This window comes from Flavitalea flava (genome assembly GCF_054461575.1).
In genome coordinates, this window is the sequence record NZ_JBTLQH010000008.1 from 1 (window position 1) to 230,686 (window position 230,686).

Annotated in this window: 164 protein-coding genes, 5 tRNA genes and 1 pseudogene (1 of these 170 cut by a window edge); 71 read left to right on the forward strand and 99 right to left on the reverse strand. The window is 46.1% G+C overall.

The annotated features are described in order from the left end of the window. Positions 1–96 precede the first annotated feature (96 nt). The gene (locus ACX0G9_RS09820; protein ID WP_459064719.1) at positions 97–327 is read left to right on the forward strand and encodes a hypothetical protein; all 231 of its coding nucleotides are present in this window, start codon (positions 97–99) and stop codon (positions 325–327) included. A 23-nt stretch (positions 328–350) separates the two neighbouring features. Here ACX0G9_RS09820 and ACX0G9_RS09825 read toward each other — a convergent pair whose 3' ends face one another. Then, entirely contained in the window at positions 351–1,898 is a 1,548-nt protein-coding gene (locus ACX0G9_RS09825; protein WP_459064720.1) for a Fic family protein, read from the reverse strand. A gap of 704 nt (positions 1,899–2,602) precedes the next feature. Further along, positions 2,603–3,172, reverse strand: coding sequence for a hypothetical protein (locus ACX0G9_RS09830; RefSeq protein WP_459064721.1), 570 nt, complete (start codon positions 3,170–3,172; stop codon positions 2,603–2,605). Positions 3,173–3,554: 382 nt separating this feature from the next. On the opposite strand from ACX0G9_RS09830, the gene ACX0G9_RS09835 reads away from it, so the two are divergent. Together ACX0G9_RS09835 and ACX0G9_RS09840 are read left to right on the forward strand one after the other, a co-directional pair. Further along, positions 3,555–3,932 (forward strand): helix-turn-helix domain-containing protein, encoded by a 378-nt coding sequence (locus tag ACX0G9_RS09835; protein WP_459064722.1) that lies wholly within the window; start codon positions 3,555–3,557, stop codon positions 3,930–3,932. 18 nt (positions 3,933–3,950) lie between these two features. Beyond that, on the forward strand, positions 3,951–4,484 hold the full coding sequence (locus ACX0G9_RS09840) for an ImmA/IrrE family metallo-endopeptidase (RefSeq protein WP_459064723.1): 534 nt from the start codon (positions 3,951–3,953) through the stop codon (positions 4,482–4,484). A gap of 17 nt (positions 4,485–4,501) precedes the next feature. Here the strand turns inward: ACX0G9_RS09840 and ACX0G9_RS09845 are convergent. Both ACX0G9_RS09845 and ACX0G9_RS09850 read right to left on the reverse strand, forming a co-directional pair. Beyond that, positions 4,502–5,056, reverse strand: a pseudogene (locus ACX0G9_RS09845) (protein kinase domain-containing protein); the annotation flags it as partial. Between the two features lie 280 nt (positions 5,057–5,336). Further along, on the reverse strand, positions 5,337–6,164 hold the full coding sequence (locus tag ACX0G9_RS09850; RefSeq protein ID WP_459064724.1) for a type IV toxin-antitoxin system AbiEi family antitoxin domain-containing protein: 828 nt from the start codon (positions 6,162–6,164) through the stop codon (positions 5,337–5,339). A gap of 410 nt (positions 6,165–6,574) precedes the next feature. Here ACX0G9_RS09850 and ACX0G9_RS09855 point away from each other — a divergent pair, with 410 nt between their 5' ends. Both ACX0G9_RS09855 and ACX0G9_RS09860 read left to right on the forward strand, forming a co-directional pair. Further along, a complete protein-coding gene (locus tag ACX0G9_RS09855; protein WP_459064725.1) occupies positions 6,575–7,120 on the forward strand; it encodes a hypothetical protein in 546 nt (181 codons plus the stop codon). A 653-nt stretch (positions 7,121–7,773) separates the two neighbouring features. Further along, a complete protein-coding gene (locus ACX0G9_RS09860; RefSeq protein ID WP_459064726.1) occupies positions 7,774–9,684 on the forward strand; it encodes a glycoside hydrolase family 97 protein in 1,911 nt (636 codons plus the stop codon). Between the two features lie 165 nt (positions 9,685–9,849). Here ACX0G9_RS09860 and katG read toward each other — a convergent pair whose 3' ends face one another. The 3 genes from katG to ACX0G9_RS09875 form a co-directional block, all read right to left on the reverse strand. Beyond that, positions 9,850–12,123 (reverse strand): catalase/peroxidase HPI, encoded by a 2,274-nt coding sequence (gene katG, locus ACX0G9_RS09865; protein WP_459064727.1) that lies wholly within the window; start codon positions 12,121–12,123, stop codon positions 9,850–9,852. Positions 12,124–12,291: 168 nt separating this feature from the next. Then, a complete protein-coding gene (locus tag ACX0G9_RS09870) occupies positions 12,292–13,983 on the reverse strand; it encodes a GMC oxidoreductase (RefSeq protein ID WP_459064728.1) in 1,692 nt (563 codons plus the stop codon). A 129-nt stretch (positions 13,984–14,112) separates the two neighbouring features. After that, a complete protein-coding gene (locus ACX0G9_RS09875; RefSeq protein WP_459064729.1) occupies positions 14,113–14,514 on the reverse strand; it encodes a winged helix-turn-helix transcriptional regulator in 402 nt (133 codons plus the stop codon). Positions 14,515–14,616: 102 nt separating this feature from the next. Here ACX0G9_RS09875 and ACX0G9_RS09880 point away from each other — a divergent pair, with 102 nt between their 5' ends. Further along, positions 14,617–14,997 carry a nuclear transport factor 2 family protein gene (locus ACX0G9_RS09880; protein WP_459064730.1) on the forward strand — a complete coding sequence of 127 codons (381 nt, stop codon included), beginning with the start codon at positions 14,617–14,619 and terminating at the stop codon, positions 14,995–14,997. A gap of 47 nt (positions 14,998–15,044) precedes the next feature. Here the strand turns inward: ACX0G9_RS09880 and ACX0G9_RS09885 are convergent, their stop codons facing one another. After that, the gene (locus tag ACX0G9_RS09885; RefSeq protein WP_459064731.1) at positions 15,045–15,386 is read right to left on the reverse strand and encodes a helix-turn-helix domain-containing protein; all 342 of its coding nucleotides are present in this window, start codon (positions 15,384–15,386) and stop codon (positions 15,045–15,047) included. 206 nt (positions 15,387–15,592) lie between these two features. Between ACX0G9_RS09885 and ACX0G9_RS09890 the strand changes: the two genes are divergently transcribed. After that, entirely contained in the window at positions 15,593–16,330 is a 738-nt protein-coding gene (locus ACX0G9_RS09890; protein ID WP_459064732.1) for an SDR family oxidoreductase, read from the forward strand. Positions 16,331–16,340: 10 nt separating this feature from the next. After that, positions 16,341–17,258 carry a helix-turn-helix domain-containing protein gene (locus ACX0G9_RS09895; protein WP_459064733.1) on the forward strand — a complete coding sequence of 306 codons (918 nt, stop codon included), beginning with the start codon at positions 16,341–16,343 and terminating at the stop codon, positions 17,256–17,258. A 10-nt stretch (positions 17,259–17,268) separates the two neighbouring features. Here the strand turns inward: ACX0G9_RS09895 and ACX0G9_RS09900 are convergent, their stop codons facing one another. Beyond that, the gene (locus tag ACX0G9_RS09900; RefSeq protein WP_459064734.1) at positions 17,269–18,372 is read right to left on the reverse strand and encodes a DNA polymerase beta superfamily protein; all 1,104 of its coding nucleotides are present in this window, start codon (positions 18,370–18,372) and stop codon (positions 17,269–17,271) included. After that, complete coding sequence (locus ACX0G9_RS09905; protein WP_459064735.1) at positions 18,362–19,126, reverse strand: nucleotidyltransferase domain-containing protein; 765 nt, start codon at positions 19,124–19,126, stop codon at positions 18,362–18,364. Before ACX0G9_RS09905 ends, ACX0G9_RS09900 begins: the two co-directional genes overlap by 11 nt. 122 nt (positions 19,127–19,248) lie before the next feature. Here ACX0G9_RS09905 and ACX0G9_RS09910 point away from each other — a divergent pair, with 122 nt between their 5' ends. The 6 genes from ACX0G9_RS09910 to ACX0G9_RS09935 all read left to right on the forward strand — a co-directional run bounded on the left by ACX0G9_RS09910 (position 19,249) and on the right by ACX0G9_RS09935 (position 22,959). Further along, positions 19,249–19,929 (forward strand): hypothetical protein, encoded by a 681-nt coding sequence (locus ACX0G9_RS09910; RefSeq protein ID WP_459064736.1) that lies wholly within the window; start codon positions 19,249–19,251, stop codon positions 19,927–19,929. Positions 19,930–20,243: 314 nt separating this feature from the next. Continuing rightward, complete coding sequence (locus ACX0G9_RS09915; protein WP_459064737.1) at positions 20,244–21,065, forward strand: type IV toxin-antitoxin system AbiEi family antitoxin domain-containing protein; 822 nt, start codon at positions 20,244–20,246, stop codon at positions 21,063–21,065. Between the two features lies 1 nt (position 21,066). Next, positions 21,067–21,333: a hypothetical protein gene (locus tag ACX0G9_RS09920; protein WP_459064738.1), complete on the forward strand. Its 267-nt coding sequence runs from the start codon at positions 21,067–21,069 to the stop codon at positions 21,331–21,333. Positions 21,334–21,335: 2 nt separating this feature from the next. Next, the gene (locus ACX0G9_RS09925) at positions 21,336–21,701 is read left to right on the forward strand and encodes a helix-turn-helix domain-containing protein (protein ID WP_459064739.1); all 366 of its coding nucleotides are present in this window, start codon (positions 21,336–21,338) and stop codon (positions 21,699–21,701) included. 37 nt (positions 21,702–21,738) lie between these two features. Beyond that, positions 21,739–22,158 (forward strand): DUF6088 family protein, encoded by a 420-nt coding sequence (locus tag ACX0G9_RS09930; RefSeq protein ID WP_459064740.1) that lies wholly within the window; start codon positions 21,739–21,741, stop codon positions 22,156–22,158. Positions 22,159–22,440: 282 nt separating this feature from the next. Further along, positions 22,441–22,959, forward strand: coding sequence for a 3'-5' exonuclease family protein (locus ACX0G9_RS09935; RefSeq protein WP_459064741.1), 519 nt, complete (start codon positions 22,441–22,443; stop codon positions 22,957–22,959). Here the strand turns inward: ACX0G9_RS09935 and ACX0G9_RS09940 are convergent. The 4 genes from ACX0G9_RS09940 to ACX0G9_RS09955 all read right to left on the reverse strand — a co-directional run bounded on the left by ACX0G9_RS09940 (position 22,954) and on the right by ACX0G9_RS09955 (position 28,671). Beyond that, complete coding sequence (locus ACX0G9_RS09940; RefSeq protein ID WP_459064742.1) at positions 22,954–23,976, reverse strand: LLM class flavin-dependent oxidoreductase; 1,023 nt, start codon at positions 23,974–23,976, stop codon at positions 22,954–22,956. The two genes, ACX0G9_RS09935 and ACX0G9_RS09940, sit on opposite strands and share 6 nt — an antisense overlap. Positions 23,977–24,040: 64 nt before the next feature. Further along, entirely contained in the window at positions 24,041–25,633 is a 1,593-nt protein-coding gene (locus ACX0G9_RS09945) for a serine hydrolase domain-containing protein (protein WP_459064743.1), read from the reverse strand. A gap of 94 nt (positions 25,634–25,727) precedes the next feature. Then, complete coding sequence (locus ACX0G9_RS09950) at positions 25,728–27,722, reverse strand: heparinase II/III domain-containing protein (RefSeq protein WP_459064744.1); 1,995 nt, start codon at positions 27,720–27,722, stop codon at positions 25,728–25,730. Between the two features lie 13 nt (positions 27,723–27,735). After that, positions 27,736–28,671 carry an AraC family transcriptional regulator gene (locus ACX0G9_RS09955; protein WP_459064745.1) on the reverse strand — a complete coding sequence of 312 codons (936 nt, stop codon included), beginning with the start codon at positions 28,669–28,671 and terminating at the stop codon, positions 27,736–27,738. A 123-nt stretch (positions 28,672–28,794) separates the two neighbouring features. Between ACX0G9_RS09955 and ACX0G9_RS09960 the strand changes: the two genes are divergently transcribed. From ACX0G9_RS09960 to ACX0G9_RS09995, 8 genes are all read left to right on the forward strand, one after another. Beyond that, the gene (locus ACX0G9_RS09960) at positions 28,795–29,805 is read left to right on the forward strand and encodes a LacI family DNA-binding transcriptional regulator (RefSeq protein ID WP_459064746.1); all 1,011 of its coding nucleotides are present in this window, start codon (positions 28,795–28,797) and stop codon (positions 29,803–29,805) included. 133 nt (positions 29,806–29,938) lie between these two features. After that, complete coding sequence (locus ACX0G9_RS09965) at positions 29,939–32,119, forward strand: right-handed parallel beta-helix repeat-containing protein (RefSeq protein ID WP_459064747.1); 2,181 nt, start codon at positions 29,939–29,941, stop codon at positions 32,117–32,119. Next, positions 32,097–32,672 (forward strand): RNA polymerase sigma factor, encoded by a 576-nt coding sequence (locus ACX0G9_RS09970; RefSeq protein WP_459064748.1) that lies wholly within the window; start codon positions 32,097–32,099, stop codon positions 32,670–32,672. Before ACX0G9_RS09965 ends, ACX0G9_RS09970 begins: the two co-directional genes overlap by 23 nt. A 124-nt stretch (positions 32,673–32,796) precedes the next feature. Further along, on the forward strand, positions 32,797–34,047 hold the full coding sequence (locus ACX0G9_RS09975) for a FecR family protein (RefSeq protein ID WP_459064749.1): 1,251 nt from the start codon (positions 32,797–32,799) through the stop codon (positions 34,045–34,047). A 193-nt stretch (positions 34,048–34,240) separates the two neighbouring features. Further along, on the forward strand, positions 34,241–37,693 hold the full coding sequence (locus ACX0G9_RS09980; RefSeq protein ID WP_459064750.1) for a TonB-dependent receptor: 3,453 nt from the start codon (positions 34,241–34,243) through the stop codon (positions 37,691–37,693). 21 nt (positions 37,694–37,714) lie between these two features. Next, positions 37,715–39,355, forward strand: coding sequence for a RagB/SusD family nutrient uptake outer membrane protein (locus ACX0G9_RS09985; protein ID WP_459064751.1), 1,641 nt, complete (start codon positions 37,715–37,717; stop codon positions 39,353–39,355). Positions 39,356–39,510: 155 nt separating this feature from the next. Further along, complete coding sequence (locus tag ACX0G9_RS09990; RefSeq protein WP_459064752.1) at positions 39,511–41,784, forward strand: glycoside hydrolase family 3 N-terminal domain-containing protein; 2,274 nt, start codon at positions 39,511–39,513, stop codon at positions 41,782–41,784. Positions 41,785–41,845: 61 nt separating this feature from the next. Beyond that, on the forward strand, positions 41,846–42,571 hold the full coding sequence (locus tag ACX0G9_RS09995; protein ID WP_459064753.1) for a carbohydrate-binding family 9-like protein: 726 nt from the start codon (positions 41,846–41,848) through the stop codon (positions 42,569–42,571). A 12-nt stretch (positions 42,572–42,583) separates the two neighbouring features. Here ACX0G9_RS09995 and ACX0G9_RS10000 read toward each other — a convergent pair whose 3' ends face one another. The 5 genes from ACX0G9_RS10000 to ACX0G9_RS10020 all read right to left on the reverse strand — a co-directional run bounded on the left by ACX0G9_RS10000 (position 42,584) and on the right by ACX0G9_RS10020 (position 51,763). Continuing rightward, positions 42,584–45,358, reverse strand: coding sequence for a glycoside hydrolase domain-containing protein (locus ACX0G9_RS10000; protein WP_459064754.1), 2,775 nt, complete (start codon positions 45,356–45,358; stop codon positions 42,584–42,586). Further along, on the reverse strand, positions 45,355–46,626 hold the full coding sequence (locus ACX0G9_RS10005) for a sugar MFS transporter (RefSeq protein ID WP_459064755.1): 1,272 nt from the start codon (positions 46,624–46,626) through the stop codon (positions 45,355–45,357). Before ACX0G9_RS10005 ends, ACX0G9_RS10000 begins: the two co-directional genes overlap by 4 nt. A gap of 22 nt (positions 46,627–46,648) precedes the next feature. Then, entirely contained in the window at positions 46,649–47,464 is an 816-nt protein-coding gene (locus ACX0G9_RS10010; RefSeq protein WP_459064756.1) for a sugar phosphate isomerase/epimerase family protein, read from the reverse strand. A gap of 21 nt (positions 47,465–47,485) precedes the next feature. Then, positions 47,486–48,385 (reverse strand): phytanoyl-CoA dioxygenase family protein, encoded by a 900-nt coding sequence (locus ACX0G9_RS10015; protein WP_459064757.1) that lies wholly within the window; start codon positions 48,383–48,385, stop codon positions 47,486–47,488. 96 nt (positions 48,386–48,481) lie between these two features. Next, positions 48,482–51,763, reverse strand: coding sequence for a DUF5107 domain-containing protein (locus ACX0G9_RS10020; RefSeq protein WP_459064758.1), 3,282 nt, complete (start codon positions 51,761–51,763; stop codon positions 48,482–48,484). Between the two features lie 240 nt (positions 51,764–52,003). On the opposite strand from ACX0G9_RS10020, the gene ACX0G9_RS10025 reads away from it, so the two are divergent. Further along, a complete protein-coding gene (locus ACX0G9_RS10025) occupies positions 52,004–52,432 on the forward strand; it encodes a PepSY-like domain-containing protein (RefSeq protein ID WP_459064759.1) in 429 nt (142 codons plus the stop codon). A 27-nt stretch (positions 52,433–52,459) separates the two neighbouring features. Here the strand turns inward: ACX0G9_RS10025 and ACX0G9_RS10030 are convergent, their stop codons facing one another. The 10 genes from ACX0G9_RS10030 to ACX0G9_RS10075 all read right to left on the reverse strand — a co-directional run bounded on the left by ACX0G9_RS10030 (position 52,460) and on the right by ACX0G9_RS10075 (position 70,804). Further along, entirely contained in the window at positions 52,460–53,041 is a 582-nt protein-coding gene (locus ACX0G9_RS10030) for a hypothetical protein (RefSeq protein ID WP_459064760.1), read from the reverse strand. A 49-nt stretch (positions 53,042–53,090) separates the two neighbouring features. Then, a complete protein-coding gene (locus ACX0G9_RS10035; RefSeq protein ID WP_459064761.1) occupies positions 53,091–55,076 on the reverse strand; it encodes a TlpA family protein disulfide reductase in 1,986 nt (661 codons plus the stop codon). Between the two features lie 11 nt (positions 55,077–55,087). After that, positions 55,088–57,250, reverse strand: a complete 2,163-nt coding sequence (locus ACX0G9_RS10040) for a thioredoxin fold domain-containing protein (RefSeq protein ID WP_459064762.1) — start codon at positions 57,248–57,250, stop codon at positions 55,088–55,090. A gap of 172 nt (positions 57,251–57,422) precedes the next feature. Continuing rightward, entirely contained in the window at positions 57,423–58,847 is a 1,425-nt protein-coding gene (locus tag ACX0G9_RS10045) for a RagB/SusD family nutrient uptake outer membrane protein (RefSeq protein WP_459064763.1), read from the reverse strand. A gap of 7 nt (positions 58,848–58,854) precedes the next feature. Further along, complete coding sequence (locus ACX0G9_RS10050) at positions 58,855–62,010, reverse strand: SusC/RagA family TonB-linked outer membrane protein (protein WP_459064764.1); 3,156 nt, start codon at positions 62,008–62,010, stop codon at positions 58,855–58,857. Between the two features lie 66 nt (positions 62,011–62,076). Next, positions 62,077–63,540 carry a DUF6242 domain-containing protein gene (locus ACX0G9_RS10055; RefSeq protein ID WP_459064765.1) on the reverse strand — a complete coding sequence of 488 codons (1,464 nt, stop codon included), beginning with the start codon at positions 63,538–63,540 and terminating at the stop codon, positions 62,077–62,079. A 221-nt stretch (positions 63,541–63,761) separates the two neighbouring features. After that, the gene (locus ACX0G9_RS10060; protein WP_459064766.1) at positions 63,762–64,940 is read right to left on the reverse strand and encodes a FecR family protein; all 1,179 of its coding nucleotides are present in this window, start codon (positions 64,938–64,940) and stop codon (positions 63,762–63,764) included. Positions 64,941–65,058: 118 nt separating this feature from the next. After that, complete coding sequence (locus ACX0G9_RS10065) at positions 65,059–65,673, reverse strand: RNA polymerase sigma factor (protein ID WP_459064767.1); 615 nt, start codon at positions 65,671–65,673, stop codon at positions 65,059–65,061. Positions 65,674–65,915: 242 nt separating this feature from the next. Next, positions 65,916–67,985 (reverse strand): carboxypeptidase-like regulatory domain-containing protein, encoded by a 2,070-nt coding sequence (locus ACX0G9_RS10070; protein WP_459064768.1) that lies wholly within the window; start codon positions 67,983–67,985, stop codon positions 65,916–65,918. Positions 67,986–68,107: 122 nt separating this feature from the next. Beyond that, a complete protein-coding gene (locus ACX0G9_RS10075) occupies positions 68,108–70,804 on the reverse strand; it encodes an outer membrane beta-barrel protein (RefSeq protein WP_459064769.1) in 2,697 nt (898 codons plus the stop codon). Between the two features lie 139 nt (positions 70,805–70,943). On the opposite strand from ACX0G9_RS10075, the gene ACX0G9_RS10080 reads away from it, so the two are divergent. After that, complete coding sequence (locus ACX0G9_RS10080) at positions 70,944–71,648, forward strand: DinB family protein (protein ID WP_459064770.1); 705 nt, start codon at positions 70,944–70,946, stop codon at positions 71,646–71,648. Positions 71,649–71,711: 63 nt separating this feature from the next. On the opposite strand, the gene ACX0G9_RS10085 is transcribed toward ACX0G9_RS10080, so the two are convergent. Beyond that, entirely contained in the window at positions 71,712–72,041 is a 330-nt protein-coding gene (locus ACX0G9_RS10085) for a hypothetical protein (RefSeq protein ID WP_459064771.1), read from the reverse strand. Between the two features lie 349 nt (positions 72,042–72,390). On the opposite strand from ACX0G9_RS10085, the gene ACX0G9_RS10090 reads away from it, so the two are divergent. The 6 genes from ACX0G9_RS10090 (at position 72,391) to ACX0G9_RS10115 (ending at position 77,410) form a co-directional block, all read left to right on the forward strand. Further along, positions 72,391–73,008 (forward strand): pyridoxamine 5'-phosphate oxidase family protein, encoded by a 618-nt coding sequence (locus ACX0G9_RS10090; RefSeq protein ID WP_459064772.1) that lies wholly within the window; start codon positions 72,391–72,393, stop codon positions 73,006–73,008. A 162-nt stretch (positions 73,009–73,170) separates the two neighbouring features. After that, positions 73,171–74,217, forward strand: coding sequence for a type IV toxin-antitoxin system AbiEi family antitoxin (locus ACX0G9_RS10095; protein WP_459064773.1), 1,047 nt, complete (start codon positions 73,171–73,173; stop codon positions 74,215–74,217). Positions 74,218–74,278: 61 nt separating this feature from the next. Continuing rightward, positions 74,279–74,575, forward strand: a complete 297-nt coding sequence (locus ACX0G9_RS10100; RefSeq protein WP_459064774.1) for a hypothetical protein — start codon at positions 74,279–74,281, stop codon at positions 74,573–74,575. 41 nt (positions 74,576–74,616) lie between these two features. Next, on the forward strand, positions 74,617–75,984 hold the full coding sequence (locus ACX0G9_RS10105; protein ID WP_459064775.1) for a metallophosphoesterase family protein: 1,368 nt from the start codon (positions 74,617–74,619) through the stop codon (positions 75,982–75,984). A gap of 163 nt (positions 75,985–76,147) precedes the next feature. Next, positions 76,148–76,546 carry a DoxX family protein gene (locus ACX0G9_RS10110; protein ID WP_459064776.1) on the forward strand — a complete coding sequence of 133 codons (399 nt, stop codon included), beginning with the start codon at positions 76,148–76,150 and terminating at the stop codon, positions 76,544–76,546. Between the two features lie 207 nt (positions 76,547–76,753). Beyond that, entirely contained in the window at positions 76,754–77,410 is a 657-nt protein-coding gene (locus tag ACX0G9_RS10115) for a hypothetical protein (protein ID WP_459064777.1), read from the forward strand. A gap of 60 nt (positions 77,411–77,470) precedes the next feature. Here ACX0G9_RS10115 and ACX0G9_RS10120 read toward each other — a convergent pair whose 3' ends face one another. Then, on the reverse strand, positions 77,471–78,808 hold the full coding sequence (locus ACX0G9_RS10120) for a vanadium-dependent haloperoxidase (RefSeq protein ID WP_459064778.1): 1,338 nt from the start codon (positions 78,806–78,808) through the stop codon (positions 77,471–77,473). A 141-nt stretch (positions 78,809–78,949) separates the two neighbouring features. Here ACX0G9_RS10120 and ACX0G9_RS10125 point away from each other — a divergent pair, with 141 nt between their 5' ends. From ACX0G9_RS10125 to ACX0G9_RS10140, 4 genes are all read left to right on the forward strand, one after another. Continuing rightward, on the forward strand, positions 78,950–79,957 hold the full coding sequence (locus ACX0G9_RS10125; RefSeq protein ID WP_459064779.1) for a hypothetical protein: 1,008 nt from the start codon (positions 78,950–78,952) through the stop codon (positions 79,955–79,957). A 238-nt stretch (positions 79,958–80,195) separates the two neighbouring features. Beyond that, on the forward strand, positions 80,196–80,525 hold the full coding sequence (locus ACX0G9_RS10130; protein WP_459064780.1) for an ArsR/SmtB family transcription factor: 330 nt from the start codon (positions 80,196–80,198) through the stop codon (positions 80,523–80,525). Between the two features lie 4 nt (positions 80,526–80,529). Continuing rightward, positions 80,530–80,994, forward strand: coding sequence for an SRPBCC family protein (locus ACX0G9_RS10135; RefSeq protein ID WP_459064781.1), 465 nt, complete (start codon positions 80,530–80,532; stop codon positions 80,992–80,994). Next, complete coding sequence (locus ACX0G9_RS10140) at positions 80,991–81,392, forward strand: LIC_13387 family protein (RefSeq protein WP_459064782.1); 402 nt, start codon at positions 80,991–80,993, stop codon at positions 81,390–81,392. The genes ACX0G9_RS10135 and ACX0G9_RS10140 overlap by 4 nt, the downstream gene beginning before the upstream one ends. A 608-nt stretch (positions 81,393–82,000) precedes the next feature. Here the strand turns inward: ACX0G9_RS10140 and ACX0G9_RS10145 are convergent. The 31 genes from ACX0G9_RS10145 to ACX0G9_RS10295 all read right to left on the reverse strand — a co-directional run bounded on the left by ACX0G9_RS10145 (position 82,001) and on the right by ACX0G9_RS10295 (position 124,906). Further along, complete coding sequence (locus tag ACX0G9_RS10145; RefSeq protein ID WP_459064783.1) at positions 82,001–82,210, reverse strand: transposase domain-containing protein; 210 nt, start codon at positions 82,208–82,210, stop codon at positions 82,001–82,003. Between the two features lie 146 nt (positions 82,211–82,356). Further along, positions 82,357–82,551 (reverse strand): hypothetical protein, encoded by a 195-nt coding sequence (locus ACX0G9_RS10150; protein ID WP_459064784.1) that lies wholly within the window; start codon positions 82,549–82,551, stop codon positions 82,357–82,359. A gap of 89 nt (positions 82,552–82,640) precedes the next feature. Then, positions 82,641–83,687 carry a tyrosine-type recombinase/integrase gene (locus ACX0G9_RS10155; RefSeq protein ID WP_459064785.1) on the reverse strand — a complete coding sequence of 349 codons (1,047 nt, stop codon included), beginning with the start codon at positions 83,685–83,687 and terminating at the stop codon, positions 82,641–82,643. Next, on the reverse strand, positions 83,674–84,627 hold the full coding sequence (locus tag ACX0G9_RS10160) for a tyrosine-type recombinase/integrase (RefSeq protein ID WP_459064786.1): 954 nt from the start codon (positions 84,625–84,627) through the stop codon (positions 83,674–83,676). Before ACX0G9_RS10160 ends, ACX0G9_RS10155 begins: the two co-directional genes overlap by 14 nt. 341 nt (positions 84,628–84,968) lie before the next feature. After that, positions 84,969–85,127 (reverse strand): hypothetical protein, encoded by a 159-nt coding sequence (locus ACX0G9_RS10165; protein WP_459064787.1) that lies wholly within the window; start codon positions 85,125–85,127, stop codon positions 84,969–84,971. 12 nt (positions 85,128–85,139) lie between these two features. Next, a complete protein-coding gene (locus ACX0G9_RS10170) occupies positions 85,140–86,018 on the reverse strand; it encodes an IS3 family transposase (RefSeq protein WP_459064883.1) in 879 nt (292 codons plus the stop codon). Further along, entirely contained in the window at positions 86,000–86,308 is a 309-nt protein-coding gene (locus ACX0G9_RS10175) for a transposase (protein ID WP_459064788.1), read from the reverse strand. Before ACX0G9_RS10175 ends, ACX0G9_RS10170 begins: the two co-directional genes overlap by 19 nt. Positions 86,309–86,356: 48 nt before the next feature. Further along, a complete protein-coding gene (locus ACX0G9_RS10180; RefSeq protein ID WP_459064789.1) occupies positions 86,357–87,472 on the reverse strand; it encodes a tyrosine-type recombinase/integrase in 1,116 nt (371 codons plus the stop codon). 90 nt (positions 87,473–87,562) lie between these two features. Next, positions 87,563–88,438: a tyrosine-type recombinase/integrase gene (locus tag ACX0G9_RS10185; RefSeq protein ID WP_459064790.1), complete on the reverse strand. Its 876-nt coding sequence runs from the start codon at positions 88,436–88,438 to the stop codon at positions 87,563–87,565. Further along, positions 88,425–89,396 (reverse strand): tyrosine-type recombinase/integrase, encoded by a 972-nt coding sequence (locus ACX0G9_RS10190; protein ID WP_459064791.1) that lies wholly within the window; start codon positions 89,394–89,396, stop codon positions 88,425–88,427. The genes ACX0G9_RS10185 and ACX0G9_RS10190 overlap by 14 nt, the downstream gene beginning before the upstream one ends. Next, on the reverse strand, positions 89,389–90,525 hold the full coding sequence (locus ACX0G9_RS10195) for a site-specific integrase (protein ID WP_459064792.1): 1,137 nt from the start codon (positions 90,523–90,525) through the stop codon (positions 89,389–89,391). Before ACX0G9_RS10195 ends, ACX0G9_RS10190 begins: the two co-directional genes overlap by 8 nt. A gap of 380 nt (positions 90,526–90,905) precedes the next feature. Then, positions 90,906–91,361: a hypothetical protein gene (locus ACX0G9_RS10200; protein WP_459064793.1), complete on the reverse strand. Its 456-nt coding sequence runs from the start codon at positions 91,359–91,361 to the stop codon at positions 90,906–90,908. An 18-nt stretch (positions 91,362–91,379) separates the two neighbouring features. Next, a complete protein-coding gene (locus ACX0G9_RS10205; protein ID WP_459064794.1) occupies positions 91,380–95,738 on the reverse strand; it encodes a DUF6443 domain-containing protein in 4,359 nt (1,452 codons plus the stop codon). A 45-nt stretch (positions 95,739–95,783) separates the two neighbouring features. Further along, the gene (locus ACX0G9_RS10210; protein ID WP_459064795.1) at positions 95,784–96,029 is read right to left on the reverse strand and encodes a hypothetical protein; all 246 of its coding nucleotides are present in this window, start codon (positions 96,027–96,029) and stop codon (positions 95,784–95,786) included. Positions 96,030–96,066: 37 nt separating this feature from the next. Next, positions 96,067–100,881: a DUF5977 domain-containing protein gene (locus ACX0G9_RS10215; protein ID WP_459064796.1), complete on the reverse strand. Its 4,815-nt coding sequence runs from the start codon at positions 100,879–100,881 to the stop codon at positions 96,067–96,069. A gap of 67 nt (positions 100,882–100,948) precedes the next feature. Then, positions 100,949–102,466, reverse strand: a complete 1,518-nt coding sequence (locus tag ACX0G9_RS10220) for a hypothetical protein (protein ID WP_459064797.1) — start codon at positions 102,464–102,466, stop codon at positions 100,949–100,951. Between the two features lie 372 nt (positions 102,467–102,838). Then, positions 102,839–105,214, reverse strand: coding sequence for an ABC transporter permease (locus ACX0G9_RS10225; protein ID WP_459064798.1), 2,376 nt, complete (start codon positions 105,212–105,214; stop codon positions 102,839–102,841). A 185-nt stretch (positions 105,215–105,399) separates the two neighbouring features. After that, on the reverse strand, positions 105,400–106,302 hold the full coding sequence (locus tag ACX0G9_RS10230; RefSeq protein WP_459064799.1) for a hypothetical protein: 903 nt from the start codon (positions 106,300–106,302) through the stop codon (positions 105,400–105,402). Between the two features lie 48 nt (positions 106,303–106,350). Continuing rightward, a complete protein-coding gene (locus ACX0G9_RS10235) occupies positions 106,351–107,250 on the reverse strand; it encodes a relaxase/mobilization nuclease domain-containing protein (protein ID WP_459064800.1) in 900 nt (299 codons plus the stop codon). Then, positions 107,240–107,581: a plasmid mobilization protein gene (locus ACX0G9_RS10240; protein WP_459064801.1), complete on the reverse strand. Its 342-nt coding sequence runs from the start codon at positions 107,579–107,581 to the stop codon at positions 107,240–107,242. Before ACX0G9_RS10240 ends, ACX0G9_RS10235 begins: the two co-directional genes overlap by 11 nt. Positions 107,582–107,761: 180 nt before the next feature. Next, positions 107,762–110,299 (reverse strand): DUF5686 family protein, encoded by a 2,538-nt coding sequence (locus ACX0G9_RS10245; RefSeq protein ID WP_459064884.1) that lies wholly within the window; start codon positions 110,297–110,299, stop codon positions 107,762–107,764. A 108-nt stretch (positions 110,300–110,407) separates the two neighbouring features. Further along, positions 110,408–112,675 carry a TonB-dependent siderophore receptor gene (locus tag ACX0G9_RS10250; protein ID WP_459064802.1) on the reverse strand — a complete coding sequence of 756 codons (2,268 nt, stop codon included), beginning with the start codon at positions 112,673–112,675 and terminating at the stop codon, positions 110,408–110,410. 288 nt (positions 112,676–112,963) lie between these two features. Next, positions 112,964–113,791 carry a hypothetical protein gene (locus ACX0G9_RS10255; protein ID WP_459064803.1) on the reverse strand — a complete coding sequence of 276 codons (828 nt, stop codon included), beginning with the start codon at positions 113,789–113,791 and terminating at the stop codon, positions 112,964–112,966. A 54-nt stretch (positions 113,792–113,845) separates the two neighbouring features. Then, on the reverse strand, positions 113,846–114,883 hold the full coding sequence (hypE, locus tag ACX0G9_RS10260) for a hydrogenase expression/formation protein HypE (protein WP_459064804.1): 1,038 nt from the start codon (positions 114,881–114,883) through the stop codon (positions 113,846–113,848). A 25-nt stretch (positions 114,884–114,908) separates the two neighbouring features. Next, complete coding sequence (gene hypD / locus ACX0G9_RS10265) at positions 114,909–116,012, reverse strand: hydrogenase formation protein HypD (protein WP_459064805.1); 1,104 nt, start codon at positions 116,010–116,012, stop codon at positions 114,909–114,911. Then, positions 116,009–116,278 (reverse strand): HypC/HybG/HupF family hydrogenase formation chaperone, encoded by a 270-nt coding sequence (locus tag ACX0G9_RS10270; protein ID WP_459064806.1) that lies wholly within the window; start codon positions 116,276–116,278, stop codon positions 116,009–116,011. Before ACX0G9_RS10270 ends, hypD begins: the two co-directional genes overlap by 4 nt. A 26-nt stretch (positions 116,279–116,304) precedes the next feature. Continuing rightward, positions 116,305–118,716, reverse strand: coding sequence for a carbamoyltransferase HypF (gene hypF / locus ACX0G9_RS10275; protein WP_459064807.1), 2,412 nt, complete (start codon positions 118,714–118,716; stop codon positions 116,305–116,307). A 141-nt stretch (positions 118,717–118,857) separates the two neighbouring features. Then, positions 118,858–120,429: a nickel-dependent hydrogenase large subunit gene (locus tag ACX0G9_RS10280; RefSeq protein WP_459064808.1), complete on the reverse strand. Its 1,572-nt coding sequence runs from the start codon at positions 120,427–120,429 to the stop codon at positions 118,858–118,860. A 247-nt stretch (positions 120,430–120,676) separates the two neighbouring features. Then, complete coding sequence (locus tag ACX0G9_RS10285) at positions 120,677–121,300, reverse strand: TetR/AcrR family transcriptional regulator (RefSeq protein ID WP_459064809.1); 624 nt, start codon at positions 121,298–121,300, stop codon at positions 120,677–120,679. 52 nt (positions 121,301–121,352) lie between these two features. Beyond that, positions 121,353–123,833: a T9SS type B sorting domain-containing protein gene (locus ACX0G9_RS10290; protein WP_459064810.1), complete on the reverse strand. Its 2,481-nt coding sequence runs from the start codon at positions 123,831–123,833 to the stop codon at positions 121,353–121,355. 239 nt (positions 123,834–124,072) lie between these two features. After that, positions 124,073–124,906 (reverse strand): HD domain-containing protein, encoded by an 834-nt coding sequence (locus ACX0G9_RS10295; RefSeq protein ID WP_459064811.1) that lies wholly within the window; start codon positions 124,904–124,906, stop codon positions 124,073–124,075. A 70-nt stretch (positions 124,907–124,976) separates the two neighbouring features. Here ACX0G9_RS10295 and ACX0G9_RS10300 point away from each other — a divergent pair, with 70 nt between their 5' ends. After that, on the forward strand, positions 124,977–125,414 hold the full coding sequence (locus ACX0G9_RS10300) for a universal stress protein (protein ID WP_459064812.1): 438 nt from the start codon (positions 124,977–124,979) through the stop codon (positions 125,412–125,414). A 577-nt stretch (positions 125,415–125,991) separates the two neighbouring features. Here the strand turns inward: ACX0G9_RS10300 and ACX0G9_RS10305 are convergent. Next, positions 125,992–126,558 (reverse strand): RNA polymerase sigma factor, encoded by a 567-nt coding sequence (locus ACX0G9_RS10305; RefSeq protein WP_459064813.1) that lies wholly within the window; start codon positions 126,556–126,558, stop codon positions 125,992–125,994. A gap of 120 nt (positions 126,559–126,678) precedes the next feature. Between ACX0G9_RS10305 and ACX0G9_RS10310 the strand changes: the two genes are divergently transcribed. The 5 genes from ACX0G9_RS10310 to ACX0G9_RS10330 all read left to right on the forward strand — a co-directional run bounded on the left by ACX0G9_RS10310 (position 126,679) and on the right by ACX0G9_RS10330 (position 139,313). Then, entirely contained in the window at positions 126,679–127,464 is a 786-nt protein-coding gene (locus tag ACX0G9_RS10310; protein WP_459064814.1) for a hypothetical protein, read from the forward strand. A 146-nt stretch (positions 127,465–127,610) separates the two neighbouring features. Next, complete coding sequence (locus ACX0G9_RS10315) at positions 127,611–130,595, forward strand: SusC/RagA family TonB-linked outer membrane protein (RefSeq protein ID WP_459064815.1); 2,985 nt, start codon at positions 127,611–127,613, stop codon at positions 130,593–130,595. Between the two features lie 22 nt (positions 130,596–130,617). After that, a complete protein-coding gene (locus ACX0G9_RS10320; protein ID WP_459064816.1) occupies positions 130,618–132,258 on the forward strand; it encodes a RagB/SusD family nutrient uptake outer membrane protein in 1,641 nt (546 codons plus the stop codon). A 145-nt stretch (positions 132,259–132,403) separates the two neighbouring features. Then, positions 132,404–135,850: a VCBS repeat-containing protein gene (locus ACX0G9_RS10325; protein WP_459064817.1), complete on the forward strand. Its 3,447-nt coding sequence runs from the start codon at positions 132,404–132,406 to the stop codon at positions 135,848–135,850. 64 nt (positions 135,851–135,914) lie between these two features. Further along, the gene (locus ACX0G9_RS10330) at positions 135,915–139,313 is read left to right on the forward strand and encodes a VCBS repeat-containing protein (protein ID WP_459064818.1); all 3,399 of its coding nucleotides are present in this window, start codon (positions 135,915–135,917) and stop codon (positions 139,311–139,313) included. Here the strand turns inward: ACX0G9_RS10330 and ACX0G9_RS10335 are convergent. Continuing rightward, the gene (locus ACX0G9_RS10335) at positions 139,310–140,227 is read right to left on the reverse strand and encodes a hypothetical protein (protein ID WP_459064819.1); all 918 of its coding nucleotides are present in this window, start codon (positions 140,225–140,227) and stop codon (positions 139,310–139,312) included. The two genes, ACX0G9_RS10330 and ACX0G9_RS10335, sit on opposite strands and share 4 nt — an antisense overlap. Before the next feature lie 140 nt (positions 140,228–140,367). Between ACX0G9_RS10335 and ACX0G9_RS10340 the strand changes: the two genes are divergently transcribed. From ACX0G9_RS10340 to ACX0G9_RS10370, 7 genes are all read left to right on the forward strand, one after another. Further along, positions 140,368–142,470, forward strand: coding sequence for a glycoside hydrolase family 65 protein (locus tag ACX0G9_RS10340; RefSeq protein WP_459064820.1), 2,103 nt, complete (start codon positions 140,368–140,370; stop codon positions 142,468–142,470). A gap of 540 nt (positions 142,471–143,010) precedes the next feature. After that, a complete protein-coding gene (locus tag ACX0G9_RS10345; protein WP_459064821.1) occupies positions 143,011–143,925 on the forward strand; it encodes a hypothetical protein in 915 nt (304 codons plus the stop codon). Between the two features lie 83 nt (positions 143,926–144,008). Next, complete coding sequence (locus ACX0G9_RS10350; protein WP_459064822.1) at positions 144,009–144,983, forward strand: Gfo/Idh/MocA family protein; 975 nt, start codon at positions 144,009–144,011, stop codon at positions 144,981–144,983. A gap of 7 nt (positions 144,984–144,990) precedes the next feature. Then, positions 144,991–146,421 carry a sugar transferase gene (locus ACX0G9_RS10355; protein ID WP_459064823.1) on the forward strand — a complete coding sequence of 477 codons (1,431 nt, stop codon included), beginning with the start codon at positions 144,991–144,993 and terminating at the stop codon, positions 146,419–146,421. A gap of 79 nt (positions 146,422–146,500) precedes the next feature. After that, positions 146,501–148,102 carry a M1 family metallopeptidase gene (locus ACX0G9_RS10360; protein WP_459064824.1) on the forward strand — a complete coding sequence of 534 codons (1,602 nt, stop codon included), beginning with the start codon at positions 146,501–146,503 and terminating at the stop codon, positions 148,100–148,102. Between the two features lie 114 nt (positions 148,103–148,216). Beyond that, positions 148,217–151,162 carry a M1 family metallopeptidase gene (locus ACX0G9_RS10365; protein ID WP_459064825.1) on the forward strand — a complete coding sequence of 982 codons (2,946 nt, stop codon included), beginning with the start codon at positions 148,217–148,219 and terminating at the stop codon, positions 151,160–151,162. 1 nt (position 151,163) lies between these two features. After that, positions 151,164–152,129 (forward strand): hypothetical protein, encoded by a 966-nt coding sequence (locus ACX0G9_RS10370; protein WP_459064826.1) that lies wholly within the window; start codon positions 151,164–151,166, stop codon positions 152,127–152,129. Between the two features lie 12 nt (positions 152,130–152,141). On the opposite strand, the gene ACX0G9_RS10375 is transcribed toward ACX0G9_RS10370, so the two are convergent. The 7 genes from ACX0G9_RS10375 to ACX0G9_RS10405 form a co-directional block, all read right to left on the reverse strand. Then, positions 152,142–152,834, reverse strand: a complete 693-nt coding sequence (locus tag ACX0G9_RS10375; RefSeq protein WP_459064827.1) for a 2-C-methyl-D-erythritol 4-phosphate cytidylyltransferase — start codon at positions 152,832–152,834, stop codon at positions 152,142–152,144. A 9-nt stretch (positions 152,835–152,843) separates the two neighbouring features. Then, complete coding sequence (locus ACX0G9_RS10380; RefSeq protein ID WP_459064828.1) at positions 152,844–153,776, reverse strand: FkbM family methyltransferase; 933 nt, start codon at positions 153,774–153,776, stop codon at positions 152,844–152,846. Between the two features lie 36 nt (positions 153,777–153,812). Next, positions 153,813–154,805 carry a bifunctional heptose 7-phosphate kinase/heptose 1-phosphate adenyltransferase gene (locus ACX0G9_RS10385; protein WP_459064829.1) on the reverse strand — a complete coding sequence of 331 codons (993 nt, stop codon included), beginning with the start codon at positions 154,803–154,805 and terminating at the stop codon, positions 153,813–153,815. A 44-nt stretch (positions 154,806–154,849) separates the two neighbouring features. Continuing rightward, positions 154,850–156,289, reverse strand: coding sequence for an APC family permease (locus tag ACX0G9_RS10390; RefSeq protein ID WP_459064830.1), 1,440 nt, complete (start codon positions 156,287–156,289; stop codon positions 154,850–154,852). Between the two features lie 96 nt (positions 156,290–156,385). Continuing rightward, a complete protein-coding gene (locus tag ACX0G9_RS10395) occupies positions 156,386–156,976 on the reverse strand; it encodes an OmpH/Skp family outer membrane protein (protein WP_459064831.1) in 591 nt (196 codons plus the stop codon). A gap of 94 nt (positions 156,977–157,070) precedes the next feature. Further along, the gene (gene rpoC, locus ACX0G9_RS10400; protein WP_459064832.1) at positions 157,071–161,366 is read right to left on the reverse strand and encodes a DNA-directed RNA polymerase subunit beta'; all 4,296 of its coding nucleotides are present in this window, start codon (positions 161,364–161,366) and stop codon (positions 157,071–157,073) included. A 350-nt stretch (positions 161,367–161,716) separates the two neighbouring features. Next, positions 161,717–163,186, reverse strand: a complete 1,470-nt coding sequence (locus ACX0G9_RS10405) for a hypothetical protein (protein WP_459064833.1) — start codon at positions 163,184–163,186, stop codon at positions 161,717–161,719. Between the two features lie 280 nt (positions 163,187–163,466). On the opposite strand from ACX0G9_RS10405, the gene ACX0G9_RS10410 reads away from it, so the two are divergent. The 13 genes from ACX0G9_RS10410 to nhaA all read left to right on the forward strand — a co-directional run bounded on the left by ACX0G9_RS10410 (position 163,467) and on the right by nhaA (position 185,928). Continuing rightward, entirely contained in the window at positions 163,467–164,636 is a 1,170-nt protein-coding gene (locus ACX0G9_RS10410) for a 2-isopropylmalate synthase (protein ID WP_459064834.1), read from the forward strand. 179 nt (positions 164,637–164,815) lie between these two features. Beyond that, positions 164,816–165,931, forward strand: a complete 1,116-nt coding sequence (leuB, locus tag ACX0G9_RS10415) for a 3-isopropylmalate dehydrogenase (protein WP_459064835.1) — start codon at positions 164,816–164,818, stop codon at positions 165,929–165,931. A gap of 401 nt (positions 165,932–166,332) precedes the next feature. Further along, positions 166,333–167,226, forward strand: coding sequence for a branched-chain-amino-acid transaminase (gene ilvE, locus ACX0G9_RS10420; protein WP_459064836.1), 894 nt, complete (start codon positions 166,333–166,335; stop codon positions 167,224–167,226). Between the two features lie 56 nt (positions 167,227–167,282). Beyond that, the gene (gene ilvD / locus ACX0G9_RS10425) at positions 167,283–168,962 is read left to right on the forward strand and encodes a dihydroxy-acid dehydratase (protein ID WP_459064837.1); all 1,680 of its coding nucleotides are present in this window, start codon (positions 167,283–167,285) and stop codon (positions 168,960–168,962) included. Positions 168,963–169,119: 157 nt separating this feature from the next. After that, the gene (gene ilvB, locus ACX0G9_RS10430; RefSeq protein ID WP_459064838.1) at positions 169,120–170,865 is read left to right on the forward strand and encodes a biosynthetic-type acetolactate synthase large subunit; all 1,746 of its coding nucleotides are present in this window, start codon (positions 169,120–169,122) and stop codon (positions 170,863–170,865) included. A gap of 65 nt (positions 170,866–170,930) precedes the next feature. Beyond that, the gene (gene ilvN, locus ACX0G9_RS10435; protein ID WP_459064839.1) at positions 170,931–171,578 is read left to right on the forward strand and encodes an acetolactate synthase small subunit; all 648 of its coding nucleotides are present in this window, start codon (positions 170,931–170,933) and stop codon (positions 171,576–171,578) included. A gap of 167 nt (positions 171,579–171,745) precedes the next feature. Next, positions 171,746–172,825, forward strand: coding sequence for a ketol-acid reductoisomerase (ilvC, locus tag ACX0G9_RS10440; protein ID WP_459064840.1), 1,080 nt, complete (start codon positions 171,746–171,748; stop codon positions 172,823–172,825). 104 nt (positions 172,826–172,929) lie between these two features. Next, positions 172,930–174,255 carry a threonine ammonia-lyase gene (gene ilvA, locus ACX0G9_RS10445; RefSeq protein WP_459064841.1) on the forward strand — a complete coding sequence of 442 codons (1,326 nt, stop codon included), beginning with the start codon at positions 172,930–172,932 and terminating at the stop codon, positions 174,253–174,255. A gap of 378 nt (positions 174,256–174,633) precedes the next feature. Then, positions 174,634–179,157 (forward strand): glutamate synthase large subunit, encoded by a 4,524-nt coding sequence (gene gltB / locus ACX0G9_RS10450; RefSeq protein ID WP_459064842.1) that lies wholly within the window; start codon positions 174,634–174,636, stop codon positions 179,155–179,157. 161 nt (positions 179,158–179,318) lie between these two features. Next, the gene (locus ACX0G9_RS10455) at positions 179,319–180,788 is read left to right on the forward strand and encodes a glutamate synthase subunit beta (protein WP_459064843.1); all 1,470 of its coding nucleotides are present in this window, start codon (positions 179,319–179,321) and stop codon (positions 180,786–180,788) included. A gap of 755 nt (positions 180,789–181,543) precedes the next feature. Beyond that, positions 181,544–182,638 carry an outer membrane beta-barrel protein gene (locus tag ACX0G9_RS10460; protein ID WP_459064844.1) on the forward strand — a complete coding sequence of 365 codons (1,095 nt, stop codon included), beginning with the start codon at positions 181,544–181,546 and terminating at the stop codon, positions 182,636–182,638. Between the two features lie 218 nt (positions 182,639–182,856). Beyond that, positions 182,857–184,422, forward strand: coding sequence for an ammonium transporter (locus ACX0G9_RS10465; RefSeq protein WP_459064845.1), 1,566 nt, complete (start codon positions 182,857–182,859; stop codon positions 184,420–184,422). A 258-nt stretch (positions 184,423–184,680) separates the two neighbouring features. After that, on the forward strand, positions 184,681–185,928 hold the full coding sequence (gene nhaA, locus ACX0G9_RS10470; RefSeq protein ID WP_459064846.1) for a Na+/H+ antiporter NhaA: 1,248 nt from the start codon (positions 184,681–184,683) through the stop codon (positions 185,926–185,928). A 48-nt stretch (positions 185,929–185,976) separates the two neighbouring features. Here nhaA and ACX0G9_RS10475 read toward each other — a convergent pair whose 3' ends face one another. Then, a complete protein-coding gene (locus ACX0G9_RS10475) occupies positions 185,977–186,684 on the reverse strand; it encodes a Crp/Fnr family transcriptional regulator (RefSeq protein WP_459064847.1) in 708 nt (235 codons plus the stop codon). 121 nt (positions 186,685–186,805) lie between these two features. Here ACX0G9_RS10475 and ACX0G9_RS10480 point away from each other — a divergent pair, with 121 nt between their 5' ends. From ACX0G9_RS10480 to ACX0G9_RS10495, 4 genes are all read left to right on the forward strand, one after another. Further along, positions 186,806–187,423, forward strand: a complete 618-nt coding sequence (locus tag ACX0G9_RS10480) for a class I SAM-dependent methyltransferase (protein ID WP_459064848.1) — start codon at positions 186,806–186,808, stop codon at positions 187,421–187,423. Further along, the gene (locus ACX0G9_RS10485) at positions 187,405–187,851 is read left to right on the forward strand and encodes a DUF983 domain-containing protein (protein WP_459064849.1); all 447 of its coding nucleotides are present in this window, start codon (positions 187,405–187,407) and stop codon (positions 187,849–187,851) included. Before ACX0G9_RS10480 ends, ACX0G9_RS10485 begins: the two co-directional genes overlap by 19 nt. Before the next feature lie 77 nt (positions 187,852–187,928). After that, positions 187,929–189,629 carry a SulP family inorganic anion transporter gene (locus ACX0G9_RS10490; protein ID WP_459064850.1) on the forward strand — a complete coding sequence of 567 codons (1,701 nt, stop codon included), beginning with the start codon at positions 187,929–187,931 and terminating at the stop codon, positions 189,627–189,629. A 56-nt stretch (positions 189,630–189,685) separates the two neighbouring features. After that, entirely contained in the window at positions 189,686–189,814 is a 129-nt protein-coding gene (locus ACX0G9_RS10495; protein WP_459064851.1) for a hypothetical protein, read from the forward strand. Between the two features lie 175 nt (positions 189,815–189,989). On the opposite strand, the gene ACX0G9_RS10500 is transcribed toward ACX0G9_RS10495, so the two are convergent. Beyond that, on the reverse strand, positions 189,990–192,578 hold the full coding sequence (locus tag ACX0G9_RS10500; RefSeq protein WP_459064852.1) for a phosphoenolpyruvate carboxylase: 2,589 nt from the start codon (positions 192,576–192,578) through the stop codon (positions 189,990–189,992). 510 nt (positions 192,579–193,088) lie between these two features. Between ACX0G9_RS10500 and thrA the strand changes: the two genes are divergently transcribed. The 4 genes from thrA to ACX0G9_RS10520 all read left to right on the forward strand — a co-directional run bounded on the left by thrA (position 193,089) and on the right by ACX0G9_RS10520 (position 199,228). After that, on the forward strand, positions 193,089–195,530 hold the full coding sequence (gene thrA / locus ACX0G9_RS10505; RefSeq protein WP_459064853.1) for a bifunctional aspartate kinase/homoserine dehydrogenase I: 2,442 nt from the start codon (positions 193,089–193,091) through the stop codon (positions 195,528–195,530). Between the two features lie 114 nt (positions 195,531–195,644). Continuing rightward, on the forward strand, positions 195,645–196,619 hold the full coding sequence (locus tag ACX0G9_RS10510; RefSeq protein ID WP_459064854.1) for a homoserine kinase: 975 nt from the start codon (positions 195,645–195,647) through the stop codon (positions 196,617–196,619). A 70-nt stretch (positions 196,620–196,689) separates the two neighbouring features. Further along, on the forward strand, positions 196,690–198,063 hold the full coding sequence (gene thrC, locus ACX0G9_RS10515; protein WP_459064855.1) for a threonine synthase: 1,374 nt from the start codon (positions 196,690–196,692) through the stop codon (positions 198,061–198,063). A gap of 19 nt (positions 198,064–198,082) precedes the next feature. Continuing rightward, the gene (locus ACX0G9_RS10520; RefSeq protein ID WP_459064856.1) at positions 198,083–199,228 is read left to right on the forward strand and encodes an acyltransferase family protein; all 1,146 of its coding nucleotides are present in this window, start codon (positions 198,083–198,085) and stop codon (positions 199,226–199,228) included. A gap of 113 nt (positions 199,229–199,341) precedes the next feature. Here ACX0G9_RS10520 and rpoB read toward each other — a convergent pair whose 3' ends face one another. The 17 genes from rpoB to rpsU form a co-directional block, all read right to left on the reverse strand. Beyond that, a complete protein-coding gene (gene rpoB, locus ACX0G9_RS10525) occupies positions 199,342–203,145 on the reverse strand; it encodes a DNA-directed RNA polymerase subunit beta (protein WP_459064857.1) in 3,804 nt (1,267 codons plus the stop codon). 219 nt (positions 203,146–203,364) lie between these two features. Further along, entirely contained in the window at positions 203,365–203,739 is a 375-nt protein-coding gene (rplL, locus tag ACX0G9_RS10530) for a 50S ribosomal protein L7/L12 (RefSeq protein WP_459064858.1), read from the reverse strand. A 176-nt stretch (positions 203,740–203,915) separates the two neighbouring features. Then, positions 203,916–204,455, reverse strand: coding sequence for a 50S ribosomal protein L10 (gene rplJ / locus ACX0G9_RS10535; protein ID WP_459064859.1), 540 nt, complete (start codon positions 204,453–204,455; stop codon positions 203,916–203,918). Between the two features lie 198 nt (positions 204,456–204,653). Further along, positions 204,654–205,346: a 50S ribosomal protein L1 gene (gene rplA, locus ACX0G9_RS10540; protein ID WP_459064860.1), complete on the reverse strand. Its 693-nt coding sequence runs from the start codon at positions 205,344–205,346 to the stop codon at positions 204,654–204,656. 24 nt (positions 205,347–205,370) lie between these two features. Continuing rightward, a complete protein-coding gene (gene rplK, locus ACX0G9_RS10545; RefSeq protein ID WP_459064861.1) occupies positions 205,371–205,814 on the reverse strand; it encodes a 50S ribosomal protein L11 in 444 nt (147 codons plus the stop codon). Positions 205,815–206,291: 477 nt separating this feature from the next. Next, positions 206,292–206,729 (reverse strand): hypothetical protein, encoded by a 438-nt coding sequence (locus ACX0G9_RS10550; protein ID WP_459064862.1) that lies wholly within the window; start codon positions 206,727–206,729, stop codon positions 206,292–206,294. A 277-nt stretch (positions 206,730–207,006) separates the two neighbouring features. Then, on the reverse strand, positions 207,007–207,636 hold the full coding sequence (gene nusG / locus ACX0G9_RS10555) for a transcription termination/antitermination protein NusG (RefSeq protein ID WP_459064863.1): 630 nt from the start codon (positions 207,634–207,636) through the stop codon (positions 207,007–207,009). Beyond that, entirely contained in the window at positions 207,636–207,830 is a 195-nt protein-coding gene (secE, locus tag ACX0G9_RS10560; protein ID WP_459064864.1) for a preprotein translocase subunit SecE, read from the reverse strand. The genes nusG and secE overlap by 1 nt, the downstream gene beginning before the upstream one ends. A 75-nt stretch (positions 207,831–207,905) precedes the next feature. Beyond that, positions 207,906–207,976, reverse strand: a tRNA-Trp gene (locus tag ACX0G9_RS10565). A 256-nt stretch (positions 207,977–208,232) separates the two neighbouring features. Then, entirely contained in the window at positions 208,233–209,420 is a 1,188-nt protein-coding gene (gene tuf / locus ACX0G9_RS10570; RefSeq protein WP_459064865.1) for an elongation factor Tu, read from the reverse strand. A 118-nt stretch (positions 209,421–209,538) separates the two neighbouring features. After that, a tRNA-Thr gene (locus tag ACX0G9_RS10575) sits at positions 209,539–209,610 on the reverse strand. A gap of 182 nt (positions 209,611–209,792) precedes the next feature. Further along, a tRNA-Gly gene (locus ACX0G9_RS10580) sits at positions 209,793–209,865 on the reverse strand. Between the two features lie 99 nt (positions 209,866–209,964). Continuing rightward, positions 209,965–210,050 (reverse strand) — tRNA-Tyr (locus tag ACX0G9_RS10585). A 9-nt stretch (positions 210,051–210,059) separates the two neighbouring features. After that, positions 210,060–210,132: transfer RNA gene (locus ACX0G9_RS10590), tRNA-Thr, on the reverse strand. Positions 210,133–210,878: 746 nt separating this feature from the next. Beyond that, positions 210,879–211,178 carry an HPF/RaiA family ribosome-associated protein gene (locus ACX0G9_RS10595; RefSeq protein ID WP_459064866.1) on the reverse strand — a complete coding sequence of 100 codons (300 nt, stop codon included), beginning with the start codon at positions 211,176–211,178 and terminating at the stop codon, positions 210,879–210,881. A 472-nt stretch (positions 211,179–211,650) separates the two neighbouring features. Next, the gene (locus tag ACX0G9_RS10600; protein WP_459064867.1) at positions 211,651–212,541 is read right to left on the reverse strand and encodes a tyrosine-type recombinase/integrase; all 891 of its coding nucleotides are present in this window, start codon (positions 212,539–212,541) and stop codon (positions 211,651–211,653) included. Positions 212,542–213,136: 595 nt separating this feature from the next. Next, positions 213,137–213,334: a 30S ribosomal protein S21 gene (gene rpsU, locus ACX0G9_RS10605; RefSeq protein ID WP_459064868.1), complete on the reverse strand. Its 198-nt coding sequence runs from the start codon at positions 213,332–213,334 to the stop codon at positions 213,137–213,139. 108 nt (positions 213,335–213,442) lie between these two features. Here rpsU and ACX0G9_RS10610 point away from each other — a divergent pair, with 108 nt between their 5' ends. Together ACX0G9_RS10610 and ACX0G9_RS10615 are read left to right on the forward strand one after the other, a co-directional pair. Further along, a complete protein-coding gene (locus ACX0G9_RS10610) occupies positions 213,443–214,033 on the forward strand; it encodes a riboflavin synthase (RefSeq protein ID WP_459064869.1) in 591 nt (196 codons plus the stop codon). Positions 214,034–214,049: 16 nt separating this feature from the next. Further along, complete coding sequence (locus ACX0G9_RS10615) at positions 214,050–216,149, forward strand: YfhO family protein (protein ID WP_459064870.1); 2,100 nt, start codon at positions 214,050–214,052, stop codon at positions 216,147–216,149. Here the strand turns inward: ACX0G9_RS10615 and ACX0G9_RS10620 are convergent. From ACX0G9_RS10620 to ACX0G9_RS10655, 8 genes are all read right to left on the reverse strand, one after another. Beyond that, positions 216,134–216,493, reverse strand: a complete 360-nt coding sequence (locus ACX0G9_RS10620; protein ID WP_459064871.1) for a hypothetical protein — start codon at positions 216,491–216,493, stop codon at positions 216,134–216,136. The genes ACX0G9_RS10615 and ACX0G9_RS10620 overlap by 16 nt on opposite strands. Before the next feature lie 55 nt (positions 216,494–216,548). Further along, positions 216,549–216,698, reverse strand: coding sequence for a DUF5989 family protein (locus tag ACX0G9_RS10625; protein ID WP_459064872.1), 150 nt, complete (start codon positions 216,696–216,698; stop codon positions 216,549–216,551). Between the two features lie 2 nt (positions 216,699–216,700). Next, the gene (locus ACX0G9_RS10630; protein WP_459064873.1) at positions 216,701–217,828 is read right to left on the reverse strand and encodes an SGNH/GDSL hydrolase family protein; all 1,128 of its coding nucleotides are present in this window, start codon (positions 217,826–217,828) and stop codon (positions 216,701–216,703) included. Beyond that, positions 217,825–219,675: a carbamoyltransferase family protein gene (locus ACX0G9_RS10635; protein WP_459064874.1), complete on the reverse strand. Its 1,851-nt coding sequence runs from the start codon at positions 219,673–219,675 to the stop codon at positions 217,825–217,827. The genes ACX0G9_RS10630 and ACX0G9_RS10635 overlap by 4 nt, the downstream gene beginning before the upstream one ends. 42 nt (positions 219,676–219,717) lie before the next feature. After that, on the reverse strand, positions 219,718–220,890 hold the full coding sequence (locus ACX0G9_RS10640) for an acyltransferase family protein (protein ID WP_459064875.1): 1,173 nt from the start codon (positions 220,888–220,890) through the stop codon (positions 219,718–219,720). Between the two features lie 30 nt (positions 220,891–220,920). After that, on the reverse strand, positions 220,921–222,057 hold the full coding sequence (locus ACX0G9_RS10645; protein WP_459064876.1) for an SGNH/GDSL hydrolase family protein: 1,137 nt from the start codon (positions 222,055–222,057) through the stop codon (positions 220,921–220,923). A 79-nt stretch (positions 222,058–222,136) separates the two neighbouring features. Continuing rightward, positions 222,137–227,221, reverse strand: coding sequence for a putative type IX secretion system sortase PorU2 (gene porU2 / locus ACX0G9_RS10650; RefSeq protein ID WP_459064877.1), 5,085 nt, complete (start codon positions 227,219–227,221; stop codon positions 222,137–222,139). Between the two features lie 37 nt (positions 227,222–227,258). Next, the gene (locus ACX0G9_RS10655) at positions 227,259–228,437 is read right to left on the reverse strand and encodes a putative type IX sorting system protein PorV2 (RefSeq protein ID WP_459064878.1); all 1,179 of its coding nucleotides are present in this window, start codon (positions 228,435–228,437) and stop codon (positions 227,259–227,261) included. A 415-nt stretch (positions 228,438–228,852) separates the two neighbouring features. Here ACX0G9_RS10655 and tyrS point away from each other — a divergent pair, with 415 nt between their 5' ends. After that, a complete protein-coding gene (gene tyrS, locus ACX0G9_RS10660) occupies positions 228,853–230,130 on the forward strand; it encodes a tyrosine--tRNA ligase (protein ID WP_459064879.1) in 1,278 nt (425 codons plus the stop codon). 64 nt (positions 230,131–230,194) lie between these two features. Here the strand turns inward: tyrS and ACX0G9_RS10665 are convergent, their stop codons facing one another. After that, positions 230,195–230,686: the 3' end of a glycoside hydrolase family 125 protein gene (locus ACX0G9_RS10665; protein WP_459064880.1), read on the reverse strand. The gene runs 936 nt beyond the window's last position; 492 of the gene's 1,428 nt are visible here — the last part of the coding sequence; its start codon lies off the right edge, out of view; its stop codon occupies positions 230,195–230,197.

Here is a 230,686-nt window from a genome sequence, read left to right on the forward strand (position 1 = left end):
GGCAGTTTACCACCAAGGAGGCCCGGATAAAACTAAAAAAACTTTATCCGACAATATTATATTGACTAGACACTAGGTGTTTCCATTGCAAGCATCATGGAGCACCTTTTTGAGAAAGACTTGATCGGAAACATAAAAAAGCTTCCTGCAACGAAAAAGGATATTTATTTTGAAGTATTGACTCTAAAATTGGACGACTCGATTGCTCAACAAATAGTTGCGGAAATCAACAGTGAAGTGGATTTCAGAGCAGCCCGTTTAGATGATCTCAAAGAATTGTTTACTTGCGAAAACAAAGAAGAAAAGCTATTCCGATTCTTAAGCTAATGATAGTGCACATCTTCTTCAACTCATATCATCGCAACCGGCGTTCCCTTCATTCCCTCCCCCACTAGCCAACCTAAAAATTGCGCAAAAGGCTCAATATCCTGGCCCACACTAGCCCTTTCCAATGCTTGCATGTATGCCTTCCGTTGTTCCACTGGAATCACCGTCCAGGGATATCCCCCCGAAGCAAGCATAGCATTCATCAGAAACCGCCCCATCCGGCCATTCCCGTCCATATAAGGATGAATAAACACAAAGACAAAATGCCCCATCACCGCCCGTACGGAAGCCTCCGGTTCCGATTCCAGGAGTTCAAATAGCACGGGCATGACATCCGGCAACGCATCTACATTAATCGGAACATGCTTGGATCCGCCTATATAAACCTGGTGTGTTCGATAGCCAGCTAGGTCTTCCGGCTTCAGGATACCCGCAATCACACTCGGTTCGAAAAGCTGCCGGTACCATTTCCCATGATCCTCACCCGCTACCCGACCCGCATTTTCGTCGGATAAGATTTTTTGCACGCTCTCCTTTACCTGCTGAAAAGCCTGCCAGTACCCCCTGGCTGCCATAGCATTTCGTTCTCTTTTGTCTTCTTCATATTTATGATGATCCCAATCCCCGCTTCGTACCCGCTCGATCAGTTCTCTGCTTACCCGATATCGCTCGATAGACAGGGAATGATAGGCATCGTTTACATAGAGATTGTCCATCGATTGGAGATACGCTTCTCTATCCGCAGGTAGTCCCGGCGCCGGGGGAAAATGAGGAATAACTACGTCCCGCATTTGATGCCACATAAGACGTAGGCGGTTGACATAAGGCGACCGCTCCCGTAGCGGCAAATTGAGATTTAATTTGGTATCGAAAGGATCTTCCTCCCTCACATTATATCCCGCCGCTGCCATAGTATCCATGATCTGTTGAGCGATACGATCCCGGCCAATATTGCGGAATGCGCCGGCCAATCTTCCGGCATAGGTGGTATGCCCCTTGGCTAACAATATATGGAGTACTTCCGAAGCATCCCGGATCATCGCAAGAGCCGTCCGGGCATCTATCGGATTTTGGGAGAACGTATTGGGCGAGCAAAAGATTAGTGAGCCGGCCAAAGTATAGCACCGTATTCCCCGCATTACCTCTACAACCTCTGACGGTGGAAAAGGGGTTTTCATAACAAATAGTGAAGTATCGTGAGGCAGCGGCATATTGTAATTAGATCCCTCCAATGACCGGACCAACAATTGCTTCGGCACAGTCCAATTACCGGCATGCAATTGCAGCGACTGTTCCGGGGCAACAATCCAATCCTTGCCATACTTTTCGTCGAGAAATCGGCCGAAGAATTCCCAATAGCTACTATACCAGGACGTGCTATCACCTGGTCGTTCATCCGGCCGGCTGGGAGTATACCAACCCTTGGATACTTCTTTCAGGTAGCCGGTCTTCACAAGCAATTCCCGGTTTATCCGGTTGATTTCAGTGGATTTTATCGCGACCAGGCCCTTTTCTTGCAAGCCATGTAATTCTTCCAGCGCGTCAGCCAGCTTTTCACCCGGAGTTGCCATAAGTTGAGAATTTGCGCCTGCCGGACTATTTCCAGGATTCCAAGCGGGCTGTTTTTAGGTTTCCGAGCGGACTATTTTTAGGTTTCCGTGCGGACTATTTTTAGGTTTCCGTGCAAAAATACTGAAAATGAAGAAATTAATAAAGGAAAAATCCTATTAAACCAAGCAATTGATTGACAACATAATGTCTCCTAACCCGGACCCTAAATATATCTTATAGTCGAATAAAGACCTCCCAGGTACCTTAAGAGCAATGAAATAACCAACAGACAAGCCGCCAAATCGGTACCTTCATCCCAGCTCTTTCCCTAGGTCGCAATTCGGTCACCACCCAAACGCCATCCTTATAACATATTGTATTTGAAGCATATAAACCGGCCCATTCGAGTCCAGATTGGACCGCAACATTCAGTCATAAGCTTAATCCATTCTTCTGGGACGGGCCAATTTGATTCCAATTGCTGCTATATCCAAGCGACATTTTGACTAATGAGACCTTCATATATTGCGACTAACTGATGGTAGCCAAATTGGAAATTCCTGGTATTTTAGTAAATCTATCTAAAGGCCTCGCAATGCCAAATCGGAGGAAATAGAACCAGTTATGCGTAGATGAGCCAGAACTTGTTGAGTGAAAATAACAGACCGGAAGACAAGGCTTCCTCCGGCCTGCTTTGATCCAGGACTCTTAGACGGCACGTGATTTACTTTATGCTCGCCACTGGATCGGGCAACTGGTTATAGGTTGGCACCACCAGAATCCTCTCGCCTTGAGACAAGAAAGTCATTGTCACTACACTGCCCAAATTGCCGTAGCCTGCGTCATAATATCGGTATACGGCAGGGACACCATTGGCATTGTGAATTACAAGTCGAAGCTCCTGCTCAAGCAACTTATAGGCTTCATTTTCCGGCTTGAGATTGGCTTCGAGATTTTGCACGTCTGCATCCCACTGTTTTAGCATGTCGGCAATATCGCTCTGGTGTTCGCACTGACGGTATTGCCGATAGAGATCATCTCGAACTTGCTTGGCCTTCGTCAGAGATCTTTCTATATTTCCCACGTCTGCTTTTGTCCGTTGGAAACTGTCGTACAGGGTCTTTCGGACGACAACGACGTTCGGGCACTTGTCCTGCGCGTGGATATCCGTAAAAGAAGAGATAAGTAAGAGTCCTGCAATTAACACTTTGATTTTCATAGCCATAAAATTTTTGTTATTAAAAATCAATGCTTTGAATTGCCGTTCGGTGGAAAACAATGAAGGAAGTAGCATAAAAAGAAAATTAGATTTGAAAATGAAAACATTTCGAGGTGCGTAAAATTGTAAGCTGTACCTAATTCCGCAACCGAACAGACTAACCGCTGGGAGTTATAGAAATAATTGTCATGCTCAAAACGAATCTCTACTTTTGACTACCACATCTCAATTAGATTTGGAGAGCCTAAAGGCCATCCGATCCATTTGAACCAAAGCCGGGCGGTTATCTGCTTGGCTTTGTGATTTTTAGGGTGGCTTAAAGACTTTCATGGTATAAAAATAATACGAATATCGTAAATAGTCAAATTTTTTTACAAATTTACTCTGTCTATATTTTCTATTAAATTTACATTTTATTTATCCCTAGAAGTTTGTAATTTGTGCAAAATCAAGTTATTTGCTGACAGAATCGACCCAGGACGAGATTTACGAGGAACTTGGTAAGCGGATAAAGGCGGCAAGGGAAAAGGAAGGGATAAACCAGGACGTAGTGGCCAAATATCTGGACTTGTCGAGGGTCTCCATTTCCAACATCGAAGCTGGGAAGCAGCGAGTTCAGCTACATACGTTGCTCGATATCGTCAGGATCTTGCGTATTGACCTGAACGAGCTACTTGAGTCCCTTTCTCACTTACTCGTGAACGTAGTCTCTGAAGCGAGAACAAAACGTATCCATGATTCACTGAGCACTCCTTCCACCGCCCGGGATGTCACCGAGGAGGATACCAACCGGGTCAATGATTTCATTAGTTTTATTAAATCTAAAGACGCATAAATCGGGTAGCGATGAACCATGCTTAACGAATTGTCATTTCAAAAATGTGAGGACACTGCTCAACAGATGATTTCCGACTTTAAGATCATCGAACCGGCCGTGGATATCTTTGGTATTGTGAAGGGAATGAGTATCGAACTGCTGGAGTACAACCTGGGCGATGATACCTCTGGTGTTTTGGTGATCCAGAATGGAAAAGGCATCATTGGCTTCAATCCCAAGGAAGCCCAAGTACGAAGAAGATTTACTGTGGCGCACGAATTGGGACATTTCCTGCTCCACCGTACAACGAATGACCTATTCGTCGATAATTTCTTTTTGATGAAATTCCGAAAAAACAATGCTTATACCGAAGAAGACTACCGGCACGAGCAGGAAGCCAACGCCTTTGCGGCGGCCCTACTTATGCCGGAAACCTTCCTAGAGGAAGAAATGAAAAAGATGGAGTACCAGAGGCTCTCCGAAGCCGATTTTATTGGTCGGCTAGCCAGAAAATTTGAAGTCAGTATACCTGCGATGACCTATCGGCTGACCAATTTGAATATCTTTTAGCCGAATTCCTCGTCCTTTTATTTTTCATCGACATAACCCACCGCCTCCTTGATCGAGGCTCTTTCTGCGGATTTCCGCCATTTGTGTTGGTCGGACGACGCTTGAATTAATACTTGTTTCTTCCCAGAAACAATTCTATAATATCTGTTGCGGTCTTTGAAATATGCGTATAAGAATCGTCCATCCATCCACCAATCATTACTTTCTTTCTGATAGTCGTATAATGCTTTTTGGAATGCTGGGCAATTTGGGTACCGCGCCTGATAATCAACATTCAAAGCTTTACGCAGAATCGTCTTTAGTTGGCGGTCGACATACACTGGCAAGGAGTCTAGATTCAGAAATTTCCCTTTAACAATTTTGTCTTTAATCTGCTGTTCGAAATAAGGTTTTTGAGATCCAGCAGAAAGTTGATGAAGTTTCTGGCGTTCCTTCGTTTTGAGCCATTGTTCCGGATGATTAACGGAAAATGCGCCGTGGAGTAATTTAAAGAGAATGACGCCGACTTGATAAATGTCGGATTGCCGGTAATGTCTCCCATCGGCGATTAGCTCCGGCGGCATATAATAGAGCGTACATTGGCCATTTTGCGTTTATTCCGTGCCGGTAATAAGCTTCTTAACAGATCCAAAATCAGCGATATAAGGATTGTTATTGGACGCATCGATCAGAATATTTCCTGCCTTCAGGTCCATATGAATAGTAATGTACCTCCTTTAAATACCAATAGCTTTGAAAGGCGTTGATGCCTTGACACGCCCAAAAGTATCCATGTAAGAATATAATCCTTTTCGATTTGTGTATCACGCACAACCACCTTGCGCGCATATTGTTGTATTTCTCCAGGCTTAATCATGTCAGGATTGAAGATTTAATGGTTTCTGAATCTATATTTTGCTGAATACTCCAACGGCTTAACCTCTTCCCTACTTTTTCCATTTCTGTATCTAAGAGGACGTAAGAGTCTGTTTTAAGGCCCTGCAAATCTTCGATGATAGGCGTATCAATTTTTAATAGCTCCAATAAAAAACCAAGCCTTTTAATTACTGCTTGCGAATCAAATTTCTTACAATAGTCCAATAATCTTTCAAAATTGATAGATGTTCTGGCCGTGTAAAGAGCCTTTCCTATTTCTACGATTCCACCTCCATAATCAGGTCTGAACAGGCAATCTATAAATGTCTTTTCCAAATCGGAGCATATTACCTTATTAAAGGAATCTATCCAAACTTTTTCCGTTCCGAAAAAATGCTTTTCATTATGATAGATAAACTGAAATGTTACATTCTTTACCTTGATCAAAGCAGGTTTTATTTGATGATCCGTAACAATTAATTCCGTAAGAGAAGGCTGGGTGATTAACTGGTGCAAGTGAAGCGCTGAATAATAGCCGATATAAAACTTGCTCTCACCCACTAAAAATTCCGCCAATAAATGCCAGTCCGGCATGAATGTTTGAGGATTCTGGTCAAAAGGAATAATATAGTATAAACCTCTTTTGATACGCATTAACAGGCCTCGTTTGGCCATGTCGCTTAGTAATTCCTTAACTGCACTTACGGAAGTATCCGGCAAAGCTTTTAAAGCTTTAGAAATGGTAAAGCAGAGCTTCTGGCTATTGAAAAAATAGCCTAAAACCTTGTTTGACTGATAAGATATATTTTTATGTTGCATATCCATTTAGTCAGGTTAAACCTGACCAATTAGATACAAAATAACATAAAAATATCCATTTTTTCAATAAATTATTCTTTCATATCCATTTAGTCAGGTTTAACCTGACTAAAGTACTATAAAACATCATTTTTTGAGTCGAAGCCTGGTATGATCACATTTACTCAAAAACCACCTAAATCTATTCTCCTATCTTTAATCATCTTACGTTAATTCAAGACCAGTTCGCTATTTTAAAGTCTCTCTTCAAGGGAAGGAAAGACATTTATGCCATCCACTGGGAAAAAATGGAAAAACCAGCTATTTTACCGCCTAGGAATGAAATGAAATGGCAGGAATATTCTTTGCGAAGGCATCTTCAGGATGTTGGGCTAACGACAATGAAAAGGGGACCTAAAAAATGAAGCCTATTTAATATGTTCAAAAAAATCGCTCGCAAAGCATGCCTGGCGCAGTATCCCAAGTTTCCGTGGACCGATCACAGGCACGATAACTATTTTTTTCCCAAAGCCAGGTGCGGATATATTTTGATGCTATCCTCAAACTCTATTAACAGGCATGCGAAAAATCTGGCAACTGAAACGGTGAACTTAGTTCAGCTCCTTGGAGTTGAATCGCTCATATTTCTTGGAGACACCAAAACTCCCTGGCTATATCAGCAAAACGACTATAAGCCAGCGAACCTAGCTCTTGTCTACCTGTTTGAAAAGAAAGTCGGAAGCAAATTCAATGGTGGCTTCGAAATTTCGATAGACGAATTGGCGAAATTCTTAACCCATTTGTTTTGGCTTGTCCGTTGTAACGCAACACTTCCGACGGTCCATTTTATGAACAAGAAACAGGATTTCTTGGGTAGCATCTGCAAAAATGGAAATATTCATTTCTTCGCATTAAATAAGAAGTGTGATAGCCGCCTGAATGATGTCCTTGGCCAAACCTCCTTTAAAAAGGCCGAAAAATAAAAATGCCATGACCAATTTTCGAAACCTGGTCCAATTAAAGGGAGAGAAACGCAAAAGGTTTCAAGGCGGTGATATTGCAGCAAGTGGCTGCAAGATTGACCCATTTTGTCCACGATACAACAAGATTTGTTATCTCCACTTTTTATATACTTTTGCTCTCGCTAATCCTAGTTAGCCAAACAAAATGCGCACCATCTTCACATATCAATCAGGCACACTTGCTACAACAGACATCAGGGCTATTCTGGCAAGTACCCGTATTGTCTTTATTACCAACGGGGAGACAGATCCATTCCCGGTGCTAAAAGGTTAGTATTCCTATAATAGTATAGTATGCAGGCCTCTTCCCGGAAAAGCGGCCTTTTTTATTTGTCTCCCCTACCAGATTCAAAACAATTTTTTCAAGTATCACCACACAGACATGAACCGGACAATTAAAATATGTACCAGCGCTTTTAAAGGCGATTTTCCTTAATGGGTAGGTAGTTAGTTAAGTTTTGTTATTACCTACCCATCCTGGCCTTAATCCCGGTAACTATCTCCATCCAAAAATCTACATCACCATTTGCAAATCTCCAGGTTTCCCTACTTTTGCTCCTGCTAACCCCGATTCCCGTTTCCAAAAAATTGCTTAACTAACTAAAACAATGAACTTGTCCAAATTGATAGCCGGTTTCTGTTACTTATTGTTAAGTGTTCAATTATTGCAGGCACAACAAATGAAAGACTTAACTTCTCCCGATGGGAAACTAGTTTATTCCTTCAGTTTATCGCAAGAAGGCGTTCCGTCGTATTCCATTACTTACCGGCAAAGACCTTTTATACTTTCTTCGGCATTGGGTATTGGTGGTTGGGCAAAAGGACTGGTATTAACAGATGTAACTTTTTCAAACCAGGATACCACCTGGAAGCCCGTATACGGTGAACGAAGCCAGGTGAGGGATCATTACCATCAAATCATCATCACCTTTTTGCTAAACAACAATAAAAGAAATAAATTTCAATTGCAGGTGAGGGCTTATGACGAAGGCATTGCTTTCCGGTATGTATTTCCCGAAAACCCGGTTGCAGGATCGGACGCCAGTATTATGGGTGGAATGGATGTAAGCATAAAAAAAGAGCTAACTGAATTTACGGTGCCTGCGGGAGCTAAAGCATGGTTTACCAGCAGGGCACAAGGCGCCTATAGCCTGCTGCCGTTGACGAATTGGCCCGATGAAGCTGAACGGCCGCTGGTATTGCAAATGGCTGATGGAAAATATGCATGTCTTGCAGAAGCGGCCATGGTTAATTATGCACGCACTAAATTTAGTCTTGATACGGAGAAGGCCAACACCATTCGTTGTTCGATGTACGGTGAGGTGGATTTATTTACACCCATCACTACGCCATGGAGGGTCATCATGGGTGCCGATCAACCGGGAGAACTGTTGGCTAACAATGATCTTTTGCTGAATCTCAATGCTCCCTGCGAAATTAATAATACCACGTGGATACAGCCGGGCAAAATCATGCGTGAAATGACCCTGACCATGAAAGGTTCAAAAGACCTGGTGGACTTTGCCGTTAAACGCCACTTGCAATATATTCATTTTGATGCAGGCTGGTATGGTTATGAATACGTGGTGGGTTCGGATGCCACGAAAGTAAAGGTAGATCCACGCCGCAATCCAAACAGCGATTTGGACATTCAGGAAGTAATCCGTTATGCTAAATCCAAAGGCATTGGCGTTTTCTTATACGTCAACCAGCGAGCACTTTACCAGCAACTGGACCAACTTTTACCGCTGTACGAAAAATGGGGCGTCAGTGGTATAAAGTTCGGTTTTGTGGAAGTGGGCTCGCACCGCTGGACTACCTGGCTGCATGAGGCAGTAAGAAAATGCGCACAATTTCATTTGATGGTTGATGTACATGATGAGTACAGGCCAACTGGTTTCACCCGCACATACCCCAATCTTCTTACACAGGAAGGGGTGCGTGGTAACGAGGAAATGCCGGAAGCGACCAACAGTACCATTCTTCCATTTACGCGTTTTATTGCAGGCCCGGCTGATCATACCATTTGCTACTATCATCGCCCTGAATTAAAACAACGTCTTGCAGAAGCGCAGAATCCAAGGGTTATGAAAACCACTTCCGGTCACCAGTTGGCACTGGCTGCCATTTTTTACAGCCCGTTACAATTTTTATATTGGTATGATTTACCATCCGATTCTCAGAACGAGCCCGAACTGGAATATTTTGATCATATTTCCACCGTTTGGGATGATACAAAAGTGATGGGTGGAGTAATAGGCCAATATATTACCGTTGCCCGCCGTAAAGGAGAAGATTGGTTTGTTGGCACTGTCACAAATACGGATGCCCGTTCTTTGAGCTTACCGTTGATTTTTTTAACGTCAGGCAAAAAATATGAAGCCAGTATTTATTATGATGACCCTGCATCAAAGGTCCGCACAAAGGTTTCCATAAAAAGGCTGAAAGTTGATTCATCTACTGTACTGGATACGCATCTGATAGCATCTGGCGGACAAGCTATCTGGATAAGGCCTGCAAAATAAATTTATTTCTCGCCCACCAACCACATCGCCGCCACATGGGATTTTATGCCATCAAACAAATAGAAGATATCATGAAAACGTCGACACGACATGACCGGCCTGTCGTGTCGACGTTTTTGATGACCGCACTGGATAATTGACCACTCTGGACGAAAGTGAAGTGGATCAGGCTACCTCAAATCTGTCCAAATTCATCACTTTATCCCATGCTGCTACAAAGTCCTTCACAAATTTGTCCTGGGCATCAGCGCTTCCGTACACCTCGCCAATAGCTCTCAGTTCTGAATTAGAGCCGAACACAAGATCTGCACGGGTACCTGTCCATTTTGTTTTACCGGAGGTACGGTCACTGCCTTCATAAATCTCCTTGTCTGCGGATATTGCTTTCCAGGCGGTGCTCATGTCGAGCAAGTTTACAAAGAAATCGTTCGTAAGGCAGCCTGGACGAGAGGTAAAAACACCATGTTTAGAACCATCAAAATTAGTGTTTAAAACACGCAAACCACCCACCAATACGGTTAACTCAGGAGCCGTAAGTGTCAGCAACTGGGCTTTATCGATCAATAATCCCTCGGTAGATACACTGGATTTTGAAGGGCGGTAGTTGCGAAAACCGTCAGCAAGGGGTTCCAGGTATCCGGCTGATTCAACATCCGTTTGTTCCTGCGAAGCATCCATACGGCCAGGTTTAAAAGGAACGGTGATCGTATGTCCTGCATCTTTCGCTGCTTTTTCGATACCGGCCACTCCGGCAAGTACAATTAAATCTGCCAGGGATACTTTTTTACCGTTTGCCTGCGCAGCATTAAATTCTTTTCCAATGCCTTCTAAGGTGTTCAATACTTTTTGCAACTGCGCGGTATTGTTGACCCGCCAGTATTTTTGAGGAGCCAGGCGAATGCGGGCTCCATTGGCACCTCCGCGTTTATCGGAACCACGAAAGGTGGAAGCCGAAGCCCATGCTGTAGAAACCAGTTCAGAAACGTTCAATCCGGATCCCAATACTTTTGCCTTCAGGCCTGCAATATCATTTTCGTCGATCAATATATGATCAATGGCAGGAATAACATCTTGCCACAGCAGTTCTTCTTTCGGCACATCAGGTCCCAGATACCGTACACGAGGTCCCATATCGCGGTGTGTTAGTTTAAACCATGCCCGGGCAAAAGCATCGGCAAATGCTTCGGAGTTTTCCAAAAACCGCCTGGATATTTTTTCGTAAACCGGATCGACCCGTAAAGCAAGATCAGTAGTAAGCATAGTTGGTTTATGCTTTTTTGAAACATCATACGCATCAGGAATGATCCCCGATGCATCTTTAGCTACCCACTGCTGCGCCCCGGCCGGACTTTTAGAAAGTTCCCATTCAAAGCCAAACAGATTTTCGAAAAAATTATTACTCCATTGGGTGGGAGTTTTCGTCCAAATTACTTCAAGCCCACTGGTAATAGTATCTGCACCCTTACCTGAACCATACGCGTTACTCCAGCCAAAGCCTTGCGATTCAATACCTGCAAGTTCGGGCTCTTTGCCCACATGGGTAGCCGGAGCAGCCCCATGGGTTTTGCCAAAGCTGTGGCCGCCTGCTATCAGGGCAACTGTCTCTTCATCGTTCATAGCCATTCGCCCGAATGTATCACGTATGTCCCGGGCTGCGGCAATAGGGTCAGGATTTCCATCAGGACCCTCGGGATTTACATAGATCAAGCCCATTTGTACCGCCGCCAAAGGCTTTTCCAGATTGCGGCTATGGTCCCCTTCAGAATTGTCATCTGAAACCAGTACGCCATGGTTCTCTTCGACACCCGGGGAGCCATGTGCATAACGCAGATCGCCACCCAGCCAGGTGGTTTCGGAGCCCCAATACACGTCTTCCTGGGGTTCCCATACATCGGGGCGTCCGCCGGCAAAGCCGAAGGTCTTAAAACCCATTGATTCCAGGGCTATATTGCCGGTAAGGATCATCAAATCCGCCCATGAAATATTGCGGCCATATTTTTGCTTGATGGGCCAAAGCAGCCTGCGGGCCTTATCCAGACTCACATTATCGGGCCAGCTATTCAGCGGAGCAAACCGTTGCTGTCCTGCACCTGCACCACCACGTCCATCGCTGACACGGTAGGTGCCTGCACTGTGCCATGCCATACGAATGAATAAAGGGCCATAATGCCCGAAGTCGGCCGGCCACCAGTCCTGCGAATCGGTCATGAGTGCATGAAGGTCTTTTTTCACCGCTTCCAGATCGAGTTTTTTAAACGCTTCGGCATAGTTGAAGTCTTCCCCCATCGGGTCTGATAAAGCCGAGTGCTGACGCAGGATGCCTAACCTTAGCTGATTGGGCCACCAGTCACGGTTCCTGGTGCCGCCACCGGCAACATTTTGCTTTATACTGCCGTTATGAAACGGGCATTTACTGATGTCTCCAGATTCTTTTTCCATTTTTACAAATTTATAGTAATGAATGACTTTTACTTGCTCCTGGTGTTTGTACGGGATGATGAATTTATGATATTTGAGAATATAATCAAGATCAATTAATTCTATATTATCATAGTTAAAATCTATCAAGGCATGCTGTTTTACCCGAAGAATAAGCCTCACCGTATATCAAATCCCCCCCCTTTTCATCTCCCCTACAGCAAAATCCACCGCCCGCGCGGTCAATGCCATATACGTGAGCGAAGGATTCTGACAGCCGCCCGAAGTCATACAGGAACCATCCGTGACGAAAACATTTTTTACGGCATGCAGCTGATTGTAACCATTCAGGATAGATGTTTTCGGGTCTCTTCCCATTCTTGCAGTCCCCATTTCATGAATGCCATGACCCAACGGGGAATGATTGTCTGTATGTACGATATTTTTGAAACCTGCCTTTTCCAACATCTCTGCTCCCTGCACGAGAATATCGGCCGTCATTTTATCTTCATTTGTATTCCAGCCGGCATTCATATGCAGAAGAGGCATTCCCCACGCATCTTTTTCAGTCTTGCTTAAACTCATGTGGTTGGCATGATCGGGCAGGCATTCCCCCATGCCAACCATCCAGATATTCCAGGGTCCCGCTTCCGATAGCCGGTCCTTTAAATCAGCACCGATCGAAGATTTATGGTCCTGAATGCTGCCGGTACCTCTCGAAGCGCCGCATGCAAAGGCATAACCACGCAGAAAATCCTTTTGCCGGTCGTCACCGAAGTTGCGAAACCGGGGGATATATACGCCGGTAGGTCTCCGGCCAAAATAGTACTGGTCCTGAAATCCATCATAGCTCGCGCCAAGCCGGCCCCGGTAATTATGATCCATCAGGTAATGACCGAGCACCCCACTGTCATTCCCCAAACCGTTGGGGAAACGGTTGGATGTGGAGTTTAGAAGGATTAAGGTTGTATTGATCGTACTCGCATTGACAAAAATGATCCTGGCAAAATACTCCCTGGCTTCATGGGTATTTGTATCGATCACCCGCACGCCGGTTGCCTTGCCTTTCTGTTCGTCGTAGATGATCGAATGCACGACGGAGAAGGGAAGGATAGTCAGATTACCCGTCTTTGCCGCTGCAGGGAGCGTGGCAGAATTCGAACTGAATGCTGCGCCAAAGGGACAGCCACGGTCGCACAAGTCCCGGTATTGACAAGGCCCTCTGCCATTGATGGCACGGGTAACATTGGCCGTCCGGGATATAATAAGATTACGTCCGGGATAATTCCCCTCGATGCTGGTCTTAAAATATTTCTCCAGACAATTCATTTCCATCGGAGGCATAAATTCTCCATCGGGTACTTGGGAGAGACCATCCAGGTTACCGCTAATGCCGGCAAACTTCTCCACGTAGGAATACCAGGGCGCAATATCCTTATACCGGATGGGCCAATCGACAGCTATTCCTTCCCTGGCATTCGCACCGAAATCCAGGTCACTCCAACGCTGTGTCCAACGGGCCCAAAGCATGGACTTACCCCCTACCTGGTAACCGCGTACCCAGGTAAAGGGTTTGTCTTCCCGATAGGGATGCTCCCGATCCTTTACAAAAAAATGCTCATTGGCCTCCGATACAACCCCTGCCCTGCATAGTTGCGGATTCTCCTGTAAAAACTTCTCCGGTAGCCGGCCTCTATGCGGAAAATCCCAGGGAGGAGTATTTGCCGTAGTATAGTCCTTAATATGCTCGACGTTCCTGCCCCGTTCCAATACAAGGGTCTTCAATCCTTTCTCACAAAGCTCTTTGGCAGCCCATCCACCAGAGATTCCGGATCCGATGACAATGGCATCAAAGGTATTTTTTTGTTTTCCTTCTCCCATGATAAATAGTTAAAGTTTTAGGCCGGGTTCAATCGTCCGTTCACAATAAACGCAGGATTCTTCCGATTCAGTTTCAAGTCTGGATTGCATTAAATTAGGTCAATTTATGATTTTTCATTTAATTAAGGGCTATTGGTTATTTAGCTTTTCAAAATACTCCTTAATAACCCTCGCTTTGTCTTTTTTTATTTTTTTCCCTAGCTCCCTGCGTGGACAGTTGGCATTGTATTTTGCTCCCCAATCCATTATTTCAATGATAATGGGCAGCAAGTCGATTCCCTTCTGAGTAAGACTGTAAATAAATTTTGATTTGTTGTTTGGTGCTATCTGTTTTAGCAGGATCTTTTCACCCTCCAAAATGGTTAACCTGTTCACAAGAATATTGGTAGCGATTTTTTCCTCCGATTTCAGAAATTCGCTGTAAGACATTTTACCCCGAAGCATAATATCCCTGATAATCAGCAACGACCATTTATCTCCAAAAATGTCCAGGGAGCAACTGATGGGGCAATCTGACCTGGTATTGTTCATACTATTTATTTAAAGTACTTGCGAATTGCAATATCTTTTTTATCTTAGCACTTGCAAAATGCAACAACAAAGGTAATGATTGTTAAATCTTAAAAAAGAAAAATGGAACATTCAAAAATGACAAAACAGCTCCTGGATACCTATTACAAAGGTTTTGCCCAAAAGGAGGGATGGGAATCGGTGCTCTCTGATGATTTTACATTTATTGGCGGTGACCTGACAAAAACGACACCCGCTGTAGGAAAAGCGGCCTACATGGAGGTGATTAAGCGGTTTTCCCGTGTGTTTGAAACCATGCGTGTAAAGGAAATGATGATTGAAGGCGATAAAGCCTGCGTTATTGGAAACTATGATTTTAAATTTCCTAACGGAGTAACAATGAATGGAGATGTGGCCGAAATCTGGAAGGTGAAGAATGAGAAATTGAACTCGCTGACGATATTTTTTGACACCCTTACTTTTGATAAGAATACGCCAAAGTAACCTTTATTTCACCGCTTCTCCTCCAATTTTCACCGATAAGGGAGTAATCAAAGCGATCCTTCTTTTGCGGGTTTTTTAAAAGCAGAAGGGCTCATCCCGCTATGTTTTTTAAACATGCGGTTAAAATGGCTTTTGTCGGTGAAACCAAATTCATCGGCAATCTCATTTATGCGCATATTGCTGTGAAGCAGGCGGTTTTCAATGAGCTTAAATTTGTATTGCATGATGTATTGCTGATAGGTCTCATTAAAGTGCTTCTTAAAATAACGGCCCAGGTAGGTTTCAGAAATGGCGAATCGTTGGCTGATAAGGTAGACCAACCTGGTCGGCACCTGTGTAGTCAGCCTAAGTTTGTGCAGTGCGAAGGGCTCCCATGCAGGCAGGATCATGGAATCCCACTAATTTCTGTGCCGGAGAGCCGTAGGACTTAATTATCATTGCGCTAAAATAATGTCGTATTAATACACTACAATGATGCAAAAGGAGGTATTACAGAACGGCCATTAAATTCAGTGAAATTAAATGTTGTGATTCCGGCTACAACATTTACCATTCAGGCTAACTTTCAATGCTAATCTTTATTGAGATTTGTGTTATGGAAAATATCAGAGGAAAAGTAGTAGCCATAACCGGTGCAAGCAGCGGAATTGGCGAGGCCATTGCGTTGCTATTGGCCGCTCAGGGAGCTAAAGTTGTTTTAGGTGCAAGGCGGAATGATCGCCTGGAAGATTTGACAAACCGTATCAATAAAGCAGGTGGCAAAGCAGTATATTTGCTTACCGACGTTAAAAAACGAGAAGACCTGGTTAAGTTGGTAGACCTGGCTGAAAAAACTTACGGTAAGTTAGATGTAGTTATCAATAACGCCGGTATCAGTCACATTTCCCGCATAGACGATTTACAGGTAGAAGATTGGGAAGATATGATAGATGTGAATCTTAAAGGTGTTTTGTATGGGATTGCTGCTGCCTTGCCAGTGTTTAAAAGACAAGGCTCAGGTCATATCATTAATATCATTTCCACGTCAGGGATCAAAATAGTTCCTACACAGGGTGTATACGCCGGCACAAAGAATGCGGTGCGTACCATCGCAGAAGCGTTGCGGCAAGAATCCGGTGGAAAATATAGGGTAACCGGTATTTCTCCGGGATTTGTGCAAACTGAACTGGTAGACCATATTAAAGATGAGGCAACCAAAGCGGTATTAAAAGATAAGGTAGCAAAAATCGCTTTAGCTGCTGATGATATTGCAAATGCCGTGTCTTATGCGATCAGTCAGCCGGGTAACGTTGACGTTGGCGATATTGTGATAAGGCCAACCGTTCAGGACTAAATTCACTTGTATGAAAGCCACCAATTCAAAGCCTTTAGTTTTTAAAAGTATTTCCGGGTTAATGCGGGAGCTGGGCATGCCTACCCCTCTCCATCCTTTGGTGGCTTTGGTAAATTACGATATAGACAAGATCAAATTAGAGCATGCCGGGCAAAGCTTTCTGATCGACTTTTATAAGATCTCATTCAAGCGGAATTTTAAGGGACAGGTAAAATACGGGCAGGGCTATTTTGACTTTGAGGAAGGCGGACTTGCTTTTTTGGCGCCAAACCAACTGGTTACCATGACCGGCGATGAAAGCAGCTATGAGGGTTACACTCTTTATTTTCATGCCGACCTGAACCGAAATTATCAGTTGGGTAAAAATATGCCTCAATATGGTTTTTTTTCCTACGCAATAAATGAAGCCCTGTTCCTTTCGGAAAAAGAAAAAAAAATCATAATCACACTTTTTAACAGTATTTCAGCTGAACTTGAAAACAACATCGATGCTTTTAGCCAGGATGTGATTGTTTCTCAGATAGAACTATTGCTTAATTATAGCAACCGGTTTTACAACCGTCAATTTCTGACCAGGAAAGCTGTTTTTCACGATCTGATATTCGAGATGGACACGTATCTTTCTAAACAGTTTGGAAACGAAACAGCAACCATAACGGGTTTGCCCTCGGTAAAAGATGTTGCCGATCACCTGGGAGTTTCTTCCAGGTATTTAACAGATATGCTCAAATCACTCATCGGCCAAAGTGCGCAGCAGCATATCCATAACCACCTGATTGAAAAAGCCAAGATATTGCTTTCTACGGGCCATCTGAGCATTGCAGAGATTGCTTATCAGTTGGGATTCGAGCATCCGCAATCCTTTAATAAATTGTTCAAACGCATCGCCAACGTTTCGCCAAATGCGTTTAGACAATCATTTAATTAGAAGAAGACAACTATTTTTTTTGAGGTGGAAAATTTTCATAAAACCCTTCTCGTATCCTTACCAGCAAATCCTCCCCCAATTGATAATCCGGAGTTTCCGGCAACCCAGACCTATCATATGCCTCTTCAATCTTCTCCATTTTTTCCTCCACCATTTGGATCAATTCATGATAGTCGAATGTTCCGGACCGTATCTTCAGCAAAAATTCCCTGTCCTCCCGATGAACGATTACCCGGTGATGGGTAGCAATCTCTTCAGCCATGGCCAGGAGGCGGAAAGTATGCATCATATTTTTAGCATCATAATTCTTTCCATGAGATAAGGTGTTCTTGTAACGTTCATCATTCCGTTCTTCTACCCATGTCCAATACTCTCCATATTCCCGGCAAAAAACAGAATAGCCATCTTTATTAAAATGCAGGGTAGCCAGCGGTTCGATAGCTTTGGAAATCGAACTTAGCTGAACATCACTCGCCGCAACAGAAGAAATGATCCCTCTAAGTCTTTCGGATTCCTGTCTTTCAGAGCCAACAAACTGCTCCTGGTGGTATAATAAATAGGCATCCCGGAAATGTGCCAGATTAACCAGGCCGCAATCCTCCTGGCAATAGGCATTTTCCCTCAGCCAATCATTGAGCGGTATTGTCCCATTTCCTTTTACCACATAGCAGAATTCCAGCACCGATTTGCGTTCCTTTTCAAAAGATTGGTTCATCTTTTTATTCAGACCTCTGGCCTTTTTCACCTGTGTTTTGGCGTATCCCGCAAAAGTATCCAGGCATATTTTGGAAAGAAAATCTTCGGGTCTGATCAAATCCATTAGGGGATGCCGGAACAAAACGGAGTCAGCCGGAGTGCTTAACAATTCGAGAATGTTAGGATTATTTTTGGAAAGCAGTTCCATAAAACGGCCTATCTCAAAAAAGACCTCATCATTGGTGCGGTTAGAAACCTGTTCCGTATAGGTCAGCCCGTATAATTCTTTTTGAGGCAGGACGAAAATGCCTTTGATATCCGTGTCTGAAGTAGGCAGGGAAAGATTATAGGCCTTACTGCCACTGATGCTTTTCAGTAAAAGATGCTGCGGTTCCTCAATAAGTTGTTTAAAGGTCATGATTTCCAATATATTTCCTGAATAAGGCGTCCAAGGCTATTATATCACGTTTAACCGGTTCGATGGCATCCGACTGTTCCTTGCAATAGATCAGGGTCTTTTCAATCCATTGTTGTAATAAACCTACGGGGTTGATCAAGGCCTTTTCATCAGCCGATTTCTTTCGATCCAGCAGATCATCCACTGATGTATTCCAATTAGGATCTGTTATTAGTGTACGCAACTGGCCGAATTCCATTGGAGGCAGAGATCTTTTTTCAATAATCCATAGACAAGCCAGGAGCGGCCGCAATGCATAAAAGTATTTCTTCAGCTTTACCTGTTCACCCTGGAGATCGTTTTCAAAAGTATTTCTGGCCATGGAAAAATAGTGGTGGCAGCCTGACCGGTGGGAAAAATAAGCCTCCATTAATTCCTTTAGCTCTTTGGAAAAACTGCCCTTCTCCTTATAAATAATGGGTGATTGCAGCCATTCGTAAAGGGGTGCATTGGATTTCAGGAACAATTGCAAGACTTTTCGGATATCCCAGCCATTTACATCCAATTCCTGGTTAACCGGCAGTTCAATCGTGTCCTTTCTTTCGCGGATACTAAGATAATTATTCACCGGCTGAGCATAAATAAAACGCACATCATAATCACTGTCGGGCGAGGCGAACCCCCAGGCCCTGCTACCCGATTCACAGGCATACAATATCCTAACCTGGTTATTTTGTTCAATGGCCCTGATTTGTTGGTCAATAGCTTCCTTCATATTCTCTAAAAATCGTTTATAATTCCTTAAACTCCTACCCCTTCACGCAAAAACCAGCAAATAATCTTTATAAAATGCAGATCAGGCACCTAGGGAATTAAAATTTTAATTAATATTATACTATGAATACCCCGGAAATAGTCGAACTAAAGAATATCGATCCGGAAGACATTTCGGATGTACTGGTAAAAATCGATAAATCATTTGATCTTAAACTAAAGAACAACGCATTCGATAATGCAAGAACCTTTGGTGATATCTGTGATATCATTTTCAGCAAGATAAGGTTTGATCATGTGGAAGGGTGTACGACCCAACAGGCATTTTATAAAATCCGGCAATCCATTGCCATGACCCAGCAAGTAGAAAAAAACACCATCTCGCCTGATACTGTTTTGGAAGGTCTGATTCCCCGAAAAGGCCGCCGGCAAAAGATGCCACAAATAGAAAAAGAACTTGGTTTTCCTTTAAAAATATTGAGACCGAGGGAATGGCTAATTAGTATTCTCCTAATTAGCCTCCTTCTTTCTATAATTTCATTATTTATTAATTGGGAAACTGGCCTCGTTGGTCTAATCATAGTAATAACCGGCTACATAATTGCAGGATGGTTTGGCAAAGAGTTTTCCGTTCAAACAGTTGGAGAGATTGCCAATAAAATGACCCGTGACAATTATCTGAAATCACGGCGCAATCCAAAAACAGTGACCTTGCAGGAAATTGATAAAAATATAAGAGATCTCTTCAACCACAACCTCAACGTGGATCCTTCTGTATTAACCAAAGAAGCTTCCCTTTTTTAATTTATACTTTATCTTTTTATATATATTTGCAATACTAAAATGTTTTAAGTCTGCATTTTCCCATACCTCAATGGTTATTACGAATACCGGTATTTAGGAAATGAGATTTTTTAGTCCTATTTATTCTACAACCTACCTTGCAAGTTTATAGAGAAATTCAAACACATTTCGTGGGAAGTATTTCTTTCTTTTGAACTATGCCATTCAGAGGAAATTAATAATTCCCTAATCAATTATCTTGATTATCAATATTTTAGTTAATCTTATTTCATATCCATATAGAGACCTAAAAAGTCTCCAAATAGCTATAAGATATGATATATAAAACCCTTTCCAGTAAATCAGCAGAAGTAATTAAATATTTCACTGTTCTAAATAAGCCGGCCTTTACCCTGGATGAAGCCAATTTATTATTAAAGACATCTAATAGAGATGCCGTTAAAAAACTAATGCGTGACATGATTAAACGAGGATTGCTCTTACGCCTTAAAGAGGGAGTCTATTGGATCATACCCTATGAGCAGGATGCCAATACCTATTTTCCGAACTGGCATTTGATTACAAAATACCTGGTTGGAGATGCAGATTATTATATCGGTTACTATAGTGCTCTGGAAATACATAGCTTGATCACGCAGCCATCTCTTATTGAGCGCATCGTTGTAAACAAACAAATCAAGCCTTCCATACTGAAGATTAATGGTATCAAATTTCAGTTTATTTATTATAACACAGACCATTTTTTTGGAAATAAGAAAATATGGGTAGACGGATTTAACAAGGTTAGCTGCTCCGACCTGGAGAAGACATTTGTCGACAGCCTATATAAACCAGATTATTCCGGTGGTATCGTTGAAATTGCAAAGGCTTTGTACAAATCAAAAGACAAAATAGATTTCCAAAAACTTTACCATTATTGTGAACGGTTCAAAACTCAATCGGTAATTAAACGATTAGGATTTTTAATGGAGCTGTTGGATATTAAAAACCCTATTTCCGAATCCTTGGAGCGTTTAAAATCCGACTCCTTTATCCTATTAGAACCTTCCTATGAAAAGAAAGGCAAATGGATAAAGAAATGGAACGTTATGCAGAATATGGAAACAAGGGATATTATTTCACCTTTATTTACATGATATGATCCATCCAAAAGAAGGGAATGCGGTTGCGAAAACCCTCACCTCACTAACATTAATGGGAAGGACCGAACCACGGGACCTTAAGCCCGAATTTGAACGGAAAGCCAAAAACAAAGGACATGACCCTGTTCAGTTTGAGGTCAAAGTGTTGGCAAAAGAGAAAAATCTAGGCCAAAGTTGGCAAAGGAAACTCGAAGACCAGGTATATGATCTTCCGAAATTCGTTGATGTATTCAGAGAAGCAAAAAGGCATTTTAAATTGTAAACATGGCATCCTTAAAATACAAAGTCATAAAAACCATAACCCAATACAAAGAGTATTGTAACCTGTTGGAAGAAATCGTCATGATTAAAAAGAAAACCAGACAGCAGCAGGATACAATAGATTTATTGACCCTTTTGATTGAAAAATGGGATGAAGAACACAATACTTTTTCCGATGCAGATCCGGTGGAAATCCTTGATTTCCTTATGAAAGAAAATAAACTGAAAGCCGTTGACCTTGCCAACGAAATAGCCGTTAGCAAAAGTCTGGTATCAGATATTCTGCATTACAGGCACGGGTTTTCCAGGGATATTATCTGCAAACTAGCTAGTCGGTTCAAAGTTTCGCAGGAGCTTTTCAACAATTAAGAGTCGTATCTTTGTATCGCCAATTTATTAAAAATTAATGCGAAATAATAATACCATCGAAGGCAAGATTCTCACACGGATTTCCCGAATGAAATCCCGTGTGGTCTTGCGTGAAGATTTCACTGATTTAGGGGGATACGATCAGGTTGGTAGAACCTTGCTAAAGTTAGCCAGGAAAGGGAAGATCCTTAAAATCGGTTATGGACTATATGCAAAAACTAAGATATCATCTATGACAGGCGAAGTCCTTCCAATCCAAAGTTTGCCCGCCCTTGCCAAAGAAGCTCTCAATCGCTTGGGAGTAGAAGTCAATCCAACCAAGGCAGAAGTAGAATACCTGGCAGGACGATCTACCCAGATTCCAACTGGTAAACTGATCGGTGTAAAAAATAGAATTAGCCGCAAAATAGGATACAAGGAGATCTCTATCAATTATGAGCGTGTTTCCCGAATATAATTGAAGAAGTCGCTTCATTAAAAGGCATTAGTGAATCCTTTGTTAAAAAGATATTGATTTTAGAGTAATAGCTCCTAACACTCTTTTCCCTCGCGCGGATGTATTGCGGCCACATATCATAGTTAAATTTCCGCCCACCGTCAGTTCCTCCCGTTATAGTAACATCATCCCCTAACTCGCTGCAATTTTTTTCCAAACTATTCCAAATTTCTTATATATATTTGCGGCCTAATTAAACCACAAACAGAAATCAATAAACCAATAAATCACTAAAAAAATCCTATGTCATACATCATGGTAGACGTCGAAAGTGACGGGCCAATCCCTGGCCATTATTCGATGGTTGCTTTCGGGGCCTTCATCGTAGATGAAGCTTTGGATAAATCCTTTTATGGAATGCTCCGCCCGATCTCGGATAAATTCATTCCTGAAGCCTTAGCTGTGTCCGGTCTTACCCGCGAACAAACCCTCGCCTATAGAAATCCTCAAAAAGTAATGGAGGATTTCGCACTATGGCTGCGCCTATTCAGTAAAGGCCAGCCCATCTTTATCAGCGACAACAACGGTTTCGACTGGATGTTTATGTGTTGGTATTTTCACCATTTTACAGGGAGCAACCCGTTTGGCTATAGTTCGCAAAATCTGGGAAGCCTTTACAAGGGAATGGTAAAAGACACGTCTCAGAATTTCAAACACTTAAGAAAGACAAAACACACCCACCATCCGGTGGACGATGCGAAGGGGAATGCGGAAGCTTTTCTGACCTTAATAAAGGAATATGATCTGAAAGTAAGGCTATAGATTAACAGCCGGTGCTATCCGGGTTCCTATCAATTCGATGGCTTGCATGAGTTTTTCATGTGGCAGCGACGCACTATCCATCTGGAAAGTGAGTCTTGAAATGCCGCCCAGGGCTTCGCTATGACGAAGGATTTTTTCTGCTACTTCTTCCGGGCCGCCGACCAATAAAGCTCCTTTCGGACCTCTTTGCGCATCGAATGAAATCCTTGTCATCGGCGGCCATCCCCGCTCTTTTCCAATTTTCGTCATGCCGGCCGCATAACCCGGATAAAAATCATCTATCGCTTCTTTGGTAGTAGGAGCCACATAGCCCAGGGAATGTAATCCTACTTTCAGTATATCCGGGGAATGCCCGGCCTTTTTTCCTGCTTCCCGGTAAAGGTCTACCAGTGGGCGAAAATGATGCGTTTCCCCTCCAATGACCGCCACCATCAGGGGAAGACCGAGACGACCGGCGCGAACAAAGGATTCAGGCGTACCACCGACACCTATCCAGATGGGAAGCGGATCCTGCAAGGGTCTGGGATAGACAGGGAGATTTTTGAGTGCAGGCCGGAATTTGCCGGACCAGGTGACAAATTCGTTTTTCTGAATATTGAGCAATAGCGATAATTTCTCCGAAAAAAGCGCATCATAATCTTCCAGCGCTAAACCAAACAAAGGAAAAGACTCGATAAAAGAGCCACGCCCAACCACCATTTCTGCCCGACCCTCGGAAATCAGATCCAGGGTAGCGAAGCTTTGAAACACGCGTACCGGGTCAGCCGCACTAAGGACCGTGACGGCGCTGGTCAGACGGATACGTTTTGTGCGGGCTGCGGCAGCGGCGAGGATCAGGGCAGGTGCCGAATCCAGGAACCCTTTCCGGTGATGTTCTCCGATTCCGAAGACATCCAGCCCGGACCGGTCGGCATGCTCGATTCTTTCGAGCAATTGAGCCATACTATCCTTATCATTCAGTGAAGTGCCGTTATCATTATTGAACATTGCTGCAAAACTGTCAATCCCTATTTCCATACGTTGTATTTATCAGAAAAAATTCCCTTCCAATAAGAACGTTTAATACCCCGGTTTTGTTTGCCTACCCCGATATCCTCCCCTCCAGCATCTTCCGGGAATCAGCCGTTTTCTTCGCAGCCTGAGCCCCACTATCCAGGAACGAAACGGTCAAACGGTCATCCGAAAAAACGCAGGTGACCCGATCGCCAAAGATCGACTCTACCATACGGGTATTCAGTTGAAGGGTATGGTCATTGATCCAGGTTGCCGTACCGGCGATGCGGCTAGGCATAACAGCGGCCATTCCCGGAGTAAACAGATATGGATCCCGTTGGGGAGTAACGATCCAGTTTTCCCATCCGAAAGTAAGGGTCTTACTTTTTCCGGCAGCGCCACCGACAACGGTACAGCCTTTATCGGAAAAGGAAAATTGCAGGGTATCCAGGCCAAAATCATTGGCAGACAGCGACCATTTTTTTGCATCATATCCTGACGACACCGGAGAAACAACCGAACCTTTAGCAACAGGTAATGTCAGTGCAGCCAGGTCTTTTTTCAAACCGGTCTGGTCATCGTTGTTTTCCGGAAGAACACCCGGTTTCATACCTGTTGGTAGATGATCCCAAATGATGTTTAGGGAATGCTGCATATCGGAACTTTGACTGGTGACGGCAAGAACGGCGTCCAGTTCAGGCATGACGATACAATATTGACCAAAAGCACCGTCTCCCCGGTAAAACCCATGTGTGCAGCGCCAGAACTGGTATCCATATCCCTCCGACCAATCTCCGTTATTAACCTGCGAAGTAGTTTGCGCACGGGTAGCTTCTTTCACCCACTCTTCCGGTAAGATGGCCATATCTTTCCATTTCCCCTTCTGCAGATACAGTTGACCCAGTGCGGCAATATCTTCCGTCTTTACCCTCAACCCATAGCCGGCCGTATTTAATCCCTGCGGGGAGGTTTCCCAATCATAACCTGTAATCCCTAAGGGTTTGAATAATCTTGGGGCCAGGTAAGCCTCCAGGGTCTCTCCGGTTATCTGATGAAGAATGGCGCCAAGCATATAGGTATTTCCGGTATTATAGAGGAAATGCGTTCCCGGAGCAAAAGGCACCGGCTGGGCCAGAAAAGTCCTGATCCAGGTTTCCTGGGAAGCCCGCATCTTCGGCAAAGTATCCTCACCATGGCCCGTATTCATGGTTAACAGGCTGCGAACTGTCATCTCCCGGAGATTATCGTTGATGATAGCTGGAAGATCCTGCGGGAAAAAGGAAATAACCTTGGCATGAATATCGAGTTTCCCTTCTTTTACCAGCAGACCTATTGCCGTACTCGTAAAACTTTTTGACAGGGAATAAAGCGTATGAACAAACTGGGATTCAAAAGGCTGCCACCAGCCTTCAGCAATGACCTGTCCGTGACGTAGTAGCATAAAACTGTGCCAGCTGATATCCGACGCATTGGCAGCGGCGATAAACTCACGGATGGACCTCGAGGAAACACCCTGCGATTCAGGAGTAGCCCGCGGGAAACGGGGCAGATCGCCACCCGGAAAAGACGACAGATCATCCGGGGTCCAAAAGTTGCCCAATCCGGCAAATGCAGGGGATAGACCCAGACCGGCGAATCCTGCGCCGGCTTTCTTTATAAATTGTCTTCGGTTGGAATGCATACAGGCTGTTTGATAGAAGGTGAGGTGTTATACAAGTATACAAAAAAATAACCAACGTTATACTACACCTTCTATCCGCCTGTCATAAATGGTTTCACCTATGTATCCTGTATCTTATCTCCCCCTTTTTCCCGGCATCCGTACTCTCCAGCAATATCCTCCAGACAGGTTTATTATGCCAGCTGGTTTTTATCTTCTCATCTTCCGGTTCGGTTAATGCGACCCGCTCGCGGGTAATCTTCCATTTTGTCGGGTCATATTCAAAAACTACCTTTTTCCCCGGAACAATCTTTGCAGCAGAATCCGAACCAGCTCCCAAATCGCCCGCCGAATCACGGGGCAACAGGAACAGCAATTTCCCCGGAACAGAAATATCCGTTTCGCAAACCGTCATCAGGGACTGGGTAAGGCGATTATGTGCATGCGTAAAATTATAGCTGTCATTAATATTAACGACACCGCTACGCAGATCGATATCCACCCTCCGTATCCATGCACTAATCCCTGCAGCAGAGTCGTACGCTTTTGCCAGATCCATAGTCAATCGGATCCGGGAAGGATCAGCCACAAAATCAACATCGGTCGCTTTATACCTCAAACCCGCAGGCTGCCCAAATCCATTCACCGTAGGCAAATTGTGGTAGGGAGAGATATTAAACCATAACCGGTAACGGTCCTGGGAAAAAGTCCTCGCGGTATAGGTGCCGGCACCGGCATCGATGATCACGGGCTCTCCGTCTGAATAGAGGATAAAATCGCCGACATCATTATGGTTGTGGCTTTCACCGTTATTACCTCCATGACAGGCGATAAAAAGGCCATTGGGCAAAGGACAGGTCATTAACTGAATATCGGGGAACCAGCCGGGTGTTTTAGCCGGCAGTATATCAGGATACAAAGAACATTCCCGGGCAGCAACCAAATTGTACAGGATCCGGGATTTAAAAAAACGTTCCGTGCCGGCGCCGGTAGTCCGGTCGATATGACGCGCCGCCCAGCTTCCAAAATGCATCATCTCTTTGTCACCTGTTGCTTTGCCGTAACGGTACAGCATATATCCATCGGCATCGATTTCGGGAATAGCATCGGCGATATTGAGGAAATAACGGCCTGCAATATGCGTCTTGTATACATAAGCTCCCATCTTTTGAATAAAGGGTTCGGAGAAAATGGATAGTTTACCTCCGGAGGCATCGTATAAAAGGGTCAGCGCATCGAAGGCTGTTCCACCGGCGGCAAACCAGTACAGCGGTCCTTCATCACCTGCTCCGTCATCCCCCAGTCCGTTTAAATATTGATCCGTATAATGCATGGCCAACAGAACGGCATCTGCCCGTTTGTCCGCATCCTTTTCGAGCAAGAGGACAGCTGAAAGATAATTGGACATGATCCATGGCGCCCAGTTATTCACCTTTGCCTGGAAATTGCCATAACCCATATATTCATATTTAGCCGTAACGATGGGCTGGAAGATCCTCCGGCTAATTTCGGAATAGATCCGTTCATGGATCAGCGGGGAGATCCGTTGCAGTGCGTTTCCGGTGAGATAATCCGTCCAGGCCATTACTGATGCGGTTTCTGCGGCAAAAAGATCCACAACGGGATCGGCGGCATCGGGCAATCCCTTACCTGCTTTTTGCATGGCCAGGTGTGCGGGAAGCCCCCAGAAGGTTTCCTCGCATATGGACCAGATGCCATTCAGAATGGCATCACTGAACCGCCCTTTGCCTTCCACCGATTCGGCCAGCACCAGGTCCATCAATTGATTTCTTTTCGCGAACGACTTCGCTTCAAAATCGACCCGGTTTCCGGTACGCACAAATTCCAGCCATAAAGTGGCAGAGAGTGGGCTAAAATTTTTTTGCTGCGCCTCCTCACCTTTCCGTATCAATCCCTGGATCACCGTATCTTCCAGCACCTTTTTCCATCCTTCCGGTGATTGAGGGAAGGGATGCCAGGAACCTGGCGGTATCAACGACTGCAGGATTGTTTCTTTGGAAAAACGGTGAAGAAGATTGCGGGGGGTTTGTGCGACCAGCGTCAGATTCAGGAAAAGAAAAACGCAAATGGCCGGAAAGGATCTTTTCATTAGGTCAACAAATTTATCGTCCCTTATTTATCGAAAACGTCTGCGCATACAAAGGGACAGGTTTGAATTTTTTCTGATACTCCACGGGACTTTTTCCCGTATACTCTTTAAAACATTTATGAAAATTGGAGAAATTATTAAACCCGCTTTCTGTACATATTTTTTTTGCGCAAAGACTGCTTTCGACGAGCAGGTGGCAGGCATGTCTTACCCGAAGCTCGATCAGATAACGTGAATACGTTTTCTGCGCCTTCGATTTAAACCAACGGCAAAACGAATTAGGGCTCACATAAGCCACTGCCGCTATTTCTTCCAGGTCTATCCTGCGGTGGAAATTGGCACGCGAATATTTATACACCCGTTCCAACCTGTCCATCCCGTATTGATCGGAAAGATTCCGCAGGGAGGAAGGTTCTCGCAGAGAAGAAAAATCCTGCGAAACAGAAAGAAAGGTCAATTTTCCCGAAACAGAAACTTTATTTAGGATCTCCAGCAAAAGGATGATCTTACCCGTTCCACTGGCAGTCATCATCTCTCCCAGCAGATCCCTGACTATAGTACAGGTATGCGGATCGGGCATTATACCCAGGTTCGCTTTATCCAGCAACACCTTAATGAAGGTGTTTTCGTTCAGGTTAAGAAAGGTGTCTCCCCAGAAATCCGGTACAAAACGGAGTACCGCTACCTTCACTTTGTCGCGGTCCACACCACCATAGGTATCATTCAGCTTATACTGATGGCAAAGATGCGTGCCGGTCATAATTACATCTCCGTTTTTAAAAGGAGTTCTGTCATTTCCGGTTATAATAAATCCTGAACCCTCTTCGATACATACGATCTCGATCCGCGAGGAAGTGACCGCTCTGGCAGCAAAAAAAGAAAAATCTTCTATCGTGGTGCTAAAAGAATAAGCAGCAGGTAAGGGTTTTGTGGCGGCAGAAGAAAGCATAATTGCTGAAGTTGGTTAACCAAACTTAACTACAAAATCCATCCAAAAAACAGGCAACCGGTTGCTTGAAAAAAATATACGCATCCGGTTGAATGATTTTTTTTACTTTTGAAACAGGTAACCATGCATAATAAGATCCCTACCATACCGGAAATGGCCAGGCTGTTGAAACTATCCAAATCAACGGTTTCCCGTGCGTTGAAGAACCATCCCAGTATCGGTCTGCGCACAACGGCGCAGGTGCAGAAGTTGGCTAAAGAGCTGAATTATGAGCCCAACCAAATGGCCATCAGCTTCAACCAGAAGAAAACATTTTCCCTTGGTGTGGTCCTTCCCTCCCTGGATGAATACTTCTGTAAAGCGATCTATGGCATTGAAGACTATGCCTACGCCAACAATTACAGTGTACTGATCAGCCAGACCCGCGACGATTACGATATCGAAGTGAAAATATTGGAGACCATGCGCAAACAACGTGTGGACGGGATCATTGCGTCCCTTTCCAAAAACGCGCCGGACATTGAACATTTCCGGAAATGTAAACAATACAATATACCGGTGGTCTTTTTTGACCGGGTACCGGATGTTCCGGATATCAATTCCGTCTGGTGCCGTCTGGATATAAGCACCGTGGAATTGGTCAGCTACCTTGTTTCAAAGGGTCATCAACGGATTGGCCTCATCAATGGACCTGCCACCCTGCCTATCAAAAATGAACGTTTGAAAGGGTATTACGATGGGCATGCCCAGAATAATCTACCTATTCACGAACATCTCGTTAAGATTACCGATCTGTCCACCGTCGGTACCTATGAAGCGATGGATCAATTCCTGTCCCATCGCATCAAACCTACAGCCATCATAACCTTTAACGATTATGTATCGCTGGATGCCATTCATTATCTCCGGAAGATCAAACCCGGCAAATACTCCGATATGGCATTCGTAACGTATTCCAATCTTCACGCTTCCGGTTACCTGGACCGCCCTCCATTAGCTTTTATAGATCAATTCCCTTATGAACAGGGGCATCTGGCCACTGAATTACTTTTCCGCCAGATGGACGGCATCGTCCATCCGGAACTCACACCGCTGGAAAATCTGGTCATGGAAAGCAAGCTCGTGATCCACTGATTAAATTTCGTGCAACCGGTTGCGTCTGTTTTATGTTAATTCCTTTAGTTATGTTTGATAATGATTTTGGAATCCGGTATCCATTCCGGTTCAGTATCCGGAGGCATCCCGGAAAGGTCCTAAACCCACTGTTATGGCTATAAAAACGACGATTAGTACGCTGCTGTTCCTGATGATACAATTGCATCATCTCTCCCTCCATGCTCAAATCAACAGTCAAAAAATATATGTTGCTGTAAATGGTTCTGCCAGGGGCAATGGCACCGTAGCCCATCCCTACGGTACGCTTTCGCAGGCCATCTCAGCCGCTGATAAATTAACAGCAACAGGTGAACAGACTCCCGGCAGACCAATAGAGATCATCATAGGCGCCGGAACCTACTTCATCGATCAGACCATCGAACTCACAGAAGGCAAAAACTGGCATTCCCGTAACCCGTTGATCATTCGATCCGCGGATAATGCCCGTGTCATTATTCATGGCGGCAAAATAGTTCCGCTAACTAAAATAAGAACCGTGACGGATGCGGCATTCCTTGCCGGTCTGGTTCCTGCCGCACGCAAACAGGTGCGGGTCATCGATCTGCAAAAAGAAGGCATCCGGAACCTGGGACAGTTAAGACCCGTTGGATTTTCAAGACCTTTTGGTGTCGCCTGGATGGAGCCTTATTTTAATCAGGTTCCCGGCATGCTGGCAAGATGGCCGAACGACAGTATGCTGCTCATCGGCAAACTGATCGATTCCGGATCCGTTCCGCGTTATGGAGATACTACCTATCGGGGCGGTGTATTTACCTATGAAGGCACAGACAGACCATCCCGCTGGCGTAATCCTTCCAACGTATGGATAGCCGGTTATTTTATGTGGGGTTATGCGGACGATGCCGTTCCCTTACAATCGATCGATACGCTTCAGAAAAAGATCACTACCGCCATACCCACTATGTATGGCTTTGGGACCGGTAAACCTTACCGGGCCTATTATGTCTACAATATTCCGGAAGAGATCGATACGCCCGGGGAGTATTATCTGGATCGGGACAAACAGCAGCTTTATTTCATACCGCCGGCCAATCTGAAAAAGATCGAACTGCCCCTACTGGAAGAACCCATGATGGCGCTGGAAGGCGTAAGCAAGGTACGGGTAGAAGGTTTGGAATTTACCTGCAGCCGGGGCATGGGCATTTACATGGAAAGGACCACCGGAGTAAGGATCGATGGTTGTAATTTTTCCAACCTGGGTATGATGGCCGTAAGCATGGGAAAAGGAATCCTGCCATCGCAGGACCAGATCCATGCCGGGACGGGCACGCCGGCCTCCCGGGTGGTAGGCAATATCATTCCTCATGTATATAACAACAGTACATTTGACAGGGAAGGCGGCACCGATAATGGTTTTGAGAATTGCCGCGTTTTTCAGACCGGCGCAGGCGGAATCTTTATTACAGGCGGTAACCGCCTCACCCTGGAGCCGGGCAACAGCTTTGTAAAAAATTGTCATATCAGCAATTACAACCGGATCGAAAAATCCTATCGTCCCGGCATCTGGATCACCGGTGTAGGCAACCGCATCGTCAACTGCGAAGTTTGCGACGGACCGGCCATGGGTATCCTGCTGCATGGCAACGATCATATCGTGGAATACAACAACATTCATCACATGGCCCTGATGGTGGATGATATGGGCGCCTTTTACCATGGGCGGGATCCATCCGAAAGAGGAAATATCGTACGCTATAATTATTTTCATGATATAGGCAGCAAACATAAGACCATGGCGGTCTATCATGACGACGGGGAGTGCGGCACCACCGTATACGGTAATGTTTTTTACAAAGCAGGTACCGTAGCCGGGTTTATCGGCGGCGGCCGTGATAATCATTACGACAATAACATCTTTATCGATACCAAATATGCCTCCCATATCGATGACCGGCTTAAAAACTGGGCCAGAGCCATGCTGGATTCCAACGGACTTTACCGCCAACGGCTCGAAGCGGTAGCTTATAACAAACCTCCCTATTCCACCCGATACCCTTATCTGAAAGATTATTTCGAGGATGATCCTGCCATGCCAAAAAGAGATACATTTACGAATAATATCCTCGTTCGTGTTGGTAAAATCACGGAAGGCAAAAAAGAATGGCTTCCCTTTACGGACAACAACCTGGTTATCGATCACGACCCCGGTTTCGTAGACGCCGGAAAACAAAACTTCCGGCTGAAAGAAGAATCTGAAGTATGGAAAAAACTGCCGGGTTTCCGTCAGATCCCATTTGGAGAAATAGGCTATGATGAAAAGAAAAGACGATAAGGAAAGGTGCTTGCTGCACCTTATTGCCGAAGGCGACAAACCTTCGTTTACCGTCATTTACGACAGGTACTGGAAAAAAATTTATGCCACCGCGCTCCATTACCTCAAATCTTCTGACTGGGCACAGGATCTCGTCCAGGACATCTTTCTAAAAATATGGATCAAAAGGGCTGCCCTGACGGAAATAGACGATTTTGAATCCTTTCTTTTTATCGTGGCCCGGAACGAGTTGGTTTCTGCGTTGCGCAAAAAGGTGCAAGCCGCCCCCCTGCCGGAGCAAAATGAGGTAATGGCCACCACCGAACTCCCGGATAATGCATTAAGTCTCAAACAGACCGAACAATTGATTGCCGATGCGATAGCCCAGCTTCCGCCCCAGCAAAAACTCGTTTTTATCCTTACCCGCCAGCGGGGCCTCAGTCATGAAGCGATCGCCCGCCAACTGGGTCTGAATACCCGCACCGTCAATAATCACGCCTCCCGGGCCCTCTTCAGCATACGACAGTATCTCAAAAAACAAGGCCTCCTGGAATCCCCTGGCGCCGGCTGGTAAATAAAATTTTCACCGCCACTGTGCGTTCCCCTTCTTCCCTGCGTCTTTAGTTAGGACCTAGTGTACTTCTGAGAACCTTTCCTTCCAAACCCTTTCCTATCCATTTAACCGTTCAATTATTTTGATGAATCCGAATTTTAAAAATCTGATCGACCGATATCTGAATAATTCCCTCACCTCCGTGGAGTTACTGCAGCTCAAACGAATGCTGCAACGTAAAGAGCACCTGGATGAACTGGAACAAATGATCCTGGCTGACCTGAAGCAGGACCATAAGGAGGAAGAGGATGACCGGAAAATACGATCCGCCATTTTTGAAAAACTGGAAGTAAACATGGCCCTGAATGAGAACGAAACGGCAGGCGCTCCCGAAGGCCAATTCACCGGCTCTTCCAGCGTCGGCAACCGTCTTCCGGTAAGATCGATCCAAGGCCGTTCCTGGTGGTTCCTCGCTGCCGCTTCGGTTTTTGTGTTACTCACCGGCGGCACCTATTTTTATTTTCAATACAGGGCTCCGCAGAAAAAAGAACTGGCTGCCCATCCCATACCGGTCAAAAAAATAGTCCCTGGTTCCAATAAAGCGACCCTTACCCTGGCAGACGGATCCGAGATCCAGCTGGATGATAGCCAGAAAGGCGATATAGCCGTTCAGGGCGGTATCAAGGTCATCAAACTGGACAATGGGAGTCTGGCCTATAATGGCAAAAATACCACCGGCGAGACCATGTACAATACCGTCAAGACGCCCCGCGGCGGGCAATACGAGATCATATTGCCGGATGGAACCCATGCCTGGCTGAATTCTGCCTCATCCCTTCGTTTTCCGGCTACCTTTTCCGGCAGATCCCGGGAAGTAACCCTTATCGGACAGGGATACTTTGAAGTTGCTAAAAATAAAGACCATCCTTTTATCGTACATGCCGGTGTAACCGACGTAAAAGTGCTGGGTACCAGTTTTGACATCATGGCCTATGGGGATGAGCCAGAATGCAACACCACCCTGGTTGATGGCGCCATAACGGTGGATCACAAGGGAGTTACGCATTTGCTCAAACCCGGGGAGCAGGCCCATCTGGATCTGTCCTCCCAATCGATGGGCATCCGCAGTGCCGACGTGGATGAAGTCATTGCCTGGAAGAACGGCAAATTCCAATTCGGGAAAAGCAGTATAAAGACCATTATGCGTCAGATAGCCCGCTGGTATGATGTGGAAGTGGATTACAAGGGCGATCTGTCCGATCTCCGGTTATCCGGTGTCTTATCGCGCAAGGGCGATGTAGCCGAACTGCTGGATGCCTTGGAAGAAACAGGCGATGTACATTTTGTAACAGAGAACAACCGGATCTTAGTCATGCCGGCATCGGCAAAAAAATAAATCAACAAAATCCATTCATTAAAAAAAAGAGAAAAATGGCAACCTGAAAAAAAGCGTAGTGACCATATAAAAAAACCGGAAGTGATTGCGACTCACTCCCGGCCAATACAGTTCTGGTCATTCCCGTAACGATCCTTAAATCATAGAAACGATGCTTGAATCCTCACATTCTTAACCAAAACTATTCAAAAGTATGAATCTACATGTTACCGGCAAAGCGGGTCACCGGCTTTTGCCCTCAAAACTGCTGTTAATCATGAACCTTTGCGCCATATTGCTATTAACAACGGCACTCCAGGTGAGCGCCACGGCATTCTCGCAGAATGTGACCATTTCTGAACGGAAAATAAAGCTGGAGAAGGTATTCCGCCTGATCAGCAAACAGACCGGGTATGAATTCATTGTCAACGGCAGATTGCTGGACAATACCTCACCCGTTTCCCTGGAGGTAAAGAATGCCACTATCGAGGAAGCGCTTAACAAATGTTTGCAGGGACAGGCGCTTTCCTTCACCATCAGGAACAAGATCATTGTCATAAAAAAAGCAGGCGAAGAGCCCTCCGCTTCCACACCAGCAGAGGAATTGGCTGCCCCCGCCCCTGTTCCCTTCGCTACCATCCATGGTAAGGTTACCGATGCCAAAGGAGTAGCCCTGATCGGCATCAGCATCACCGTTTCCGGTGGAAAAGGCGGTGCCAGTACGGATGAGAAAGGCGAGTTCACCATTACGGCGGAAAGCAGCGACAAACTGACCTTCAGCGGTGTCGGTTTTGCTCCGCAAACCATCACCGTTGGAACGCGTACTACCCTACTCATTGTCATGGCAGAAGCCTCCAATCAATTGAGCGATATGGTTGTCGTAGGTTATGGCACCCAAAGAAGAAAGGATGTCACCGGTGCCGTTACCAGTATCAAACTGGAAAACTCACCAAGATCCAACATTCCCAATCTTAATGCCCTGGAAGCCATACAAGGCGCTCCCGGTATCAATATCGGACCCAGCACCGGTGCAGGCGCAGATCCTAGTATCGTCGTACGCGGTCAGAACTCCATTTCTGCCAAAACCGCTCCGCTCATCGTTTTGGACGGAGTGATCTTTAATGGCAGTATCAATGAGATCAACATGAACGATGTAGCCTCCTTCGATATATTGAAGGATGCCAGCTCGGCCGCTATCTATGGTTCCCGTTCCGCCAATGGAGTGGTCATGATCACGACCAAACGAGGCAGATCCGAAAAACCCCAGATTAATTTTACCACCTTTTACGGCAAACAAAGCTGGACCCGCAAACCGGACATGAGAAAAGGGGATGCTTACATCCAATGGAGAAAAGACAGCAAATCCATTACCGGCCAGCAGGATCTGACGCTTCCGACCATTCTTGCCCCCCTGGAATTAAAGGCTTACAATGAAGGACACCAGATCGATTGGTTCGACGAAGTGACCCAGAGCGCTCCGCTCCAGAGTTATCAATTGAGTATTTCCGGGAGAAGCAAGACCACGAACTATTATGTATCCGGCGGTTATCTGAAACAGAACGGCGTATTAAGTAACGACAACTATAAAAAGCCGAACATTACCGTTAAGATCGAGAACAATGTGACCGACTGGCTTTCCTTTGGAGTGAACGGTTATTTTTCTTCCCGTGATTATTCAGGCACTTCTCCGGATATGTACCTGGCTACTTATTTATCACCCTATTCCTATATGTACCTGGATAGTACCAATACGACCCTTCAGCGTTATCCGACCGGGACTGCAGGGATCAACAATCCATACTGGGGTAATCCGAACCTGGCTCAGCCCGGGTATTATGATGATGACCTGGAGAAATATTCCAGCTTAAGAGGTACGGGTTTTGTCAATGTAAAGTTCCCCTTTATCCGTGGGCTTAGTTACCGGTTGAATGTAACGGCCAGTAAGAACACCGCAGAACGCGCCTACTTCCATCACGAGTTCAGCGAAGTAAATACCCTGGTTCCGGCAGAACTCGCCAATCCGCTTCAGTTCCTGAACAAAACGAATGGATACAAACAAACGTCCATTAACAATTCCTGGGTGTTGGACAATATCCTGAGTTATTCCCGTTCCTTCGGCGATCATAATATCGATCTGCTGGCAGGGTATACCCGCGATCAAAGCATAACGGATCTGGTCAAACTGGCAGGCAGTGATTTTTCGTCCATCGGCACGACAGCCCTGAGTTATAACGGGCTGCCATTGGCGGCTACCCGTACCGGGCTGACTACGAACACTACCTATGCGAACGTAGGTTATATCGGAAGGATCAACTATAATTATAAAAGCCGTTATTACTTCACCGGTAATATCCGCCGGGATGGTTCATCCGTATTCAGCGATGGACATAAATTCGGTACTTTCCCCGGCGCCTCCGTTGCCTGGGCCGTCAGCGAAGAAAAATTCATGAAATCGGTCAAGCCCGTCAATTACCTGAAGATAAGAGCCTCTTACGGTAAAACAGGTAACCAGGCCATCGATCCGTATTCCACCCAGTTCACCGTTAACTCTACCAATCTTTTTACCGTTTTCGGCAGCACCACCACACCGTTCACCGTTCCCGGCCAATTGGGCAACACCAATCTGTCCTGGGAAAAAACAACCTCCTTTAACCTGGGCGTCAATTTCGCCTTGTTGAATAACCGGTTGACCGGTTCTATCGATGTGTACAAAGGTTCTACCAAGGATCAGTTGCTTACGCAGTCCATTCCTATCCTCAATGGTTTTCCCACCGTGAAGAATAACCTGGGTCAGGTGGATAACAAAGGCATCGAGATCTCGCTTAGCTCTATCAATTACCGGTCAGCCTCCGGCTTTACCTGGGAGACCGGTGTAAGTTTCTGGTTGAACAGGAATAAAGTCGTTCATCTTACCGGTGTTGATGGCAACAAAGATGGTAAAGAAGACGATGACGTAGCCAACAGCCTGTTCATCGGAAAATCACTGGGCGCTATTTACGACTATACCTTCGATGGTATCGTTCAGAATACCGATGTCGATTATATGGCCAGCACAGGATTTAAACCCGGCGATGTAAAGTTCAGGGATATCAGCGGCCCCAACGGCAAACCGGATGGCAAGATCAACACCCTTGACCGTTCTGTGATCGGATACGCCAAAGAGAATTATAATTTCAATATCAGCAATACCTTATCGTATAAGAATTTCACCTTGTTTTTTGCTTTCAATGCCATTATTGGCGGAGGAAAAGATCATTATTTTATGTCCACCAACCTGCGTAGCCTCGATCCGGGAGCCGTACTGCCAACCAGCGCCAACTGGATCAATCTCGATTACTGGATGCCGGACAGAGCGAATAACAAGATCCCCCGTCCGAACTATACCAATCCCCTGGGTTATGGTTTCTATCAATCCAGGACTTTCATGAGACTACAGGATCTTGCCTTTAGTTATAACCTTGGCCGGTCATGGCTGGAAAAAATAAAGATCAGCGACCTGAAACTTTTCGTCAGTGGCAAGAACCTACTCACGTTCACCGGCTGGACCGGTCTTGACCCCGCAAATGGTGCGCAGATCGGCGGCAATGGCGGTTCTTCCAATGCCTCCGTCAACCAGTCGCCACCCTTGATGCGTTCTGTAACCGTTGGTCTGAACATGGGTTTTTAACATAAAAAAACTAAAAGAAAAATGAAAGCAACAACAAATATATTGGCAATAGCTGCGCTGGGAATGCTGACACTGGGTTCCTGCCAGTCCGACAATCAATTTCTGAAAGAGACACAAAAAGATGCGCTGAATACCGGCAACGCCTATCTGAGCAAGACCCAGTTCGATGAGCTGATGGGTTCTATGTACCAGGGCGTACAGAAAATGTATAATTCGGCAGATGGTGTCCAGGACGCCTTTATACTGGGCGCGGGAACGGATGTCTGTTTCGATCCCCGCGACAATGCCAACTCCTACAACAACTGGGCCCTGGTCAATGCTATCGAGCCTTACTCGGCCGCCTGGTTTAACCTGCAATACGGCACCTTTCTTAAAGTAGCCAATACCGTTATAAGCGGCGCTGACAATCCGAAAGTACAGTGGGCCAGCGATGCAGACAAAAATGCCATCGTGGGCGAAGCCCGCTTCTTCAGGGCCTTTGCTTACCGCAACCTGGCCAATATTTATGGAGGCGTTCCTATCATCGACAAACCTGCTACCACGCCCCGTTTCGACTATGTACGCAGCAAACGTGAAGATGTCTGGGCCTTTGCCAAAGCCGATCTGGAATTCGCCAGGTTATGGCTTCCTGTGACCACGACCAAACCGGGCCGGGTGGTAAGAGCCGCCGCCGATCATCTGTTGGCGGAGATCGATATTTGTCTGAAGGATTGGGATGGGGCTATAGCAGCCGCCACCAGGGTCATCGACGGAACGGATGGCACCTTCTCCCTGGTAAAAGCCCGTTTCGGAGCCCGTGCCGCCGAAGCGAATAAGGATTATTACTGGGATCTTTTTGTCATGGGTAACCAGAATACGCAGACCGGCAATAACGAAAGCATCTGGGTAGCGCAATTCGAACCGGTGATCGATGGCGGTACCGTTAACTTTAAAAGACCATTGATCGAAAGGATGATGTGGTGCAGTTACTGGTCCCAGGCAAAGTTCGGTTATAAATCACTGCCGGTGGATTCGACCGGCAGAGGCGTAGCCTTCATCAGAGGCAGTAACTATGTGAATTATGATATCTGGAATAATGCAGGAACCGATATACGGAATAATGAGACCAATATCAAACGTCATTTTTATTTCGGTCCCACCAATCCCGCCGCGCCCTTTCAGCCGGGCGATCCGATACCCGCTTCCTTCCTGACCCTGAGAGAGGATACGATGTCGTATATCTATCCGAACTGGCAGAAATTCGGGACGGACAAACATATAAATGCGCAGCCCGACAATGGATATATCCGCGATTTTTATGTCATGCGTTTACCCGAAACTTATCTGTTGAGGGCAGAAGCCAATCTGGGAAAAGGATTGACCGGACCTGCTGCTGATGATATCAATGTAGTAAGGAATCGTGCACAAGCCCAGTTAATAACGGCAGGCGATGTTACCCTGGATTATATTCTGGACGAACGCGCCCGTGAGTTGTATGGAGAAGAATTCCGTATGCTTACACTGGGGCGGCTTGGCCTGATCTACGACCGTATCAAAAGATATGGTCTCCCTGCGGCACAGGCATCCGTCCAGCCATTCAATAATTTATTGCCTATACCACAAACAGTCATTGACCTGAATTCTCAGGCCCCTATGGATCAAAATCCTGGTTACACGAACTAAGGATCCGGTTACATGAATTGAAAATCCGGTTACACTAAAAAACATCTATTCCCGTACCATGACATAGTGAAGACATCCCCTGGTGTTCTTCACTATGTCTTTTTAAGCCCGGTTCTGTTTTTTCTCTATCCATTAATTGAGCAAATTTCCAGCATATGAAAAATAATCTGTTCCTTACCGTCCTGTTCCTTACCGTCACCCTTTTCTGCTCCCTAATCTTGCAGGCCCAACAAAAGCTATCCTTTCAAAAGGTCACCATTTCCGGAAAGGGTCCAAATACCTCAAAAGCCTCTCCCTATTTCCCCCTTAGCGTCTCTGACCGGCAAAAGATCGATGAACTGATCGCCAAAATGACCGTTGAAGAAAAAGCGGGTCAGTTGGCCTCCTTTTATCCCAATGGTAATGTACGGCTTAACATCCCGCATATGCAGGCCGGGGAATGTTTGCATGGCGTGGTGGCCAATGGCGCCACTTCCTTTCCTGCGGCTATTGCCCTGGGCAGCACCTGGGATCCGGCATTGGCAGAAAGCGTCGCTACGGCGATTGCCATGGAAGCCAGGGCACTGGGTATCCAGCATTGTTATACGCCGATGTTAGGCGTGGTAAGGGATGCACGCTGGGGAAGATTCGAAGAGGCCTATGGCGAAGATGCCTACCTGGTGAGCCGTATGGGCGTTGGTTTTATCAATGGCCTGCAGGGGAAGGGCAAAAATCGTTTCGACAAGGACCATGTCCTGGCAACAGCCAAACATTTTGTGGCGGATGGTGAACCTGTATTAGGTGCCAACGGAGCCCCGGTGGAGATTTCCCTCCGGTCTCTGCACGAGATACATCTTCCGCCCTTCCGGGCGGCCGTGGAAGAGGCCCATGTAGGGGCGATCATGCCCGCCCATCATTCCCTGAACGGAATCCCTTGCCATGTTAATACCTACACGCTGGATACCATACTGAGAAAAGGATATGGGTTCGATGGCCTGATCGTTTCCGACAACAACGATATCCGTTGGGTACAGGACAGATTTCATTTGACCGATAGCCGCGACAAATTAATGAACATGTCCTTAGGTGCAGGCGTACATACAGAGCTTGCCTTTAAGGAGGCATGGACCGGCAGGCGCATCTATGGAGCGGCCCTGGTGGCTGCCGTAAAGAAAGGGGCAGTTCCCCTGAAACTCCTGGACAATGCCGTCCGAAAAGTGCTGGAAGTAAAGTTCATGATGCACTTGCAGAACGATGAGACGACTGCTCCCACAGAAGTGGTGTTGGAAAAAAAAGGCGGCAAAACAGCCGATGAGTCGGATGTATTCTTTACCGATATCAGCGGTTCCTTTGCACATCCCCGGAAGGACTACCTCGCCACCCTGAATGATCCCGCCCAGGACCAGCTTGCCCTGGAAGCGGCACGCAAGGCCATCATTCTCCTGAAAAATGAAAAGGGAACGCTCCCGCTGAAAAAAGACAAACTCATCATTGCCGTGATAGGCCCCAATGCCGATACCATACGCCTGGGAACTTATTCGACCCAAAAGCCAAAACATTTTATTACGGTACGTCAGGGCCTCGAAAAGCTCAAAGGAGAGGATTCCCGTATCGTATACGAAAAAGGCTGTGAGATCCAATCCACATCAGATGCCAGGATTCCTGCGGCGGTAGAGTTAGCCAGCCATTCGGATGTATGTGTGGTGGTATTGGGAGACGATGAACGGACAATCATGGAAAATGTAGACCGCGATGATATCAATTTACCCGGCGGACAGGAAGAATTGCTGAAGGCCGTTGTTGCCACCGGCAAACCGGTCATCCTTGTATTACTGCATGGAAGACCCGTGGCCATACAATGGGCAAAAGATCATGTATCCGCCATCCTGGACGGATGGTTCCTCGGTCAGGAAACGGGAACCGCCGTTGCCGAAGCCATTTTCGGCTTGATCAATCCGGGTGGCAAATTAACCGTGACTTATCCCCGTAATGTAGGACAGGTACCCGCCTTTTATAATTCCCTACCCAATGGCCGGCCACGGACCTTGTGGAATGCTTCCTCTGAGCCCACCTATCCTTTCGGATACGGGCTTAGTTACACCACTTTCAGTTATTCGGGAGTCTCGCTCTCCGCGCCTGCAATGAGACCAGGAGACACGGTCTATGCAATGGTCAACCTAACCAATACCGGTCGAACAAAGGGAGACGAGATCGTTCAGTTATACATCCATCAGGAAGTCAGCAGCCTGGTCAGACCGGTGAAGGAATTAAAAGGATTCCGGCGGATAACCCTGGAACCCGGTGAAACAAAAAATGTACGTTTCCCCATCGATGCCCGGAGTTTGGAATTCTGGAAAGAAGGGAATTGGATCACAGAACGCGGTATATTTACCATCATGATCGGTCCTTCGTCCGAATCATTAACCAACACAAAATTGGAACTAAAATAAGATGGGAGTTAAAAAACCGGAAATAAAAAACTGGAAATAAAAAAACCGGACCTAAAATAAAATGAATATAACAGTTGCACAAATTCCCCCTTCTGTAGAGCAATGGTCCTTGTTTATGGACAACCTTACCCGTCATCCTATTGACCATTCCCCCTGGGTCGGATATTCTCAGGAACCAAAGGCTTCCTTTTCCATTGCTTATACCAAGGACGCGATCTTGCTAAAGTACTACGTGTCGGAGCGGGATCCGAGAGTCACCTTCCATACAACCAATGATCCGGTATACCAGGACAGTTGTGTGGAATTCTTTATAACCTTCGAATCTTCGGGCCCCTATTATAACCTCGAGTTTAACCCCATCGGTACCTGCCTGATGGGCTATGGTGCCGGGCGTGCAGAAAGAATCGAATTCCCTGCCGAACTGATCCAAACCATTGATGTCTTCAGCAGTTTGCCATCACCCCGATCACCAGCATCGGGATCACAGGCATCGGAAAACAACAATTCCGGCAGCGATCCGGCATCCGGGCAATCAGCATACGGACAATCAGCATCCGGACAACCAGTGTACGACAAGAGTATCGACTGGTCCCTTACGCTAAAGATTCCTTTGCAGGTATTTAAGTATGATAAGATAAATGCCCTCACCGGAACAAAGGCGAGGGCGAACTTCTATAAATGCGGAGATGAATGTATAGCTCCCCATTATCTCACATGGAACAATATATTAGCACCCGAGCCGAACTTTCACCAGCCCGGGGACTTTGGTGAATTATCGTTTTTGTAGTCTGATCACTTGTTATTGTTTCTTTAGTACGATCATATACCCTTTTGCGGCTTCTATTTCTACAGGTCCATTGATATCGATGGACCTTTCTGTTTGAAAATCCTTCAGGGCCGGAATGTTGGCTGTCACTTTATCCGGCGATAACCCAAGCCTGTTCCAATCGATCCTGAACCTGCAGGTTTGCACCGTATCCGTCCAGTTGGCGACCGCGATGATCACTTCCTTATCATCGGAATAAATGGAGGCTGTAGTATTCGGATTATCCGTTTTCACGGGCATTTCTTCATCCCAGAACCCGGTCATCTTTTTATGTTCAAAATCATGCAGATCCCAAAATTTCCAGATGTATTCGGGAGTGATCGAACGATACCAGCCAAAACGATCGGTTATCCCGAATACCATTCCCCGCCAGGCATTGCCCCCCCTGTTCAGCATCTGGGAAGTCAAACCAAAAGGAATACCGCTTACTTCGATCAGCCAGTAGTCCGCCGGTTTATTATAATCCCTTGCCTCTCCGATCCACAACTGATCGATATAAGGCAGCAGATCCATATACAGATAAAGGGAGTTGGCCCATTTACCATAATCGTTAAAATGATTCCAGGTATGCATATCGATCCGGGATCCGGGACGTTCACGGTCCAGAATCTTTCGCGTCCGTTTGAGGGTTTCCCTGTCCAACGCCAGATCATCGATATAGATACCATCGATCTTTAGATTTTTGCACATCCAGTCCAGACCGCCCAGGAAAAAATTATTCATCCGGGAATCAGGACGGGTGAGGATGGCCAGATCCTGCTTGCCTTTGAAACGTCCATGCTGAAAAGTAGCGACCCAGCCCGGAATAAAATCTTTTTTGAAATTGGCACCTAACCAGGGATGCACCCCTTTTGGATTGACCAGCGACCGTGTAGCCATACCGGGGCCGGGATAAAGGATCTCATTGTTAAGACTCCGCAAGGCCCATATCTCCGGGGTTTTGACCGAAAGCTCCCGGGTCGTATAATACAATTTTGCCTTCAGGTCATTTTCATGCGCCCGTTGGATAAATGCTTTCAGGCTGTCCGCGTTATCGGGAGAGAAGGGATAGTCAATATAGGGATAGATATCTTTTTTGTGATGGATATTGACAATATTGGCGCCATGCTCCCTGGCGATCTTTATAAAGTTCTCGCTGGTATCGATATCGGAGTGATAATACCGGTCTCCATACTGGATCTTTCTGTCGATCAGCTTAAAGGGCGTTACCAGCAATTCAAAAACAAAACGGTACGTGCTGTCCTTATGCAGCAGCCGTTGCCCCGAAAACGCCTTGATCAGGGCGCCCTGTGTTTCGTTGTTTATCGTTACTCCCCCTTTTTGGCCATTGCCCCAGGACTCCGGTTCATTCAGCGGGCCAAAGGGATAATAGATATTCACCAGCTGACTATGAAAATTGGCGCCTTTCAGACGTAACCGCATACCGCCATTAATTCCGCCAACCCATATTCCATCCTGATTTTTGTTGATGACATCCCATTTCCAGGCCCAGTTATCCGTCCGGGTTCCGCCTTCATGATCGAGCCCCATGATATACCCAGCCTTCTTTTTATCCATGGGGATCTCCAGCCGGATATCCTTGACATCGACATCCTTCAGCGGTTTAACCATCACCTCATAACCGATAAAACCATCGTATTCCGCATGACCTTTGAGCGTGAGCGTAATATCGGGATTTTGAAGGATCGTTTCCCAGCTGGAAGAACCGGGCAGATGATCCGTATAACGGGTAGCACCCGGCGTAAAAGACAGAGGCGATCCGTTACGGTCAACAACAAACTTTATTTTATCGAAAAGGACCGGTTCTCCTTTCTCTACCAAGGCCAGGTTATCTTTATCAAAAAAACTGGTAATCTCCTTTGGCAGACCGTCATTGCCCAGGCTTATCTTTCTTCCCAAAATAGAGACCGTATTTCCATCCCTGGACAAGGGAATGAATTTCCCGGTGATGCCATCATCAAGAGCCATTTTATTGTTTAACCAGGACATCCTGGATAATCTATCGGCATCGTCCACTCCATTATTCTCTACAACCGCGCCGGAGACATTCAGGTTTACCGTTACTACAGCAGCAGGCAGACCCGCCGGTCGTATCACCACCTTTCCCGTATACAAACCCTTGGCATTTTTGGGGATCTGTACGCCAAACCACAAAGGCAGCACCTCTGTTTTATGGAGGTTAAGGTCCTTTGTAAAGGGTTTACCCAGGTAAGAAATTCCTTCCGCATTAAAACAGGTGACATCGGTCAGGCTCTGGACCCCGGCTCCGTTCGGAGATCCTTTCAGCGTCCCAATCCCATCCAACGATCCATTCCCTTTCAGCGGAAGTATCTGCACCTTTATATTTTTCAGATCGGCACCGGCAGCATATACCCCGATCTGGAAAACATAATATTCACCAGGTTGCGGTGTCCCATTGAAAGTTTGCAGGGCGGCCGGAGAGCGTTGCAGCCATATTTCCGGAATGGCATCCAGCATGCGGATGGGTTGTTCCCGCTTTTCGGGAAAGGTAAAATACAGTTTGCCACGCGATTTGGCCAGGAACGCCAGTAAATGAGCCGGATCGGCAGCTTGATTCATGGCAGTCGGCGGAATGCCGATATCACCCGTCAATTCTGTCTGGCGGATGGCATCCACATCGATCGCGTGTTTTTTTTCCTTTTCCTGTCCATACGCCATGGTTGATATCAGCGGAAAAAATAGAGTTCCGAAAAGGAATCCTGTCAGGCATATCCTACAACTCTTCATAATTGAGTTTGTTTTTTACCGATGAAATAATAATACAGCGTAAAAAGATAACAGGGGATCAGCAGCCAGTACGCCAGCTGATTATTGCTGCCCTTAGCCACCCATCCGTATACCAGGGGCATGATCGCGCCACCGGCTATCCCCATGATCAGGATCGCAGCCCCCCGGTTAAGCGCCTTGCCGGTAAGCCCTTTCAGCGCCTGGGGCCAGATAGCGGGCCATAACAAAGCGTTGGAAAGACCAAGTAAAGCAACACCCCCGACAGAATAAGTGCCGGGAACCACCAGGATACCCATAGCTATGAAGATACCCAATACCGAGGAGAACAGTAAGGCCCTTTCCTGCGAAATAAACCGGGGAATGGCCAGGGCGCCAAAAAGATAACCGACCACAGTAAAAGCCAGCGTATAGGAGGTAAGATGTTTACTGACACTCAGCGGCATCTTATGATAAAGACCATAATTTCCAATAGTATCCCCGGCAATCACTTCCAGACCCACGCAGCAAAATACCGCAATAAAACCCAGGATAAAACCACGGCTATGATCCGGGGCATGCCCACCCTCCATCTCACCGGTTCTGCCATTCGACGGATCTTCGTTCTTTGCCGACGTTATATTGATTTCCGGAAGATGCGCATATTTAATCACAAAGGCGATCAGCAATAAAATAACGGCTAATACCCCGTATGGCATCACAACGGCGCGCGCCAGTTCATCCAGTCTCGCCGTTTTCGCAGCAGGCGCCATTTCACTAAGTTCCCTGATCAGGCTATCGGAATTGCTCAGAATGATCGCACCGAGGATCAGCGGGGCGAGCACACCGGCGAACTTGTTACAGATGCCCATAATACTCATCCGTTTCGCCGCTTTTTCGGCAGGTCCAAGCAGCGTGATATATGGATTGACCGCCGTCTGCAAAAGAGTGGTTCCCGTACCGATGATAAAAAGGCCGCAAAGGAACAGAGGATAAGAACGTAGCAGCGCAGCCGGTATAAATACGATACATCCGGCGCACATGATCAGCAGGCCCAAACGCATTCCTTTAACCATGCCCGTAGCCGCCAATATCATACTCGATGGAATGGCCATGATTGTATAAGAAATATAAAAAGCAAAGGTGACCAGGTAAGCCTGCCATTCCTTTAGTTCACAGGCAATACGGAGATAAGGGATCAGTGTTCCGTTTACCCAGGTTATAAAACCAAAGATAAAGAAGAACGCCCCTACCAGGGTGATCTGCGCTGTATACGATTTTTTGTTTTCCATTTTTAGGTACAGTTAGGTGCAGCTAGGGTTTATATCTCTCCTTCAAAAAGTTTTTCATGTACGCATTGACCTCCCATTGATCCGTAGCCGGCTTATTGGTAAATGGTATATACGGCATATAAGGTGCAGGACCGAATTCACAGGTAAAACCCAGATCGGAGGAGTTTATCTTACTATGCCTGGCCACCACCTTGTCCCATCTCTGCAGATGTTGCTGCAAGGCCTTTTCCCACAAAGGATCACGTGGATCCGGCACCTGCGAGCCTTGTGTATGTCCTATGCGGGCATGAATATGCGCCGTTCTGCTTATTGCCAGTTCCACCGCTTCTTCCTGGTCCTCCAGGTAACTTTCCGCCACCGTGAACCAATGCGAAATATCGAGATTCAATCGTAGGGAGGGGATGGCTTCCAGGTATTTCCGCGTATGATGCGCCGCAAAACTGAATTTACCCCGGTGTGTCTCATGAATAATAGAAACTTTATGCTCCTGGGCGATCCTTTTACTGATCAGTATCAACTGGGTATTTTGTTCAAAGCTAAAATGATCCTTGCCGGTATGGGAAGTGATCAGCACCGCCCTGGCATCCGCCATCGACCGCAACCGTTGTTCCAGTTCTTTGGCATGTGCCGCAAAGTCTGCCGTCACCGTATCCCAATGCTGACCGATCAATTTCAATCCATACTTCTCCAATCCATTCAGAATAGGTTCCTGTTCCGCCGGACTTAATGGCAGCGCCGTTTCCACGCCGTCATACCCTTCCTCCTTCACCCTTCTTAAAAAAATGGTCCAGGGTATCTCTTCCTGCCCCCACCGGGTACAGTAAAATGACAACTTCATCTGCATATTCCGTTTTGGCTTTTACTTATCCGTCTTTTCCCGTTCGATCAGCAAAGGGAAAAATTGCCCCCCTACTTTTTCACCTTTAGCGATAGCAGGCGTGCCGGGCATCAGCGTACTATCCGAGCCGGAGATCGTTCCATCCGCAAAAACATTCAGCACAAAGGCCCGGCGCTGTTTGTCCGATTTATTTTCATAGGAACCGTGTACCAGCAGCGGGTGATGAAAGGTGGCATATCCTTTTTTTAATTCTATCGGGATGGGATGGAAGCCTGCTTTTTGTTCTTCATTCAGCATGGTCATCAACCCCTCCATTTCACCGGTTAGCTCGGGCTTATCCAACAAACCCCATTTATGACTGTCGGGCACATAATACATACAACCATTTTCCGTGGTGGCATCATCCAGACCTACCCAGCAGGTGAGGTGCTGCATGGGAGTAGTGCGCGTCCAGTAAGAATAATCCTGGTGCCAGGCCACTACTCCGCCGTGTTTGGCCGGTTTGCAAAACAACTGATCATGCCAGAACCGGATGTCCTGGTCATTCAACAGCTGGCTGGCCGCCATCGCAAAGGCCGGGTTCCAAAGAATATCATGGAAACCGGGTTTGATCCGCCATGCTCCAAGCGCATGGAACAAAACAGATCCGGGATCCGTAGACGAATTCGAAAAGAACTGGTAGAACAAGGAATTATCGGGATGTTCCGGATCGATGATCTCCGACAGCTCTGCATTTAACTGGTCAATCTGCCAGGCTTCCAGCAATTTGATATTGCTCAGGTATCCATGTTCTTTAAAAAAATTTATCTGCTCATCACTGAGCCGGTATTGATCCCATTCCTCCGGCGTGGATGGCCAGGTAAATAAGGGGGACACCAGTTGATGGAAGGCAGAAAGATCCTTCGGTATGTGTTTGCTCATATATTTAAATTTTAGTGCGCATTATTATTATTATTCAAAAAAACGCTCATTCAAAAATCCCTCTTCCGGAAAGCCCCACTTCAGGAAAACAATCCTTCAGGAAAGCAATCCTTCTGCCACTAATTTTTTAATCAGGACAAATTCCCGGTCCTCGAAAGGGATTTCATAGGGCAGCACAACAGGCGGCAACATCTTTTCCCGGGAGAGCTCCGCTAACCTGTTTTGATCCCTATCGAGAAAGGCATTACACCAGCGTATCGGAAGACTGTCATTTCCGCGATCGAGATATTTCCCGCGATAGGCTGCAAAGGAAGTTTCATCCATCCGGACCTCTTCAAATAGAAGGGCCAGCAGATCATTGGAACTTACCTGCCATTCCGGATATTTTTCCCGGAACGAAAGAATCCTTTCTTTAAACAGCCGCCCATCTCCACCACCCTGTTTGACCAAACAGGTATAATCAAGAAAATCTTCCAAACGTTCATCCACATCATAAGGCTTTCCGACGCCGATATTTTCCGGCCAGGACCTTGCTGCACGAATATATCCTGCGGCCAACTCATACCGGTTTACCCGGAGGGCTGCAATGGCTGCATGAAGATTCGTCTCGCGCCATACGTTCCGGCCTTCCGATGCGCCTTCGTTCGGCAGGACCCGGAGTGTTTTTAGCAAATCGATCCCTTCTTCAAACTGGCGGTTGTACATATAAGATTTGGCGAGCTGAAGCCCCAGGTAATAATTTTCCGGATGCAGGGAATATCCTTTCAGCGCAGCTTTAACAGCAGATTCCCATTGCTCCTCGTCTGCATAAAATCTGGAAAGTTGTATAGATACCCTCCAGGCCTCCGGCTCAAGCTCGGCAGCCAGGAGCATATCTTCTTCTGCGTCTTTCTTTTTCGGATCATCTGTAATAAATTTCATGCGTAACTGCGCCCGCAACAGGTAAAAAGGATAATACAGCGGTTCATTCCCGCAGGACTCCAATAAGCCCAGAGCCTCTTTTTCCTTCGTTGCCTGCACAAGCGCCAGGGCCATAAAGTACCTGATCTTCCAATTGTCAGACCGGGACATCGCCCATCGCAGAACAACCATATCCTCATGCCGGTGAGGGAAGACCTGATCGGGCGGCATGGCGGCTGCCTGCTCCAGCGATTGAAGCGAAAGCTCGTTTTGAAAAGAGACCTCGTTTCCTCCTTTTTTAAAATACAGCCAGGCCTTCCAGCATTCAACCAGGGGATGTTCCGGTGACAAACACAGTAATTCCACTGCCTCTTCCCAGGCTTCAATAGCCACATAAAAAGAAGCCAGTTCAAGAAAAGTTTCATGTGGCCATTCGCTGGAGATGCCGGAAATAAATCCTGCCGCCAGATAATTTTCAACCGGCAAACTTGTCTTCGCTGGAAAATCTGTCTCCGAAGGCAAACCCGTCTTCGCTGGAAAATCTGTCTCTAATCTGTATAGTTCAAATTGCAGCAAATGATCCAATGGATCCTGCTGCAGACGTCGTTCAGCCAACTTCTTTGAAATTGCCGTCCTTTTCAATTTACGATTAACAAAAACTTGTAGTTGATGGGCCTGGCAATTCCCCGCATTCGCGGCAAGCGCTTCTTCCAGATAACCAAGTGCTTTTGAATATTCCTGCTGGCTTACGAGGATGCGGCCCAGCTCCGTCAGGGCAGCAGAACGATAGGTGATAGTCTGGCTGGCAATCGAAAAGCCGTCTTTGGCATCGTAACGATTACCCAGGCGGAGATTCACCAACCCATATAGATAATTGGCCTCGCAGTCGTAACTGTCTATAGAAAGCGCCGTGGTGAGATAACCAAGACTTTCAGTATAGTCCAGCGTACGCAGCTTCAGGGCAGCCATGCCAAGAAGCGCCCTGGTATAAAAGGGATCCTTCTCCAGGCAAGCCCCATATTTATCACCAGCCCGCACAAAGAACCGCTGACGCTCCCATTCCTTTCCCTGTAAATAAAGGCCTTCCACGGAATCGTACCGGTAACCGGGAGCTATTTGCAAAGGGCGTTTCAGTTGGTATTGCTGTTCGGCCGCATCATAGATCAGCGAGTCATCCAGCCAAAGCCGCAACGAATCCGCAGCAGGCATTACCGGCAAGGCCAGTGACCGATTCTCCATCGTCTTCATATCCACCCGGGAAGAAAAAAGAAGACCATTTTTATCTTCAATCTTAAGCAAATGATCCAATGGTTGATTGGCACAAATATGTATGACTGTGCGAGTGTCAGCACCAGTGCCAGAGTCAGTGAAAGTGCCAGAATCAGTAATAGTGCCCGAGTCAATGGCAGTGTCAGTGGCAGCGTCAAAGTCAATATAAAAAGACAAAGCAGGACAGCAGTAATGCAGCCCCCCTGTTCCTTTAACCGGCATCCAGTATTCTTCCCATCTGTCAAAGGAACAGGGAAGAAAAGAGCGGTGTTTAAAGGGAGTAGCGGAACTGGAAGAAATGCTTTGGTTGAACAATCTTCCCGATTGCACTTCTGCATACTGGCCGTCCTGATCCGTGAGCAGATCCTCCCAGATCATACCATACCGCGAAAGGCCCCATATCCAGATCTTTTTTCCCGGTTTCTGATCATAAAGGGAATAATGTGCCATCCCAAAATCATCTTTTTTCCAATAGCTCCCCCAGAAATCGGAGGAGGAACCAAATACGTGATAGGATTTATAGTGACCAAAATTATTTTGCTCATAAAAGGAAAGATCGTGACCCTGCGCATCCATTGGCCAGGAATGTGGTTTACCATCATGCCCCAGGTAGGCATGCCCCGGAAAAACAAACTCCAAATCGCCGGAAGTTTTTATGCCCGCATTGCTCCAGTTATAATATGCCTGGTCTTCGCCGCTGTTATTGTACCAGGAAGTACGTGTCCTGAACCAGGCGGCATCATCCGTCAGGGAGATCTCGACATACCAACGGGTCCTGGAAGGCAAGTCGGTGGCGCCGATAAAACAACTTACGCTTCCATCGGTATTTGTCCGGATATAATGATCCACAGCTGAGGCACAGGATAAAGAGTGGCCGAGAATGCCCACATTGAACTCTATGCCGCCGGAGGTCCAGGGTCCCCGCATGGCTACATCCCTGAACTTGGCTGTATGATTAAAATAAATGAATTCCTTTCCGGTTGATTTTTCGATGGCGCCCCAGACCTTACCACCGGCAGCAGGATTGATCCAGAGCTTTATGTACTGGTTTTCCATCACCACCATATCCCAGGACTGAACCGTTCCCTGTAATGCATATCCGTCGAACCTGTTATAGGGATATATCCGTCCAAACTCCGGCAAAGGCGCCGGATCCGAGTACGGGTAGGTGGTTAGCAGAACTTTTTCTTTCCTGATCACGGCCTTCATAGGCCAAATATAAAGCCCCCGCCTTCCCTAAAAACAGGTCAGGCAGCGATTGCTAATATATTGGAAAAGAATGCCAATCTACACCATCCCCGCCTATGCCTTCAGCTAAAAAAGGGGTCTTCCGCTGAAACTGGATCTTTTGACCAGATTGGTTCCAGAATTCTATCAGTTTGAGCGTATAGATTTGGGTCAGCTCAAATAATTGACCTAAAAATTAAATTATTCTCAAAATTTTTAAACATGAAAAAAGTATCCTTTATCATTACGCTTTGCGCCGGTCTTTTCATTACGGCTCAAGCCCAGAAACTGCCGGCATCCAAAGTGCCAGCCCCTGTAAAAGCAGGATTCACCAAACAATTTCCCGGTCTTTCTCCATCCTGGGAAAAGGAGAACGGAAAATATGAAGCCAATTTTAAGGACAAAGGCAAATCCATGTCTGCCCTCTTCGATTTGAAGGGAACGATGACCGAAAGCGAAATTTCTATAAAGGTGGAAGAATTGCCGGCGTCGGTTCTGGCCTATGTCCAACAACATTACAAATCTGCTTCGATTAAAGAAGCAGCCAGGATCACCAAGGCAGATGGTTCCATCAATTATGAGGCTGAAGTAAACAAAATGGATGTATTGTTCGATGTGAACGGCAAATTTATCAAAGAGGCGAAGGATTAGGTCAATGTTGGCCAGTCCTCCCGGGACCTACTGCGTATCGTAGGTCCTGGTCAAATTGAAGGCCATCTTGCCTTCCGGATTTTTGCCCAATTGGTAAAGAAGGACACGGGTACCGCCGGTGGGTTTATCCTTATCGTCTCCTGATTTATAGATAGGGAATTTTTGCTGCAGATAACTGGTCATTATGGCGAATTGGTCATGACCTTTATAACCCGCATTTACTTTCCCATTCATCATGATATCGGGCAATACGCAGGGAGTTATGGTTTTATTGCCTTCCGACAAAAAGGCATATACCGTTCCGAACAGGGAGACGGAGTCACTATAGATGGTTATGATGAGATCAGGAAATCCATCGGCGTTAGGATCCTCAATTTCTACTTTTGACACCCGACCTCTGATCATAAAATTCATATCCCTCGCTTCGCGGTCAAAACCAATTGGTTTGATCATCAATTGATTCTGATCAACGTTTTTATTTTTACAATCCACCCGGTAACCCGCCTTACCAATTTTTACAGTAGTATCTATCTTACCAAACGAAAATTGGGCGTTGGCCGTACCAAAAAGGGACATACACAGCAAGGAAAGGGAAAATAATTGTTTCATTGCCCTAAAGATAATGGGAAAAGGGATAATCTACCCTAAATTAATTGCCCTACCCTCCCTTAGCAATCTCGATATACACCGACAGTTCGGTCACCAGTTTCTCATTATTACCATCGAAACCTACCGCCTTAAAGGCAATTTTTCCCTGTGGTCCGATGATGAACTTTGTCGGAATACCGCCAACGCCATAATCACCCACAACACTGTACAGTCTTTTCTCCTGATCGATCATTTTATCCAGCAGGACCGTAAAACTATATTTATTATCCTGGATAAATTTTTTGACCTGGGAGATGCGTTCCTCTGGCGTCAGCGATTCATAGGTATCCACAAAAAGGAACACCACATTCGTATCGTTTTTATATTTGTCAACAGTCGTTTGCATAGCAGGAAAAGAAGCCTTGCAGGGGCCGCACCAGGTAGCCCAGAAATCGAGGATCACGACCTTTCCCTGGAGGGAGGCCAGCGAAACTTCTTTGCCATCGAGAGAAGGAATATCAAAAGCCTTTGCGGGCAGATCCAGCTTTTCCTTTTGGGCTTTCTCCCGGAATTTTATCACCGCTACTGTCTCCAGGCTGCCCAGGTAAACCGCATAACCTTTATCGGAGCCTTTTTCTTTTATATAGGCTTCTTTGAACCAGATTTTCACGGAATCCGAAGCCGCGCCTGTCTTTATAAATTCCTCCGACTGTGTCCTTGCCTTTTTAGCATCTCCGGCCTTGGCCAGGTAGCTCACCAATCGTTCGTTATACCCGTTATTCTCGCCCTTGGCCAGATCGACAGCCTTCTGCTGCACTTCCAGGGCCCTGGCATTCTCTCCTTTCCGGATCAGGATCTTTCCATAGGTATCCGTAAACGCGGCCGTATAATAAAGACTGATCTCTTCTTTCCAGTCTGAGAACGGAGCACTCTGTCTGCGGAACAATTCCGGATGCGCCAGTTCAACCTCCACTCCCGTAAGCGCCGCCCGGATCAGGCTATCGGCCAGGGAAAGTGCGGAATCCTTCTTTAACAATTCCAGGGCAACCCAGCTATACATATAACCGCGGTAATCCGCCATTCCATCGTACATCTGGGAAGCATAACCGATCGCCTTCCGGTATTCCTTTTTGCCGATATACTTTTGCGCTAACGAAGACGCAAAATAAGCTGCTGTCTGGGATGCTGGATCTTTAGGCCCGGCCTGGGGGTGTTTTTCCTGAAAAGCAGCATAGAACAATTCCAGGCTATCCAGATCTTTTATAGCGTAAAATTGATTTTCATCATGTTGAACAGCCAGATCGCTGGCGGGGAATTTTCGCGCGACGATGGCCAGCAGAGAATCAACACCCTTCTTTTTCCGTTGCAGTTGATACAATTTTACCGCCAGCTTATAATCGGCCAGTGTCACATCCGGAGCCGATAATACATCCTGGGCCCTTTTATCGAGCAAAGGATAGGCATCCTGTTTTTTCAGACTTGCCAGGTTATAATAAAAGGAAGATTCATATTTCGGCTTGAGGTCCGGGTGAGCGGAAAATTCTTTTTCCAGCAGTGCGATAGCCGTATCTGCGCGGTTGGGAAGATTCAACAGACTTTCTCCGTTACTGTACAAAATAGCGACCCCGGCATAGGCCCCGGGTCTTACTGTTCCATCCTTATAGACCAGGGAAATATAACCCCGCCCATTATTATCGGCAATAAGTTTACCGGATTTCAAACGAATGGCAAAAGCTACCGCCGAATCGGGAACTAAAAAATTCCCCTTCCAGTTTTCTTTCCCCTCTCCTCTTATGGTAACATCCTGCGCATAAAAACCATTGGCCGTATTGGCGGTATAATAGAACAAAGCCGCGTGGATATCCTTTGCCCCTGCCAGCTTTCCACCGGCAGCGGAATAATCGAAAGAGATCGTTTGTCCTGCCTGTGGTTTATCGGTGTCAAAATGCAGTTTTTCTGCCGGGCCGGCATTTTTATCATCGCCCCCCGTCTTTCGTGCCCCGGCCATCAGCACAACAGCCATCAAAATACCGGTTCCAATAAATCTTTTATACATAGTAGTTGTCATTAATTTTGTTTCGGTGCGATACGGATCAGCGTTTGGAAAGGTGCATTTTGTTTGGCATTGGTCAATTGTTGTTGGTTGATCTCTTTGCGTGTCTGAAGCGCAAGATCTGTCCGGCCGTTCTTTTCGAGTAAGGTGGCATGCAGATCGAGATAGGTCGCTTTATCGTTTGCGCTTATGCCCTCTATGGAATAGCTGATCAGTTTGGTCCATTTAACCGCTTCGGCTAATTGTTTTTTATCGTCTCCGGCAAACCGGTTAATCAGATCGGCAAAGGAAAAAAGCCATTCCGCTCCTTTGGCATCCATAGGAACGATCCTGGAAGAAAGCATTCCATTCACGGTGGCGGAATAATTGTTCCAATCTTTTAATGCAAAATATACCGTGAGCTGGGACCGTGTTTCGATCTCCTCCTTTTTTGAATAAGGGCTTATTTTCACCTGCTTCAGAAATTCAGCAAATGGCTCCTGATCCAGTACAGCCTTTCCTTTTTCCGGGTAGTGCAGATAATGCTGCGCCCAGCCCATATAGGTCAGGTAGATTTTACTTTCCACTTCATCCTGGCCATACAAATTCCCGAATGCAGGTTGTTCCTTTACCAGTGTCAGGAAGGGAGCAGAGGTGGCATCATTGACATATTCCTTTATCAGGAGCCAGTTGGACCGCTGCTGCCATGCCGAAGAATTTTGTGTTCCCAGGTAGGTTACTGCCACCGTATCCGCCTTTCCTGATTCATAGGCATCCCGGAGAGCAGCTAAATAGGTGGTCACGAAATCATCATCCTGCTGATTTTTTTTATACGCAGTGGCCAGGTAAAGCAGGTTACGGGTGGGGCTAAGAGCGTCCAGTGCATGCTGACGAAATTGCGCCGCATCGCAGGAGCCGACGACTTTGTGAACGACCTCACCATCCCCGTTGATAAAAAGAAAAGTAGGATAGGCCTTTACGCCGTATTGTTTCCGGAAATCGATGCCCTCCCCTTTTTCCATGTCCAGATCGATATTGATAAAATTCCGGTTGTACAATTGTGCCACAGCCTTCTGCGGAAAGATTTCCCGGCGCATTTGTTTGCAGGGACCGCACCAGGTCGTATTGGCATCCACGAAGATCAGTTGGTTATTTTTTTTTGCCCTAACGAGCAGATTAGCCCAGGTCACTTCCGTGAAATGGATACCCGAATCGGCAGGGTTGGCTGCGGCTTTAGCAGGAGCCAGATTCCCCACGGCGGCAATTCCCGCTGAGGCAGGAACAAACGTCGCATCTGCGAAAGGTATCACCTTCGCACCCGGAGCTGCTCCGCCCATTCCCAATTCTTTGAGTTTTTGTGAGCCATCCGTTTTACCTGCTGCCTGTTGGGCAATGGCAGTCCTTCCATTCTCCATAAATCTTCCCGCCTCCTGGTATCCGCCGTCGCTGTGAACCAGGATGCCATCTCCGTCAATATACAGGAAGGAGGGATAACCTCTGATGCCGTATTTTTTTACAATGCCGGGGCCATCCGTCTTTTCCATATCCATGCTCACATTGATAAATTGACTATTATAATAATCCGCCACGCTATCCAGGGTAAAAATATCCTTGGCCATCATGATACAGGGACGGCACCAGGTGGTCTGGGCATCGAGGAAAATAAGTTTCTTTTGTGTTTTGGCCTTTTTCAGCAAATCATTCCAGCTAGCCTTATCAAAACTGATAGAACGGGTATTGCTGTTCTTTTGTTGGTTGATCGCCAGCGAGGACCGGGCTTTTGCCAGCAATACCCCGGGATCTTTCGTAATGGAACCCGCATTGGTAAAATCCAACTGATCTCCATTACTACCATGAAAGACATATACAGGATACATGAGCATAGCCAGCCTGGGAGCGAATTTTTTCCCTTCTTCCGAATTCATATTGACCCGTATGCTGATGCAATGGGCATTAAAAAAATTAGCTACGCTATCCAGCGTAAAGATTTCTTTGTCCGCTTTTTCATTATAACTATTCGGATTCATTCCCCGGACGTCGACAAAAACTATTTTCTTTTGGGATTTGGCTTTGTCTACAGCCTCTAAAAAGGAGATATCCTCAAAGTGTATGGATTGCTGAGCCTTCAGGGCACAATAAGATAAGAGCAGGCAAAAAATAAATACGGACCGGCATAAGATCCCTTTTGGTGGTAACATTCTTGTATGGTTTAAATGATTAGACTTAAGTTTAATTCCTTGCGAATATTTTTAAAATAGCCCGGCAAACCTCCCAGCTGTTCCGCGACTCAAATTGTACTGATGGCTGTTCCGCGACGCATAGGCTATTGAGTTCGGCACGCGACACATTCATAGGGTAAGCGTGACGAACTCAAAAACCCGGGTTCTGCTTCAACACCCCTCCCGATATATCGATTTCCGATTGCGGTATCGGCAAAACCTTCCTGTTGGCGGCTAAATCGGGATCATGAACAGGCCGGTCCGTCCGGATAAGATCATAGCGGTGATGACTTTCGAAGGCCAGTTCATTGTCCCGTTGCCGGAGGATCGTATCCACCAGGTCGGCTCCCGTTGCAAAATCACCGGTCGTATAAGCCACTGCGCCAGGCACCGAACGGCTTCTGACAGTGTTCAGCAGCGACAGGGATTCGGTATTGATGCCGCCCGTTCTCGCCAGCGCTTCCGCGCGGGTCAGCAGGATCTCGGCCAAACGGATCAGGGTTACATTATCCCTTCCGTTGGGATTATTAAATTTGAATGTGGTCAGAAAAGCAGGCTGGTAATTATAGATCGTATCTCCCTTATACATCAGCTGGCTGACCCGTTTATCCCCCGTCTCGAAACTGCTGATGAAAGCAGGATTGATCCAGAAATCATTTTTCAGGTAATAGTTGTATCCCGGACCATAACTGATGGCAGACGAAGAACTGACCGCCTGGCTGACTGGCAAGGCAAAAATATGTTCGGTCGTCAGGTTCTGCGATGTACTGGCCGGATCCGGCGGGAATAATTGCAACAGATCGGCCGACAGCGAATAAATATCGTTACGGTCGATTACATTTTTTGCCGCTGCCGCGGCATTATCGTATTGGCGCATATACAAATAAGCCCTCGACAACAGGGCATTTGCTCCTCCCTTTGTGGCCCGGGTCCTGGTAGAAAGATCATTCGTCTGTTTGTCATTCAACCCGGGCAGAGCATCGGTCAGATCCTTAACAAGCTGCGCATACACCTGTGCATTCGTAGAACGTGGAACCACCTGCCCTGTATTATATCCCGCGAATGGAGTCAGCTGCAAGGGCAGACCTAAGCCGTCCGCATTGCCGGAGAGCGCGCCGTCGCCAAAAAATTTGAGCAGGTCCAGGTAAGCATAGGCACGTATGAACTTTGCCTCGGCAATAAACTGCGCCTGTGCGGTTGCCGGGAATTGTGCATACTGCGGAATTTTGGCAATGACATTGTTGGCGATATTGATCGTTTTGAAATAACTGGTCCAGATGCTGGTCACCAATCCATCTGTTGGAGACGCCTGCCCCAGGGCATATGTGTTATAATAAACCGTATGCAGCAGTTCGGGTGTCGTGTAATCCCCATAGACAAAGGACTCATTACCTATAATGGAAGTGAGCAGATTGTAATAGGCTTCCGCCAGGGCCTGCTCCGCTCCTCCCTGCGTATTAAAGACTTCCCTGTCGACCAGGGTATTTTCCGGGGCCAGTTCCAGCTGGCGGTTGCAGGCCGCGATCAACCAGAACGTGACACAAACAAACAGGTATTTGGTAGCTGTATTTTTCATATTCTGTCTATAGACCGATATTAAAACCGAACTGGTACAATTTATTTTGCGGCATGGTGAGCTCGTCATAACCCGACTGCAGGGCCGATGAGCCAAAAGCGTTCACTTCCGGATCCAGACCGGTATAACCTGTCAGCGTCAGCAGATTCGTTCCCCTGACAAATACCTGCAAAGAGCGGATCGTATTATGCGTAGCCTGTTGTAGACGGGCAGGGTTAAGATTATAGGCCAGCGTTAGTGTTCTCAGCCGCAGGTAGGAAGAATTTTCCAGGAAGCGGCTGTTGGTCCGGCTTGTCGTATAATCATAAATACTGGTCGTAGTCGATCCGTTGGGAATGGTAACCGAGCGGTTGGCCAGTTTGGGAATAGCCGTATGGTGACCGGGAACCAGCCAATGGTCGAGGACCCGGGTATCCAGGTTGACGGCATCTTCCGTCGTATAGGTGAGCAATGTTGCCCTGGAGCCATTGATCATCTTTCCTCCCGTGGAGAAAGAAAAGAAGGCATTCAGTTCCCAGTTCTTATAAATTACAGTATGGCCCATCCCTCCGTAGAGGTCCGGAAGACTCGTCCCGTAGGGCCGCCGGAAATCATTGACATCCGCCACGTCCAGGTAACGTGACGCGGGAGGAATGGCGGAGGAACCTCCCTTTCCATCACCCCAGAGCGGATTACCCGTCATAGGATCGACGCCCTTCCAGTCATACAAAAAGAATTGTCCGGCGGATTGTCCCACCTTCAGATATTTGAACGCCTCACTCGCCAGGCCAACCTCTTCTGCATTGGCGGTAAGCCGTAAGATTTTATTTCGGTTGGTCGACACATTAAAGGTCGTTGACCAGGTAACATTCTTTTTCCGGAGCAGCGTGGCATTGACCAGTAATTCCAGTCCTTCATTCAGCATATCCCCGATATTCTGCGGCTGGGATGTCCATCCCTGGTAGATCGGAATAGCCGAAGCCAGAACCATATTGGTGGCGCGGCGGCGGTAATAGTCAATAGTAGCCGAAAACCTGCCGTTAAAAAGACTGATGTCCAGACCTGCATCGATGGATCGCGTGCGTTCCCATTTCAGATTTGGATTATCCGGTTGCTGCATCTGGAGGATTGGCACACCGGAATAGGCCAGGTTATTGCTGTTGAGCAGGTATTGTCCCTGGCTTCCATAATAAGAAGAGGAATTGTTATTACCGGTAAATCCAAGGCTGGCCCTGAGCTTGACATCATCTATCCATTTATACCGCGACAGGAAAGATTCGCGGGAGATCCGCCAGCCTGCCGAAAACGAAGGGAAAGAAACATAACGCCGGTTAGCGCCGAATTTCGAAGATCCGTCAACCCGGTACGTGATCCCTGCCAGATAACGGTTGCGGTATTCATAATTCAACCGTCCGAAATAGGATACCATGGCCCATCTTTGCGTCAGGGCATCCAGGATATATTTATGACCTGCCGCATCGATACTGCGGATATTATCGCTGAAAAAGGTATAGCCCCCTATGGAGTTTTCGGTCTCCGTAGACTTTTCGAAACTTTGTCCTGCCACGGCATTAAAATAATGACCGCCGTTCAGCGACCGGAGAAATGAAATGGTATTGTTGATGACGAATTTCCGGTTCTGTGTGGAAGTTTGTATGGCATCATCGCCGAAACCACTGGGTCTTTTGACACGACGGGTAAAGGCTTCCCCGGAATTAAGCTCGACCCCTAATTCGGACCGGAACGCCAGCCCGGAAAAAGGGCGGTATTGAACAAATGCATTGCCTGTCTCTTCGATGGACTGCAGGGAATTGGTATTCAGCCTGGCATCGGCAACGGGATTGACATCGGTAGCCCCATGCGGATTGGACCCTTTATCATAGGCATAGGTTCCGTCTGCGTTGGTGATGGGAAGATTGGGTGCCTTGAGCATCGCCCCCCTGAAAATTGCCGGCGCATTGAGCGATGAATTATCGGTAAAGGACAGGGACATACCTGCTCCGGCCGATACGGAGGCAGAAGGTTGAAAGGCCAGATTGATCCGGCCTGTATAACGTTTATAGCCGTTATTGATAATATAGGAAGGCTGGTCCGTATAGGAGCCGCTGATAAAATATTGTGTCTTATCACCGCCGGCGGCCATCGAGACATCGGCCTGCTGAGTGAGAGCGGTGCGGGTGACGGCTTTCACCCAGTCCGTATTATTGGAGGAATTAAAGACCGAATTGTCATTCAGTTCCTTATAATAAGCCGTATAGACCGAATTATACTGAGGTCCGTCCAGGAGATGATATTTGCCGATCGGTTGCAGTACTCCGTTATTATAACGCAGATTAAACTGCGCTTTTCCTTTGCCGCCTTTTTTGGTGGTGATCAGGATGACACCCGCAGAACCCCTGGAACCATAGATAGCCGTGGCATAGGCATCCTTCAGGATCTCGATGGATTCGATATCGGCAGGGTTGATCGTGGATAAGGGATTACTTTCGAATTTCTGCGCTGGGGTCAGGTTGTCACTGACATTCGTCCCGCCGAAACCGATGAGCGGGGAAGTACTGTTGTTAAATGTACTGGTATTCAGGTTCTGCCCGGAGCCATAAATGGGAAGACCATCGATGACGATCAGGGGCTGGTTCCCATCCGAACTAAGCGTACTGAGACCCCGGATAGTGATACCCGTTGCCGATCCGGGAACTCCGGAACTGGGAAGTACCTGTACCCCCGCAGCCTTGCCCATAATGGCATTGTCGAAAGATATCGCCGAAGATTTTTCCAGATCCGCTGCGGAAATAGAGGAAATAGCTCCGGTAATATTCCGTTTGCGTTCATTACCATACCCGATGACTATGGCCTCGTTCTGCCGCTGGTAGTCCTCTGCCAGGACCAGGGATAACATGGCGGTTTTATTACACGGACAGAGGATATGGGCAAAACCGACAGCGGTGATATCCAGCGTATCACCCGGCCTGGTCAGCAACTGGAAACTTCCTTTGTCATTGGTCATGGTGGCCTTGTTCGTGCCCTTGATCATGACCGAAGCCCCGGTGACGGGAGATCCGTCACGGGAGGATCGCACTACCCCGCTGATGGGAGTTATACGCAGGAGCGGAAGGGAATCTGCCTGTGCCCGGGTGGCAACAGGCAGACCCAGACCGATCAGGGTACAGAGCCATAACGGGTTCATCAAGGAAAAAAAGGGGTTTTTATGAGTTGGCATTACCCGGATTTCATTTATTATTAAAACGATAGTTTATTTCGCCAGCACACCCTTCCAGACATCGTTCTGATAAGTGTATTTGTTGTTCACATCTTTTGCTCCCAGACCACCGACGATATACAGCGCAGTGCCCTGAACGAAGAAACTGAAATAAGTACGGGCCGGGAAATTCGCCGGAAGTGCACGGACATCTCCTGCCTTTACCTGCGCCCAGTTTACACCCGCATCTTCGGAGACCCAGAGGTCACCTTTGACGCCATCCGCATCTTCGCCGCCGGCCAGGAAGATCTCGTTATTATAGACAGCTACGCTGTGACCGAAACGGCCGGTAAAAACCGTACTGGTCGTAACCTGTGTCCAGTTGGCGCCATCGGTGGAATTCCAGACATCATTCAGATAAGTACTGCCGCTCTTTCCACCGGCAACCCATATTTTATTGTCGTACACAAATACGGCAGGGTTGCTGCGTGCGGGGAAGGCCGCCGCCGCGGTTACCTTGGTCCAGGCTGCACCATCAGGTGAGCTCCATACATCGTTGTATGCCGTACCCTGAGAAGCCGTGTTACCGCCAAAAGGATAGGCATTGCCTCCGACCGCAAAAATATTATTGTTGAATACTACTGCACCGATACGTTCCCTTGCGCTGAAACGGTCTGCTGCATTTACCGGTGCCGAAACAGTCCAGGCAGTACCGTCTGAAGAGCTGTAGGTGTTAGCCGTCACGAAATCAAAGGCAAAGCCTACACCGGGGCGGTGACCGCCTAATAAATAGATTTTGTTGTTGAAACTGGGGACCAGTGCGCTGAACTCGCCGTGGGAGACAGAATCGCCCTTATCGTCGACGGCGGGAAGTTTTCCCCAGGTAACGCCATCCGTGGAAGACCAGGCTCCGAATTTGATAGAATTGGAGAAACCAAGCGTTGCACCGTAAGCATAGAATTTATTATTAAAAGCGCCTGCCACTAAATTATGGTTATTCCCCCAACCGGCGTCCAGCGTCAATTGCTGCCAGCTGACGGTCTTGGGATCTACCTTGGCCACGTTGACGGTCACCTTATAATTACGGGTGGAAGAACCGTTCTGCGCAACCACTACATAATTGACGGGGCTGCTGAAATCGTTGGTGGTGCTGCCTGATACCTGCAGCGTTACTCCGGCCTTAACCGTGGCATTGGGAACGGTGGTAAATACAGCCGTCAGCGAGGACACATTGTATTGGAAGGCAAGACTATCTTTATTGGAGATGGTCCCTGCTGTTTCGTCAATCGTGAACGGAACATTCAACTCTTTTATGCTGAATGTCGTAAACCCCGCAAGGTCGCTCAGGTTTGCGCTTTTTTTACAGGCTCCTGCCGCCAGTATGATCAACAGGGCAGCGGACAAGGACCGGAAAGTACGAAAAGACCGGAAAGTACTGGCAGACCGGAGGACCGGGGAATTGCCGGTGCGGGATCCGGAGAAAAACATGGTTGAATGAAGTCTGGAAAAAAGCAGCATAGTATGATGGGTTTATAGTTGAAAAATGACATAGCCTTCCCTGTCCGGTCTCAGCCGGCTTTTTTTATCAGGCAAAATAGTTCCCGGAGCCGTCTGTGAACGGCTCATGACAGGTGTTCCTGTTTTGCAAAATGGTGGATAGGTTATAGCAGTATTAGTCCTGTATGGCAGGATATGACCAGACAACTATGGCAGATAGACCGTTATTTTATAAAAATCAATTATTTCTGGTGGCGGGCCTGCAAAAACACATGCCTGCCTTCGATTCGATATTCGAGATTCAGGTCTCTGGCGATATGGCTTAGCACCTCGGAAAGGGTGGCATCCCTGAAACCGCAATTCAACGTCTTCAGCGGAGCTCCATCCGTATCCAAACTGACTTCCACATCGAACCATCTTTCCAGCTTGTCTACCAGGGCCGCAGAATCCGCATGATTAAAATAGATAAATCCATCTTTCCATGACCGGAGTTCTTCTTCATTAAGCCGGGCCGGTAGGGTAGTTATTTTATTTGCCTTATCGAAGCTCACGGACTCATTGGCTCTGACCACTACCGGACGGATCGCCAACATCGGCATGAACTTTGGTTTCGATTCAACCGTTGCGGTGTCCTTTTTGGCAGCCGAGTCACGGGCCGGAAACCGCAGCGCGATCAGCGGAAAAGTCTTTTCATTATTCGAGCTTATTTCCGTTCTTCCCTTCTCTACAGATACAGTAACTTTACTGTCCTTTGGAAAGGCGGATATATTGAACTGGGAACCCTTTGTAGAAGCCACCAGGTCCTTTGTTTTCACGATGAGTGGTTTTTCCTTATCGGGCACTTTAAAAAAAGCTTCTCCTTCCAGGTAAACAACCTGTCTCGCATTGCCTTCATTGGGAAAAGAGACCTTGCTGTCGGCGTTCAGAAAAATTTCCGATCCATCGGTCAGCACCAGGCGGGATCTTTGCCCACGAAGGGTTTGCGCCGAGGCATAATAAAGAGGTTCTTTTTGATCCTGTTTGGCCTTCCCATGATAATAATACCCGATCCATGCACCACCCAGCAAGAAAAAAAGACTGGCAGCCACACCGGTAATAATTTTGATCAGCCGCCCCCTTACATTCATGCCAACAACCTTTGTTGCCGTGTTTGCTGTACTATCTGCCTCCTTCGTTACTACGCCTGAGGTTCTTGCTTCCGCAGCTGTTGCCTCCCGGAAAAGCTGGCTAAAGGGAAGATCGGCCTCTTTAAAAGCCTCATCGAGCTCCTGTTCGGAGGGCGACCAGTCGGCCCATTCGGCATCCATAAATAGAAGAACTTCCTCACGGTGAAGAGGATCGGTTAACCATTTTGTCAGCCTCTCCCGTTCTTCCGCAGAACAGGTATTATTTAAAAAACGTTTGAAGAGATCATTATTCACAAGACAATGGTTTTATTCCGTCCCTCGATATAGATATACACATGAGAATGGCAGCGCACCTATGCCCGCCCAAAAAAAAGTAAACTTACCCCGTTTTGGATCGGCATGACGGAAAATTTTACCGTGAAATGAAATGAATCAGTATATGAAACAGCCCGGCATAACCGGTGAGGAGTGCAGGCCCATATCCATTGTTTTCCAGGAACTTACGGATGGTTTTCAGGGCCTTGTTCAGTTGGTTCTCCACCGTGCTTTTTGAGATGGAAAGTTCATCGGCGATCTCCTGGTTGCTGAACCCTTCAAAACGGCTTTTCCAGAAGATCTGCCGGCACTTATCGGGTAATTGAAGAACGGCCTCGCCAATCAGCCGTTGCAGTTCCCGCTCGTCGGCCGGGGCGGGTACCATCCCGGCAGCCGGCCATTGAAGACCCGCCTCGCGAAGATATTTTTCCGCGTAAGCCGCACGGCGAAGAGAATTCAAAATAAGATTTTTGGCTATTGTAAAAAGATAGTTGTTGAAGGAAGCATCGGAACGAATGTCCTGCCGGTTCTCCCAGATTCTTGTAAAGGTTTGTTGAAGTATATCCCGGGATTCATCGACCGAAAGCCCGAACCGTTTGCAGAACCCATACAGACGGGGCCCGTATGCATGATAAAGCTGTCTGAATGCCGACGGATCACCATTACGGAGTTCCGGGACAAGCTCCCGTCCATCGAAATCTCCCTGTGTCATAAAAAAGCTTCCATTTATTATTAACAATTTTAATGCGACCAATCGGCAGCTCCGGCGAATATTATAAATATAATACTTTTCTCCGATCTGCATTCCTCCATCCAAAGATAAGGGAAAGCAATTAGTCTACTAAATTAGTATACTAATTATATACAAAAAAATTACATAGTATACACAGAGCCGTCCGCGAATCTGGCGGGCAGCACAGTACAGGATAGTACCAGACAGTACCGGATAGTGTCCTATTTTATAACTTTCCTGAATTTGCCGGTAATTACCGCCTCATATTCCACTCCGTTTACTTCGGCCACGCATTCGACAGCGCAAGTTCCGTCCAGACAGCTTATCCGGCTTGGGCGTTTGATATTCGACCGGGTTGTATTAACCGTCGCTTTCTGTTCATTGGATCCGGGTGGCAAACAGTCGAAGCTGTTTCCCGGGACAGGGCGATTGGTGGTTACCGTTTTTAAGACTGTAGAAGAAGGCAGCAAAAGAGTATGTTCGGCACCGTTACTACCCGGTACCCGGAGTTCACTTTTGGCTTCGTACAGTGGATTTTCACCATGACTCCCTGAGGAACGCAGATTGCCTTTCGGCTCGTACAAGGGATTGTTGCCACTGGCACCTCTTCCCTCGCTCATTGGATTGCTGCTGCTGGTGCCGCTTCCCTGATACAATGGATTATTGACAATACCCCTTGCCGCCAGATCACGATGGACAATTCCTTCTTTATGCAGATGCACGATACGCAGATTTCCTTCATCATCATTATCCGCTGATGCATAATCCGGTATTCCGTCTCCATCCACATCTCCCGTCAGGACCATGCGACGCCCGCTTGCCATGCCGGTACCGGCTTCCCTTGATCCGGTCACTTCCGCATACAACCTGCCATCACTCGTAATAATATTTTTCCAGTTTATCTCAAAAGCCCTGTTGGTAACAGGCAACGGATCGGAAGATAGAGCGACCATCCTTCTGCCGCTTGCCATGCCGCTGCCAGCCTCTCTCGCTGCTACGATCTCTACAAATAATTTATTTTCCGACAAGACCACATTATTCGCAGAAGTACATTCATTAACCGGTACGTCCAGCAACGAATACCCGGGATTGACGACGGCATTGTTTACACCGACAGGCAGCGTATCGCGGCCAATGACTGCCCGGTAATTACCCGGAGGTATATTGTTAAGGGCAAAACTTCCGTCCGCATTCGTCCTTCCCTGAAACGGAGTATTGGAACCATTTCCATCTTCGCTTAAAAATTTCACATCGATTCCGGGAACGGGATCTCCCGGCATTTCGCTTGGGCCGCATTGGCCGACAAGAGGCCCGTTGTTATCCCGATAAACAAAACCGGTAAGATAATTATTCACAGAAGATAGGCTATGTCCTGACCGCTCTCCGAAAGTTGCGTTCTGTGTCTGGCGGGTCCTTTTAATGACTAGTTTTTCGGGGACAAAGAATAAACTGTCTTTTCGCGGATCTTTATCGGCACCTTCTTCAACATCCTGTCCGGAGATGCCGGTAATAGCCTTATCAGTGTACGCCTCCTGCGTTTTGTTCCTCGTCGCTTTCCTTCCGGTCTGATCCTTCTCCCCCGTTCCCCCGATCGTAAAGACCAAACCTGCGGAAGCCTGTATATAGGCATTATTCGAACGGGTGTATAAGGGGCTTAATCCCTTTTCGCGTTCAAAATTATAATTTACCTGGTCTGTCGCCGTAGTGAAATAATCAGCGGCCAATTGCAGCCCCACATTTCCGCAAAGGCCATAACGGATCCCTCCGCCCAGACTATAGGTTAATCCATTCCGGTTCTCCCCCGCCTTATTGGCATATAAAGTATTGGTAAAATTTCCTTCCTTATAGATCACGGAATAACTGCCAGGCTCATTGATCCCATAGCCGCCTTTTGCCCACAAATCTATAGCCCAGCCCGCAGTCATAACAGAAGCCACAGGGCCGAGTAAAATATGAGTACTCTTGAACGGAGTGGTATTGTATACCAACCCCTGTGCGGATAATCCAAATTTTTCTGCGATAGCCTGTCCGGTCTGTTTGTAGTTAATATCGGTGCCCAAGGCATCCAAAAAGCCGATATAAGTGCCGATGCCCAGGCGCAGCGCTCCGTTTCCCATTAAATAATTAAGACTGCTGCCGAAATGGATACCGCTGCCGTTATAAGTCCCGTTTACCGCATTATTGTGCAAAGGGACACTGACGCCGGCTAATAAAGAAGTCTGGAGTACAGGCTGGGCAAAGGGTAGATGAGCACAGCATATGCTCAGGCAAAGCAAAAGAGGTTTTCTCATGATATTGGCTTTAGGAGTATTGGAGGTTTGTACAAGGCAGGACTACTCGCAAAACGCCTAAAGCCAATTGTTATTGTTCATTTCCATTCAGGGGCCATCCCACTCCTGTTCTGAGAGCATCCTTACATCGGAGGAGGTCCCTGCGAATTCATATCCTTGCGTTTGAACAGATTCAGATCCATTTTTCCAAACCGGTAAGCGAACACCACTTTAAAAAGCTGGGGGTCCCGCAGACGGTCATACTCCTGCAAAAAATAAGCGCTGTGGCTGTTCTGTTTGGACCACCGGGTCCGGAAAATATCGGTCATCGTCGCTGTTACAGAAGCCGCATTGTTCTTCAGGAAACTTTTTTTCACCGCCATATCGATCCCATAAAAAGGACGGATAAAACCCTGCGAAGAACTTTGGGTCGTGCTGCCCGGAGGTCCGAACTGGTTGGCCTGCTGGTTCGCCGGTATATTGGTCTTCGATTGGTAAATAGCCGTCAGCTGAATGGAAAAATTAGAGGGCAGCTTAAAATTACTGTTGAACTTACCGAACCAGCTCCAGATCGCATCCTGGGAAACTTGTTTCAGGTTGTCCGTATTGATATGTGAATTGTAAAGATTCAGGTTCACCGTAATGTCCCACCATTTGGTGATATTGTCGGTCGAGGTTATCTCTCCGCCCACCGTATAGGCATTGTTGGCATTTTCATACGTATTGATCAGCACCGGATGTCCATCCGGGTTCAGGGCGCTGTCCTGGTAACGGGTCATCAGGTTCGAAGTATATTTATAGTAACCGGACACCAGTAACGTATTGCTGTGGGCAAAGGTCTTCATATAAGACAACTCGAAAGAATTCGTGAACTCCGGCACCAGGTTAGGATTGCCACGGGTAATATTCAACGTATCTGAATAATCCGTATAAGGGATCAGCTGGAAGAAACCGGGGCGGTTGACCTTGCGGGTGGCGCTGACCTGCAGTTCCTGGTTGTTTTTCAGCTTCTCACTTAAAAAGATGGAGGGGAACAGCGTGACCGGGTAAGAATTGTGAAAATGCTGCCCTGTATTCAAGAGGTCTCCGGAATAATTGGAACTCTCACCTCTTAACCCTACCGAGTACCCGAAATTTCCGATGGTATTGCTGAAATTCACATAGGCCGCATAGACCCTGCTGATGCTCGTATAATTACTGGTACCGTATGGAGTGATCGTTGGTTTCCCGTTTTCATCGAGGTTATACGTATCGTTATAATTACTTAGCTTTTGGAAAGTGGCCCGCAAACCTGCTTCCAGTTTGGCCTTTCCAAAGGGATTGGTATAATCCGTCTGAACGGTCGTAAAGGCTGGCGAAGCCGTGCCCAGCGTCTGCTGCCGGGTAGTAGAAGTCACGATAGCATTGGGTCCGGGCTGGCCCGCATAATAATCGGTCGTATACAGGGAAGAAGAATGAGAGGTCACTGCGAAATGAGAACCGTCCACAGTAATCTGCTCTCCCTCTTTTGCAAAAAGATGTTTCATACCTACCTGCACGCCATTGACATCGAATTCGCGACTGGAATTCGAATTCCGGAGAGAAAATAAAGTCTGTTTGCCGGAAGAATTCAGACTGTCGGTCTCGATATTGGAGACATCAGTGGGAGTGAATCTGCCATGCACCTTGATATAGGCAGCCGATAAGGTCGTTTTGTTGGTAATAAAATAATCCAGACCGATATTGCCGAACATAAAATGTCCTTTGTTACGCTGGAGATCGTCCTGTATCAGGTGCGTAGTATTGCTCAAATAGGTGAACCGGTCGGTGTTGCCGACCGTTTTTCCATTCATCCCGTTATACATACCGTTGAGGCTCAGGTTCACCTTTCCCTGGCGGGCATTGAACCCGGCAAGGGCATTCGGCGCACCGTGGGAATCCATACCCGTGGAAATACTGCCGTTATAGCCTTGTTTTTTATTTTTCTTTAAAATGATATTAAGGATACCCGAGCCACCGCCCGAAGCATCATATTTGGCAGATGGATTGGTCATCACTTCAACGCTCTCGATCGCATCGGCCGGGATCTGATCGAGGGAAAGGGTCGTCGGCCGACCGTCCACGAAGATGGTAGGTGACGATCCACGGAGTGTGACATTTCCGTCGATGTCCACATTTACCGATGGAACATTACGCATTACATCCTGGGCCGTTCCTCCGGCGCTAACGATATTCCGGTCTACGTTAAAGACTTTTTTATCCATGTCGAGACGCATGGCCGGCGTTTTTGCCGTAACAGTGACTGCCCCCAATTCCTTCATATCATTTACCAGTTTCAGCGATCCCAGATCCTTATTAAAAGATGGCAGATTACCCAACGGAGAGCCCTCTCCGGGTTTGGAAACACCGCTGGCGGACGCGGGCACGATCATAAAAGAGACATCCTGTGGTTTGTAACCGGTAGCGGATAATTTCAGCACCAGCGGGGAGGCAATAGGCAGGTCTTCGAAATCAAATTCTCCGTTTGGCTTGGTATCCATTCCTTTGAGTAAAACCAGTTTCTTTTTTTTGGTGGTGGGATCGACACTTGCCTTTAATACCAGGGCAGAGACCTGTCCCATTGGCTGGCCGGTCGAATCGGTTACTTTTCCATAAGCGCGTCCGATAGAGGGAGGGCCGCCTGCCATGCCGCCGCCGGGACCACCTGGACCCCCAGGTTTAGGGGCACCCTCTGTTTTTGGCGCGCCCTGGACTCCCGGAGCTCCGGGCTTTGCCGCGTTTCCCTGGCCGGCGGGAGTCTGTGCCAGGGCAATTACCGCGTAAAATAAAGATAAGGATAAAGTAAAAAGTAGCTTTCTCACAAAAAGTATGTTTAGAAAGCAAATGTAGGATCAACTGTTTCCCCCAACCAGCAATTTGCTGCGAACGGGGGAAAAAAATCGGTAAACGGCAGAAAAGCTCCGTGAAATATTCCCACTTTACATACAAACCTTTTTCAATATGAACCACCAGACAAAACTGCCCGATCAAACAAATTTATCCGGGCGAAGATTATTCCTGAAAACAGCCGCCGCTGTTTCCGCAGGTCTTACAGGTATGTTGTTGATTCCCAACGCTACATACCCCAATTCTACCGGGGCAAATCACCCTGACACCGACCCTGACCCCAGCCCGACCGTCATCGGACCGAGGCAAGGCTATTCTCCCCAGATCGGTACATTTGTCAGCATGATGGGTTTTTGCCGATATGCCGTTGAAAGGGCCGTAAAGGGAATGACTACCGAACAGCTCGACTATCTCCTGGACGACAAGGCAAATTCCATCGGCGCCCTTCTTTACCATCTTGCAGCAACCGATGCCTATTATCACGAACATACCTTTAAGGGTCTCGAATGGGGGAAATTTGATGAATCGGTGACCAAAAAATTCGATGTGGCCATGAGCCTCGGCGAACCCGCCCGCAAAACGATCAAAGGAAATAATGTGGATTTTTATTTGGGCCTGCTGAAGGAGACCCGGGAAAAAACATTAGCAGAATTCCGCAAACGCGATGACGCCTGGTTTATGACCATTGATAAAACATGGCCTTGGGGACCTACCAATAATTACTGTAAATGGTTCCATGTTTGCGAACATGAATCCCATCACCAGGGTCAGATGGCGTTGATAAAAAGCAGGATACCCGGGATCAAGGCTGCAGAATAATAAGCTGCCCTTTGCCCGACCGGTTTTATGGAAGAGAAAGGATCTCCTGGAAGAGACCGGATCTTATTGAAGAGACTGGATCTTCAATTTAAAATCCTTGGTCATGTTGATCTTGAAATAATTATTCGACATGAACTCTTTTGCCGATGGAGAGTTTTTGAGGACCTCGAACAGATCCCTGGCTACAGCCGTGCCCCTGATATTGTTTTGTACGATACCTTCTTTAACTTCCAGGTTAAAACCGTATCCTGCACTCGTCCTTCCGCCAATCGTCTCAAATTCCTGCTTGGACAGTTTGTATTCCTGTGGCTCGGTTAAAGATGATTTCAAAAGACTTAAGATGGCGGGTCTGTACTTCTGCCAAATCGGGGTGTAAATGCTGAATTCACTCATAATTATACTATTTTGCCTTGAACCAATTAAAAATACATTACCTGAATAAGTCTTCCCAGTACGGTCTTTTTAGCATCTTATTTCTGTTATAGCTGCAACGATAAGATGTTTTCGATGGCTTGTACTGCCGGGCCAGATTTGACAGGAAATTTCCGAAGGGCATTTCCTGGTGCCGCCTGAAGAATGATGCTGATTCGGGGGTTTGACACTCTGCCCATGCAGGATGAACGATAAAAGTAGTCAAAATGATCCATTATCCATAAAATCTGCCGAAATTGAGCTGAATTAGCTACATTTTTAGCATAAACGGGGGATTTCTCCTTCGATACACTAACTAAGGCCTCCTTGTATGAATTATGGCAGTTTAGCTTTTACCGACGAGGTCAGGATGTTGCAGGAAGAGTTTGGCAGCAGAAAGACCTATGAAAGAGTTGAAAAAAAACAGGTGGTTGACGGTTTAAGCGCCAACGAAACAGCCTTTATAGCGGCACAGGATCATTTTTTCATGGCCAGCTATGGCGAAAACAAATATCCCTATATCCAGCATCGCGGAGGCCCGACAGGATTTGTGAAAGTAATCGATAAAAAGACCATTGGTTTTGTTGATTTCTCCGGCAACAAACAATACATTTCGGTTGGCAATATCGCCACCCAATCTCATGTAGCCCTTATAATGATATCCTATCCGCACCAGGCGCGGTTAAAATTATATGCCAATGCAAGGGTCGTAAGTATCAAGGATGACCCTTCTTTATTCAGGCAGTTAGACCCGGCGGATTACAAACACCATTCCGAACGAATGATTGTATTGGACATCCAGGCATATGACTGGAATTGCCCGCAGCATATTACCCCCCGTTATACTATCGACGAAATACAAGCCGCTTTTGCCCCCCAAAGGGAACATATCGCCCGGCTGGAGGAAGAAGTCAAACTTTTGAAGGAAAAGTTGAAGACTGGAAAATAGCGATGAACATTAGTCTGATTTAAATTTCAAATAAAATATTGATTATCAAAATTTTATCATAATTATGTTCACGTTTTATTAATGTTCACATTTTGTGAACGTTCATTTTTCGTGAACAAATAGAAAAAATCTATACCTTTGGCCCAAAACAAACCCTTTACTATGAGAAAAGAAGGTAAAATAAGCCTCACAACAGAACAGAATTTCATAGTAGATACCACGCTGGAGCAACTTGAAAAAGGGACTGGGATATCTGGAAAATGGAAACATGGGAATCAAAATAAGTTGGATGGAATCTTGTTTCTTAACATTAATGGTGGAAAGTTTTCTTTTCCAGCCCAGGTGAGAAAAGAATTGACAGAAAGTCTTCTAGCCAAAACAATAAGCCTTTCAGGAAGTAATAAGGGAAATTTCATCCTCATAGCGAGATACATTCCTCCTGCTTTAAAACAAAAGTTGCAAAGTTTAAATATTGCATATTTAGATACAGCCGGTAACATTTTCCTGAAAAAAAAAGAGGTTCATATCTGGATAGAAGGCCGAAAACAAACAACTCCTCCAATAGAAAAGGGAAATCGGGCATTTACAAAAACCGGCCTGAAAGTAGTTTTTAACTTTTTACTCAAAGAGGAAAGAATAAATGATACATATCGGGAAATTGCAAAAACAAATGAAGTAGGGTTAGGAAATATAAATAATATTATTGCAGGCCTGCAATATGACCATTTCCTTATTAAAATAAATAAAGGCAACTTTGGATTCAATAATAAAAAAGAACTTTTAAATAAATGGATATCGGCATATAAAGAACGCTTAAAACCGTCTCTGTTCCTGGGAAGCTTCCACTTTCTGAACCCTTCCGATTTTCTGAATTGGCAAAGTGTCAAGTTGAACGATACCAAAACCTGGTGGGGGGGTGAGGCCGCAGGGGATCTTTTAACCAACTACCTGAAGCCCGAAGAAATTACCTTGTATACCCTTGAAACCAGAAGCGAATTAATTAAAAATTATAAGTTGATCCCGGATGAAAAGGGAAATCTCAAAGCGTTTACAAAATTCTACCATTCGGATAAAGAAGATATCCACATCAAAACCGTTCCTGCCCTGTTAGCGTATATCGATTTGGTTTTAAAAGCGGACCGAAGATGCTTCGAAGCTGCACAAAAGATATACGATGAGCATTTACAAAATCAATTTGGATCAAATTAGATTAAATTCGGAAGCAGGTGAATTACTGAAAGCTCTTAACAGGGGGTTTTAAAAATTTGAAATGAACGACCAGGAAATTTACGAACACCATAATGATTTATTTTCCGGAGATGACAATTTTGAACTTATAGATATTTCTGCGGAAGTATTAGGTAGACAAATTGGAAAAATAGCAATTAGAAATTCTAAAATCTTTACTCGTATCGATGGAATTCTTGATGTAAATATATTCGCAGGGGATAACAGTAAGGTTGGGAGAATAATGACAAAATACTTTCATAATGATGTTGCGGAAAATGTAAAACGTTTGTTTTTAATAAGGAAAGGTCTTAACACTGTTACGCTTGTTCATGAATAAACAGTAAATTACAGGAACAGGTAAAACCAATATTTACTTCGATGGCAGAAAACACTCCTCCCCTTCCCATTCGAAAAAAGGAAGATTACAAAAATCTTAGCCGGGTAAAAATATTCAACCACTTTAACACCGAGTATAAAAAAGGTAACCCGGGGAACAGGTTAAACAACTTTCTCAGCAAAGGATTCTGGACCTGGGTATATCACACCATAAAAAGTGGATTTGGGAAAAAACATCCCTACCCCACCTATCCTGAAGCAGGCAACAGTATGGCATCAGCCATTAGCAAAGTATCAACCATTAGCAAAGTATCAACCAATACCAACGAATCAACAAGTAGCAACGAGCCTGACAATGGCCGATACCAACTGAAAAAAGCGCCGGGTTCTATTTCGGAAGAAATTATAATAGCCCTGGCGGCAGATTGGGCAACCTTTACCCCCGAGTCCTTTGCGGTATCGGCCGGGATAGCCAATCAAAATCCTGACTACACGATCCACATGGGGGATACCTACTATGTGGGTGCTCCTCCTGAGATAAAAAGTAATTTTTTCCCCTTGCACCGTTCTCCCTGGGTTAGAGGCAATGTGGGCAGTTTCGCCATTTTAGGAAATCATGAAATGTATACGCGGGGTGTCGCCTTTTTCGACACCCTCCTGAAAAGTATGGGCATCAGAGCGCCAGATGGAAAATTCAGCGGACAAAAAGCAGGATTCTTTTGTCTGGAAAATGAACATTGGATCATACTCGGTTTGGATACGGGTTATCATTCTTTAGGTATTCCCCTGATCGAACTCATACCGGGTCTTGGCGCCGATTGCCGGTTTGATGACCTCTTAATGGAATGGCTTGAAAAGACAGTCTTTAGCGACCCTGCGGTAAAAAATAAGGGCATCCTCATCCTGACCCATCATCAATACATAACCGCCTTTAACGAAAAAGAATATTCCAGACCTGCCATTCAATTAGCCAGGCATATTGGAAAGGATAAACCCGTACTTTGGTTATGGGGTCACGAACACCGGTTCTCTATGTTTGAAAGAGCGGGTGTAAAAGAGGGCATTACAGCCTATGGACGTTGCATCGGGCACGGGGGAATGCCGGTTGAATTAAATAAAAAGCACAATTTCACAAGATGCTCCAACAAACACGGAGCGGGTAAACTGGTCATGGTGGATACCCGTCCTTATCCCAATAAGGAGAACCTTAACCTGGCCTTCAATGGGTATGCCGTGCTTAAATTAAAAGAGAACCGTCTGAAAATAGAATATCGTGACATTCATAAATATCTGCTGGCAGAAACCTGGACGGCTGACGGCAATGGGAATATTAAAGGCAGTATTGCAGTCCCCTCTCCTTCTGCATTGAAACTGGAGAACGGCAAAACATGGGAGGATGCCGTAAAATGACCAGGTCAAAAATACCCTTGTCGCAAATTACCCCTTAGATTGTCGTTTTCACACATTTCTGTTTCCGGTAAAAGGTCGTTTATTTGCTGGTATAAATTAGTGGTCAAAAAAATACAAACTAACCGCTACCACCAAATCAGCAAAAAAAACAAAAACCAACAACATGGAAACAACTACCATTCCGAAAGCACAGCTTTGGACAGGTCGCATCATGAGCGGGATCGTAATCCTCTTTATGTTATTCGACGCCATCATAAAATTTCTAAAAACTCCCCAGGTCATTGATGCCACTGTGAAAGAACTGGGATTTAAGGAACATCATATCCTGTTAATGGCTTTTCTTTCCCTTATCCCTGCTTTACTCTATATGATCCCCCGCACAGCCGTTCTGGGAGCGGTCTTACTGACTGGTCTTTATGGCGGCGCCATTACCGCGAACCTCCGGGTAGACAATCCGCTCTTTAGCCATAATTTATTCCCGGTTTATCTCGGTATTCTTATGTGGGGCGGAATCTGGCTGAGAAGTCCAAAATTACAGGCTTTACTTCCGGTGAACAGATGAAAGATTTGCAACAAAAAGTCAAAAAAGACATTGGCAACCAGGTTACCATTTGCATTTTGGAACGTATAAAATGAAATAATGATGCCGGAGTTTCCTTAAAATAACAGACCGGGTTGCTGAGTATCTGAAATATTGTTTATTTTCCCTCCCCGACAAACCTTGTCCTGTTAAAATGGCCATTCTTATCACGCAAACCTGATCAATAATATGCCTGAATCCTTTCTGACCTTTCAAAAATTCAATGATGCAGGACTTGCCTCCGTTATAGCGGAAAGATTTAAAGAACAGCAGATCGAATACCTGATTGAAAATGAGGTGCCCGTTTTTGATGTAAGTTTCGCCAACAACAGTATCGAACCCACGATCCAGCTCAAAGTCAGACCAGCCGATTTCCCGCGGGCCCATGCCACCCTTGAAGCCTGGTATCAGACCCAATTGCAGGACGTTGATCCTGATTATTATTTACTGTCCTTCACCGACAGGGAACTATTAGACATCGTATCCAAGCCGGACGAATGGGGCCATTTTGATTATGCTTTGGCTAAAAAATTATTGACGGACAGGGGAATACCGATCACATCGGATACCGCCAACACCTTAAGGGAAAAACGCCTGGAGGAATTGTCCAAACCGGAAAGGAGCAGCCCGAATTGGATCCTGGCCGGGTATTTTTTTGCTATTTCCGGAGGACTCCTTGGTTTGTTTATAGGCTATTTTCTATGTTATTTTAAAAAAACACTGCCCAATGGCGGGCGGGTCTTTGTATATGCCGAACCGGAAAGAAAACACGGCCAAAGGATCATGATCATATCGGCAATCAGCTCGGCCATTTGGCTATCAGTACTTCTATTTCGGGGATCCTGATCCACCTTGATCTTTTTTAAAATGAACCAGGAGATTGACTTTACCACTTTACGAAAAATCCTATTTCTTCATTCTCAGCCGGTCCGCCACCAGGGCTCCTACTTCTCTGCCCATTTCATTACTGCGTATGCAGCAATAGTAAAAATGAATGCCTCCATAAAAACGGGCCATTACATTTTCTTTGGCGGCTTCCCGGAAAGAGGAATAAGATCTTTGCGGGATGCCAAATTCCAGTTCCGTAGTGTCCGTGTATTTAAAGTTGTCGCCAAAGACACTCGTCAGTGCTTCTGAACAGGCGGCAGAGATCGTACAATGCCCGCAGGTATATTCCGGGAAGGGGGGCGTTTGTAAATGAGGGCGCCAATTGGGATCGAAATATTTATTGATCACGGTTTCCGGACGACTGGTGTTATAGGTATATTTTATATTCCAGCACTGGATAAATCCGTCAAAAAGAGCGATGGCGGTCTTAGCATAGGCATAGACTGTTTCGGGAAAATCGGCTCCGGATTGTTTGGCCGCTATTCCTACGATACCCATCCAATGGCCGCCGGGAGAAAACTTCTTGGTACCGAACATCAGGTGCCCGGATACATTTAGTTTAAAGGGATTGTCATCCCAGAAATCGGCGATAAAAGCCTGTTCGGGTGTAAGACTATCGACCGCTACCTGGATCTTCTTCACCTCTTGGAAATAGAGGCTGGATGGATTAGTTATATCAAAGGGATAAGGAGGTTGGGGAATGAACTGTCTGGGACTATCGATCACCAGGGTCCGGATCTCCTTCCAATGCGGTTCCATGGCCGAGGTATAAGCCGGTGGCGTAGGCACCCATCTTCCGGGCGAATCATTAACCGAATACTCAGGGGCTCCCCTAGTTTGCAAATAATTGTCTTTTTTACTCCAGCGAATAATGGCCATACCCACAGAGTCTGAAAAGGCAAGGGTGTTATCATACAGATCATCCGGCATACCATGATCTTTGGCCAATCGTTTCAGACTGTCCACATACCCCTTCATACTTCCTTCCGGGAAAGTGACGGCTTCGCCCAGCTTGCAATAGGCCAGTAAAGAAGCCAGTTCGACATTCACTTTTTTCTCTGGGAGTGGTTGGGGAACCTCCTTTAAACCATGTAACTGACCGGCCAGGGAGGTATACTTGTCCGGATACCCGGCGGCAACCACCTCATAGGCGGCGATCGCGGCATACATATAATTCCGGGAGGCGACAATGGGACTGAAATTATTACCCATCACTACATAGTTCAATTCATGGACGGTATTGTATAAAAGAGCAGGATCCTTAAATACCTTATCATAATCCTTTTTTGAATTACAGGAAATAAGCCCCAAAAGGATCAGGCTGAAACCCAATATAAAAGCAGTACAATTTTTCATACAACAAACATATAATTAGTGAGAAACGCAGCTTATAAAAGAGGAAGAGTGCATCCTGCAAGGAGCGAAAATAAGGATTTAATAGTGATATTTTTTTACATATATCACTTTTTTCATATATTAGATCCAAATTTCGGCCATATGAAACAGGAGCTAATACCGCTCAACAAGGGTTTGAAAAAGAAAAACAAATTAAAAGCCGTGATACGAGAGTGGGCAAGACGTCAGGCTTGTCGTTTTGGCGATTGGCTGGGTGTTTACAATGTTGATATATCCACAAGATTATTGGGACATTTCAGGTTATACCGGCATTTTAAAATTGATTATGAATATTACCATGGAAAGCTGCCCCCTGCCAATGCCTACATCCTTTATTACAGGAGCATGTGCAATACGAAATTCCGTATTTCCCGTGCAACTGCCTTATTTTTTCTCTCTTCCTGGAGTTTGTACTATTCGATTATGGAAATAGCTCAGATCAATCGACTTTTGGTCAATGGGTCTACCGACATTTTGCATGAATTCTTACTGGAGGCGGAGAGCAATTACGAAGCAGCCTGTGCCAGAGCAATGGAACGGATCAAGGACCCTTCCTTTTTAAACAAGCTGGTCAATAAGTCCTCGATCACACTTCCGCCTAAAATTTTTCAAATCAACCAGGAGAACAACAACCACACTACCAACAATCACCAATACAATACCTTCTCCCATACAGATGTCCACACAGAAGTTCATAACGAAATATATCAGGAAGTCCATCAGGAATTTCATACCCAGTCCATTGTCCGGGAGGGTATAAAAGGGAAGGAAAAAGGAGTATTCTCTAAAAAACAAATCCTCATATTATTTGATCTTCTCGGAGAAGATTCCAAGATAGACAAGATCGATTTCACCAAACCCAATAAATTCGGGGAAATTGCCGGGCTCTTCCATGCCATAACCGGTAAGGGTAGGGATACATTTATCGAAGAATTACAGAATGCCCGTAACAAAGGATTGTATACTTTCCATACCCAGGGAGAATTGAACCAACTTTTAACCATCCTGACCAACTTCGCGGAGATATTCCGAAAGGCGGGTCAAAAGTCAATTGCTAAGCTGGCGGAGAAAAAGATCATGGAATTGGAGGCTAAGAAAAAAAAAAATTAATATTCGAACCCAGGTGCACAGCCTGAGTGGTTTACCTTTTCCCCTCTGCCCGCCATACACCCGAAGATTCCTGCCCCCTCTACAGCAGTACTGGTTAACCGTTGAAACTAAATATGTTGTGAAGGAAGGCAATCCTTTCAATTTTTTTTGTCGAATAAGTTAAAATAGTATTTGCAAATATAAAAACTATCAGTAAGTTTACACTTACCGTAAGCTAACACTTACCATTAAAAAATTTATGCCAGTAGCTACCCGATACGACCTCGCTTTTAACGCGCTTGGTGACCCAACTCGCAGGACCATCTTTGAAAAGCTACAAAACGGACCGCTTTCCGTCGTCCACATCGCCGAAGGGCTGCCCGTCAGTCGCCCCGCAGTCTCCCAGCACCTCAAAGTGCTGAAAGAAGCCAAACTTATAAATATCAACCAACAGGGCACCCGTAGCATTTGTGCCATTAACCAGGAAGGAATAATTGCCTTGAGAAATTACCTTGACCGGTTCTGGAACGATGCTCTTGCCGCGTTCAAAAAAGTAGCAGAACAAGAAGAAAAAAAAAGAAAAAAATAATAATATGACGACCACAACGATCACACCTATCAGAAAGGAACTCCTCGTGGAATCCTCGCAGGAGACTGCATTCAATGTATTCACCAGGAAAATGGGCCTTTGGTGGCCGAAGAGCCACCACACCGGTAGTTGCCCTATGATAGAACTAGTCCTTGAACCCGGCCTGAACGGCCGCTGGTATTCAAGACACGAAGACGGCAGCGAGGTCAATGTCGGTCATGTCCTGATCTGGGCTCCCCACGGAAAACTCGTGCTCAACTGGCAAATCAACGGAGATTTCAAATATGATCCCGAACTAACCACGGAGGTGGAGATACAATTCATCGCCAAAGGTCCCAAAAAGACGCTTGTCACACTGGAACACCGCGACCTTGAACGCCTCAGCGGCGACAAAACCATCGCCATGATGGATGAGGGTTGGGGCATGATAATTAACCTTTACAAAGACCTAACCAATCAGCAGGCATGAAACCAAAATTATTACTTCGTATCGCGGCCGCACTGATGCTATTGCACACCATCGGCCACAGTATAGGCGCGCTCAGCTGGAAAAAGGCACCCAACGCTCAGATCGGGAACGTAATAGGGGCGATGCAGAACCAACATTTCGAGTTTATGGGACGCCAGGTCTCATTCGGCGGTTTTTACGAAGGCTATGTCATCAGTATGATCTTTGTGCTGCTGCTCATCACCGTGCTGTTAACGCTGGTGTCAAATAACCCTCAATACCCTATGGTTGCCGCACTAAGCGTGTTCCTGATACTGCTAGCCATCACCGAATACATCTATTTCTTTCCCTTTGCAGCGGCATTCTCCCTGCTGGCAGGGCTTTGCGCAGGATTCACCTTATTTAAAAAACCAATCTGATGAAAAATAAACCCGTTCAGTTCATTGCATGATCAGTGGTTTGAAACACTTCCCGTCGCCATTTTTAAATCTCGCTCCATAATCGTACTCTTCTTCTATAAGCCATACGATGCAAAGAGTTCATATAATTTACAATTTCTTGCCAGATTTATCAGTAGCATAATCTTCATGTATATCAATATCCAATATTTCGGCATTCGCTTTTAAATCAACTCTGTTTTTTGGATTTGGAACATATAATAATGTATCAAACCTTCTTATGTCCTCCATATAATCATAAAACGCAACCTCGTTGTTGACGGTATTATTAATCTTCACTTCTTCCCGGTTGAGTATTTTGTTGTGGAACTACGATCTTTGAGATGAGCATAAACAATCTGAAGATAGAGCGGGATCAGCGGGACTTGAGTTTTGTGATGGCATTACGTGTTTGCCAGTTTTATCAACTGGATTTGCATGCTTTTATTTCCATGCTGAGTGATGAAGAACTCGGGCCCTAGGATTATTCAGTCATCCGGGTGCAAAGGCAACGGGAAAGAAAAAAGGCGGAAGCGGCCATGGCAAAAATTATTAACATTAAAAACAATTCGGTGATTTCCCGGTAGCCTTTACATGCAGGCGCTCTGTGGTTTCTTGTTGAATGCCGGTTTCCAGCACTGCGGCACCAATTCCAGTAGATTGTCTTTGGGCTGGTTGGGTAATCTGTGTAAAACATCCTCCAGCCATTTTGCCGGATTTATCTTTTGGATCTTACAGCTGGCAATCAGATTATAAGCAATGGCGGCAAGCTCTCCGCCCCGGTGGGAACCAGCGAACATATGGTTGTGCCGCCCTAAATTATGTAAAGCTTTGCATAATTTAGGTTATGTAAAGCTGAGGATTATGTAAAGTATGTGACAAGTTATTGCTTGTATTTCAAAGCAGCAATGATTTTCTGTCACATAACTTTACATAATAAACAGGGTCAAAAGCGCTTAAGCCAATCCAACAGGTTCTCATTCGACAGCCAGACAGGTGCTTTTTCAGGCACGACGGATATATAAGCCTTTTCAATAGCTTCTCGTTTTGCACGTGAATCAGCCCTGGCGTAGATCTCTGTTGTCTGGACGGACACATGGCCGAGAATATCCCTGATAAAATCCAAACGTTTGGATTTCATACGTTATCCTAACTCCAATAAAATCCGAACTTTTACAGGCAGATCTCTGATTAACAGATAAGATTATCTATAAAAGTTCGGATTATTTTTCAATTAATTTTTATTCTCCTTCCAAAAAGTTGAGAGAGGTTATCTTTTCCTCTACCCCAACTTCTTGGTATATTTTTAGTTTTTTCATCTTCCAGGGATATCATTGCTTTTGCCTTCATGTCTATGGTTATATCCAGATAGACCATTGTCGTAGTTAAATTGGCATGGCCAAGGAGTTTTGATAGTTGGGCAATGTTCATCCCGTCATGCAACAGATGGCTAGCCTTAGCATGCCTAAATTGGTGTGCATGAAGATTAAGAGGCACATCAGGGCAAGTTTGATGAGCAATAACAGCATATTTCTTTAGGCGCTTGTTAATTGCTTCCTGGCTTATCTTTCCTTGATTGCCTTTTACTCTGGAGTAAAACAGATATCTATCCTTAGCTGGCTCCGAACCGTGGAATTTCTTAATAAATTTGCAAAGATGGCTTACTAACTTCGGCGGTAGATATAAGGTTCTAATTTTGGATCCTTTACCAATAATAGTTGCGTGAGGATTATCAGGATTAAGATGCAAGTCTGATATTGTCAACGACAAAACCTCATCGATTCTGGCAGCTGTACCGTATAGAAATGCCATAAGAACAATATCCCTATAACCCGTCGATGTGTAGGCATCCGGCACAGACATGAGTGCCTTAATAGCATTTTCAGTCAAGCCATTGACCTTTTTCGGTATTTCCTTCATTCGATGGATGTTTTTAGATTCCAATAAGAGATATCTGTATTTAATGTTCTGTTCGCCAATATATTGCAGGTAGGCTCTTATCGAGGCTAATCGAACATTGCAGCTTTGGGGACTACAACCCCTTTTATTTTTGAGCCAGATAAGCCACTCTTTTATTGCCTCCGGAGAAAAGTCATTACTAGAACTGAAAGAAGTTGATTTTAAGCGCCTAACGTCTTCAAGGAAGTCAATATAAAGTTTCATGCCGGATTCATAAGACCGTATTGTATTATGACTGTTTGTTAGTGCACATTCATCAATCCAGGAATCATAATATTTGGCTAATTCCAGGGCATCATTTTTTTTATTCTTCATCATTAGGTAAATCAGGGATTAATTTATTAAAAGATTTTCCTGACAGGTCTTCAATAATACCAGCCAGTTTCGGAACCAGGGAGTAATAGTACATGGTACTCTTTAGGGTACTATGCCCCATACTCTTGCTTAATGCTACCAGTTTGTCATGGATTTCAAAACCATGGTTAGTCCATTTATTTACATTTTCAACAGCATAGTTATGTCTCAGGCTGTAAGCAACAGTTTTTGTATCATTATATTTATAGCATAACTCGCTAAACTGCTTATACACCCAAATGTTCCAATGACATTTATCTTTACAGCTAGGGAAAAAGATTTTTCGACCAGGCATTAATTTTGATACAGCGTTATCATAACGAACAAGCAGTTCTCTCATCGTATCGTGAAGTACAACTCGGTGCTCATTATATCCTTTGGTGTAACGAACATTGATAACGCCATTTTGAAGGTCAACATCATTTTTCCTTAGCAGTCTGGCTTCCGTTGTTCTAAGGCCACTGCTATAGAGTAGCCTAAAGAAAACGGGAACCTCCATTACCCTAAGTTTTACTTGAATTGGCGCCCCATCTTTGATTTCGTCACATGCCTTGAAGAAGTTTTTCAATTCCTTTTCGCTAAAAGAGTGAGGGATATGGGTGTTAGTTCTAACATGAGGTGCCTTTGGTATTTTTACATCTATCCAATTTCGTTGCTCTGCATGTCGTAAAAAGGTGACTATCGGATATATTCTGGTGCGATTGGATATCGCTTTCTCAGTATCCCTTTTCGCGCACCACCAGTCAATCATTTCCTGAGTTAAGTATTTGCTTTCAGGATATCTTTTGTTGCAATCGCGATAAAACTGGACAAGAGAAAATGTCGTGCTTTCTTTGAGTCCAGACACTTCACGGAACTTAAGATATATGTCTAGCATTTCCTTAAATATAATCGGTGTTGTCATTTTTTAAAGACCTCCTTTCCAATGGGGTACATCTCGATACTTAACGCACATTCCTTTAGACGAATAAGATCTGATTCAAGATATGATTCGATAGATTTAGGTGATGCATGGCCTAGTGAGGTGTGTTGATCTTGCCGGACAGTGAAGTTGATAAGGTGATTAAATTATAGTTTATTACATGCATTGATGCCAATACCTCTGCAAACCTAATAAAAAAGATTCATGGGCGAAGCCCATTCCTTTGTTTCTTTTTTTGCTTCTTTTTTTCTTAAAAAATAACCCCGAGCAAAATCTGCTACAGCCCTTTTCTGTACTGCATTTCATCGACTTGATCATTTGTTTTATTTGATCGGTTTCGCTACATTTGTTTTGCCGGAAAGAAGCGGAAGCAGGCTCTGCTGAGGAGCAACTTGCCAGGAATATTTCCAGCCATCGGTGCATCGTTGTTCTTTGACATGTTTATATTTCAAGCTCTTTGGAGGACTATTCACTGTGTTCATATTACTATCGATTTATTTATTTTCAAAATCAGTTGGCGACATATATCCTATTGAGGAATGAAGCCGTTTGGTATTGTAGTACATCTCGATGTATTCGAATATTTCACTGCGGGCATCTTCTGCTGTCTGGAAGGCCCCACCTTCCAGCATTTCAGCTTTGAAGCGGGAAAAGAAGGATTCCATGTGCGCGTTGTCATAGGGGTTATCTGCATCGCTCATGCTCTGCAGAATATTATGCTTCGCCAGCTTTTTACGAAAGTCATTCCCTGCATATTGGCCTCCACGATCAGAATGTAGCAACAATCGCTGGATCAATCTTCGGACATGTAATGCCTTTTGAAGCGATTCGATCACCAGCGATTCTCGCATATGATCCTGGAGATCCCAGCCTACAATTTTCCGGGAATAAAGGTCCATCCACACCGACAGATACAAAAAGCTACCATTCACCATAGGGATATAAGTGATATCTCCAACCCACACCTCATTGCGGCTGCCTGGACCTTTTCTTTCCTTCAAGAGGTTGGGGCTAATGCGATAGGTATGCCGACTATCCGTCGTTTTGGGAACAAACGACCTTGGCTGGATCGCTCTTAACCCATTACGGGAAAGCAATTTCCTGGCTTTATATTGACCTATAGCAACCCCTCTGTGAGAAAGCTCCTTAACTATCCTTCTGGAACCATAGCGACGCTTATGCTCCTTAAAAACGGAGATCACTTCGTTTTCTATCACTTTGTCCGTATTTTTTATCTGATAGGTTTGGCCTGCTTTCCAGGCGTAATAACAGCTTCGTCGTATTTTTAACACCGAACAAAGCAATTGAATGGGATACTCCGTTCGCAGCTCATCTATGAAGCAATAGGTCGTCGTTAAGTCCCACGGCTGAATACGACCAAGGCTTTTTTTAAGATATCACGCTCCTGCTCAGCTCGGCGAAGTTCCGCTCTGAGCCGCTCAATCTCTGCTGCTGCATCGGCACTATACCCACCTGGCGATCCATTTCCATTCCCTGTACCCTTATGAGCCTTCTTTTTCCAGGTATATATTAAATTTTCGCTGATACCTAAGGCCTCGGATACCTCAGACACCGGCCGGCCTGACATAATCATCTTCAGGACGTCCTCTTTAAACGAATCATCGTACTTGCGGCGTGTTTTTTTCGTACTCTTTCCAGTCATTGTTACTCAAATTTAAGCAACTTGAGTGTCCGGATAAATTAATACATCTCATAGTACCTGGGAGATAATAGGAGTTTGAGTCCCACTTTGTAGCAGTGTTACTGCAAAATTGTGTCTAAATAAATGAGTTCCTCTTTTACCTCCTTCTACTCTAACACCAGCTTTTGTCAATACAGCAGTTGTGGCATTATATATAGATGTAGTCCTGAGCTTTCTTGCTTTTTTATCCTGAGTCAAAAATATTGTTTCGTTCTTAGAATCAGGTCTTTCCTGCTCTATGTAATGAAATATTGCATTACCCACAACTGGCCGTAGAGGTATTGTCAATGGGGCGCCTGTTTTATTTTGAATAAGATGGATTAAATTATGCTCCCAATCAATGTTATCAAATTTAAGAGCTGCAATATCACAACCGCGAAGACCTGTATAGAAAGCTATAGTTACAATAGCCTTATCACGAAGAGTTAGATTTGTGCAATTAACACCCAAAAGAACGGATTTTATTTTCTCTAGTTCTTCCCTTTCTAAAAATGGATATGTCTTATGCCTCTTTTTCATCGTCGGGAGAAAGGCGATAATTCTTTCGCATTCACCATTATGGCAGTGAGGAATACATTCTTTAAAAACGGTCCTAATCTGTTTCACAACATCATATCCCCTTACAATCTTCACTCCATCATGGAAATAGCGCTGGGCAGTTCTTTCAGAGATATCAAGTAAGGAATGTGTTCCATCCTGCTGCTGATATTGAAAGAACTTAATTGTTGCTAGTTTCAAATGCCTGATATACGATTCCGATACACCTCGATCAATTGCTGAATTTACAAAAGCATCAATTATATTTTTGTACTCAGGGAAAAGAGACTCATAGCCGTCTTGTTTAAGAAAACCGCAACGGTGAATAGAAGTTGGAAAAATTCCCTTCAAATCGAATTGCTTAATCTTTCCGGTAATCTTAAACTTATGACGAAGTGTAGCTTTTGTATACTTCTTACTTAATGACCTGTAATACTCCTCGTATGAATGTATACCGGGATCAGACCCATCCATTAGAATTTGATTAATATCAGTTCTGAATTTGCCAATGTAGGCTTTCGTATATCCGTTCGCTCGCAGATATTCAATGAGCAGAGGATACTTGTGTCTTAAATTTTCGACGTTCATATTTTTTTTAGTTTAGTGAACGCCATAATATTATAATAAAATCCTAACTAAGACTCATTGCAATGAGCCCATTATTAGATAATTAGGGCATCAAGTTCGGATTTTATTAGAGTTAGGATAACTTATGTATACAAGATTAACACCGGCCTGCAACAAATGCATTGCTTTTGAATGCCGCAGCACATGACAGCTGATCTTGTCTGGCAAATGAACATCGCTGTTTCTCTTGGCCATATCTGCGTATTTGCGCAGAATATGGTTTACTCCAGCACGGGTGAGTTTATCGCCACGGCTGTTAAAGAACAACGGATGCTCATTGTTGCAGATCTGGACAAGTTCGTGCTCTGTGAGGTAAGGTTTTAACAACTTTACCTGTTCGTCAAGCATTGGGACAATTCGGGTCTTATTACCTTTACCGGCGATTCGGATAGTACTCAGCTTATCGAGTCTCAGACTGGATGGTTTCAAATCAATGACCTCCTGAACCCGTGCACCTGTGTCGTACATCAGGGAAAGCAATGCTAGGTCGCGTCTGCCTTTGACGGTACGTATATCTGGTTGTTGTAAAAGCACCTTTATCGCATCGATCGACAAATAGTTCATAGCAACACTGGCCTTTCGTTTCATCGGTATGTTCAGTATCTTCTGGCATTCATGCAAGTGCTCTGGATGCTGATACTGGATGTAGCTGAAAAAGGCATGGATAGCAGCTAGTCTTGCATTCCGTGTCGCGTTGCCGTTCTTGCGTTCTGCTTGGAGCCAATCGAGGAAGCCAACAACAGTTGCCTGGGTGATCATTTGCAATGTCAGCCGTGATACCATGATACTTTGCGTTTCCATGTAAGCGATGAACAGGACGAAAGTGTCCCGGTAAGCACAGATCGTGTTTTTGCTGGCACCGCGTTCATGCGATAAATACCCGATCAGAAACCCTGACAGGTATTTTGAAAAGTCAGTAGGTTTCATAGCCTGTCGTATTTGGGAAAACATTAATGCATATCCTGTCCACGTCTTTCAGCAAGCCAGGGTACATTGCAGAGACCAGCCTGACGTAGTGGTTTGTCGATTCGATCGCTTTATGTCCAAGGTAGGTGGATAGCACCGGTAACGAACAATAAACATCTGTCCCCCCCTCTGCCATCATTGCCAAAGAGTGCACGCTGAATGAATGCCGCAATGCGTGCGGTGTTACACCCCGGCCCCTCGGGATGCCTGCGGTTGATAACAAACGACCGAACCAGTGGCTGAAGCAATTGTATTTGATCCTCCTTCCGTCAGGTGCGATGAAAAAGTGATCATCTTTTACCAGACTCGCAGGTAGCTGGTTTCTATAAGAGACATATTGTCTCAGCACGACTGCCAGAGAATCTGAGAAGGGGATAGCACGCTCTTGACCATTCTTACTATCTCGGACAATGATGAATTGATCATCCAAGTTCACATCGCTCATGGTTAGTGCTACAGCTTCACCACCTCTTAGACCTGTAGCATACAGCAACCTTAGAAGTGCAGGCATGGTAAACATGATCTGGCGCAGCCCCTTTTTTACCCGGAAGTTGTCTGCTGCATCAAAAAGTCGGCGAAGCTCATCCTGCGAATAGATATGTGGCGTAAAGTCCGTTTTGCATAACGGTAAACGCATCACATACGAGGGAATGCCCTGTTCATTAAGGAACGTGGCCAACTGATTGAGGAGTAAAGCTCTATGAAAGTTGTACGATGACGACAGGTTGACTGCGGCTTGCATCCATGCTTTTGAAAGATCAGGAGTAATGCCTAACCGGTTTTCCCCACGCTCAATCGTAAAGCGGTCAAAGATGGCTAGTATAGTCTCCTCTGTTCTCTGTTTGAAACCTAACTGTCTTTTATAAGCCAGGTATTGTTCAAGATACGGTTCATAAATACCGGTGAAGTGCCTACGCATAAAAGTATCCTCCTTTCTGACTGTAAAAGTCGTTGGATACAGGTGGCACATCAAGCATGCATTGCTTCATAGAAGTCAGGTCTACCCGTAAGTAATACTTCGTTGAACTGGAGCTCTCATGCCCCAGCACTTCGGTGATTACCGGTAATACTGTACTTTGCTCCAACAGTAGACTGGCAAGGCTGTGACGAAGCGCATGCGGGCCATAATGACGATGACCGATATTGACACCTGATGCGACAAATGCGGTATTAACCAGATTGGTTATACAACAACTATGTATTCGTCCGAACGGAGACCGAGCAAGCAAGAACACATAAGGTTCCTCAGATACCGGCCGGCCATACTTCAGGTAATCAATGATCGCTTCGCCAACTTCTGCAAGCAATGGAAGCTGTAGTTCCCGACCTGTCTTATATTGGTTAAGCTGGATCGTACTTTGTTCCCAATGCAGGTTCTCAAATCTCATCCCGGCAATGTCGGAAGCTCTGAGACCAAGTCTGGCAGCAAGAAGGACAATTGCATAATTGCGTTTACCACAGGCATTCGACCGATCAATTGTACCGATCATTTGCTGGATCTCATCCGTTTTGAAGACAGAGGGTAGTTTGGCTTGCTTCATGTAATTGTCCCTGGGCACAGAAAGTGAAGTGTCCGTTTTTAGTATCCCTTGTTCAAAAAGGTACTTTAAAAAGGTCCTTATCGCTCTCAAGGTCATATGGGCAACGGTCGGATGGCGCACGTCCAGGGTTTTAAGATAATCGAGAATTACGAACTTGTCTACTTTGTCCATGGACATCAAACCTTTCTCTTTCGGGAAGATGAGAAATCGGCTTAGGTAGTGCTCACGTTCATTTATCGTCGATGGCTTTAACCGAAGTGATACCAGATGAGCGACGAACTGTTTTACCAATTCACCGATCGGACCGTCCAGTATGATCCGTTCCCTGTAACTCACGAGGGTGCCAGTATCGTAGAACTCACAGAGCACGTTGATGATCTTTACCACATCTTTGTCGTGCTTGGAAAGGGCGGCGTAGTCGAACTCACCAAACTGATTGAATAGATATTGTCTGCCGACAGTGGAAGTAAATTCACTGATGCCCTGAGCGAGTAACTGACGATACATTCGTAGCCAGTAAACGCGATACCAAATGACGGTGTTCTAAGTCCTTAGCAGTTTGCTTACTAATACTTCGCCTGCGTCAAAAATGAGTTGATCGAAGGTTGTCCGAATTTTTCTCATAACTGGTTGTTTTAATGATCGCTACATTGCGGTCACTATAACAACAGACATGATTATGTAAAGTGTTTTGGTTCAAAACAAATTTCTGACGCAGGTTTTACCCTTTTCTTTACATAATCCTCAGCTTTACATAACCCAACGCAATGGATCTAATCTGTCCTTCCACCTCAAAGTTTTTAGAACTGAAGTAAAACCTTTTTCATGACAATCCAAATTTCCTTCGACATCTTCATCAGATTCATTGGAGTAGGCAATTGGGGCATCTATAATCTCGCCAATTCAGGGTAGCAAACAATTGTGTTATTACTACTAGAGTCATTTAAGTTGGCAAGCATTATTTTCAAGAAACTTGAATAACTTAAATCGTCGCATTTTTCCATTATCGACGAGGTGAGAGGTTTAAAGGTAAAATTTACGGAATTTGCCCTACGAGAAATAGAATCTCTGGAAATTAATTGCCTTAGGCATGACTCTCTGGCATTCCTCTTTCTTTTTCGTTTAAACTCCTTCACAAGAGTTGAATAATATTCTCTATAATACCCCTGCTTCTTCTCTTTTCTATAAACACTTTCTTCATAATTAACCTTAGCTACTGCAATTTTATTAATTAGCGTTTCGGTTTCGGAACAGTTTTCAAGTGCGTTTTGGCCTTTCCTCACCTTTCCCGTTCCGAAAAAACAATAAAAGCTTATCAGGGTCAATATACTTTTAAATATCATAGTTAAAGATTAAAGTCATTAATTTCTTCTATAATAAACTCGTGTAGGATAAACTTTTCCATTAACCGTCATTGTTGGTGCATCAGGGCTATATGAAGCAGGAACATCTCTGGGAGCGTGCTCATAAACACCTAGCTGTCCCCATTTACTTGTTACCTGAGTAGCAAAACCATCTTTATCTACCTGGGAAACAATAGCCGAATGGGTTGGAACAACATTTCCCTTACTATTAACATTATAATAGATTACTCTATCTCCAACCTGATTTGGATCATTAAAAGCAATAGGATGATATAGTTGAGTATTATTGGTTGGATCATTATCCCATTTAGGCCATTGTGGGGAGTTTTCCGGATCATATTGTGAGCCCTGGGAGTTTTCCCACGCGTAGGAATGGCAATTATAGGCTTCTCCATTATTTGACCCATCGAAATTATACTTAGGAGTCGGTGGTTTCATCGGGGCAATTTTTCCCTGAGTTTGTCCTTTCGGAATTGCTGCAACATCCCTTGATACCGGTTTATCCTTAGCTTGCTTATCTCCATCACTACTTCCTCCAACATGTGCATTATATTCTTCCTCACTTATTTCTTTTGGTATTATTACATGAGTTGTTGTATTGTATAAATACTTAACCTTTACCATCTCTTCGCCATCATTTCCCCATGCATCACCCTTTGATCCATCAAGCATGGGTCCGCAATTCTCACAATTATTTAAGGCTGACATTCCATCTGGATCAATAAATCCGGTTGGATTATTGTAGGCATATGTGTAGGGAGACCATCTACGTGTTTTATCAGTCAAAGGATCAATAATATGCCAAACTCCTAATTGTGGGTCCAACATCCTTGCCCCATAGTCATATTCTTCCAATCCTGTACCATCACCAAACTCTTGATTTTGCAACTCCTTACCATTGTAGCGCAACTTATTCTCAGCGTATTGTGTCTTCAACGCCTTATCACTAATCCCCGCCATGGTCAACCCAAACGGATAATAATGATTCTCTTCCAGCATTGGACCGCTATAGGTCTTTACACTTAGGTTATCAAAGAACACGTCCCACCCAGGGGTGGCATTACTCACATAAATATACAAATATCCGCTCTTTGTAATCGGAATTCCCTTATAACTCAACGGAAACTGTAATATACCTCCTGAAGTACCAAATGACCCTACCGGTATCGCTCCACTTTGGGGATACGAGCTTACATAATTGAACTGATTATCCAGCAGAATCCAGTTTAGGTAGGCCGATGGTTTGAGGGATTGCGTAGGATTATTCGTAGTCAGAAAACTGGTCAAGGCTCCTGTTAAGGGATTACCTGCCCCCGTCAGATCAGATAATGAGCCATGCGCTCCTCCCGTCAGCGATACAATACCAGAAGCCAACGATCCCAGCAGATCAGAGGGAGAAAGGTTCGAGCCTGCCGTTCCCGTGCTGTTATAATAATACTGAACCCCCACATCCACTTTATCACCGCTCATGACTTTCAGGATAATGCCTGGCCCCACCTTCTGACCGCTGCCATTTACCCTAGACACACTATCATTGGGACTAGTGACCGTCAGGTCCACAGGATATCCCGAGGCCGCAGTTCTGGCCACATTGGTATTCGGGATATTGTAGAATAAGGCATTCTCCGTATTCCGATAGGCCGCCTCCATCGTCGCCAGGTATTTTGCCGTATCCTTCTGCTGGCTCAGGAGAACCCGTGTATTTCCGAGATGATCTTTCTCCATAAAATCATACTCCCAGCCATAGGCGGTTGTACCCGTGGTATATTTATGAAAGGCCCATCTGGCCCTCCCTTCCTCATGACCCATAAATTGCAGGGTATCGATGCCGGCATTGGGCGCAGTGATTGTATCTGTTTGCTGATACACAAACCCGCCTACATATAAAGTCGTGGTCGCATGCCGGGACAGGCTGTCGAAAACAACTTTTTTCAGTTTTGTGCCCAGGTTATCATAGATATACTGGATATAGCCTTTGCCTTTCATATTCACTTGCGTCGGAAGATTCAGGTAATTATAGACGATGCTGGTGATGGATTTGTTATTGTCTATTGTCAGGTTACCGTTGTTATCATAAGTGTAGTCTGTAGCAGTCTTGGTGACAGGGTTATATTTAAAATCCCCCAGCTTGGAATTCTGATCATTGGCTCCGTCTATTACAACCATTAGTTTGTTGCTGTTCCCGGTATTCTGGTAGGAATAGATCAGGGAATCGATCGATGCAGATCCGCCAATTTTAAAGCCCTTTTGGCGCATACCCTTTATATTGCCGTTCGCATCATAACCCAAGAGGTCTACGCTAAAATCGATTTTGCTTTTATCCCAGGAAGCACCGGAAGTGTTTTGTAGGAAAGCGGCGCCTGTCAACCGGTTCACATTGTCATAAGTAAAATCGTATTTCCGGTTCACACCATCACCGGCACTTTTCCAGATCGTTCCGGCAATATTGCCATTGTAGGCGGGATTCAGGTAACTGGTGGTGCTTGCAATCGAGGCCGTTTTATCATAACTCAGCTCCATGCCAAAATAATTGACGGACGAAGCACCCACATAATTTTTATTGATCCCGGTTAGCCAACCCCGGATATTATAGTCATAGACTAAACTGTCCAGGTTATTTCCGAGGGTTTTTCGCTGCGGCAGCCCTAATTCATTATATTTTATACTGTCGATCAATTGATCGCTACCCGCATTGTCGATATTCTTCCAAATAGCAATCGGTCGTCCCCCCGGATCATACGTAATTTTCGTGCTAACGGTATGGGTCTGCGTTGTATTTCCCAGTTTTTGATGCCGCAGATAGGTCTGCAGGGGTTTGCCGCTAAAATCATACTGGGTAGTGCTGATATCTATTCCCGCTGTCTGGTTATAGTGTTTGACTTGAATTACACGTTTGCGGTCATCATAATAATTGGCCGTCACGATACCACCCATCACAGAAGTAGTGGCTACCCCGGTAACCAATCCCCGCGATTGAATGGACTGGGTCAGGGGTTGAGGATAAGGATAGGACGTATTTTGCGCCGTGGCAAAATTGGCATCATAACTATTGTCTTTACTACCATAAGCCCCATACATACGTGACCAGCTATAATCATCATAATACGTATAGGTCATTACATCGGCAGAAACCGCTGGCGGAAAAGTAGTAGTCAGCGAATACATTGGAAAGACCTGGTTACTGAAGGTTTCTGCCCGCCCTAGGTTTTGGGTGGTCACATAGGCCTGCATCAAGGTCTGGGTATTGCGCGTCGAATCCGTATAAAATCCAATTACGATAGGACGGTTAATCGTATCGTATTTAGTGAATAGCCATTTATTCTGTGTTCGAAGATTGGGATCCTGTGATAAGACCTGTCTGTCCCATTTATCATAGATCAGCCAGACTTCCCCGGCCCCAGGGATTTTTTTAATGATCATCCGTTTACGATAATCGTATTCATACCGGAAACAAAGCTCATCGGCAATCGATTGACTGATCGTCCAGTTTATGGCCCCGGTATTTACCAGCTCCACCGCCCTGGGCTGTAGTACAAAACGAAGATTATCCAGATCGTCATATACATAATAGGTATTCAGCCATCCGATATGTGCCGTTGCGGGAGAAGACGCTAACTGCACTTTTTTCAGGATTACTTTCCCCTGCATGTCTTTATATTCCACTACCTGGTGGTTCTGTTCATCACTGGTAACATTCTCGTACAACAGGCCAGCCTGATAGATGGCTGTCGTCACGGGAATACTGCCCGGTGATGCACCGATCGTCCATATCCGCACGCTGTCGCTAACGGTATTGACCAGGTATTGAGCTCCTACTCCCCTGCTGCTGCCCACCCAGCTGTTTCCAGGCGCATAGGTAGTGAGTGGTCTGCTCAAAGGGGAAGCTTCAAAATTAACCTGGCTGTAAAAATAGGTTTCGCCAGAATATTGACCTGTGCTAAAGCTGGTAGCCTGTTGGAAGGGATCCAGCTTAAAACTTCCATCATTGGTCACATCCCCTGCTTGTGTCACCTTGGAAATAAAAGGGAGGTATTTGTACTGTTCCCGGCCAAAGTTATCATAGACGGAAGCCGTAACCATATCCTGGAGCATAGGACTGATCTGTTTAACTACCGTTTGAACCGGTCTGCCCAACCCGTCCAAATACTGGGTAGTCTGATGCACGTCCTTAACGGGTCGGGTAATCAGCAAAGCAGGACTCTGTTCAGGGGCTAACCCATCCCATGCCCGTATGTAGTTGATAAGGGTTGTATTCGGATAGGCCGTTGGCGGCAGCGTCTGTGCCTGAAGGGTGTAGGAGGTTCCGGCCAGGAGCGATAAGACCGCAAACACCAGGAAAGCATTTTTATAGTGCATATTCTATGAATATTAGAAGGAGATTTCCAGGATAAATAGCGTGGGCTATTGGGTTTTTATGGTTTGTTGAATATCATCGCTCATCGGGTGAACGGCTTGTTGATATAGTCGTTCCAGGCCCTCATATTGCTGGCTGAAAAGACCCGAAGTAGCGGTATTGACGATCAATATCTTTTTTCCCCGGTAATCACTCAAATGGATAGACTCTCCGCCTCCCAAAGCAGGAACAGAAAGGCTTAAGATATCGGTCAAATAAAAAAGGCTGAAAAAGGAAATAAGAAAAGTATACATGTTGAACTAATTAAACGGTTCGTTCTATTAATTGTTTTTACGGGCATTGTCCACCGAACGTACTGGTATGATCATAGATATAGCTGCCGTCCGAAAAGAAGTAGCCATATTTGGTCACACAGCCAATACCAGCCGTATAGACCTGGGAAATAATCCCTAGCGAACCGGTCTGACAGGCGCAACTAATTATTTTATGATTGGTTCCCGTACACGTAGTCGTACAGGTTCCGTTTGTATTGGCGTAAGTTTGGCCGTTAGCGGTAACGGCATTGGTAGCCTGCTGATTGGCAGTCGCCAGATCCACGGAAGAACTATATGTATTTGCCGGAACCGTATACAGCACTGCGCTGCCGGTATACTGGCAGGAGCAATTATTACGGGTATACGTCCCTGACTGTACCTGATTGTAGAATGTACAAGTGCCGCTCGCATTTGCATTTGCCTGTCCAGTGGTATTGGCAGCCGTAAGGGCCTTCTGGTCGGCATCCCCCTGGGTGATAAGGGAACTGTAGGTATTTGCGGGCACCGTATAGGTAATACTGCTGCCCACCCCACCCGTTCCGCAATTGTTTCGCGTATAGCTTCCTCCCTGGACAGTATTATAAAAGGTGCAGGTGCCGTTCGAATTCGCAAAGGCGGGACCACCCGCTGCCAGCGCATTGGCGGCCAACTGGTTGGCGGTTGGCTGATCGACTAAAGAATTATAGGCTCCTGCGGCAATCGTATACGTTACCGTGGAAGGGGAACCACCCGTCGCACAATTCGTGCGAGTAAAATTTCCGCTCTGTGCCGTATTATAAAAGGTACAGGTACCGTTTGAATTGGCATAGGCCGGTCCATTCAAATTTACCATGGCAAGTGCTTTAGCATCGGCATCCGCCTGGCTTATCGCAGAGGTGTACCCTCCTGCGGCCACCGTATACAACACATTGGAAGGGATGGCTCCCGTTGCGCAATTACTGCGGGTGAAAGATCCGCTCTGCGCCGCACTCAGATAAATAGCGGGCTTCTGGTATTGATACTCGTATTGTTTTAAAATGTTGTTGTCCATATCCCGGATACGTAACAGGCGGGCAAGGGAATCATATTCGTAATAGGTGATCCTGTTGGTAACATCACACTGACTGATCATACCTATCAATGGGGAATAGCTGTAGCTGATCATCTGGGCCGTAAGGGGATACAGACGTATTTCATCGATACTACCCGAACCCGTCAGGCTAACAGATGTCTGCCCGGTGATCCGGTGTTCAAAATAGGTCCAGGACGTTCCTTTGACCACACTTGTGCGTCCCTGGATGGGATACCCGCTTTGGGTGCCGGTTATCATATAAGCGGAACCATTGGTCGTCCAATAAGAAACGACATAAATTTGTGCAGCGGTTAATCCTGCCTTGCTGATCCCTCCATTGGAAAGCGTATAAGACCTTTTACCCGTAACAGCGGTCGCATTTCGTAACACTGATCCGATGGTCCAGTTGCCGCTGCCATCTCCTTCAAAACTGGTATACGCGATCTGGTCGCTGGTCGTATTGGCTACCTTGGCAATCGGCTGGGTATTCAGGTAATCCCAAACATACGCCACCGGTACCCCATCATGGGGGGTTACCTGCAAAGGATTGCCCTTATTGAATAGATAGGAGGATTCATCCGCATAACGATTGTCCCGGGTCACTGTACTCCCAGATACCGCAGCATTGGCAAAGGTGGAAGAAGGCGCCTGTAACATAAGGAGCTGCGTTTTTCCGGGATAGGCATAACCTATAGGAATAAGCGAGGTATCGTATTTTGTGAAATCAGCATGACGCAGGTTCTGGTTCTTCCAGTCGCTGGATTCTATCAATGCATTGTTGTACTGATCCTGCAGGCGTAAAACTGGCTTTAAATAGCCATCCGCTGATGTTGCCGCATTGATATGACAAGTACTAAATGCATTTGTAGGGTTGATATAATTAAGCCGCTGGCAACTGTCATAACTAATACGTGCTGAAGCCTGGCATTGCAAATAGGCCAGATAAGCAGTCGTAAGACACAAACCTCCACCCCCACAAGCCGTCCGGGCGTTATTATACTGGGTCTGACAGCTGGAACAGGTAGTAGTATAGGACTGTCCGCAATTAGTAGTGGCATCACAGTTGGGAAGCCGGAAGTCAAAGGCATATTTCATATTCGTCGACAAACTGTCTCCGGTGGAAGTAGTGGTCACCTTTCGGGTAGGCTGGTTATGATAAGGGCTTCCATAATAGGTGGTGGTGGTCTTAGAGAGCCCCCCTGAACCGGTAGATTTGTAATCATCGGAGATCACCATCATCTTGGTCTTCCGGACCGTTGATAGGTTATAATTCGTGCCTAATAATATATTCTGCCCTCCGCCTGAATACATCGATACGATGAAACCAGGGGTGGTAAGCACCGTAGTGGTGTCGTAGTAGGGATAATAATAGGCATCCTTTAACAACTGACCGGCTTCATTAAAATGTTGCTCGTAATATAATTCCCCTCTTCGGTAATCCAGTGGTGGTGGGGCGGCAGGATAATTGGGAGCATTGGGATTACAACTGGTGGTATTGACGTCCGTGACGGCTATGAATGAGCTCTGCGTTGGGTAACCATTGGTATGTATATAATAATTGTAATTACTATAGCCGTTGCCCGATTGCGAAACCTTGACAAGGCTATAACCAAAATGATTGCCTTGGGCGGTTGCCATCGGACGGATACTTCCTGCCGATATGCAAAACTCTCCCCCATTTCCTGGACAACCATAAGGGTTCAGGGAATTCGGCTGAAATCCATTAGCTACTGTCCAGAACCCTACGTTTTCAATCAGGTCGTTACGGACCTGTTGTACATAAACGGGAACACTATACAAAACTCCTGTTGGTGAACCGCCACTAGTGTAATCGTAGGAGGTAACCTGGTCCTTGGTAGTAAGGCCGTCATTATGAGTAATGGTCTTGATCCGCAAACCACCGATAACAATATTATAGGTGAAGGTGACATCAATCTTCTGGGAAATGTTTGCGGTAGCGCCACCCGATAAATTATTATAGTTTGGCAAAGTCAATACGGCCTTATAATTGCCAGCTGGAAGGTTATATGAAGTAGGAGAAACTGCATAGGTCGGCACATTTAAATAATACACGGTTGCATTAGTGCTGGTGTTAATGATGGAAAGAGAACCAGAATAATTAGCGGTACTGGTTAGCGAGATCGTGATGGCATTTCCATTACCAACAAAGTTATTGATCATGGTATCCTGAGATTGTCCGAACATATGGACCACCATACCCGCTAGTATATTATCGGTCAGACCGCTGGAATCACCGATAAAGTTGTGTGGCTCAAAATCAAAGACGGTATGTCCGCCAGTCGGGTAGGATATTTGCTGCAAGGCGCCTCCTCGCATGGCAGGCCACGCAGAACTTCGGTTGGCTCCGGGGAAGGGTACCCCATTAACGGTGTAGGAAGGTACCAGTTTGTTATTGTTTGGGACCCCATTATAAAAGCCCCAGTGATCAAATCCAAAGGCTAAGCGGCGGGGAACCATTTCGGTGAAATAACTGAATTTATGGGGGGGGACATTCACTGAATTGTCACAGGAAACCTCTGTCACACTGTCCAGGCGCAATCGTTGCTTATCTGTTTGGAGGTTGTAATTCGCCGATAATAAGAAGCCCGACAAAGGAGTTGAATTATCCGTAAAATAACCATACGAGAAATTATACCGTTTGCAGAATCCAGCGGAATCAGTGATCTGTATAGCTCCTAAGGTCTTGCATTGCTGGTTGACCCCATCGCTGATCGAGGCTATATTGTCACTCAGATCGGTCCGGACAGATCCGCCGATAAAATTTACCGTTCCATTGGGGAAGCTGATTTTGCTAAGGCGAACGCCAGTCACGATATTTTTTACCAGATCGTATTCAAAATGAGCACCAATTTCGTTCGGAACAGTAGTTCCGCTAACTGGAAAGGTGGAAAGGGTGAAATAACCATAGGTTTCCGGTTGATAACCTAATTGAATGGAAAACTGATTATCGGGAGATACGATCTTATTCAAATACCAACTGGAAATGGCTGTACCTCCCGTTCCGCTTAAGAGCGTGAAGGGATTGGTCACTTCTATTGGCAGGGTGCCGGTCGTACCCGGCGTATTGCCGAAGAAATACTGAACGCCATCGGGTGTGGTAACGGTAAATCCCTGGATGCTACCACCTCCCGGACCGGTAACGATATAGCCTGTGCTATCGGAAGGGTAATAGGGGACAATTTTCAGATCCTGTTGCGGGACCAGCACCGGGGTCCGATCATCACGGAAATAGAACTTCCCGGTGTATCCTCCGAAATTAAAAAAGAACAGATCGGGCTGCCCATCCTTTCTTCCCTCCGCAAAACCTATCCAGTCCTGTTTGCCATCGATGCCATACAGATAATTGTTATACCCGTAATCGCTAAAATGCCCCTTAACTTCGGCACCCCCCGCATTTGTTCCCCTTTCATCCGGCTGCCCCATGACCGTCCGGGTGATCACCCCACCGGCGTCCAGGGCCCAGCCCGCACCCACCCAACCGGCAGGCTCCTGGACCTTTAATCCTGATGCGTGATAACTGAGATTGATCGGCAGGGACAATGGCCCTGCCTTGATGGTATAGATCGGAATACCGATCTGAGGAATACCGGTATGATAGCTCACCGGTATATCACCGAATTTTCCCAGGGAAGCGGCATTGGGAGAGGCAATGGAAACATGACCGATGGCATTGGCGGAATCCTGCGAAAAAACAGGTACAGAAAATAATGCCAGTAGTCCCGCGCACAATAACAACAGTCTGCTCATTTTACGATGCATGTGAAACATACTTTTATTCTTGTTGAAAATATTATTGCAATGATTTTTTATTTTTTTCCTTTCACGGTCAAAACCCATACCCAACCCTAAATACAACCGGCTGTGTCTGCGGTCTTTGCGAATAACTAAGCATATCCCACAATAAACTCAGCTTTGTTTTCTTAAACACCCGGCTCTTGACAGACACCGTTTTACTCACTCCAATAAGCCCCGATTTGGTCCAGTTATCGATGTTCCGTAGCTGCTGCACCGCTGAAAAGGGAGTTGTGTAATTGTATTCGAATCCACCACTGATAAAAAAGCTTGCTTTTATTTTTACGTCAATAAAAGACCTGATACCCAAACCGTTTGATGAAAAGGCGATATGATTCCATCCGTTACCCAGACCTACCTTATAACTAGCACCAATACCTGCACTATTACCATGTCCAAGTCGATACCCGATCGTAAGCCCCAGATCCACCACTGTCGGATAGTACTGGTTATTGCGGCTCGTCTGGAAGTTGGTGCCGTATTCCAATCGTTTCCATAATGCCTTGATCTTCTGATCATTAGGTTTGAAATTGGGCATATCCAAATCTCCGCTACCGCCTCCCAGTTGGTTTAGTTTATCCTTATAGCCATCCAATTGCCCTTGTGCTGATTGCAGGTTAGCCTGCAAAGCCGCAGCACCTCCTGCTCCGCCTGCTGCCACCTGGCTCTGTATAAGTTGGCTGATCTGATCACGGGTTTGGAGTCCAACGAGTCCCTGAGGATCGCCGTATCCGGATGGCAAACCGAATAAACCGGCGAGCGCTCCATTTTTCTTCATGAAGTCCTGAAAGGCAGGTAATTGATTCAGATAGGTCAATGCCTTTTGTTCAAGGGCATTGGGAGAATTCAACAGCTCGCGGTATTCGCGGACCTGCTGCGAGTAATAAAACAAACTCTGATTCATCCCCTGCACCTCTTTGGTGAGGCTACTGGGCAGATTATTATAACGGCTGAGATATTGTGAGATCTGTTCTTTGCGATCCCTGATATATTGTTTGATCTGATCGGCATCCTGCAGTTTGGCTTGTAGGGCTTGCAGCTCATTTACGGAACGTTGCAACTGCGGATTTACCGAAGCACCCACCGAAGCCTGCAGCAACTGCGGGTTCGCTTGCAAAAAACCAAGCGTGCTGCGTAAGGAATCCGTATAAGGCTGATACTCTCCGCTGGCGGATGCCGACCGGTTGCCGGTGTCCGTCTTCAATTTTTGCGCCAGTGCCGCATATTGTTCCGATGAATGGGCAAACAAATTTTTGGTCCCCGTCGAATCGATCCGGTATAATTTCTTCCGGATCCGGTCTTCGCGACGCGTCATTTGCTCCAGGTATTTTTCCGTTTGCCGGGTAAGCTGTTGGTTAAGATCCGCCGTCTTATGCTGTATCCGGTCCAATAGCCTGGAAGGAAAACTGAATACCTTTCCTGACACGGATTCATCCCCCGAAGCTGACGAAGCAGCCTGCCCGGATTGTCCGGATTCCACGGATTGTCCAAAGGAAATCTCCACACAAAGCAGTTGCCCGATAAACAGGCAAATGGCAATTCTTTTTAGCATAGGTATAGCATTACCGATACGACTTGAATCAGTTCGATTACTTATAGCAAGGATAAATCAGGCGTGGAACACGCGTTGAAGAAAAAAGGATGTCAACTGGGACACAAAAGAAAAGGTGTAGAATGACGGGCCATAAATCGGCCGCTTGCTCGAATTAGGTTTGGGTTCATGAGACAGGTTACTTAAGGGTTAAGGTGTAATGATTCCTAAGGAATTCATGGAGCTACGGAATGACGAATATATAAAACTTTTTTATTCCGCAAAATTATTTTTGTTCCTTGCCATCCATAGACGCTTTAATAAATTAAGCGTAAAATAAACTTCGCAACAACAACACTTTAATTTCAACTTTACCTAACCCCAAAAAGAAACCTACTCAGAACGCAGATTTTTCACCGGGTTTGCCAAAGCCGATTTGATAGCCTGGTAACTTACCGTTAATAGGGCAATGGTTACTGACAACAAACAGGCAGCCCCAAATACCCACCAGTGGATACTAACGCGATACTCATAATCCTGCAACCATTTATACATGCCCCAATAGGACAATGGCGCTGCTATTAAAAAAGAGACAATGACCAACTTTACAAAATCTTTAGACAACAAAGTAGCGATACCGGTAACTGATGCACCCAATACTTTGCGGACCCCGATTTCCTTTATCCTGTTTTCCGCCATATAAGTAGCAAGACCGAATAAACCAAGACAGGAGATAAATATGGTAAGCCCTGCAAATAAGGCAGCAAGGGTGCCTTGCCGTTTTCCATTTTCAAATTTCCGGGCATATTCCTGGTCAACGAATTTGTATTCAAATGGGTATTCTGGATTATATTTATTAAAAACAGCTTCTGCTTTTTTAAGGTTTTGCGCCGTGGAATTTTTGCCATTCAGTTTTATCAGTATGGCATGAAACTCGTCCGCTTTTTTTGCGCCTGAAATCAGCATCGGCTTTGTTTGTTCATACGGAGAGGTAAGAATAAAATCCTTTATCACACCGACAATATGCCAATCCACGCCCATATCCTTTACTATTTTATCGATAGGATTCTTGAATTTCATCACTTTCAGCGAAGATTCATTTATGATCATGCCTGTAGAATCGGTTGGAAATTCTTTCAGGTCGAAGTCACGGCCTTGTGTAAATTGCAACCCGGCAGTAACACCCAGACCTTCATCTTCCGTGAACCGGTTAAAATCGGTTCGGTCATTAGGGTCCTTCCCCTCCCATTCCTGACCCCATCCATCACTCCAGCTTTGTGTAAGCGGCTGACTGGTCTTAACTATCGATGAAGCAATACCATCAGCTAATAATTGATTTTTTATCAGGGAATAATTTTTGGGGACATCACCCGTCATAAAATGATATACGAGGTTGTCTTTATTGTAGCCCGTCTGCCTGTCCTGGGCATAGTCATTCTGCTGTTTTACTATTATGGTGCAGATGATCAGGATGATAGCGAAGGTGAACTGAATGACAACCAGTACTTTTCGTGGTGTTATCAAGGCATTCGCTTTTTTAAAGGTACCCTTCAGCACTTTAACCGGCTGAAAGGAGGAAAGAAAGAACGCAGGGTAACTACCGGCTAATATTCCGGTAAATAGCACAAATCCAATACCTGCCAGCCATGTATAACCATTGGCGAAATCGATCAACAGTTTTTTATCCGTGAGTTGATTGTAGGCGGGTAAACTTAATTCCACTATGATAACCGCAACAATAGAGGCAAGAAATGCAACCAGGACAGATTCACCGATAAACTGACTGATCAGCGAGGATTTTTGTGCCCCTACCACTTTTCGAATGCCTACTTCCTTTGCCCGTTTCTCGCTTCTCGCCGTACTCAGGTTCATAAAATTTATACAGGCGATCAGTAATATAAATGCGGCGATAGTCCCGAAAAGTTTTATAAAGGTGATGCGGCCGCCGTTATCTTCTGTGCCATTGGTAAAGCTGGAATACAATCTCCAGCGGGTAATCGGGTAAAAGAACATTTGCCAGTTATCCTTTTTGGCTTCTTCGTCATACTTCTGTTTTAATATTTTTATTTTAGGTGCTACGGAAGCCAGGCTGGCATTTGGCTTCAACAACACATAGGTTTGGACACTATTATTATTCCAGCTGGAATCGCCCCAACCCCTATAATTTAAATAGGACCAGGGAAGGAGGTATTCAAAAGTAAATCGTGTATTATGAGGGAGGTCCTTCATAATGCCCGTTACCGTAAAATTATCCGTATTATCGATTTTGACCACCTTTCCCATGGCATCTTCGTTGCCGAACAGGCTCTTAGCCATGGATTCGGTAACCACGATCGAGTGCATATCGTTCAACGCAGTGGCGGGATTACCTTTTATTAATGGGAAACTGAATAGTTGAAAAAAACCTGTATCCACTATATTTCCTTCTTTGGTAATTCGCTTATCGCCGATACTGAAAAGAAAATTATTGCCATGATTCACCCGAACGGCACGTTCCACCTCGGGCAGGTCATGCTCGGTAGCACGGGCAAGTATTTTAGGCACATTGTTCCATGACCAGATTTTGTTTTCAATCCTGGCCTGGTTCCAGGCTTCAAAAATGCGGTCTTTCTTTTCATGGAACTGGTCATAGCTTACCTCATTTTGTATCCACAAAAAAATGAGTATAGCGCTGGCCATGCCTACTGCAAGACCTGTAATATTGATGGCCGAAAATCCTTTGTTCCGAATTAGGTTCCGGTAGGCCACTTTTAAGAAATTTCTAATCATAAGTATATATAAATAAATCAGTTAAAGTATCCGGCACTTCTTGGCGGTAATGGCATACCAAGAAAGTGCCGGATAATCCTATAAGTGATTTACAGTGTGCTAGTTATATGGTGAATAAGGCCTTGTTCGGTTCTGATACAAGATCTGTCCGTTTTTGATACACTCTGACTCGTCCGGAGAAGACCCTATTTCTCCTTTTTTTCCATTTTCTCCAATTTCCGGATCTCCATTTCGTTCTCCTGTCGTTGCAACTGTTTTTCGAATAGTGCCTTTCGTCGTTCTTCCTCCTCGTAAACGATTTTTCGGAAGCTCTCCGGATTAGTCAGATAAACGCTATCGGCCCTTGCGGTACTATTCAATAAGGAAGGATCACTGGTTAATTTCAGCCAACGCCATTTACTGTCATTATCTAAATATTGATTGGCACGTTCCCGTTGCTTGTTCCAGAAGAAACCAACCAACAGAACGAGCTGGATCAGCCCGCACAGGATCCAAATCGTCTTTCCCATAAAATGTTTATGGTGAACGGTCTTTTCATAAGGCTCCTGGAACTTGGCCGCGTGTTCGCGTAAAACATTTTTCACTTCTTCGACACCTTTGACCGGGAAACTTAATTTGTCGCTCAATTCCGCAACAATTTTTTTTACCTCCGTGATAAGTTGTGTAAGTTTCCTGACCTCCCCCGAATTCTTATCCAAGCCTGATCCTAATCCGGCAACCGCCTCTCCGAGCGTTTGAGGCTCAGTTAGGGGTGAATAGGGTACAGCCGTTTGAAGCATCAGCGTTTCGACATGCCCGTTTATTTCCAGGAACTGACCGTTAGCCTTTCTGATCAACTCTTTATTTTCCTTAATACCGGTCCCGTTATTTACCGCTTTTTCCAGCAAGGTTGTTAACAAATCGTTTTCTGTCATTCCCATCTGACCTTTTTCCTGTTTATCCATTTCCTTATTCAGAATTTCATTTTTTTCCAATTGCCATTTAATTATTTCATTTTTTCCTGTCTCCTTATTCTCTCCTTCATTTTTTTCTTCCTGCTCTTTTTTTATCTCCTTTTTAACTAAAGGATTTCTCGATGATTCATGCATAACGTAGATTTTTTTTCAATTAAAAAAAATAATTCATTTTTTACCAGCTTATAAAAAATGCCCTGGACGATGCCGGTAAATTTGTTCCTGTTTATTCTCCTCCTGGACCAGCTTATTTTCCTTCCGGATCAGCTTATTCTCCTGACCCTTAGCCAGCATTTCTTCTTTTATAAGTGACCACTTTCTTTCCAGGTTTAGCGACAAAGACTGTTCCTGTTGGAGGGCAAGCGTTTTCTCCAAACCCGCCAGGGAAAATGCCTTGTCCACCCGGCTGCCTTTGAAACAATACTTTTTTAGCTTAAAACTTATCCCTTGGTGTTCTCCGGTCAAAGGATCATTTTTATATCGGATCGTTATACCCCTTTCTATCAATCTCCTTTCCAGTTCATCGAGGTTTTGGCAGCCCTGCAATTCCTCATGGACCGCCAGGTAGACACGGTAACGCATGGCTTCGTTATCGGGAAGGGCTTCAAAATTGATCCGTTCCAGATTTTTCCCATTATCCGGCATCAGGTTATATTCCCGGGTAAGTTGTTTGGCCGCTTTGATCCCCCGTTCGATGATCAGGCCTTTTGCTGTCACCTGACCTGTATTATCGATCCGGTTGGCAACGATATGCACATGAACATGCGCTTTATCGTTATGGCGGACAACGACATATTGAGTCGGGCTCGTACCGATCTTTTGCAGGTATTTACCGGAAAGCTCCACTATCAGTTCATTTCCCGGATCCTCCCCATGGGGGAAACTTAAGACCCCGTGAAAGACCGGGTTTTCTTTTTTCAGACGCACCCATTGGCACTGTGTTTCAAAGTCAATTTCCATATCCCGGAGATTAGAATCCCTCACCCCTTCAAGAGCAAGAATTTCCGCTCTTTCCAGATCCTGGCAGACATAGACGCAGGTTTGACCAAAAGTTTTGCTGGTCTTAAAAATTTTACTGTTCATGGAAAAATCGGTTTATGGTTTCATCGATCTGGTCCCGGCAGCGTTGAAAAGCCGGCATTATTTCCAGTATACCTTCCTTTTTTGCGATAACACCCAGTTGTCCAAGCTGGTTGGACACCCGTATCAGGTCTTTGAAGAAGCCGCGCTCTTCTTCCGTCCATCTTGGTTTTATCACCGCATAAAGAGCCGAATGCCGCATGTAATCCGAAATATTCATTCCGGTTTCCTTCGTCTTTTGCTGGATAATGGAATATTGAGCATTGGTTACAAAAAAACCGATGTGCTTTTCCTGTTTAATGACCCTGGGGGGTCTTCCCGTAATTTTTGTCATAGCTATTTTTTTAGTTAAAAAATTATGTCAGTACACCAAAGTGCACAACCGGTCTTACCGGGTTTGGCAAAATAACAGCAATTACAAAAACGAAAAGATCCAGGACGTCCTGGAAAAATAAACGATTGAAAATCAGGGATTGGCAAGCCCAATTCCTAAATTTTCCAATTGTTTCCTTAATTAAAAATGAAAATCAGCGCTTACCCGTACACCGAATTTGGAGATATCGGGATGATCGAGATAGGTAAAACGTTTGACGATATCGAGACGAATGAAAGAAAAGATATTGGTAACACCGGCGCTGGCCTCCAGGTAGGGACCCTGATCCAGCGGAAAGGTGGAAGCCGCTCCATTAACGAGGGGAAAAACCATCTGGTTGGGATTATATTTGGGGTTATTCTCGTTACGCAGGCCACCGTATAATAACTTGGCGGCAACAACCTCCCGGAGTCTTAACTTTTTTAGCAACGGGATCTTATTAAAAAAGAAGCCCCCGAAATAGTGGTCGATGATCAGACTGGCATAATGATCGCTGACAAACTCTTCCGAATTCATGAGATTATAGGCATTATCACTATAAAAATAGGATTGGTTGGTCGGATGGATGATCAGCAGGGGGAAAGGCAGGGTTCCCTGTAAATACTCCGCGTCGAAAGAAATATCGGAGAACCCGAAGGGGGGAAGAAACCAGCGTTTATTTACATTCAGATGAAAGGCATTAAAATCGAATTGCCCGCCGAACAGACCATTGATACCCCTGGAATATTGAAAATTCAGGATTGGGTATTTATTGGTAATATTCGTCCGGCCCACCTTATTCTGTACGAACTGCTCGTGAGGAGCCCACCGAAAGGAGGCGGAAAGTTCACCGGACGTAAGTTGCCGGACCGTGTCGAATTTTCCTGCCGTATGTTCGTAAACATAGGTAAGATCGCCCGCCGGTATTTGTTTCCAGTACTTTGCCCCCAGGATATAGGAAAAATGATCCCCAACCTCACGAACGTTGGACACCCGGAAAATATCATTATACAATAATTTACCATTATACCCCCTGGAAAAGGAAGAAAGAAAGGCATTACCCTGCGAAAACACCCCTTCCTGGCCCGGATTTTTGGTATCATGCAAATAACTGACCTGAAGATAATTAAAGGGATACGTATAGATCGAGCGGTTGTTGACCGAATAAGAACCGCTGAGAAAATATTTCCATTTTTGATCTCTGAACCCGTAGGCCACATAAGACTCGCCGAAATAACGTGTACTTAACCTGGTATTGGACCTTGCCCCAATTCTTAATTTATCTCCTTCTACCGGATTAAAAGAGTAAAAGCTGCCTACCGGCCCGATATCGAATTTACCTGCTGATTTATAACCCACACTAAAAAGAGTCACATAATCCATCAGGCGTTTGTATGATTTCATCCTTACCAGGCTGTCCGTATTGGAATAAGTCCGTCCTTCCGGTCCGCTCAGCGGGACCGGTCGTTCGTCTTCCCAAAAGGAGTCAGCCTGATTGATGGAATATTGCATCGTATCCAGGGCAGCTCCCTTAAAAACAGGGTCCGGCAGGGTAGTATCCGTCAAATGGGAGACCGTAACCAGGCGTTGTGCATAGATCCCCGGTGTCCGGGGAAAGGGGCTGAAATGGGCGATCATATCGGAGGTAGCCAGATAATAACGGTCGCCGGGACCTTTTTCAAAATCCTGGTTGATCCGGAAATCCCGGACATAATTCAGATTGATATGTTTGGTCACCCCTAAAGAGGCTTTCCGGATGGCATAATTGCCATCCAGCGTAATCGTTAGCAGCCCCTGAAATAAAAGATCCTCGCTGTTCCTTGGTGTAAAATAAAGATTGACCAGCTGAACCCCGTTCTCCTCGATGGTATCCCGGATATAATACTGGTAGAAGGTCGGGCCCAGATCTGCAATGGGGCTAATGAACTCCATCGTGAAGGCCGAAACGGAATTGCTGTAGATATTGACGTCCTCGTACATCCGGTTCAGACCGGAGGTTATCCCTTTGGTATCGATATATTCCCCGAAATCAACGCTTTTCCTTCCCAGTATGATCTGTTTGCGTTTTTCAGGCTGCCTGCGGTAATAGTTTTGCGTAAGAATTTCCTGGAGAAAGATCGAGGTCAGTCTTTTACCCGGAGCAAGCGTAGTATCTATATTCTGGAAAAAAAAGTCGAATTTTTTCAGCGGCTTGACTCCGGTAACCTTGCCGTAGGTTTTATCGACCAGCCCCCTGATTTTTTCATATTGGAGATAAGAAGCATAAGGATAAGCACCCGGACCGTTTTTTTCCTTGTTGGCAATCACTTTCCGGATGAGCTCGACGGCAGGATTGTCCTTATTCCGGTATTTTTTACGTTTGCCGCTGACAAATACATCTTCCAGGGCTGTATAGGCCTTGGAAAGCCTTATCATAAATTGCTGGGTGGCGCTGTCTGTTAACGTAACGGTATATGGATGATACCCCGTTATTGAGAAGACCAGTTTCCGGATATTGTGTTCCACCCCCACCCTGAATTTGCCGTCATGATCCGTAAAACCTCCCCCCGTGCTGTTCTTAATACTGATGCTTACGTTCTGCAAGGGAGCATGGGAAGCCGAATCCAATACGACACCGGTAATCCTTTTTGTTTGCGCAAAAACGAACTGGCAAAGGAATACGGAGAAGAGTACTGGTATGAGGCGCGCTGTTTTTTGTATGGGTGTATCTTTTTATAGTCGCTAAAGATACGTTTTGGACCCCAGCTTTTCCAATTTTGACCGTATAAAGAATAGGGACTGCCCGCCATAGCCGCCAGGCATGACCCATTACCATCTCCAACCTATCCCGATCATCATGTTGCGGGGTCTTCCGGGCCATTTATTAACATTGTTATAGGCTCCGCTCCAATAGGTTGTATTGGCAAGATTATTCAGAACGCCGGAGAAAGAAAGGTTTTTATAACTATAATAAAGACCTGCATTAAAAACTGTGTAGCCGGGAAGCATATATTGGGGATCGGGTGTATTCCGGAGGCTGGCCTGCGAATGACCGAAGGCGATTGCCAAACCTTTAAGCCCTCTTTTATTAAAAGTATACTTAATCCAGCTGCTGCTGGAATTTCGTGGCGAATTCTCCAGCAATTGCCCAACCTGGGCGGCGATCTTACTTTCGAGGACTTCCGCGACGCAATGAGCATAGGCCAGCGAGACCGAAAGATTGGGAATAATATTCCCATTGGCTTCGAATTCCAGACCCTTAGAGCGGTCGGTCCCCTGTTGGATAAACAAATTCGGGTTGGAGAAATTTCCTGCATGGACAGCCACGTTATGAAGAGTAAGCTGGTAGAAGGCAATGGAGGCCGACAACCGGTCTTTAAACAAATTGGCTTTAATCCCCGCCTCGTAAAGCTGGCTGGTAATAAGTTTAAAGGGTTCATCGAAGACCTGGGCATCCGTTGACACTTCGAAGGGGTCAAAACCCTTATTATAGGTTGCGTACAGGCTGGTATGCGAGTTGATGGAATAAACAATTCCAACGCGGGGCAGGAAAACCTTTTCGCTCAGACTACTTACGCTGTCATCACTGTCACCCTTATAGAATTCTTGCCGGAGACTGAATAACAACTTCCATTTTTTCCAGCTAACCAGGTCCTGTACATAAACGCCTTGTGTGTGATAAACAGATCCGTCTACATCCGTTCCATCCGAATCAAAACCGGAAGGTTGATAAGTACTGACGGGTCTTTGTACATGTTGAGGATGCAGCAGGCTGAAAGTGCCTACGATCCCGCTTCCTTCCCCGAACTGATCCGGGAGTTCGAAATAGTGCTGATCCAGCATTATCCGGCTTTTCACATAATCATAACCGGCAAAGAGCTGGTGACTGACTAGTCCAGTATTTAGGCCATAGGTGAAATAAGCCGTCAGCGTATTGGTTGTCGTGCGATAGTCCCAGGCCGTGTAATACAAGCTAACGGAATCAGGGGTAATATAATCGTTGATCCCATGATCAGCCACGTTTTGCCGGGTATGGTAGTGCAAATATCCAGCATTAAACTTAAGGCGTTTGGTGAGTTTATAGGAAAAAGTGGCGATGGAAGAAAAATCGGTTTCATGCAGAAAATCACCTGACTGTGTTACGGAAAGACGGATAGGTGTCGATTTGAGATCTGTTGCATCCTGCAGACCCGGTTGCCCCCTGTCGAGGACAGTATTGATATGGGCCAACGAAAAATCGATATTCAGTTTCAACCGGTCATTCGGAACAAAGGACAAGGAAGGGGCAAACTGATAGGATTTTGCATAGACCTGATCCCGAAAAGAATGTGTTTGATCATAACCTGCATTCATGCGGTATAAAAGAGTTTTGCTTTTATTGAGGGGTCCAGTGATATCCCCTTCAGCGTGAAAATGGTCCCAGCTGCCCCCGGCAATACTCAATTCCCCGCCTTGTTTTTCCAGTGGTTTTTTGGTGACCAGGTTAATCGTGCCGCCCGGATCACAATTGCCATAAAGCGTGGCGATAGGTCCTTTGATGATCTCGATCCGTTCCACATTTACCAGCATAGCGCTGGTATAGGTCGTATGGTATCCGCGAAGACCGTTGATATCCCTGGCATTTTCAGCCCGGAATCCGCGTATCGTATATTCGTCATAGCCCGAATAATCGTTAACACCCGAAGCATTCCCGGCTGCGTCCTTCATCGTAAACACCATCTTATCCTTTATGAGCTCTTTTGTAATAGTGGAGATGGCCTGAGGGATAGCAATAATGGGGGTTTCCGTTTTGGTACCGAAGAAGGAATAATCACTCTTATAGGATTTTTCTGTCCTCCCCAATACTTCCACCGATTGTAATAATTTAGCGGAATCCATTCGGGGGGAGATCAACTTATCAGTTCGGTGAGAGGGCTCTTTGTCCGTTCCGGAAGGAGGCACCTTATCATTCCTGGCCGGGATCGTATCCTTTCCTATTCTCTCCTGGGAAACCCGTTCGGGTGTGGTCCGCGTGACAGGAACCTGACCCCGCATAGGCTTGAAGACGGAAAGTAAAAAAAACAGAAATGATAAAAAAAGCAGTTTTTTAATTAACATACAGGCCACGGTGTCCAACAAAATAAAGAAAAAATAGCATAACTCATCTTCAAGCCAATATAAACCGACACAATTCATTCAGATCATTAAAAGACCCCACCATTGTGGTATGCAAATGTTGCTGCATAAAAAGACCTATGGCAGATATATATTAAAATATGACCTTTTTTTCGAGCAGTTCCCAATGCCCATATTGGCTTGGCTGAATTCTTTAATAATGATTGGCTATAACATTTGCTGATGAGAAAAATCAGTCATATTTTAATATATATCTGCCAAAATCAAACATCAAGCAGCAATATTTTCAATCACAACCTTCCCTCCATAAACCAAACAAAGCAAACAGGAAACCAACACCAGAATAGTTTGTAATACCCGTCCCTGAATAAGCCGTTTCGAGAAAGGAATACTGAACAAAAGAGCGGCCACCATCATACCGACTGTGCAGGCCAGTCCAAAAAGACCCAGGTAGACAAGACCATCGACAGGGCTTTTGATCTGGGACATAACCACCAGGACCAGGGCCCCGCTGCCGGCAAGACCGTGGATCAGGCCTATTCCATAGGCCAGCGAATGGGGGTGATGACCGGGTCTTTTTTCTTCGCTGAAATGAAGATGCAGATTTCGGGTGTATTTTTTTTGAGGAGTCATCGCCCAGCGATGCGGTCGGGGTTCCGCATCCTGAAGAGCTACGGGATCTGCAGGCAGACCGGGCTGCGTAACAGACCCTGAATATTCGAAGGCATTCTCCGCCGGATGAAAAGGCGTGAGGGAATGGTCGGGCAGATGTGGGTGGGAATGGGCAACGACAACCACACCCTCTTTACGGAAAAAACGAACAGCCCGGAAAACTGCCAGCGCGATCAGCATAAAACCTACGGCTGCCTCAAAATAATGGAACCATACGGGCGGGATGGTCGCTTTGAACAGGATCATGAGGATCCCGATCAAAAAAATTGTAGAGGCATGTCCCAGCCCCCAGTACACACCGTCCTTCACAGACAGGCGGATCGCACTCCGTTGAGAGACAATACTGCTAACGGCCAGAAGATGATCGGCTTCGAAGGCATGCGTGAAACCTGCATAGATCGTGAGTAGAAATGGAAAACTGAACATAAAGTGCAAAATTAAAATTCCCAGGTAATTAGATAAAAAAAATATTAAGGTTGACTAACATATTCTCGGCAACTGTTCCCCGGCCAGCATATTCACCACTCTCCGCCCTCCGATAGTACTCTTCATCAATACCTGCCCGGGATGATCCTCGGTGATCTCCCCGATAAGAGCTGCTTTTTCTCCATGCTCCCACTGCAACAAACGGTTCAACACAGCATCCGAAACGACAGGATTCACCACGGCGACGAACAGACCTTCATTCGCCACATACAGTGGGTCAAACCCCAGCATCTCACAGGCGCCCATAACTTCTTCTTCGACCGGGATATCTTTTTGCCGCAGATCGATGCCCAGTTTCGTTTCTCCGGCGATCTCATTCAATACCGTTGCCAGACCGCCCCTTGTCGGATCGCGCAGGAAATGGATATCCTGTCCGAATTCATCCAGTAAGGCCAAAATGATCTTATTCAGCGGGCGTGTATCGCTGCCAATCGTAGTTTCAAACTCCAGACCCTGGCGATGGCTCATAATCGTGATCCCATGCCTGGCCAGCGGGCCGCTTAAAATGAGTTTATCTCCTGTTTTAACAGCGGCTGTATCGATATTCGCTTTATCGTGAACGATTCCGATGCCGGTGGTATTGATAAAGATCTTATCCCCCTTTCCTCTTTCCACCACCTTTGTATCGCCGGTAACGATCTGTACACCTGTCGTTTCACAAGCAGCTTTGATACTCAGCAGGATTTTCCAGAAGACCGCTATTTCCAGACCTTCTTCCAGTACAAACCCCAAAGAAAGATACTTTGCCGCGGCGCCGCACATGGCCAGATCATTGACCGTTCCGTAAATTGCCAGGTCGCCGATATCCCCGCCTTCAAAAAAAATGGGAGACACGACAAAGGTATCCGTACTCATGGCCACTTTTCCATTCAGGTTAAAGACAGCTCCGTCATGTTTTTTATTTAGCAGCTCATTTCCCAGCAATTGAAAGACTCCGCTGTTCAGCAATTGAGAAGTCAGCGTGCCGCCGCTGCCATGCCCTAAATTAATGGTATCGAAATCGAGCTTGGGAACCGGACAGGAAAGGATCATGGAAAAAAATTAAAAAATAAAAAGGTTATGGTCCAACTAAAGTATGGGTCTGGTTATAATGATAATAGGCGGCACAGGCCCCTTCGCTGCTTACCATGGGAGCACCCAGGGGTTTGGACGGCGTACAGCGGTTGCCGAAATTGGGGCATTCATAGGGTTTGATCTTTCCTCTCATGATCGCTCCGGACAGACAGCCAGGATCTTCGGGAGCTTCTTCCAGGCTGATATGAAATTTTTTATTGGCATCGAACGCTTCATAAGAGGACTTCAGTGCATAACCGCTAAAGGGGATATTGCCGATCCCTCTCCAGGCACGATCCGTTACTTCGAAGACCTGATCGATTATGGCAATAGCCTGTTTATTGCCCTCCTTTTCCACTACCCGGCCATACTGGTTTTCCAGTTTAAAAATGCCCGCCTCCAATTGTTTAACCGTCATTAAAATACCTTCCAGCAGATCGACCGGTTCAAAACCAGTCACGACGATAGGAATCTTATACTTTTCTACCAGGGGATAATATTCTTTGATACCCATGATCGCGCAGACATGGCCTGCCGCCAGGAATGCATCGACTCTGCAATCCGGGTCGCTCAATATGGCATCCATGGCAGGTGGAACCAGGACGTGAGAAGTCAGAATGGAGAAATTCTTCAATCCTGCACGCACGGCATGAATGACAGACAGCGCATTGGCAGGGGCAGTCGTCTCGAAACCGACTGCAAAAAAAACGATCTCCCGGTCAGGGTTTTCTGAAGCTATCCTAACGGCTTCCAGCGGAGAATAAAGTATCCGGACGTCCCCTCCCTTTGATTTTGCTTCCAGCAAACTCATCCTGCTTCCCGGAACGCGGATCATATCACCGAAAGAACATAAGATAACCTCATGGTCCAGGGCAAGGTGGACGGCTTTATCGATCAGATTGACAGGAGTAACGCATACCGGGCATCCGGGCCCATGGATCATCTGGATGGACGGGGGTAACATATTAAGCAGTCCGTTTTTAACCAGGGAATGAGTTTGCCCTCCGCATACCTCCATAATATTCCAGCTGCCCCGGAGGGTTTGCCCCAGCTCCGTCAGGAGCGCCCCGACAATTTCAGGCGATCGGAATTCAGATACGTATTTCATTGGTAAATAGTAAGACCCGTTTCATATAATTCATCCAGTTCGCCGGCCTCTTTCAGGTACCCGAATACCTTAGCGGCCTCTTCTTCATTGACCTTACTGATAGCCACCCCAACATGCACCAACACATAATCTCCGATCGCTGCGGTAGGGACCATCTCCAGGGAGGCCTCCCTGATCACACCTCCAAAAGACACTTTGGCCATTCTGACGGAGCCTCCATAGAGGTAGGAGATGGATTCGATCTTTCCGGGAATGGCTAAACACATAACCTTGGGGTTTTAATTAAAAATGATTAAGAATGATTTTTTTTCTCCCATATCAATTCTATCCCTCCCGGGTATTCGGGAGGAGTATCATCCATATAATCTTCCGGATGAATTTCCTCCGGATAAATCCGGTTATCCGATATAAGATTCTTGTCACAGAAGACCATCTGACCGAAAGAAATATTCTCGTCATTGGGAGCAAAATCCTTATGAAAAAATAACTGGTATCTTTTTTTATGAACATGATTTATCCAGTCGACCAGGAGCGCATTCTGAAAAACCCCGCCGCTGAAACAAATCCGGAAAACACCTTTATGTACAGCCATCCTCCCGATGAATTCCGCCAGGGAAAAATGGAACCTGGCCGCGATGTATTTTTTATCCTTGCCGGCAATAATATCTTTCACGATCTCCTGGATCAGGACAGGGGTAGGAACATACCCCCTTCTGAAATCATCCGGAAAATAAGAGCGATCCATAACAAAACCATGTTCGGCTACATAAGCTTCGGCCAGGCCCTGGACACGCATGGCCGCTTCCCCTTCATAAGTTTGAATATCGCATATACCCAGCATCGAAGCAAGGGCGTCGAATATCCTGCCTACCGAAGAGGTAAAATGAGGTGTAGTCTGGACCAGGCTATCATAATTATTCCATTCCGTTTTGGTAAACTTTTTCCGCACCGTTTCCGTAAAAAATGGAGATTGCGGACAGGAGTCGCTCAACAGACAAAAGGCGGCCAGTCTTGGTTCCAAAGCCATTTTATCCCCGGCGATCACGGGAAAATAATCGAAGTGGGAAATACGTTGTATTTCTTTTTTATCATAGTAGAAGAATTCTCCTCCCCAGGTATTCCCATCACCGCCCAGGCCCGTCCCATCCCAGATCACGCCCAGGATAGGTTCGGGGCAGTGTATCAGGCCATATTCCGCCAGTATAGCTGAAAGATGGGCCTCGTGGTGCTGAATAAAATCTACATATACCTGGAACGGTTCTTCCAATTGCAGGGAATATTGATGTGTGAAATAACCAGGGTGTCTGTCTGCGATCACCGAATCCGGTTTTACTCCGTATAACTTCAACCAATGCGCAAGTGTTTCTTTATACATTTGCTGCGACTCATACGTTTCGCCGCTTCCCAGGTACTGACTGACAAACACATTTCGGTTTACCGTCAGGGTAAAACTGCTTTTCAAAAAAGCACCCGTTGACAAAAGGCGTCTTTTTGACTGGCTTCTGTATTTAACGATCGAGGGCGCATACCCCCGGGATCTTCGTAAAAGGATGGGTTGCCGGAAAGCAGGAGTGACCTGGACCACACTATCATCCTGAGGAATAATGATCTCCCGGTTATTACTAACCACCAGATCGGCAATGTCGAACAGAAAGGCCAGGGCATCTTCATCCCTGTAGATAAGCGGGGATCCGGAGAGATTTGCGCTGGTGGCGATCAGCGGCATGCCAAAATCAGTGGCGATCAAATCCAGTAAGGGATTGGACGGCAGCATAACCCCCAGACGGTTAAGCCCCGGAGCAATGGAAGAAAAGGCAATCGTCTTAAAAGCCTGAGGTTTAGGAACCAGTAATACAATAGGAGCTTCTTCGCTTTCCAGAAAAGTTTTTTCTTCCTCGTTCACTTCAAAATGAGCCAGTACGCTTTCCATGTCGGGATACAGGAGGGCAAATGGTTTGGCCGAACGTTTTTTACGCTTCCGTAAAAGATCGATAGTGGCAGAATTCCCGGCGCTGCAAATCAATAAATACCCCCCAATGCCTTTAACGGCGAGAATCTTCCCCTCCCGGAGAAAATACCTGATCCCGTCCAGCACCTTTGGCGTCTCACTGCAAAGGACAGCAGACGTTTTATCCCGGAGAGTAAGCCCGATGCCACAGTTCGGGCAGGAATTGGTCTGCGAATAAAAGCGCCGGTCTTCTACATTGGCATATTCATCCTTACAAACCGGACACATTGTAAAACAATGCATGGACGTGTTATGTCTTTCAAAAGGCAAATCTTTGATGATAGAATAACGGGGACCGCATTGGGTGCAGGTAATGAACGGATACCGGTATCGCCGGCTGGAAGGATCATGCAGCTCTTTCCTGCATTCCGGACAAATGGCTTTGTCCGGAGCGATCAGCACCTTCCTGTTTGTCTCCTCCTCTTCCATTATGATCGTAAAATCCGTATACGCTATATCATCTTCGTTTACTTTCATTACGGCCGAAATAATCCTGGCCTGGGGAGGGGCTTCCTGTTTGACCTTTTTAAAGAACATGACGGCAACTTCCTTGGAGGCATTGAAAAAAATATGCAGGCCATCGGCTCCGTTCTCTACCGTTCCGTTCAGATGCATGGTCGTGGCCATCTGGTAAATTTTTGGCCGGAATCCGACTCCCTGAACGATCCCATTGATATGAATATGAAAAGTATGCAAGATCTTTTCTATTTTGATTTGGCCTTGGGACCTGGTGTACTAACAGGTTTTGCCCGGTAAAAGATACACTTAAATAACGGGGGAAATACAAGGGGACCCTACCCTAGAAAATTTTTTCTACATTGCCGCTGGCCTTGATCTTCAGGCATTCCCGGATTTATTATCATGCGCATGCACGGTGCAAACCATACGGCTATCGAAAGAACGGGCCACCAACCCTACCTCCACCGGATCGTTCTCGTCCTCGATCTCCAGCCCCATCAATGCGGATTCAATGGCCCCGGAATTTCCCTGTTCATCCTTGGGTCCCACATTCCAGCTTGTAGGAGCGATGATCTGGTAATTCCTGATAACCCCATCTTCGATATCGATCCAATGAGCCAGTGCGCCGCGAACGGCTTCAGTGGCGCCAAAACCTTGCCCGTCCCGTTCTGTGGGCTTGATATAGAATTCATCGGCCAATCTGATCTGGCCTAACCATTCATTTAAATGAACAAAATAATGGGTCATTTCATGCATCCGCGCCAGACAGCGAACGAAGACGCTTGGTCCCATTTTTTTGAGGATATCCTGGAACAGGGGGTCTTTGATCTGGTGTGGCAGATTAGCCGGGTTCGCATTCATAACCACCCTGGCAAGCGGACCGGCTTCAGCTGCCTGGCCCATGTAACGTGGTGCCTTGGCCCAACTGTATTTTCCTCCGAAATCCGTTTTTTCCAGGAAGGAGGATTTGGCAGTAATGGGAGCCGTTTCTTTAAAAGGATGTGCGGCGGGGGTATCCTGATACCAGCTTTGTTTCACATGCTCGATGATCTGGTTTTGATCGAATACGTGATAATCCTTGCCGTCATAAAAACCGCTCGCCTGAATAAGCGCCTGGTTGCGGCTTTCGATAGTAGGATTGTTATACCGGTCTTTATGCAGAAAGGTCCCGTAGGCAATGAACTTTCCAAGACCCTGACCCATTTTATCCAGCCCGAATTCCAGACCTGCCCGCAGATACAGCCCCAGATCGCTGTTCCTATGACTTTCATTTTCATTAAGCCAAACCATCATATCGTCCCAGCTTTTAATTTTCATATACCGTTCGATGGAACAGCCCAGCCAGACTGACTCCAGCCAGTCATTCCGGAAATGATTGAGGATCGTGTGGGCACGGGTAATATCCTTCTGCGTAGGTGTGCATATGACCCCTCCGGGGACCATATAACTGCTGTAGGGCCACTGACCGCCAAAAATGGCATAGATCTCTACCGGTCTGCCGCTGGCTGTCAATCCCTTTTGGAAAGAAGTACCGACATAGGCGGACCAGCGTTTAGCCACTTCGGCATACAAGGGTTTATTGGCAAATTTTTTATTGGCCATATCCGTAGCGAAAATCGCATAGAACCAGCGTGGGTCGCTTTGCAGATTTTCACTGCCCTGCCCTATTGCCCGCAACAATAAGGCATTGGGACTCAATTCTGTCTTCCAGGCCGTATCCAGAGCCGAAGACGCACAATAGAGATGTGAACCTCCGCAGATACCGCAGGCCCTTGGAGTAACGATCAAACCGGCCTGAGGGTCCTTCCCCCTTAAAATGATCTCAAAACCACGAAAAATGGACGCTTGGGTGCTGGCACGGGTGACTACACCGTTTTCCATATAAACATTCACATCTAAATCGCCTTCCACGCGACCGACAGGTGATATATTTAATTCTTTGGTTGCCATTCTTATTGAATTATGGGTTTTGAAAATTAATGATACTAACGATGCGCCTCTATGAAATGAATAAATTATGCGTAAAAATGATTATTTATCCTTTTCGGCGTAGGGTGAGGAGTAGGAGTAAAGTAGGGCGGGGAGTACGGTGGGAGTACGATGAGAGTAGGGCGGGGTTACGATGGGAGTACGATGGGGAATATTCAGACGGGAACAGAGAATCCTTTAGACAGAAACCCAGGTATTTCATCGTTTGTCACAACACCAGGCTTTTATTGGTTAACTGATTAAATTCCGGGATTCCCATATCGGTGAAAAATACCCGTAGGATGGACCAAAGGTCATTACAATATGCGGCAGGTTCCGCTTGATCATTTCCATTAATGAACGCATAACTCAGCCAGTTATCCATAGTCAGGCAGAAGATATGGGAAATATTTCCGAACTGCCCTTCATATTGAGGTTGAATAAAGGATCCACGGGAGGCATTGAATTCCAGCATAAACAGGATCTGCTGCCGCTGGAAGGAAAGTAACAGGCGGTGTTTATCCGCAATTTCCGGAAAGGTCCTGAGAACCTCCAGCGTATCTGCATAAAAAAAACGGTATTGTTGCTGCAGATCGAACATATTTCGCAATAAAAAATCGATATCCTCGAATAAGGGTAATACCCTGAATTCAGCGAGAAGCAGTTCCTGCTTTTTTTTCAATCGTTTGTAAAGGGATAAAATAATATCCTCCTTATTCTTAAAATGGTAGGCAAGATGCCCGACGCTTACGAAGGCACTGTCTGCTATATGCTGCAGGCGGACATTCACAAAACCTTTTTCATTAAAGAGAGTAAGCGCTTTATCTAAAATATACTGCTTGGTAGGTTTCATAATCCGTTTTCAAGATCAAGGTTTCTTGTCAACAAAAATAAAGGTTCCTGAGTTACCTTATCAATATCGTAGTACCTTTTCTGAATACGACCTTTCCTGTATAAGCGGTGCCCTGTGCCATCCAGACATAGGTCCCGCTTTCCTGGACCCTGCCGCCCGCCGTTCCATCCCATCCTCTGCCCATCTGCGAGGAACTATAGAGTAATTGCCCCCACCGGTTATACACGCGGAAGTATTGAAGAGAAGATATCCCAACGGCAATGGGCCGGAAAACGTTATTACTGTTTTTCCCGGGAGTGAAGGCATTGGGGACGAAAATATCCGGGGCGGTCTTAAAGACCTTCACCAGGATGTTGGCTGTTCCTGTACAACCGTTGGAAGCAGTAGCTGTTACGAAATAACGAACGGAATCGATAGAAGGACCCAGTATGGCAATAGGATTCGCCACATCCGGGAAATTCAGGCCGGTGACGGGTGTCCATTTCCAAAGATCACCTTCACTGGTCGTATCGTTGGAGGTCGCCTGTAACTGGAGGGGCTGATTGATCACTACGGAAGTATCCCTTCCCGGGTCGACGATGATCGGCGGATAGACACTTACCTGGAAAGTATCCTTTCGCAAATTTGGGCAACCCGCATTCTCAACACTCAGCACATAATTTGTATAGGTTAGGGGAGACGCTTCCGCATGAATGCCGTAAGGCGTGGAAGGGATCACCCCGTTTCCCTGGTCGGTAAGCATTTGCGCATTTATCCAGGCATAACCTGTTCCGATAGAAACCGAAGCATTCAGCAGCGCTTTCGTTCCATAACAGATAAGTGTATCCGCAGGGGAAATCGTCGCCTGCGGAAAAAGGGCAGACAAAAGAGTAACTTGAGTTACGGAACTTTTATCCTCCGGGCAAACCCCGCTTTGTACCCTTACCCGGTAGCTGGAAGAAGTTCCCAGATTGACTATATAATATTTGGAATCGGTAACGGCAGGGCTCAGGTCATTCCAGTTCACATTATCCAAAGAAGTTTGCCAGTTCAGAACGGAACCCGTTTTCCCATTCAGGGTAAGGAGCGCATCCTTGTCCTGGCCGGTACAGACCTCCATGCTGGATGGAGCCAGCGTTCCCCCCACGGTTTTCGGGTCAACCAGAATCCTGGCTGCCGAGCTGGTATCGATAGAACAGGCGGAGCCGTTCTGGATCAGCGCTGCGTATACCGTGGTGGTGACCAGATTTTGGGCCGTGTATAAATGAGTATTATTGGGCACGATACTCCAACTGGATCCATCCGGAGAAGATAACCAGTTCAGGATACTACCCTGATATCCGCTCAAGGTCAGCTTACTCGCATTCACTCCGGAACATACTTCATGGTTATCACTGACAGCACCGGCGACGGTCGGTGGAGAAATGTCGACCTGGATATCATCTTTCAGATCCGCGCAGCTGTTCCGTTCCCTGGCCGTGATTATCCCGCTACCGGGGGCCGCTCCCACTTTTACGTTAATGATATTGCTGTCGCTTCCGGAGACCATGGTCCAATCAGATGGAATCGTCCAGTTATAAGTGGCGCCTGCCAGACCGGGGATAGAATAGATCAGGCTGGTATTAGCGCACACGTTGAGGGGGCCGCTGATCAGGAGGCCATCACAATTACTGCGCAGCGCTACATAGGCATAGGCAAAATGGCCGCCGGGCATACAATTGTCCGCCTCAAAAGTAAGCGTGACCTGCTGACCCCGATAGGGCGAAAGGTCGAAAGTCACCTCTGTCCAGCTTTTTGTCCAAACATCCTGCAGATGTTCTGCATTGTTCGAGTTCGAATTGGGATTCGGATTAGGCGAAAGTTTACTGCTGAGTTTAAAACCTTCCCGTACGGCAGTAGCCGTATCCAGCGTGGCGCCGGTTCCCCTGGGATCCGCATTATTGGCTGTCGGCAGATAATACTTGGGAGAGGCGCAATTGATCACACTGTCATGGGTAGTCAGTGTTGCCGAAAACAGGGGTTGCTGATTGGAATTATGGCTTCCGTTCTCAAGCACCATCGCATAGGCATAGGTCATGGTATAGGGTTGGGTCGAAGGACTGGTAGGAACCTTGATATTATAGCTGATACCCCGTACATAGCCGCCCTGAACACCGGCGTTATTGGAATGAGTAATAGAAGTTGACCCCAGGATGACCGAACCATTATATTGATAACCGTTGATCTTGGGAATAGTTGAAAATCCACCGTAGGGATCGATATTGGAGGTGGTGATCACCTGGATGCCGGTAGTGGAGATCCCGTATTCATTGATCGTCATGGCTCCGATAGTACCGGCGGGCGCATCTTTGGCAGAATCATACTTGGAGATAATAGCACCGGGTCCATTGCCGGTTTTATTGTTACCGGTATAGGCAAACCAATGGGTCAGGGAACCAAAGGAGAAATTACTGTTTAAGGGACATGCCTGTGTCTGGCCAAAAGCGCGGGAACAAAAAAGCAAGCTATAAACACAGCAAAGGACACAGCTTAAAAATTTCATCAGGCTATCCATAAAGGTCAATAAAAATCCTTTAACCCACCGGCGGATTCCAGGATATGAAAATACGCAATATTCCCCTATTCCAGGACCATCCGGGAATCAGCACTACCCTACCCTATAGGATACGGTGGAAAAGACGTTACGGTTTACTCGTGAAGCCTAATTATAGATAAATATTTTTGAAAAAACGGTCCATCCGGCCGAATAAAATACAAAGCTTTGATAATCCGAATAATACAAATACGACAAGATTAAACTATACTAGAGTACTCCTCATTATCCGGTTCGCCTGCAATCTCTCTGCGGATTTTTTCCATGAAATCAGTCAGGTAAGCTGCCTTTTCCGCAGCCAGCCGTTTTCCGGTTTGGGTATTCATCAGAGAAGGCAATTTTAATAATTTGAGCGGGAAATGGTCCAGCGCATATAATTTATCATCATTTTCACGAAAGGCTCCCAAGGGGTCTTCCGCATGAAAAAGTTTTTGGCCAAGCTGGCCGGCGGTATAAAAGACCCGGGCCAGTCCGATAGCGCCGATGGCCTCCATGCGGTCTGCATCCTGTAAGATCTTCGCTTCCGTAGTCAGGGGCGTCACACCTGCAGAAAAACTGTGTGCATGAATGGCATGCCGGACGCCCTCAATCTTTTCGCGGGGGAAACCCTCAAAAATCTCTTCCAGAATCCTGGCGGTCATTTCCGCACTCAGACGGGAAGACTGGCTCCGGTCAGGGTGATTCTTAGGCAGCGATACGAGATCATGAAAATAAGCGGAAGCGAGTAAAATCAGCGGGTCGGCAATGCCATTCTCCCATGTACTATTTCTTTTTTCTTCAAGGTCAATAGTTTTTCCTTCTTCCCGGTTAGCAATTTTATCTTCTTCACGGTTAATAATTTTATCTTCTTCACGGTTAGCAATTTTCCCTTCTTCCCGGCTAATATATTGTGCCATCTTCCAGACCCGTTGAAAATGCCCCAGGTCGTGGGAACCATCTTTATGCTCAACGGTTTTCCCCAGATAATCTATAAAGATTTTTTCCCAACCTGCTACATCATACTTTGCCTGGCCTTTTGCATTATTTTGTTCCATGCGTAAACTTACAGACTGTTTGCTTGTTTATATTAAAAAACAGATGAGGTAAAAAAATAAATTCAGCTATATGAACAATATCTTAATGGCTCTCGATTTCAGTGAATATTCCCAAGAAGTGGAGAAAAGGGGTTATACACTGGCAGCCCGATTGAACACCTCAGTGACCCTGATCTCGGTGATCGCCAGACACACGGACTTTACCAGACCGGATACCGGGGAAGTTATTTTGGACCAACCCGAAGAAAGATTGCAGGCGGCGCAGGAAAGTCTGGAAAAGATCAAAGAGGCTCATCCGGAAGTACCTACCCAGATCATTTCTTTTATCGGAGAGCCCAAACAAGGCATCGTGGAAGCGGCCATTCAAGGAAATCCTGCCCTTGTAGTAGTCGGAACACATGGGCGAACCGGTCTTTCTCATTTATTATTGGGTAGTGTGGCAGAATATGTGATACGACATTCCCCTATACCCGTACTCGTGGTTCCATACCAGACCGACAAACATTAAAACCAGCAAGTAGTAAAGCAGTAAATCAGACAAACATTAAAAAAGAATTAAAATTACCTGCGGTCAGCTGCCCTAAAGCTGCAGTATAGACGAAAAATTTCAGGAATGGGGAGCGAATAATTTCCAAATACAAACAATCAATAACACAATAAATCTCAAACACAATAAATCCCCACCCCATCTCATCCTCAAAAAAACAATCCCCTCCAGAAGAGGGGCTTACAAAGGGGCGCAGCTGAACTTCGTTTTGAACACTGTTCAAAACTCGTTCGTATGGGCTACGCCCGTAACTTTCGTCCCGTTCTCCTTCGAACGAAACTCAGTTACGCTTCGCTCGGTTATGTCGCGACGCATATATTTTTTTATGCCCGGTGCGACACTTTGAACTAAGGAAAGCACCGGGCATAAAAAAAGGGCCAGAATAGAAATTCAGCCCCGTTTTAAAATCCAATATCCTATGAAAAACCATACTATAAACGCTGACAGGGAAGAAATAATTGTGGCAAACGCCAAATAAGGATAAATAAAATTCCTATTTCCCCTGCAATACGTAATATGTTTTTCCAAAAATTACTTTTCAGGAATCCGGAGGACATTTTCTCCGCAATAAATTCAGGCCCCGAACCTTATGATTTTTTACCGTATTCACGGAAAGCTTGGACAATGCTGCGATCTGAGCATTGCTCATTCCCTCCAGGTAGGATAATTTCAAAATGTGGCGGCATTGGGGAGGCAGGCCTTCCATTGCCTGGTAGATCTGCTGCAGCCATTCGGCTCTTATCATCTGGTTGAGAATAAATTCTTCGTGGTCCGGGGATAAATAATTAATAAGGCCCGTTTTCCGGTTTGTATCCCGTTGATGTTGTTTGATAAGATTGATACAGGCATTTTTTGTACTGATAAAAAGGAAGGCCTTCACATTTTGCAATGTTTCGAAATCCCCGTGTTTTCTCCAGAGCATAATAAAAATGTCGGTAAGGGTTTCCTCCGCACCGGGGATCTCACCCAGAAGATTATTCGCAAATACCCGCAGGGAATGATAATAATGGCCATGAAGAATACGTAAGGCATTCGGTTCGCCGCTTTTCAAGCCGGTCATAATGTCCATACCGTTAAGTATCGACAAAGAAGAACTACTGGACATAGGTAAAATTAAGGTCCTTAATAAATAACGAATATTAGTATTAAGGCACGCTTAGATCCGGTAGGGCAAGAATAAGATTAAAATCAGAGATCAGCAAAATAATCTTATTTACTTTTATAAATGGGGTTACAGCAATCTTTCATCACTTATAAAGGCAATCGTTACCCGCATTATTATCTGTGTAACTACCTTCCGGTGTCTGCAGGTCAGGACCGGTTTTCGCATAGTCTCCTGAAATTCAAGCAGGGACGTCAACCCGATCTTAGCGCCTGGATCGATTGTTCCCTGGAAATTTTGAGCAGCGCTCCCTCCCTGCCGTTCTTACCATCTTCTAATCCCGTCACCACTATTATACCATCGGGTACGATCCTGGTCAGGGCCCTTCATCACCAGGAATGGATGGTAGAAGGGCAAACAACCTCGCTGGACAAGCTGGGATTAGCCTTATCGGCTCATTTTAAATGCCTTTATCTGCCAGGGCTGCTGCGCAAATCGCGCAACGTTCTGGAAATGAAAGGACTATCACAAATTCAGCGGGAACAGGAATTAAAAGAGCTATACTTTTTGGACAATGCCCATCCGGAAAAATCCCATCCCCTACTTCTTCATCAACAGAAATCCCTGGAGGAATTCCCTGAATTTCTAATTCTCGACGATATCCTAACCACGGGAACAACCGCTAAAATGATCATCGAAGCCTTGCAATCCAGTTTCCCACTGGCCAGGCTTCGTATTTTTACGTTGGCAAAGGCAAATTATGATGCCGGCCTCAATAAGTCCACGCTATTAAAAGGACAGCGTTACAGGCTGGAGGAGGGAATGGATTGGACCCTGGCCGAAGAAGCTGTCACCTATCATACATATTATACATACGGCGAGTTAACTGCATGGATCAAAGGGAAGTAAAAATATAATTTTTTAATGCAGCATTGATCCATAAGTAGTTGTCATCAATAAAAGAGAGCCCCTTATTTCAACAAGTCCAAAAAAAAATTGTTAAGTAATTTATAATTTTCTTTAACTTCAGCTCTTAATTGCTAAACTTTTGCTTTATGACCATTCAACGTTTACTTGCCAAAGTAGGAAGTCTTGCCCTCCTTTGTGTACTTTTCACACTATCTGCTTTCTCACAAACAAAAACAATCACCGGTAAAGTTTCAGACGACAAGGGGGCGCCAATCCAGGGAGCCACCGTTTCCGCAAATGGATCTAAGGCGGGATCTTCTTCCGGTGCAGACGGAACCTTCAGGATCGCGGTTCCTCAAAACGCCCAGACCCTCATCATCAGTTCAGTAGGATTTAATCAACAGGAAATCAGCATCGGGGATCAGACCTCGATCAATGTTACCCTGGCAACGGCCACGGCTAATTTGAATGAAATTGTGGTCATCGGTTATGGCACCGCCCGCAAAAAGGATCTTACCGGTTCGGTAGGTTCCGTAAAAGCAAAAGATTTTAACCAGGGTACGATCGCCGCTCCGGATCAGCTCCTGCAAGGTAAAGTTGCCGGTCTGGAAATTACCAGCAACAGCGGCCAGCCTGGTGCAGCCACTACGATTAAGATCAGGGGTAACAACTCCATCAGAGCGAACAACAATCCACTTTATGTAGTGGACGGAGTACCCCTGGATGGTAGAACGGCAAGACCTACTTTGGACCTGGGAAAGAATACCCTGGGATTCGGGCCGACCCCGGAATCCAATCCCTTGCTCTACATCAATCCCAATGACATTGCGCAAATGGATGTTTTGAAAGATGCCTCTGCTACAGCCATCTACGGTTCGAGAGGTGCCAACGGTATCATCGTGATCACCACCAAAAAATCAACATCCAGCGGTACGAAAATAGAGGTTGGTACAAATTTCGGATTTGCCGCCGGGTACATGCGAAAGTATAAAGTGTTAACAGCCTCCGAATTCAGGAGTTTTAGCACAAAAAATAATTTCAAAAACGACTCAGGCTCCACAGTTGATGCACTGAAAGCCATAACACAAAGTAACTTATCCCAAAACTATAGTTTAGCGTTTAGCGGAGGAAACGAAAACGGCAAATTCAGGGCTTCTTTTTATGCATCAAAAAATAATGGATTCATTAAGAAAACAGATTTGGAAAAGTACCTGGGAAATTTTTCCGGATCGTATAAATTCCTTGACAAACGTTTGACCTTGGAGTTTAACCTCATTGCCGGCCATACCAAGGAAGATATGGGCCTTATAAGCAACACGGCAGGGGCTGGTGGTAATTTAATGTCATGGGCATTAAATTGGAATCCAACGAGGTCATTTAGAAATTCAGCTGGTCTTTACCCGACGGCTAAACAGAGTTTTTCAGTTCCGAACCCAATTGCTGCGATCGATGCTTTTAATGATGTAGCCAAAGTAAATGTTTTTTTAGGAAATATTTCGGCTTCCTTTAAAATTACCAAGGACCTGGAATATAAGTTTTTATATGCAATCAACCAGGGAACTGGAACACGGAATACCAATATCGACGGATGGATAGATGGTATTCAGGGGATTTCGGGTACAGGATATGCGGCTATTTCAACCGGCGCATTGACTTCTCAGACCTTTACACATACCTTAAACTATAAGACCAGTCTGACCGAACACCTATTATTCGATGCAGTTGCAGGGTATGAATATTGGAAGACCGATTTTTCCAATACAACCGCTGCTGCAGCCCAGTTTAACACTAACCTGAATCAGACAACCCGGATCCCCATTCTTTATACCAGCTTTTTTCAAAACGCGAAAACATTTTATCCTTTAACTCCAACAATTGACCCAACCACCGAGATCCAATCGTATTTTGGCCGGGTGAATTTTAATTTATCGGATAAGTATTATTTAACGGCTACGATCAGAGCGGATGGTTCCAATAAATTCGGTTCGAACAACAGATATGGTTATTTCCCTTCCGTTGGGGCCAGGTGGGTTCTCAGTAATGAAGATTTCATGAAGAACAGCAACCTTTTCTCCAATTTGGGACTACGGGCATCCTGGGGCATTACAGGGAACCAGGAATTCCCTTCCGGCGCATCTCTTGAGCAATTCACTTCCACTGCTTATAATCAAATCGGACAAAGCAATGTGGCCAACCCCGATCTGAAATGGGAAAAAACGACTTCCATTAATATAGGCCTGGATTATTCTCTCCTGAAGAACAGAATCTACGGTTCTATCGATTATTACCGCAAGAACACGACCGACCTGCTGTTCCAGAGCACATCCATTCAACCAGCCCCAGCGTCTATTTTCTTTATTAATCTGCCCGCACACCTGATCAATACGGGAGTTGAATTTTCCATTGGAGCGAACATCGTTCAACAAAAATCATTCTCGTGGGATGCCGGCTTTAATATTGCCTATAATAAGAACAAGTTGACAGAATTCAACCAGGCACCTATTCCAACAGCTGCAGTTAGTGGACAAGGCGTTTCCGGAGCATTTGCCCAAATTATTACGAATAACCAACCCGTTAACGAATATTATTTAAAGAAATTCAAGGGCTATGATCAAAACGGGCAAAATCTAATTGATGACACGGCCAGCTTTGCAGGAGATCCAAATCCACATTACTTATTTGGATTCAACACTACTTTAACTTATAAGAAACTATCACTGACGCTGAACGCGAGCGGAGCAAGCGGATATCTGATCTATAACAATACGCATAACACCATCACAAATATCAGCAATATCAGTAACGGAAAGAACATTGACCGCGAAGGGCTGAATACTAAGGAATCTCTGAATAACGGTGTCGCTGCTTCAAGCCGGTACCTGGAAAGCGGGAATTTTCTAAAATTAAGGAATCTGACTTTTGCTTACCGGTTTGGCGATGTCGGACAGTATCTTAAGAATGTCAGTGCTTTTGTAAGTGGTACTAATCTGCTGGCTATCACCAAATTCTCAGGTTTTGATCCGGAAGTGAATGTGGACAAGAATAACAATAACTATCCTTCCAGGAATATGGAGTATATACCGTATCCCACCCCAAGAATTATTTCTTTTGGTGTAAATTTTGGATTATAAAAAAAGATAAAATTTAAGAATCATGAACACTTATAATCATATAAAGTTGCTCGCAGTCTTTTTCGCAACAGCTACAACAATAAGTTGTACCAAACTGGATCAGAATCTGCAAAGCTCTTTAACCAGCAAACAAACTGCGGATGCCTTGGGGGCAGCCTTCGTATTGCAGAACGCTTACAACGATGTGGGTCTCCCCTACTCCGATCTTGGCAATATCTTCGCCCTGGAAGAGGTTACTTCGGATGAATGTCTTGTTCCTACACGTAGCGGTGACTGGGATGATAACGGGAAATGGCGGGCTCTTCATCAGCATAACTGGAACACGGATGGGGTAGATATCATTCTGGCGCAGTTTAATACCCTTAATAAAATTCAATTCGACGCCACGAATGTAATGTTACCGGATTTTAAGGCAACCACTGAACAGGCCGCTGAGGCCAGATTCATACGCGCCCTCTCTCTTTACCAATTATTGGATCTATATGGCCAGTTTCCCTTCCGTAACCCGGGAGACAACTTATTAAAAGCTCCGATTGTCATGAGAGGGGATTCAGCCATCAATTTTATCATTAGTGAACTGACCACTATTTTGCCCCAGGTAGCCGATAACCCGGTAACCCAGGCAAATCCGGATGCAGTCAGATTACTGCTGATGAAATGTTATCTGAACAAGGGTGCTTTTTTACACAGAAGTGCCCCCACTTTCGACGATGCAGACATGCAGCAGGTTATAACCCTGGGAAATACGATCCTTGGTAATGGGAAATATTCCTACAGCAAAAATTATTTTGATAATTTCAGCCCGACAAATGACACTTCCAAAGAGATCATTTTTGCCTCACCAAATACCTCAGGCGTTTCAACTAATAATACGGGTATTCACAATAGGTGGTGGGCGACTCTCCATTACAACCAATATCAATCCAAACTTGGCTCACAGGGTGGGTGGAATGGTTTTTCCACCGTGGCTGAATTTTATAACTCTTTCGGAGTAAATTCTCCGGCAACCCATACACCAACCGATACTTTGTTGGATCCCAGGATTGGGGGAAGAATTTATAAAGGAGCGACGGAAATTTCCGGAGTCAGACCAGGCCTGATGATTGGGCAGCAATACAATGAAAAAGGGGAAAAATATTTGGACAGGAAAAATAACCTGCTGATTTTTGATCCCACTATTTCTCCTGATCTCAAAGAGACAGGGCCAAATCTTGAGCTTACCGGTATTCGGATCGCGAAATATCCTCCTGATTATTCCAATGGTGGGTCCAATTATTCTACTGCAGGTAACTGGTGCGTCATCTTCCGAACCGCAGATGTACTGTTGATGGTTGCAGAAGCCAAAATGCGTTCCGCAGCTGCAGACAATGCAGGTGCCCTGGCCCTCGTCAACCAGTTAAGAGCAAAAAGAGGCACAACGCCACTTGTTTCCATGACCCTGGTCAATACCGGCAATGTATACGATCCCGGCACATTGCTGGCAGAAAGAGGACGTGAATTGTACTGGGAGAGCGTCCGCAGAACGGATCTGATCCGTTTCGGCGTATTCAAGAATGCCTGGGCTTACAAGACGGCCAGCACCGATAAATACCTGGTGTTCCCTATTCCTACCCAGGCGCTTGCAGCTAACCCGAACCTGATACAAAACCCCGGTTATAATTAGTAGTACATTCTCTAATAATTAGTATTCCAACCGGATAGAAAATAATATATTTACTAAGGCCATTTTTTAATGGCCTTAGTTCTTTTATAGGGGTGCGGGAAAGTACCCGGATTTTTCTAACGAAAACCTTGTATCCAATAAAACGATGAGGTCCTTTTATCAATACTTATCCATTGCCTTTTTTTTCGGTCTTTTAGCTTGCAGACAGGAGCATAACAAGACCCTGTTCGAATTAATGGAAAATACCGGTATCCAATTCGAGAATGGCGTGAAGGATGGCAAACTGGAGAACAGTTTCCTTTTCCGGAATTTTTATAACGGAGGCGGCGTGGCTATCGGTGATCTTAACAATGACGGTCTGGCCGATGTGGTCCTCACCTCCAATATGGGTGATAATAAAATATACCTCAACAAAGGCGGCTTCAAATTCGACGACATCACCGCAAAGAGTGGGTTCCGGCAGGACAGTATGTGGAGCACCGGAGTCGTGCTGGTGGACATCAATAATGACGGATGGCTCGATATCTATATCTGCAACTCCGGTCACATGAGCAATGGTAACCGGCGAAACAAACTATACATCAATAATCATGACCTGAGTTTTACCGAATCCGCCGCTAAATATGGTTTGGATATATCGGCCTATACGACGCAGGTTTCTTTTTTCGATTATGATAACGACGGCGATCTTGACTGTTTTATGATCAACAACAGCCCGATCCCCGTCAATACGCTGAACAACTCTAACCGCCGGGATCTTCCCGATGCCCAATGGCCGGTAGCCGATTTTCTAAAGGGAGGAGGAGATCATCTTTTTCGCAACGATAATGGACATTTTACAGAAGTGACCAGGGAAGCAGGCATTCATGGAAGCCTTATCAGTTTCGGTTTGGGAGTATCGGTAGGCGATTTCAACGATGACGGCTGGCCCGATGTTTTTGTTTCTAACGACTCCTATGAGCGAGACTATCTGTATATTAATCAAAAGAACGGCACCTTTAAGGACGAATTGGTCGAACGCATGGGACATACCAGTTTCTCCTCCATGGGTGCAGATATCGCAGATATCAATAATGACGGATCCCCCGAAATATTTACCACCGATATGCTCCCGGATGACGACTACCGTCTCAAGACCCTGGGTGCTTTCGATAATATCGATTTGTATTCGGCCAAGGAAAAAGCGGGATTTTTTCATCAATACATGAAGAACTGTCTGCAACTGAACAAGGGCAATGGAACCTTCATGGATATCGCCAATTACAGCGGTGTCTCGGCCACTGACTGGTCATGGGGCGCCTTGTTATTCGACATGGACAATGACGGGTATAATGATATCTATGTCTGCAACGGCGTAAACAAGGATGTTACTAACCTGGATTTTATGGACTTTTTTGCCGACGATATCATCCAGAAAATGGTCCTGACCGGCAAAAAGGATGGGATTGAACATATCCTGGAAAAAATACCTGTCAACCCCATGCTGCATAAAGCCTACCGGAACATGGGCAATCTCCGGTTTTCCGATGAGGGCCCTGCCTGGGGATTTACGCAGCGTTCCTTTTCCAACGGAGCTGCCTATGGGGACCTGGACAATGATGGCGCACTCGATCTGGTAGTGAATAACGAGAACGGACCTGCCTTCATTTACAAGAACAATGCCCGTTCCATCAATAAAAATAATTACATAGGCGTTCTGTTAAAAGGAAAGGGCCAGAATACCTTTGCCATCGGCAGCAAGATCAAACTATATAAGGGCAACCGGGTCTTTTACCGTGAGGTCGTTCCCAGCAGGGGTTTTCAGTCTTCTGTTGATTACAAGCAGATCCTGGGTCTGGGAGGGATCACCGCAGTGGATTCCATGATCATTACCTGGCCGGACCGGTCTTTTACAAAGATCGATCATCCCGGGATCAACCAGGTCCACATCATTACCGAAGAAACGGGAAAGAACAACCTTGTTCCTGCTGAAAATCATTCCAGGCCCGATCCTTCCGGGGCAAACGGCTCCGTCAATTCACCCCTCTCCTCAGCAGTCCTCCTTCAACCCGTAAAGAACAATTTTGACAAACAGGAGGAAGATGACTATGTAGATTTCCACTATGAACGTAACCTGCCCAAAATGCTTTCCCGCGAAGGGCCCAAGGCGGCGGTGGGAGATGTGAACGGAGATGGGCTTGCCGATATTTTTATCGGTGGCACAGCCGGCCATTCGGGACAGATCTATTTGCAAACTCCCTCCGGCGGCTTTACGAAAAAACCGCAGCCGGGTCTTGAATTATATAAAGATTTTGAAGATGAAGCGGTATTATTCTTCGATGCGGATCAGGATGGGGATCTCGACCTCTTCATAGGGCCCGGCGGAAATAATAACCCTCCGGATAGTCGTCAGATGCAATTCCGTCTTTTCAAAAATGATGGAAAAGGCAATTTCACGCTGGATCCGGATGCCTTTCCCAACAATACCCATGGAATGAATACTGCCATTGCCGTAACGGCCGATTTTAACCGGGACGGCTATGCGGATCTTTTTATCGGAGGCAGGAGCGTTCCGCGGGAATATGGCTCTACCCCGGCCAGTTACCTGTTCGTCAATGATGGCAAGGGACATTTCACGGATATCGCCAGGACAAAAAACCCGGATATAGCAGGTATAGGTATGGTCACCGGGGCAGTATGGGCGGATATTACGGGAGATCAGGAAAAGGAACTGATCATCACCGGGGAATGGATGGCCCCCCGCATTTTTTCTTTCCGGGGGGATCGGTTCGAAGAGATCCGGACAAATCTGGACAATCTCTCCGGCTGGTGGCAGACCGTTGTTGCGGCCGATGTCAACGGAGATGGCCGGGCCGACCTTATCCTGGGAAATATCGGGGAAAATTTTTACCTCCGCCCGGACTCTTTACATCCGGTCAAACTCTGGCTTAACGATTTCGATCAGAATAATATCATAGACAAGGTCATGACCCGCAGCGTAGCCGGCAAGGATATGCCCGTATTTCTGAAACACGATCTGGAAGCCCAGATCCCTTCCCTCAAAAAGCAGAACCTCAAACATGGTTCCTTTGCCAAAAAATCCATACAGGAATTATTTCCCCCTGCCCTGCTGGACAGCTCCCGGGTCAGGATATTTAATTACCCCAGGTCCATTGTGGCCCTTAATGAAGGTAACGGCCATTTTTCCATTCGCCCCTTACCCGTTCTGGCCCAGCTTTCTTCTGTAAATGCCATCCTTCCCGTTGATGTCAACCATGATGGTTATACGGACCTTGTTATGGGAGGCAATGAATTTGGTTTCCTGCCCCAGTTCGGAAGACTGGACGCCGGGGACGGGCAGGTATGGCTGAACGATGGCAAAGGGGAATTCACTATGATGAGCCATAACCTTTCGGGTCTGGATCTGCGTGGGCAGATCAGGGATATCGTTAAAATTCCAGGAAAAGACAGGGACTATATATTGATCCTTCAGAACGATGAATACCCGGTCTTACTGGCCCTTTCTGCTAAATCCACCAGCCCCGCAGGGGATTCCGGGAAAGGTAATAAATCGCCGGGAGCAGGCTCTGCGTTGCCGGATAAGAATAAATAATAGAACTTACAGCCTGAAGCTTGTAATTTCAGGGTGATAATAATCCCGAACAAATAATGCCGTCATGATTCAAATTGCCCGGAACTTTATCTGTCTGGTTGGATTGGGGATGCTGAGCCTTTTATCTGGCTGCCGTTCCCGTAATGTCGCTCAGGTGGACAGTCCGGTATTCGAAGTACTTGACCACACGAGAACGGGATTGGATTTCAGTAATACCCTTCACCCAACCCGTGCATTTAATGTATTCGACTACATGTATTATTATAATGGAGGAGGGGTGGGTGCCGGGGATTTTAACAATGACGGGCGAACAGATCTGTTTTTCGCCGCTAACCAGGGAGCTAACAGACTTTATCTAAATACCGGCGATCTTCATTTTAAAGATGTGACCGAAGCGGCCGGTATACCGGAGGACAGTACCTGGTCGACAGGAGTTTCCATAGTGGATATTAACAATGACGGACTGCTGGACATCTATATATGTAAGGTAAGCAAACTGGATGGGGTACCTTCCGGGCACAATCAGTTACTGGTCTGCCAGGGAATAGATAAAAATGGCATTCCCACCTATCTGGATAAAGCCAAAGATTATGGTCTTGATTTTTCCGGATTCAGTACGCAGGCCGTTTTTTTTGATTATGACGGTGACGGAGATCTCGACATGTACCTGCTTAACCATACTGTACACCAGAATGGAACCTATGGACGCCGCCAGGAAAAACTGGCCACCTTCAGCCCTTATTCCGGTGACCGGCTTTTTCGAAACGAAGGAACGGGGCGCTTTACCGATGTGACCAAAGAGTCCGGCATCCATAGCTCCGTCATCGGTTTTGGATTAGGCATCACCGTTTCGGACATCGACCTGGATGGCTACCCTGACATCTATGTCAGCAATGATTTTCACGAAAACGACTATCTCTATATCAACCGGCACGATGGCCGGTTCACGGATGAAATGCAGGACCGGATCATGCATACCAGCCGGTTCTCCATGGGCGTAGATGTGGCTGACGCCAATAATGACGGATACCCGGAGATCATATCGATGGATATGCTGCCGTCCGACCCCTATATTCTGAAGCGGTCCGAAGGGGAAGACTCCTGGGATAATTTTTTCATGAAGCTCGCTTTTGGATACAACTATCAATATACCCGGAATAACCTGCAATTGAACCGGCGCAACGGGCAGTTCAGTGAGATAGGGTTATACGCCGGGATCGCTGCTACGGATTGGTCCTGGTCTCCGTTGTGGGTGGATTTCGATAATGACGGATTAAAAGACCTTTTTATTACGAATGGCATACCCAAACGGTTGAATGATATCGACTATATCCATTTCATCTCCAATATGGAATTGCAGGAGAAAATGCAGGACAAAAGTCAGGATACCAAAGACCTGGATCTCATTAAAAAATTTCCGGAAATAAAACTGCCCAGTAAATTCTTCAGGAATGCCGGACAAATGCACTTTGAGGATCTGGAGCAGCAGATCGCCGGGTCCCGGCCTACTTATTCGAACGGGGCCATTTATGCCGATCTCGATGGTGATGGCGACCTGGATCTTGTGGTCAATAATATAGACGACGCAGCCCTAATTTACCGGAATACCTGTAATGACCGTCAAAAAAAACGCAGTGTCGATATTCTTTTAAAAGGTCCGGAAAAAAACATCAACGCTTTGGGTGCCAAACTGATCCTTTTTGCCGGCGGTGGCATCCGCACTTATGAAAAGTACCCGGTCAGGGGTTTTCTCAGCAGTATGGAGACCCCCATGCATATCGGCCTTGATCAGACCCGGGTGGATTCCCTTTTCCTGGTCTGGCCGGACAATACCTTTCAAAAAGTAAAGCTAACAGATAAGGACAGCCTTTTAAAATTGGTTTATGAGAAAGGGCTCCCAAAATTTGACTATTCCCTGCTGGCTGCTTTTTGGAAAAATCCGGCCACGCCCCTCAAAGATATAACCAGGACCAGCGGACTGTTGCACAAACACGAAGAAAATGATTTTCATGAATTCGACCGCGAACCACTCCTGCCCCATATGCTGTCTACAGAAGGGCCGGCCCTGGCCATCGGAGATATGAACAGGGACGGGAACGAAGATGTATTCATCGGGGGTTCGAAATGGAAGAAAAAATCACTGTTTCTGCAAAGCGGCTCAGGAAAGTTCACCCTAATGCCGCAACCGGATCTGGACAAAGACAGTACTTACGAAGATGTCGATGCCTGTTGGGCGGACGTGAACGGGGATGGAAACGAGGATCTGGTAGTAGCCAGCGGAGGAAATGAATATTATGGCCCTGACCCTTTTCTTTCACCGAGGGTGTATCTGAATGACGGTAAAGGACAGCTGAAAAGATTCCCTCAGGCATTCGACAGTTTGTATGTCAATGCCTCCTGCGTGGCCCCTGCAGATTTTAACGGTGATGGATCCGTCGACCTTTTTATAGGCGGAAGATCGGTGCCTTTCAATTACGGGGAGATCCCTCATTCCTATCTTCTCCGGAATGATGGCAGCGGGAAATTTACCGATGTGACGGACAAACTGGCCAAAGACCTTTCCACTATCGGTTTTGTCACCCGGGCCCTTTGGTTCGATCTGGATAAGGACGGGCAAAAAGACCTGATCCTCTCCCTGGAATGGGGCGGGATCATAGCCTTCCTGAATCATAAAGGCGTCTTTACCAAAAAGATTCTGACGGATAAAAAAGGGTGGTGGAATTTTATACTGCCCGTCGACATCGATAACGATGGGGACATCGATCTGGTCGCAGGAAACCTGGGGCTGAACAGCCGTCTTAAGGCATCGGTAAAAGAACCGGTCCGGATGTATGTCTATGATTTTGATGGGAATGGGAAAAAAGAACAGATCCTCACTTATTACCTGAATGGGAAGGAGATACCCTTTGCCAATAAAGAGGAACTGGAAAAGCAGATCCCCGGTATGAAAAAAAGTTTTCTGTATGCCGAGGATTTCGCCAGGGCTACCATGAACGATCTGTTTTCAGCAGAGAAACTTCAAAAAGCCGATACGCTTAGCGCCGATTATTTTTCCAACGCGATCCTGGTCAACCAGGGAAACCTGGATTTTAAGGTAGAGGCCATGCCCTGGGAAGCGCAATTATCGCCCTACCGGGATGCCGTAGTGGTAGATGCCAATGGGGATAGCCTCCCGGATCTGTTCCTGGTCGGTAACTTCTATGAGAATAATATCCAGATGGGCCGTTACGACGCGGATTACGGAACGATCCTGCTGAATAAAGGTCACAATTCCTTCAGCGCAGAAACCCTCAACGGGGTGGTCCTCAAAGGTCAGACGCGCCATATCAAAAAGATCGGTATAGCCGGAAAGGACAACGGAGATCAAAGTAAAAAGGAAGCATATATCCTGGTGCGTAACAATGACAGCACGATGGTACTCTCTTTTGACCGTAAACAATTTACACAGCCCGTCAAAAATTAAGGAACCGCCTGCACCACCCTGGTGATCCATCGGGTGGTATCCGGCTCCTGATTCCTTTCGGTGACCAGGGATTGAAAGGAGGTTCCCATGGCCGATTGCTGATAATCGGAAACATATTGCTGTAATTGTTCCAGAGCTTTATTTGCCTGCCAGGGCCCGCCCCTTATCTCCCCAACCATAATTTTCCAGGGCACATACCGCTGCGGAAGCAGGGAGCCGTTCTTTTTCAATTCTTTATTCGTAGGAATAGCGATAGTGGTCTCAAAGGAACCATCCTTTTTTTGAACGGGGTTCATCATAGGATGATTGATCTCTTTGGCACCCTGGCCGGCAATATAGGTCCTGATAGCGGCAATACGTTCGTAGATCTCAGCGGTGGAAGGATAGGAAGGAGTAAGCAGATAGGTGGCCACAAGGGTGGAATCCCTGGACATGGCCTCCTTGATATCGATCCCGTATACATTTTCTTTCTTTTCTAAAAAGGTCCGCAGGTTTGCCAGGGTTACAGCCATATGATCCCGTATCCTGACCGCTTCCCGGTACCTGACAATCCTGGTCACCGGGTTAAGACCGGATGGGAAATTGCATTGCCATTGCAGAAGGGTCGAATCGATTCCCCCACCAGGCAGGACCGTTAATTTGCTGACTATCCGGAGGTCTCCTTTAATAAAGGAGAGCCCGACCTGGTGATAGAACTTACCGGTGATCAGGAATGAATCCTCCCCGCGATCCTGCGGAGGCCACCATTTATTCCAGTTCTTATCTTCACTGATCGTCCTGAATGCAGCCGAAGGGTTACAGCGAACCCCTTCGACCCTGGCTATGACCAGATTCCCGGGAATTAAAAAATAGATACCGGCAAACCCTGCAAACAATACAAAGGCAAAAATTCCTGCTAACCATCTTCTGTTCATAAGAGTACTCAATTAAGGCCAATCGTTAATACTTCACATTTTTTAATACCAATCATCAATACTTCACATTTTTCAACGACACCGAAAATAAACAATAATGTGTAAATTAGCCCCTAACTACCAGAAAAACAGGTAATACCATGATGCGACAAACAATGCTTCCCCTGGTTATCCGTCTTGGAAAAGGCTGCCTGATGCTGGCAATCGTGCAGATTCATTTTTCACAGGCTTTTGCCCAAACCATGACGGCCACACCAGCCAGCACTCCATCCATCGATCCCTGGATCATCCGGACAGAGGCGATCGATCCGGCATCTCCCTATTATGGAGTCACGGTTGCCAATGGCATGCTGGGGATCGTATCTTCCACCGATCCGTTCCGGGCAAAAGATATCGTATTGAACGGCGCCTTCGATTTGTATGGCCGCGGGCGGGTAAGTAATATCCTGAAGACCTTCAACTTTGTAAATGGTTACCTGGAAATCGACGGCGAAAGGATCGAACATTTTTCTTCCGGCTCACATATGCAGCAGGAATTGGATATGCGGCATGGCAAACTGACCACCCGTTTTGATGTTGCGGATAAAGCCTCCGTCAGTTATACCTGGTACGCACTCCGGCATTTGCCCTATACGGCCCTGGTAGAAATATCCATAACGGCCAAAAAAGATATCGATATCACTCCGGCAAGTGTCATGGAAGCGCCGGATATGCTGAAAGATGTTCAGAACTATTACAACGAGATCGACAGACCCCATGTCAAAATTTCCCTGCTTACTTCTACGGCCAGGAGCCCTACCGGTAAACTGTTGATGGCGGCCTCCAATAGTTTTCTTTTCGATGAACCACACGGATCCGAGCCGGCGGTCATTCATGAAATGTGGGACAACAATATGCATCTGCTAAAATTCAGGAAGAAACTGACAGCAGGGACGACCTATCACTTTTCCATTGTGGGATCCGCTATTACTTCGGCACAAAATGAGGATCCGCTTAATGAAGCCGAACGGCTCACCCTTTTCGCCACCCTGGAGGGAACGCGCCGGCTTTCGGCCTTTCATGAGCTTGCCTGGGATGACCTGTGGAAGAGTGATATCCGGGTAGAGGGAGATGAAACCAGCCAACGGGATATTCACTCCATGCTTTATCATCTTTATTCTTTCGCCCGGCAGGGAACTTCCTACGGTCTTTCGCCGATGGGTTTGAGCGGCTTGGGTTATAATGGTCACTCTTTCTGGGACACCGAGATCTGGATGTTCCCCGCCCTGCTCCTGTTACAGCCAAAGATCGCAGCCTCCCTGATGGAATACCGATTCCGGCGTTTGCCCGAAGCCCGCAGCAATGCTTATGCCCATGGTTATAAAGGAGCGATGTTCCCCTGGGAAAGCGCAGCCAGCGGTAATGAAGAGACTCCCGTCTGGGCGCTCAGCGGGCCTTTTGAACACCATATAACAGCCGATATTGCCATCGCCGCCTGGAGTTATTATTGTGTAACGCAGGACAAGACCTGGTTAAAAGAAAAGGGGTATCCTCTCCTTAAGGAGACGGCAGATTTTTGGGCAAGCCGGGTGGAAAGAAACGGTCCGGGCCATTATGATATCACAAATGTAGTGGCAGCGGATGAATGGGCAGAGAACGTGGATAACAATGCGTTTACCAATGCGGCCGCCCGCGCCAATTTGTTATATGCCACCGAAGCCGCCCGGCTATTGGGATTAACTCCCGATCCGGACTGGATAACCGTGCGGAATAATATCCCCATTTTGCATTTTGAGAACGGGATTACCCGCGAACATGCCTCCTATCAGGGAGAAAAGATCAAACAGGCTGACGTCAATTTGCTGGCCTATCCTTTAAAAGAAATAACCAACCCTGCCGCCATCCGGAAAGACCTGGAATATTACCAGCCAAGAGTTGGTGAAGGCCCGGCGATGACCCATGCGATATTCTCTATCCTCTACTCCAGGCTGGGATTGCCGGACAAGGCTTACCAGGCTTTCCAAACAGGTTATACGGCGAATCTGAGACCGCCCTTTGGCGTTCTGGCAGAAACGGCGACCGGTAACAACCCCTACTTCGCCACAGGTGCAGGAGGCATGTTACAGGCCATGCTGAATGGTTTCGGAGGACTGGAGATCACTCCTTCGGGAATAATACAGCTGAAAACCAGCCTGCCCGCAGGCTGGAAATCCCTGGAACTAACGGGTATCGGACCGGACCTGCGTACGTACCGGGTGAAATAAACCCGGTATCAGGATTAATATCAGATCTGTACCCGAATTTGTATCGGGAGCTGTATCCAAAATAGTATCCGGAGGATATTAACCCTGCATTAAAATTTGTCGTTTTTTTTATAAGAATTCCGGCTGGGTAATGGATTACCTGTCCAGGAAACTAATACCTTATAAATTCCTCACTTATAAATACTTATCACTAATATAAGTAGAACCATTTACCTGTTTTTAAAAGGGAATATGATCAAAGGGGGATATATGTAAATAAACTATATTTCCCTTACACATAACAGTAAGATTTTTTTTGCGTTATAGGCATCGGTTGGACTTTAGTAATTCTGGCACGATCTTTTTATGTTAGCCAGTTCACCAGGTCCTACTGTTTTAAGAGTCTGAGGTAAAAGGAATATACGGTATTGTTTTTGTACTACAATAATTGTAAGATAAAAATAATATGACAACCTCTTTTTTTGTGTAATTTAAAAATAGGTTGTACTTTTAATCTGTAGCAGGCTCTTTTACAGAACATTAAACATTGTAAAAGATTTTATGTCGATTAAAAAAATAGTGACCGTATTTAAGAAGCCATTCAGGAATCTATATTTCCTGATGTTTTTAAATGGTTTTCTGCTGGCATCCATTTTTTATTTTAAAATGGAATCCACCTATGAAAATGGGCTGTTCCTTTCCATAAAAAACACGATCAACCGCCAATTAGATGCCAATGACACGCAGGATTCGATTGTGATCAAGGCAATGAAGGAATGTAATTACCTGATGACCGACCGGGCTTCCACTTTTCAGTATGGAGCAGCACCGTTGGGTCCTCAAGCTGATTTTTTCCATTCCACAGCCGTAGATCTGATGACGACCCGGGGTGCCTGCGGCAGTTACTCACAGGTGCTGGCCAGGATTCTGCAAACCTATCAATTTCCCATCCGGATAGCTCAAATGAAGGCAGACGGAGTTTTTGCCGCACATAATATAGTAGAAGTAAAGACCGGTAAAGACTGGGTAGTTTTGGATCCGACCTTTAATGCTCATTTTGTCCGGCCAGATGGAAAATTAGCCAGCTTCGCCGATGTAAAAGGCGACTGGTCTTATTACTCCAAACAGGTTCCTCCTGGTTATGATCTGAAATACCGGTATGAAGATGTGCGGTATTCCAACTGGGGTAAGCTCCCTTTTCTGTCTCCCCTTGTCAAAGGTCTTTTCAAACTTTTCCTGGGTTCCGAGAAAATAGAAACCTTTTCCCTGCGGACCTATTTTTTGAAAGTTTACGAACTCTATTTTTATTTCACCATACTCATCTATATCCCGGTGTTCCTGTTCACAATAAGCCAGTTTGTAAAAACCAAGCTTTTCCCTGCCCGGGACATTCCATTCACCTTTACCAATCTTATCAAGTATCTGAAACCTCTCTTCGGTGAAATAATTCCTGGCAAAAGGGTACAGAGCTTTTAAATTGTTTATGGAGCCGTATAGTTTCGCCCACAAAGGGATAGGCTGCTGGTTTTACCTATATTTGGCCCATAAAAAAATAATAAATGCTTAAAGTTGGTGTTTTTGGAGTGGGCCATCTTGGAAAATTTCATCTGAATAATTGGAAAGAGATAAAAAAAGTGGAATTGGCCGGCTTTTACGACCCGAATGATGCAATAGCCCGCGAAGTCTCCGAAAAATACCAGATACCCAGGTTCGAGGACCCGGAGCTGCTGATGGACGCCTGTGATATGGTGGATATTATCGCCCCCACTCCTTTCCATTTCTCCCTCTGTGAAAAAGCAATCCGTAAGGGTAAACATGTATTTGTGGAAAAACCTTTGGCAAATACCATGGAAGAAGCCAGGGAGCTGGTCAAACTGGTAAAAGAATCGAATGTCAAATTACAGGTGGGTCATGTGGAACGGTTCAATCCGGCCTATCTTGCTATACAAGGCACCCAGCTTAATCCGCTGTTTATCGAGGTCCATCGCCTGGCCCAATTTAATCCAAGAGGTACCGAGGTCAGCGTCATTCTCGACCTTATGATCCATGATATCGATATTATTCTGAGCCTGGTAAAAAGCGAAGTAAAAAATATATCGGCCAGCGGGGTCGCGGTAATGACCGATACCCCTGATATTGCCAGCGTGCGTATCGAATTTAATAACGGGTGTGTAGCCAACCTCACCTCGAGCCGTATTTCCATGAAAAAAATGCGGAAAATGCGTCTCTTCCAGAAAGATGCCTATATAGGTATCGATTTCCTCAATAAAAAAACCGAGATCATTAAATTAAAAACTCCCCAGGATCTGGATGTTTTTTCCTTCGATATCGATACCCCGAATGGCAAAAAGACGATCGCTTTATCCAATCCATCCGTTCCGGAAGTAAACGCTATCCGCTTGGAATTGGAAAAATTTTGTGACGCGGTGCTTGGAAATACCCCAACCCTGGTATCGGAAGTCGATGGATTCCGGGCTATGGATATCGCACACCAGATCCTGCAAAAAATAAAACATAATACCATCAATTCCTGATCGGATCATGGCGGTAAGAAAGAAAGCAAATATCAGCATACATATCCTTTGGTATATTCTCAGCGATTATTTTGCCGCTTTGCTTACCTCCTTCATCTTTCATTTTAGTCGCCGGATCCTGCTTTCCGAAACAATTTTCAGGAATAATACCCTCATACTTACCCAGCGTTTCTGGCTGGGCAGCATCACTATCCCGCTGGGTTGGCTGGTACTTTATTCATTAACCGGCTCCTATCTTTCTCTTTATAAAAAATCAAGGCTGAATGAGATCACCAATACTTTTATCTGTAGCATCATCGGTTGTACGACTGTATTTTTCGCGATCGTCATCAATGACCCGGTGAAAGACTATCACTATTTCTATAAAACCTATTTCATATTTCTTTCCGCCCAGTTCCTGTTTACCCTGGCAGGCAGAATGACCATTCTCAATATCGTCCGCAGCCAGGTTGAAAAAGGCAAAATAGTATTTAATACCCTGCTGGTTGGCTCCAATGCCGTAGCTACGAAAATATATAAAGAGTCTTTGGAAGGATTACGCGCATCCGGCTATCATTATGCCGGCTATATCAGCAATGATAAGCAGCAGCATAACGGCATCGCCACCTATCTTCCGCAATTGGGTACTTCCGGAGATCTTGAAAAGGCAATAGACCGGAACCATATTGAAATGGTGGTGGTGGCCCTGGAAAGATCGGATAAAGAAGAGGTGGAAAAGATCATCGAACAATTGAGCAATAAGGATGTGGAGATAAAGATCATTCCCAGCACCCTGGATATCCTGTCCGGCTCTGTCAGGACCAGCAATGTTTTTGGCGCCGTTCTTTCCGATATCCATACCGGATTGATCCCTGACTGGCAACAAAATTGCAAACGCCTGATCGATGTGCTGGTCTCGATATTTGGCCTCCTGTTCCTTTCCCCGCTGATCCTTTTTGCAGCCATACGGGTTAGGCTTACTTCCCCCGGACCCATATTTTACCAGCAGGAACGTATAGGTTATAAAGGGAAGAAATTCCAGATTTATAAAATACGTTCCATGCAGGTGGATGCCGAGAAGAACGGTCCGGCCCTTTCCTCCCTGAATGATCAACGGGTCACGCCCTGGGGAAAAACGATGCGAAAATGGCGAATCGACGAACTGCCGCAACTCTGGAATATCCTGAAAGGCGAAATGAGCCTGGTAGGCCCGCGGCCCGAACGTCAGTTTTATGTGGATCAGCTGCATCATCGTTCCCCATATTTCCGTTATCTCCTGAAAGTTAAACCAGGGCTCACTTCCTGGGGAATGATCCAGTTTGGTTATGCAGAAAATGTGGAGGAAATGGTGGAACGCATGCAATATGACCTGATGTACGTAGAAAATGTTTCCCTGGGTCTTGACCTGAAGATCATGCTCCATACCTTGCGGATCATTTTCAGCGGGCAGGGAAAGTAATGAGAATGTTATGGGAGAATGTAATGGGGGAATGTAATGAGGGAATGTAATGAGGGAAAAATAATGGCCATCATATAAAATGAAAATTATCCTGCTCTTTTCTTTAACCATAGCCCTTGGGGCTGGTGCTCAGACTGACCCTAAAGCTGGCCTCCGGGCCAAACCGGTTGCGCAGCAGCCTTACTGGCAACAGGAAGTCCATTATGTTATCCGTGTAGCGCTGAACGACGCAGATCATTCCCTGAAAGGTTTCGAAACGATCGAATACGTCAACCATTCACCCGATACGCTCACTTATCTTTTTTTTCATCTTTGGCCTAATGCCTATAAAGACAGTACTACAGCACTTTACCGGCAACTGACACAGATAGAAGAAAGAAAGGATAAACTTAAGAAAATAAAGGAAAATGGTTATATCGACCGGTTGGCATTTACCGTCAATGGCACAAAGATCGATACGGAAGAACATCCTCAGCATAAGGATATCATCAAACTCCTGTTGCCCTTTAACCTGCTTCCCGGTGAAGTGATAACGATTGCTACTCCCTTTTTTGTAAAAATTCCTTCTTATTTTTCTCGTTTGGGTCATGAGGGCCAGAGCTATATGATCAGCCAATGGTATCCCAAACCGGCTGTTTATGACCGAAAGGGCTGGCATGAGATGCCCTATCTGGATCAGGGGGAATTTTACAGCGAATTCGGCACCTTCGATGTACAAATTACCTTGCCCGCGGCCTACACCGTAGGGGCCACGGGGCAGGAACAGCATCCAGCCGGATCTGCCGGAGTCGCCGGTCACGCTCACCACGATCGCCATGCCCTCAAAACCCTGGACTATCACGCCGAAAACGTACATGATTTTGCCTGGTTTGCCGACAAATATCTGATAACCGACCATGATACGCTGGGGCTGCCCTCCGGTAAGGTCATCGATGTATACTCCTATTACCGTCACGGAATAAACAGAAAATGGCAAAATAGCATTTCCTATATTAAAGATGCCGTCAGGCACTACTCTGATTGGATAGGAGAATATCCCTACCCTGTAGTCAGCACGGTGGAAGGTCCCGGGAACAGCTCCTCAGGAGGAATGGAATATCCCATGATCACCCTGATCACCAGCCCTGGTGCGGGAAAGTCAGAACTCGATGGAGTAATCGCCCATGAGGTCGGTCATAACTGGTTTTATGGGGCCCTGGGAAGTAATGAGCGGGAACATCCCTGGATGGATGAGGGCCTCAACACCTTTTATGAATTCCGGTATGAAGCGGAGAAATACCGTTTTAATATGATGATGGGGTCGATGATCCCGGAAGAAATTCGCAAACTGGATACAGAAGACTTCCTGGATGCCGTTTATAAAGTGCTCAACCGGTTGAAGGCCACCCAACCGGTTGAAACACCGGCAACCGGTTTCTCCTCGGAAACGGAATACGGGCTGGTAATCTATGCCAGGACTGCCGTTTGGGTACACCTGCTGGAAAGAACCATGGGTAGTTCCGCCTTTGAAAAGGGGATGAAGGACTATTACAGGGAATGGAAAGGTAAACATCCCTATCCGGAAGATCTGAAGGCCAGTCTTGAAAACAGTTCCCATCTCAACCTGGACCAGCAATTTGAGCTGTTGAACCAAACCGGCTCCTTCCCAAACCTATACAAGGACGATCATAAAACAAGATAAAACCAGCCGGGATACAAACAAACACAAGATAAACTAAGGCGATTCGTTATTTTTGAATCAGGGGTCAGACGGCCTTTAAACCGGGTCATTATCGCTGAATAAAACAAAGAGGATTTGAAACACAGGATTCGACGGATACTTTTTTTTTGTAGTTGGATGGTTGTCGGTGCTGCCTGGCAGTTGCCGGTAAATGCGCAGACGGGAGACTACTGGCAGCAGCAGGTGGATTATACCATTACCGTATCCTTAAACGATAAGGAGCACACGCTGGACGGCTTCCTCAGGATACAATATACCAATTACTCCCCCGATACCTTGTCTTTTATATGGATCCATCTCTGGCCCAATGCCTTTAAGAACGAAAGAACGGCATTCGGTGAACAATTATTAGGCAATGGAAGGACTGACTTTTATTTTTCGGACAAACAAAAAAAAGGATACATCAATCACCTGGATTTCAGGGTTGATGAAATGCCTGCCAAAATGGAGGATCACCCCGGGTATATCGATATCGTTAAAATAAATCTACCCCATCTCTTGTTGCCGGGCGGCCAAATAACGATCACCACTCCTTTCCATGAACAACTTCCCTACAATTTTTCAAGGGGAGGCCATGTGGGAAGGACCTATCAGGTCACGCAGTGGTATCCCAAACCTGCCGTTTACGATAAAAAGGGCTGGCATCCCATCCCTTATCTGGACCAGGGGGAGTTTTACGGAGAATTTGGAAATTTCGACGTTCGTATCACCGTACCCAAAGACTATATAGTAGCCGCGACCGGTGAATTACAGAACGGAACGGGAAGACAGGAAACCGGAGATCCTTCCGCCCCCCCGAATATCCCGGTAAATCCTTCTCCAAAAGGTTCAGGAAAAGGATCTGCAAAGAATAGTGTCAAGGGCCCAGGCGATAGATCCACCAAAGCCCCCCGCAAGCCATCCCGCTATTCCTCCGGCCAGCATTCCGCGAAATCAACTCCGGAAAATCTATCCGACTCCCCCGTAAAAACGCTTCAGTACAAACAAACGAACGTCCATGATTTTGCCTGGTTTGCCGATAAACACTTCCGGGTCGGTCACGATACCCTTCAACTGGCTTCTGGGAGAGTCATCGACATTTATGCCTTTTATACTTCCGGTCCCGGTTCCCCCTGGAAGAACAGTACACAGTACATCAAGGATGCCGTTCGGTTCCGGTCTTCCTTAGTTGGCGAATACCCCTTTAATGTTGTCAGCGCAGCCGAAGTAAATATGGCAGCACCGGGTGGAATGGAATATCCTACCCTCACCGGCATTACTTCCCAGCGATCGGAAAAAGGGCTCGATCTGATCCTCGAACATGAAGTCGGACATAATTGGTTCTATGGAATCCTGGGAACGAATGAACGCCGGTATCCCTGGATGGACGAAGGAATAAATACTTACTATGATAACCGGTATGAATTACAAAAATACAAACAGCCTGGACCCACTCCGGCAAATGCAGGCAACAACTGGCTGCTGAGAAAAATACCCGCAGACCAGGACCGTCTTTTCATCGACATCCTGGCCAAAGAAAAACGTGACCAACCAATTTCCACCCCTTCAGAAGATTTTACGGATTTTAATTATGACCTGATCGCTTATGCCAAAACCGGGCTTTGGATGAAACAACTGGAGGACAGCCTGGGAACCGGCCTTTTTGATAGCTGTATGCAGGACTATTACCGGCGCTGGCAATTCAAACATCCCTATCCGGAAGATTTTCAACGATCCCTGGAAAAGACCGGCGGACGTTCATTAGAAGGGCAATTTGCTCTTTTGGATAAAAAAGGGCCGCTGTCGCCCTTCAATAACCACCGGAAGATCAAACCCGCCATTTTGTTCTCAGCCCGAAATACCGACAAGTTCAATTATATAAATATTTTACCCGCAGCAGGATATAACAAGTATGACCAGTTCATGATAGGTGGGATCATACATAATTATGATCTGCCCCCAAATGCCTTACAATTTGTTCTTGCTCCCCTTTATGCGACCAACAGCCATCAGTTGAACGGAATGGGCGACCTCAGTTATACCTGGCATCCTGAGGAACGTTTTCAAAAGATAAGGCTGGGTATTGGCGCAGCCCGATTCTCCACCCGCTCGGAGACAGACAGCAACGGGAAAAAATTATTTGCCGGCTTTTACAAGTTTGCCCCCTCGCTTCGTTTCACCCTGAAAAATAAATCAGCAAGATCTACCCAGGAAAAATGGATCGAATGGAAGACCTTTTTAATCGGAGAGAACGCGTTTAATAATTATGTTTTAAAAACAAGCGATTCGATCCGGTATCCCACGGCAGCGGGAAAATATAATTTCCGCTACCTCAATCAACTAAGCATCCAGGTAGCCGATGACCGCGTACTCTATCCGTACAAGGCACTGCTGCAGGTCCAGCAGGCATCTCAATTCTACCGGATCAATTTCACCGGTAATTATTTCTTTAATTATGCAGAAGGCGGAGGAATGGATCTTCGTTTTTTTGCCGCCAAATTCGGTTATATCGGTAACAATGGCTCCGCCTATAATCTCAACGCCTTTCTCCCTAAACTTACGGCAGTAGGCGGCAGTGATGATTATACGTATAGTAATTATTTTGTTGGACGCAACGAACAAACGGGTTTTGCCAGTCAGCAGATCATGAACAGGGATGGCGATCTGAAAATAAGAGTTAATCTTTTTCCTTTCGTGGAAGGAAGATCCGAAAACTGGGTAAGCGCCTTAAACCTGGCCAGTACCTTACCTTCCAATATCGTTCCCGGCTGGATCCCCATTAAAGTATTTCTGGACCTGGGATCGTATTCGGAAGCCTGGAAAAGCAACGCTCCTACCAGCAGGTTCCTCTATGTCGCCGGGTTGGAATTATCTCTGCTTCATAACAGCGTGCATGTTTATGCGCCGATTGTTTACAGCAGCGATTTCGGCGATCAATTAAAAACCCTGTCTGATCAAAATACCTTCTGGAAAAAGATATCCTTCAGTATCGATATCCAAAATTTCAATTACCGCAAGGTATTCGGGAATATCCCTTTCTGATATGAGCGCTGCTTACCATATCCGTTATTTGCAAAGACAGGAGATCGATATTGTAAAATGGGATGCCTGTATGGAAAGGGATCCTGAAGGCCTGATCTATTGCCGGTCGTTTTACCTGGATCATATGGCTTCGGGGCAATGGGGTGGGCTTGTGCTGGATGACTATGCTGCCGTCATGCCAATTCCCTGGAAGAAAAAATTTGGTTTCTGTTATATCTATCAACCTTATTACCTGCCGTTCCTGGGAGTATTCGGTAGTCATCCTGCCGGTATTTCTTTATCTTCCTTTCTCCGGGCCATTCCGCAAAAATTCAAATATTGGGACATCGATCTTACCGAAACCAGTCGACCCGAAAATAATATTACCGGTTTACCCCTTAAGATCATCATGCGTCTGAACAATCTTCTCCCCTTACAAAAAGACAAAGAAGAGATAGCACGGGATTACAAAAGACTGGCAACCCGCATGTGTAAAAAAGCGATAGAGCGGGACATCCTTATCGTCCGGGATGGAAGCCCGCTCGAAGTGATTGAGCGGTATAGAGCGGAATATGGCAGCAGACATACCAGGGTAAAAGCCGGTAATTACGAAGCATTTACAGCCTGTGCCTTATCGGCCTTTAAAATGGGAAATGCGGCCACCTATCTGGCCAAATTGCCTGACGGAGAAACCGGGGCCTGGTACCTGGTTTTCAGGGATAATAAATTCGTTTATTCCATTATGGGAGGAAGTACAGAGGAAGGAAAAGAAAAAGGCGCATTTTATTTATTGACCGACGCTGCCATAAAAGACCATGCCGGCAGCAACCGGGTATTCCGTTTCGAAGGATCCGATATTCCCGGGATCGCTTTCTTTAATGAACAATTCGGACCGGCCCGGGTACAATACCCGCATCTAATTATGAACAATCTACCTTTTCCGGTTAATCTTTTAAAGAGTAAACATTCCCTTAACAGCCTGGAGTAAGCTTTACGCAACTCATCCCTTTGGCCGAATTTTTCGCTCTACCAATATACTTTCGGCGATCAGGAGATCGACGGGTCTGGTGATCTTGATATTCGAGGATTCGCCTTCCACCAGGTTGATCTTTCCCCCGGCCCTTTCCACCACACTGGCTTCGTCGGTGAAAAACTCCTGAAATTCCTGTTCAAAGGCATTCTTGATCACCTCACTGTAAAATGTTTGCGGTGTTTGAATGATCCTGATTTTATCCCTGTCGATCAATTGATTTCCCTGTGGAGTTTCCAATCGGATAGAATCCACAGAAGCGATAGCGGGAACGGCATTTCCATATGCGACAGCCTTCTCATAACATCGATGAATAAGACTTTTCGTAATCAGACAGCGTACGCCGTCATGAACAAAAACGATTGAATTTTCTCCATCCGGGATGCGGGCCAGCCCATTTTTTACGGAATGAAACCGTGTTATACCACCGGAAGTTAGGTGAACACGATGCGGAGCGGAGGTAGCCGAAAGGATCGTCTTTCCCGTTTCCATATACTCAGTGGGCAGCACCAGAATGATTTCCAGGTCTTCGAAAGACTCCAGGAAAACGGTCAGGGTATGCCACAAAACAGGTTTGCCGCCAAGTAATAAAAACTGCTTGGGTAGCTGATTACCCATGCGTATTCCTGATCCTCCGGCCACTATTACAGCATATTTTTTCATATCACTAAACTAACTATTTCCTGTCAATTCCTTTTTCGAAGCCAGAAACAGCGATGCCGCAGACTCCGAATGTTGCCAGGGATACCAGAAAAATCCTTGTCCGGTAAGCTTATTTTTGATCAGGTCTATTCCTGACTTCGTATGGATCTCTATTAAAATGGCAGATACTCTATCCAGCCATAACGTATCCCCTTTGAACAGGCCCTCTTCAGCTCCTTCAATATCCATTTTCAACAGATCTACATTATCGAGTCCGAACCGGTCGAGAAGCCCTTTACCGGTAAATGCCGGAATAGCGGGAAGGCCGGGGTCAGGTCCACGTCCGGGTTCAAGTCCGGGTTCTCTAACCTTGCTGTTAAAAGACCAGCCTGCATCTTCCAGGACTATACTTCCCTCCCTTTCATAGAGTGCTGCTTCCAGAAAAAAAGCCCTTCCGGCAGCCTGTTCTGCTGCCAGGTTTTTTTGCAATACGCTAAAATTACGAGAGGCGGGTTCAATGCAAAAAATCCTGGCCGTTGGATAAACAAGCGAGAAATATTTGGCCGCCATTCCAATATTTGCTCCTGCATCCACGATAACCAGGGGATTGGTCATAGATAGGGTCGCGGGATTGGTTGAGTCGGGTTCAGTATGTTGTAAATAAATGGGTATCAAACCTGGCGGTAACCGGTAAACCTGCTCCAAAAATATTTCGTAGAACATCTGGATATCTCCGCTATAGGTCCTGAGAAAAAGTATAAAATCCCGGGAGAGGTAGCGAATAGAATAAACCTGGACTTTTTCCTCTTTATAATTAGCAGGGCCGCCATTCTTTTTTTGATACCTGCTGTAGCGCTTACTATTGAGCATCAGCCGGAATCCTGTTTTCAGGTCAGCGGTCACCCGGAGACAAAAGAGCAATTTATTAATTGCCAGTTTCCATCTTGAAGAAGATTTCTGCAATTATTCTTATTTGAGTTTTTATTATCCTCTCCAATTTTATTCCCCCAGCAATACTTCGCATTCCTTCAATAAGAGATCCTTATCGATAGCGACCGTACCTACTTCTTCGCAGACCAGGCCGCCGGCTATATTGGCTATTTCAGCCATCACCCGTGTATCGCCGGTAGCGGCATAGACGAGCGAGGCAACAGCTATCACGGTATCGCCCGCGCCGGATACATCGGCAATATTGCGGAGATGAGATGGGATAATCGCAGACTGGCCGGGGTCCTGGTAAAACACTCCTTTTTCCGACAAGGTAATGAACGAAATGGAATGATGTAGTTTTCCGCCCAGCTGTACATGAATTTCCTGCAGAGCTGCCAAATGAGGTTCTTCCAGGAGCACGTTCAATCCTTCCTTGACCTCTTTCAGATTGGGTTTAAAAATGGTTACTCCCTGATAGGAAAAAAAGTTTTTCCTTTTGGGATCGACAGCTGTAATAACCTGACGGTCTTTACAAAGGGCGATAGTTTCCCGGATCACCCGTTCGGTAAGGACACCTTTATTATAATCTTCAAATAAAATGACCTGTGGTTTTTCTTCATTCAGGAATCGTTCTATCTGGGCCAGCAATTGATCCTCCTGCTCTTTGGAAAGATCCTTGGTCGTTTCAGAATCCAGACGCATCATTTGCTGATTGCGACCGATGATCCGGGCTTTATTGGTCGTAATGCGGGAATCGCTTTTTAGTAAATATGCCGTATCGATCCGGTTTTTTTTCAACAGGTCTTCTAAAATCCTGCCCTCTTCTTCCGTTCCGATAATTGAAAAAGTGGATACCTGCGCCCCAAGAGAGGCCAGGTTCAGGGCAACATTTCCGGCGCCTCCGATCCGGTATTCCCGTTTGTCCAGGGTTACGACCGGCACCGGCGCTTCGGGAGAGATCCTTTCGACATGTCCCCACAAATAGGTATCCAGCATAATATCCCCGATGACCCCGGCTTTGATATTCTTAAATCCTTCGAATAATTTACTAAAATCGATCATAGCATTAAGCTGCTTTTTTCTTTATTAAAGCCGCCTCCTTCCTGTTAAGCTGCTTTTTTATTTGACAAAGCTATATAATATAAAGGTATCCCTGCCAGAACGATACCCAGGCCCCAGCTGGCATATATAGGTTTCTGAATGATCAGTGCGATACAGAAGACCATGGCCAGCACGATATAAATGGCAGGGAGAACCGGATATCCAAAAGCTTTATAAGGCCTTTCTATACCAGGTTGTTTCCGGCGCAGCACAAAGATACCGAGTACCGTCAACGCATAAAAAAATACGGCAACAAAGGAGATCATATCCAGGAGGTCCCCGTATTTCCCGCTGAGGCACAAAATTCCGGCAACTACACATTGCGCCCAAAGCGCCCATTCCGGGACGGCATTTTTGTTAAGGGTTCCCGCCTTTTTGAAGAACAGGCCGTCGTTAGCCATCGTATAATATACCCGCGCTCCGGCAAGGATCAATCCATTGTTACAACCGAAAGTGGAGATCATGATCATCACGGCGATGACATACGTGCCGCTGGTTCCGAAGATAACATTGGCCGCAGCCACCGCTACCCGGTCCTGTTTGGCAAACGCGATCCCGCTGACCGGAAGGACACTGAGGTACATCAGGTTGGCGGCAACATAGATCACGGTAACGATAAGGGTTCCGAAGAAAAGACTCAGACCGATATTCCGCTTGGGATTTTTCATCTCCCCTGCTATAAAAGTTACATTGTTCCAGGCATCGCTGGAGAAGATCGATCCGACCATGGAGGCAGCGATAGCGCCAATGACAGCCGCTCCCAGGATAGGCGTACCCAGAATATCCAGACTTCCATCCCCGCCGGCCCGGCTAAGCGATTGCATATTCCAGGCGCCGGCCCAATTGTCGTGCCAGACACCTTTCTTCGCTCCCAGCCAGAAACCAAATACAATAAGGCCGAAAATAGAGGCTAATTTGGTGACGGTAAAAATGGTTTGTATCCATTTCCCCGATTTAATACCGCGTGTATTGATATACGTAAGGAGAATAATAAGTACGATGGCCAGCAGCTGGGCGGGGAAAATTTTGTAACCTCCTATCTGAACTAACTCATTTCCCGGAATTAAATCCAGGGAAGGCCAGAAATAACCGGCAAATTTGGAGAAGGCGACACCTACTGCTGCAATGGTACCCGTCTGGATAACCGCAAAAAAACTCCAGCCATATAAGAACCCCGTGAGCGGGTTGTATGCTTCTTTCAGGTAAACGTATTGACCACCTGCCTTAGGGTACATAGCACTGAGTTCACCGTAACTCACAGCTGCCGTCAGGGTCATAAACCCGGTGATCAGCCAGACGAAGACCAGCCAGCCTCCGCTTCCGACATTGCGGGTAATATCTGCACTGACGATAAAAATACCGGAGCCTATCATAGACCCCGCAACGATCATAGTTCCATCCAGCAAGCCAAGGGAGGGCTTGAAAGTTTTGGTTGTTTCTGCCATAGCGTTAAATATAGAATTTTACGAGATGGAAGATAAGGAAATGCCTTGATTTCCCCCGGCGGATTTTTTAGCTATAAAAGGCTGCCGGCAATCGGATTAATTCTTCTTTTTATACTCGGCGTTCAGCCCTTGCAGCAGATCGGGGGTAATATTATAGAGCGTATCTTTATTATATATAAAGGAACTGGGGTCATAAGCGAAAATGAAAGAATAACTTTTTAGTTTGTTATATTCCTTCAGATAATCTTCGATCTTCTTACGGATATTGGTCTTCAGGTCTTCGGTGTTTTTATATAACTCCTGTTCCAGAGCGGTTTTCCTGCTTTGAAAGGTTTGTTGCATAGTCTGGTATTCCTGCTGTGCCTGCTCGCTCTCACCCTGTGTCATAGCGCTCCCTTTCTGACGCCAGGCTTCCACTTTTTTCTGGTTGGACCGGTCAAGACTGCTTAGTTCCATATTCATGGCACTCTCTTTAGCCTTCACCTGCGTCTGCGCTTCCTTAAAAAAATCATAATGGGCTTCCAGCGTGTCCATATCGAAATAACCGATCTTGAAACCGTTGGCGGATGTCTTTCTTTCATTATCCGAGAGCTTTTTCAACTGTCCGGCCTGGTTGGATTGCATGTAGAATAAAACGCCGGCGAGGGCCAGGGCGATCACTGCCAAAATGGTGGAAATATGCTTCATCAAACTCTTTTTTGCAAATTAATGGGATTCTCCAAAAAAAAGACCGCCTAAACTGTTAAATTTTTCGGCGGTCTTTTATATAAACTTGATTCAATTATTCTTCTTCGTCGAATTGCATGGCTTCGCGGGTCGTCTGCAGCAATTCATATTCTTCCTTGCTACCTACGATCATGTTCTCGAAATCACGCAGACCAGTACCGGCCGGGATCGGATGACCGGTGATCACATTCTCCTTCAGACCAAGCATATCATCTGTCTTACCCTGGATGGCCGCAGAAGACAGCACCTTCGTCGTTTCCTGGAAGGAAGCGGCCGAGATCCAGCTTTGCGTACCGAGGGAAGCCTTGGTGATACCGAGCAACAATGGCGCAGAAGTGGCTGCATTCGCATCCCTGAACTCAGCCAGTTTTTTGTCATTACGACGCAAAATGGAGTTCTCTTCCCTTACTTCCCGGAGACTTACGATCTGACCGGCTTTCAGTTTTCCGGATTCGCCCGGATCGACCACGACCTTCTTATCGTAGATCCAGTCATTTTCATCCAGGAATTCGAACTTATCAACCGTATCTTCTTCGAGGAAACGGGTATCGCCCGGATCGACGATGGTTAGTTTACGCATCATCTGGCGCACGATCACCTCGACGTGTTTGTCGTTGATCTTCACCCCTTGAAGGCGATAAACTTCCTGTATCTCGTTTACTACATATTCCTGAACGGCGAAAGGTCCTTTGATAGACAGGATATCCGCAGGGGCAACCTGACCATCCGACAACTGGGCGCCGGCCTTGATAAAGTCACCGTCCTGTGCCAGGATCTGACGGGTCAGCGGAACGAGGTATTTCTTAACCACACCGTCTTTTGCTTCCACGATGATTTCCCGGTTACCACGTTTGATGTTCCCGAAAGCTACCACCCCGTCAATTTCACTGACGATGGCTGGATTACCCGGATTACGTGCTTCGAACAATTCCGTAACACGCGGCAGACCTCCCGTGATATCTCTCAGTTTACCCAGGACGCGGGGGATCTTCACGATTACCTGTCCGGCTCTAACCGGATCGCCTTCTTCCATCACGATATGGGAGCCAACGGGGAGGTTATACGATTTGATCTCTTTTGGTCCTTCGATATTGATGGACGGGATCTTCGTTTTATCTTTTGTTTCAATAACCACTTTTTCGCGGTGACCGGTCTGTTCATCAGCCTCGTCCCGGTAAGTGATACCTTCGAGAACCGCGTCGAACTTGACATTACCCGTGATTTCCGAGATAACGACGTTGTTGAACGGATCCCATGTGCAAAGGATATCTCCCTTAGCTACTTTCTGTCCGTCTTTTACATTCAGCGTAGCACCGTAAGGCACGTTATTGGTAGCCAGGAGACGGTCATTCTTCACGTCCATGATACGGACTTCGCCCGTACGGCCGATGACGATATGTACCTTTTCTCCTTCCTGGTTCTCGGTAATGACCGTACGCAAACCATCGAACTGAACGGTTCCTTCGAACTTGGCGACCATGGTGGATTCTACCGAAGCAGATCCGGCCACACCACCCACGTGGAAGGTACGCAGGGTCAGCTGGGTTCCCGGTTCACCGATGGACTGGGCGGCGATGATACCGACCGCATCTCCTTTCTGTGTGGTATAACCAGTTGCCAGGTTCTTTCCATAACAGCGTACGCATACACCTCTCTTGCTTTCACAGGTCAGTACGGAACGGATTTCAACCGTTTCGATACCGGCCTCTTCGATACGCCTGGCTATTTCTTCAGTGATCTGCTCACCTGCAGTGATCAGCAATTCTTCATTTGCCGGATCATACACATCGTGAAGCGATGTGCGGCCGAGTATTCTGTCATAAAGATCTTCAACGACATCTTCATTATCCTTCAGGGCAGAAGTGGCAATACCTCTGAGAGTACCACAATCTTCTTCGGTGATCACCACGTCCTGGGCCACATCCACCAGACGACGGGTCAGGTAACCGGCATCAGCCGTTTTAAGGGCCGTATCCGCAAGACCCTTACGGGCACCGTGGGTGGAGATGAAGTAATCCAATACGTTCAGCCCGCCCTTGAAGTTGGAGAGGATCGGATTTTCGATGATCTCACTTCCGGTAGAACCTGATTTTCTTGGTTTGGCCATCAGACCCCTGATACCGGCAAGCTGTTTGATCTGCTGCTTGCTACCACGGGCTCCGGAATCCAACATCATATAAACGGAATTGAACCCTTGTTTGTCATTGGCCAGTTCCACGATGAGGGACTCGGTGATACGCGTATCCACACGTGACCAGATATCCACGATCTGATTGTAACGTTCGTTATTGGTGATCAGACCCATGTTGTAGTTATCCCAAACCTCATCTACTTCCACCTTGGCATTGACCAGCAATTGTTCCTTGGTATCGGGGATGATAAGGTCATTGATATTGAAGGATAATCCACCTCTGAAGGCCATACGGAAACCTAAGAGTTTGATATCATCCAGGAACTTTACCGTTTTAGGGATATTGGTCCATTTGATGATATTACCGATGATCTCCCTGAGGGATTTTTTGGTCAGCAGAGCGTTTACAAAACCAACTTCCATAGGAACGTTCTGGTTGAATAATACGCGGCCTACTGTAGTTTCCAGCAATTTCACCTCGATAGTGTCATCCGGATTCCTCACCCTGGTTTTCACCTTGATGAAGGCATGCAGATCGATCTTTCCTTCGTTATAAGCGATAATAACTTCTTCGGCGCTGTAGAAAGCTTTTCCTTCTCCCTTTACTTTTTCAGCTTCGGTCGACTTCTTTCCCTTCGTGATATAATACAGACCGAGAACCATGTCCTGTGAAGGAAGGGTGATCGGCGTACCATTCTGCGGGTTAAGAATGTTATGAGAAGACAACATCAGCAACTGGGCTTCCAGAACGGCGGCACTGCTCAATGGAACGTGAACGGCCATTTGGTCACCATCAAAGTCAGCATTGAAAGCCGTACAAACCAACGGATGCAGCTGGATAGCCTTTCCTTCGATCAGTTTTGGCTGGAACGCCTGAATGGAAAGCCGGTGCAGCGTTGGAGCACGGTTCAGCATGACCGGGTGCCCTTTTAATATATTTTCCAGGATATCCCAGACGATAGCCTCTTTTTTATCAACTAATTTCCTGGCGCTCTTTACTGTTTTTACGATACCTCTTTCGATCAGCTTACGGATGATAAAAGGTTTGAACAGTTCAGCGGCCATATCTTTCGGCAGTCCGCACTCGTGTAGTTTAAGTTCAGGTCCTACCACGATAACCGAACGACCGGAGTAATCCACACGTTTACCCAACAGATTCTGACGGAAACGGCCTTGTTTACCTTTCAGTACATCACTGAGGGATTTCAGAGCGCGACCGCCTTCTGCTTTAACCGCATTGGATTTACGGCTATTATCGAACAGGGAGTCGATAGCTTCCTGCAACATGCGTTTTTCATTACGCAGGATCACTTCGGGAGCCTTGATTTCCAGCAAACGTTTCAGACGGTTGTTACGGATGATTACCCGGCGATACAGGTCATTCAGATCCGATGAGGCAAAACGGCCGCCATCCAGGGGAACGAGTGGACGTAATTCCGGTGGTATGACCGGGATATATTGCATCACCATCCATTCGGGACGATTGGTGATACGGGAATTCGCATCACGGAAAGCTTCCACGACACTGAGGCGTTTCAGGGCGTCTGCCTTACGTTGCTGGGAAGTTTCATTCGCAGCGGCATTACGCAGATCGAAGGACAATTGGTCCAGGTCGATCCTTTCCAATTGGGCGTGCACGGCTTCAGCACCCATTTTGGCGATGAATTTATTCGGATCTTCGTCAGGCAGGTACTGATTGTCCTTGGGAAGATTATCCAGGATCTCCAGATATTCTTCTTCGGTCAGCAGATCCCCGGGATTCTGTCCTTTATCGGTCCGGACACCCCCTTGTATTACTACATATCTTTCGTAGTAAACAATGCTTTCCATTTTCTTAGAACTCATACCCAGTAAGTACCCAATCTTATTCGGTAAAGATTTGAAGTACCAAATGTGAACGACAGGCACCACCAGTTTGATGTGGCCCATCCGTTCCCGGCGAACTTTTTTCTCTGTCACTTCCACCCCGCAACGGTCACAAACGATACCCTTGTAACGGATACGTTTATACTTTCCGCAGGCGCACTCATAGTCCTTTACCGGACCGAAAATACGCTCACAGAACAAGCCGTCTCTTTCGGGCTTATACGTGCGGTAATTGATGGTTTCCGGCTTAAGGACCTCCCCGTAAGATCTTTCGAGGATTGAATCGGGGGATGCTAATCCGATCGTGATTTTTGAAAAAGTGGCTCTGGGACGATTTTCTTTTTTAATAGCCATATTGCAATATGCGGTTTTTTAGTCTTTTGCTACTCTATTGAAATTCAATAATTTAGACACAAAATAACAGTAAATTGATGCCAATAAACCTAAATTAAGGAGGGCAAAGGTACACATTTAATAGAAATAAACCATGTTTTATCAAGGGGAATATAATCCCCTTACACACTTTACCAAAACCTCTCCTCCCGGTTTTTTCTTCCACAGGGTTTCGGGTTACCGGCTCCCTTATACTTTTTTGTTGCTTTTTTGTGCGATTGGCCTGAACGGCCAATCAAATCCGTCGGCATAGGGATGCCGGCCGGCTCTCCTGATGGGCCTTTCAGGCCGAAGCGCCTCCGGCGCTTCCTTTATCCTCTCCGGCGGCCCTCCAGATACTTCTTCCGGATCACATCCTGGACCGGGACGTTCAGGATTTTGCTTTCCAGCCAGGAAATAATGTCCAGATAGGCGAAAGCCCGGGTCTCGAAGCGCACCATCTCATATTTTTTCAGCTTTTCCAGCAGATTTTCGAATTCGGGCTTTATCCGGTCCGCAGACAGTTTTAAGGACTTCCGCAGGAACCTGAAGACCTCTTCCTCCACCAGACTGAGACTGTCCATTTTGCTCATGAACCGGTAAACTGCTTTGGTGAGGTATTCCAAAAGGTCAAAATTTCCCAGTTCATAATGGGCTATCAGGTGGAGCAGCCGGGAATAACACTGCAGATCCGTACGGAGGTCCACCTTGAGATTAATGATCTTGTTGAGGTAGTTGATCGTATTCTCATAATCTCCGCTGCCGAAATAAAGACAGGCGATCTTATAATAGAAGACAAGGATACGGTGCCGGTCCAGGTAGAGTCCGTATTCTATCAGCTTCTCCTCGATATAGGGCACCAGGGACAGTCCTTCCGTAAAGGTGCCGTCGATGAAGTGTTTGTTTATTTTGGAAATATTCAGATAGACAAAGGTCTGTATCCGGTTATTATGATTGTGCAATACCACCTCCGATTGCGAAAAACGCTCAAAATCCTCCAGCACTTCTGAAAATTTCGGGTAATTCAGCAGGTCAAAATGCGCGCTCAACAAATTATGCATCCCCTTTATATAATGCGCGGTTTCTATGCCGATCATAAAAGGATCCTTTTCGAAGAGATCCACCCATTTCTGCGTATACCGGTAATATTGCAGATAATCCTGGCGGATAAAGGCATACCAGCAAAAACTCTGGTATTGATACAATTTTTCATAGAACCCGTTTACCCGGCTCAGGTCATCGGGAATATGCTGTTCGAAGAATTGCTGAACGGCAGCTTCATCCCGCTCATTGCGGGCAAGGCCATTGCGTATATACCAGCTATACAATAAGAGCGAAAGATTGGACAGACTGCTCATCAGCTGCAGTTCACTGTTTACGGCCTCCACTTCCCCCGTTAGCTGGTCGGCTCTGTCCTGCATAGACCTTGTAATATGGAGAGCCTCGATCTTCTTTTCGAAAAAGAGGACCTGCAACAGGAAAGTGACCTGGTTATGAGCCTTTGCGTTTTCCTTGATCCGGTCCAGCATCTTCAGGCTTTGCATATAAAGCCCTTTATTATACAGTATCCGGGCATGGTCCAGCTGCTCGTGTAACTGGATATCGATATTATCCTCGTTGCGGATAAGGCGGAGACTTGACAGGATCTGCCGGTATAAATGGGCCTTGGCATTGGAAAGTTGTTGTTTTCGAATACTTTTGTTTTTCGTTAACAATTGTTCCTCATCATACTCCTCCATTCTGTCCAGGGCATCGAATAGCTGGATGATCTTCAGCTCTTCACTGGCGGAATTCCGCTTCATATAGAGCTTAAAATTGCGTTTCTCGGACTTTTCCAGAGACTTAATCAATTGAAACAGTGCGTCGGACGATCGGTTGGGCATCGTAATTTAAAGCTTTAAAATGCTTGTCTGGACTGGGTTTCAGCCAAAATTAGGCCTATTACGCGGTGTAAAACAGGGCTAATTATGATTTTATAACCAAACTAAACAAGGCTAATTTCGGAATGAAGGTTATTTCCAGATCAGGCTGTACAAATGTAATCAGCCTTGATCTTTTTACTTAATCCTTTTAAAAAATACTATGTCCGAACAGAAAATCTTCATTTTTGATACCACACTCCGGGACGGAGAGCAAGTGCCAGGCTGTAAGCTGAATGCCAAAGAAAAACTGGAACTGGCCCTGCAACTGGAAGCCTTAGGGGTTGATATCCTGGAAGCCGGATTCCCCATATCCAGCCCGGGAGACTTTCATTCCGTGGAGGAGATCTCCAAAATCATCAGAACTGCCACCGTATGTGCGCTGAGCCGCGCCGTACAAAAAGATATCGAAGTGGCCGCACAGGCCCTCAAACATGCCAAACGTCCCCGTATTCATACGGGAATCGGCACTTCCGACTTCCATATCAAGGGCAAATTCAACACCACCCGTGACGAAATCGTTCTGCGGGCCGCACAGGCCGTCAAATGGGCCAAAAATTTCGTAGACGATGTTGAGTTTTATGCCGAGGATGCCGGCCGTACCGAAAATTCCTATCTGGCCCGGGTGATCGAAGCCGTCATAGCTGCCGGCGCAACGGTGGTCAATATCCCCGATACTACCGGATACTGTCTTCCCGATCAATACGGGGAAAAGATCGCTTATCTGAAGAACAATGTAAAGAACATCGACAAAGCCATCATATCCTGCCATTGTCACAATGACCTGGGCCTGGCTACGGCTAATTCCATAGCCGGTATCCAGAACGGCGCCCGCCAGATCGAATGTACGATCAACGGACTGGGGGAACGTGCAGGAAACACTTCTTTGGAAGAAGTCGTCATGGTGATCAAACAGCACAAACAACTGGGTTTTTACACCGGCATCAATGCCAGAGAATTAAATCCGCTCAGCCGCCTGGTTTCGGAAACCATGCGTATGCCCGTACAGCCCAATAAGGCGATCGTGGGCGCTAATGCGTTCTCCCATTCTTCCGGGATCCACCAGGATGGATTCCTGAAAGATTCTTCGACTTACGAGATCATCAATCCCGAGGAAGTCGGAGCAGAAGGCTCGAAGATCGTTCTGACGGCAAGAAGCGGCCGCAGCGCACTGGCCTTCCGTTTCCTGAAACTGGGATACGAGTTCAACAGGAATGATATCGACGTCCTTTACGAACGTTTTGTACAGGTTGCCGATACCAAAAAAGAAGTCGTTGAAGATGATTTGCATTTATTGGCAAAAGTTTATGTGGGATCTGCCGTAACGGCTTAAGGCGATTCCAGCCCGCAAGCGGTAATGGCTTATGGGCCTGCTTTAATAAAAGGAAAAATGGCAAATAACACTACCATAGATCAGCATCTGCCCATCAAAGAAGAATTGTCCAGGATACAGGAAATCCAGCAATTCGAAAAAACCCTTTCTTAAAAAAACCCCACTAACCACTAATTCGTATGCAAAAAAACATTGTAGTCATTGAAGGCGACGGGATCGGGCCCGAGGTAACCAGGCAGGCTATCAAGGTACTGGATTCCGTAGCTGAAAGAGGCGGCCACGAATTCACGTATAAATATTGCCTGATGGGGGCAGATGCCATTGACCGAACCGGCAATCCCCTTCCCGATGAGACCATCGAGGCCGCACTGAACAGCGATGCGATCCTTTTCGGCGCCATCGGCCATCCCAAATATGACAATGACCCCAATGCCAAAGTAAGACCCGAACAAGGATTGCTTAAACTGAGAAAATCTCTGCAATTATTTGCGAATATACGGCCGGTCAGCACCTACCCTGCCCTGCATCATCTATCCCCCTTAAAAACAAAAAACCTGGAAAATGTCGACTTCATCATTTTCCGTGAGCTGACGGGAGGGATTTATTTCGGCAAAAAAGAAACTAATGCTGAAGGTACCTGGGCCTGTGACGAATGCACCTATTCCCGCGAGGAGATCGAACGTATCGCCCACCTGGCTTTCAAACAGGCACAGCAGCGCCGGAAAAAACTTACCCTGGTAGATAAGGCCAATGTGCTGGAAACATCCAGGCTCTGGAGAAAGGTCGTACAGGAAATTGCTGCGGAATATAAAGATGTGAAGGTCGACTTCCTGTTCGTGGACAATGCCGCCATGCAGATCATCCTCAATCCCAAACAATTCGATGTGATCCTGACCGAAAACATGTTCGGAGATATTCTCAGCGACGAAGCAAGTGTAATCAGCGGTTCTTTGGGATTGCTGCCTTCTGCCTCCATCGGCAAAGGCGCCGCCCTTTTCGAACCCATTCATGGTTCATATCCGCAGGCAACCGGTAAAGACATCGCCAACCCCTTAGGCAGTATCCTGTCGGCCGCTATGCTGCTTGACCATTTCGGTCTGCACAAGGAAGCCGATACGGTCAGGGAAGCAGCGAACTGGACCTTGCAGAATGGATTCGTTACCAAAGACATCGACCCTATTAATTTTTATTTTACCACCACGATCGGCGAACTGATCAGTGATTATGTAGGAGGTAAAATTCCCGGGGATGTCAATCAGGGCAATATAGAGTTAAGAAAGTCGACGATAATATAAGCTACAAGCAGCAAGCTGCAAGCAGGCAGCATTTGGTAGGCAGCAGTTAGCAGGCAGAAGCGGCTGATAGATAGCGGCGGTTAAAAAAAGTAAAAAAGTTCTTTGATTTTCCATTTGACGGAAGTATATTCGCAAGACAGATACATCCTTCATGGAAATGCGCAGTAATAATAATATCATCAACCAGCTCACCGCAATAATTATTGTGGTGGTGGTGATTATTATTCCTGCGATACAGGGAGGAGGGTGGTAATTTAAAAACGTAAAAGTCAAAATACCAGAGACCCGCCTCCCAGAGGCGGGTCTCTTTTTTGTGCCCCGTGGTCCCTTATTGTTCCCGGTACACCTGTTTAATTAACCCGGAACGTCGTTCCAACGATCGTTCGCAGAAAATATGTTTTATGGAATATTATAATAAAGACACCATCCTCTGGCTTGACGGAGAATTTGTGAAGGCCTCGGAAGCCAGGACGGACCTCTATGGTCAGTCCCTCCATTATGGTTATGCCGTATTTGAAGGCATTCGTTCTTACCGGACAGCAAACGGCGGAACAAAGATCTTCAAGGCGGCCGAACATTATGACCGTCTTCGCAACTCAGCCTTAGCCATGAATATGCCCTATTCCGCCAAGACAGAAGAACTTACCGATATTACCTACCAGGTACTGTCAAAAAACAATTTGCAGGATGCCTATATCCGGCCGCTGGTTTACGCTCCGGCCAATATGAGCTTCAGCAGGAACACGGTGTCCCATATAACAATCCAGGTCTGGGAAATGGCGCCTTTCCTGGGCGATAAATTACTGAAGGTCATGACCTCCTCCTTTCAACGGCCAAACCCGAAAGGATTTAAAATAGAAGCAAAAGCAGCTGGCCATTATGTGAATTCCATATTGGCCAGCCAGGAAGCAAAGGCAAAGGACTATGATGAGGCATTGCTGACAGATATGAATGGATATGTTGCCGAAGGACCCGGGGCTAACGTATTCTTTGAAAAAGACGGAACCCTGTTCACGCCTTCAACCGGCAATATCCTTCCGGGGATTACCCGTGCTACTGTAATGGATATCTGCAGGGAACTGAATATTCCGGTTGAAGAAAAATTATTCACCACCGGGGAGCTTGGAGAAGGCGATGCCGCTTTCTTTTGTGGTACGGCAGCCGAAGTGATCGGATGGGAATCCCTCGATGGCAAACCCTTTAAAGGATCCTGGAACGAATCCCTGAGCAAACGTATCCAGGTGGCTTATAAAGAAAGAGTGACAGAGAAAAAAATGCAATTGGAAACAGCATAAATCGGATAACAAACGAATTCAAAAAACGACATCATTAAAAAATAAGAACCCAAGCAATGGAATTGAATAAGTACAGCCGGACAATCACGCAAGACGTCACGCAACCCGCCGCTCAGGCGATGTTATATGGCATCGGACTCACCGATGAGGACCTGAAGAAGGCTCAGGTGGGTGTCGTAAGTATGGGTTATGATGGCAATACCTGTAACATGCATTTGAACGATCTCGCCAAACTGGTCAAACAGGGAGTCTGGGAAAAAGATCTGGTAGGCCTTATATTTAATACCATCGGCGTGAGCGACGGGATCAGCAACGGTACCGACGGTATGCGGTATTCCCTGGTCAGCCGGGATATCATTGCCGATTCCATCGAGGCTGTATGCGGAGCACAATACTATGACGGATTGATCGCCCTTCCCGGCTGCGACAAGAACATGCCCGGTTCCATCATAGCGATGGGCAGACTCAATCGTCCTGCCATTATGGTATATGGCGGTACCATTGCACCCGGTCATTATAAAGGACAGGATCTCAATATCATTTCTGCTTTCGAAGCCCTCGGGCAAAAATTAGCAGGCAAACTGGACGAAGCGGATTTTAAGGGAATTGTGATGAACTCCTGTCCCGGAGCCGGCGCCTGCGGCGGCATGTATACCGCCAATACGATGGCCGCTGCCATTGAAGCTTTGGGCATGAGTCTCCCCTACTCTTCTTCCAATCCGGCCCTCAGTGAAGAAAAAAAGAAAGAATGTCTGGACGCCGGAGCAGCAATCCGTAACCTGCTGGAAAAAGATATCAAACCAAAGGACATCATGACGCGTAAGGCATTTGAAAATGCCATCACCGTGATCATGGTACTGGGAGGAAGCACCAATGCGGTATTACACCTGATCGCCATGGCAAAAAGCGTGGATGTGCCACTCACCCAGGACGATTTCCAGGCCATCAGCGATAAGGTCCCGGTACTGGCTGATTTTAAGCCCAGTGGAAAATACCTGATGCAGGATCTGCATAATCATGGCGGCGTTCCTTCGGTAATGAAATATTTATGGCAGAAAGGATTACTCGATGGAAGTTGTTTGACCGTCACCGGTAAGACCCTGGGAGAAAACCTGGCTTCCGTTCCGGACCTGAATTTTGCCAAACAGGATATCATCTGGCCATTGGAAAAGCCGATCAAGGCTACCGGGCATTTACAGATCTTATACGGCAACCTGGCCGAAGGAGGAAGTGTTGCCAAGATCAGCGGAAAAGAAGGAGAAAAATTCGAAGGCCCCGCCCGTGTATTCGATGGCGAACATGATCTGATCGCGGGTATCAATTCCGGTAAAATCCAACCGGGCGACGTAGTCGTTATCCGGCAGGTGGGACCAAAAGGCGCCCCCGGCATGCCCGAAATGCTCAAACCGACTTCCGCCCTTATCGGCGCAGGTCTGGGAAAAAGCGTGGCCCTTATTACCGACGGCAGGTTCAGCGGAGGCACGCATGGATTTGTGGTAGGTCATATAACCCCTGAAGCCTATGAAGGCGGTCTGATCGCCCTGGTAAAAGATGAAGACAGGATCGAACTGGATGCCACCCAAAATACCATCATATTAAAAGTGGACGAAGCAGAGATCGCGGTGCGCAGAAAAGCCTGGAAACAGCCTGCACTGAAAGCGACCAAGGGCATCCTGTTCAAATACGCCAGACACGTAAAGAATGCAGCCGAAGGGTGTGTGACCGATGAAGATTAGATTCATGAACAGAACAGTATAATCAAACGATGAAGTTTAATCAAACAGGAACATTCAATAAATAGAACGAACGTCAGTAGGTAAACTTAATAAATCTCAGCTTGGAACATGCGGCCCAAAAGAAAGAACCGCAACGAAAAGCGCAAAAACACAAGATATGAGCAGTACAGAACTCTTAGCCAAAAAAGCCGCGCCGAAAAAGAAGGCGCCCGTTACATCCCTTACCGGATCCGCCGCAGTACTGGAAGCTTTTTTAGCCGAAGGAGTGGATACGATCTTTGGTTATCCCGGGGGCGCTATCATGCCTATATACGATGCCTTGTATGATTACCAGGAAAAACTGAAACATATATTGGTAAGGCACGAACAGGGAGGCATACACGCTGCCCAGGGTTACGCCAGGACATCAGGCAGGGTGGGCGTAGTATTCGCCACCAGCGGTCCGGGTGCCACCAACCTCGTTACCGGTCTTGCCGATGCTATGATCGACAGTACTCCCCTGGTTGCCATCACCGGACAGGTCTTTGCACATCTTTTAGGCACCGATGCTTTCCAGGAGACGGATGTCATTAACATTACCACTCCCGTCACCAAATGGAACTACCAGGTGACCGATGCCACGGAAATCCCTTCTGTACTGGCCAAGGCATTTTATATCGCTGCCAGCGGACGGCCCGGCCCGGTACTAATTGATATTACCAAAAATGCACAGATCCAGAAATTCGATTATGAAGGCTATACGCCTTGTGAACATATCCGGAGTTATCGCCCCATGCCCATCGTTCGTAAGGAATATGTGGAAGAAGCCGCTAAACTGATCAATGAAGCCAAACAGCCTTTTGTATTATTCGGGCAGGGAGTTATACTGGGCAGGGCAGAAAAAGAATTTCAGGCCTTTATCGAAAAGAGTGGGATTCCGGCAGCCTGGACCTTATTAGGGCTCAGCGCGATGCCTACCGATCATCCCCTTAATGTGGGTATGCTGGGTATGCACGGCAATTATGGCCCTAACGTACTGACCAATGAATGTGATGTACTGATTGCCGTAGGGATGCGTTTTGATGATCGTGTAACCGGCCGTCTGGATAAATATGCCAAACAGGCGAAGATCGTTCACCTGGATATCGACCCGGCCGAAATCGACAAAAACATCAAGGCTACTGTCGGCGTATGGGGAGATTGCAAAGAGACCCTGCCCCTGCTGACTGCATTGGTAGAAAAAAAGACCCACCCCGAATGGCTGAAAAGGTTTGCTGATTTTCGCAAAGAAGAGGAAGAGGCTGTCATCAATGAAGAATTGAATCCTTCCACGGAAGAAATGACGATGGGTGAGGTCATCAAGGTACTCAATGAATTGACGAAAGGAGAAGCAGTGATCGTCACGGACGTAGGTCAGCATCAGATGGTTGCTTCCCGTTATGCCAAATTCGTTAAGACCCGCAGTAATGTCACCTCCGGTGGTCTGGGCACCATGGGATTCGGTCTTCCCGCAGCCATCGGCGCTAAATTCGGAGCTCCGGAAAGAACGGTCATAGCCATCATCGGCGACGGAGGGTTCCAGATGACCTTACAGGAAATGGGAACGATCATGCAATGCGGGATCGATGTAAAGATCCTGATCCTGAATAACCGCTTCCTGGGTATGGTCCGTCAATGGCAGCAGCTCTTCAATGACAAGCGTTATTCGTTCGTAGATATCGCCAGCCCCGATTTTGTCATGGTCGCCAAAGGATATGGCATCGCCGGGCAAAGCATCTCGGACAGGAAAGATCTGAAGGGAGCCTTGCAGGCCATGCTGGATCAAAAAGGTTCCTTTTTGCTGGAAGTATTCGTAGGCAAGGAGAACAATGTATTCCCGATGGTGCCGCAGGGATGCAGCGTCAGCGAGATCAGACTGAAGTAAAACCCCCTAACCCCCTGAAGGGGGTATTTAACCAAAAGATTTTTCAACGTATAAAAAGAAGCGAAATGAGTGAACCTAACAATAAGAGCAGCGAGTTACCTGACTCCCCCTTGAGGGGGGCGGGGGGTAAAAAAGAATATACCATCACGGTCTACACGGAGAACCAGATTGGCCTGATCAACCGGATCGCCATTATATTTTCCCGTAGGAAGATAAATATCGAGAGCCTCAATACCTCTCCTTCTGAAGCCGAAGGCATCCACCGCTTCACGATCGTCATCAACGAAACCGAAGAAGTGGTCAGGAAACTTTGCCGGCAGATCGAAAAACAGGTCGAGATCCTCAAGGCCTATTTTAATACCAATGAAGAGATCATCTGGCAGGAAATGGCCTTATATAAAGTTCCTACGGATGAAATTGCCGAAAAGGTAAAAGTAGAACGGTTATTAAGGGAATATGGTGCCCGTGCGGTCGTGATCCGTAAAGACTATACGGTATTCGAGACTACAGGGCAACGGGAAGAGACCGACAAATTGGTCGAGTTCCTGGAACCCTACGGTCTGATCGAATTTGTCCGCAGCGCCAGGGTGGCGATCATAAAGGACAGTCATGGCTTCCATGAAAAACTAAAGGAATTCGAGCTGAGCGAACCTACAGAAGAAGTAGTAGAGAATGAATTCCTGGACAAACAGGATGAAGTGTTCACGATGTGATGAACAATCGGCCAAACAAAGATCAATCTGCCGGGGAAAAGATCAAACGGTTAAAGAAAAGATCAAACGGCTGAGGAAAAAAGCTATCGGCCTATTAAAAAACAATCGAATAAAAACCGGCAAACGCTCAGACTAAAACAATAACAACTTTTTTAAAAACAAAAAAAATGGCAAAATTAAATTTCGGCGGAGTAGAAGAAAATGTAGTAACAAGGGAAGAATTTCCACTCGCCAAAGCTCAACAGGTATTAAAGAACGAAGTAGTAGCTGTAATCGGCTATGGTGTTCAGGGCCCTGGCCAGGCGCTGAATCAGAAAGATAATGGCATCAACGTTATCGTAGGTCAGCGTAAGAATTCCAAATCCTGGGATAAAGCCGTCCGTGACGGGTTCGTTCCTGGTACCACTTTATTCGATATCGAAGAAGCACTTGAAAAAGGAACCATCATTTGTTATTTGCTGAGCGATGCGGCACAGATCCAGTTATGGCCGACCGTAAAAAAACACCTGACTCCCGGAAAAGCATTATACTTTTCGCACGGTTTCGGTATCACCTTTAACGAACAAACAGGCATCATTCCTCCCAAGGATGTAGATGTATTCCTGGTTGCGCCAAAAGGATCCGGCACTTCCTTACGGAGAATGTTCCTTCAGGGTCGTGGCCTGAACAGCAGCTATGCGATTTTCCAGGATGCAACCGGAAAAGCAAAGGATCGCGTAACCGCCCTGGGTATTGCCGTAGGCAGCGGGTATTTATTCGAAACGGATTTTCGCAAAGAAGTATACAGCGATCTGACCGGTGAAAGAGGAACCCTGATGGGCGCCATTCAAGGCATCTTCGCTGCACAATACGAAGTATTACGTAAAAAAGGACATACTCCTTCCGAAGCCTTTAACGAAACAGTTGAGGAACTGACCCAATCCCTGATGCCATTGGTAGCAGAGAATGGAATGGACTGGATGTATGCCAACTGCTCCACTACCGCCCAAAGAGGTGCTCTGGACTGGTGGAAGAAATTCCGTGATGCTACCCTTCCCGTATTTACAGAATTGTATGAGAGCGTAGCAGCAGGCAAAGAATCCCAGCGCTCCATCGATTCCAACGGTCAGGCCGATTATCGCGAAAAACTGGATGCCGAACTGAAAGAATTAAGGGAAAGCGAATTGTGGCAGGCAGGTAAGACGGTAAGAAGTCTTCGTCCCGAAAATCAATCGGCAAGTTCTGCCAAACAAGCGGCCAACAATTAATTTTTAAGGGCAGTCCTTTTATAAAATTTGTCCTGCCCTTAAAAATTATCTAATGATTAACCTTCGGTTGGAACGCAGGAGCGTTCCTTTAGAATATTAGGATAATGTCAGAACAAAAAAATACGATGGAATTACTGGTCCCCGACCCCGCTGCTTCTTTCCCTCCCGTTTTTGGGAAGGCAGGAGGATGGCAGGGGTTGGGGCTGGAATTCTATAAGGCGGCCGAACGGTTGCGGAAGGTAGTCAACAGAACTCCCCTCACCTATAATCATAATCTCTCGCGTAAATATGAATGCCAGGTCTTTTTAAAAAGAGAGGATCTCCAGGTCGTGCGTTCCTATAAACTGAGAGGGGCTTATAATATGATGGTCAGTTTGCCGCCCGCTCAATTAAATAAAGGCGTGGTATGTGCCAGCGCCGGCAATCATGCCCAGGGCTTTGCCTGGTCATGCAGCAAACTGGGTGTAAAAGGAGTGGTATTTATGCCTGTCATTACGCCCAAACAAAAGGTGAACCAGACAAAAATGTTCGGGGAAGATAATATCGGGATCATTCTGGTCGGAGATAATTTTGATGATTGTGCCGTAAAGGCCAAACAATATACCGAAGCGAACGATATGACCTTTATCCCTCCTTTCGACGATCCCCGGATCATCGAAGGACAGGGTACACTGGCCATTGAGATCCTGGAAGACCAGCCGGATATCGATTATTTATTCGTACCGGTGGGTGGTGGTGGTCTCGCCGCAGGAACGGGCGCCTATTTCAAGACCTATTCCCCGGCTACCCGGATCATCGGTGTCGAACCCGAAGGAGCACCCTCCATGTCAGAAGCCTTTAAGGCCGGTCACCCTGTAACCCTGAAGAACATCGAACGGTTCGTGGATGGAGCGGCTGTTAAGACCGTAGGCGAGCTTACCTACCGGATCTGCCGCGAAGTACTGGATGAAATGCACCTCGTTCCGGAAGGAAAGGTTTGTTCCACGATCCTGAAATTGTACAACGAAGATGCCATCGTGGTGGAACCTGCCGGTGCGCTGAGTATCGCGGTCCTCGATGATTATGCGGAGGAGATCAAAGGAAAAGTCGTCGTATGCGTAGTCAGCGGCAGCAACAACGATATCGACCGTATGCAGGAGATCAAAGAACGATCCCTGCAATATGAAGGTTTAAAACATTATTTTCTGATTGGTTTTGCCCAGCGCCCCGGCGCCCTTAAACAATTTGTAAATGATGTGCTGGGACCAACCGACGATATTACCCGTTTCGAATACATGCAAAAACACAATAAGGATACGGGCCCGGCCCTGGTGGGGATCGAATTGAAATCGCGGGAAGATTACCAGGCCCTTTTGAAAAACCTGGAAGATCATCATTTTGCCTATACGGAACTGAATAAGGACGATACCCTGTTCGGTTATTTAGTGTGATTGTTCCTGATTGTTCTTCATGGGCTTTTAAAATTTAGCCCATTTCAGAACAATCCGTTTATGATGGGCCTGTCCGGCCGGGGACCCCTGGGGACCCCTGGTCCCCTTTGGAAGCGCCTATCCAGTCTTGGTCCCAGCGCCGCTTTTCAAGCCGTCCGGGTCCGTCCTGCAAGGGCCTGTTCGGATTCCCGCAACCCATAGTGGGCGGGCCTGACAGGGACAGATGATGTGGATAAGTTTTCAACCCTGTGAACAAACAATTTTTTGATAAAAATTCAATAATTATGAATTTTTACGTAATTTTAAGCGATTGCCTGCTATTCTTCTTAGAATAAAATCTAAGATTACTCGTAAAAATTGAAAAAAGTCTAATCTAAGATGTCTAACATGGCTAATAAAGGATTATATGCCCCTGAGTTTGAACGTGATGCGTGCGGTATCGGCTTCGTGGCAAATATCAAAAGCAACAAATCCCACCAGATCGTTTCAGACGCATTGACCATCCTGGAAAATATGGAACATCGCGGAGCTTGTGGATGTGAGAACAACACAGGTGACGGTGCCGGGATCATGATTCAAACGCCACATGAATTTTTCTTCGACGAGTGCCTGAAACTGGGCATTCATTTACCTGCTTACGGCAAGTATGGAGTCGGGATGTTATTTTTCCCCCGCGAGATTCGCCTTAAAGAGGAATGCCGGGATGTATTTTCCCGTTCCGCCGAGAAGTTGGGCCTTGAAGTACTGGGCTATCGTAAAGTACCCGTAAACCCGGAAGGCATAGGACCTACGGCCCTGTCGGTAGAACCGGAAATGGAACAGGTTTTTATTGCCTGCCCCGACCATATCAAACAACCCGAAGATTTCGAACGCAAATTATTCCTGCTGCGCAATTATGCCAGCCATATCATTAACAATACGATCAAAAAAGACGCTATCGGATTTTATGTAGCCTCTTTATCCTATAAAACGGTTGTCTACAAAGGACAATTGACCAGCGGTCAGGTAAGACCTTATTTCCCTGACCTGGCCAACAAAAGGGTTGTTTCGGCCTTTGGCCTGGTGCATTCCCGCTTTGCCACCAATACCTTCCCTTCCTGGAAACTGGCCCAGCCCTTCCGTTATATCGCCCATAACGGAGAGATCAATACGCTGCAGGGTAACCTGAACTGGCTGAAGACCGGCGAGAAGGGATTTACCACTCCCTATTTCTCCAAGGAAGAAATGGATATGCTGTTGCCGATCATATCGGAAGGGCAATCGGATTCTGCCTGTCTGGATAATGTCATTGAATTATTGACCCTTTGCGGACGGTCCTTACCGCATGTGATGATGATGCTGATCCCCGAAGCCTGGGATGGCAACGAACAAATGGATCCGGTGAAAAAGGCATTCTATGAGTTTCATGCCTCTATCATGGAGCCATGGGATGGTCCGGCATCCATCTCCTTTACCGATGGAAAAATAATCGGAGCCACCCTCGACCGTAACGGTCTGCGTCCCTCCCGGTACTGCGTTACTACCGATGACAGGGTTATCATGGCTTCGGAGACAGGCGTATTGCCTGTCGATCCCAAACTGATCAAGGAAAAAGGAAGACTGCAACCCGGGAAAATGTTCGTGGTGGACCTGGAACAGGAAAGGATCATCAGCGATGATGAACTGAAAAGCTCCATCTGTTCCCAGAAACCCTATTCCGAGTGGTTAAATAAATATAAGATAAGACTGGAAGAATTGCCGGAGCCCAGGGTATTATTCACCCACCTGGAGCACGACCAGATCTTCAAATATCAGAAAGCCTTTGGTTATTCGACCGAAGATCTGGATGCGATCATTGCCCCTATGGCTTTGGATGGAAAAGAACCGCTCGGCTCGATGGGCACCGACACGCCGCTGGCAGTTTTGAGCGATCAGCCGCAGCATCTCAGTAGCTATTTCAAACAACTTTTCGCACAGGTAACCAATCCCCCCATCGATCCGATACGGGAGCGTCTGGTCATGTCCCTGGCAGCCTTTGCAGGCGGAAATGCCAACCTGTTGGAAGAAGATCCGCTGGCTTGTCATAGCGTGGCCCTCAAACATCCTGTACTCAGCAATCACGAACTCGAAAAAATACGCAGCATCGATACCGGCGTCTTTCAGGCCAAGACCCTGCAGACCTATTTCAGGGCGGACGGCAAACCGGGCTCTTTGCAGGCAGGGCTGGAACGCTTGTGCCGTTATGCTGTTGACGCCGTGAACGATGGTTTCGAAGTCCTTATCCTTTCGGATAGGGCGATCGATTCTGATCATGCGCCGATACCTTCCCTGATCGCTACCTCAGCCGTGCATCACCATCTGATCCGCAAGGGTTTCCGCGGGCAGGTAGGCATCATCGTGGAAGCCGGGGACGTATGGGAAGTGCATCATTTTGCCTGCCTGATCGGGTTTGGCGCAACAGCCATCAATCCCTATCTCGCGCTGTCCACCATCCGGGATATGAAGCTGATGGATAAATTGCAAACAGATCTGGATACCGAGCACCTGAAAAAGAATTACATCAAAGCCATCTGCGATGGATTGCTCAAGGTGTTTTCAAAGATGGGCATATCCACACTGCAATCCTATCAGGGTGCGCAGATATTCGAGATCATTGGACTGAACCGGTCCGTCGTAGATAAATACTTTACTGGCGCAACTTCCAGAATCGAAGGAATGGGTCTCGATGAGATCGCCAAAGAAACATTGGCCAAACACTTCTTCGCGTTCAGCCGCAAGGATGTTCCGGTAGAACGTCTACCGGTCGGTGGCGTTTATCAATGGAAACGTAAGGGCGAATTCCATCTCTTTAATCCGCAGACAATACACCTGTTACAGTATTCGACCCGGATGAACGATTACAACACGTTTAAAAAATATTCGAAGCTGGTCAATGAGCAGAGCGAAAAGGCGGCGACCCTCAGAAGTCTGCTTTCCTTTAAACGTAACCGCCCGTCCATTTCCATAGACGAAGTGGAGCCTGCAGAGAGCATCTACAGACGTTTCGCCACCGGCGCGATGTCTTTCGGATCGATCTCCCACGAGGCTCACTCCACCCTGGCTATCGCTATGAACCGTCTTGGCGGCAAGAGCAATACCGGTGAAGGAGGAGAAGATGAAATGCGGTATGAAACGCTGCCCAACGGAGATTCCATGCGTTCGGCCATCAAACAGGTCGCTTCGGCCCGTTTTGGTGTCACCAGTTATTATCTGACCATGGCCGATGAGTTGCAGATCAAGATGGCTCAGGGTGCCAAACCCGGGGAAGGTGGTCAGCTGCCCGGTCATAAAGTAGACGAGTGGATCGGAAAAGTGCGTCATTCCACCCCCGGCGTAGGTCTTATCTCTCCCCCGCCCCATCACGACATCTATTCCATCGAGGATCTGGCTCAGTTGATCTTCGATCTGAAAAATGCCAATCGTGCCGCGAGGATCAGTGTCAAACTGGTTTCCAAAGCCGGAGTGGGTACCATTGCAGCCGGAGTGGCAAAGGCGAAATCGGATGTCATTTTGATCTCCGGTAATGACGGAGGAACGGGCGCCTCTCCCATAAGTTCGATCAAACACGCAGGCCTGCCCTGGGAACTCGGTCTTGCCGAATCTCATCAGACCCTGGTAAAAAATAAATTGCGCAGCCGCGTCGTATTACAGACAGACGGGCAATTGAAGACCGGCCGCGATATCGCCGTCGCCACTTTGCTGGGAGCGGAAGAATGGGGCCTGGCCACTACGGCACTCGTAGTGGAAGGGTGTATCATGATGCGCAAATGCCATCTGAACACCTGCCCGGTCGGTGTCGCCACCCAGGATCCCGAACTGAGGAAACGTTTTACCGGCGATGCGGAACATGTGGTCAATTTCTTCAAATTCGTAACACAGGAACTGCGGGAGATTATGGCTGAACTTGGCTTCCGCACGATCACCGAAATGGTGGGACAGGTGGATTGTCTTCAGGCCAGGGAAGATGTCCATCATTGGAAATACAGCAAGCTGGATCTTTCTCCGATCATTTATAAAGAACCGGTTTCCATGTACACCGGCTTATACAAACAGGAAGATCAGGATCACGGATTGGCAGATGTCCTGGACTGGAAATTACTGGAGGCAGCCAAACCCGCCCTTGAACACCAGCAAAAAGTATTCGCCTCGTTCAACATAAAAAATACGGACAGGACTGTTGGGACTATATTGTCCAACGAGATTTCCAAACTATACAAATCGGCAGGCTTACCGGAAGATACCCTTCATTTTAAATTCACGGGTACTGCCGGTCAAAGTTTCGGAGCGTTTAACACCAAGGGGGTGACGCTGGAACTGGAAGGAGACGCCAATGATTATTTCGGCAAAGGCCTGTCCGGAGCCCGGTTGATCACATACCCTTCTCCTTCTGCGGCATTCGTACCGGAAGAGAACAGTATCATCGGCAACGTAGCCTTCTATGGAGCCACTTCGGGAGAAGCCTTCGTCCGGGGTAAAGCAGGTGAACGTTTTGCCGTGCGTAACTCGGGGGTGAAAGCGGTGGTCGAAGGTGTCGGAGATCATGGTTGTGAATATATGACTGCAGGACGTGTAGTCATCCTTGGCGATACCGGCAGGAATTTTGCGGCAGGTATGAGTGGAGGGATCGCCTATGTCTATGATGTAAAAGGCCAGTTCCCTGCACTTTGCAACCAGGAAATGGTCGATCTGGATCCGGTCGCAGAAAGCGATGGCACAGAATTAAAGGATATGATCCAACGGCATTACGCCTACACGGGAAGTTCGGTGGCCAAATTCGTACTGGATGATTTTGAGAACCAATTGAAGAATTTCGTAAAAGTCTTCCCTAAGGATTACAAAAAAGTATTACTGGAAAAAAGTCATAAACAAAAGGTGAATTCATAATGACCCTGACGGCCTGCCACAGAGAACAGATCAACGAATAAAAATCATTGAGAACGCGGAGTCGGCTCTCATGTGTGACTCAGCCACTCCGTTGTTCTCTGTGGTCAGGATCCCGTCCGGTTCCAAGCAGCCTTATCACCAAATTTTCAAACAAGCAGACAATGGGCAAACCAACCGGATTTCTGGAATTCACCAGAGAATTACCCTCCAAACGGCCTGTACAGGAGAGAAGAAAAGACTATAAGGAATTTGTGTTATCCTATTCAGGGGAAAAACTCAATCACCAGGCATCACGTTGTATGAATTGCGGCATACCTTTCTGCCATAACGGATGTCCCTTGGGAAATATCATTCCTGAATTCAATGACTCCGTTTATCGTCAGAACTGGCAGGAAGCCTATGATATCCTTAGTTCCACCAATAATTTCCCCGAATTTACCGGCCGCATCTGCCCGGCTCCCTGTGAAAGCAGTTGTGTGCTGGGGATCAACCAGCCCGCGGTAGCCATCGAGGAGATCGAGAAACATATCATTGAAATAGCCTTCGAAAAAGGTCTGGTCAAAGCCCGCAAGCCTTCTGTGCGAACAGGAAAAAAAGTGGCTGTCGTTGGTTCCGGTCCCGCAGGTTTAGCCGCGGCCGATCAGCTGAATGCAGCGGGTCATTCCGTAACGGTTTTCGAACGTGATGATGAACCCGGTGGTTTACTGCGTTATGGCATCCCCGATTTCAAACTGGAGAAATGGGTAGTGGCCAGACGTATCAAACTCCTGGAAGAAGAGGGCATTGTCTTTAAATGTAATGCCAATGTAGGGGTTAGCGTAAGTATCAATGATCTTTTGCGGGAATTCCATGCCATCGTTCTGGCAGGAGGTTCTACCATCCCCAGGGATCTGCCCGTTCCAGGACGGCATTTTAAGGGTGTCCATTTTGCGATGGATTTTCTCAAACAACAGAACAAACGCGTCAGCAATCTGGATCCCGAAGGAGAAGATATCTGGGCAACCAATAAAAATGTAGTGGTGATCGGAGGTGGCGACACCGGCAGTGATTGTGTGGGTACTTCCAACCGGCATAAGGCGAAATCCGTCACACAGTTCGAACTGTTACCCAAACCACCTGATTCCCGGACATCCTATATGCCCTGGCCCTCCTACCCCCTAACGCTCAAAGTTACTTCTTCGCATGAGGAAGGGGCGGAAAGACATTGGGCAGTAGCCACCAAGGAATTCATCGGAGATGAGAAAGGCAATCTGAAAGCGTTGAAACTCGTGACCCTTGAATGGAAGATGACCGATGATGGCCGGGCCGCCCAATTCGTGGAAGTGGCAGGCAGTGAAAAAGAGATCCCCTGCGAACTGGCCCTGTTTGCCATGGGGTTTGTACATCCGCAGCATGAAGGCTTGCTGAATGAACTCGGGATCGAACTCGATGAACGGGGAAATGTAAAAGCTTCCGAAAAAGATTACCAGACCAATATTGCCAAAGTATTCACGGCCGGAGACATGCGCCGGGGTCAATCCCTGGTAGTATGGGCCATCAGTGAAGGCCGTGAAGCAGCAAGAAAAGTGGATGAATACCTGGTGGGACAGTCTCTGCTCGAAAGAAGGGATCAGAGCCTGATCGCTTTATAAGAACCGGTACGGATCTACTTCGAAAAGAACCCGACAGGCGAAAAGATCGCCAGTCCGGAACAGGAAAATATCTCCTCCAATAAATGAAAGAGCGGGCTCTTTCAAAAGAACGCCTCGGAAAGCAATTTCCGGGGCGTTTTTTATTGCCGGCAAGTTCAATCTTCCACCCCCGGCAGCCCCTCCACAGCCATACCGGAACTTCTTTTCATCCCTTGCTAAACTTTTGTAATCCCTTACCCTTCCTCCCCCGACTTCCTCTCATATCCGATCACCCTATCGGGAGCCATAAGGCTTCTCTGAAAATAAGTCAGGACTTTTTCTTATTAGTTTTTAAAATATATGAAAAATTTAAGCATCCCATGAGAAAAAAACACTGTTTTCTATTAAACAAATGCATAAATTTTCATTCATTTTTTAAACAACTTCGATATTTCTAAACGGCCGAAAATTTATAATTTATTTATATTGAATTTATAATCAACAATTTACGACTTAAAAATGCATAATTTTTAAACATATTTCATTTTATTTTATATAACAAAATATACTAGAAACCTTCTGCTTTGATATATATTAGCATAACGGACATCAGTTATTTATTTTTTTAATATGAAAGGCCTTTTATTCATCGTGAAAACTTCGGTAGCAAGACCCGGGACTTTTCGGTGTATGATCTTTCTCTCCTAAATCCAAGATCCGGGAATTCGCTAAACCATTCCGGCCAGACTCTTATTACTTAACCAAAACCAATAGCAATGCTAAGGAATCTTTCTTTGTCCCTTACCGCCATCGCCATCGCCAGCTCGTTTTCCGTGAGTGCACAAACAACTACCGACACGGCTGCCAAAGCCGCCGCCCCTGTAACGCCTCCGGCCGTGATTATCACCGGATCCGCAGATGTTTATTACCGGTATGACTTTAACAAGCACAATACCTCTCTGACCAGTTTCACCAGTTCCCACGATCAGTTCAGGATCGGGATGGCCTCCGTCAAACTGGAACATAAGACAGCCAAATTGGATATGGTCGCCGACCTCGGGTTTGGTCAGCGCGCAAAGGATTTCGCATATACCGACGATGGAATTATGCAGGCAGTCAAACAATTGTACATTAGTTATTCGCCGGCCGCCTGGGTCAAATTTACCGGTGGTACCTGGGCTACACATGTCGGTTATGAAGTGCTGGATGCTTATGCCAACCGTAACTATAGCATGTCCTATATGTTCACCAATGGTCCGTTCTCCCATACAGGTTTAAGGGCAGACTTTACCGTAGGAAAAAGCGGGATCATGGTCGGAGTATCCAATCCTACCGATTTCAGGAGTGTTCCTGACAGTCTGCAGAGTAATAAGAACCTCATCGCACAGTACAGCTATGCGCCGAGCGATAATTTCAAATTGTTCCTGAACTATGTTGGTGGCAAAGATGCCTTCGACAACAAGGTGCATCAGTATGATCTCGTGATCAATGCTAAAGCAAGCAGCATCTTCGGTGTTGGACTGAACGGTACCGTCAACAAATCCAGCAGCCCTGTCGACAATTATGCTGCCGGTCATACCTGGTGGGGTGCAGCCCTTTACCTTAACCTGGATCCCAAGCCCTGGTTCGGCCTGACACTGCGCAGCGAATATTTCAGCGACAAAGACGGTGTGAAGATCCACGATGTTGAAACCGGCGCTGGAAATAAGGTATTTGCCAATACCCTTTCCGCCAATTTTAAAGTGGACGGATTCACATTTATCCCGGAGTTCCGCTATGACAACGGGAGCACGAACCTTTTCACTAAGAAGGATGGGACCGCTACCAAATCAGGCGGTAGTTTCCTTTTGGCTGCTATCTATTCATTCTGATCCTGACCTATATACTGAGAATCAAGGGTCAGAGCCCAATCTCTGATCCTGATTCCTTTTCCCGATTTCAGATCCTGATCTCTTCCCTTAAAGGAGCAATAGGCAACCCGATTTGTTAACCTAAAAAAACACCCGGCTCAATATCGAACTCCGAATAACTGACCAGTATCGAAAATCGATAAAACATACTTCATCTTCAATAACAAAAACTAAAAGCAATGGGACTAAAAACAATTTCCAAACTAAAACTTCGACCTTTCCTGTTTTTTGCGATCATGATGATGATGATGTCGCTTGTAATGCTGACACCATCTTCGACCTTTGCGCAGGACCCTACTGGTGCTGGCACAGGCACAATGAAGGACCTTGGCATTGATACTTTGGCAGCGACCAAAGACACAACGCTTAATAAGATTACCGCTGCGGTCAATACGATCGGCAATGCTGATGGCCATAATAAGATTGCCATCAATATCATGTGGACCCTGATCGCCGGATTTTTGGTCATGTTTATGCAGGCAGGTTTTGCATTAGTGGAAACCGGGTTTACCCAAAAGAAGAATGTCGCCCACACGATGGGGATGAATTTCATGGTGTACGCCATTGGAATGTTTGGTTTCTGGATCTGCGGATTTGCTTTTATGTTTGGAGGTGCGCTTAATGCCGCAACATTGGGTGGGGCGCCAGGTGTCATTCCCCATGAATATATCATTCATATATTCGGTCATGACTTCGGGATCATTGGAAGCGTTGGTTTTTTCCTGAACAGCAAGGTATATGACGTGGGAGTATTCACCCTTTTCCTGTTCCAGATGGTGTTTATGGATACAACCGCCACTATTCCCACCGGATCCATGGCAGAAAGATGGTCTTTCAAATCCTTCCTCATATTCGGGCTTTTCATCTCCATGTTCGTATACCCAATCTTCGGGAATTGGGTCTGGGGCGGCGGATGGCTTTCCCAACTTGGTGTAAATTTCCATTTGGGTCATGGTCATGTGGATTTCGCAGGGTCTTCCGTGGTGCACATGGTAGGCGGTGTTGCCGCACTGGCAGGAGCGATAGTAATCGGCCCCCGCATCGGCAAATATGGCAAGGACGGGACGGTCAATACCATACCTGGCCATAATATCCCTATGGCTCTTTTAGGAACCTTTATCCTTGCTTTCGGCTGGTTCGGTTTCAATCCCGGCTCCACTTTAGCCGGCGGTGATTACCGGATCAGTATCGTTGCCGTTAACACTATGATGGCAGGCACGGCCGCAACGCTGGGTGCTTTGGTTTTCATGTACATCAAAGGGCAGAAACCCGATCCGGGGATGCTCGCCAACGGGCTGCTGGCTGGACTTGTAGCCATTACCGCCCCTTGTGCATTCGTAAATTCAATGGGATCTGTGATAATAGGATTGGTAGCTGGTGTATTGGTTGTCATTGTTTACAATTTTGTCGATAGGAAATTAAAGATCGATGATCCCGTAGGCGCTTTTGCAGTCCATGGAGCAAATGGAGCCTGGGGTGTACTCTCTCTTGGACTTTTCGCGGATGGTTCTTATGGAGATGGATGGAATGGCGTCCCGGGAACTGTAAAAGGACTCTTTTATGGTGACGGGAGCCAATTTGTGGCCCAGCTTATCGGAACAGCTACCTGCTTCCTCTTTGTCTTCCCGGTCATGTATTTCTTCTTTAAACTCTCTAATAAGATCACCCCTGTTCGCGTATCGCCTGAAGCTGAAATAGCAGGCCTCGATATTCCCGAAATGGGCGTACATGGATATGTAGATTAATAAATTTTTATATATTCTTTATAAAGTAAAATGGTTGCTATGTATATAGCAGCCATTTTACTTTATTTTATTCATCTAACATATTGATAATAAATAAAATACAAGACATAAATAAATTCATATACCAATTATTAAAATGTGAATTATTTTATAAACAATGCCTACTATTTTAATATAACTATGCCTTATTTTAATTAACTTTAGGTTGATCTTAAAATTATTTATATTATAATTTTTTTCAATTCTAAAAGATCTTCCATGTCTTCCTCCATTTCTCAAACCAGGCCCCTTCACCATAAAATCATAACTCCCCTCAGGGATTTTCTCAATGACAGCCGCTCCACCGGCATCCTCCTGATCGGCTGTACCGTGATATCCCTGTTCATTTCGAATTCTGGTGGTACCTGGTATTCAAATGGCTGGGGAACGGAATTACCAGGCAATTCAACTTTGCACCTACCCGGATCGCCCTTGGATTGGATCAATAATTTCCTGATGGCCTTTTTTTTCCTGCTGGCTGGGATGGAAATTAAACGGGAACTATTGAACGGGGAATTGTCTTCGTTTAAAAAAGCCGTTCTCCCCTTCGGCGCTGCCTTCGGAGGCATGTTGGTTCCGGCACTGATATATACCTCCTTTAATTTTCATACACAGCATGCACATGGCTGGGGAATTCCAACGGCAACGGATATTGCCTTTTCTTTAGGTATTGCTTCCCTGTTAGGCAAAAGATTTCCCGTCGGCCTTAAGATATTACTGATGGCACTGGCTATCATCGACGATCTGGGGGCTATAATTGTTGTTGCCTTATTTTACGGCGGGCATGTAAGTGGCTGGTGGCTGGCTATTGCCGGAATTCTCTATGGACTACTCTTCGTCTGTAACTATTTAAAACTAAAATTCGGAGCTCCGCAGATCCTGATCGGGCTCGTCTTATGGTATGCTATGCTTCAGTCAGGGGTCGAAGCCAGCATTACAGGAGTACTGTTTGCATTCGCAACTCCTGTCAAACACCTGGCGCTGATAGAGAAGTTCATTCATAAGCCGGTCAATTTCTTTATTCTCCCCCTCTTTGCATTGGCGAATACCGCAATACTTGTTCCAGGTAATATTATTCACTCGCTGAATACTTCCGTCAGCATGGGAGTGATCTGTGGACTCGTCATTGGCAAACCGGTAGGGATATTCCTTTTCAGCCGTATTATGGTTGCCTGCAAAATAGCTCAGTTACCTTCGAATACGCATTGGAAACAGCTATTCGGGATGGGTACACTAGCTGGTATTGGTTTTACCATGTCCATTTTTACCACGATGCTGGCCTTCACAAATGAGGGTTTCAGGGATATAGCTAAAATATCCATCCTGCTGAGCGTCGTAGCCTCGGTCGTGATAAGTCTTATTTATTTCAGGGTAATCGGTGGTAAATTCGCCACTCCACCTCTTAAAACAAATATACCTGTTGCAGACCCCCGGCCCCAACCCGAACTTGGTCTGAATGCCGCTTAGGGCCATCGAAACAATCCTGACTGGCCTTCGGTTTATTTATTACTTGTTTCATTTATAATTCGCTATGCCGATCAGCCGTTTAACGTCCAGCACCATAATTTTCCGCCCCTTCGTTTCAATAATGCCTTCTTCTTTTAACTCACCGAGCACCCGCACAACATTTTCCCGCACCGTTCCGACCAGGCTGGCCAGATCATTCCTCGACATATTTATTTCAACCGGCATGCCTGGCTGAAAATTGACCTTATACTTTTCCCGGAGTACGATTAATTGCAAAGCAAGTCTTTCCCGTACCGAATGCTGTGTGAACAAAGTCAGGCTATTGGTCAACACGGCAAATTCGTGGCTTAGTACTTTTAATAATCGTCTGCTCAACAACGTTGACCGGTCCAGTACCTCTAAGAAATCTTCTTTCGGAATAAAGGCAATAAGGCTTTGTTCCAGGGCAGCAGCAGAATCCGGATACCGGTCTTCCGCTAAAATGGCGTGATAGCCGATCAACTCACCGGTATTGGCGACATAAATAATCTGCTCCCCACCGTCTTTTGTTACTTTATATTTTTTTGCCTTTCCGCTCCGGATAAAAAAAATTCCGGATGGATAGGAACCTTCCCTGAAAATAAGTTCATTCTTTTCATACAGCTGTTCGCTTTGATGAGCAGCAAGCAAAGCCGCATCCTTTTCGGGCAGATCCGCGAATATGGACTGGTTTTTAAAATCCCATCTCTCTATTGGAAAAATATCCTTGATACTCATAATTATCCAGATTCTCGATATTTTCAGATTAAGACAGGCTAACGGGTAAAAGTGATAAAGGTCACTTTTTGAAGTGACAAGGTTTACCGCAATCTAACCGCTAACCCGGTAGTTTTGCCTTATGGAAACATCCAAGGTAGCAAAAATTAGCTCCCGGTCTTCAGATACCTGGTTCAGGGAAGACAACCGGTTTCATCAATTGTATCCTGCACCGATCCGGGCCTTGGCCCGTCTTCATTGGACTCCCCTCCATATTGCCAGATCCGCGGCGGAATATCTTGTACCCTATGCAGGCGTTAAAGTGCTGGATATTGGCAGCGGCGTGGGAGCATTCTGTCTGGCAGCCGCTTATTATCAGCCATCGGCTTCCTTTTCCGGGGTCGAGCAACGCAAGGAACTGGTAAACCATGCTGAAAAAGCAAAGACGCTGATTGAATTAGCTAATGTCCATTTCCTCCACGGGAACTTTACTCAACTCGACTTTAAACAATATGACCATTTTTACTTCTATAATTCCTTTCACGAGAATCTGACCGGCACGGACAAAATAGATGACAGCATAGCTTATTCCGTTGAATTGTACAATTATTATAACCGGTACCTGTACACAGAACTGGAAGTTATGGCAACCGGCACACGAATCGTAACCTATCATAGCCTGGAAAATGAAATACCCCGTGGTTACCAGTTAGTGGAAGCCAGGTTCGGAAACTTATTAAAATGCTGGATGAAAATATGATGAATAAAAATAAACGCCCCGGTTACCTTTGGAGTATAGTTAATCATAAATGCTCCCGGTGCAGGACAGGCGATATGTTTCAGACAAGGAATTCCTACGACCTGAAACAGTTCATGAAGATGCCCGACAAATGCCCGTCCTGCGATCAATACATGGAAATAGAGGTCGGGTTTTATTATGGAACGGGCTACCTGAGTTATGGATTGACAGTAGCCTTTTCAGCCATTACCTTTTTGGCCTGGTGGGCCCTGGTAGGGTTATCGTTAACGGATAACCGGCTTTTTTGGTGGATCGGAGTCAATATATTTTTATTGATTGCCTGCCAGCCTTACTTAATGCGCCTGTCCAGGGCCTTGTGGTTATCCTTTTTTATCAGTTACAACGAAAACTGGAAAACCGAAAAACCGGAAGACCCCGAACGCCGGTAAATAATATAAAACAACCCTAATGGCTTTAACCATAGAAGAATACCGATAGATAAGCAATATCATTAACCCGATAGGTTATGTTCAGACCCAAACTTTTTGACACCCTCAGGAATTACAACCGGCAGCTACTGGTTAAAGACCTGGTAGCGGGACTGATCGTTGGTATAGTAGCTTTACCCCTGGCGATAGCATTTGCCATTGCCAGCGGCGTTTCCCCGGAAAAGGGATTATTTACGGCCGTCATAGCGGGGTTCATTATTTCTGCCTTGGGCGGCAGCAAGGTGCAGATTGGTGGGCCTACTGGCGCCTTTATTGTAATTGTTTATGGCATTGTACAGCAATATGGCATCAACGGGCTGATCATAGCTACTTTTATGGCAGGGATCCTGTTGATCCTGATGGGGCTTGCCGGTCTGGGGTCGGTTATAAAATTCATCCCCCACCCCTTGATCGTCGGATTTACCAGTGGGATTGCCCTGATCATATTTTCTTCCCAGGTCAAAGACTTTTTCGGATTGAAGATGGGAAGCGTCCCGACCGATTTTCTGGATAAATGGAAGGCATTCGGAGAGCATTTTCAATCCTTTAATTCCTATGCCTTCCTCATTGCTCTTTCATCAGTACTGATCATCCTTTTATGGCCCAAAATAACGCATAAAATCCCCGGTTCACTGGTAGCACTGGTGGCCTCAACGATAGCCGTACAACTTTTCCATTTGCCGGTAGAGACCATCGGAAGTCGTTTTGGCATTATATCATCATCCTTCCCGTCTCCGGTATTCCCCCACCTGGATAGTAAGATCATCAGAAGCCTGATACAGCCTGCGTTTACCATTGCCCTCCTTGGCGGCATTGAATCCTTATTATCCGCAGTCGTTGCCGATGGGATGACCGGAGGCAAACACCGGTCCAATATGGAATTGGTTGCCCAGGGCACAGCCAATATCGGCTCGGCCATCTTCGGAGGCATTCCTGCGACAGGGGCTATTGCCCGAACGGCTACCAATATAAAGAACGGAGGTCGTACTCCGGTAGCCGGTATCACACATGCCATCGTTTTACTATTGATCATCCTTTTTTTTGGGAGATGGGCATCCCTGATTCCGATGGCAACACTTGCAGGTATCCTGGTAGTCGTCGCTTATAATATGAGCGAGTGGGAAAATTTTATATCGGTCCTAAAAGGATCCGGGAGCGATATCGCGATATTGCTGACGACCTTTCTGCTAACGGTATTGGTGGACCTGACGGTCGCCATTGAAATAGGGATCGTGCTGGCAGCTTTCCTTTTCATGCGGAATATGATCAGGAGCAGTGAAGTCAGTATTTGGAAAGGACCCGAAGAAGAGGAAGATAAAGACAAAGTGCAAAGCAGACCTGAAGAAAATGTGGAATCAGGAGAGGCCGACAACTATCGGATTCCAAAGGGAGTAGAAGTATTTGAAATAACCGGCCCTTTATTTTTTGGCGCTGCCTATAAATTTAAGGATGCCATGAGACAGATTGAGCGGGCGCCCAAAGTATTGATCATCCGTATGCGAAACGTACCGGTCATTGACGCAACAGGGATAAGAGCCTTGAAAGAAGTATGCAAAGACTTCAGACAGCGTGGAATCAAACTGATCCTGTCCGAAGTCGGGCAGCCCAGGGTATTAAAAGAAGTAAAGGATGCCCGTTTGTTATTTGCCTTAGGCAAGGCCAATGTTACGGAGACCTTCGGAGCGGCATTAAAAAGAAGCAGGGAATATCTGGAAGAAACCAGTTTGAAAAAGGAATAAAGCCCTAACCGCTTTAGTTTGTCGCCTGGTTAATGGCGATCGAACACAACTTTAACATGGTGAAAAAATACATGACCCTGGTAGAGACGATTTATGAAAAAGGAAATACAATGATCATGCAATCCTATATGCCCTATGGCTTATACACGGTGTATCTCCAACAGGTTTTGAGATCGGGGGACTAATGTAAGCCAGATTGGGGAGCTGTAAGGGAAGAGTACTCAAGCTGCAAGGTAGCATCAAGCCATAAGGGTGAGAGTTTCAAGCCGCAAGAGGCTTGAAAACAGCGCGAGCCAGAAAGTGGACTTTCTGGCTCCCGTATCTAATGATGGCAATTCGGCCTAAAACGCCGGAGACGTTTTAGGCCGAATTGCGGGCCGCATTGATAATCCCGAAAGAACTGCGGATGATAAGTTTTTCATACACCTCTTTCATGGCTTTGTTATCACCGCTCTTTTCCAGGGCCTGGTACTTTGTAAGTGCGTATTGCTGAATAGTACTCAGTGGCAATACGATCCGCTCCCGCATTTGAATGGACAGGAGTTCTACCGGGTAATCGGCCATCAGTTCCGTTTTACCGGATAATTTGAAAATATATTTTTGGGTAAGTTCGAATTCGTCGTAGATCAGCGTCCAAATCTCACCATATACCGGGTGACGGGAAAAATGTTCGGTCAATGGGAAAAAACATTTCTTCATCGCCATTTCGCAATTATCCAGCAGGGTCTTAAAAAAGGGTGAATTATCGTATAAATGTTTCACCTCTTTCCATTTACCCTTTTTATCAAGCGTCTGCAGCGCCTTTCCTACACCATAATATCCGGTTACATTTTGTTTGAGCTGGCTCCAGGCGCCAACAAAAGGAATGGCACGCAGGTCCTTTAACTCCAGTCTGCCAGAGCTTTTTCGTTTGGAGGGCCGGCTGGCGATATTCGTCTCATTATAAAAACGCAGCGGGCTTACCTCATTCAGATAGGAAAGAAAATACGGATGATCCTTCAGGGTCGTATAGGCCTTATAACTTTCTTTTGCCAGAGCCTGCAATAATTCTTCCTCGCCTGATTGAAGAGTGACTTCCTTGGACGAAAAAAGATCGTTGGAGATACCGGCATGCAAAAGCTGTTCGATATTGTATTGGGCCGTATCGATAGTTCCGAAATTGGAGCTTACGGTCTGCCCCTGTATCGTCAGCTGAATTTGTTTGTTGGCAATATTTTTTCCCATAGAGGCATAGAACTTATGGGTTTTACCACCACCGCGGGCAGGCGGGCCTCCACGACCATCGAAGAAAACCACATTGATGCCATATTCTTTCGACACGGAAGTCAGTTCTTCCTTGGCCTTATAAATGCTCCAGTTCGCCATCAGGTAACCGCCATCCTTCGTGCCATCGGAAAACCCGAGCATGATCGTTTGGGTATGGTTCCTTCCCTGCAAATGTTTATAATAGACCTTGTTTTCGTATAGTCCCTTCATGATCTCCGCCGCATGCTGCAGGTCATCGACCGTTTCGAAAAGGGGAATGATATCTACCTTTAGTTTCTCCTTTTTCCATCCATTGAGCAGGAATAAACCAAAAACCTCGAACACATTCAGACTGCTGTTACATTGACTGATGATATAACGGCTGCAACCTTCCTCGCCATTGAATTTCTGGATGGTCCTGATTGCAGGGAAGGTCTCGACGGTATCTTTTATCAGGGGATCGTAATCGTATAATTCCGGCTTGACCTCGCCGGATGCGCAGCCGCCTGTCAGTAAGGAAATCTTTTCTTTAACGGACAGACCTGCATAGTTTTCAGGAAGCAGTTTTTCCCTGGCCGCGATAGCCTCCAGTACTTTCCCGTGTACCACGCTATCCTGCCGGATATCCAGCGTAGCGAAATGCAGACCGAAGATCATCACCTTACCGATGAGATTATCGACCAGGTGTACGAACAGGCTGTTATGCTGATAAATAATGATCTCCCGGATCTGGATGAGCGGATCCAGGATATTCTGTTTGCTCAGATCGGTCTTTTGTTCCGGTATAAATATATTGTTATACAGTTTTTCTTCCAGGTCAGCGATAATGGTATCCACCCCTTTGAAGGTAAGCCGCCTTTTGAGCCTGCGAACATCCAGGTAATAACATTTGATGATCGCCCCCCGCAGGGCATCCGCCACTTTCAGCGTGGTTTCTGTTTTAACGAAAGGATTGCCGTCCCTGTCACCTCCCGGCCAAAAACCCATTTTTATCACCGCATTATGTTTGTCGATGACATGCGGGAATTGATTTTGAAGAGAGGAAATGATTTTCCCGCAAGCATGATAGAACACATTTTCCAGGTACCAGATCAGGCTGATCGCTTCATCGTAGGGCGTAGGTTTTTGTTTTTTCAGGAAAGGGGTCTTTCCCAGTTGCTGCAGGTAAAGATTGATTTCCGAGGCATTATTCTCGATGACCGCCCTGGACAGATCATTGATGATCCCCAGTACCGGGCCGGGATAAAATTGTGTAGGATGCGCAGTCAGTACCATCCGGACAGAATAGTCCTTCAGTTTTTCGGTCAGCTCTTCTTCTTTATTGGTTTGCAGGACTTCCGAAATAAGATGTTTTACCGTTCCTGTTCCGCCCATATCATTCACATGCCGGAAAGCGGCGTCTTCCAACGCATCGAACAATACGATCTGCCTTTCCACATATTGTACAAAACGGAAAAGGATATCCGCGCGGTCCCGCTCGCTCGCATAGGTGGTATGTTTCTCGAAGAACTCTTCGATGATCTGAACGGGGCTTTGTTTTTTCTTATATCCGTCTTCGCAAATGGTAAGCAAAAGAGATAACAGGATGCCTGTTTTCTCGATGCGGTGGAACGGCAGGGAAGTAAACAAACTATTATACAATTGAAACTTGATCCCTACCAGGTTCTTAAATTGCTGCAAACCCTGAGATGATTGGTAACTCATACTGGCGTATTAATGTGGTTTGCCGGAGATACGCTGTTAAAAAATTAGCGCATCTCCGGCAAATGGCTAATATCTGTCCTTACTGATAAAACGCTTATCGCGTTTTTTAAATGTTCAAAGAATTTGCCCGGCAAGTAGCAAGAATGTAAATTAAAAGGCTAAAATACTCCATTTCTATTAAAATAAAAGGCTATTTCTTGTTTTTCCCTTAACAACACTTATCTTAGCACCCTATTCACTCAGGTGGTTTTAAAAACACACGATATTGTCTCTTCCTTCCCCGTCTTAGCTGATACAGCTTCCTTCATAGCTGTGCCAAAGACGCTCTCGCGTTTCGCTACGCAAATTACAACCATTACCACCTCCACAACCCGTTAAGGGTTGTCAAATTTCATATCATACCATGGGCATAAAAGCTGTTTTTTCCAAAAAGGGGAACGGGCCATCTTTCGGATTTTCAACAAATCAGTATCAAATCAGCATCAAATCTAAACTCGTAAATCTAGCTATATGCAGGTCTTAAAATTCGGAGGTTCTTCGGTCGCCAATGGAGAAAATATAAATAAGGTAGTCGCACTGGTATTGGAAGCCCTGACAAAGGACCGGACCATCGTGGTGGTATCGGCCCTGGGTGGCGTTACCGATATCCTGATCCAGGCCGGTACACTGGCCGCAGCCGGGGATGAGACCTATAAGGAAAAATTACTGGTGGTCGAACAGCGTCACCTCGAAGCCGTAAAATATCTCCTGCCTCTTACCCGTCAGAGCGGCGTACTGAGCCTGGTAAAAAAACGCTGTAATGAAATAGAGGATATTTGCAATGGTGTTTTCTTATTGAGCGAATTATCTCCCCGCACAAAGGATAAGATCGTCAGTTACGGGGAGCTGTTATCTTCCCTGATCATCTCTGCCCGTTTCGAGACCCTGGGTCAGGAAAGCTGCTGGAAGGATTCCAGAGAGCTTATCCGGACAGATTCCCAATTCGGATATGCCGCGGTTGATTTTCCTTTTACCCACCAGCAGATCCGTCAGTTTTTCGATACGGCAAAAGAACCACTTTTTATCCTGCCGGGTTTTATCGCTGCCGACACCAACGGGATCACCACTACGTTGGGAAGGGGCGGATCAGATTATACAGCTGCTATTATCGCGGCTTCCGTAGAGGCAAGGGTAGTAGAAATCTGGACGGACGTATCCGGCATGATGACAGCCGATCCCCGTCTGGTCGCCAATGTCAAACTCATTCCCCATATCTCCTACCAGGAAGCAATGGAGCTCTCGCATTTCGGAGCCAAGGTGATCTATCCGCCTACCATACAGCCCGTCATGAAAAAAGGGATCCCTGTATGGATAAAAAATACCTTTGCCCCCGCCGATCCGGGAACGGTCATCGAACACACGCCTTCCCGCAACGGCGGCAGTATCCGGGGAATATCCAGCATTGGAAAAATTGCCTTATTAAGTCTGGAGGGCAGCGGAATGGTCGGTATACCCGGTTTTTCCAAACGCCTCTTCGAAGCACTCTCGAATGAAAAGATAAATGTCATCCTCATCACACAGGGATCGTCGGAACATTCCATCTGCGTTGGAGTCGAGGAAACGAATATTGCCCTGGCCAAAAAAGCCGTAGATGCCGCATTCGGCCATGAAATAGAGACCGCCAAGGTAGAACCCCTGATCGTGGAAAAAGACCTGGCCATTATTGCCCTCGTGGGAGACCAGATGAAAAGCCATCCGGGGGTAAGTGGAAAAATGTTCGGTGCCCTGGGCAGGAATGGTGTGAATGTCAGGGCTATCGCACAGGGTTCTTCGGAAAGGAACATATCGGCCGTCATAGCCTCCCGCGATGTCAAAAAAGCGGTCAATATCCTTCATGAAGAATTTTTCGAGACCACTTACAAACAATTGAATCTTTTTATCACCGGAAGCGGGAATGTCGGCAGCCGGTTGTTGGAACAACTCAAACAGCAGCAGACGTATCTTCAGGATCAGCTTAGGATACAGGTCAACGTGATCGGTATCGCCAACAGTAAAAAAATGGTCTTCAACGACGAGGGTATCGATCTGCAGAACTGGAAAAGTTTGCTGGATCAAGGTGAGCCGATGGATCTGGAAGATTGGGTCCGTGGTATCCTGTCCAGGAATTTACGTAATGTTGTTTTTGCGGATGTTACCGCCAATCAACAGGTTGCCGGGTGTTACGACCGTCTGTTACAGAAAAGCATTTCGGTAGTCGCCTGTAATAAGATCGCCTGTTCTTCACCCTATGGTTATTATAAGAAACTAAAAGACCTGGCCAGGGAATACAATTCGCTCTTCCTTTTCGAGACCAATGTAGGCGCCGGGTTGCCCGTAATCGGCACCCTGAATGATCTTTTGCGCAGCGGCGATAAGGTGAACAGGATAGAGGCCGTATTGAGCGGTACCCTTAATTTTGTTTTCAATAATTACAAAGGGGGCAAACCCTTTGCCGAAGTGGTCCGGCAGGCTCAGGACGAAGGATATACAGAACCGGATCCCCGTCTGGACCTGAGTGGTACCGACGTCATGCGCAAGATCATGATCCTGGCCAGGGAAGCCGGAGAAAAAATGGAAATGGAGGATATTCAAAATAACACATTTATGCCTCCTTCCTGTATGACAGGAAGCGTAGCCGATTTTTATGCTGCTATGGCAACCGAAGAAGACCATTTCCGAAAGCTCTATCAGGCCGCGGCCGGAGAAGGGAAGATCCTGAAATTCGTGGCTTCCTTCAAAAATGGCAAGGCTGCCGTGGGTCTGCAGCATATCGACCCGCAACACGACCTCTATCATTTGTACGGAAAGGATAATGTCGTATTATTTTATACGGATCGATATCCCGAACAGCCGCTGGTGATAAAAGGGGCCGGTGCGGGTGCGGAGGTCACCGCTTCGGGCGTATTCGCAGACATCATTCGTGCTGCCCATTAATGACCCCCAACCCCCTACAGGGGAGTAAAAAAGACGTAAAAAGAGGTAGATTTAAAGTGGAAATTTATTGAGGCCACCAAAGAAAGATAAAACCTGGAAATATAAAGAACTGAGATGAATACAAATAACCATAAAAGCACCGTGTTACCCGACTCCCCCTTCAGGGGGTCGGGGGGGATAATTATACAGACCCCGGGTACCGTCGCCAATCTCGTTTGCGGATTTGACGTGCTGGGGATGGCTCTGGATGCGCCTTTCGACACGATGGAAGTAAGGCTGCTCGATGAGCCCAAGGTAACCATCATCAGCAGGGACGGCTTTCCCCTGCCTACGGACCCTGCACTCAACACCGCCGGTGCTCCGTTACTGGCCATGCTGGAGGAAATGGATCAGCAGGTGGGATTCGAGGTGATCATCGATAAAAAGATAAAGCCGGGCAGCGGTTTGGGCAGTAGTGCCGCCAGTGCCGCCGGGGCAGTAGTCGCAGCCAATCATTTACTGGGAAATATCTGGTCAAAGGCAGACCAGGTACGTTTTGCCATGTTCGGAGAAAAAGTAGCTTCCGGCGTTAAACATGCCGATAACGTAGCACCTTGTATCTATGGGGGAATAACCCTGATCCGGTCCATCTTTCCCCTGGACATCATATCGATCCCTGCACCTTTGCTGCATGTCACTGTGGTACATCCCCAGATAGAGGTACGGACCTCCGATGCCAGGCAGATCCTGCGCAAGGAAGTGCTGCTGAAAGATGCCATCAGGCAATGGGGGAACATAGGGGGTTTGGTGGCAGGTTTTATGAAGAACGATTACGAACTGATCGGAAGATCCCTGGAAGACGTGATCATTGAACCGGTCAGAAGTATGCTCATTCCCGGATTCGACGAGGTCAAACAACAATGCAAAAAGGCAGGAGCCCTTGGCGGCGGTATATCCGGGTCAGGGCCATCTATCTTTATGCTGAGCAAAGACCGGGAAACCGCCCTGGAAGTGGAACAACAAATGAAGAGGATTTATGACGCGATAGGATTGGCCTATCATACCCATGTAACCACCATCAACCAGGAAGGGATCAGGATAATCGGTTAGCAAGTCGTCCGTCAGCAAAAGCGGTTAGCAGGTCATCTGCCAACAAAAATTGAATCCCAAAAAATCATTCATGAATTATTATAGTCTCAATAACCCTTCGGAAAAAGTCAGTTTCAAAGAAGCCACCATCAAAGGACAGGCACCGGACAGAGGGTTATACTTCCCTGAGCAGATACCCCAATTACCCGAAAACCTGATAAAAGATATTGATCAATATTCCCGGGAAGAGATCGCCTTCAGGGTCATTCGTCCCTACGTAGGTGATGACCTGCCGGAAAATGAACTAAGAAGGATCGTCTCGGAGACCATTTCCTTCGATTTCCCCCTGGTAAAGGTCACCGGTTCAATTGGAACCCTTGAGTTATTCCATGGGCCTACCCTGGCCTTCAAGGATGTGGGCGCCCGGTTTATGAGCCGTTGCCTGGGTTATTTTGTACAGGGGAATAACAAACCCGTCACCGTACTTGTCGCTACCTCCGGAGATACAGGTGGGGCCGTAGCCAGCGGATTTTATGGAGTAGAGGGAGTAAATGTCGTGATCCTGTATCCTTCCGGTAAAGTAAGCAGCGTGCAGGAATTACAGTTGACGACCCTTGGAAAAAACATTTCAGCCCTCGAAGTGAACGGAAGTTTTGATGATTGCCAGCGCATGGTCAAAGAAGCCTTTGCAGACACGGACCTGAATAAGGAACTGTTCCTTACCTCCGCCAACTCTATCAACGTAGCCCGTTGGCTGCCCCAGCAATTCTATTATTTCTTTGCCTGGCAGCAATGGGCGGATAAAAAGAATCCCCCGGTGATCAGTGTTCCCAGCGGCAATTTCGGGAATATCTGTGCAGGATTGCTGGCCCATCGCAGCGGTCTTCCCGTCAGGCATTTTATAGCCGCCTGCAACGCCAACGATGTGGTGCCTGCCTATCTCCGAACCGGTACCTACGACATTTCCAAAGCTGCCGTAGCCACATTGTCCAATGCCATGGACGTTGGCAATCCCAGCAATTTTGTCCGGATCCTGGAGATCTTTCATCAGCAATTCCAATCCCTCAAAAAAGTATTGACCAGCTATAGCATAACGGATGAAGAAACCAAAGCAGCCATCCTGGATATTTATTCCAGGGAGCATTATTTATTGGACCCCCATGGCGCCGTTGGATATTTAGCCCTGGAAAGATATTTAGCGCAGCAGCCTGTATACCCTTCAGGTAATCAATCGGAAGTTCCTTCCGGCGCAAACGGTCATTCCCTTTCTTCCCAAAAACCGGAAATGAAAGGCATCTTCCTGGAAACGGCACATCCCGTAAAATTTTATGATACCGTGGAACCTATCATCGGGCAGAAAATACCCATACCGGAAAGCGTAAGGGTCATACTGGACAAACAAAAACAAAGCAAGAAAATAGAATCCCGTTACAGCGAATTAAAAGATTTTTTATTAAGCCGTTAACCATATTCCCCCCAATCCAATGAATAAAAGGCTTGCAGGGCTGGATCATCTCCGGGCTCTGGCGATCGTACTCGTATTTATCTACCATTACCGGATCTTTGGGAACCCACCCCTGCTCGATACCTTAGGGAGCTTTGGATGGACCGGCGTTGACTTGTTCTTCGTGCTGAGCGGCTACCTGATCGGCGGGCAACTGCTGGGCGCCATCGCCCGCGGGGAGCGTATATCTTATAGTGAATTTTATCTCAAGCGTTTTTTCCGCATTATTCCGGCCTACCTGGCTGTCCTGATTCTTTACTTCTCCATCCCGGCTTTTAAAGAGCGTAGTGAACTGCCGCCGCTATGGAAATTTCTCACTTTCACCCAGAACTTCGGTCTCGACCTGACCACCCATGGCGCCTTTTCCCATGCCTGGTCGCTTTGCATCGAAGAACAATTTTATTTGTTCCTTCCATTTATCATGATGCTCCTGCTGGCCATACCATTCGGAACCGTCAACAGCTCTTCTACCCGGACCATCCGAAAAGGCGTCTGGATAATCGCCGTTTTTTTTATATTCGGTTTTGTTATCCGTATCTATAACTGGACCCGCTTCATCGAACCGATCCTGCAAACGGAAGAAAAAGAAGGATTCGGTATAGCCTATTATAAATGGATCTATTATCCCACCTATACCCGGTTGGATGGTCTGCTTACGGGCGTTAGTCTGGCAGCCCTGCTCCATTTCAAACCGCAGCTCTGGCAGCGTATTACCCGACATGGCAACTGGCTCCTGGGGATCAGCCTCATGCTGCTGACCGGCTCCTGGTTCCTGGCCAACGGACCCGGTCAATACAGTTTTGCGTGTGCTGTTTTCGGATTCCCGCTGATATCGGTTGCCTACGGAATAATGGTCCTGGCGGCGCTTAGTCCAACCTGTATCCTGTACCGCTATCCCTCCCGGGTCACAACCCTCATTGCCACCCTTTCCTATTCCCTTTACCTGACACACAAACAATTGATTCATCTGACCCATTTGGTTTTGAAAAAAGGCGGGATGGATGGAGATAGTTATGCGGTGTTCTGGATTGCGATCGTCGTATCTTTTCTTGGCGGATGGCTATTGCATCTCGCCGTTGAAAAGCCTTTTCTCCGTTTGAGGACCCGGATATTAAAGAGGTCTTAAATTAAGCTACCTGTCGGAATAAACCGATCGCTTTCCTTCAACCACAAAAAAAAGCCACCCCGGTATTACCCGGAATGGCTTGGTACTATTCATCAGTTAGCAAAAGCTAATTATTAATCGAATTTCAGATCCAGACCCAACCCTCTCAATTCATGCACCAATACATTGAAGGATTCTGGGATACCGGCTCTTGGAATATTATCGCCCTTAACGATGGCCTCATAAGTCTTTGCACGACCGATGATATCATCTGATTTGAGGGTCAATAATTCCTGGAGAATGTTAGAGGCACCATAAGCTTCCAATGCCCAAACTTCCATTTCCCCAAAACGCTGACCTCCGAACTGAGCCTTACCACCCAACGGCTGCTGGGTAATGAGACTGTATGGTCCGATACTTCTGGCGTGCATTTTATCATCGACCATGTGATGGAGTTTGATGATATAGATGATACCAACAGTAGCTTTTTGGTCAAATCGTTCTCCGGTCTCTCCATCATAAAGATAAGTATGACCAAAGCTTGGCAAACCAGCCTTTTCGATATGCTGAGCGATCTCTTCCACAGTAGCTCCGTCGAAGATCGGCGTAGCGAACTTCAGACCGAGTTTTTCACCAGCCCAACCCAGTACGGTTTCGTAGATCTGTCCAAGGTTCATACGGGAAGGTACGCCCAACGGATTCAATACGACATCCACCGGTGTTCCGTCCTCGAGGAACGGCATATCTTCAGCACGAACGATCTTGGCAACGATCCCTTTATTACCGTGACGGCCAGCCATCTTATCCCCTACTTTCAGCTTACGCTTAACTGCGAGATAAACCTTAGCGAGTTTCAATACACCTGCAGGTAATTCATCCCCGATGGAGATATTGAACTTCTCTCTTTTATAACGGCCTAACTCTTCGTTGTACTTGATGCTGTAGTTATGCAGCAGGATATTGATCAGTTCGTCAGTTTTGGCATCACCTGTCCAACCCAGCGGATTTACGTTCAGGTAATCGATACCGGCCAGGTTCTTGGAAGAGAATTTAGCGCCTTTTCCAATCTGCACCTCACCGAAGTTGTTGTTAACTCCGGAAGAAGTATGCTCTTTCAGCAGCACCTGCAATTTGCTCAGTAACACGTCCATCAGGTCGGTTACATTCTTTTCATGCACTTTTTCGATCTTCTCGAGGGCTGCCTTTTCACGAACCTTGGCGTTTTTATCTTTCTTGGCTCTCTGGAACAATTTTTTGCTGATCACCACACCTTCCGTACCGCTGGGCGCTTTCAGGGAAGCATCCTTGGCATCTCCGGCCTTGTCACCGAAGATCGCACGCAACAGCTTTTCTTCAGGAGTAGGATCGCTTTCTCCCTTTGGAGTGATCTTACCGATCAGGATGTCGCCTTCCTTGATCTGAGCGCCTACACGAATGATACCGTTCTCATCCAGATCCTTCGTCGCTTCTTCCGAAACGTTGGGAATATCCGGAGTCAGTTCTTCTTCACCCAGTTTGGTATCCCTTACTTCCAGTTCATATTCGGAAATGTGAACGGAAGTGAAAAGATCTTCCCGGACTACTTTTTCACTGATAACGATGGCATCCTCAAAATTATAACCCTTCCAGGGCATGAAGGCCACCTTCAGGTTACGTCCAAGGGCCAGTTCGCCATCCTGTACAGCGTATCCTTCCGTTAAGAAGTCTCCGTCCTTAACACGCTGTCCTTTCTTCACAGCAGGCTTCAGATTGATACAGGTTTCCTGGTTGGTTTTGATAAATTTGGTGAGACGATATATTTTCAGGTCCTCTTCGAAGCTGACCAGTTTCTGCTGATCATTTCTTTCGTAACGGACATGGATCTCATTGGCATCTACGAATTCGACAACGCCTTCTCCTTCGGAGTGGATCTGGATACGTGCATCACGGGCCGCTTTTGCTTCCAGACCTGTACCTACGATCGGCATTTCAGGACGGATCAACGGAACAGCCTGACGTTGCATGTTCGATCCCATCAACGCACGGTTGGCATCATCATGCTCGAGGAAGGGGATCAGGGAAGCGCTCAAACCAACGATCTGGTTAGGAGCAACGTCCATATATTCCACTTCGTTCTTTTCGAGTATGGGGAAGTCACCGGTTTGGCGGGAGACGATCTTATCTTCCACGAAATTGCCTTTTTCATCCATTGGCACGTTGGCCTGGGCGATTTTGGCAATATCTTCTTCCTCTGCGCTCAGGTAAGTAAGTTTCTTCAGCTCTACCTTTCCGTCATGCACTTTACGATAAGGCGTTTCGATAAAGCCCATCTCGTTGATCTTCGCATGTACGCAAAGTGTGGAGATCAGTCCGATATTAGGACCTTCCGGAGTTTCGATGGTACAGAGACGGCCATAGTGGGAGTAGTGTACGTCACGAACTTCGAAGCCGGCGCGTTCGCGGCTGAGACCGCCTGGTCCGAGCGCGGAGATACGACGTTTGTGCGTGATCTCACTCAACGGGTTGGTCTGATCGAGGAACTGGGACAGCTGGGAAGTACCGAAGAAGGAGTTGATAACGGAGGACAGGGTCCTGGCGTTGATCAGATCCACCGGCGTGAACACTTCATTATCACGAACGTTCATACGCTCGCGGATAGTCCTTGCCATACGGGCAAGACCCACGCCGAACTGAGCATACAACTGCTCGCCCACTGTACGGACACGACGGTTGCTCAGGTGATCGATATCATCGATTTCCGCTTTGGCGTTTGTCAGCCTCACGAGGTACTTGACGATATTGATCATGTCTTCCTTAGTCAGCGTTTTTTGATCCAACGGCTGATTCAGGTTGAGCTTACGATTGATCTTATAGCGGCCAACCTCTCCAAGGTCATAACGTTTGTCGCTAAAGAATAATTTATCGATAATACCTCTCGCCGTCTCGTCATCGGGAGCATCCGCACCCCGCAACTGGCGGTAAATGTGCTGAACCGCTTCCAGTTCGGAGTTGGAGGTATCCTTATTCAGGGTATTATAAATGATCGCATAATCGCCCCCTACATCCTCTTTCTGGATGAAAAGACTTTTCACGTCCATTTCCACGACCATTTCGATCGCTTCTTCATCGAGGATGGTATCCCTTTCCAGGACGATCTCATTACGCTCGATCGATACCACTTCACCGGTATCTTCGTCCACAAAATCTTCCACCCAGGTCCTTAAGACACGGGCAGCCAGTTTGCGGCCGATATATTTCTGAAGGACCTTTTTATCAGCTTTAACCTCGTCGGCCATGCCGAACAATTCCAGAATATCCTTATCGGTTTCATATCCGATGGAACGCAGCAAGGTGGTTACGGGGAATTTTTTCTTCCGGTCGATATAGGCATACATGACATTGTTGATGTCCGTAGCGAATTCCATCCAGGCGCCTTTGAAAGGGATTACACGGGCGGAATAGATCCTGGTCCCGTTCGGATGAATGGACTGACCGAAGAATACACCCGGAGACCGGTGCAACTGGGATACGACCACTCGCTCAGCACCATTGATCACAAAGGTACCGCGGGGGGTCATATAGGGAATATTCCCAAGGAATACGTCCTGAACAATGGTCTGGAAATCTACGTGTTCCTCATCATTACAGCTGAGCCGTAATTTTGCTTTCAGCGGAACGGCGTAGGTCAGTCCACGCTCCATACACTCTTCGATCGTGTAGCGGGGCGGATCGATAAAATAATCCAGGAATTCCAGCATGAAGATATTCCGGGTGTCCGTGATTGGAAAGTTTTCCTTGAACACCTTGAATAATCCCTCGATGTTACGCTTGTCCGGCGTAGTCTCTAACTGGAAAAATTCTTTAAAAGATTGAATCTGGACTTCCAGAAGGTCAGGAGTTTCGGCAAGATGCTTGATTTTACCAAAGTTGACCCTGCTTTGCAATTTTGTTGAAGACATATTGTTTAAAACCGGTTTTTAGATGATGCAAACTTCAAAAATCGTCTAAAGCCAAAAACTGTAGAACTTATTGAGACTCAACAGTATAAAGATGAACTCAAAATACACGTTTCCCCTTAAAATAAAGAAACGGACCGCAAAGTTACGGAATATTTACAAAAAAACAACGAAACCCCGGTTTTTTGCCGGGGTTTCGAAAAAAATCATTCTAAAATGAAATTAGTTAACTTCTACTTCAGCGCCAGCTTCTTTCAGCTTGGCAACCAGAGCTTCAGCATCAGCCTTGCTCACGCCTTCTTTAACGGGCTTAGGAGCGCCGTCAACTAAATCCTTAGCTTCTTTCAGACCAAGACCAGTCAGGTCTTTAACGATCTTCACTACGTTCAGCTTGTTAGGGCCGGCGGCTTTGAGGATCACGTTGAAAGAAGTCTTTTCTTCAGCAGCTGCAGGAGCAGCGGCGCCAGGACCAGCAACAGCTACAGCAGCAGCTGCAGGCTCGATACCGTATTCTTCTTTCAGAATTTTTGCTAATTCGTTTACTTCTTTTACAGTTAATCCTACTAACTGTTCTGCAAATGCTTTTAAGTCTGCCATGATGTTGAAATTTTTTCCGCCTTCAGGGCCATCAGGCTCCGGCGGAGGTTTAAAAAAATTTGTTATCCTTCTTATCCTTTGGCCTCCGGGTTTATCTTGTAAAATTTAAACCCTCCGGCCAAAACTATCTTTAATTGTCCTTTCGGACAGGGCGCCTGTCGCGCCCTTAGCCTAATTTAATTAGCCGCTGCTTCAGCCCTGCTTTCAAGCGCCTTGATCAGACCGGCCAGTTTGTTACCGGCATTCAGGCCGCTGATAACATTCTTGGCAGGTGACTGGAGCAAGCCGATGATCTCACCGATAAGATCGTTCTTGCTTTTAAGGTTGGCCAGCACTTTCAGCTGATCATCTCCAGCAAATACATCCCCATCGATAAAAGCCGCTTTCAGAACAGGCTTTTCAAAATTCCCTTCCTTACGGAAAGTGCTGATGATCATAGCGGGTTCCTTGGCGTTCTCGGAGAACAAAAGGGCCGTTACGCCGTTCAGGGATTCGAACACACCGGAATACCGGGTGCTGTCAAGGCTTTCCAGGGCCTTCTTGATAAGGGTGTTCTTTGCCACCTTCATTTCTACGTTCTTGCTGAAGCAGATCCGGCGTAATTTGCCGATTTGCGCAACAGACAAGGATTCCGTATTGGTTACGTAGAAGTTGTTATATTGACCGAACTTGTCTTTCAACAGTTCGATTACTTCATTTTTTTGATCTTTGTTCATGATTCGTATTTTGTGCCTCCGTCAAACGAGGCTCCGGTTAATCAATTTGTTCCTCCGAAAGTCCTTCAGGATTTTCGCCTTCCGACGAAAATCATTTAATAATGTGTGAACTTCGTCGGAGCTTCGTTCCTCGCTCCTTCTCGTTCGTAACCTTCGCCTGAAGGACTCGGTTACAGGCGATGGACCCGTGGTCCATCTTTAGTGGGCAAAGGCTTTGGTGTCGATCGCAATACCGGGGCTCATGGAGCTGGCCAGGAATACGCTCTTCAGATAAGTTCCTTTGGCAGTGGCCGGCTTGGCCTTGATGATCGCATTGATCAGTTCCTGGCTGTTCTCAACCAGTTTTTCGGGAGTAAAGCTCACCCTGCCGATAGAGGCATGGATGATACCTGCTTTGTCCACCTTGAACGCAATCTTACCACCTTTTACTTCATTCACGGCTGCTGCTACATCATTGGTCACCGTTCCCGTTTTAGGGTTGGGCATCAGGTTACGCGGTCCTAATATCTTACCCAGTTTACCGATCTTAGGCATTACGGAAGGAGTGGCGACAATGACATCGACGTCAACCCAACCACCTTCGATCTTCTGGATGTATTCATCCAGACCAACGTAATCAGCACCTGCCGCTTTTGCATCAGCTTCCTTATCGGGGGGGCATAATACCAATACTTTCTTGGTCTTACCCGTACCGTGGGGCAGGCTGACCGTACCACGGATAGATTGGTCCGCTTTTTTGGGATCTACTCCCAGACGTACGTGCAGATCGACTGAAGAGTCGAATTTGGTGATATTTACATCCTTCACCAGGGAAGTAGCTTCCTTGAGTGTATAAACTTTATTTTTATCGACCTTCGCTGAGGCGACTTTTCTTTTTTTAGTGATTGCCATTTCGAAATGTTTTTGAGTTGAAAATTAGTTTCCGCGGGCAATTTCACCCTCAACGGTAATACCCATGCTCCGGGCTGTACCGGCGACCATTAACATAGCGCTTTCCAGGGTAAAGCAATTCAGATCGGGCATTTTGTCCTTTGCGATCGCTTCAACCTGCGCCAGGGTAACTTTTCCAACTTTGTTACGATTCGGCTCTTTGGAACCACTTTGCAGCTTAACCGCTTCCAGCAACTGAACCGCTGCGGGAGGGGTCTTGATAATAAACTCGAAGGATTTGTCCGTGTAAACAGTGATGAGGACAGGGAGAACTTTTCCTATTCTATCCTGGGTCCTGGCATTAAATTGCTTACAGAACTCCATGATATTGATACCTTTGGAACCCAATGCAGGGCCAATAGGAGGTGCAGGGTTGGCTTGTCCGCCTTTTACCTGCAACTTGACGTAACCGGTGATTTCTTTTGCCATGTTGCTTCTTTTTTTGGTGTTAACGTCCCAATAATTGGAACTCCCAAATGAAATAATAAGAACTTTGGGGACGCGAAAGTACTACAAAACGGCGATTCCACCAACAATAATCTTCCTTTTTTTGGAAGCAGCCCTTTGCCAGCGCGGGCCCGGATGCCAGTTTGATTCCCGGCAACCCCGAACACTCTTTCCGAAGGCCGGAAAGCCGGTTAGCGGACCACAACCTGACGCAAACATGCTTGCCATTCGGTTTCCGGGTGGGCTCCAGAGGCCGGATTTATGAAAACTACCCCCCATAACCGGTAGTAAGGAACCTTCAGAAGACGTAGTTAGATCTCCGGAAAGCCAATATGGACAGGAGCTCCAGCCATTGTGAAATTATTGTAAATAAAAATTGGCTGGCATTTTTTTCTATTTGAATATTTCTGACTAACTTTTCCGATAATCTCCATTAAATCTCATAACAACTTAAAACGCTCAACAAATTATGTCAAAGTCTAAAAAAAAGCCGGCTAAAAAAGCTGCCCCAAAAAAAGCGGCTAAAAAAGCTGTTAAAAAAGCCGTGAAGAAGGTAGCTAAAAAGGCCGTAAAAAAGGCTGCGGCTAAGAAAAAAGTGGCTCCTAAGAAAAAGGCCGCACCCAAAAAAGCAGCTAAAAAAGCCGCCCCGAAAAAAGCCGCCCCGAAAAAGGCCGCACCAAAAAAAGCAGCTCCAAAAAAGGCGGCAGCTAAAAAAGTAGCTCCTAAAAAAGCGGCTCCAAAGAAGGCGGCTCCTAAAAAAGCAGCTCCCAAGGCGGCTCCAAAAGCAGCTCCTAAAAAAGTAGTCAAAAAGAAAGCGGCTCCTAAAAAAGCCAAACCCGAAATAGTTCCACCCGTATCTGAGCCAATCACACCATCACCAGTAATTGAAGAGCCCACTACCCTTTTCGATCTGGATGACAGTAATGATAATGGCAATAGCGGCAACGGTAATTAATCGGCTGGCCGGCTTCGATTTATGATTAATTATGTTTTGCTATAAAATGGCTATACGATCCGTTTTCGGAAAACTAAGTTTCCGGAAAGTAAACTTCGGGAAAGTTATTTTTTTCGGGTTAAGCTAAACTCCGGGATTTGGCGGCTGAGAACGGATCCAAAAAACAAACCCTCCAAATGGAGGGTTTTCGTTTTATAAACAACTTCTTTCGTTTAATTTTTATGCGATCTTTTCTACCTGCATGTAGTTCAGTTCTACTGGTGTGGAACGTCCGAAGATCTTTACCGTTACCTTCAATTTTTTCTTTTCATCATTCACTTCTTCAATAATACCATTAAAGTCATTAAAAGGACCTTCGATGATCTTAATGGTTTCTCCGATAATGAATGGCTCATTCATAGTCATACTTCCCGACTCGGCCATTTCATCCATCTTCCCAAGCATCTTGTTCACTTCAGCCTTCCGTAAGGCAATAGGATTTTCCTTCCCCAAAAAATGAATAACACTATTTGTGTTCTTAATGGCTTCCCTCAGATCGTCGCCCAATTTACCTTCGATTACCTCGATCATTACATAACCGGGATAATAGTTGCGCTCACGCATAACCTTCTTCCCGTTCTGCACCTTATATACTTTTTCAACCGGGAGAAATACCTGCTTTACCACTTCTCCCCAGCCACCGCGGGTGATCTCTTTATCCAGGTATTCTTTTACTTTACGCTCCTTGCCGCTTACCACACGCAGCACAAACCATTTCGTCTCAGGCGCAGGCTTGGCATCCGGCAGTTTGGCTTCCGGTTGCTTTATATCGGATTGCGTTTTAAGTTCCTCTTGATTTGCTGTTTCCATTATGAAAATAATGAATAGGTGAAGTGTAATACGGAGCTGGATACCAGGTCCATAATCCAAACAATAAAGGTAATTAAGACAGTAGCCACTAGCACGATCACAGTCGATTGCTGTAACTGTGGCCAGCTGGGCCAGGTGACTTTTTCTACCAATTCCTTATAAGACTCACGGAAATAGGTCGTGATTTTATTCATTTTGAAAAACTTAATTTGTTGAGCTCAATCAAAGAACGCCACCGGCTTTTCAGCCGAAGGTTCAATGTTACATCGCACGGGCACTAGGATTCGAACCCAGATCAAAGGTTTTGGAGACCTCTATTCTACCATTGAACTATGCCCGTAGTTAAGTCGGAAAGTGGCTCTTTTTTTAATCTAGCCTCTTTCCGCCATGCCTCAATCACCTTCGACGATTAAAAGGCTAAAAGCTCTCCCGAATGATTCGGAACAGCTTTTAGTATTCTTTTACAAAGATATAAAAATCTTCTTAATTATCAGCTTCTGCTCCCCTACTTCCCCGGGCTCCTTACCCTTTGGGGGTTGGGATTTCGGATTTCAGGTTTGCTTTCCTCTTCTGCCCCTTTTTGGGGTTGGGAGGTCTTATTTAATAACTTCCGTAACCTGACCGGCACCTACGGTACGTCCACCTTCGCGAATAGCGAATTTCAGACCTTTTTCCATAGCGATCGGCTGAATCAACACCACACTGAGCGATGTATTATCACCAGGCATTACCATTTCAGTACCGGCAGGCAGGGTTACTTCACCCGTTACGTCTGTAGTACGGAAATAGAACTGAGGACGGTATTTGTTAAAGAACGGAGTATGACGGCCGCCTTCTTCTTTGCTAAGTACGTAAACTTCACCCTTAAATTCAGTATGCGGAGTGATAGAGCCTGGTTTGCAAAGTACCATTCCACGACGGATCTGGGTCTTTTCAATACCACGCAGCAACAGACCTGCATTATCTCCTGCTTCACCGGCATCCAGCAATTTGCGGAACATTTCCACACCTGTTACGGTAGAAGTCAAAGGAGCTTCCATCAGACCAACGATCTCGATACCTTCGCCCACTTTGATACGTCCTCTTTCGATACGGCCGGTGGCAACAGTACCACGACCAGTGATAGAAAACACATCTTCAACAGACATCAGGAACGGAAGATCAACAGGACGGGGAGGCAGAGGAATATAGGTATCAACAGCTTCCATCAGCTTGTCGATCGCTTCAACCCATTTTGCTTCACCAGCCAGAGCGCCGGTTGCAGAACCCTGAATGATCGGAGTATTATCTCCGTCAAAACCATAAGAGGTCAGCAATTCACGGATCTCCATTTCAACCAGTTCAAGCAGTTCGGGATCATCGACCAGATCTACTTTATTCATAAATACCACAATACGGGGAACACCTACCTGGCGGGCAAGCAGAATGTGTTCTTTAGTCTGAGGCATCGGGCCATCCGTAGCGGCTACTACAAGAATTGCTCCATCCATCTGGGCAGCGCCGGTGATCATATTTTTCACATAGTCAGCGTGACCGGGACAGTCTACGTGTGCGTAGTGACGGTTAACCGTCGCGTATTCCACGTGTGCTGTATTAATGGTGATCCCCCTCTCCTTTTCTTCAGGAGCGGCATCAATCTCATCATATTTTTTTGCTTCCGCCAGACCTCTACTTGAAAGGATAGAAGTAATAGCAGCAGTCAAAGTGGTCTTACCATGGTCAACGTGACCAATCGTACCTACGTTAACGTGGGGTTTGTCCCTTTTGAAGGTCTCTTTTGACATTGTTATCTGTTTTAAAGTTGTGTTTTAAAATTTTAGCCTGGTCCGAAACCGATAAACCCGGACCCATTGCTTTTCGTATCGATGTGTTACTCAAAAACTCTTTTCCTCAAAAAACCAGAGCCGTTGATGAGAATTGAACTCACGACCTCTTCCTTACCAAGGAAGTGCTCTACCCCTGAGCTACAACGGCATTTACCCAGCAGGCATTTCCAATTCACCATACTCCGGTTCCCGCTTGCAAAATCATACAGTATGCCAACCAAAGAACAATCGACGATTACGGGTTACTGAAGATAATCCGATCAGGGTCAATTGTTTGCCGTCAATCGGCCGTTTAACATAAACCTGATATAAAATTGCCAGCTGAACAAGAGCGGAAGACGAGGTTCGAACCCGCGACCTACAGCTTGGAAGGCTGTCGCTCTACCAACTGAGCTACTTCCGCATTTTAAACATACCTAAAAGAACTTCTACTTACATTACCCTCAATTACCCTTTTCAATCACAGAAGCCGGCTACCTTTCGGATAAACAGGCTTCTTTTTTGGTGGGCAGGGATGGATTCGAACCATCGAACTCCGAAGAGGACAGATTTACAGTCTGTTGCCGTTGGCCACTTGGCTACCTACCCAAAACTATGAGCCAGAGAAGGGACTCGAACCCCCGACCAGCTGATTACAAATCAGCTGCTCTACCAACTGAGCTACTCTGGCTGGTAATTACTAAACTCAGTCTAAAAAGAGCTTCCCATTTCAAAACCCGGTTCCACCCTCACTCCATCACCCATCTTGTATACCACTCGTTTTTTTTGGGAAGGCAAAGGTAAGTGAATTTGTTAAATTCAAAAATTTTGTACCGAATTTTTTATCAGATTATCATCAGTTTATAAAAATAGTTCTGGTTTGAGGCGGGAATAAGGCAATAATGAGGAGGAGAAGCAGCAATTAACGGTCCCTGTGGCAGGAAATGTTGAGCAACAGAATGATTCACCGGGCAGTTTTTCCCTTGTCCTCCGGAAAAGGCCGGAAAAATGCCCCGAAACAATAACTTGTTCCCACAAAAATTAAGGGCAGCGCAGTTTCTTCAAAAAACAACTCCCCTGCCATTAATCGCTTATGTCAGCCTTCGGCTTTTATTTTGTTTAGCCTAGGGAACGACAAGTTTATAGGTGTTTGATGAACCCCATTCTTTTCACTAAGGGGATTACAAAGGGGTTCTCAGGGGCTACGCCCGTAACTTTCGTCCCGTTCTCGTTCGAACGGAACTCAGTTAAGTCGCTACGCATATGTTTTTTTGTGGGCATGGCCCACAAGTATTAAAGGCAGCGCAGTTTCTTCAAAAAATAACTGCCCTGCCTTTATTCTATTATGTCGGCCTTCGGCTTTTTTTGTGGGCATGGCCCACAAAAAAGACCTCCCGGAGGGAGGCCTTTTTTGAAAACAAATCAAATATTTACTATTTACGCCAACTGTTTTTCTTTTTTCTTTTTTACCTGATTGATCAACGACTCGAAGGCATTATCAAAAGACTCTTCGAATGATTTGGAGGAACATTTTACGAAAAAATGGTGCCGGGGCACATGGACCCTGATCTCCGCGATCTTGTCCTTAATTTTGTGAACCACATTGTCTAACTTCAGGAATACGTCTACCTTAATAACCTGGTCATGGAAAGTGTTTAATTTTGTCATTTTTTTTGTTACATAATCTACCAATTTGCCGTCTGCATCAAAGTGCACAGTTTGAATATTAACATTCATAGCAATTCCATTTTAACAGTGAACAATATATGTAAAGAACTTTCTGTATCAACTACAAATTTGGAAGGCGGAAAAAGAATAACATTTGAATATAATTCTTTTTCTGCATCCCCCCGGGGGAATTGTGAGTCTCAGCTTTTGAGCGGATCTCACGAACTGGGTTTCACCCAGTTAAGATGGATAAGGCAGTGATATGAAGTTAATCTTTCACCGGGGGATCTCCAAATAAAATCCCCTGTAAATGAGTCATAAAAAGTTAAAATATTTCCATCCGCTCAGATGCTCCGGGGTCCTACCCGGACGGATGAAAACGAACAGTTTCCGGCCACTTTTGTTCAACTGAAAATAACATTTGATTATTGCCTTTCCTGCATAATTTAATCCGGTATTCATGCCGGGTCTTACCTTTATAATTCAGGCTTAAGCAGACATGGGGAGAATTTGGAGATATTATCCACGACTTGGGAGGGCTTCAGGCCTTGGGATGTGCCTTTTTATGAATATCCTTCAATTTCTCGATCGTATTATGGGTGTAAATCTGTGTTGCGGCCAGACTGGAATGGCCCAATAATTCCTTTACGGAATTCAGGTCCGCTCCGCTATTCATAAGGTGTGTGGCAAAACTATGCCTCAGGACGTGAGGACTTTTCTGGTCGATTGTGGTCACTTCCCCCAGGTATTTGCGGACCGTCCGGTAAACGTATTTCGGATAAAGCGGTTTACCATTCTCCTGCACCAACAAAAACTCCGTGTCGGGTTTATCCAGTTCTCCCCTCTTTTTCTGACAATACAACTGTATCTCCCCCACTAACAAAGGACTTATGGGAATCACCCTTTCCTTATTGCCCTTTCCGAGCACCTTCAGACTTCTGTTACCGGGGTCTACCTGTCTTTCCTTCAAATTCACCAGTTCACTTAGCCGCATCCCGGTATGATAAAGCAGGACAAATAACAGCCTGTCCGTCCAACCTGCCCAGGTATCGGGGAACCCGGTATGGGCAAAAAGTGAGGCCATGCCTTCCTGTTCCACATAAACAGGCAATCTTTTGCCTGATTTAGGGCTGGTAATGGCGCTCATGGGTGATAGTTCCACCGTGCCGGTGCGTATTTGGTATTTATAAAAGGAGCGTAAAGTAGAAATTTTCCGGTTCACCGACCGGGAGCTGATTCCTTCGTCCTTCAAAGAGGCCAGCCAGCTGCGGATAAAAGAGGGTGATATTTCTGATAATGAAGTGGTGTCGAAAGTCAAGGCTATAAAATCAAAAAAAGAAATCAGGTCATCCTGGTAGGCCCGGATAGTATGCCCGGAATAACGCTTTTCGAAAGTAAGGTAATCGATATAGGATTGAATCAGTGGCTCCAAGGCGGTTCGCTTATCTTTTAACCAAAACTACTGAATTTAAACATAGCTGTCTGATAAACCCCATTCTTTTCACTAAGGGGATTACAAAGGGGTCCTCAGGGGCTACCCCCGTAACTTTCGTCCCGTTCTCATTCGAACGGAACTCAGTTATGTCGCTACGCATATGCTTTTTTGTATTATACCCAGGGAACGACAAGTTTATAGGTGTCTGATAAACCCCATTCCTTTCACAAAGGGGATTACAAAGGGGCCCTCAGGGGCTACCCCCGTAACTTTCGTCCCGTTCTCATTCGAACGGAACTCAGTTATGTCGCTACGCATATGTTTTTTTGTATTATACCCCGGGAACGACAAGTTTATAGGTGTCTGATAAACCCCATTCCTTTCACAAAGGGGATTACAAAGGGGCCCCCCTTTGTCGCTACGCATATGTTTTTTTGTATTATACCCCGGGAACGACAAGTTTAATAGAAGGAGTTCCCGGGGTATAATACAAAAAAGGCTGCACGGATGCAGCCTTTAGCTTATATTTTTAAAAGATCTTCGGCCTACCCCATGGCACCCCGTTTAAAGGGCCTGGAATTGCCTGAATCCTCTATACCTCGAACTTGCCGGTGGCGACCTGCTGCTTGTAGACAGCTTTCAGCACCTGACCTCTGCGTCTGACAGACGGCTTAATGAAAGCCTGGCGCTCTCTCAACTGCAGCAAAATCTTCGCTTTCTCAAACTTCTTTTTATACTTTTTGAGCGCTTTGTCTATGTTTTCGCAATCTTTTGAATCAATAATGAGCATATTATTATACCTCCTTTACGAACCTTTACAAATTAATTGGGCTGCAAATATACAGTAAAAATTGAAAAATGGAAATTCTAACAGGAAAAATGCGAAATTAGCGGAATTATGTTTACCGGAATAATAGAATCATTAGGCAGGGTAAAGGAAATCACCACCCGGGGCACGAACAGGACCTTTTGGATCGAATCCTCCCTTTCGAACGAACTGAAGATCGACCAAAGCATCTCCCATAACGGAGTTTGCCTTACCGTGGAAGAATTGATAGAAGGGGCCCACCGGGTCACCGCCATAGAAGAAACCCTCGAAAAGACCGATCTGGGGACCTGGAAGACGGGTGGACTGGTCAATCTGGAAAGATGCCTGATCATGAACGGACGCCTGGACGGCCATATTGTACAGGGGCATGTCGACACAACGGCCACCTGCATCCAACGAAAAGAACTCGCCGGAAGCTGGGAATTCCGGTTCGAATTCCCCAAAAAATTCAGTCACCTGGTCATTGAAAAAGGCTCCATAAGCCTGAACGGCATTAGCCTGACTATTTTTAATGTCAAAAAGAGCAAATTCGATATCGCTATTATTCCCTATACCTATGAACACACTAATATTCAAACGATAAATCAGGGAGACCGGGTGAACCTGGAGTTCGATATGATCGGAAAATACATTTCGAGGCTGCATAAACTGCCTGGCTGAATTATCACTACCGCCCATGCCATCAAAAACCCGTAAAACCTTTCTGAATTATCTGTTATTAGGGGTTTTTCTGTTATTGGCTTATTTGCCAGTCTCTTCTTTCTTATTTGCCATGAAAAATGACGCACTTATTGCGAATTTTCCCAATAAGTATTTTTTCAGTGCAGCCCTGCGGTCCCATTATCTCCCTTTATGGAATCCGTATATTAATTTCGGCCTGCCGCTTTACGCGGATCCGGGGTTTGCTTTCTGGCACCCGCTTACATGGATATTCGGCCTAATCGGGTACAATACGTTCACTTTATCCATAGAGACCCTGGTCTATATATGGCTGGGCGGAATATTTATGTTTGAACTGGGCAGGCATTTCGGGCATGACCGTTTGGTATCTTTTATCCTGGGTATAACGTACATGTGTTGTGGGTTTTTTATCGGCAACCTGCAGCATATCAATTTTCTTACCTGCGCCGCATTTTTGCCGCTTGCCACCAGGACCTTTTTACAGCTACAGGAAAGTTTCTCCGGAAAAAAGCTATTTTATTGCACGATAAGCCTTTATCTGCTGGCGGCCGGCGGCCATCCCGCCATCCCTATTGCCACCATCTATTTTTTAGCGATTCTCCTGGCAGGCTTGTTTTTTATCAGGAAGGACGATCTCCCCGTGATTCCTTTCTCAAAAATGGCAGGAACGAATGCTCTCCTTATCCTGGTCTCCATCGGAATCACAGCCCCGCTGTTTTTTTCCTGGCTGGAAATATTTCCGCATTTCAACCGCTCGGCCCCCATACAACAACAGACAGAACTGAACCTGGGTTTTTCCTTTTTTTCATATCTCTCTTTTATTTTCCCATTCGGTACTACTGCCAATACCAGTATCTTTTCCGATAACCCCTTAATGCGGAATGGATATTTCTCCTTCATCGGCCTGGTTTTCTTCCTGATTGCCCTGTTCCGGCAAAAGAACAGGATGCAGGTACTTTTTCTCATAAGCGGAATGGCCATGCTGCTCTTAAGCATGGGAGGGCCTTTAAAGGAACTGCTCTATTCGCATCTTCCGCTTTTACAATATATCCGCAGCAATGGGGAATTCCGTGTATTCGCCCTGATGTCCTTTATAATTGTCGGGTCTTTTCCTCTTCAGCAACTATTGCGAAATAAAGAGCAACTTTCCTTATTCAATAAGATCCTTAAGATTTTCGCATGCATTTGCGTTTGCATCATTATCGTCGTTGGTTTTCGATACACCGGGCAACAAACGGCTTTGGCGGATGCAAAAGATCTCCCGGTTCCGTTATCCGGTAAAATCAAATTGGGCCTGGATCAATTAACTTTTTCTGACCGTTTGTTGATCAATGCCGTGATTCTCCTGGCACTTTTAGCAGTATATTTTTTATTGAAGAAAAAGATACCCCTGCAAAGGCTATTGCCGGGTATTATCATGGCTGACCTGGTGATCTTTTGCTGGATGCATCTGCCGGTTACCGGTGTCCAGAGAAAAAGCCCGGCAGATATTGAGGCCCGTTTTTCATCGGTAAGGCCAGGCATTCCCCTTCCCTTCCTGTCCCCCATCGGAGCAAATACGAGCCGGGACAAAAAGTGGGATCTAACCATCGGTTGCTGGTCTTATTACAGCAAACAGCCCGGTACACCTGAATTATGCAATTATCCGACCCTGCTCAATACCACCGAAAGCTATTTCGGGTCCTCCTTACCTTCACTGGTCAATCTACGTCCATTTGTGTTTCTGAAAAACACCTTTCCCGATTCCTCTTTTTTATCCGTAAAGAGTTTCTCCCCAACGGAAACCATCATCGGATCCACTTCCTCCTACAGCGATACACTTATTTTTCTGCAGAATGATTACCCCGGTTGGGAAGTCTTCGTAAATAACCAGCCTGCGGATTTGAAAAGAGTATATATTTCATTTATGGCGGTTCCTCTTGCAGCCGGGAAAAATACGATTCATTTTCGTTTTCGGGATCAAGGTCTCCCCCTCCGGCTTTTAACATCTCTGCTCACGTTCGGGATCCTTATTTTAGGGATGAACTATAAAAAAAAGTCAAGCCGGGTAAAGGATAAGCGGCCTTCTGAAGGATCAGTTCACCAGGGATCCTGAAAATCAGCAGGGGAATAGGTATGATCGCGATCCTTATAATTCGTTTTTCCGCGGGGCTTCAGCCGGATATTCAATTTTCCTCCCCGTCTTGCAAAAAAAGATACCGGCAGAACGATCAGCACGTATACGGCCGTTAATAAAATCTTTCCGGATATAAAGCCCATTCCCTCTCCCAGCTTCATCCAGTACAAGGCCAGATTTTTAGAAAAAAGGGGCCAGGCCAGGCTGAGAAAAAGTAAAGCCCCGCCTGCATATACATAATTCCAGGACCGTTGCCAGCGTGCCAGCACCAGCAGGAATAATACAAGGACGATAATTGTTTCAAGTTGTTTGCGACGATTCATCCGGTAATGCTATTTATTAATGGCCCGGGTGCCGGACTCCATTAGGTTTCCTCCGTTAAAATAAGGTATAAATAAAAGGCGCCAGTGCGGAACTTCCCCCCAAAATGATTAACAGGCCTAAAAGAAGGAGAACGATGATGAGGGGTGCCAGCCACCATTTTTTTCTTTCTTTTAAAAAATTCCATAAGTCCTTTAAGAATTCCATGCTCATTTTTTTAAATATCCTGAATACTTGTTTGCCAGAGAATCCCTCAATCCTTCATAAATAAGTGCACTTATTTTTTTTGCTCCTTCGGGAGTGAAATGAAGGATATCGTAAAAATAAAGGCTGGTTTTAGGCATTTCATTCGCAAGATCGATCAATAGCACATTTTCTTTTTTTGCCACCTCTCTGGTAACATTGTTATACTTCTCGCAGAGGGTCCACCATAATTTTCCATTATATCCGTTTCCGACACTGATTAATTCAAGATTGGCGCCAGTCAGGCTGTCCGTACCTTTCCCTATTAAGGAAGGCTGGGTCATCAGGACAGGCTGAATACCGTTGGACCTGCTTATGCGGATTAATTCTTCCACCCTGTCCGAATATCCTTTCAAAAGATGTTCATTCTTGCTGATATCAGTCCTTATCAGGGAATCGGGAATAACGATTGTATCATTCTTATGAGCTGCAAGATCTATATAACGGTCTGTAATCTGCAACATTTTGGCTCTTCGCGCCCTGACAAGATTGAGGATTACGTTGGCAAGCTCGCTTTTTTTAGACAAAAAAGTAAAAAATCCGGCATAATAATTAAGTGAAGTTGCCCTATCTGCCGAGTTCAGGTCCTCCCTTCCCATATCATTTCCCCCAATTAGAAACAATACCATATCCGGCCTGATGCCGCTAATGTAATCTTTCATCAGGATCAGATGCCCGAACGTAGAATGACCTGCAAAACCTGCATTATTCAGCCAAACCCGGTCAAAATCCTGCCTGATCCGTTTTAACAACAGGTCATTCCATGTTTTCCCGTCAGCTAGAAAATTACATTCCGTGGTACTGCCGCCCACTGTGATGATGCTGATATAATTCCGGAACGAATCAGGCCTTTCAGGCCCCCTGAAACCAAGCGAGTTCCTGTATGTCACCACTTCCGGATCAAGCACCGGGATCGTATTATTCTTTAAAATAATGGTCTTATTGGTATCCAGTACCAGATGATCCCCTTTAATACGAAAATGAAAGGGATTATAGATGCGAAGCAGGATTTCCAGTAACACGGCCACAGCCAATATAAGATATGTCCCGTAACCTATTTTTTTTCTCAACCCGGAATGCATCATCTTTTTCATCGGCTTATTTTTAGTTTTTGGGCACCGGGAGGTGGCTGATCCTTTTTAGCCAATATATAGTTACCTATCACAAGATAATCCATTTCCGTATTCATGAAGCAATGATAAGCGTCTTGCGGATCGTTGACAATGGGCTCGTCACGGACATTAAAGCTGGTATTCACCAGAACGGCATAGCCGGTAAGTTTCCTGAATTCCTGCAATAGACGCCACAGCATTTCTCCGGTATTTTTATGCACGGTCTGCACCCGTGCCGAGTAATCCACATGCGTAACAGCAGGTATATCGCTCCTTTTAAAATACAGTTTTTCCATCGGATCCCAGCCTTCATATCCATCCGGTAAAGCGTTACATCGGGACGGCTTTACCTGCTTTACCAATAACATATAGGGTGAAGCCCCATCCAGGTCAAAATAATCGCTGACTTCTTCAAAAAGTACGATTGGCGCGAATGGTCGAAAACTCTCTCTGTATTTTATCTTGAGGTTCAGTTTTTTTTGCATTTCAGGGTTTCTTGCGTCGGCAAGGATACTCCGGGCGCCCAGCGCCCGTGGCCCAAATTCCATCCTGCCCTGATGCCAGCCGATTACATTCCCTGCTGCCAGCAGCAGGGCCGACTGTTGTAACAATTCATTCGTATCTCCGTAATATTGGGCGACAGCCTGATATTCTTTTATCATGGAATGGACGGCTTCGTCCGTAAACCCGGTTCCCAGGAAGCTTCCTTTCTGGCTATCTGTTTCTCCTGGCACAGGACGAAGCTGATTAAAATAGATATAATGAGTGGCCAGCGCAGCCCCTAATGCTCCGCCGGCATCCCCTGCTGCAGGTTGAATAAATATTTCATCAAACAAACCTGACGCATGTAACTTTCCGTTTGCCACACAGTTCAGGGCTACCCCTCCCGCCATGCACAAATGAGAGGAACCTGTGAGACGTTTTGCTTCTCCGGCCATTTTTAGGATGATCTCTTCTGTTACCGTCTGGATCGCCAAGGCCAGATCGCAATGATATTGCTCCAATGCCGAATCGTCTTTCCTGCGGGGAAATCCAAACAACACCTCCCATTTCCTGTCCGGCACCATCCGCAGACCTGTTGCATAACTAAAATACTCCTGGTGAAGAAAAACCGAGCCGTCGTCGTTGATAACCGCCAGTTTTGTTCGGATAATATCGAGGTATCGAAGATAGGCAGACCCGTCCTTATTCCCGTATGGAGCCAACCCCATTAGCTTGTATTCCCCGCTGTTCACCGTGAATCCGCAATAATAGGTGAACGCAGAATACAACAGTCCTACCGAATGCGGGAACTCAAGCTCTTTTAATACCGTGATGGAATTGCCATGTCCTTTACAGATGGAAGCCGTTGCCCATTCCCCAACCCCATCTACCGTCAGGATCGCTGCCTCCTCAAAAGCAGCGGGAAAAAATGCGCTGGCCGCATGAGACAGATGATGCTCCGAAAAAAGAAGTTTTACCTTTTTTTTATCGAAGGGGGCAATGGCTGCCAATTGTTTATAAATAATATTTTTCAGGAACAGTTTTTCTTTGATCCACAAGGGCATGGACACCAGGAAAGAAATCAACCCTTTGGGAGCAAAAGCACAATACGTCTCCAGCAGGCGCTCGAATTTTAGGAATGGCTTATCATAAAACACGATGGCATCCAGGTCATTGATAGAACAACCGGCATATTGAAGGCAGAATTTTACGGCATGAACAGGAAAACCGGCATCATGTTTCTTACGGCTGAATCTTTCCTCCTGAGCAGCAGCAATGATCACTCCATCCTGAACAAGCGCAGCAGCAGAATCGTGATAAAATGCAGATATTCCAAGTATTTTCATAATAAAATCAACTTTATGAAGGATCCGTCCTTCAGGGTCCGTTTATTTTAATTGTCCCCTGACCAAAACAACCTTCCCGCGAAATAAAGCTTCTACCTGGCGACTGATACGTTTGCCTAACAGGCTGCAAGGCCTTTCGATAAAGGCAAAAGTCATAAAAGATAAAAGTACACTCAGGATTATATAAATTATAAAAAAAACAATCAGGCATGCCGGGATCGGCATGAACCGGTGTAATTGCTGTATAAAATACTCGGCAAAACATATCAGGAACAACATATGCAACAGATATAAGCTATAACAGGCTTTCCCTATTTTAACCAGCAAAGGCAGAGACATGATTCTTTGGATAAATCCGGAACTGATGATCATGCAGAAAAACCCGGTGCAGCCCAACCCAACCAAAAGACGATCGGCCCCGGGACTGAGAAATATATTATATAAATTGAACAGGTTGCTGAAATGAAAAATACAGGTATATAGCACAAGGGATACAACGACTGCCCCTATCCGGATAAAAATATTCAATCTCTTCCACAGGTCATTTATCTTTTGCCAGTTATAGAACAGACAAACGCCGATGGCAAACTCAAACAGATAGGTATTCATACCGAAAAACTTCAAAGAGACAATAACAAGGATCCAATAAAGCCATATCCATTTTATTTTTCGTAACAGAAAGGCTAAAATGGGTACTAAAGGCCCGACTAACACTTCCACCGTTAACGTCCATTCCTGGGGGATCAGGTAAAAAGCTTCACCTTTTGAAGGAAAGATAAGCGCTGCATCTTTTAACAGGTTTTGCCAATTGTAGTCCCCTGACCAGAAAAACTGAATATGTTTGGTCGTATATATTTCCGGGCTCAGGGGATATACCGATTTTTTTAGAATAAAACTTACCAAAAGAACAAAAAGAAATAAAGGATAAATGCGGAATACTCTTTCTATTAAAAAGCGGATATAGCTGCCGGCTGAAATCCGTTTTTTTTCATCGGCGTACGAATAGGTTAAGATAAAACCGCTGTGAATAAAGAAAAAAATCACATCCGCTTCCCCATACCAGAAAAAATGCAAGGGTGAGTCCGTAAAAAAATTTCCCGGGTGATAATCAAAGAACGTTACGATATAGTGCCAGGTCACCACACTTAAGGCTGCTAATCCTCTGGCGCTGTCAAGATAAGGAAACCGTTTTAAAGCAGGCGCTGGTGAATTCATTACTGGCAAATTTGCTAAAAATAACCCGGATTACCGGTGATATTCCGGAAAATACCCCTTAAGAACAGGCGTTAATCCGCTCGACAGTAAGGAAGCTATCTTTTCAGCCCCCTTGTTGGTAAAATGAGACATATCGTAAAAATAGAGACTATTCTTTGGCAATAAGTGTGCGAGGTCGATCATCGGCAATTGTTTTTCCCTGCAAACGGAGCGGGTCACGTCATTATATTCCTCCAGCATGTCCCATAACAGTTTGCCATTCATTCCCGGGTCATCGGAGTCTGCGGGAAACAATTCCAGGTCGGCGCCAGTAAGGCTATCCTTTCCTGCTCCAAATTGGTTGGGTTGTGTGATAAAGACCGGAAGGATATGCCAGGCCGAACAGGTGTCAACCAACTGTAATATTCTGTTTCGGAAACCCGCCAGGTAACTCTTTTGTTCCGCCAGGCGTTTTGTCCTCACCGTATCTGGAAGAGTAAGCTTTTTATTTTTATCCAGGATAAGCAAGGCATTGGTTGTATTATTGAATTTCTGCGCCCGCCAACCTCTTGACAGATTTAACAAGAGGTTCAGCACCTCGCTGTTCTCAAAAAGGTAATGTTTCAGATCAGGGTATGCTCCCCGTGTATTCAATTTATCATGAAAAGAAGGTCCTGCAGCTTCCACATCATTGATACCAACCAGGAAAAGAATTACAGAGGGCCTCAGTTTTTTGACATGATCATTTAACAGGATTCCGTGCCCGAAAGTGGAATGCCCGTCAAACCCGGCATTGTTCAACCAGCAACCCGGGAAAGAGTCCGATAGTTCTTTCCCCAGCAAAAAAGGCCATGTCCTTTCATCATTCAGGAAATGACATTCCGTCGTGCTGCCACCAATGGTAATGATCGTCAATGTCTTATTCCATTTATTCGGGGGCTCGGGTCCCCGAAAACCGAGGCTGTTACGGGTATTTACGATAATGGGGTCCAGCTTGGGATTGATCCTGTTCGTAATGGTTGCGGTCTGATTGACCGGAAGCACGATCTTATCCCCTTTTAAACGCAAATGGAAAGGATTATAGATCCGCAAGGCGATCTCCAGCAACAGAAAAACGGATAAGATAAGATAAAAGCCATAGATCACCAGCCGGCGTACCTTTTTCCATATCCTGTTTGTTTGTTTCATCCCGGGAAAATTATGACCCCGAATCTAAGCAAATCCTCTTTACCAGAGATGTTCTTCCCGATCAACTTCCGGACCTTGTCTATTTCATCAGGTACATTTTCCCATATCCATTCGTAAAGAATTTATTGGTAACATCACCCGTCGCCTGGTATTTATCCAGGGATTTGCCATTTAAATTGGTCACCACATGATACAGATATACTCCGTTAGCCAATCTTTGGCCATACATATCCGTACCATTCCATTTGAATTCCGTGATATTCCGCCCGATATGCAGCGGTCCTAATTCATCTTTCGTGATTTCCCTGACAATCTTACCGGTTATAGTAAGGATCTGGATCTTTATATTTTGGGGCACTTCGCTGCCGGTAATGGTAAACACAAAAGCAGTGGACGTAGTGAATGGGTTAGGATAATTCAGGAAATTCGAGATCATGGGTTTGGAAATGACCTTGAAACTCACCCGGTAAGGTGCAGTCCCTGCAGTATTGCCAATTTCATCTTTCGCCGAAACGATCAATTCATATTCATCCCCGTCAGGATTGTATTGTTTGAGAAAGGATGGGGTAAAATCCACAACGGCTGCATTATTCGTACCACTGGATGCAGGAGTGAAACGTACGGTATCGCTGTTAAAACTGATGGAACGGATGGATCCATCCGGGTATTTGAGTTTTAGCGTGATCAAAGAAGTGTCCGTAAGCAACATATAGGGAGACTGGCTCTGAAGCTTGATCTGAATATGGGGTTTAGCCGATACAATATCATCGTTCAGGATATGTACATTATCAAAAGTGACATCCAGGAGAGGATTGCGGCCATCCCCTTTCACATAGAAATTTCTGAACATGAAATTATTGAGCAGGTAATATTCCGGCTGGTCATTATCCGGGTTGAAATCCACATAGATCGTATTGGATCCCTGGTAACTCTTAGTATCGATCACATAATGCAGGATCACCGTATCACCGCTAATCAGGGGTTTTCTTCTTGGCAGAGAGATCGGGTGTGATACATTATTCCGGTCCAGGATATACATTTTTAACCGCATGCTATCGAATGGATAGGGGCTGACATTTTTAAAGGCAATGGCAAATTCCAGCTGCTCTCCTAAATTCAGGGTATCCTTCGTCTTCAGTAATATATTTGGCGCCAAAGCCCCTTCCGGAACAGGCAGGTAATTGATCCGCCAATATTGTAACTGAAAGGGTAAGGCGTGAACGGAGTCTGAAGTGGCCATCCTTAACTGCAGGTAAGGATATTGTTTGGTACTGACAGCGGAAATATCGAAATCCTGGTTGGACCGGGTAAGGTTGTACAGGACTGTGGTATTACCAACCGAATCGACCCCTATTACCTGGACGCCAATGGTATCTGTGACCGGGTTGGACAGATCTGTTCCGCGCCAGTGTACGCTGTTCCATTTACGGGCCGGCCCGAATTTTGGTGAAGTAACACTGCCTGCGTAAAAAGGAGCAGGGCATTCTGTGGATAAGGTGATATTATCATCTATGCCGGTCGAGAATTTATATTGCGGAGTAAAGGTTGCCTCTCCTTTTTTGTAAATAAAAAGGAAGACCCTTGGAAAGTAAAAAGAGTCCATTTGAACGAAGCCCGCCGCCACCAAACGATGATATAAGGAATTGCCGGGTCCGAATAAGGTGGTATCCGCCTTCCAGTCTTTGGCATATGTATTGCTGGCCGGATCACCGGAAGGTATGTTTTTTACCGTCACATAATATCCATTGGGAATGCTGTCCATAAACCGCATCATTTTGTACCTGTCCTGGACGTCCATATAGGAGAATTCAAAATTCCAGTTACGGGAAGGAAGGCAACTGGCGGATCCGCTGCCGCTCAGGAATAAACTATTCCCATTTGCATCGACATTTGACCAGGGTTTGAAGGTTACAGGATCGAATACATTGAATATTAAGGAGAATCCCACACAGGCACTTTGAATCTTTTGATCCCCGTTCACGGTAACTGAAAAATCGATATCATGATTCCCGGCAGTTGGAAAGACGGCATTACGTTGATATACATTAATGCTATTCATCCCAAAGGCCCATTGACGGTTAGCCCCCAGGCTTATGCTATCTCCTGTTGAAGCCAGATGTTGAAAATAATGGGATTGATTAAATCCTTCGGTGGACCTTGACGGGTCGATATAAACAAAAGAAGCATTATTCCAGGTATACTGGCCTCCCGGGGTAACCGGCACGATCGCCACCCTCCAGTAATAGACGACACTGTCCTGGTAAGTTATTCCCGGACTGAATTCCAGCTCTCCCCCTACAGATGTGATAAACTTTTCCACCTTTGCCGGAGAATTGAACGAAAGGGTGGTATCGATCTGCATGACGAATTGCTGTGAAACGCTGAAAGGGTTGGCCGTAGAGGCTATTAGTTTTGATGTGGGGGTATTGATTATGGAATAATCATAAGGATAAACTGGTTTAGCATCATTCTCATAAATATAAATGGTGCTGGTTACAGAGTTATTAGCCAGGGTAATTTCCGGGACATTATTATCCGCATTAATAGTGACGATGATCTTATTCTGCCCTTTATCCCGGGTGCTGATGATAGGAACCGTTATTTGCAGGGAATCGGAATAACGAATTCCGGGTATTTTCTTTTTGATAAGCGTAACGATGCTTCCATTAGGGTATTGCCGTTGTATCAGCACGGAAATAGAATCGGAAACTGCTTTTCCCAAATTATAGAACCGGCAATTGACCGTGAAATTATTATTACTTACTGAAATAAAACTCGGGTTTATCCGAACCTGGGAAGCCTCGATATCGTAGTCCGGAAGACTTTGCTGGTTTAATTTCAGGCTGGGGTCTCCGTGAATCGTCATTTCTTCCGCGGTGAGGCGGGCATAAAAATCCCCCGGATTCACATTCACGGATTGTAATAAGGCATTTTTTTGTGTGATACCTATGGACTTACCGTAGTCCTTACCACTGATATTATTATATAATTGGTAAAGAAGGATATTCAGATAATTCACAATCCCAAAATGAGTACTTGCGATAAAGGCAATGGATCCCTTGTCCTTGGCCAGTACATATTTTTCGGAGATAGTCTTGCCTGCAGAGAACCGATTGGCATCGTACAGGAAAAAGTCTCCCGCATCACAGCCATTTATGTAAAATACCGGGTATTTTCCGGTGCTGTTATAATCCTGGGGGTCATCCAGGTTATAACCCAATACCGTGTTGGAGGAGTGGCCAAAGTAGGACAATATACCCAACCCTGTGTTGAATAATTTGGCAACCTGGTCGCCCGGAACCTGGGTTACCGCCGATGTATTCCCATCACAAAAAGTGGAAATAGTGGCGCCGAATAAAGTATCGGCAATAATTTGCGCGTACCCCTGCATATAATTGCAAATAACAGCCCCCAGGAAAGGTTCGCTGACGCCTGTCAGGTGAAGCACATTTTTCATCCATAACCGGCCATCGATCGTATTGGGTGCAGTTTGCTGAACCTTTTCATACTCTTTCAATTTATCCAGGTAGATCTCCACCTCGGCCCCGGATACGACCGATAATCTTCCGATCGGAGTAATAGGTATGGTGCCCACTCCATCGTCAGCACTTAATTTATTATCAGAAGCCGGATACCCGAAGGTCGGGATCAGGTTCAGACGGTCTGCCAAAGGATCATGAGCCCCTGTTTCGCTATAGTAATTATAATCGGAATAGATCATCCCATGACCTATCAGCAAAACATATTGGGGCTTGGAAACAAAAACAGCCCGGGCATACCGAAGGAAATTCTGAACAGCCAGTGGATGTTTTTTGATGCCGAAAGCAAACTGATCGACGAGTTCATTGATATCGTATACCTGTGTGTTATAACTTCCTCCATTCGGGGAGTTGCGATAATTCTTATAATCCAGTACCGGGTTATTGCCACTGGTACCCGTATAGAGGACCGGATGGCTTATGATCAGGTAATTACCCTGAAAAGTAGAATTGCTCAGGTTTAAAAAGGTTTTGCCGGTTAAGCCTGCCACTGTCCTTACAGTAGACGGATCTTCATTGACCAGGACTAGTTTCCGCATGGAGCCGGAGCCTCCGAGCAAAAAAGAAAGTGTGGAACCCGGGCCGGTAATGGCCGTATACCGCAGTCCATTGGTCAGATCATACAGAACAGGAGTGGCGCTCCCAGATACGTTGAAATTATTGATCTTTAAAAAATAGCCTGAATTCCTGGCTGGCAACTCAAAAAAGTAATTTGACTGTCCCGCGAAATCGAATTTCCGGGGATAAGTTATTTCATAAAAAGATCCGACCATTCTGTCGGTGCTTACACTTGAATTGTTGACATAACTGATCGTGGCCGAATTACTACTGATCAGGCTTATCGGAACCGGCCGCTCGGTTAGCAGATCATTAAAACTGTCCATTACCGTATCTGCCAGAACCGAATTATTTAAAACAAACTGGACATTCCTTTTATTATCCGCACAGCCCGTAAGTCCGAAACGGACGGAAGCATCAGGACCTCCGGGATAAACTGCCAGGTTACTTTGATTATCACCCAGGGGGGAACCGGGATAGATTTGGGCCGAAGACCAGAATTCCCCAATATCGTAGGAAGAAGAATAAATATATTCTCCTATGATCTGGGCAAAACCGGGATTCACTCCATTTTTAAAATAGGTTGCCGCTTTATGCATGAAATAGGGCTCTACCGTAAGACTGGTTCCCAGTGTGTCATTCGTTGTGTTGATAAAATGGAATAAATTTCCTGCAGGATTCACCGTCAGAAAATATACTGCCGTATCCGTTTCCAGGCTCCATTTCTTCGTATGCTGGTAAGATGCATTGCGGTAAAGCTGCTGATCCGGTCCCCCGTCATTGATAAGCCCCCAGAACTCGATATAATCACTTCCACCTAAAGGGCCGCCAGAAACAGATGTATAAATGGGAACTTCCTTTCCATTACGAAATAATTGAAAAGCTTCTGCCGGTACTGCGCCCAAACCGACCGATGAAAGAACGGACTGAGGGATTCGGTAAAGACCGGTAGCCCCTACCTTAAATTTATAATAGGTCTTATTGTAATCGATCCATTCATTATTGTAATTCTGGGCACAAAGGCCAAGAGTACCTAATAAAAGAAGTAAAGTAAAATATTTCTTCATAATATTCGGTTTCAGTTTATCGAAGGGGTAACGGTGTTCATTTCTTTTTTTCCTTTTTCTTCATATCGATCCTGATGGAAAAAACATGCGTATACAGGGGATACGATTGATTGGCCAGGTTGGTGAAGGCGTAATCGATCTGAACATCCCCTACCTTAAAACCGGCGCCAACACTTGGCTGATAGATCCAGATCTTCTTTTGGTTAGTCGTATCCTTGTCGTCAAGGGCTTTTTGGAAATTATTGATCCCTCCCCTGACAAAAAACACATCCTTGAATGATAATTCCAGACCCAGCTTCGGGTCGATGCTTACAGGATTGGTGCTGATGACCGTATTTCGGCGGCCATCGAAGGTGAAATCAAGGTCAGCCTCCACCAGCAGATTTAATTTTTGATTCAAACGGAAATTATAAGAACCTCCCACAATCAATTGCGGAGCTGTCAACTCAGTGGATTTACCGGGAACCTCATTTTGAGTTTGGTAGAAAACCTGCCGCATGGCTGAATCGATGCTGTATGACCAGGCATTGAAGGTGGTAGTTACATCCTTGGCAACGATACCCAATTTCCAGCGTTTGCCAACGATCTGGACGGCCGCATCGAACCCAAACCCCCAGGCAGTGGCAAAATCACCGGCTGTCCGGTGAATGATCTTGGCATTGACACCAAAATTGATATGCCGGCCATTCGATAGCTCTTCCCGCTGTGCAAGGGAAAGTAAGAACGCATAATCTGCCGATGAGAAAGTAGTTATGTTATCAAAATTTACCGTTCCGTCTGGTTGGACCAGGAAAATGGTATTGGGAATATCATCCACCGCAAAACGTAACATGGTCAGCCCCAGGGTCCGTTTGTTATCTTTTAAAGGCAGGACCAGATTGGCAAAGTCATATTTTCCTATGCCGGCATAATATTCTGCATGCATAAGATTAAGCTGGGGATGATCCCGGATATCCGCTAAGGCTGCCGGGTTCCAATACCCTGCCGTCCCATCCGAGACCGAGGCCGACTGTGCACCGGCCATAGACATCCCCCGGGCTCCGGCGCCGATATTTAAGAACTCATTTGAATATTTGGTGAATTGTGCGGAAGTTACCAGACAAAAGAATAGCGGTACGATCGTAAAATAGAGGTAAAATCTAATCATCGGAATCTGTCTGGTATTAATTGTATCTACGGCTCCCAGACGAAGCATACCCCGGTTTCTTTTCAACATAAGCCAATGGTTATGGTTTTAATTCGGATGCTTCAAGGGATTATGGGTCATTTAAATTCCGGAAAAGGATTTTGGAAAAATAATCCTTTTCCGAAATATCATTATGTCTGTACACAAAGTGTACAACCGGGCCTTGCCCGGTTTTAATCTACGAAAATAGCCTAAAAACGGCTTTTACGCAGACTGTCTTGGATAACGGGCTTTTGTTCAGTTTATTGTCAAGGCAACCCCCATTAACCCCAAAGTAGCCGGAATCCATTAAATTTGCCGGGACAAATGGGCGAAAACGGCTCCAAAAACGGTCTTAAATTATTGTTTTTCAAAGTATTACAAGTATAGCCGTTGACTAACGAAGGGAGACTTGTTTACAGATCGATAACACGTTGAACCATAACAACCTGAAAATAACAAACGAATGAATCTGATCGAAGAATTGACCTGGCGGGGCATGATCCAGGATTGCATGCCGGGAACCAAAGAGCAGCTTAACAAAGAAATGACCAGCGGTTATATTGGATTTGACCCGACAGCGGACAGCCTCCATATTGGCAGCCTGGTACCCATTCTTTTATTGGTCCATCTTCAAAAGGCGGGGCATAAGCCAGTTGCCCTGGTCGGCGGTGCGACGGGAATGGTGGGTGATCCCAGCGGAAAAAGTGAAGAAAGGAATTTATTGAGCGAGGAGGTATTGAACCACAACCTCGCCTGTATAAAAAAACAACTGGAACAATTCCTGGATTTTACCCCTACCCTTGCGAATGCAGCCGAAATGGTGAATAACTATGATTGGTTTCGGAATATAAGTTTCCTGGATTTTATCCGGGATGTGGGCAAACATATCACCGTGAATTACATGTCTTCAAAAGACAGCGTAAAAAAAAGACTGGAAGGTGAAAATGGAATGAGTTTCACCGAATTTACCTACCAGTTAATTCAAGGCTATGATTTTTATTGGTTATACAAGAACAAAAATTGCAAACTCCAGATGGGAGGCAGCGATCAGTGGGGTAATATCACTACCGGAACGGAACTGATCCGCCGCAAATCGGGTGGCGAAGCTTTTGCTTTTACCTGTCCCCTTATAAAAAAAGCGGACGGAGGTAAATTCGGTAAAACCGAAAAAGGAAATATCTGGCTGGACCCTGTAAAGACTTCACCTTACCAGTTTTATCAGTTCTGGTTGAATGCCACAGACGACGACGCTCAGCAATGGATCAAAATATTCACCTTTTTGAACAGGGAGACCATTACCGAACTGCTGGGTCAGCATACGGCAAAGCCGGAAAACCGCCTTTTACAAAAGACCCTTGCCAAAGAGGTGACCCTTTTTGTGCATGGGGAAGAAGGGTATCAGCAGGCGATGGCCACTACTGAAAAAATATTCGCCGATCAATCCGCTCCGGCAGAATCCCTAAGTGAAAGCGACCTGGAGTCCATGGAAGGTGTGGCCAAATTTGACTACCCGGGAGAAAAGATCCGCCAGGGCATCGATGTAGTGTCTTTCCTGGCCGAAGCGGGCATTTTCCAAAGTAAAGGAGATGCCCGAAAAATGATCCAGAATGGGGGGGTCAGTATCAACCGGAAAAAAGTAGACAATCCCCAGCTTATTCTTGACAGTCAGTTTTTATTACATAAAAAATACCTGCTGGTACAAAAAGGAAAAAAGAATTATTACCTGGTGAAAGCCGTGTAAAAGAAAGACCATGCTTTTCCAGTATTTTACCCCAGTAATGTCTTTTTACCCTGGTAACGTCTTTTTACCCCAGCAACGCCGGTCTTTCCTGGTAGACCTTCCAGATAAATTCTCCGAACAGGGTATTTGCCCAGGCAAACCATTTCCGGGTAAATTTGGATGGATCGTCCTTGTGAAAGGACTCGTGCATAAACCCTGTACCTGCATGCACATGCTGTAAGGTATCCAGGCAATACTTTATTTCCTTATCGTCTGTGCTGGTCAGACCGCGCATAATGATACTGAGCGGCCAGATCATATTCATACCGGCGTGCGGACCTCCGATCCCTTCGGCTGCCTTTCCTTTAAAAAAGAACGGATTATTTTCGGACAAGACAAATTTTCGGGTATGCTGGTAAACCGGATCGGTCAGTTTTGCCGCACCCAGATAAGGAAGAGAAAGCAAAGAAGGGACATTGGCATCATCCATTAAATTAAAACTGCCAAAGCCATTCACTTCATAGGCATATAACTCTCCGGATTTTTCCGTTTTTATCCTGGCGTTTTCGTCCAGCGC

What these genes read in the sequence shown, in the direction of transcription:
- ACX0G9_RS09820 (WP_459064719.1), top strand. Translation starts at nt 97, where the DNA reads ATGGAGCACCTTTTTGAGAAAGACTTGATCGGAAACATAAAAAAGCTT.
- ACX0G9_RS09825 (WP_459064720.1), bottom strand. Translation starts at nt 1,898, where the DNA reads ATGGCAACTCCGGGTGAAAAGCTGGCTGACGCGCTGGAAGAATTACAT.
- ACX0G9_RS09830 (WP_459064721.1), bottom strand. Translation starts at nt 3,172, where the DNA reads ATGCTACTTCCTTCATTGTTTTCCACCGAACGGCAATTCAAAGCATTG.
- ACX0G9_RS09840 (WP_459064723.1), top strand. Translation starts at nt 3,951, where the DNA reads ATGCTTAACGAATTGTCATTTCAAAAATGTGAGGACACTGCTCAACAG.
- ACX0G9_RS09850 (WP_459064724.1), bottom strand. Translation starts at nt 6,164, where the DNA reads ATGGATATGCAACATAAAAATATATCTTATCAGTCAAACAAGGTTTTA.
- ACX0G9_RS09855 (WP_459064725.1), top strand. Translation starts at nt 6,575, where the DNA reads ATGTTCAAAAAAATCGCTCGCAAAGCATGCCTGGCGCAGTATCCCAAG.
- katG (WP_459064727.1), bottom strand. Translation starts at nt 12,123, where the DNA reads ATGGAAAAAGAATCTGGAGACATCAGTAAATGCCCGTTTCATAACGGC.
- ACX0G9_RS09870 (WP_459064728.1), bottom strand. Translation starts at nt 13,983, where the DNA reads ATGGGAGAAGGAAAACAAAAAAATACCTTTGATGCCATTGTCATCGGA.
- ACX0G9_RS09875 (WP_459064729.1), bottom strand. Translation starts at nt 14,514, where the DNA reads ATGAACAATACCAGGTCAGATTGCCCCATCAGTTGCTCCCTGGACATT.
- ACX0G9_RS09880 (WP_459064730.1), top strand. Translation starts at nt 14,617, where the DNA reads ATGGAACATTCAAAAATGACAAAACAGCTCCTGGATACCTATTACAAA.
- ACX0G9_RS09885 (WP_459064731.1), bottom strand. Translation starts at nt 15,386, where the DNA reads ATGATCCTGCCTGCATGGGAGCCCTTCGCACTGCACAAACTTAGGCTG.
- ACX0G9_RS09890 (WP_459064732.1), top strand. Translation starts at nt 15,593, where the DNA reads ATGGAAAATATCAGAGGAAAAGTAGTAGCCATAACCGGTGCAAGCAGC.
- ACX0G9_RS09895 (WP_459064733.1), top strand. Translation starts at nt 16,341, where the DNA reads ATGAAAGCCACCAATTCAAAGCCTTTAGTTTTTAAAAGTATTTCCGGG.
- ACX0G9_RS09900 (WP_459064734.1), bottom strand. Translation starts at nt 18,372, where the DNA reads ATGACCTTTAAACAACTTATTGAGGAACCGCAGCATCTTTTACTGAAA.
- ACX0G9_RS09905 (WP_459064735.1), bottom strand. Translation starts at nt 19,126, where the DNA reads ATGAAGGAAGCTATTGACCAACAAATCAGGGCCATTGAACAAAATAAC.
- ACX0G9_RS09910 (WP_459064736.1), top strand. Translation starts at nt 19,249, where the DNA reads ATGAATACCCCGGAAATAGTCGAACTAAAGAATATCGATCCGGAAGAC.
- ACX0G9_RS09915 (WP_459064737.1), top strand. Translation starts at nt 20,244, where the DNA reads ATGATATATAAAACCCTTTCCAGTAAATCAGCAGAAGTAATTAAATAT.
- ACX0G9_RS09920 (WP_459064738.1), top strand. Translation starts at nt 21,067, where the DNA reads ATGATCCATCCAAAAGAAGGGAATGCGGTTGCGAAAACCCTCACCTCA.
- ACX0G9_RS09925 (WP_459064739.1), top strand. Translation starts at nt 21,336, where the DNA reads ATGGCATCCTTAAAATACAAAGTCATAAAAACCATAACCCAATACAAA.
- ACX0G9_RS09930 (WP_459064740.1), top strand. Translation starts at nt 21,739, where the DNA reads ATGCGAAATAATAATACCATCGAAGGCAAGATTCTCACACGGATTTCC.
- ACX0G9_RS09935 (WP_459064741.1), top strand. Translation starts at nt 22,441, where the DNA reads ATGTCATACATCATGGTAGACGTCGAAAGTGACGGGCCAATCCCTGGC.
- ACX0G9_RS09940 (WP_459064742.1), bottom strand. Translation starts at nt 23,976, where the DNA reads ATGGAAATAGGGATTGACAGTTTTGCAGCAATGTTCAATAATGATAAC.
- ACX0G9_RS09945 (WP_459064743.1), bottom strand. Translation starts at nt 25,633, where the DNA reads ATGCATTCCAACCGAAGACAATTTATAAAGAAAGCCGGCGCAGGATTC.
- ACX0G9_RS09950 (WP_459064744.1), bottom strand. Translation starts at nt 27,722, where the DNA reads ATGAAAAGATCCTTTCCGGCCATTTGCGTTTTTCTTTTCCTGAATCTG.
- ACX0G9_RS09955 (WP_459064745.1), bottom strand. Translation starts at nt 28,671, where the DNA reads ATGCTTTCTTCTGCCGCCACAAAACCCTTACCTGCTGCTTATTCTTTT.
- ACX0G9_RS09960 (WP_459064746.1), top strand. Translation starts at nt 28,795, where the DNA reads ATGCATAATAAGATCCCTACCATACCGGAAATGGCCAGGCTGTTGAAA.
- ACX0G9_RS09965 (WP_459064747.1), top strand. Translation starts at nt 29,939, where the DNA reads ATGGCTATAAAAACGACGATTAGTACGCTGCTGTTCCTGATGATACAA.
- ACX0G9_RS09970 (WP_459064748.1), top strand. Translation starts at nt 32,097, where the DNA reads ATGATGAAAAGAAAAGACGATAAGGAAAGGTGCTTGCTGCACCTTATT.
- ACX0G9_RS09975 (WP_459064749.1), top strand. Translation starts at nt 32,797, where the DNA reads ATGAATCCGAATTTTAAAAATCTGATCGACCGATATCTGAATAATTCC.
- ACX0G9_RS09980 (WP_459064750.1), top strand. Translation starts at nt 34,241, where the DNA reads ATGAATCTACATGTTACCGGCAAAGCGGGTCACCGGCTTTTGCCCTCA.
- ACX0G9_RS09985 (WP_459064751.1), top strand. Translation starts at nt 37,715, where the DNA reads ATGAAAGCAACAACAAATATATTGGCAATAGCTGCGCTGGGAATGCTG.
- ACX0G9_RS09990 (WP_459064752.1), top strand. Translation starts at nt 39,511, where the DNA reads ATGAAAAATAATCTGTTCCTTACCGTCCTGTTCCTTACCGTCACCCTT.
- ACX0G9_RS09995 (WP_459064753.1), top strand. Translation starts at nt 41,846, where the DNA reads ATGAATATAACAGTTGCACAAATTCCCCCTTCTGTAGAGCAATGGTCC.
- ACX0G9_RS10000 (WP_459064754.1), bottom strand. Translation starts at nt 45,358, where the DNA reads ATGAAGAGTTGTAGGATATGCCTGACAGGATTCCTTTTCGGAACTCTA.
- ACX0G9_RS10005 (WP_459064755.1), bottom strand. Translation starts at nt 46,626, where the DNA reads ATGGAAAACAAAAAATCGTATACAGCGCAGATCACCCTGGTAGGGGCG.
- ACX0G9_RS10010 (WP_459064756.1), bottom strand. Translation starts at nt 47,464, where the DNA reads ATGAAGTTGTCATTTTACTGTACCCGGTGGGGGCAGGAAGAGATACCC.
- ACX0G9_RS10015 (WP_459064757.1), bottom strand. Translation starts at nt 48,385, where the DNA reads ATGAGCAAACACATACCGAAGGATCTTTCTGCCTTCCATCAACTGGTG.
- ACX0G9_RS10020 (WP_459064758.1), bottom strand. Translation starts at nt 51,763, where the DNA reads ATGAAGGCCGTGATCAGGAAAGAAAAAGTTCTGCTAACCACCTACCCG.
- ACX0G9_RS10025 (WP_459064759.1), top strand. Translation starts at nt 52,004, where the DNA reads ATGAAAAAAGTATCCTTTATCATTACGCTTTGCGCCGGTCTTTTCATT.
- ACX0G9_RS10030 (WP_459064760.1), bottom strand. Translation starts at nt 53,041, where the DNA reads ATGAAACAATTATTTTCCCTTTCCTTGCTGTGTATGTCCCTTTTTGGT.
- ACX0G9_RS10035 (WP_459064761.1), bottom strand. Translation starts at nt 55,076, where the DNA reads ATGTATAAAAGATTTATTGGAACCGGTATTTTGATGGCTGTTGTGCTG.
- ACX0G9_RS10040 (WP_459064762.1), bottom strand. Translation starts at nt 57,250, where the DNA reads ATGTTACCACCAAAAGGGATCTTATGCCGGTCCGTATTTATTTTTTGC.
- ACX0G9_RS10045 (WP_459064763.1), bottom strand. Translation starts at nt 58,847, where the DNA reads ATGAAAAATACAGCTACCAAATACCTGTTTGTTTGTGTCACGTTCTGG.
- ACX0G9_RS10050 (WP_459064764.1), bottom strand. Translation starts at nt 62,010, where the DNA reads ATGAACCCGTTATGGCTCTGTACCCTGATCGGTCTGGGTCTGCCTGTT.
- ACX0G9_RS10055 (WP_459064765.1), bottom strand. Translation starts at nt 63,540, where the DNA reads ATGCTGCTTTTTTCCAGACTTCATTCAACCATGTTTTTCTCCGGATCC.
- ACX0G9_RS10065 (WP_459064767.1), bottom strand. Translation starts at nt 65,673, where the DNA reads ATGACACAGGGAGATTTCGATGGACGGGAGCTTGTCCCGGAACTCCGT.
- ACX0G9_RS10070 (WP_459064768.1), bottom strand. Translation starts at nt 67,985, where the DNA reads ATGAGAAAACCTCTTTTGCTTTGCCTGAGCATATGCTGTGCTCATCTA.
- ACX0G9_RS10080 (WP_459064770.1), top strand. Translation starts at nt 70,944, where the DNA reads ATGAACCACCAGACAAAACTGCCCGATCAAACAAATTTATCCGGGCGA.
- ACX0G9_RS10085 (WP_459064771.1), bottom strand. Translation starts at nt 72,041, where the DNA reads ATGAGTGAATTCAGCATTTACACCCCGATTTGGCAGAAGTACAGACCC.
- ACX0G9_RS10090 (WP_459064772.1), top strand. Translation starts at nt 72,391, where the DNA reads ATGAATTATGGCAGTTTAGCTTTTACCGACGAGGTCAGGATGTTGCAG.
- ACX0G9_RS10095 (WP_459064773.1), top strand. Translation starts at nt 73,171, where the DNA reads ATGAGAAAAGAAGGTAAAATAAGCCTCACAACAGAACAGAATTTCATA.
- ACX0G9_RS10100 (WP_459064774.1), top strand. Translation starts at nt 74,279, where the DNA reads ATGAACGACCAGGAAATTTACGAACACCATAATGATTTATTTTCCGGA.
- ACX0G9_RS10105 (WP_459064775.1), top strand. Translation starts at nt 74,617, where the DNA reads ATGGCAGAAAACACTCCTCCCCTTCCCATTCGAAAAAAGGAAGATTAC.
- ACX0G9_RS10110 (WP_459064776.1), top strand. Translation starts at nt 76,148, where the DNA reads ATGGAAACAACTACCATTCCGAAAGCACAGCTTTGGACAGGTCGCATC.
- ACX0G9_RS10115 (WP_459064777.1), top strand. Translation starts at nt 76,754, where the DNA reads ATGCCTGAATCCTTTCTGACCTTTCAAAAATTCAATGATGCAGGACTT.
- ACX0G9_RS10120 (WP_459064778.1), bottom strand. Translation starts at nt 78,808, where the DNA reads ATGAAAAATTGTACTGCTTTTATATTGGGTTTCAGCCTGATCCTTTTG.
- ACX0G9_RS10125 (WP_459064779.1), top strand. Translation starts at nt 78,950, where the DNA reads ATGAAACAGGAGCTAATACCGCTCAACAAGGGTTTGAAAAAGAAAAAC.
- ACX0G9_RS10130 (WP_459064780.1), top strand. Translation starts at nt 80,196, where the DNA reads ATGCCAGTAGCTACCCGATACGACCTCGCTTTTAACGCGCTTGGTGAC.
- ACX0G9_RS10135 (WP_459064781.1), top strand. Translation starts at nt 80,530, where the DNA reads ATGACGACCACAACGATCACACCTATCAGAAAGGAACTCCTCGTGGAA.
- ACX0G9_RS10140 (WP_459064782.1), top strand. Translation starts at nt 80,991, where the DNA reads ATGAAACCAAAATTATTACTTCGTATCGCGGCCGCACTGATGCTATTG.
- ACX0G9_RS10145 (WP_459064783.1), bottom strand. Translation starts at nt 82,210, where the DNA reads ATGTTCGCTGGTTCCCACCGGGGCGGAGAGCTTGCCGCCATTGCTTAT.
- ACX0G9_RS10150 (WP_459064784.1), bottom strand. Translation starts at nt 82,551, where the DNA reads ATGAAATCCAAACGTTTGGATTTTATCAGGGATATTCTCGGCCATGTG.
- ACX0G9_RS10155 (WP_459064785.1), bottom strand. Translation starts at nt 83,687, where the DNA reads ATGATGAAGAATAAAAAAAATGATGCCCTGGAATTAGCCAAATATTAT.
- ACX0G9_RS10160 (WP_459064786.1), bottom strand. Translation starts at nt 84,627, where the DNA reads ATGACAACACCGATTATATTTAAGGAAATGCTAGACATATATCTTAAG.
- ACX0G9_RS10165 (WP_459064787.1), bottom strand. Translation starts at nt 85,127, where the DNA reads ATGAACACAGTGAATAGTCCTCCAAAGAGCTTGAAATATAAACATGTC.
- ACX0G9_RS10175 (WP_459064788.1), bottom strand. Translation starts at nt 86,308, where the DNA reads ATGACTGGAAAGAGTACGAAAAAAACACGCCGCAAGTACGATGATTCG.
- ACX0G9_RS10180 (WP_459064789.1), bottom strand. Translation starts at nt 87,472, where the DNA reads ATGAACGTCGAAAATTTAAGACACAAGTATCCTCTGCTCATTGAATAT.
- ACX0G9_RS10185 (WP_459064790.1), bottom strand. Translation starts at nt 88,438, where the DNA reads ATGAAACCTACTGACTTTTCAAAATACCTGTCAGGGTTTCTGATCGGG.
- ACX0G9_RS10190 (WP_459064791.1), bottom strand. Translation starts at nt 89,396, where the DNA reads ATGCGTAGGCACTTCACCGGTATTTATGAACCGTATCTTGAACAATAC.
- ACX0G9_RS10195 (WP_459064792.1), bottom strand. Translation starts at nt 90,525, where the DNA reads ATGTATCGTCAGTTACTCGCTCAGGGCATCAGTGAATTTACTTCCACT.
- ACX0G9_RS10200 (WP_459064793.1), bottom strand. Translation starts at nt 91,361, where the DNA reads ATGATATTTAAAAGTATATTGACCCTGATAAGCTTTTATTGTTTTTTC.
- ACX0G9_RS10205 (WP_459064794.1), bottom strand. Translation starts at nt 95,738, where the DNA reads ATGCACTATAAAAATGCTTTCCTGGTGTTTGCGGTCTTATCGCTCCTG.
- ACX0G9_RS10210 (WP_459064795.1), bottom strand. Translation starts at nt 96,029, where the DNA reads ATGTATACTTTTCTTATTTCCTTTTTCAGCCTTTTTTATTTGACCGAT.
- ACX0G9_RS10215 (WP_459064796.1), bottom strand. Translation starts at nt 100,881, where the DNA reads ATGCATCGTAAAATGAGCAGACTGTTGTTATTGTGCGCGGGACTACTG.
- ACX0G9_RS10220 (WP_459064797.1), bottom strand. Translation starts at nt 102,466, where the DNA reads ATGCTAAAAAGAATTGCCATTTGCCTGTTTATCGGGCAACTGCTTTGT.
- ACX0G9_RS10225 (WP_459064798.1), bottom strand. Translation starts at nt 105,214, where the DNA reads ATGATTAGAAATTTCTTAAAAGTGGCCTACCGGAACCTAATTCGGAAC.
- ACX0G9_RS10230 (WP_459064799.1), bottom strand. Translation starts at nt 106,302, where the DNA reads ATGCATGAATCATCGAGAAATCCTTTAGTTAAAAAGGAGATAAAAAAA.
- ACX0G9_RS10235 (WP_459064800.1), bottom strand. Translation starts at nt 107,250, where the DNA reads ATGAACAGTAAAATTTTTAAGACCAGCAAAACTTTTGGTCAAACCTGC.
- ACX0G9_RS10240 (WP_459064801.1), bottom strand. Translation starts at nt 107,581, where the DNA reads ATGACAAAAATTACGGGAAGACCCCCCAGGGTCATTAAACAGGAAAAG.
- ACX0G9_RS10250 (WP_459064802.1), bottom strand. Translation starts at nt 112,675, where the DNA reads ATGTTAATTAAAAAACTGCTTTTTTTATCATTTCTGTTTTTTTTACTT.
- ACX0G9_RS10255 (WP_459064803.1), bottom strand. Translation starts at nt 113,791, where the DNA reads ATGTTCAGTTTTCCATTTCTACTCACGATCTATGCAGGTTTCACGCAT.
- hypE (WP_459064804.1), bottom strand. Translation starts at nt 114,883, where the DNA reads ATGATCCTTTCCTGTCCGGTTCCCAAGCTCGATTTCGATACCATTAAT.
- hypD (WP_459064805.1), bottom strand. Translation starts at nt 116,012, where the DNA reads ATGAAATACGTATCTGAATTCCGATCGCCTGAAATTGTCGGGGCGCTC.
- ACX0G9_RS10270 (WP_459064806.1), bottom strand. Translation starts at nt 116,278, where the DNA reads ATGTGTTTAGCCATTCCCGGAAAGATCGAATCCATCTCCTACCTCTAT.
- ACX0G9_RS10280 (WP_459064808.1), bottom strand. Translation starts at nt 120,429, where the DNA reads ATGGCAACCAAAGAATTAAATATATCACCTGTCGGTCGCGTGGAAGGC.
- ACX0G9_RS10285 (WP_459064809.1), bottom strand. Translation starts at nt 121,300, where the DNA reads ATGAAACCTACCAAGCAGTATATTTTAGATAAAGCGCTTACTCTCTTT.
- ACX0G9_RS10290 (WP_459064810.1), bottom strand. Translation starts at nt 123,833, where the DNA reads ATGGATAGCCTGATGAAATTTTTAAGCTGTGTCCTTTGCTGTGTTTAT.
- ACX0G9_RS10295 (WP_459064811.1), bottom strand. Translation starts at nt 124,906, where the DNA reads ATGGAACAAAATAATGCAAAAGGCCAGGCAAAGTATGATGTAGCAGGT.
- ACX0G9_RS10300 (WP_459064812.1), top strand. Translation starts at nt 124,977, where the DNA reads ATGAACAATATCTTAATGGCTCTCGATTTCAGTGAATATTCCCAAGAA.
- ACX0G9_RS10305 (WP_459064813.1), bottom strand. Translation starts at nt 126,558, where the DNA reads ATGTCCAGTAGTTCTTCTTTGTCGATACTTAACGGTATGGACATTATG.
- ACX0G9_RS10310 (WP_459064814.1), top strand. Translation starts at nt 126,679, where the DNA reads ATGGGGTTACAGCAATCTTTCATCACTTATAAAGGCAATCGTTACCCG.
- ACX0G9_RS10315 (WP_459064815.1), top strand. Translation starts at nt 127,611, where the DNA reads ATGACCATTCAACGTTTACTTGCCAAAGTAGGAAGTCTTGCCCTCCTT.
- ACX0G9_RS10320 (WP_459064816.1), top strand. Translation starts at nt 130,618, where the DNA reads ATGAACACTTATAATCATATAAAGTTGCTCGCAGTCTTTTTCGCAACA.
- ACX0G9_RS10325 (WP_459064817.1), top strand. Translation starts at nt 132,404, where the DNA reads ATGAGGTCCTTTTATCAATACTTATCCATTGCCTTTTTTTTCGGTCTT.
- ACX0G9_RS10330 (WP_459064818.1), top strand. Translation starts at nt 135,915, where the DNA reads ATGATTCAAATTGCCCGGAACTTTATCTGTCTGGTTGGATTGGGGATG.
- ACX0G9_RS10335 (WP_459064819.1), bottom strand. Translation starts at nt 140,227, where the DNA reads ATGAACAGAAGATGGTTAGCAGGAATTTTTGCCTTTGTATTGTTTGCA.
- ACX0G9_RS10340 (WP_459064820.1), top strand. Translation starts at nt 140,368, where the DNA reads ATGATGCGACAAACAATGCTTCCCCTGGTTATCCGTCTTGGAAAAGGC.
- ACX0G9_RS10345 (WP_459064821.1), top strand. Translation starts at nt 143,011, where the DNA reads ATGTCGATTAAAAAAATAGTGACCGTATTTAAGAAGCCATTCAGGAAT.
- ACX0G9_RS10350 (WP_459064822.1), top strand. Translation starts at nt 144,009, where the DNA reads ATGCTTAAAGTTGGTGTTTTTGGAGTGGGCCATCTTGGAAAATTTCAT.
- ACX0G9_RS10355 (WP_459064823.1), top strand. Translation starts at nt 144,991, where the DNA reads ATGGCGGTAAGAAAGAAAGCAAATATCAGCATACATATCCTTTGGTAT.
- ACX0G9_RS10360 (WP_459064824.1), top strand. Translation starts at nt 146,501, where the DNA reads ATGAAAATTATCCTGCTCTTTTCTTTAACCATAGCCCTTGGGGCTGGT.
- ACX0G9_RS10370 (WP_459064826.1), top strand. Translation starts at nt 151,164, where the DNA reads ATGAGCGCTGCTTACCATATCCGTTATTTGCAAAGACAGGAGATCGAT.
- ACX0G9_RS10375 (WP_459064827.1), bottom strand. Translation starts at nt 152,834, where the DNA reads ATGAAAAAATATGCTGTAATAGTGGCCGGAGGATCAGGAATACGCATG.
- ACX0G9_RS10385 (WP_459064829.1), bottom strand. Translation starts at nt 154,805, where the DNA reads ATGATCGATTTTAGTAAATTATTCGAAGGATTTAAGAATATCAAAGCC.
- ACX0G9_RS10390 (WP_459064830.1), bottom strand. Translation starts at nt 156,289, where the DNA reads ATGGCAGAAACAACCAAAACTTTCAAGCCCTCCCTTGGCTTGCTGGAT.
- ACX0G9_RS10395 (WP_459064831.1), bottom strand. Translation starts at nt 156,976, where the DNA reads ATGAAGCATATTTCCACCATTTTGGCAGTGATCGCCCTGGCCCTCGCC.
- rpoC (WP_459064832.1), bottom strand. Translation starts at nt 161,366, where the DNA reads ATGGCTATTAAAAAAGAAAATCGTCCCAGAGCCACTTTTTCAAAAATC.
- ACX0G9_RS10405 (WP_459064833.1), bottom strand. Translation starts at nt 163,186, where the DNA reads ATGAAGCGGAATTCCGCCAGTGAAGAGCTGAAGATCATCCAGCTATTC.
- ACX0G9_RS10410 (WP_459064834.1), top strand. Translation starts at nt 163,467, where the DNA reads ATGTCCGAACAGAAAATCTTCATTTTTGATACCACACTCCGGGACGGA.
- leuB (WP_459064835.1), top strand. Translation starts at nt 164,816, where the DNA reads ATGCAAAAAAACATTGTAGTCATTGAAGGCGACGGGATCGGGCCCGAG.
- ilvE (WP_459064836.1), top strand. Translation starts at nt 166,333, where the DNA reads ATGGAATATTATAATAAAGACACCATCCTCTGGCTTGACGGAGAATTT.
- ilvD (WP_459064837.1), top strand. Translation starts at nt 167,283, where the DNA reads ATGGAATTGAATAAGTACAGCCGGACAATCACGCAAGACGTCACGCAA.
- ilvB (WP_459064838.1), top strand. Translation starts at nt 169,120, where the DNA reads ATGAGCAGTACAGAACTCTTAGCCAAAAAAGCCGCGCCGAAAAAGAAG.
- ilvN (WP_459064839.1), top strand. Translation starts at nt 170,931, where the DNA reads ATGAGTGAACCTAACAATAAGAGCAGCGAGTTACCTGACTCCCCCTTG.
- ilvC (WP_459064840.1), top strand. Translation starts at nt 171,746, where the DNA reads ATGGCAAAATTAAATTTCGGCGGAGTAGAAGAAAATGTAGTAACAAGG.
- ilvA (WP_459064841.1), top strand. Translation starts at nt 172,930, where the DNA reads ATGTCAGAACAAAAAAATACGATGGAATTACTGGTCCCCGACCCCGCT.
- gltB (WP_459064842.1), top strand. Translation starts at nt 174,634, where the DNA reads ATGTCTAACATGGCTAATAAAGGATTATATGCCCCTGAGTTTGAACGT.
- ACX0G9_RS10455 (WP_459064843.1), top strand. Translation starts at nt 179,319, where the DNA reads ATGGGCAAACCAACCGGATTTCTGGAATTCACCAGAGAATTACCCTCC.
- ACX0G9_RS10460 (WP_459064844.1), top strand. Translation starts at nt 181,544, where the DNA reads ATGCTAAGGAATCTTTCTTTGTCCCTTACCGCCATCGCCATCGCCAGC.
- ACX0G9_RS10465 (WP_459064845.1), top strand. Translation starts at nt 182,857, where the DNA reads ATGGGACTAAAAACAATTTCCAAACTAAAACTTCGACCTTTCCTGTTT.
- nhaA (WP_459064846.1), top strand. Translation starts at nt 184,681, where the DNA reads ATGTCTTCCTCCATTTCTCAAACCAGGCCCCTTCACCATAAAATCATA.
- ACX0G9_RS10475 (WP_459064847.1), bottom strand. Translation starts at nt 186,684, where the DNA reads ATGAGTATCAAGGATATTTTTCCAATAGAGAGATGGGATTTTAAAAAC.
- ACX0G9_RS10480 (WP_459064848.1), top strand. Translation starts at nt 186,806, where the DNA reads ATGGAAACATCCAAGGTAGCAAAAATTAGCTCCCGGTCTTCAGATACC.
- ACX0G9_RS10485 (WP_459064849.1), top strand. Translation starts at nt 187,405, where the DNA reads ATGCTGGATGAAAATATGATGAATAAAAATAAACGCCCCGGTTACCTT.
- ACX0G9_RS10490 (WP_459064850.1), top strand. Translation starts at nt 187,929, where the DNA reads ATGTTCAGACCCAAACTTTTTGACACCCTCAGGAATTACAACCGGCAG.
- ACX0G9_RS10495 (WP_459064851.1), top strand. Translation starts at nt 189,686, where the DNA reads ATGGTGAAAAAATACATGACCCTGGTAGAGACGATTTATGAAAAAGGA.
- ACX0G9_RS10500 (WP_459064852.1), bottom strand. Translation starts at nt 192,578, where the DNA reads ATGAGTTACCAATCATCTCAGGGTTTGCAGCAATTTAAGAACCTGGTA.
- thrA (WP_459064853.1), top strand. Translation starts at nt 193,089, where the DNA reads ATGCAGGTCTTAAAATTCGGAGGTTCTTCGGTCGCCAATGGAGAAAAT.
- ACX0G9_RS10510 (WP_459064854.1), top strand. Translation starts at nt 195,645, where the DNA reads ATGAATACAAATAACCATAAAAGCACCGTGTTACCCGACTCCCCCTTC.
- thrC (WP_459064855.1), top strand. Translation starts at nt 196,690, where the DNA reads ATGAATTATTATAGTCTCAATAACCCTTCGGAAAAAGTCAGTTTCAAA.
- ACX0G9_RS10520 (WP_459064856.1), top strand. Translation starts at nt 198,083, where the DNA reads ATGAATAAAAGGCTTGCAGGGCTGGATCATCTCCGGGCTCTGGCGATC.
- rpoB (WP_459064857.1), bottom strand. Translation starts at nt 203,145, where the DNA reads ATGTCTTCAACAAAATTGCAAAGCAGGGTCAACTTTGGTAAAATCAAG.
- rplL (WP_459064858.1), bottom strand. Translation starts at nt 203,739, where the DNA reads ATGGCAGACTTAAAAGCATTTGCAGAACAGTTAGTAGGATTAACTGTA.
- rplJ (WP_459064859.1), bottom strand. Translation starts at nt 204,455, where the DNA reads ATGAACAAAGATCAAAAAAATGAAGTAATCGAACTGTTGAAAGACAAG.
- rplA (WP_459064860.1), bottom strand. Translation starts at nt 205,346, where the DNA reads ATGGCAATCACTAAAAAAAGAAAAGTCGCCTCAGCGAAGGTCGATAAA.
- rplK (WP_459064861.1), bottom strand. Translation starts at nt 205,814, where the DNA reads ATGGCAAAAGAAATCACCGGTTACGTCAAGTTGCAGGTAAAAGGCGGA.
- nusG (WP_459064863.1), bottom strand. Translation starts at nt 207,636, where the DNA reads ATGGAAACAGCAAATCAAGAGGAACTTAAAACGCAATCCGATATAAAG.
- secE (WP_459064864.1), bottom strand. Translation starts at nt 207,830, where the DNA reads ATGAATAAAATCACGACCTATTTCCGTGAGTCTTATAAGGAATTGGTA.
- tuf (WP_459064865.1), bottom strand. Translation starts at nt 209,420, where the DNA reads ATGTCAAAAGAGACCTTCAAAAGGGACAAACCCCACGTTAACGTAGGT.
- ACX0G9_RS10595 (WP_459064866.1), bottom strand. Translation starts at nt 211,178, where the DNA reads ATGAATGTTAATATTCAAACTGTGCACTTTGATGCAGACGGCAAATTG.
- rpsU (WP_459064868.1), bottom strand. Translation starts at nt 213,334, where the DNA reads ATGCTCATTATTGATTCAAAAGATTGCGAAAACATAGACAAAGCGCTC.
- ACX0G9_RS10610 (WP_459064869.1), top strand. Translation starts at nt 213,443, where the DNA reads ATGTTTACCGGAATAATAGAATCATTAGGCAGGGTAAAGGAAATCACC.
- ACX0G9_RS10615 (WP_459064870.1), top strand. Translation starts at nt 214,050, where the DNA reads ATGCCATCAAAAACCCGTAAAACCTTTCTGAATTATCTGTTATTAGGG.
- ACX0G9_RS10620 (WP_459064871.1), bottom strand. Translation starts at nt 216,493, where the DNA reads ATGAATCGTCGCAAACAACTTGAAACAATTATCGTCCTTGTATTATTC.
- ACX0G9_RS10625 (WP_459064872.1), bottom strand. Translation starts at nt 216,698, where the DNA reads ATGGAATTCTTAAAGGACTTATGGAATTTTTTAAAAGAAAGAAAAAAA.
- ACX0G9_RS10630 (WP_459064873.1), bottom strand. Translation starts at nt 217,828, where the DNA reads ATGAAAAAGATGATGCATTCCGGGTTGAGAAAAAAAATAGGTTACGGG.
- ACX0G9_RS10635 (WP_459064874.1), bottom strand. Translation starts at nt 219,675, where the DNA reads ATGAAAATACTTGGAATATCTGCATTTTATCACGATTCTGCTGCTGCG.
- ACX0G9_RS10640 (WP_459064875.1), bottom strand. Translation starts at nt 220,890, where the DNA reads ATGAATTCACCAGCGCCTGCTTTAAAACGGTTTCCTTATCTTGACAGC.
- ACX0G9_RS10645 (WP_459064876.1), bottom strand. Translation starts at nt 222,057, where the DNA reads ATGAAACAAACAAACAGGATATGGAAAAAGGTACGCCGGCTGGTGATC.
- porU2 (WP_459064877.1), bottom strand. Translation starts at nt 227,221, where the DNA reads ATGAAGAAATATTTTACTTTACTTCTTTTATTAGGTACTCTTGGCCTT.
- ACX0G9_RS10655 (WP_459064878.1), bottom strand. Translation starts at nt 228,437, where the DNA reads ATGTTGAAAAGAAACCGGGGTATGCTTCGTCTGGGAGCCGTAGATACA.
- tyrS (WP_459064879.1), top strand. Translation starts at nt 228,853, where the DNA reads ATGAATCTGATCGAAGAATTGACCTGGCGGGGCATGATCCAGGATTGC.